Origin of the sequence: Rhizobium sp. GN54 (assembly GCF_021026345.1) — a bacterium.
Classification (GTDB): Bacteria; Pseudomonadota; Alphaproteobacteria; order Rhizobiales; family Rhizobiaceae; genus Mycoplana.
In genome coordinates this window covers 1-228,107 of the sequence record NZ_JAJNCZ010000004.1, presented here as the reverse complement: position 1 = coordinate 228,107, position 228,107 = coordinate 1, and the positions used below count along the sequence as shown (strand labels likewise).

At 65.2% G+C, this 228,107-nt stretch carries 210 protein-coding genes; 84 read left to right on the top strand and 126 right to left on the bottom strand.

From position 1 onward, the window contains the following. Positions 1–32 precede the first annotated feature (32 nt). Positions 33–1,262, bottom strand: coding sequence for an HlyD family secretion protein (locus LQK81_RS13130; RefSeq protein WP_230806802.1), 1,230 nt, complete (start codon positions 1,260–1,262; stop codon positions 33–35). A 158-nt stretch (positions 1,263–1,420) separates the two neighbouring features. Here LQK81_RS13130 and LQK81_RS13125 point away from each other — a divergent pair, with 158 nt between their 5' ends. The 4 genes from LQK81_RS13125 (at position 1,421) to lysS (ending at position 6,572) form a co-directional block, all read left to right on the top strand. Continuing rightward, the gene (locus tag LQK81_RS13125; RefSeq protein WP_230806800.1) at positions 1,421–2,092 is read left to right on the top strand and encodes a TetR/AcrR family transcriptional regulator; all 672 of its coding nucleotides are present in this window, start codon (positions 1,421–1,423) and stop codon (positions 2,090–2,092) included. A 178-nt stretch (positions 2,093–2,270) separates the two neighbouring features. Next, on the top strand, positions 2,271–3,029 hold the full coding sequence (locus LQK81_RS13120) for a TerC family protein (RefSeq protein ID WP_230806799.1): 759 nt from the start codon (positions 2,271–2,273) through the stop codon (positions 3,027–3,029). A gap of 410 nt (positions 3,030–3,439) precedes the next feature. After that, complete coding sequence (gene gltX, locus LQK81_RS13115; RefSeq protein WP_230806798.1) at positions 3,440–4,909, top strand: glutamate--tRNA ligase; 1,470 nt, start codon at positions 3,440–3,442, stop codon at positions 4,907–4,909. Positions 4,910–5,075: 166 nt separating this feature from the next. Beyond that, on the top strand, positions 5,076–6,572 hold the full coding sequence (lysS, locus tag LQK81_RS13110) for a lysine--tRNA ligase (RefSeq protein WP_230806796.1): 1,497 nt from the start codon (positions 5,076–5,078) through the stop codon (positions 6,570–6,572). A gap of 235 nt (positions 6,573–6,807) precedes the next feature. Here the strand turns inward: lysS and LQK81_RS13105 are convergent, their stop codons facing one another. After that, on the bottom strand, positions 6,808–7,494 hold the full coding sequence (locus LQK81_RS13105) for a hypothetical protein (protein WP_230806794.1): 687 nt from the start codon (positions 7,492–7,494) through the stop codon (positions 6,808–6,810). Positions 7,495–7,761: 267 nt separating this feature from the next. Between LQK81_RS13105 and LQK81_RS13100 the strand changes: the two genes are divergently transcribed. The 6 genes from LQK81_RS13100 to LQK81_RS13075 all read left to right on the top strand — a co-directional run bounded on the left by LQK81_RS13100 (position 7,762) and on the right by LQK81_RS13075 (position 13,636). After that, on the top strand, positions 7,762–8,658 hold the full coding sequence (locus LQK81_RS13100) for a metal ABC transporter substrate-binding protein (protein WP_230806792.1): 897 nt from the start codon (positions 7,762–7,764) through the stop codon (positions 8,656–8,658). After that, positions 8,655–9,542, top strand: coding sequence for a manganese/iron ABC transporter ATP-binding protein (locus tag LQK81_RS13095; protein WP_330166551.1), 888 nt, complete (start codon positions 8,655–8,657; stop codon positions 9,540–9,542). Before LQK81_RS13100 ends, LQK81_RS13095 begins: the two co-directional genes overlap by 4 nt. 32 nt (positions 9,543–9,574) lie before the next feature. Continuing rightward, the gene (locus LQK81_RS13090; RefSeq protein WP_269064962.1) at positions 9,575–10,405 is read left to right on the top strand and encodes a metal ABC transporter permease; all 831 of its coding nucleotides are present in this window, start codon (positions 9,575–9,577) and stop codon (positions 10,403–10,405) included. Continuing rightward, positions 10,402–11,265 carry a metal ABC transporter permease gene (locus LQK81_RS13085; RefSeq protein ID WP_330166550.1) on the top strand — a complete coding sequence of 288 codons (864 nt, stop codon included), beginning with the start codon at positions 10,402–10,404 and terminating at the stop codon, positions 11,263–11,265. The genes LQK81_RS13090 and LQK81_RS13085 overlap by 4 nt, the downstream gene beginning before the upstream one ends. 149 nt (positions 11,266–11,414) lie before the next feature. Beyond that, positions 11,415–12,653, top strand: a complete 1,239-nt coding sequence (locus tag LQK81_RS13080; RefSeq protein ID WP_230806787.1) for an NAD(P)/FAD-dependent oxidoreductase — start codon at positions 11,415–11,417, stop codon at positions 12,651–12,653. Positions 12,654–12,682: 29 nt separating this feature from the next. Next, on the top strand, positions 12,683–13,636 hold the full coding sequence (locus tag LQK81_RS13075; protein WP_230806785.1) for a nucleoside hydrolase: 954 nt from the start codon (positions 12,683–12,685) through the stop codon (positions 13,634–13,636). A gap of 292 nt (positions 13,637–13,928) precedes the next feature. Here LQK81_RS13075 and ung read toward each other — a convergent pair whose 3' ends face one another. The 15 genes from ung to LQK81_RS13000 form a co-directional block, all read right to left on the bottom strand. Then, a complete protein-coding gene (gene ung / locus LQK81_RS13070; RefSeq protein WP_230806783.1) occupies positions 13,929–14,624 on the bottom strand; it encodes a uracil-DNA glycosylase in 696 nt (231 codons plus the stop codon). 60 nt (positions 14,625–14,684) lie between these two features. Beyond that, positions 14,685–15,953, bottom strand: a complete 1,269-nt coding sequence (locus LQK81_RS13065; protein ID WP_230806781.1) for a glycerate kinase type-2 family protein — start codon at positions 15,951–15,953, stop codon at positions 14,685–14,687. 6 nt (positions 15,954–15,959) lie between these two features. After that, the gene (locus tag LQK81_RS13060) at positions 15,960–16,277 is read right to left on the bottom strand and encodes a Dabb family protein (RefSeq protein ID WP_230806779.1); all 318 of its coding nucleotides are present in this window, start codon (positions 16,275–16,277) and stop codon (positions 15,960–15,962) included. 9 nt (positions 16,278–16,286) lie between these two features. After that, positions 16,287–17,942, bottom strand: a complete 1,656-nt coding sequence (locus LQK81_RS13055; protein ID WP_230806778.1) for a GMC family oxidoreductase — start codon at positions 17,940–17,942, stop codon at positions 16,287–16,289. A gap of 142 nt (positions 17,943–18,084) precedes the next feature. Beyond that, on the bottom strand, positions 18,085–18,882 hold the full coding sequence (locus tag LQK81_RS13050; RefSeq protein WP_230806777.1) for a 3-ketoacyl-ACP reductase: 798 nt from the start codon (positions 18,880–18,882) through the stop codon (positions 18,085–18,087). Continuing rightward, positions 18,879–20,390 (bottom strand): GMC oxidoreductase, encoded by a 1,512-nt coding sequence (locus LQK81_RS13045; RefSeq protein WP_230806775.1) that lies wholly within the window; start codon positions 20,388–20,390, stop codon positions 18,879–18,881. The genes LQK81_RS13050 and LQK81_RS13045 overlap by 4 nt, the downstream gene beginning before the upstream one ends. 8 nt (positions 20,391–20,398) lie before the next feature. Further along, on the bottom strand, positions 20,399–21,514 hold the full coding sequence (locus LQK81_RS13040) for an ABC transporter ATP-binding protein (protein WP_230806774.1): 1,116 nt from the start codon (positions 21,512–21,514) through the stop codon (positions 20,399–20,401). A 5-nt stretch (positions 21,515–21,519) separates the two neighbouring features. Next, the gene (locus tag LQK81_RS13035) at positions 21,520–22,401 is read right to left on the bottom strand and encodes a carbohydrate ABC transporter permease (protein WP_230806773.1); all 882 of its coding nucleotides are present in this window, start codon (positions 22,399–22,401) and stop codon (positions 21,520–21,522) included. Next, positions 22,398–23,279: a carbohydrate ABC transporter permease gene (locus LQK81_RS13030; RefSeq protein WP_230806771.1), complete on the bottom strand. Its 882-nt coding sequence runs from the start codon at positions 23,277–23,279 to the stop codon at positions 22,398–22,400. The genes LQK81_RS13035 and LQK81_RS13030 overlap by 4 nt, the downstream gene beginning before the upstream one ends. 201 nt (positions 23,280–23,480) lie before the next feature. After that, on the bottom strand, positions 23,481–24,722 hold the full coding sequence (locus LQK81_RS13025) for an ABC transporter substrate-binding protein (protein WP_442967125.1): 1,242 nt from the start codon (positions 24,720–24,722) through the stop codon (positions 23,481–23,483). Positions 24,723–24,889: 167 nt separating this feature from the next. Further along, on the bottom strand, positions 24,890–26,416 hold the full coding sequence (locus LQK81_RS13020; protein WP_230806769.1) for an aldehyde dehydrogenase family protein: 1,527 nt from the start codon (positions 26,414–26,416) through the stop codon (positions 24,890–24,892). Continuing rightward, on the bottom strand, positions 26,416–27,195 hold the full coding sequence (locus LQK81_RS13015; protein ID WP_230806767.1) for an enoyl-CoA hydratase/isomerase family protein: 780 nt from the start codon (positions 27,193–27,195) through the stop codon (positions 26,416–26,418). The genes LQK81_RS13020 and LQK81_RS13015 overlap by 1 nt, the downstream gene beginning before the upstream one ends. Continuing rightward, positions 27,188–28,798, bottom strand: coding sequence for an acyl CoA:acetate/3-ketoacid CoA transferase (locus tag LQK81_RS13010; protein ID WP_230806766.1), 1,611 nt, complete (start codon positions 28,796–28,798; stop codon positions 27,188–27,190). The genes LQK81_RS13015 and LQK81_RS13010 overlap by 8 nt, the downstream gene beginning before the upstream one ends. A gap of 8 nt (positions 28,799–28,806) precedes the next feature. Next, a complete protein-coding gene (locus LQK81_RS13005) occupies positions 28,807–29,835 on the bottom strand; it encodes a Gfo/Idh/MocA family protein (protein WP_230806764.1) in 1,029 nt (342 codons plus the stop codon). Further along, a complete protein-coding gene (locus LQK81_RS13000; protein ID WP_230806763.1) occupies positions 29,765–30,877 on the bottom strand; it encodes a LacI family DNA-binding transcriptional regulator in 1,113 nt (370 codons plus the stop codon). Before LQK81_RS13000 ends, LQK81_RS13005 begins: the two co-directional genes overlap by 71 nt. A gap of 464 nt (positions 30,878–31,341) precedes the next feature. Between LQK81_RS13000 and LQK81_RS12995 the strand changes: the two genes are divergently transcribed. Next, the gene (locus LQK81_RS12995; RefSeq protein ID WP_230806761.1) at positions 31,342–32,508 is read left to right on the top strand and encodes a dihydrodipicolinate synthase family protein; all 1,167 of its coding nucleotides are present in this window, start codon (positions 31,342–31,344) and stop codon (positions 32,506–32,508) included. A gap of 13 nt (positions 32,509–32,521) precedes the next feature. On the opposite strand, the gene LQK81_RS12990 is transcribed toward LQK81_RS12995, so the two are convergent. Next, positions 32,522–33,361, bottom strand: coding sequence for a pseudouridine synthase (locus tag LQK81_RS12990; protein WP_442967124.1), 840 nt, complete (start codon positions 33,359–33,361; stop codon positions 32,522–32,524). 590 nt (positions 33,362–33,951) lie between these two features. Between LQK81_RS12990 and LQK81_RS12985 the strand changes: the two genes are divergently transcribed. The 4 genes from LQK81_RS12985 to LQK81_RS12970 all read left to right on the top strand — a co-directional run bounded on the left by LQK81_RS12985 (position 33,952) and on the right by LQK81_RS12970 (position 38,683). Further along, positions 33,952–35,049 (top strand): carboxynorspermidine decarboxylase, encoded by a 1,098-nt coding sequence (locus tag LQK81_RS12985; protein ID WP_230807127.1) that lies wholly within the window; start codon positions 33,952–33,954, stop codon positions 35,047–35,049. Positions 35,050–35,099: 50 nt separating this feature from the next. Beyond that, positions 35,100–36,338 carry a saccharopine dehydrogenase family protein gene (locus LQK81_RS12980; protein WP_230806760.1) on the top strand — a complete coding sequence of 413 codons (1,239 nt, stop codon included), beginning with the start codon at positions 35,100–35,102 and terminating at the stop codon, positions 36,336–36,338. Between the two features lie 350 nt (positions 36,339–36,688). Continuing rightward, positions 36,689–37,243: a gluconokinase gene (locus tag LQK81_RS12975; RefSeq protein WP_230806758.1), complete on the top strand. Its 555-nt coding sequence runs from the start codon at positions 36,689–36,691 to the stop codon at positions 37,241–37,243. Between the two features lie 60 nt (positions 37,244–37,303). Next, positions 37,304–38,683 carry a GntP family permease gene (locus LQK81_RS12970; protein WP_230806756.1) on the top strand — a complete coding sequence of 460 codons (1,380 nt, stop codon included), beginning with the start codon at positions 37,304–37,306 and terminating at the stop codon, positions 38,681–38,683. Between the two features lie 201 nt (positions 38,684–38,884). On the opposite strand, the gene LQK81_RS12965 is transcribed toward LQK81_RS12970, so the two are convergent. After that, the gene (locus LQK81_RS12965; RefSeq protein ID WP_230806755.1) at positions 38,885–39,607 is read right to left on the bottom strand and encodes a GntR family transcriptional regulator; all 723 of its coding nucleotides are present in this window, start codon (positions 39,605–39,607) and stop codon (positions 38,885–38,887) included. 243 nt (positions 39,608–39,850) lie between these two features. On the opposite strand from LQK81_RS12965, the gene LQK81_RS12960 reads away from it, so the two are divergent. The 7 genes from LQK81_RS12960 to LQK81_RS12930 all read left to right on the top strand — a co-directional run bounded on the left by LQK81_RS12960 (position 39,851) and on the right by LQK81_RS12930 (position 46,365). After that, positions 39,851–40,939, top strand: a complete 1,089-nt coding sequence (locus LQK81_RS12960; RefSeq protein ID WP_230806753.1) for an ABC transporter ATP-binding protein — start codon at positions 39,851–39,853, stop codon at positions 40,937–40,939. A 55-nt stretch (positions 40,940–40,994) separates the two neighbouring features. Beyond that, positions 40,995–42,284 carry an ABC transporter substrate-binding protein gene (locus LQK81_RS12955; protein ID WP_230806751.1) on the top strand — a complete coding sequence of 430 codons (1,290 nt, stop codon included), beginning with the start codon at positions 40,995–40,997 and terminating at the stop codon, positions 42,282–42,284. A gap of 154 nt (positions 42,285–42,438) precedes the next feature. Next, positions 42,439–43,350: an ABC transporter permease gene (locus LQK81_RS12950; protein ID WP_230806749.1), complete on the top strand. Its 912-nt coding sequence runs from the start codon at positions 42,439–42,441 to the stop codon at positions 43,348–43,350. A gap of 1 nt (position 43,351) precedes the next feature. Beyond that, positions 43,352–44,170, top strand: a complete 819-nt coding sequence (locus LQK81_RS12945; RefSeq protein ID WP_230806747.1) for an ABC transporter permease — start codon at positions 43,352–43,354, stop codon at positions 44,168–44,170. A 12-nt stretch (positions 44,171–44,182) separates the two neighbouring features. Beyond that, a complete protein-coding gene (locus LQK81_RS12940) occupies positions 44,183–44,929 on the top strand; it encodes an aspartate/glutamate racemase family protein (RefSeq protein ID WP_230806746.1) in 747 nt (248 codons plus the stop codon). Beyond that, on the top strand, positions 44,926–45,798 hold the full coding sequence (locus LQK81_RS12935) for a GNAT family N-acetyltransferase (protein WP_230806744.1): 873 nt from the start codon (positions 44,926–44,928) through the stop codon (positions 45,796–45,798). The genes LQK81_RS12940 and LQK81_RS12935 overlap by 4 nt, the downstream gene beginning before the upstream one ends. A gap of 108 nt (positions 45,799–45,906) precedes the next feature. After that, a complete protein-coding gene (locus LQK81_RS12930; protein WP_230806742.1) occupies positions 45,907–46,365 on the top strand; it encodes a DUF6790 family protein in 459 nt (152 codons plus the stop codon). A gap of 25 nt (positions 46,366–46,390) precedes the next feature. On the opposite strand, the gene LQK81_RS12925 is transcribed toward LQK81_RS12930, so the two are convergent. From LQK81_RS12925 to LQK81_RS12875, 11 genes are all read right to left on the bottom strand, one after another. Next, entirely contained in the window at positions 46,391–47,137 is a 747-nt protein-coding gene (locus tag LQK81_RS12925; protein ID WP_230806741.1) for an SDR family NAD(P)-dependent oxidoreductase, read from the bottom strand. Between the two features lie 43 nt (positions 47,138–47,180). Continuing rightward, complete coding sequence (locus LQK81_RS12920) at positions 47,181–48,083, bottom strand: carbohydrate ABC transporter permease (protein WP_230806740.1); 903 nt, start codon at positions 48,081–48,083, stop codon at positions 47,181–47,183. 13 nt (positions 48,084–48,096) lie between these two features. After that, on the bottom strand, positions 48,097–49,029 hold the full coding sequence (locus LQK81_RS12915; protein ID WP_230806738.1) for a carbohydrate ABC transporter permease: 933 nt from the start codon (positions 49,027–49,029) through the stop codon (positions 48,097–48,099). Positions 49,030–49,148: 119 nt separating this feature from the next. Then, positions 49,149–50,456 (bottom strand): ABC transporter substrate-binding protein, encoded by a 1,308-nt coding sequence (locus LQK81_RS12910; protein WP_230806737.1) that lies wholly within the window; start codon positions 50,454–50,456, stop codon positions 49,149–49,151. Positions 50,457–50,616: 160 nt separating this feature from the next. Then, positions 50,617–51,684 carry an ABC transporter ATP-binding protein gene (locus LQK81_RS12905; RefSeq protein WP_230806735.1) on the bottom strand — a complete coding sequence of 356 codons (1,068 nt, stop codon included), beginning with the start codon at positions 51,682–51,684 and terminating at the stop codon, positions 50,617–50,619. 103 nt (positions 51,685–51,787) lie between these two features. Further along, a complete protein-coding gene (locus LQK81_RS12900) occupies positions 51,788–52,564 on the bottom strand; it encodes an SDR family oxidoreductase (RefSeq protein ID WP_230806733.1) in 777 nt (258 codons plus the stop codon). Beyond that, complete coding sequence (gene denD / locus LQK81_RS12895) at positions 52,564–53,547, bottom strand: D-erythronate dehydrogenase (protein WP_230806731.1); 984 nt, start codon at positions 53,545–53,547, stop codon at positions 52,564–52,566. The genes LQK81_RS12900 and denD overlap by 1 nt, the downstream gene beginning before the upstream one ends. 42 nt (positions 53,548–53,589) lie before the next feature. After that, positions 53,590–54,363 (bottom strand): FadR/GntR family transcriptional regulator, encoded by a 774-nt coding sequence (locus LQK81_RS12890; protein WP_230806729.1) that lies wholly within the window; start codon positions 54,361–54,363, stop codon positions 53,590–53,592. Positions 54,364–54,563: 200 nt separating this feature from the next. Further along, complete coding sequence (gene otnC, locus LQK81_RS12885; protein WP_230806726.1) at positions 54,564–55,205, bottom strand: 3-oxo-tetronate 4-phosphate decarboxylase; 642 nt, start codon at positions 55,203–55,205, stop codon at positions 54,564–54,566. Further along, positions 55,202–56,467 (bottom strand): 3-oxo-tetronate kinase, encoded by a 1,266-nt coding sequence (gene otnK / locus LQK81_RS12880; protein WP_230806725.1) that lies wholly within the window; start codon positions 56,465–56,467, stop codon positions 55,202–55,204. The genes otnC and otnK overlap by 4 nt, the downstream gene beginning before the upstream one ends. A 22-nt stretch (positions 56,468–56,489) precedes the next feature. Next, positions 56,490–57,491 (bottom strand): LacI family DNA-binding transcriptional regulator, encoded by a 1,002-nt coding sequence (locus tag LQK81_RS12875; protein ID WP_230806723.1) that lies wholly within the window; start codon positions 57,489–57,491, stop codon positions 56,490–56,492. A gap of 116 nt (positions 57,492–57,607) precedes the next feature. Between LQK81_RS12875 and ltnD the strand changes: the two genes are divergently transcribed. Both ltnD and otnI read left to right on the top strand, forming a co-directional pair. After that, entirely contained in the window at positions 57,608–58,549 is a 942-nt protein-coding gene (gene ltnD / locus LQK81_RS12870; protein WP_230806721.1) for an L-threonate dehydrogenase, read from the top strand. A 1-nt stretch (position 58,550) separates the two neighbouring features. Further along, entirely contained in the window at positions 58,551–59,333 is a 783-nt protein-coding gene (gene otnI, locus LQK81_RS12865; protein ID WP_230806719.1) for a 2-oxo-tetronate isomerase, read from the top strand. Positions 59,334–59,340: 7 nt separating this feature from the next. On the opposite strand, the gene LQK81_RS12860 is transcribed toward otnI, so the two are convergent. Together LQK81_RS12860 and LQK81_RS12855 are read right to left on the bottom strand one after the other, a co-directional pair. Then, a complete protein-coding gene (locus LQK81_RS12860; RefSeq protein ID WP_230806717.1) occupies positions 59,341–62,415 on the bottom strand; it encodes an efflux RND transporter permease subunit in 3,075 nt (1,024 codons plus the stop codon). An 11-nt stretch (positions 62,416–62,426) separates the two neighbouring features. Continuing rightward, complete coding sequence (locus LQK81_RS12855) at positions 62,427–63,533, bottom strand: efflux RND transporter periplasmic adaptor subunit (RefSeq protein WP_230806715.1); 1,107 nt, start codon at positions 63,531–63,533, stop codon at positions 62,427–62,429. 302 nt (positions 63,534–63,835) lie between these two features. Between LQK81_RS12855 and LQK81_RS12850 the strand changes: the two genes are divergently transcribed. Continuing rightward, on the top strand, positions 63,836–65,905 hold the full coding sequence (locus LQK81_RS12850; protein WP_230806714.1) for an ATP-dependent helicase: 2,070 nt from the start codon (positions 63,836–63,838) through the stop codon (positions 65,903–65,905). Between the two features lie 12 nt (positions 65,906–65,917). Here the strand turns inward: LQK81_RS12850 and LQK81_RS12845 are convergent, their stop codons facing one another. From LQK81_RS12845 to LQK81_RS12825, 5 genes are all read right to left on the bottom strand, one after another. Continuing rightward, the gene (locus LQK81_RS12845; protein WP_230806713.1) at positions 65,918–66,697 is read right to left on the bottom strand and encodes an ABC transporter ATP-binding protein; all 780 of its coding nucleotides are present in this window, start codon (positions 66,695–66,697) and stop codon (positions 65,918–65,920) included. Beyond that, on the bottom strand, positions 66,694–67,674 hold the full coding sequence (locus tag LQK81_RS12840; RefSeq protein ID WP_230806711.1) for a FecCD family ABC transporter permease: 981 nt from the start codon (positions 67,672–67,674) through the stop codon (positions 66,694–66,696). The genes LQK81_RS12845 and LQK81_RS12840 overlap by 4 nt, the downstream gene beginning before the upstream one ends. After that, positions 67,671–68,657, bottom strand: coding sequence for a FecCD family ABC transporter permease (locus LQK81_RS12835; protein WP_230806709.1), 987 nt, complete (start codon positions 68,655–68,657; stop codon positions 67,671–67,673). Before LQK81_RS12835 ends, LQK81_RS12840 begins: the two co-directional genes overlap by 4 nt. After that, complete coding sequence (locus tag LQK81_RS12830) at positions 68,654–69,706, bottom strand: ABC transporter substrate-binding protein (RefSeq protein ID WP_230806707.1); 1,053 nt, start codon at positions 69,704–69,706, stop codon at positions 68,654–68,656. Before LQK81_RS12830 ends, LQK81_RS12835 begins: the two co-directional genes overlap by 4 nt. Before the next feature lie 125 nt (positions 69,707–69,831). Beyond that, positions 69,832–71,994: a TonB-dependent siderophore receptor gene (locus tag LQK81_RS12825; protein ID WP_230806706.1), complete on the bottom strand. Its 2,163-nt coding sequence runs from the start codon at positions 71,992–71,994 to the stop codon at positions 69,832–69,834. Between the two features lie 322 nt (positions 71,995–72,316). Here LQK81_RS12825 and LQK81_RS12820 point away from each other — a divergent pair, with 322 nt between their 5' ends. Next, positions 72,317–73,018: a TenA family protein gene (locus tag LQK81_RS12820; RefSeq protein WP_230806704.1), complete on the top strand. Its 702-nt coding sequence runs from the start codon at positions 72,317–72,319 to the stop codon at positions 73,016–73,018. 157 nt (positions 73,019–73,175) lie between these two features. Here LQK81_RS12820 and LQK81_RS12815 read toward each other — a convergent pair whose 3' ends face one another. The 3 genes from LQK81_RS12815 to LQK81_RS12805 form a co-directional block, all read right to left on the bottom strand. Next, positions 73,176–73,382: a hypothetical protein gene (locus tag LQK81_RS12815; protein ID WP_230806703.1), complete on the bottom strand. Its 207-nt coding sequence runs from the start codon at positions 73,380–73,382 to the stop codon at positions 73,176–73,178. 56 nt (positions 73,383–73,438) lie between these two features. Beyond that, positions 73,439–73,678 carry a 30S ribosomal protein S21 gene (gene rpsU / locus LQK81_RS12810; RefSeq protein ID WP_112600385.1) on the bottom strand — a complete coding sequence of 80 codons (240 nt, stop codon included), beginning with the start codon at positions 73,676–73,678 and terminating at the stop codon, positions 73,439–73,441. Positions 73,679–73,969: 291 nt separating this feature from the next. After that, complete coding sequence (locus tag LQK81_RS12805) at positions 73,970–74,179, bottom strand: cold-shock protein (RefSeq protein WP_112600386.1); 210 nt, start codon at positions 74,177–74,179, stop codon at positions 73,970–73,972. A 645-nt stretch (positions 74,180–74,824) separates the two neighbouring features. Between LQK81_RS12805 and LQK81_RS12800 the strand changes: the two genes are divergently transcribed. Both LQK81_RS12800 and LQK81_RS12795 read left to right on the top strand, forming a co-directional pair. Then, entirely contained in the window at positions 74,825–75,031 is a 207-nt protein-coding gene (locus LQK81_RS12800; RefSeq protein ID WP_230806702.1) for a hypothetical protein, read from the top strand. Between the two features lie 59 nt (positions 75,032–75,090). After that, the gene (locus LQK81_RS12795) at positions 75,091–75,258 is read left to right on the top strand and encodes a hypothetical protein (RefSeq protein WP_230806701.1); all 168 of its coding nucleotides are present in this window, start codon (positions 75,091–75,093) and stop codon (positions 75,256–75,258) included. Positions 75,259–75,288: 30 nt separating this feature from the next. Here LQK81_RS12795 and LQK81_RS12790 read toward each other — a convergent pair whose 3' ends face one another. Beyond that, positions 75,289–76,407, bottom strand: coding sequence for a mandelate racemase/muconate lactonizing enzyme family protein (locus tag LQK81_RS12790; RefSeq protein ID WP_230806700.1), 1,119 nt, complete (start codon positions 76,405–76,407; stop codon positions 75,289–75,291). A 119-nt stretch (positions 76,408–76,526) separates the two neighbouring features. Between LQK81_RS12790 and LQK81_RS12785 the strand changes: the two genes are divergently transcribed. After that, positions 76,527–77,204 carry a GntR family transcriptional regulator gene (locus LQK81_RS12785; protein WP_230806699.1) on the top strand — a complete coding sequence of 226 codons (678 nt, stop codon included), beginning with the start codon at positions 76,527–76,529 and terminating at the stop codon, positions 77,202–77,204. 9 nt (positions 77,205–77,213) lie between these two features. Here LQK81_RS12785 and LQK81_RS12780 read toward each other — a convergent pair whose 3' ends face one another. Continuing rightward, complete coding sequence (locus tag LQK81_RS12780; protein WP_230806698.1) at positions 77,214–78,209, bottom strand: GntR family transcriptional regulator; 996 nt, start codon at positions 78,207–78,209, stop codon at positions 77,214–77,216. A gap of 166 nt (positions 78,210–78,375) precedes the next feature. On the opposite strand from LQK81_RS12780, the gene LQK81_RS12775 reads away from it, so the two are divergent. The 6 genes from LQK81_RS12775 to LQK81_RS12750 all read left to right on the top strand — a co-directional run bounded on the left by LQK81_RS12775 (position 78,376) and on the right by LQK81_RS12750 (position 84,466). Then, positions 78,376–79,479: an Ldh family oxidoreductase gene (locus tag LQK81_RS12775; protein WP_230806696.1), complete on the top strand. Its 1,104-nt coding sequence runs from the start codon at positions 78,376–78,378 to the stop codon at positions 79,477–79,479. A 69-nt stretch (positions 79,480–79,548) separates the two neighbouring features. Further along, on the top strand, positions 79,549–80,262 hold the full coding sequence (locus LQK81_RS12770; RefSeq protein WP_230806694.1) for a FadR/GntR family transcriptional regulator: 714 nt from the start codon (positions 79,549–79,551) through the stop codon (positions 80,260–80,262). Between the two features lie 108 nt (positions 80,263–80,370). Next, the gene (locus LQK81_RS12765; RefSeq protein WP_230807126.1) at positions 80,371–81,300 is read left to right on the top strand and encodes a sialic acid TRAP transporter substrate-binding protein SiaP; all 930 of its coding nucleotides are present in this window, start codon (positions 80,371–80,373) and stop codon (positions 81,298–81,300) included. Positions 81,301–81,363: 63 nt separating this feature from the next. Next, a complete protein-coding gene (locus LQK81_RS12760; protein WP_230806692.1) occupies positions 81,364–81,942 on the top strand; it encodes a TRAP transporter small permease in 579 nt (192 codons plus the stop codon). A 4-nt stretch (positions 81,943–81,946) separates the two neighbouring features. Continuing rightward, positions 81,947–83,353 (top strand): TRAP transporter large permease, encoded by a 1,407-nt coding sequence (locus tag LQK81_RS12755; RefSeq protein WP_230806691.1) that lies wholly within the window; start codon positions 81,947–81,949, stop codon positions 83,351–83,353. 69 nt (positions 83,354–83,422) lie between these two features. Then, positions 83,423–84,466, top strand: a complete 1,044-nt coding sequence (locus LQK81_RS12750) for an L-idonate 5-dehydrogenase (RefSeq protein WP_230806690.1) — start codon at positions 83,423–83,425, stop codon at positions 84,464–84,466. Positions 84,467–84,492: 26 nt separating this feature from the next. Here LQK81_RS12750 and LQK81_RS12745 read toward each other — a convergent pair whose 3' ends face one another. From LQK81_RS12745 to LQK81_RS12725, 5 genes are all read right to left on the bottom strand, one after another. Then, on the bottom strand, positions 84,493–85,422 hold the full coding sequence (locus LQK81_RS12745; protein WP_230806688.1) for a right-handed parallel beta-helix repeat-containing protein: 930 nt from the start codon (positions 85,420–85,422) through the stop codon (positions 84,493–84,495). 95 nt (positions 85,423–85,517) lie between these two features. Continuing rightward, positions 85,518–86,090 carry a flavodoxin gene (locus LQK81_RS12740; protein ID WP_230806687.1) on the bottom strand — a complete coding sequence of 191 codons (573 nt, stop codon included), beginning with the start codon at positions 86,088–86,090 and terminating at the stop codon, positions 85,518–85,520. Positions 86,091–86,133: 43 nt separating this feature from the next. Then, positions 86,134–87,330 (bottom strand): (R)-mandelonitrile lyase, encoded by a 1,197-nt coding sequence (locus LQK81_RS12735; protein ID WP_230806685.1) that lies wholly within the window; start codon positions 87,328–87,330, stop codon positions 86,134–86,136. 224 nt (positions 87,331–87,554) lie between these two features. After that, entirely contained in the window at positions 87,555–88,571 is a 1,017-nt protein-coding gene (locus LQK81_RS12730; RefSeq protein WP_230806683.1) for a zinc-dependent alcohol dehydrogenase family protein, read from the bottom strand. A gap of 73 nt (positions 88,572–88,644) precedes the next feature. Continuing rightward, entirely contained in the window at positions 88,645–89,634 is a 990-nt protein-coding gene (locus tag LQK81_RS12725) for an aldo/keto reductase (RefSeq protein WP_230806682.1), read from the bottom strand. Between the two features lie 154 nt (positions 89,635–89,788). Between LQK81_RS12725 and LQK81_RS12720 the strand changes: the two genes are divergently transcribed. Continuing rightward, positions 89,789–90,679, top strand: coding sequence for a LysR family transcriptional regulator (locus LQK81_RS12720; RefSeq protein WP_230806681.1), 891 nt, complete (start codon positions 89,789–89,791; stop codon positions 90,677–90,679). A gap of 92 nt (positions 90,680–90,771) precedes the next feature. Here LQK81_RS12720 and LQK81_RS12715 read toward each other — a convergent pair whose 3' ends face one another. The 3 genes from LQK81_RS12715 to LQK81_RS12705 form a co-directional block, all read right to left on the bottom strand. Next, a complete protein-coding gene (locus LQK81_RS12715; protein ID WP_230806680.1) occupies positions 90,772–91,389 on the bottom strand; it encodes a TerC family protein in 618 nt (205 codons plus the stop codon). A gap of 330 nt (positions 91,390–91,719) precedes the next feature. Beyond that, entirely contained in the window at positions 91,720–93,921 is a 2,202-nt protein-coding gene (locus tag LQK81_RS12710) for a xanthine dehydrogenase family protein molybdopterin-binding subunit (RefSeq protein WP_230806678.1), read from the bottom strand. An 11-nt stretch (positions 93,922–93,932) separates the two neighbouring features. Further along, a complete protein-coding gene (locus LQK81_RS12705) occupies positions 93,933–94,400 on the bottom strand; it encodes a (2Fe-2S)-binding protein (RefSeq protein ID WP_230806676.1) in 468 nt (155 codons plus the stop codon). Between the two features lie 503 nt (positions 94,401–94,903). On the opposite strand from LQK81_RS12705, the gene LQK81_RS12700 reads away from it, so the two are divergent. Continuing rightward, positions 94,904–95,290: a c-type cytochrome gene (locus LQK81_RS12700; protein WP_230806675.1), complete on the top strand. Its 387-nt coding sequence runs from the start codon at positions 94,904–94,906 to the stop codon at positions 95,288–95,290. 70 nt (positions 95,291–95,360) lie between these two features. On the opposite strand, the gene LQK81_RS12695 is transcribed toward LQK81_RS12700, so the two are convergent. From LQK81_RS12695 to LQK81_RS12665, 7 genes are all read right to left on the bottom strand, one after another. Then, entirely contained in the window at positions 95,361–96,071 is a 711-nt protein-coding gene (locus tag LQK81_RS12695; RefSeq protein WP_442967123.1) for a class II aldolase/adducin family protein, read from the bottom strand. Beyond that, positions 96,062–97,516 carry a carbohydrate kinase gene (locus LQK81_RS12690; RefSeq protein WP_230806673.1) on the bottom strand — a complete coding sequence of 485 codons (1,455 nt, stop codon included), beginning with the start codon at positions 97,514–97,516 and terminating at the stop codon, positions 96,062–96,064. Before LQK81_RS12690 ends, LQK81_RS12695 begins: the two co-directional genes overlap by 10 nt. A 61-nt stretch (positions 97,517–97,577) precedes the next feature. Beyond that, positions 97,578–98,426, bottom strand: coding sequence for a sugar phosphate isomerase/epimerase family protein (locus LQK81_RS12685; RefSeq protein WP_230806672.1), 849 nt, complete (start codon positions 98,424–98,426; stop codon positions 97,578–97,580). An 11-nt stretch (positions 98,427–98,437) separates the two neighbouring features. Beyond that, positions 98,438–99,424: an ABC transporter permease gene (locus LQK81_RS12680; protein ID WP_230806671.1), complete on the bottom strand. Its 987-nt coding sequence runs from the start codon at positions 99,422–99,424 to the stop codon at positions 98,438–98,440. Further along, the gene (locus LQK81_RS12675; protein WP_230806670.1) at positions 99,421–100,452 is read right to left on the bottom strand and encodes an ABC transporter permease; all 1,032 of its coding nucleotides are present in this window, start codon (positions 100,450–100,452) and stop codon (positions 99,421–99,423) included. Before LQK81_RS12675 ends, LQK81_RS12680 begins: the two co-directional genes overlap by 4 nt. Then, entirely contained in the window at positions 100,445–101,959 is a 1,515-nt protein-coding gene (locus LQK81_RS12670; protein ID WP_230806669.1) for a sugar ABC transporter ATP-binding protein, read from the bottom strand. Before LQK81_RS12670 ends, LQK81_RS12675 begins: the two co-directional genes overlap by 8 nt. A gap of 133 nt (positions 101,960–102,092) precedes the next feature. Continuing rightward, entirely contained in the window at positions 102,093–103,076 is a 984-nt protein-coding gene (locus LQK81_RS12665) for a substrate-binding domain-containing protein (protein WP_230806668.1), read from the bottom strand. Positions 103,077–103,313: 237 nt separating this feature from the next. Here LQK81_RS12665 and LQK81_RS12660 point away from each other — a divergent pair, with 237 nt between their 5' ends. Beyond that, positions 103,314–104,378 carry a LacI family DNA-binding transcriptional regulator gene (locus LQK81_RS12660; RefSeq protein WP_230806667.1) on the top strand — a complete coding sequence of 355 codons (1,065 nt, stop codon included), beginning with the start codon at positions 103,314–103,316 and terminating at the stop codon, positions 104,376–104,378. A gap of 4 nt (positions 104,379–104,382) precedes the next feature. Here LQK81_RS12660 and LQK81_RS12655 read toward each other — a convergent pair whose 3' ends face one another. The 8 genes from LQK81_RS12655 to LQK81_RS12620 all read right to left on the bottom strand — a co-directional run bounded on the left by LQK81_RS12655 (position 104,383) and on the right by LQK81_RS12620 (position 112,793). Then, positions 104,383–105,126 carry an SDR family NAD(P)-dependent oxidoreductase gene (locus LQK81_RS12655; protein WP_230806666.1) on the bottom strand — a complete coding sequence of 248 codons (744 nt, stop codon included), beginning with the start codon at positions 105,124–105,126 and terminating at the stop codon, positions 104,383–104,385. Between the two features lie 18 nt (positions 105,127–105,144). After that, positions 105,145–106,233 (bottom strand): glycerol dehydrogenase, encoded by a 1,089-nt coding sequence (locus LQK81_RS12650; protein WP_230806665.1) that lies wholly within the window; start codon positions 106,231–106,233, stop codon positions 105,145–105,147. Further along, complete coding sequence (locus tag LQK81_RS12645; RefSeq protein ID WP_230806664.1) at positions 106,224–106,997, bottom strand: SDR family NAD(P)-dependent oxidoreductase; 774 nt, start codon at positions 106,995–106,997, stop codon at positions 106,224–106,226. The genes LQK81_RS12650 and LQK81_RS12645 overlap by 10 nt, the downstream gene beginning before the upstream one ends. Positions 106,998–107,138: 141 nt before the next feature. Next, positions 107,139–107,675 carry an HAD family hydrolase gene (locus LQK81_RS12640; protein WP_230806663.1) on the bottom strand — a complete coding sequence of 179 codons (537 nt, stop codon included), beginning with the start codon at positions 107,673–107,675 and terminating at the stop codon, positions 107,139–107,141. Continuing rightward, a complete protein-coding gene (locus tag LQK81_RS12635; RefSeq protein ID WP_230806662.1) occupies positions 107,672–109,174 on the bottom strand; it encodes a xylulokinase in 1,503 nt (500 codons plus the stop codon). Before LQK81_RS12635 ends, LQK81_RS12640 begins: the two co-directional genes overlap by 4 nt. A 27-nt stretch (positions 109,175–109,201) precedes the next feature. Beyond that, positions 109,202–110,179 (bottom strand): ABC transporter permease, encoded by a 978-nt coding sequence (locus tag LQK81_RS12630; protein ID WP_442967122.1) that lies wholly within the window; start codon positions 110,177–110,179, stop codon positions 109,202–109,204. 12 nt (positions 110,180–110,191) lie between these two features. After that, positions 110,192–111,694, bottom strand: a complete 1,503-nt coding sequence (locus LQK81_RS12625) for a sugar ABC transporter ATP-binding protein (RefSeq protein WP_230806661.1) — start codon at positions 111,692–111,694, stop codon at positions 110,192–110,194. A 127-nt stretch (positions 111,695–111,821) separates the two neighbouring features. Next, positions 111,822–112,793, bottom strand: coding sequence for a substrate-binding domain-containing protein (locus LQK81_RS12620; RefSeq protein ID WP_230806660.1), 972 nt, complete (start codon positions 112,791–112,793; stop codon positions 111,822–111,824). A gap of 214 nt (positions 112,794–113,007) precedes the next feature. Between LQK81_RS12620 and LQK81_RS12615 the strand changes: the two genes are divergently transcribed. The 6 genes from LQK81_RS12615 (at position 113,008) to LQK81_RS12590 (ending at position 118,014) form a co-directional block, all read left to right on the top strand. Next, a complete protein-coding gene (locus LQK81_RS12615; protein ID WP_330166549.1) occupies positions 113,008–113,637 on the top strand; it encodes a glucose-6-phosphate isomerase in 630 nt (209 codons plus the stop codon). A 24-nt stretch (positions 113,638–113,661) separates the two neighbouring features. Next, complete coding sequence (gene eda, locus LQK81_RS12610; protein ID WP_230806658.1) at positions 113,662–114,315, top strand: bifunctional 4-hydroxy-2-oxoglutarate aldolase/2-dehydro-3-deoxy-phosphogluconate aldolase; 654 nt, start codon at positions 113,662–113,664, stop codon at positions 114,313–114,315. Next, positions 114,312–115,262: a shikimate dehydrogenase family protein gene (locus tag LQK81_RS12605; protein ID WP_230806657.1), complete on the top strand. Its 951-nt coding sequence runs from the start codon at positions 114,312–114,314 to the stop codon at positions 115,260–115,262. Before eda ends, LQK81_RS12605 begins: the two co-directional genes overlap by 4 nt. Positions 115,263–115,264: 2 nt before the next feature. Then, positions 115,265–116,194, top strand: coding sequence for a phosphoglycerate dehydrogenase (locus LQK81_RS12600; protein WP_230806656.1), 930 nt, complete (start codon positions 115,265–115,267; stop codon positions 116,192–116,194). 2 nt (positions 116,195–116,196) lie between these two features. Continuing rightward, positions 116,197–117,060 carry an MBL fold metallo-hydrolase gene (locus LQK81_RS12595; RefSeq protein WP_230806655.1) on the top strand — a complete coding sequence of 288 codons (864 nt, stop codon included), beginning with the start codon at positions 116,197–116,199 and terminating at the stop codon, positions 117,058–117,060. A 75-nt stretch (positions 117,061–117,135) separates the two neighbouring features. Further along, positions 117,136–118,014 carry an SIS domain-containing protein gene (locus tag LQK81_RS12590; protein WP_230806654.1) on the top strand — a complete coding sequence of 293 codons (879 nt, stop codon included), beginning with the start codon at positions 117,136–117,138 and terminating at the stop codon, positions 118,012–118,014. Here the strand turns inward: LQK81_RS12590 and LQK81_RS12585 are convergent. The 5 genes from LQK81_RS12585 to LQK81_RS12565 all read right to left on the bottom strand — a co-directional run bounded on the left by LQK81_RS12585 (position 118,011) and on the right by LQK81_RS12565 (position 123,657). Continuing rightward, positions 118,011–119,642 (bottom strand): FGGY-family carbohydrate kinase, encoded by a 1,632-nt coding sequence (locus tag LQK81_RS12585; RefSeq protein WP_230806653.1) that lies wholly within the window; start codon positions 119,640–119,642, stop codon positions 118,011–118,013. The two genes, LQK81_RS12590 and LQK81_RS12585, sit on opposite strands and share 4 nt — an antisense overlap. Before the next feature lie 63 nt (positions 119,643–119,705). After that, complete coding sequence (locus LQK81_RS12580) at positions 119,706–120,434, bottom strand: SDR family oxidoreductase (protein WP_230806652.1); 729 nt, start codon at positions 120,432–120,434, stop codon at positions 119,706–119,708. 25 nt (positions 120,435–120,459) lie between these two features. After that, positions 120,460–121,713 (bottom strand): sugar ABC transporter permease, encoded by a 1,254-nt coding sequence (locus LQK81_RS12575; protein ID WP_230806651.1) that lies wholly within the window; start codon positions 121,711–121,713, stop codon positions 120,460–120,462. Further along, positions 121,710–122,531: an ATP-binding cassette domain-containing protein gene (locus LQK81_RS12570; protein ID WP_230806650.1), complete on the bottom strand. Its 822-nt coding sequence runs from the start codon at positions 122,529–122,531 to the stop codon at positions 121,710–121,712. The genes LQK81_RS12575 and LQK81_RS12570 overlap by 4 nt, the downstream gene beginning before the upstream one ends. A 79-nt stretch (positions 122,532–122,610) precedes the next feature. Further along, a complete protein-coding gene (locus LQK81_RS12565; RefSeq protein WP_230806649.1) occupies positions 122,611–123,657 on the bottom strand; it encodes an ABC transporter substrate-binding protein in 1,047 nt (348 codons plus the stop codon). A 281-nt stretch (positions 123,658–123,938) separates the two neighbouring features. Between LQK81_RS12565 and LQK81_RS12560 the strand changes: the two genes are divergently transcribed. Beyond that, the gene (locus LQK81_RS12560) at positions 123,939–124,958 is read left to right on the top strand and encodes a LacI family DNA-binding transcriptional regulator (RefSeq protein ID WP_230806648.1); all 1,020 of its coding nucleotides are present in this window, start codon (positions 123,939–123,941) and stop codon (positions 124,956–124,958) included. 32 nt (positions 124,959–124,990) lie between these two features. Here the strand turns inward: LQK81_RS12560 and LQK81_RS12555 are convergent, their stop codons facing one another. The 13 genes from LQK81_RS12555 to LQK81_RS12495 all read right to left on the bottom strand — a co-directional run bounded on the left by LQK81_RS12555 (position 124,991) and on the right by LQK81_RS12495 (position 137,429). Beyond that, a complete protein-coding gene (locus LQK81_RS12555) occupies positions 124,991–125,494 on the bottom strand; it encodes a flavin reductase (protein ID WP_230806647.1) in 504 nt (167 codons plus the stop codon). A gap of 21 nt (positions 125,495–125,515) precedes the next feature. Next, positions 125,516–126,811 (bottom strand): LLM class flavin-dependent oxidoreductase, encoded by a 1,296-nt coding sequence (locus LQK81_RS12550; protein WP_230806646.1) that lies wholly within the window; start codon positions 126,809–126,811, stop codon positions 125,516–125,518. A gap of 8 nt (positions 126,812–126,819) precedes the next feature. Next, on the bottom strand, positions 126,820–127,581 hold the full coding sequence (locus LQK81_RS12545; RefSeq protein ID WP_230806645.1) for an ABC transporter permease: 762 nt from the start codon (positions 127,579–127,581) through the stop codon (positions 126,820–126,822). Then, positions 127,578–128,375 carry an ABC transporter permease gene (locus tag LQK81_RS12540; RefSeq protein ID WP_230806644.1) on the bottom strand — a complete coding sequence of 266 codons (798 nt, stop codon included), beginning with the start codon at positions 128,373–128,375 and terminating at the stop codon, positions 127,578–127,580. The genes LQK81_RS12545 and LQK81_RS12540 overlap by 4 nt, the downstream gene beginning before the upstream one ends. Beyond that, positions 128,372–129,397, bottom strand: coding sequence for an ABC transporter substrate-binding protein (locus LQK81_RS12535; RefSeq protein WP_230806643.1), 1,026 nt, complete (start codon positions 129,395–129,397; stop codon positions 128,372–128,374). The genes LQK81_RS12540 and LQK81_RS12535 overlap by 4 nt, the downstream gene beginning before the upstream one ends. Before the next feature lie 46 nt (positions 129,398–129,443). Then, complete coding sequence (locus LQK81_RS12530) at positions 129,444–130,223, bottom strand: class II aldolase/adducin family protein (protein ID WP_230806642.1); 780 nt, start codon at positions 130,221–130,223, stop codon at positions 129,444–129,446. 22 nt (positions 130,224–130,245) lie between these two features. Next, a complete protein-coding gene (locus tag LQK81_RS12525) occupies positions 130,246–131,085 on the bottom strand; it encodes an ABC transporter ATP-binding protein (RefSeq protein ID WP_230806641.1) in 840 nt (279 codons plus the stop codon). 388 nt (positions 131,086–131,473) lie between these two features. Further along, positions 131,474–132,412, bottom strand: coding sequence for a nucleoside hydrolase (locus tag LQK81_RS12520; RefSeq protein ID WP_230806640.1), 939 nt, complete (start codon positions 132,410–132,412; stop codon positions 131,474–131,476). Continuing rightward, on the bottom strand, positions 132,412–133,341 hold the full coding sequence (locus tag LQK81_RS12515) for a cupin domain-containing protein (protein WP_230806639.1): 930 nt from the start codon (positions 133,339–133,341) through the stop codon (positions 132,412–132,414). The genes LQK81_RS12520 and LQK81_RS12515 overlap by 1 nt, the downstream gene beginning before the upstream one ends. Next, complete coding sequence (locus tag LQK81_RS12510) at positions 133,341–134,594, bottom strand: hydantoinase/carbamoylase family amidase (protein ID WP_230806638.1); 1,254 nt, start codon at positions 134,592–134,594, stop codon at positions 133,341–133,343. Before LQK81_RS12510 ends, LQK81_RS12515 begins: the two co-directional genes overlap by 1 nt. A gap of 5 nt (positions 134,595–134,599) precedes the next feature. Beyond that, a complete protein-coding gene (locus tag LQK81_RS12505) occupies positions 134,600–135,478 on the bottom strand; it encodes an alpha/beta fold hydrolase (protein ID WP_230806637.1) in 879 nt (292 codons plus the stop codon). Between the two features lie 37 nt (positions 135,479–135,515). Beyond that, entirely contained in the window at positions 135,516–136,646 is a 1,131-nt protein-coding gene (locus LQK81_RS12500) for a pyridoxal phosphate-dependent aminotransferase (RefSeq protein ID WP_230806636.1), read from the bottom strand. Between the two features lie 6 nt (positions 136,647–136,652). After that, the gene (locus LQK81_RS12495; RefSeq protein WP_230806635.1) at positions 136,653–137,429 is read right to left on the bottom strand and encodes an SDR family oxidoreductase; all 777 of its coding nucleotides are present in this window, start codon (positions 137,427–137,429) and stop codon (positions 136,653–136,655) included. Between the two features lie 295 nt (positions 137,430–137,724). Between LQK81_RS12495 and LQK81_RS12490 the strand changes: the two genes are divergently transcribed. The 7 genes from LQK81_RS12490 (at position 137,725) to LQK81_RS12460 (ending at position 144,623) form a co-directional block, all read left to right on the top strand. Further along, a complete protein-coding gene (locus tag LQK81_RS12490; RefSeq protein ID WP_230806634.1) occupies positions 137,725–138,807 on the top strand; it encodes an ABC transporter ATP-binding protein in 1,083 nt (360 codons plus the stop codon). 49 nt (positions 138,808–138,856) lie between these two features. Further along, complete coding sequence (locus LQK81_RS12485; protein WP_230806633.1) at positions 138,857–140,164, top strand: extracellular solute-binding protein; 1,308 nt, start codon at positions 138,857–138,859, stop codon at positions 140,162–140,164. A gap of 17 nt (positions 140,165–140,181) precedes the next feature. After that, positions 140,182–141,138, top strand: a complete 957-nt coding sequence (locus LQK81_RS12480) for a carbohydrate ABC transporter permease (protein WP_230806632.1) — start codon at positions 140,182–140,184, stop codon at positions 141,136–141,138. 1 nt (position 141,139) lies between these two features. Beyond that, positions 141,140–141,985 carry a carbohydrate ABC transporter permease gene (locus LQK81_RS12475; RefSeq protein ID WP_230806631.1) on the top strand — a complete coding sequence of 282 codons (846 nt, stop codon included), beginning with the start codon at positions 141,140–141,142 and terminating at the stop codon, positions 141,983–141,985. Between the two features lie 3 nt (positions 141,986–141,988). Beyond that, entirely contained in the window at positions 141,989–142,810 is an 822-nt protein-coding gene (locus tag LQK81_RS12470) for an alpha/beta fold hydrolase (protein WP_230806630.1), read from the top strand. A 25-nt stretch (positions 142,811–142,835) separates the two neighbouring features. Continuing rightward, a complete protein-coding gene (locus LQK81_RS12465) occupies positions 142,836–143,603 on the top strand; it encodes a GntR family transcriptional regulator (protein ID WP_230806629.1) in 768 nt (255 codons plus the stop codon). Between the two features lie 69 nt (positions 143,604–143,672). Next, the gene (locus tag LQK81_RS12460) at positions 143,673–144,623 is read left to right on the top strand and encodes an NAD(P)-dependent oxidoreductase (protein WP_230806628.1); all 951 of its coding nucleotides are present in this window, start codon (positions 143,673–143,675) and stop codon (positions 144,621–144,623) included. A gap of 9 nt (positions 144,624–144,632) precedes the next feature. Here LQK81_RS12460 and LQK81_RS12455 read toward each other — a convergent pair whose 3' ends face one another. Further along, positions 144,633–145,556 (bottom strand): response regulator transcription factor, encoded by a 924-nt coding sequence (locus tag LQK81_RS12455; protein WP_230806627.1) that lies wholly within the window; start codon positions 145,554–145,556, stop codon positions 144,633–144,635. After that, positions 145,549–148,872 carry a hybrid sensor histidine kinase/response regulator gene (locus LQK81_RS12450; protein WP_230806626.1) on the bottom strand — a complete coding sequence of 1,108 codons (3,324 nt, stop codon included), beginning with the start codon at positions 148,870–148,872 and terminating at the stop codon, positions 145,549–145,551. Before LQK81_RS12450 ends, LQK81_RS12455 begins: the two co-directional genes overlap by 8 nt. A gap of 351 nt (positions 148,873–149,223) precedes the next feature. Here LQK81_RS12450 and urtA point away from each other — a divergent pair, with 351 nt between their 5' ends. The 7 genes from urtA to LQK81_RS12415 all read left to right on the top strand — a co-directional run bounded on the left by urtA (position 149,224) and on the right by LQK81_RS12415 (position 155,907). Further along, positions 149,224–150,486: an urea ABC transporter substrate-binding protein gene (gene urtA, locus LQK81_RS12445; protein ID WP_230806625.1), complete on the top strand. Its 1,263-nt coding sequence runs from the start codon at positions 149,224–149,226 to the stop codon at positions 150,484–150,486. A gap of 160 nt (positions 150,487–150,646) precedes the next feature. Further along, on the top strand, positions 150,647–151,573 hold the full coding sequence (gene urtB, locus LQK81_RS12440) for an urea ABC transporter permease subunit UrtB (protein WP_230806624.1): 927 nt from the start codon (positions 150,647–150,649) through the stop codon (positions 151,571–151,573). Between the two features lie 11 nt (positions 151,574–151,584). After that, entirely contained in the window at positions 151,585–152,727 is a 1,143-nt protein-coding gene (gene urtC / locus LQK81_RS12435) for an urea ABC transporter permease subunit UrtC (RefSeq protein ID WP_442967119.1), read from the top strand. A 12-nt stretch (positions 152,728–152,739) separates the two neighbouring features. Further along, positions 152,740–153,498 (top strand): urea ABC transporter ATP-binding protein UrtD, encoded by a 759-nt coding sequence (urtD, locus tag LQK81_RS12430; RefSeq protein ID WP_230806623.1) that lies wholly within the window; start codon positions 152,740–152,742, stop codon positions 153,496–153,498. Positions 153,499–153,508: 10 nt separating this feature from the next. Continuing rightward, on the top strand, positions 153,509–154,198 hold the full coding sequence (gene urtE, locus LQK81_RS12425; RefSeq protein ID WP_230806622.1) for an urea ABC transporter ATP-binding subunit UrtE: 690 nt from the start codon (positions 153,509–153,511) through the stop codon (positions 154,196–154,198). Positions 154,199–154,240: 42 nt separating this feature from the next. Then, positions 154,241–155,470, top strand: a complete 1,230-nt coding sequence (gene fmdA, locus LQK81_RS12420) for a formamidase (protein ID WP_230806621.1) — start codon at positions 154,241–154,243, stop codon at positions 155,468–155,470. 104 nt (positions 155,471–155,574) lie between these two features. Beyond that, entirely contained in the window at positions 155,575–155,907 is a 333-nt protein-coding gene (locus LQK81_RS12415) for an FmdB family zinc ribbon protein (protein ID WP_230806620.1), read from the top strand. Here the strand turns inward: LQK81_RS12415 and LQK81_RS12410 are convergent. Next, a complete protein-coding gene (locus tag LQK81_RS12410; protein WP_230806619.1) occupies positions 155,904–157,229 on the bottom strand; it encodes an ATP-binding protein in 1,326 nt (441 codons plus the stop codon). The genes LQK81_RS12415 and LQK81_RS12410 overlap by 4 nt on opposite strands. Before the next feature lie 283 nt (positions 157,230–157,512). Here LQK81_RS12410 and LQK81_RS12405 point away from each other — a divergent pair, with 283 nt between their 5' ends. Further along, the gene (locus tag LQK81_RS12405; protein WP_230806618.1) at positions 157,513–158,361 is read left to right on the top strand and encodes a MipA/OmpV family protein; all 849 of its coding nucleotides are present in this window, start codon (positions 157,513–157,515) and stop codon (positions 158,359–158,361) included. 66 nt (positions 158,362–158,427) lie between these two features. Here LQK81_RS12405 and LQK81_RS12400 read toward each other — a convergent pair whose 3' ends face one another. From LQK81_RS12400 to LQK81_RS12350, 11 genes are all read right to left on the bottom strand, one after another. After that, the gene (locus tag LQK81_RS12400; protein ID WP_230806617.1) at positions 158,428–159,150 is read right to left on the bottom strand and encodes a response regulator transcription factor; all 723 of its coding nucleotides are present in this window, start codon (positions 159,148–159,150) and stop codon (positions 158,428–158,430) included. Between the two features lie 148 nt (positions 159,151–159,298). Then, complete coding sequence (locus LQK81_RS12395) at positions 159,299–159,916, bottom strand: methyltransferase family protein (protein WP_230806616.1); 618 nt, start codon at positions 159,914–159,916, stop codon at positions 159,299–159,301. Between the two features lie 170 nt (positions 159,917–160,086). Next, positions 160,087–163,170 carry an efflux RND transporter permease subunit gene (locus LQK81_RS12390; protein WP_230806615.1) on the bottom strand — a complete coding sequence of 1,028 codons (3,084 nt, stop codon included), beginning with the start codon at positions 163,168–163,170 and terminating at the stop codon, positions 160,087–160,089. Continuing rightward, positions 163,167–164,354: an efflux RND transporter periplasmic adaptor subunit gene (locus LQK81_RS12385; protein WP_230806614.1), complete on the bottom strand. Its 1,188-nt coding sequence runs from the start codon at positions 164,352–164,354 to the stop codon at positions 163,167–163,169. The genes LQK81_RS12390 and LQK81_RS12385 overlap by 4 nt, the downstream gene beginning before the upstream one ends. A 267-nt stretch (positions 164,355–164,621) precedes the next feature. Further along, positions 164,622–165,746 carry a zinc-dependent alcohol dehydrogenase family protein gene (locus tag LQK81_RS12380; RefSeq protein ID WP_230806613.1) on the bottom strand — a complete coding sequence of 375 codons (1,125 nt, stop codon included), beginning with the start codon at positions 165,744–165,746 and terminating at the stop codon, positions 164,622–164,624. Positions 165,747–165,782: 36 nt separating this feature from the next. Beyond that, positions 165,783–166,676, bottom strand: coding sequence for an MBL fold metallo-hydrolase (locus LQK81_RS12375; RefSeq protein WP_230806612.1), 894 nt, complete (start codon positions 166,674–166,676; stop codon positions 165,783–165,785). 13 nt (positions 166,677–166,689) lie between these two features. Further along, positions 166,690–167,658, bottom strand: a complete 969-nt coding sequence (locus LQK81_RS12370; protein ID WP_230806611.1) for a flavin reductase — start codon at positions 167,656–167,658, stop codon at positions 166,690–166,692. Between the two features lie 26 nt (positions 167,659–167,684). Next, positions 167,685–169,028, bottom strand: a complete 1,344-nt coding sequence (locus tag LQK81_RS12365) for an MFS transporter (protein ID WP_230806610.1) — start codon at positions 169,026–169,028, stop codon at positions 167,685–167,687. A gap of 78 nt (positions 169,029–169,106) precedes the next feature. Further along, on the bottom strand, positions 169,107–169,424 hold the full coding sequence (locus tag LQK81_RS12360; protein WP_230806609.1) for a DUF4387 domain-containing protein: 318 nt from the start codon (positions 169,422–169,424) through the stop codon (positions 169,107–169,109). 2 nt (positions 169,425–169,426) lie between these two features. Then, positions 169,427–170,788, bottom strand: coding sequence for an acyclic terpene utilization AtuA family protein (locus LQK81_RS12355; RefSeq protein WP_230806608.1), 1,362 nt, complete (start codon positions 170,786–170,788; stop codon positions 169,427–169,429). A 20-nt stretch (positions 170,789–170,808) separates the two neighbouring features. Continuing rightward, positions 170,809–172,176, bottom strand: coding sequence for an LLM class flavin-dependent oxidoreductase (locus LQK81_RS12350; RefSeq protein ID WP_230806607.1), 1,368 nt, complete (start codon positions 172,174–172,176; stop codon positions 170,809–170,811). Positions 172,177–172,361: 185 nt separating this feature from the next. On the opposite strand from LQK81_RS12350, the gene LQK81_RS12345 reads away from it, so the two are divergent. Continuing rightward, the gene (locus tag LQK81_RS12345) at positions 172,362–173,387 is read left to right on the top strand and encodes a LacI family DNA-binding transcriptional regulator (protein WP_230806606.1); all 1,026 of its coding nucleotides are present in this window, start codon (positions 172,362–172,364) and stop codon (positions 173,385–173,387) included. Positions 173,388–173,425: 38 nt separating this feature from the next. Here the strand turns inward: LQK81_RS12345 and LQK81_RS12340 are convergent, their stop codons facing one another. The 4 genes from LQK81_RS12340 to LQK81_RS12325 form a co-directional block, all read right to left on the bottom strand. Next, a complete protein-coding gene (locus tag LQK81_RS12340; RefSeq protein WP_230806605.1) occupies positions 173,426–174,706 on the bottom strand; it encodes a TRAP transporter large permease in 1,281 nt (426 codons plus the stop codon). Position 174,707: 1 nt separating this feature from the next. Then, positions 174,708–175,238, bottom strand: a complete 531-nt coding sequence (locus LQK81_RS12335; protein WP_230806604.1) for a TRAP transporter small permease — start codon at positions 175,236–175,238, stop codon at positions 174,708–174,710. Positions 175,239–175,386: 148 nt separating this feature from the next. Further along, on the bottom strand, positions 175,387–176,379 hold the full coding sequence (locus LQK81_RS12330; RefSeq protein ID WP_230806603.1) for a TRAP transporter substrate-binding protein: 993 nt from the start codon (positions 176,377–176,379) through the stop codon (positions 175,387–175,389). Between the two features lie 168 nt (positions 176,380–176,547). Then, on the bottom strand, positions 176,548–177,528 hold the full coding sequence (locus LQK81_RS12325) for a LacI family DNA-binding transcriptional regulator (protein ID WP_230806602.1): 981 nt from the start codon (positions 177,526–177,528) through the stop codon (positions 176,548–176,550). Between the two features lie 94 nt (positions 177,529–177,622). Between LQK81_RS12325 and hisD the strand changes: the two genes are divergently transcribed. Together hisD and LQK81_RS12315 are read left to right on the top strand one after the other, a co-directional pair. Then, complete coding sequence (gene hisD, locus LQK81_RS12320) at positions 177,623–178,933, top strand: histidinol dehydrogenase (RefSeq protein WP_230806601.1); 1,311 nt, start codon at positions 177,623–177,625, stop codon at positions 178,931–178,933. Next, positions 178,930–179,682, top strand: a complete 753-nt coding sequence (locus tag LQK81_RS12315) for an SDR family NAD(P)-dependent oxidoreductase (protein ID WP_230806600.1) — start codon at positions 178,930–178,932, stop codon at positions 179,680–179,682. The genes hisD and LQK81_RS12315 overlap by 4 nt, the downstream gene beginning before the upstream one ends. 56 nt (positions 179,683–179,738) lie before the next feature. Here the strand turns inward: LQK81_RS12315 and LQK81_RS12310 are convergent, their stop codons facing one another. The 7 genes from LQK81_RS12310 to LQK81_RS12280 are packed head-to-tail and all read right to left on the bottom strand — an operon-like array spanning position 179,739 to position 186,656. After that, a complete protein-coding gene (locus tag LQK81_RS12310; RefSeq protein WP_230806599.1) occupies positions 179,739–180,668 on the bottom strand; it encodes a 3-hydroxyacyl-CoA dehydrogenase in 930 nt (309 codons plus the stop codon). 10 nt (positions 180,669–180,678) lie between these two features. After that, positions 180,679–181,296, bottom strand: coding sequence for a 3-isopropylmalate dehydratase small subunit (leuD, locus tag LQK81_RS12305; RefSeq protein ID WP_230806598.1), 618 nt, complete (start codon positions 181,294–181,296; stop codon positions 180,679–180,681). After that, positions 181,293–182,708, bottom strand: coding sequence for a 3-isopropylmalate dehydratase large subunit (gene leuC, locus LQK81_RS12300; protein ID WP_230806597.1), 1,416 nt, complete (start codon positions 182,706–182,708; stop codon positions 181,293–181,295). The genes leuD and leuC overlap by 4 nt, the downstream gene beginning before the upstream one ends. A 16-nt stretch (positions 182,709–182,724) precedes the next feature. Next, positions 182,725–183,588: an isocitrate lyase/PEP mutase family protein gene (locus LQK81_RS12295; protein ID WP_230806596.1), complete on the bottom strand. Its 864-nt coding sequence runs from the start codon at positions 183,586–183,588 to the stop codon at positions 182,725–182,727. Positions 183,589–183,625: 37 nt separating this feature from the next. Then, positions 183,626–185,164 carry a tripartite tricarboxylate transporter permease gene (locus LQK81_RS12290; protein WP_230806595.1) on the bottom strand — a complete coding sequence of 513 codons (1,539 nt, stop codon included), beginning with the start codon at positions 185,162–185,164 and terminating at the stop codon, positions 183,626–183,628. A 4-nt stretch (positions 185,165–185,168) separates the two neighbouring features. Continuing rightward, positions 185,169–185,636, bottom strand: a complete 468-nt coding sequence (locus tag LQK81_RS12285; RefSeq protein WP_230806594.1) for a tripartite tricarboxylate transporter TctB family protein — start codon at positions 185,634–185,636, stop codon at positions 185,169–185,171. Positions 185,637–185,657: 21 nt separating this feature from the next. Further along, positions 185,658–186,656 carry a Bug family tripartite tricarboxylate transporter substrate binding protein gene (locus tag LQK81_RS12280; RefSeq protein WP_230806593.1) on the bottom strand — a complete coding sequence of 333 codons (999 nt, stop codon included), beginning with the start codon at positions 186,654–186,656 and terminating at the stop codon, positions 185,658–185,660. Between the two features lie 205 nt (positions 186,657–186,861). Between LQK81_RS12280 and LQK81_RS12270 the strand changes: the two genes are divergently transcribed. Next, positions 186,862–187,500, top strand: a complete 639-nt coding sequence (locus LQK81_RS12270) for a GntR family transcriptional regulator (protein WP_330166552.1) — start codon at positions 186,862–186,864, stop codon at positions 187,498–187,500. Positions 187,501–187,605: 105 nt separating this feature from the next. Here the strand turns inward: LQK81_RS12270 and LQK81_RS12265 are convergent, their stop codons facing one another. Genes LQK81_RS12265 through LQK81_RS12250 form a run of 4 tightly spaced genes read right to left on the bottom strand, consistent with a single transcriptional unit; the run spans position 187,606 to position 191,007 of the window. Beyond that, complete coding sequence (locus LQK81_RS12265) at positions 187,606–188,277, bottom strand: aspartate/glutamate racemase family protein (protein ID WP_230806592.1); 672 nt, start codon at positions 188,275–188,277, stop codon at positions 187,606–187,608. Continuing rightward, positions 188,274–189,245, bottom strand: a complete 972-nt coding sequence (locus tag LQK81_RS12260) for a sugar phosphate isomerase/epimerase family protein (protein WP_230806591.1) — start codon at positions 189,243–189,245, stop codon at positions 188,274–188,276. Before LQK81_RS12260 ends, LQK81_RS12265 begins: the two co-directional genes overlap by 4 nt. A gap of 3 nt (positions 189,246–189,248) precedes the next feature. Continuing rightward, positions 189,249–190,253, bottom strand: coding sequence for a PdxA family dehydrogenase (locus LQK81_RS12255; RefSeq protein ID WP_230806590.1), 1,005 nt, complete (start codon positions 190,251–190,253; stop codon positions 189,249–189,251). 40 nt (positions 190,254–190,293) lie between these two features. Further along, positions 190,294–191,007, bottom strand: coding sequence for an FCD domain-containing protein (locus LQK81_RS12250; protein ID WP_230806589.1), 714 nt, complete (start codon positions 191,005–191,007; stop codon positions 190,294–190,296). A gap of 343 nt (positions 191,008–191,350) precedes the next feature. Here LQK81_RS12250 and LQK81_RS12245 point away from each other — a divergent pair, with 343 nt between their 5' ends. From LQK81_RS12245 to LQK81_RS12235, 3 genes are all read left to right on the top strand, one after another. After that, on the top strand, positions 191,351–192,322 hold the full coding sequence (locus LQK81_RS12245; RefSeq protein WP_230806588.1) for a tripartite tricarboxylate transporter substrate binding protein: 972 nt from the start codon (positions 191,351–191,353) through the stop codon (positions 192,320–192,322). 63 nt (positions 192,323–192,385) lie between these two features. Next, positions 192,386–192,859, top strand: a complete 474-nt coding sequence (locus tag LQK81_RS12240) for a tripartite tricarboxylate transporter TctB family protein (RefSeq protein ID WP_230806587.1) — start codon at positions 192,386–192,388, stop codon at positions 192,857–192,859. A gap of 55 nt (positions 192,860–192,914) precedes the next feature. Further along, positions 192,915–194,423 (top strand): tripartite tricarboxylate transporter permease, encoded by a 1,509-nt coding sequence (locus LQK81_RS12235; protein ID WP_230806586.1) that lies wholly within the window; start codon positions 192,915–192,917, stop codon positions 194,421–194,423. Positions 194,424–194,505: 82 nt separating this feature from the next. On the opposite strand, the gene LQK81_RS12230 is transcribed toward LQK81_RS12235, so the two are convergent. The 7 genes from LQK81_RS12230 to LQK81_RS12200 all read right to left on the bottom strand — a co-directional run bounded on the left by LQK81_RS12230 (position 194,506) and on the right by LQK81_RS12200 (position 200,922). Beyond that, entirely contained in the window at positions 194,506–194,844 is a 339-nt protein-coding gene (locus LQK81_RS12230) for a cupin domain-containing protein (protein WP_230806585.1), read from the bottom strand. 10 nt (positions 194,845–194,854) lie between these two features. Further along, positions 194,855–195,610 (bottom strand): 2-dehydro-3-deoxy-D-gluconate 5-dehydrogenase KduD, encoded by a 756-nt coding sequence (gene kduD, locus LQK81_RS12225; RefSeq protein WP_230806584.1) that lies wholly within the window; start codon positions 195,608–195,610, stop codon positions 194,855–194,857. After that, a complete protein-coding gene (gene kduI / locus LQK81_RS12220; protein WP_230806583.1) occupies positions 195,607–196,449 on the bottom strand; it encodes a 5-dehydro-4-deoxy-D-glucuronate isomerase in 843 nt (280 codons plus the stop codon). Before kduI ends, kduD begins: the two co-directional genes overlap by 4 nt. Positions 196,450–196,479: 30 nt before the next feature. Beyond that, positions 196,480–197,217: an ATP-binding cassette domain-containing protein gene (locus tag LQK81_RS12215; RefSeq protein WP_230806582.1), complete on the bottom strand. Its 738-nt coding sequence runs from the start codon at positions 197,215–197,217 to the stop codon at positions 196,480–196,482. Continuing rightward, positions 197,217–198,236, bottom strand: coding sequence for an ABC transporter permease (locus LQK81_RS12210; RefSeq protein ID WP_230806581.1), 1,020 nt, complete (start codon positions 198,234–198,236; stop codon positions 197,217–197,219). Before LQK81_RS12210 ends, LQK81_RS12215 begins: the two co-directional genes overlap by 1 nt. A gap of 69 nt (positions 198,237–198,305) precedes the next feature. Further along, complete coding sequence (locus tag LQK81_RS12205) at positions 198,306–199,256, bottom strand: sugar ABC transporter substrate-binding protein (protein ID WP_230806580.1); 951 nt, start codon at positions 199,254–199,256, stop codon at positions 198,306–198,308. Between the two features lie 145 nt (positions 199,257–199,401). Next, on the bottom strand, positions 199,402–200,922 hold the full coding sequence (locus LQK81_RS12200) for an aldehyde dehydrogenase family protein (protein ID WP_230806579.1): 1,521 nt from the start codon (positions 200,920–200,922) through the stop codon (positions 199,402–199,404). Positions 200,923–201,046: 124 nt separating this feature from the next. On the opposite strand from LQK81_RS12200, the gene LQK81_RS12195 reads away from it, so the two are divergent. The 3 genes from LQK81_RS12195 (at position 201,047) to LQK81_RS12185 (ending at position 204,629) form a co-directional block, all read left to right on the top strand. Further along, entirely contained in the window at positions 201,047–201,748 is a 702-nt protein-coding gene (locus LQK81_RS12195; RefSeq protein ID WP_230806578.1) for a GntR family transcriptional regulator, read from the top strand. 200 nt (positions 201,749–201,948) lie between these two features. Further along, a complete protein-coding gene (gene uxuA, locus LQK81_RS12190; protein ID WP_230806577.1) occupies positions 201,949–203,169 on the top strand; it encodes a mannonate dehydratase in 1,221 nt (406 codons plus the stop codon). A 23-nt stretch (positions 203,170–203,192) separates the two neighbouring features. Next, complete coding sequence (locus LQK81_RS12185; RefSeq protein WP_230806576.1) at positions 203,193–204,629, top strand: mannitol dehydrogenase family protein; 1,437 nt, start codon at positions 203,193–203,195, stop codon at positions 204,627–204,629. A gap of 39 nt (positions 204,630–204,668) precedes the next feature. On the opposite strand, the gene LQK81_RS12180 is transcribed toward LQK81_RS12185, so the two are convergent. From LQK81_RS12180 to LQK81_RS12160, 5 genes are read right to left on the bottom strand one after another with little or no spacing between them, the layout of a single operon-like run. Further along, positions 204,669–205,391 (bottom strand): GntR family transcriptional regulator, encoded by a 723-nt coding sequence (locus LQK81_RS12180; RefSeq protein ID WP_230806575.1) that lies wholly within the window; start codon positions 205,389–205,391, stop codon positions 204,669–204,671. 5 nt (positions 205,392–205,396) lie between these two features. Beyond that, positions 205,397–206,179 (bottom strand): amino acid ABC transporter ATP-binding protein, encoded by a 783-nt coding sequence (locus tag LQK81_RS12175; RefSeq protein WP_230806574.1) that lies wholly within the window; start codon positions 206,177–206,179, stop codon positions 205,397–205,399. Then, positions 206,176–206,835 (bottom strand): amino acid ABC transporter permease, encoded by a 660-nt coding sequence (locus LQK81_RS12170; protein WP_230806573.1) that lies wholly within the window; start codon positions 206,833–206,835, stop codon positions 206,176–206,178. The genes LQK81_RS12175 and LQK81_RS12170 overlap by 4 nt, the downstream gene beginning before the upstream one ends. Beyond that, on the bottom strand, positions 206,832–207,497 hold the full coding sequence (locus tag LQK81_RS12165) for an amino acid ABC transporter permease (RefSeq protein WP_230806572.1): 666 nt from the start codon (positions 207,495–207,497) through the stop codon (positions 206,832–206,834). Before LQK81_RS12165 ends, LQK81_RS12170 begins: the two co-directional genes overlap by 4 nt. Before the next feature lie 57 nt (positions 207,498–207,554). After that, entirely contained in the window at positions 207,555–208,391 is an 837-nt protein-coding gene (locus LQK81_RS12160; protein WP_230806571.1) for a substrate-binding periplasmic protein, read from the bottom strand. A 447-nt stretch (positions 208,392–208,838) separates the two neighbouring features. Here LQK81_RS12160 and LQK81_RS12155 point away from each other — a divergent pair, with 447 nt between their 5' ends. The 6 genes from LQK81_RS12155 to LQK81_RS12130 all read left to right on the top strand — a co-directional run bounded on the left by LQK81_RS12155 (position 208,839) and on the right by LQK81_RS12130 (position 215,270). Further along, positions 208,839–209,813, top strand: coding sequence for an AAA family ATPase (locus tag LQK81_RS12155; protein WP_230806570.1), 975 nt, complete (start codon positions 208,839–208,841; stop codon positions 209,811–209,813). 16 nt (positions 209,814–209,829) lie between these two features. After that, entirely contained in the window at positions 209,830–210,825 is a 996-nt protein-coding gene (locus LQK81_RS12150) for a DUF58 domain-containing protein (RefSeq protein ID WP_230806569.1), read from the top strand. Next, positions 210,826–211,356: a DUF4381 domain-containing protein gene (locus LQK81_RS12145; protein WP_230806568.1), complete on the top strand. Its 531-nt coding sequence runs from the start codon at positions 210,826–210,828 to the stop codon at positions 211,354–211,356. It abuts the gene before it with no gap. Further along, positions 211,343–212,347, top strand: a complete 1,005-nt coding sequence (locus LQK81_RS12140) for a vWA domain-containing protein (RefSeq protein WP_230806567.1) — start codon at positions 211,343–211,345, stop codon at positions 212,345–212,347. The genes LQK81_RS12145 and LQK81_RS12140 overlap by 14 nt, the downstream gene beginning before the upstream one ends. Continuing rightward, positions 212,344–213,906, top strand: coding sequence for a VWA domain-containing protein (locus tag LQK81_RS12135; RefSeq protein WP_230806566.1), 1,563 nt, complete (start codon positions 212,344–212,346; stop codon positions 213,904–213,906). The genes LQK81_RS12140 and LQK81_RS12135 overlap by 4 nt, the downstream gene beginning before the upstream one ends. A 62-nt stretch (positions 213,907–213,968) precedes the next feature. Next, positions 213,969–215,270 (top strand): BatD family protein, encoded by a 1,302-nt coding sequence (locus tag LQK81_RS12130; RefSeq protein ID WP_230806565.1) that lies wholly within the window; start codon positions 213,969–213,971, stop codon positions 215,268–215,270. A gap of 158 nt (positions 215,271–215,428) precedes the next feature. Here the strand turns inward: LQK81_RS12130 and LQK81_RS12125 are convergent, their stop codons facing one another. Further along, positions 215,429–217,111, bottom strand: a complete 1,683-nt coding sequence (locus tag LQK81_RS12125) for an arylsulfatase (RefSeq protein ID WP_230806564.1) — start codon at positions 217,109–217,111, stop codon at positions 215,429–215,431. Positions 217,112–217,528: 417 nt separating this feature from the next. On the opposite strand from LQK81_RS12125, the gene LQK81_RS12120 reads away from it, so the two are divergent. Both LQK81_RS12120 and LQK81_RS12115 read left to right on the top strand, forming a co-directional pair. Beyond that, positions 217,529–218,518, top strand: coding sequence for a TAXI family TRAP transporter solute-binding subunit (locus LQK81_RS12120; protein ID WP_230806563.1), 990 nt, complete (start codon positions 217,529–217,531; stop codon positions 218,516–218,518). An 84-nt stretch (positions 218,519–218,602) separates the two neighbouring features. Then, positions 218,603–220,666 (top strand): TRAP transporter permease, encoded by a 2,064-nt coding sequence (locus LQK81_RS12115; RefSeq protein ID WP_230806562.1) that lies wholly within the window; start codon positions 218,603–218,605, stop codon positions 220,664–220,666. Positions 220,667–220,735: 69 nt separating this feature from the next. On the opposite strand, the gene LQK81_RS12110 is transcribed toward LQK81_RS12115, so the two are convergent. Continuing rightward, positions 220,736–221,788 carry a LacI family DNA-binding transcriptional regulator gene (locus LQK81_RS12110; RefSeq protein WP_330166548.1) on the bottom strand — a complete coding sequence of 351 codons (1,053 nt, stop codon included), beginning with the start codon at positions 221,786–221,788 and terminating at the stop codon, positions 220,736–220,738. Between the two features lie 136 nt (positions 221,789–221,924). Here LQK81_RS12110 and LQK81_RS12105 point away from each other — a divergent pair, with 136 nt between their 5' ends. The 6 genes from LQK81_RS12105 to LQK81_RS12080 are packed head-to-tail and all read left to right on the top strand — an operon-like array spanning position 221,925 to position 227,825. After that, positions 221,925–222,944, top strand: coding sequence for a TRAP transporter substrate-binding protein (locus LQK81_RS12105; RefSeq protein ID WP_230806560.1), 1,020 nt, complete (start codon positions 221,925–221,927; stop codon positions 222,942–222,944). 28 nt (positions 222,945–222,972) lie between these two features. Next, entirely contained in the window at positions 222,973–223,500 is a 528-nt protein-coding gene (locus LQK81_RS12100; RefSeq protein ID WP_230806559.1) for a TRAP transporter small permease, read from the top strand. Next, positions 223,497–224,774 carry a TRAP transporter large permease gene (locus tag LQK81_RS12095; RefSeq protein ID WP_230806558.1) on the top strand — a complete coding sequence of 426 codons (1,278 nt, stop codon included), beginning with the start codon at positions 223,497–223,499 and terminating at the stop codon, positions 224,772–224,774. Before LQK81_RS12100 ends, LQK81_RS12095 begins: the two co-directional genes overlap by 4 nt. 9 nt (positions 224,775–224,783) lie before the next feature. Next, positions 224,784–225,323: a VOC family protein gene (locus LQK81_RS12090; RefSeq protein ID WP_230806557.1), complete on the top strand. Its 540-nt coding sequence runs from the start codon at positions 224,784–224,786 to the stop codon at positions 225,321–225,323. Positions 225,324–225,325: 2 nt separating this feature from the next. Next, positions 225,326–226,600, top strand: a complete 1,275-nt coding sequence (locus LQK81_RS12085; RefSeq protein ID WP_230806556.1) for a ribulose-bisphosphate carboxylase large subunit family protein — start codon at positions 225,326–225,328, stop codon at positions 226,598–226,600. A 1-nt stretch (position 226,601) separates the two neighbouring features. After that, a complete protein-coding gene (locus tag LQK81_RS12080) occupies positions 226,602–227,825 on the top strand; it encodes a four-carbon acid sugar kinase family protein (RefSeq protein ID WP_230806555.1) in 1,224 nt (407 codons plus the stop codon). Positions 227,826–228,107 lie beyond the last annotated feature (282 nt).

Genomic DNA, 228,107 nt, shown 5'->3' with positions numbered 1-228,107 from the left:
AATGCTGCGCGCCCGTCATGGGCGCGCAACACTCACTTTCCCGCAACGGTGCCTGCCTCTGGAGCCGTGCGGGTATCGACATCGACGACCACGCTGAGGCCGGCCCGCAGGCGACCGCTGTCGAGCGCCTCCTGCGGCAGCGCGATGCGAACGGGCACGCGCTGGATGATCTTGGTGAAATTGCCGGTCGCGTTTTCGGGCGGCAGCAGCGAGAAGACCGAGCCGGAGGCCGGCGCGATCGACTGAACCGTCCCCGTGATCGGATCGTCGTCATAGGCGTCGACGTAGACGGTCACCTTCGAGCCGGGCACGAGATGGCGGATCTGCGTCTCCTTGAAGTTCGCATCGATATAGAGCTCGCGGGACGGAACCAACGCCATCAGCCTCTGGCCGGGCGAGACGAGGTCGCCGACCTGGACGGACCGGTTGCCGACGACGCCGTCATAGGGCGCCTTCAGCACCGTGAAGCTCAGGTCGCGCGCAGCCTTGTCGCGCTGCAGTTCGAGCGTGCGGATCGAGCCCTCGGTCTCCTTGCGCTGCGCTTCCAGCAAGGTGACGTTGGCCGTTGCCGACACGATGGTCGCCTCGCCGCCGGCGAGGTTCGCACGCGCCTGGTCGAGCGCGACATTGGCGGTATCGAGGTCGGCGGTGGTGCCGACGGCCTTCGACTGCAGGTCGCTGGCGCGCGTCTGGTTGATCTCGGCGCCGCGCACGGCCGCCTCGAGCGCCGCCTTCTGCGCCTGCGCCTGGGCGAGCGAGGCCCGCGCGCCGTCGATCTGCGCGTCGATGCGGTGCAGCGAGAGCCGGGCGGTCTCGATCTGGGCATTGGCCTGGTCGAGCGCATTGCGGTAGTCGCCGTCGTCCAGCGTCACCAGCACGTCGCCGGCCTTGACCTGCTGGTTGGCGACGACGTCGACCTTGGCGACATAGCCGGTGACCTTGGGCGAGATGGTTGCGATATCGCCCTCGACATAGGCGTCGTCGGTGGACACCATGAAGCGGCCGGTCGTCCACCAGTCGTAGCCGTACCAGGCGCCGCCGGCGAGCGCGGCCAGGACGAGGATGGGCAGCAGGCGGCGCTTGCCGCCGGACTTCGCAGCCGGAGCAGCCGGAACGGGGGGAGCCTGCTCTCCGGTCGCCGGCGCGGCGGGCTGCGGTGCCTGCGGGGCTTCCGCCACGGGCTGCGCCTCCGCGGTCTCCGCGAGGAAGTCGTCGTCGACGGGGCGAACCTTGGCCTTGCTCGTGCTCTTTGGGACGGACATCTGCTTACCCGGAATATGTCAGGAGATCGTGAAATACATTGAACTGAACCGTTCAGTTCGATTTGACATAGTCCCAAAACTGATCCATATCAAGAGCAAATCGAACCGCGCGGTTCGAAAAATGGATCAGGCAGGAGGTTTTGCGGAACACGATGGCGATGGAGCTGACAAAAGACTCCCGCGAGGACAGCGCGACACCGCAAGGCGGGCGGCGCGCCGCAGGCGAGGATCCGGTCAAGCGCGAACAGATCCTCGACGGCGCCAAGCGCGTTTTCATGGAGCAGGGCTTCGACGCCGCCAGCATGAACGACATCACCCGGGCTGCCGGGGTGTCGAAGGGGACGATCTACGTCTACTTCCAGAACAAGGAAGACCTGTTCGGCGAACTCATCCAGCGCGAGCGCCTCCGCATCACCGAATCCGCCCGCCACGCATTGAACCCCGACCTCACCGTCGCGGAAGCCCTGCACGATTTCGGCGTGCTGTTCGCCCGCCACATATCGGCCGAATACACCATCAAGGCCATGCGCATGGTGCTCGCCGTCAACCAGCGCATGCCGACGCTCGCCTGCGGCTTCCTCTCTGCCAGCCCGATGAACCCAGTTTCCGTTCTGAGGGATTATCTCGACCGGCAGGTCGCCCGCGGGCGACTCGCCATCGACGATACCGAGCTCGGAGCCCGCCAGTTCCTCGAACTTGCAACCGTGGGCATCTTCAAGCATCGCCTGTTCGGCACCATGCCGTCCCCGCCGCCCGATGCCGAGATCGAGCGCATCGTCGCAAGCGGCATCCGGGTCTTCCTCGCCGCCTACGCCGCCTCGCAGCCCTGACGGCGGCTGCCATCGCCCGGATCACGCGCATGTGATCCGTATTGTGCTCGCGCGGCAAGGATTCAGGCTCCTTGGCGGGCGTGATTGCGCCCGCATGCACAGTTGCGTCTTGCAACTTCCCGCAGTCACCATACATACCTGCCTCACCGAAACCTGAACCCGGAGAGGAAGACATCGGATGGAAAGCATCCTGGCCCTGATGCAGAGCCCAGAAGCGTGGATCGCATTGATAACGCTGATCGTTATGGAGGTGGTTCTCGGCATCGACAACCTGATCTTCATTTCCATCCTCACCAACAAGCTTCCCCCCGACCAGCGCGAATCCGCACGGCGCATCGGCATCGGCCTCGCGCTCGTCATGCGCCTCGCCCTGCTCGGCACGATCGCCTGGATCGTCAAGCTCACGACGCCGGTGTTCGAACTCTTCGGTCACGGATTTTCCTGGAAGGACATGATCCTAATCGCCGGCGGTCTCTTCCTCGTCTGGAAGGCGACCAAGGAGATCCACCACAACGTCGATCCCGACGATCACAACGAGGATTTCATCGCCTCGACGGCCAATGCCTCCTTCAGCGCCGCCATCGGCCAGATCCTGCTGCTCGACCTCGTCTTCTCGGTGGACAGCATCATCACCGCCGTCGGCATGACGCCGCATCTGCCGATCATGGTCGTGGCCGTCGTCGTCGCCGTCACCGTGATGTTGCTGGCCGCAACCCCGCTTGCCAACTTCATCGAGAAGAACCCGACCATCGTCATGCTGGCGCTGGCCTTCCTGCTGATGATCGGCACCACGCTGATCGCCGAAGGCATGGGCTTCCACGTTCCCAAGGGCTACGTCTACGCCGCCATGGCCTTCTCGGCCCTGGTCGAGGTCCTGAACATGCTGTCGCGCAACGGGCGGCTGAAGAAGAAGGCGAGCAGCCAGAAACTGCATTGAGACATGCGGTAAGAAAAGGGCCGGCGAGTGTTCACTCGCCGGCCTTGAGTTGTCTGGGAAGAGAGGGCGCGGGCCGGGCGGGTCAAGGAGCTCGACTGCCGTTTCGTTGGCCGCAGGAAGAAACCGGAAAAATCCCTGCGTTCTCCATCTCCGCCATGTCCGGTTGGCACGGCCGCGCCTCCCATGCGAATAATGATGCCGGAGCGATATGGTTCCGACCCTGCCCGAAAATCGCCGGGCCTTGACGCGCCGGATCGAATGTGGTCTCACCCGGGCCCAAACGGAAAGCTCCGGATCCGCCGCCTTTTTCGGCGACAGATCGGGCCTTCCCTCCCTTAAATGCATGAGCCGATCACGCGGAAATCCTCCGGCGGACGGCTTCACCGCAGTTCGACCGGGCCTTGAGAAAAATGAGCACTTCCGACACGAACGCCCCCGTACGCGTCCGCATCGCCCCCTCCCCCACCGGCGAGCCGCATGTCGGCACCGCCTATATCGCGCTGTTCAACTATCTTTTCGCCAGAAAGCACAACGGCACCTTCATCCTGCGCATCGAGGATACGGACGCGACCCGTTCGACCCCGGAGTTCGAGACGAAGGTGCTGGACGCGCTGAAATGGTGCGGGCTGGAATGGTCGGAAGGCCCGGACATCGGCGGCCCCTACGGCCCCTACCGCCAGTCCGACCGCAAGGACATGTACCAGCCCTACGCGCAGGAACTGCTCGACAAGGGCCACGCCTTCCGCTGTTTCTGCACGCCCGAGCGGCTGGAACAGATGCGCGAGGCCCAGCGCGCTAGCGGCAAGCCGCCGAAATACGACGGGCTCTGCCTGCATCTGAAGGCGGAAGAAGTCACGTCGAAGATGGCCGCCGGCGAAAGCTCGGTTATCCGCATGAAGATCCCGACCGAGGGTTCCTGCGACTTCACCGATGGCGTCTATGGCGACGTCTCGATCCCGTGGGATTCGGTCGATATGCAGGTGCTCATCAAGGGCGATGGCATGCCCACCTATCACATGGCCAACGTCATCGACGACCACCTGATGAAGATCACCCACGTCGCCCGCGGCGAGGAGTGGCTGGCATCGGTGCCGAAGCACATCCTTCTCTACCGTTATTTCGGCTGGGACCAGCCGACCTTCATGCACCTCTCCCTGATGCGCAACGCCGACAAGTCGAAGCTGTCCAAGCGCAAGAACCCGACCTCGATCTCCTACTATTCGGCGCTCGGCTATGTGCCGGAAGCGCTGATGAACTTCCTCGGCCTGTTCTTCATGCAGATCGCCGAGGGCGAGGAACTGATGACGATGGCGGAACTGGCGGAAAAATTCGATCCCGAGAACCTGTCGAAGTCCGGCGCCATCTTCGACATCCAGAAGCTCGACTGGCTGAACGGCCGCTGGCTGCGCGAGAAGTTCTCCGAGGAGGAATTCACCGCCCGCGTGCTCACCTGGGCGATGGAGAACGATCGGCTGAAGGAAGGCCTGAGGCTTTCGCAGTCGCGCATCACCAAGCTCGGCGAACTGCCCGACCTTGCAGGCTTCCTGCTGAAGTCCGACCTCGGCCTGGAGCCCGCCGCCTTCGCCAAGGTGAAGTCCTCGCCGGAAGAGATCCTGGAGATCCTCAACACAGTCCAGCCGGACCTGGAGAAGATCTTCGAATGGAACGTCGAGAGCATCGAGGCGGAACTGCGCGCCATCGCCGAACGCATGGACAAGAAGCTGAAGGTGGTGCTCGCCCCGCTCTTCGTTGCCGTCTCCGGTTCCTCGCGCTCGCTGCCGCTGTTCGACAGTATGGCCATCCTCGGCCGCTCCGTCGTGCGCCAACGCCTGAAAGTCGCCGCCAAGGTGGTGGCCTCGATGGCGGGCAGCGGGAAGTAAGTTTGAGATAGGCCCCTCATCCGCCTGCCGGCACCTTCTCCCCGTAAACGGAGAGAAGGGCGCAAGAGGCGCCGCAGCCAGTCCCCTCGCCCCGCTTGCGGGGAGAGGGCTAGGGTGAGGGGCAAGTACACGGCACAAGGCCAAGAGCCGCCACAGGAACTAGACCATGACCGACACCAAGACCGAAACCGCCCTCTCCTCCGACGCCACCGAAGTGCGCCGCCAGAAGCTCGACCTTCTGCGCGAGCAGATCGGCGACGTCTATCCGGCGCATTTCCACCGCACGCTGACCAATGCGGAACTGGCGGAGAAATACGCAGGCCTGGAGCCCGACACCGAGAGCGGCGACGTCGTGACGGTTGCCGGCCGCGTCTATTCCTCGCGCAATTCCGGCATGTTCATGGACATCCATGACGCCTCGGGCAAGATCCAGATCTTCTCCCACAAGGACACGACGCCGGAAGAGGCCCGCGGCCTGCTGCCGATGATCGACATCGGCGACATCATCGGCGTCACCGGGATCGTCCGCCGCACCAAGCGCGGCGAACTGACGATCAATGCGCAAGAGATCACCATGCTGACGAAGTCGTTGCTGCCGATGCCGGAGAAGTGGCACGGCGTCGCCGACGTCGAGATCCGCTACCGCAAACGCCACCTCGACATCATGACCAACGAGGAATCGAAGCTCCGCTTCCAGCAGCGCTCCAAGATCGTCTCCGGCATCCGCCGCTTCATGGAGAACGACGGCTTCATGGAAGTCGAGACGCCGATGCTGCATTCGGTCTATGGCGGCGCCACGGCCGACCCGTTCAAGACCCACCACAACACGCTGAAGCAGGACATGTACCTGCGTATCGCCCCGGAGCTGTTCCTGAAGCGCACGCTGGTTTCGGGGCTGACCGACAAGGTCTTCGAGATCAACCGCAACTTCCGCAACGAAGGCGTCTCCACGCGGCACAATCCCGAATTCACGATGATGGAGTGCTACTGGGCCTATGCGGACTACGAGGACATCATGGACCTCGTCGAACGCATGTTCGCCGAACTGGCCATCAAGATCCACGGCTCGACCGAGTTCGCCTATGGCGACAAGGAAATCTCCTTCAAGGGCCCGTTCAAGCGCGTGCCGATGCCTGACGCCGTCAAGGAAGCCACCGGTATCGATTTCCTCGCGATCAGGACCGACGAGGAAGCTCGCGCCGCGGCGAAAGCTGCCGGCTTCGAGGTCGAGAAGGACTGGACCTGGGGCGAATGCCTGGCCTTCATCTTCGAGGAGAAGGTCGAGCCGACGCTGATCCAGCCGTCGCATGTGACCCATTTCCCGAAGGACATCTCGCCGTTTGCCAAGGAAGTCCCCGGCGAGCCGCGTCTGGTCGAGCGCTTCGAGACCTATTGCAACACCTGGGAACTGGGCAACGCGTTCTCCGAGCTGAACGACCCGGTCGAACAGCGCGCCCGCATGGTCGAGCAGCTTGAGCAGGCACATGCCCGCGGCGAGAAGGCCAAGCAACTGGACGACGAGTTCCTCGACGCGATCGACCAGGGCATGCCGCCCGCCGGCGGCCTCGGCATCGGCGTCGATCGCCTGATCATGCTCCTGACCAATGCGCCGTCGATCCGCGACGTCATCCTGTTTCCGGCGCGGCGGGCGAAGGCGGACTGAGCCGGCCGTCGCCCATCGCCTGCATACCGGCGACGGGACCGGGCTTACAGAAAGTCGAAGATCGGGGAAGCGGTGCTGCATATCTTTCCCCTCCCCGCCAGCGGGAGAAGGTGCCGGCAGGCGCGCATGAGGCAGCCCGACGGTTCGGTGTCCCTCGCCCGCCGAATGCGGCTGATCGCTGTCATTTGATGAAGGAACGTGGGAGCTCGTCCGGCGCAGCGCCGGAAGCCCCACTTCAGTGCGAGACGGCTGCGTGTTCCTGCGGCGCGGCGATTGCCTCGCCGTTGCCGGATGCGTCCGCATGGTCTTCGCCGGTCCGGTCATCGGCAATGGCTGCGGTCGCGTTCTCGCCGGTGGCATCCGGGTCCAGACAGTCCGTCCGGTCGGCCATGGCAGTGACGATCCCCTTGATCTCGTCCAGCTTCAGCGTCTTGCGTTTGCCATAGAACTCGCCGTTCTCCGCAGCCGGACCTTCCACGTAGCGTGCCTGGAACGGCGCCGTCAGGCCGGCGATCTTGCCGGGATCGCGCGAGAACAGGACCTCCGCGCCGATCGCCCGGCCGCGCATGCCCGCCCGCACGTCCGGGCCCGCCTCATCGAGCAGGACGACCTGGTAGAGATCGGCGTGTTCCCGGTTGGACAGCGCGCCGGCCACTCGCAGGGCCGTCTTGATGCGCATGTCGCCGTCCTCGGCATCGGCACGGATGTAGTGGCGCAGCCAGTCCTGGCCGTCACGGCTCTGCCGCACGGTCATGACGGTAGTGCAGGCGACCCCTGAGATCCGTTCCGCCGGTGGGCCGAGGATGGCATCGCGGCCGACGAAGACGGCCACCGCTCCCGAGGCGCCGGTGAGCACGAACACGCCGGAAAGCAGGATCAGCACCTTCCTCGGCAGCCATAATTTCGACGGGAGAAGCTTCAACGGGACGCACCGGTTTTGAAATGAAAAGGTTGCCCCAGGGAGGCGCAGGATCGAATTTACGGTATTTCCCGGGATGTTTCTGAAACCTTAAGGGCCGGCGCTACGGGCATCCGCAAGCCATTTCCTGCTTGCGATGGTTAACAGGCGGTCGCCATCTCCTCCGCGATAAAGAGGGTTATTGCGAATGATTTGCAATTGCATTGACATGCGGCGTGCGTCGCCTATACTTGATTGCAACTCATTTGCAAAAGCGCTTAGGAAATTTTGATGCTCATCGATCTGGCCCGGTCCGCCCTCCTCGCAACAGCTTTGATCCTGGGCGGGGCGCCGATCGCAGCGGCGCAGGAAAAGCCCAAGGTCGTCACGACCTTCACCGTCATCGCCGACATGGCCCGCAACGTGGCAGGCGACGCGGCGATCGTGGAATCGATCACCAAGCCGGGCGCCGAGATCCACAATTACCAGCCGACCCCGCGCGACATCCTCAAGGCGCAGGATGCGTCGCTGGTTCTGTGGAACGGCCTCAACCTCGAACTCTGGTTCGAGAAGTTCCTCGCCAATCTCAACGACGTGCCGAGCGCGGTCGTCAGCGACGGCGTCCAGCCGATGGGGATCAACGAAGGCCCCTATACCGGCAAGCCCAATCCGCACGCCTGGATGTCGCCTGAGAACGCGCTGATCTACGTCGAGAACATCAGGAAGGCGCTGGCCTCGGTCGATCCGGACAACGCCGCTGTCTACGACGCCAACGCGAAGGCCTATGGCGAAAAGATCAAGGCGCTGTCGGCCGAGATCAAGGCCGAGCTCGACAGGCTCCCGGAGGACAAGCGCTGGCTCGTCACCAGCGAAGGCGCGTTCAGCTACCTCACCCGCGATTTCGGGCTGAAGGAGCTCTTCCTCTGGCCGATCAACGCCGACCAGCAGGGCACGCCGAAGCAGGTGAAGGCAGTGATCGACGCGGTGCGCGAGCACAATATCCACGTCGTGTTCTCCGAGAGCACCGTCTCCGACAAGCCCGCCCGGCAGGTCGCCGCCGAAACCGGTGCCGCCTATGGCGGCGTCCTCTACGTCGACAGCCTCAGCGAAGAGGGCGGCCCCGTACCGACCTATCTCGATCTCCTGCGCGTGACCTCCGAGACCATCGTGAAGGGCCTGTCGCAATGATCATGGGCGGACGCAGCAGGCCCGTGGACGGCATCGTCGCAGACGACGTCACGGTCACCTACCGGACGGGCGTCACCGCCCTGAAGCATGCCAGCTTCTCCGTGCCCCGCGGCACGATCACGGCGCTGGTCGGCGTCAACGGCAGCGGCAAGTCCACCCTCTTCAAGGCGATCATGGGCTTCGTGCCGCTGGCCGGCGGCACCGTGACGATCCTGGGCATGACGGTGCGCCAGGCGCTGAAGAAGAACCTCGTCGCCTACGTGCCGCAGGCCGAAGAAGTCGACTGGACCTTTCCCGTCCTCGTCGAGGACGTGGTGATGATGGGCCGTTACGGCCACATGAACTGGCTGCGCATTCCCACGAGGCGCGATCACGAGATGGTGTCGGAAGCGCTGGCCCGGGTGAACATGAGCGACTTCCGCAAACGCCAGATCGGCGAGCTTTCCGGCGGCCAGCGCAAGCGCGTCTTCCTGGCGCGCGCGCTGGCGCAGGAGGGCCAGGTGATCCTGCTGGACGAACCCTTCACCGGCGTCGACGTCACCACCGAGGAGCAGATCGTCGAGCTCCTGCGCACGCTGCGCGACGAGGGCCGGGTGATGCTCGTCTCCACCCACAATCTCGGCAGCGTGCCGGATTTCTGCGACCGTACCGTCTTCGTCAAGGGCACCGTGATCGCCTCCGGGCCGACCGCCGAGACGTTCAACGAGGCAAACCTGGAGCGTGCCTTCGGCGGCGTGCTGCGCCATTTCATCCTCTCCGGGCAGGACCTGCACGACGACGAGGATCCCCGCCAGGTCAAGGTCATCTCCGACGACGAGCGGCCCTTCGTCATCTACGGCGAGAAGAAGAAGGATACGGCCGAGGCGGAGAAGGCCGCAAAGTGACCACGCTCCTCGAACCCTTCGGCTACGGCTACATGGTCAACGCCATGTGGGTCAGCGCGCTGGTCGGCTGCGTCTGCGGCTTCCTCTCCGCCTATCTGATGCTGAAAGGCTGGTCGCTGATCGGCGACGCGCTCTCGCATTCGATCGTGCCCGGCGTCGCCGGCGCCTACATGCTGGGCCTGCCGTTTTCCGCCGGTGCTTTCCTCTCCGGTGGGCTTGCCGCCGGCGCCATGCTCTTCCTCAACCACCGCACCCGGCTGAAGGAGGACGCGATCATCGGCATGATCTTCACCTCCTTCTTCGGCGTCGGCCTGTTCATGGTCTCGCTCTCGCCGACCTCGGTGAACATCCAGACGATCGTGCTCGGCAACATTTTGGCGATCACGCCTTCCGATACGCTGCAGCTCGCCATCATCGGCGGCGTGACCCTGCTGGTCCTGCTCCTGAAATGGAAGGACCTGATGGTGACCTTCTTCGACGAGAACCATGCCCGCTCGATCGGCCTGAAACCGCTGGCATTGAAGCTGCTGTTCTTCACGCTGCTGTCGGCCTCGACGGTCGCCGCGATGCAGACGGTCGGCGCCTTCCTCGTCGTCGCCATGGTCGTCACCCCCGGCGCTACGGCCTATCTCCTGACCGACCGCTTCCAGCGGCTGATCGTCATCGCCGCCCTGCTTGGTGCCGGCACCAGCCTCGTCGGCGCCTATGCCTCCTATTTCCTCGACGGCGCCACCGGCGGCATCATCGTCGTCCTGCAGACGCTGATCTTCCTCACGGCCTTCGTCTTCGCCCCGAAGCACGGGCTGATCGCGATCCGCCGCAAGGGCCGGCTGGCGCTCGAGCAGAAGGGAGGCGCGGCATGAGCGAAACGCTCGAACTGGCGCTGCTGCCCTTCCGCCTCGGCTTCATGCAATATGCCTTTGCGGTGACCCTGATGATCGCCGTGCCGATGGCGCTCCTGTCCTGCTATCTCGTGCTCAAGGGCTGGTCGCTGATGGGTGACGCGGTCTCGCATGCGGTGCTGCCCGGCGTCGTCATCGCCTATGTCGTCGGCCTGCCCTTTGCCATAGGCGCCTTCACAGCCGGCCTCTTCTGCGCGCTGGCGGCGGGCTACATCCGCAACAACAGCCGCGTGAAGGAGGACACGGTGCTCGGCATCGTCTTCTCCGGCATGTTCGGCCTCGGTATCGTGCTCTATGTGGCGGTCGAATCCGACGTCCACCTCGACCACATCCTGTTCGGCGACATGCTGGGCATCGCCACCGCCGATCTGGTCGAGACCGGGCTGATCGCGCTTGCCTGCACCGCCTTCATCCTGCTCTTCCGCAAGGACCTGCTGGTGCAGGCCTTCGACCGCCAGCACGCCGCCGCGATCGGTCTGCCCGTCCGCCTGCTGCACTATGGTCTCCTCGCCGTTCTCTCGCTGGTCGTCGTCGGCGCGCTGAAGGCGGTCGGCATCATCCTGTCGGTGGCGCTGCTGGTGGCGCCGGGCGCAATTGCAGCCCTCGTCACGCGACGGTTCGGCTCGATGCTCGCGGTGGCTGTCCTCGTCGCCGTCGGCGCCTCGCTTGCGGGCATCTACCTGAGCTTCTTCCTCGACAGCGCCCCCGCCTCCACCATCGTCGTCCTCATGACGATCCTGTTCGTCTGCGCCTTCCTCTGGCAGGCCGTTCGTGTCCGCGCGAGCGCGCAGCGAGCGAACGGCCCGACCCTGCCCCGATAGCCGCACGCGGGCCGGCAGAGGCCACCCCAACCGGAAATTGAGACTGCCGCCGCGTGCGGTCGACAGGCTTTTCTTTTCCGTCTATCGTCCGGCCCGATCAGGAAAGGGCGCCGCGGTGCGCCTTTCGGCGGACCAAAAGCAGGACAGGCATGGCACATATCGGCATCGTCGGCGGCGGCATCATCGGCTGCGCCACGGCACTTCACCTTCTCGACCGCGGCCACCAGGTGACCCTCGTCGAACGCGATGCCGGCGGCCTGCCGGCCTCGGTGGGCAATGCCGGCATTCTGGCCATTCCCGAGATCGACCCGATCGCCCGGCCCGGCATGCTGCTGTCCGCACCGCGCTGGCTGCTCGATCCGCTGGGGCCGCTGGCGCTTCGCTGGGGCGACGTGCCCTCGCTTCTGCCCTGGCTCTTGCGCCTTCTCGCCGCCTCCCGGCCGGCGCAGGTGGAGCGTTCCCGCCAAGCCCTGACATTCCTGATGAAGACGGCCGCGGCCGACCATGCCGCCATGGCACGGATGATCGCGATCACCGGCCATATCCGCCAGACGGGTGCACTTGCGATCTTCGACACCGAAGCCGCGCGCGACAAGGCCTTTGCCCATGAGGTGAATAACGCCCGCATCCTCGGCGGCTTCGAGGTGGAGAAGCTCGATGCCGCCGAGACGCGCCGCCGGGTGCCGGCGCTCACCGGCGCGTTCGCCGGCGCCATCTACAATGCCGGCTACCAGACCTTCGAATATCCCCTGACCTTCCTGCGCCGCCTGCAGGCGGCAATCCGGGAGCGCGCGTCGTTCATCGATGCCGCCGCCGCCTCGCTCGCCTGGAGCAACGAGGGCATTTCGGTCCGCACCGAAGCGCAGAACACCCACCTGTTCGACAAGGTCGTCGTCTCCGCCGGCGTCTGGTCGAAACCGCTCGTCGAGCAGCTCGGCCTCCACGTCCAGCTCGAGACGGAGCGCGGCTACAACACCACCTTCGTCAATCCGCCGGTCACGCTGGAAATGCCGGTGTTCTTCTCCGAACACGGCTTCGTCGCCACCCCCTTCGAGAACATGCTGCGCGTCGGTGGCGCCGTCGAGCTGGCGCGGCCGGAGACGGCAGCCAACTACGCCCGCGCGAGCGCCATGCGCAAGAAGATGCGCCGCTATGTGCCGGACCTGCCTGACGAGGGCGGCACGGAATGGATGGGCCGCCGCCCCTCGACGCCGGATTCGGTCCCCGTCATCGGCCTTCATCCGGGCGATCCACGCATTGCCTTTGCCTTCGGCCACGGCCATCTCGGCCTGACGCTCGCAGCCACCACCGGCCGCCACGTTGCCGATCTTCTAGCCGGCGGGGCGGATCCGGAACTCGACGCCTTCTCGATCCGCCGCTTCCAGTAGCCGGCCCCAGAACCGAAAGATCCGCCTTCATGCACAAGGTCATATTCGACACCGATCCCGGCATCGACGACGCCATGGCGCTGCTGTTTTTGCACCAGCATCCCGAGATCGACCTGATCGGCATCACCACCGTCTTCGGCAACGCCTCCGTCGAGACGACGACGCGCAACGCGCTGTTTCTGAAGCGCGAATGGAATATCGCGGCACCCGTTGCCAAGGGCGACGGCAAGGCGTTCGACCCGATGCGCAACCCGGTCGACTGGCCGGTGATGATCCACGGCCATGACGGCCTCGGCAATATCGACGTGCCCGAGACGATCGACCTTCCCGTCGATCCGCGCCCCGCCCATCGCTTCATCATCGAGACCGTGCGGGAGAACCCCGGCGAGGTGACGCTGATCGCTGTCGGCCGCATGTCGAACCTCGCATTTGCGCTGAAGGAAGACCCGCAGATCGCAGCGCTCGTCAAGCAGGTGATCGTCATGGGCGGCGCCTTCGACGTTCCCGGCAACATCACGCCGGCGGCCGAAGCCAACATCCACGGCGACCCGGAGGCGGCCGACGTCGTGATGACGGCGCCGTGGAAGGTGGTCGTCGTCGGCCTCGACGTGACGATGAAGACGGTGATGACGCGCACGCTGCTGAACGAGATCGTCGCCAAGGGCGGCGCGCGGCCGAAACTGCTCTCCGACATCTCCCAGCTCTACATCGATTTCTACGGCCGGCACGTGAAGGACGGCATGGTCGTGCACGACAGCTGCGCCTGCATCTATCTCGTCGCCCCGCACCTCTTCACCACCCGCAGCGGCGCGATCCGCGTCGTCGCAGGCGGCATCGCCGACGGCCAGACGATCCAGAAGCCCGACGGCCGGGCCTTCCCGCCCGGCAACTGGGACGAACTGCCGAGCCAGCAGGCCTGCACCGGCATCGACGCCGAGGCCGCCCTGCGCCTGCTTGCCGAGACGCTGTCGCGCGCAGCCTGACGCTAGCCGTAGCCGAATAAGTCAGCGGCGAGCTCATTCTTCTCTCCAGCGGGAAGTGCCGAGCAAAGCGAAGCGCTGAGGGGGGCACTCCTCTGCTTGTTTGAGATACTGCAACTGAAATTTGCGGGCCTCTCCTGCCAAGACGCCCCTCATCCGCCTGCCGGCACCTTCTCCCCGCGAGCAGGGAGAAGGACGATTGCCACAGCGTCTCCGTCCCCCTCTCCCCGCTTGCGGGGAGAGGGTCGGGGTGAGGGGCAGGCTTCCCCGGGAAGAATAGGTCAGGCCCTGCCGGCTACTCCACCCGTTCGGGCAGCGCCCAGTCGACCGGCGGGCGGCCGTGGCCTTGCAGGAAGGCGTTTGCCTTTGAGAAATGGCGGCAGCCGAAGAAACCGTTATGCGCCGACAGCGGCGAAGGATGCGGCGCGCGCAGCACCAGATGCTTCCTCTGGTCGACGAAAGCGGCCTTCTTCTGCGCGTACGAACCCCACAGCATGAAGACGACCGGCCGGTCGTTCTCGTTGACGGCGCGGATCACCGCATCGGTGAAGCGCTCCCAACCCTGCCCCTGATGCGAGGCCGCCTGGCCCATCTCCACCGTCAGGACGCTGTTGAGCAGAAGCACGCCCTGCCGCGCCCAATGCTCCAGAAATCCGTGCCGCACCGGTGCGATCCCGAGGTCGGACGCGATCTCCTTGTAGATGTTGACGAGAGACGGCGGGATGCGCACGCCCGGACGCACACTGAAACAGAGGCCATGCGCCTGGCCCTCGCCGTGATAGGGATCCTGCCCGAGGATCACCACCTTGACGTCCTCGAGCGGCGTCAGGTCGAGCGCCCGGAAATACTCCGCGCCCTTGGGAAAAATCCGCTTTCCCGTTTCCTTCTCGCGCAGCAGGAAGCCCTTCAGCGCCGCCATGTAGGGACTGTCGAACTCCGCCGCGAGCGGCCGGCGCCAGCTCTCCCCGATCCGCACGTCCGCTGCCGTCATGCCACCCTCCGTTCTTCCTCCGTACTCGATAGCGCAGCCACGGCAAAATCGGAACCCGTCTCAGCGGATCAGGATCGCCCGGAAGTCGTTGACGTTGGTGCCCGTTGGCCCGGTCGTGAAGATGTCGCCGGCGGCGTCGAAGGCGGTATAGGCGTCGTGGCCGAGCAGGCGCGCGCGTGGGTCCTCCCCGGCAGCGCGCATGCGCCCGATCGAGCCGCCATCGGCAAAGGCGCCGGCATTGTGCTCCGATCCGTCGCGGCCGTCGGTATCGGCGGCAAGCGCATGGACGTCATCCAGCCCGTCGATCGCGATGGCGAAGGACAGCAGGAACTCACTGTTGCGCCCGCCCCTGCCGTAGCCCTCCCCGCCGATCGTCACGGTCGTCTCTCCGCCGGAGAGGACCAGCACCGGGGCGGCAAAGGGACGGTCGTGCGTGCGCACCTCGCGAGCGATCGCCGCATGCATCAGGCCGATGTCGCGTGCCTCGCCCTCGATGGAATCCGACAGGATCACCGTCTCGATCCCGGCGGCACGCGCCTTGGCTGCAGCAGCCTCCAACGAAACGCGAGCCGAGGCGATGACATGATGCTCGTGGCCGGCGAAGGCGGCATCCTCGGGACCGGGGGCGGCTGCGGCCTCCGACCTGAGATGCGCCATCACCCGTTCCGGCAGGGTCATGCGGTACTGGCGGACGATCTCGATCGCATCCTGTGCCGTCGAGCCGTCCGGCACGGTCGGGCCGGAGGCGACATGGGCGGGATTGTCGCCGGGAATGTCCGAGACGATCAGGCTGATCACGCGCGCCGGTGCGGCGGCATGCGCGAGCCGCCCGCCCTTGATGCGCGAGACGTGCTTGCGCACCACGTTCATCGCCGAGATCGGCGCCCCCGAGGCGAGCAGCGCGCGGTTGACGGCGATCTCGTCTTCGAGCGTCAGCCCCACTGCCGGCGCCGGCAGCAGCGAGGAGCCGCCGCCGGAGATCAGCGCGATCACGAGGTCGTCCGCCGAAAGCCCCCGGACCGTCTCCAGAAGCCGCGCTGCGGCCTGAAGCCCCGCCTCGTCCGGCACGGGATGGGCGGCCTGCAGCACGAGGATCCTCTCGCAAGTCTCGACCGGGCCATGCTGGGCGACGACCACGCCCTCGACCGGTCCGTCCCACAGGCTCTCGAAAGCCCTTGCCATCTGGCTCGCCGCCTTGCCGGCGCCGACGACGATGGTGCGCCCCTTCGGGCGCTCCGGCAGGTGGGCGCGAAGGGCTGCGAGCGGATCGGCGGCCTTGACCGCTTCATCGAACAGGGCGGCGAGAAAGGCGCGGGGTTCGTCTGTCATGCCCGATCAATCCTCCGTTTCGAGATCGAACACAAGGATGCCTTTCACCCCGTCGAGCGCGGCCGCCACGAGCTTGGCGGCTACCTTTTTGTGTTCCTCGTCCTCCAGATAGGCGTCCCGGGCGAAGCTGTCGTCGAAATCGACGATGAAGCCGTCGGAAAACCCCTTGTCCATGCCCGTCTCCGGACTAACGTTGGTGCCCGGATGAACCGCCAGAAGGCCGGGAATGCGGCCCTTCAGGGCGGCGATCTCGTCGAAGATCTCGGTCTTGGCCGCAGCGCCGATCGTCGGCTTGAAGCGGATGAACACACAATGGCGGATCATGCGGTGCTCCTATCGGATGTCGGCCCGGGCGCGCGCACGGGTATCGTTGCGCTCGTGGGCGAAGATCTGCCGCGGCAGCGGCGGCAGGTCGCGAATGATGTCGGCACCCTTCTCGCCCACCATGATCGTCGGCGCATTGGTGTTGCAGGAGGGTACGCGCGGCATGACGGAACTGTCGCAGACGCGCAACCCCTCGAGGCCATGCACCTTCAGGTCGAGCCCGACGACGGCATCCGCGCCCGTGCCCATCTTGCAGGTCCCTACCGGATGGTGGTCGGTCTTGGCATTGGCGCAACCGTAGTCGAACAACTCGTCATCGGTGACGTATTTGGGACCGGGCAGCCGTTCGGCAAGGACGAAGGGCTTCAGCGCCGCCTGTTGCATGATCTCGCGGGCGACCTTCAGCCCCTCGATCGACATCCTGCGGTCGTGCGGGTCGGCCCAGTAGTTGGGGTCGATCAGCGGGGCTGCGGCGGGATCGGCCGAGGACAGGCGCACCGTTCCGCGCGAGCGCGGATGCAGATAGGCCGAGTTCAGCGTGACGCCGGCGTTCTTCAGCCGCTCCACGCCGGCCTCGATGCCCGAGCCGAGGCCGAGGTGGAACTGGATGTCGGGCGAGCGCGCCTCGGGATCGGCGTACCAGAAGCCGCCGGTCTCGAACAGCGAGGACGCGACCGGGCCGGAACGGAACAGCACATATTGCAGGCCGGCCCAGAGCGTGCGGTGCAGCTTGGCGACGTTGTCATAGGTGTGATCGCCGGTGCACTCGCAGATGACGAACAGGTCGAGATGGTCCTGCAGGTTGGAGCCGACGCCGGGCAGGTCGTGCTTCACGGTCACGCCGGCCGATCGCAGATGGTCGGCCGGGCCGATCCCCGATTGCAGCAGGAGCTTCGGCGAACCGATCGCGCCGGAGGTGACCAGAACCTCGCGCTCCGCCCGGATCGTCTCGGTCCCTCGCGCGGTGACGACTTCGACGCCGACGGCGCGGCTGCCTTCCAGCAGGATGCGGGCGACGCGGGCGCCGGTGCGGACCGTCAGGTTGCTGCGATCCTTGACCGGCGAGAGATAGGCAAGCGAGGCCGACGAGCGGCGGCGGTCGCGCTGGGTCAGCTGGTAGAAGCCGAGGCCCGCCTGCTGGCGGCCATTGAAGTCGTGGTTGTAGGGGATGCCGAGCTCCTGGCCGGCCCGGATATAGGCGTCGCAGATCGGCAGGCCCGAGACGGGCATCGAGACGCCCAGCGGCCCTCCATAGGAATGATAGTCGTCGGCGAAGCGCTGGTTGTCCTCGGCGCGCTTGAAATAGGGCAGGACCGATCGGTAGTCCCAGCCCTCGCAACCGTCCTCGGCCGCCCACATGTCGTAGTCGGCGGCGTTGCCGCGAGTATAGAGCTGGGCATTGATGGACGAACCGCCGCCGATCACCTTGGCCTGGGTGTAGCGCAGCACTCGACCCTTCATGTGCTTCTGCGGCACCGTCTCCCAGCCCCAGCTGGCGACGCCCTTCGTCATCTTGGCAAAGCCCGCCGGCATGTGGAACAGCGGGTTCCAGTCCCCGCCGCCCGCCTCCAGCAGCAGGACGCGCACCGTCGGATCTTCAGAAAGACGATTGGCCAGCACGCATCCCGCAGGTCCGGCGCCGGTGATGATGTAGTCGTAGGTCATGCACGTTTCCTCAAGTGTTCATCACCCTCCCCTTGAGGGGGAGGGTCGGACCGTAGGTCCAGGGTGGGGTGACTTCCTTGTCGCCGGTCACCCCCACCCGCCGCTTTGCGGCGACCTCCCCCCTCAAGGGGGAGGTGAATGCTCACAACCGCCCGATCGACAGCCCCCCGTCGAGGTCGAGCACCGAGCCCGTGGCGAAGGCGAAGCGGCCGGAGGCGAGCGCTGCGACGGCGGTGCCGATGTCGTCCGGCTCGCCCCAGCGCTTCATCGGCACCAGCCCGTCCGCGATCAGGGCGTCGTATTTCGCGGAGACGCCGGCGGTCATCTCGGAGCGGATGATGCCGGGGCGGATTTCGAAGACGGAGATGCCGGTATCGGCCAGCCGCAACGCCAGCCCCTGGCTGAACGCGGCAAGCCCCGCCTTGGTCATGCAGTAGTCCAGCCGCTCTGGCGAAGACAGCGAGGCCGAGACGGAGGTGATGTTGACGATCGACCGCGGACGGGTGGCCGGAGCCGCGAGCATGGCGCGCAGGACGGCCTGCGTGAAGAACACCGTACCGCGCAGGTTGGTGGCGACGATCGTGTCGAAGTTCTCGGGCTGCAGGTCGAGAAAGTCGCCGCGCACCACAGACGCAATGCCGGCGTTGTTGACGAGGCAATCGATGCGGCCGAAAGCCTCCACGATCGCCTCCACCGTGTCCCCGTGCCCCTCGACTGCGGCGAGATCGGCCTGGAAATAGGCCGCTTTCGCCCGGGCTTCGCCGAACCCGGCGAGCACCGCGTCGGTGGCCTCGTCGGGTGCGCCGATGCCGGTGATGGCGATGTCGAACCCGTCTGCGGCCAGCGCCCGGGCGATACCGAGCCCGATGCCGCGCCGGCCGCCGGTGACGATGGCAAGCGGGCGGGATTTCCGGTGGCGGAGCGAGCGAAAGGATGTCATTGCGCCACAAGCTCCCTTGATCGGATGTGGTCGGCCACCCGCAGCGCCTGGGCTGCGACCGTCAGCGCCGGGTTGACCGCCGCCGAGGTCGGCAGGAAGGACGCATCGACGACGAAGAGGTTCGGGTGGTCGAAGGCGCGGCAGTAGACGTCGAGCGGCGCGGTGGCCGGGTCATTGCCGATCCTGACCGTGCCGCACTGGTGCGAGGGCGTGCGCTTGTCGAAGGCGCGCGACAGCACGATCGGGAAGCCCGTCTTTTTCAGCACCGCCTTCAGCTTCGCCACCAGTTCCAGATGGGCGTCCCAGTTGGTGCGGGTCCATTTCAGCACGATCCGGTCCCCGTCCACCGTGATCCGGCTTTCGGGATGCGGCAGGTCCTCGCTCATGGCATAGAAATCGATCGCATGCCGGGAGACCCGGTCCAGCAGCCATTCCGGCACCGCAGGCATGTTCGCCTTGAGGATCCTGCCCGAGACCCGCCCAAGCAGTTGGACGTTCCCGAGCGGCGGTCCGCCGGCGCCGTCGGAGAGGTAGAAATCGTTGAAGCCGAAGGTCTTCTGATAGATCGAGGTATTGCGATAGGACGGCGAGAGCGCGATCACCGCGCTCGAGTTGTGGTTCATGAAATTGCGGCCGACCTGGTCGGACGAATTGGCGAGCCCGCGCGGATTGGCCTCGTCCGCCGAACGCAGCAGGAGTGCCGCGGATTGAACCGCACCTGCCGACAGGATGACGAGCCTCGGCGACAGCGTCTCCTCCACCCCGGCCCGGACATAGCGGACCGCCGTGATCGAGCGTCCGTCCGGCCCGGTCACGAGCCGGGTGACGCGGCTGCCGGTCTGCAGCCTGACATTGTCATGCTTCAGCGCCTCGGCAAGAGCGGTGCTCTCGGCATCCATCTTGCCGTCGTTCGCGTTCGGATGGGCGTCCCACGGCGTCTTCGCCTTCTTCAGCCAACGGTCGATGTCGATGCCGAGCGGCAGCGAATAGGGATGCAGGCCGGCCGCCATCAGCCGCTTGCGCACCAGGGCGATCGCCGCTTCGTCGGGAACGGGCGGAAAGGGATAGGGTAGAGTATGCTGTGGCTCGGTCGGATCCTCGCCGAGCGTGCCGCGCACCTGGTAGAGCCGTTCGGCGGCCGAATACCAGGGCTCCAGTTCCTCGTAAGGATAGGGCCACGCCGGCGAGACACCCTCGCGGTGGCGCATCTCCAGGAAATCCTCGCGTCGGTAGCGCACGAGAACCGCGCCGTAGAATTTCGAATTGCCGCCGACATTGTAGTAGTTGCCGGGATTGAAGCCTTCGCCGCCGGCCTCGTACCAAGTCTCCTTTGGGCGGAAATGGCCGCGCTGGAAGATCGCGCGCTGGTCGCGGTTCTCCGGCCGGTCCTCGATATGGCCACCGGCCTCGAGGATGAGGATGCTGGCGCCGCTCGGCGCAAGGCCGGCCGCAACCGTTGCCCCGCCGATGCCGGAGCCGATGATGACGATGTCGGGCTGGATGCTCATCGGATGTCTCAGGCGATGCGCCGCTGGCTGTCGGGGTCGAAGAACACCGCCTTGTCGAGGTTGAAGGCGAGCCGCGCCTTCTGCCCGGCGGCGATGCGCGCGTCGGCGCGCAGCCGGGCGACGATCTCCTTGCCGCCGAGATGCGTCACCGCGAAGGTGTCGGCGCCGGCAGGCTCGACCACCTCGATCAGGCAATCACCCTGCGCGATCGTGCGGGCGTTGTGGTCGGCGCCCTCCGGATCGGTCAGCGCCTCCGGCCGGATGCCGAAAATCACTTCCCTGCCGCGATAGGCCCCGAGCCCGGTCGGCGCGTTGTCGACGACGAGCCGGAGCGGCTCGGCCTCGGGCCGGGCGAGCGAGACGGCGAGCGCACCGCCGTCGCCCTCGACCTTGGCCTTCAGGAGGTTCATCGCCGGCGAGCCCATGAAGTCGGCGACGAAGATGTTGGCCGGATTGTTGTAGATCTCGGCCGGCGTGCCGAACTGCTGCAGCACGCCGTCCTTCAAGACGGCGATCTTGGTCGCCAGCGTCATCGCCTCGATCTGGTCGTGGGTGACGTAGACGATCGTCGTCTTCATCCGCTGGTGCAGCCGCTTGATCTCGGTGCGCATGTCGACGCGCAGCTTGGCGTCAAGGTTCGACAGCGGCTCGTCGAACAGGAAGAGCTTGGGATCGCGCACCAGCGCCCGCCCCATGGCGACGCGCTGGCGCTGGCCGCCGGAAAGCTGGCCGGGCTTGCGGTCGAGCAGGTGGCCGATCTGCAGCATCTCGGCGACCTGCTTGATCGCCTTGTCGCGCTGGTCCTTCGGCACGCCGCGGATCTCCATGCCGAAGGCGATGTTTCCGGCAACAGTCATGTTCGGATAGAGCGCGTAGGACTGGAACACCATCGCGATGTCGCGCTTGGAGGGGTGCAGGCCCGCGACCGAGCGGCCGTCGATGGCGATGTCGCCTGACGTGATCGGCTCGAGCCCGGCGATGGTGTTGAGCAGCGTGGACTTGCCGCAGCCGGACGGCCCGACGAGCACGAGAAAGCCCCCCTGCTCGATCTCCAGGTTGATGTCTTTCAGGATTTCCAGCGCGCCGTAGGACTTGTGAAGATGGCTGATCTTGAGAAACGACATGGCGGTCATCCTTTCACGGCGCCGGACATCAGGCCGCGCACGAAGTAGCGGCCGGAGACGATGTAGACGATGAGGGTGGGAAGGGCTGCGAGGATCGCGCCCGCGAAGTGGACATTGTATTCCTTCACGCCGGTCGACGAGGAGACGAGGTTGTTCAACGCCACGGTCATCGGCGTCGAATAGGGGCCGGAGAAGGACGCGCCGAACAGGAAGTCGTTCCAGATGTTGGTGAACTGCCAGATGACGGAGACGACGATGATCGGCCCGGACGACGGCAGGAGGATGCGACGGAAGATCTGGAAGAAGCTCGCCCCGTCGATCTGGGCGGCGCGCACCAGCTCGGTCGGGAAGTTTTCGTAGTAGTTGCGGAAATAGAGTGTGGTGAAGCCGATGCCGTAGATCACGTGCACCATGATCAGCCCCCAGATCGAGCCGGCGATGCCGAAGATGCCGAGCATGCGCGCCATCGGGATCAGCACGATCTGGAACGGGATGAAGCACGACAGAAGCAGCAGCCCGAAGAAGATGTTGGAGCCGCGGAAGGGCCATTTCGTCAGCACATAGCCATTCAGCGCGCCGATGATGGTGGAGATGGCGACCGCCGGCACGACCATCAGGATCGAGTTGATGAAGAACGGCCGAAGGCCGGTCGGCTGCACGCCGATCTGCGCCGTCGACCAGGCTGACAGCCAGGGTTCGATGGTCCACACCTGCGGCAGGTTCAGCATGCCGCCCTGCCGGATTTCCTCCAGCGGCTTGAACGAGTTGACCAGCATCACATAGAGCGGCAGCAGGTAATAGACCGCGAAGATGATCAGCGCCGTATAGATGAGGACGCGCGTGAGCCGGTCGTGGCTGATGACGTTGTCGGAGCTTGCAGCGCTCATCGGCCCTTGCCTCCACGGATTTCGGAATAGAGATAGGGGACGATGATCGAGAAGATCATGATCAGCATGATGATCGCAGACGACGCGCCGATGCCCATCTGGTTGCGGGTGAAGGTGTAGGAATACATGAAGGTCGCCGGCAGTTCGGTCGCCTGTCCGGGGCCGCCGCCGGTCAGCGCGATCACGAGGTCGTAGGCCTTGATCGCAAGATGGGCGAGGACGACGAAGGCGGAGAGGAAGATCGGGCGCATCAGCGGGATGATGATGCGGCGGTAGACCGTCATGGTGGAGGCGCCGTCGATCTGCGCCGCCTTGATGATCTCGTTGTCGACGCCGCGGAGACCGGCGAGGAACATCGCCATGACGAAGCCGGACGACTGCCAGACGGCGGCGATGACGACGCAGTAGATGGCGTAGTTGCGGTCCTTGATCCAGTTGAACGAGAAGCTCTCCCAGCCCCACAGGTGCATGGTGTTCTCGAGCCCGATGCCCGGATCGAGGAACCATTTCCAGGCAGTGCCGGTGACGATGAAGGACAGCGCCATCGGATAGAGATAGATCGGCCGGAGCAGGCCCTCGATGCGGATCCGCTGGTCGAGCAGGATCGCAAGCCCGAGGCCGAGCACGCTGCAGATGACGATGTAGAGCGAGGCGAAGATCGCGAGATTGCTGATCGCCCGCCACCAGTGCGGCAGCGCCCAGAGCCGGACATAGTTCTGCAGGCCGACGAAGTTGTAGGACGGCAGCATCTTGCTGTCGGTCAGCGACAGCAGCCCCGTATAGGCGATGAAGCCGTAGACGAAGACGAGCACGATGAGAAAGCTGGGGGCGAGCACGAGCTTGGGAAGAAGCTCCTGCAGGCGCGAGCGGCTGTCCATGGGCGTTACCACCGTTAGCGTGAAATACAGATGCGAGCAGACTGTCAGAAGCGGATGTTGCAGGGCACCTCTGCCCCTCATCCGCCTGCCGGCACCTTCTCCCCGCAGGCGGGGAGAAGGACACTGGTCGCGGCGTCTGCGTCCCCTCTCCCCGCTTGCGGGGAGAGGGTCAGGGTGAGGGGCAATCCGGCACCAGGCCGCCTACTTCGCACCCTCGACGGCGGCGACCAGTTCGGTGACGGCTTCCTCGGAGGAAAGCTCGCCGTTGAACTGGCGCGTGACGACGTCGTAGATCGCGTTCTTCACCGCGGCCGGATTGGCGTGGCCGTGGGCCATGGAGCCATAGAGCGTACCGCTGGTGTTGGCATCGGCCAGGTCCTTGATGGCCTTCTTGCCGCAATCGTCGAAGTCGGTGTCCGGAACGTCGGTACGCGCAGGAGCCGAGCCCTTGACCACGTTGAAGGCCGACTGGAACGTCGGGCTTTCGATCGCCGAGGCCATGGCGAGCTGTGCCGGAACCTTGTCGTCGGCGACCTTGAACATGGCGAACTGGTCGGAGTTGAAGGTGACCGAGCCCTGCGTGCCGGGGAAGCGCATGCAGACGAAATCCGTGCCCGGCTTCTTGCCGGCCTTCAGGAACTCGCCCTTGGCCCAATCGCCCATGAACTGCAAGCCGGCCTTGTCCTCGATGACCATCGCCGAAGCGAGGTTCCAGTCGCGGCCGGAGAAGTTGTCGTCCACGTAGGAGCGCAGCTTCGTCATGCGGTCGAAGGCTTCCTTCATCTGCGGTCCGCCGAGCGTTTCGGCGTCGAGGTCGATGAAGGCCTTCTTGTAGAAGTCGTTGCCGAGCGAGAGCACGACGGCGTCGAAGATGGTCGCGTCCTGCCACGGCTGACCGCCATGGGCGACGGGCGTGATGCCCTGCTCCTTGAAGTTGTCGAGCAGTGCTACGAGTTCGTCCCAGTTGGCCGGCTCCTTGCCGCCCGCCTTGTCGAGGGCCGCCTTGTTGATCCACATCCAGTTGGTGGAGTGGACGTTGACAGGCGCGGCGATCCAGTGGCCGTCATACTTGGAGAACTGCTGCAGCGCGGTCGGGATCACCTTGTCCCAGCCTTCCTTGGCCGCAACGTCGTCGAGGTTGCCGAGCGCGCCTTCCTTGGCCCAGTCCAGAATGTCGAAGCCGAGCATCTGCACGGCCGTCGGCGCGTTGCCGGCGGTGACGCGGGCGCGCAGCACGGTCATGGCCTCGGTGCCGCCCCCGCCCGCGACCGGCATGTCGGTCCAGGTGATGCCCTTGGATTCGAGGTCCTTCTTGAGGACGTCGAGCGCCGCAGCCTCGCCGCCGGACGTCCACCAGTGAAGCACCTCCACGTTTTCTGCGGCCTGCGCCGCGCCTGCCATCAGTGCCAGTGACATTGCAGTCGTCGTCAGAAACTTGCGCATCGTTTTCCTCCCAGCTAGCAAGTTGTATGGCGGAAGCCCTTCCGCCTCAGGGTGTACCCCAATCCGTGTCTGCCGTTTGTCTGTTGCGCGGCCTCCTCGCCGCGCTCCCAATTAAGATGTGACTGTCGCGCGCGCGTCAAGCGCCACTTCCGCATTCCTTAAATCGATTAACACTCGCCTTTTGCTCCTTGCGGCATCCACCGGTTGGTGCGCGCGCCGATGTGCATGTTGAGCGTCTTCGTCTCGGTATAGTCCTCCACCGCATGGCGGCCGAGCTCGCGTCCGAGGCCCGACTGGCGATAGCCGCCGAAGGGCAGTTCGGAGGCGCCGTCCATGAAGGTGTTCATCCAGACCGTGCCGGCGCGGACGCGGCGGCCGATCGTCAGGCAGGTGTCGAAGTCGCGGCTCCAGACGCCGGCGGAAAGGCCATAGTCGATGGCGTTGGCGATCCGGATCGCCTCCTCGGTCGTCTCGAAGGTGAGGACGGAGAGCACGGGGCCGAACACTTCCTCGCGCGCCACCGCCATGTCCGGCTTGACGCCGGAGAGGATGGTCGGCGCCATGAACTGGCCGAGGCCGAGATCGAGGCTCTCGCCGCCGAGCGCCACGCCGGCACCCGCCTGCCGCGCGCCCGAAACATAGCCCGCGATCTTCTCCAGGTGCTGCGGCGTGATGATCGCGCCAACCTGCGTGGTCGGATCGAGCGGATCGCCGACGCGCACCTTCTTCGACAGTTCGGCGATGCGGGCCGTCACCGCGTCGGCAATGTCGCGATGCAGGATGAGGCGGGAGCCGGCATTGCAGCATTCGCCGGCGTTGAAGTAGGCGCCGAACACCGCCGCATCGATGAAGTCGTCGAGATTGGCGTCCGGAAAGACGATCTGCGGGTTCTTGCCGCCAAGCTCGAGCGAGACCTTCTTCAGCGTCTGCGCAGCATTCGCCATGGTCAGCCTCCCGACGCCGGTGGAACCGGTGAACGAGACCATGTCGACGTCGGGATGCATCGTCATCGGCGCGCCGACCTCCGGTCCCGTGCCGGTCACGATGTTGACCACGCCCACCGGCACCCCGGCCTCGGCGAGGATCTCGCCGAGCACCAGTGTCGAACCGGACGTCAGTTCCGACGGCTTGACCACCGTCGTGCAACCGGCGGCCAGCGCGAAGGGAAGCTTCTGGCTGACGATCAGGAAGGGGAAGTTCCACGGCGTGATGATCGAGACGACGCCGATCGCCTCGCGCAGCACGACGCCGAGCGTGCCGTCGCCGAGCGTGTTGTAGCTCTCGCCGTGCAGGTCGCGGGCGAGCGCTGCCGCATAGCGCCAGATATCGACGGCGCCGCCGAGTTCGCCCCTCGCCTGGCTGATCGGCTTGCCGCTCTCGATCGCATCGAGGAAGGCCAGTTCCTCGGCGCGGGCGGCGATCAGGTCCGCCGCCTTCAGCAGGATGTTGGAGCGCTCTGCCCCGGTCATGCGCGGCCAGAAGCCGTCGTCGAAGCTACGGCGGGCGGCGGCGATGGCACGTTCGGCATCCACTTTCGTGCCGGCCTGATAGCGGCTGACCGTGACGCCGTGGCCGGGCGCGACGCGCTCCAGCATCTTGCCGCCCTCGGTCTCCACCCACGCCCCGGAAATCAGCATGCGGAAGTCGCGCACCTTGTGGTTTTCCAGCGCCTTCGGCTTCACGATTGCAGTCATCACCATTCTCCCTTGAATTCCGCCGGGCGCTTGCCGGTGAAGGCGGCGACGCCTTCCTTCAGGTCGCCGGTCTTGGCGACGAGGATCGAGCCGAGGGCCTCCACCGCGCTGCCATTGTCCTCGCCGTTGGCCACGGCGATCATCAGTTTCGAGATTTCCGTCGCCGCCGGGCCGCGCGCGGCGATGCGGGCCGCATAGTCCTTCGCCGCCGCGACCGATTGCCCGGTCTCCACCACCTTGTCGATGATTCCGAGATCCGCGGCCTCCGCGGCCGTCAGCACCTCGCCGCCGAGTAGCATCCGGCGCACGGCCTGCGCGCCGAAACGCCGGACCAGCCGCTGCGTCCCCGACCAGCCGGGCACCATGCCAAGGCCCGCCTCCGGCAGGCCGATCTTCACCTGGGCCTCGGCGATGCGGACATCGGCCGCCGCCGCAAGCTCCAGCCCGCCGCCCAGGGCATGGCCGTTGACGGCCGCGATCAGCGGCATCCGCAGCGTCGCCAGCCGTTCGAACACGCGATGGCCGAAGCGCACCCAGGCATGGCCGAACTCGTTCGGCTCCATGCCGCCCCAGGCCCTGATATCGCCACCGGCCGAAAAGGCCTTGCCTTCGCCGGTCAGGATCGCGACCCGAACGGCGGCGTTCGCCTCGACGGTATCACAGGCGTCGGACAGTTCCTTCAGCATGCCGATATCGAAGGCGTTCAGCTTCTCCGGCCGGACCACGGTGATGGTGGCGACGGCGCCCTCGACGGCGACCCTGATGCGCGGCTCAGACATGGCCAGCTCCCGGCATACGCTGCACCTTGCGCGGCAAGGTCAGGCCGAGCGGCGCATCGGCAAAGAGCGCGCCATCCATGACCTTCAGATTTTCGGAGACGATCAGCGGAAACTCCGACTGGTCGAGGACATGCGCCTGCAGGTCGACGCCGGGCGCGATCTCGGTGAGCACGATGCCGTCAGGCGTCAGCCTCATCACGCAGCGCTCGGTGACATAGGTGATGTCCTGCCCCTGCTCGATGGCGCGGCGGCCGGAGAAGGTCACGTGCTCGACTTCGTTGACCAGCTTCTTCAGCTTGCCCTCCTTCTCGATCACGAGCTTTCCGCCCTCGATGCCGAGCTTCGCGCCGGCGTTGAACATGCCGGAAAAGACGATCTTCCTCGCCCGCGCGGTGATGTCGACGAAGCCGCCTGCGCCTGCCGTGACGTGCGGGCGGAAGGAGAGCTTGGAGACGTTGACCGAGCCGTCGCGGCCGATCTCGAGGAAGGACAGCAGCGAGGCGTCGAAGCCGCCGCCCTGGAAGTAGGTGAACTGGTAGGGCGAGGGCATGTAGGCATCGGCGTTCGACGCGCAGCCGAAGGCGAAATCGAGCAGCGGCACGCCGCCGACCGCCCCCTGTTCGATCACCCAGGTGACGTCGCCGTGCAGCCCCTCCTCCAGGAGGATGCGCGGCACGTTGGCGGAGATGCCGAAACCGAGGTTGACGCAGCTTCCGGCTTCCAGTTCCTGCGCGACGCGGCGGGCGATCACCTTCTGGATGTTGAATTCCGGCACGCGGAAGCTGCCGAGCGGCCGCATGATCTCGCCGGAGATGGCGGGATCGTAGAGCGTCTGCGTCGTCTGCTTCTGGTCCGGATCGACGACGACATAGTCGACCAGCATGCCGGGCACGCGCACGTCATGCGGCTTCAGCGCGCCCTCCTTGGTGAGGCGCTTGACCTGCGCGATGACGATCCCGCCATTGTTGCGGGCGGCGAGCGCCTGGTCGAGACCGCCCAGATAGGCGCCCTCGTGTTCATAGGTGAGGTTGCCGCGCTCGTCGGCTGTGGTGGCGCGGATGATCGCGACCTGCGGCACGATCGCCGGGAAATAGAGCCACTCCTCGCCCTCGAAGGTGACCTTCTTCACGACGGGCTCGCCGGCGGCCTTCTCGTTCATCGCGCAGCCCTGACGAGCCGGATCGACGAAGGTATCGAGGCCGACCTTGGTGAGCACGCCCGGCCGCTTGGCCGCCGCCTCGCGGTGCATGTCGAACAGGATGCCGGAGGGGATGTTGTAGGCGGGGATCTCGTTGCCGGTGACCATCTGCCAGATCAGCGGCGGTTCCGCCGAAGACGGGCCGGACGGATAGGAACCGCCGATGATCCGCGCCAGCAGTCCCTTGCGGGCGATATGGTCCACGCCCCGGATGCCGCTCATGTCGCCGGCGGCGATCGGGTGCAGGGTGGTGATGTTCTTCGGATGGCCGGTCGCCTCGAAGCGATCGCCGATCGCCTTCAGCATCAGGTCCGGGCAGCCGAGGCCGGACGAGGAGGAGACCGAGACGACCGCGCCGTCGGGGATGAGGCCTGCCGCTTCCGCTGGCGAGATGTGCTTGCTCATGTTGCTGCTCATAGTCCCGGTTCGATCTTGACGGCCATGCCGCTCTGCGCGGCCTTGACGACCGCGAGCCCCGCGGTCAGCGACCAGACGCCGTCCTCGCCGGTGGCGGACGGCTGGCCCTTACCGGCGATCGCCGTATGGAAGGCGGCAAGACCGGTCTCGTAGAGATTGCGATGGTCGAGCGGCAGGTCGCGTTCGCCCTCCGCATCGCGCAGCGTCACCGTGCCCACGGCCCGCTGGGTCATGACGTTGCGCCCGATCAGTGATCCCTCGCTGCCATGCACCTCCAGCCCCGTCTCGGCGAATTTCGTGGTGAAGCCGTCATGGAACTGGGCGATGACGCCGGAACGAAACCGCAGCACGCCCATCACTGCATCCTCGAGCCCCGCCTTCGCCATGCCGCTCTGCTGGCTGAAGGCGACGGCCTCGATCGGATCGTCGCCGAGCACGAAGCGCAAGGTGTCGGTATCATGCACCGTGATGTCGAGGATGACGCCGCCGCCGGCCTCCGGCCGGTCGAGGCGCCAGCCCTGCAGGTGCGGCGGCAGGTAGACGGCGTGAAAGACCCGGGCAGCGAGCGGCCGGCCGATGCGACCCGCCGCGATCGCGTCACGCATGGCGCGATGGGTGGCGGCGTTGCGCAGGTGATGGTTCGTCGCAAGGACCACGCCCGCATCCCTTGCCGCCTTCACCATGGCGCGCGCGTCCTCCAGCGAGGTGGCCAGCGGCTTCTCGCAGAGAACATGCTTGCCGGCGCGGGCCGCGGCGATCGCGTGGTCGCGGTGCAACTCGTTGGTGGTGGAAATGTAGACGGCATCGACCTCGTCGTCGCCGAGCAGGTCCTCCAGCCGCGTGACCGACTTCGCAATGCCCTGCTCGGATGCATAGGCGCGGCCGCGCTCGGCGCTGGTGCTCATGACGGAAACGACCTCGCCGCCGGTGGCGCGGATCGCTCCGATCACCCATTCACGCGCGATCGTGCTGGCGCCGATCAGTCCCCACCGTGTCTGAGCTTCTGTCGCCCGGGGCTGTGTCATGCGAGGTTCCTCCGTCCCAAGTCGTCGTCTTCGCGCCGCAGCTCTGGCGCACCACCAGCCGAACCGAGGCGACCGTCGCCTCCGCCTCCACCCGGCCGGAATTGATCTGTTTCAGCAGCATCTGCGCCGCACGCCGCCCCATGCCCTGCGGATCGACGGATACCGTCGTCAGCGCCGGCACCGCCGTCTGCGCCTCGATCACGTCGTCGAAGCCGACGACGCCGAAATCGCGGCCGGGCTCGAGCCCGCGGGCGCGCAGCCCGTCGCAGACGCCGAAGGCGACCGCATCGTTGAAGCAGAGCGCCGCAGTCGGCCGCCCGGAAATCAGCATGGCGCGCTCGATCGCGGTCACGCCGCCGGCGCGCGACGGCGCGGAATTGACGACGAGCGACCCGTCCGCTTCGAGCCCGGCTGCCGACAGCGCCTCACGATAGCCCTGCATGCGTTCGCCGGAGACGGCGGTATCGGCAAAGCCGCCGAGAAAGGCGATGCGGCGGTGACCGAGCGAGATCAGATGCTCCGTCGCCTCGCGCGCGCCGGCGCGGTTGTCGGACAGCAGCGAGGACACCTTGGCGCCGGCGACGTTGCGCACGACGACGACGACGGGCACCCCGCTCGCCGTCAGCGGCTTGAAGTCCGCAGCCTCGGTCCCGCGCGCCGGCGAGATGATCAGGCCGGAAATGCCGTGCTCGCGCATCGAGGCAATCACCTCTCGCTGGCGGTCGAGGCTCTCGCCGGTATTGGCGAGGAACTGCACGAAGCCGGCCGACTGCATGACCATGTCCATGCCGACCGCAAGTTCGGCGAAGAACGAATTGGTGAGGTCGTTGACGACGATGCCGACGATCTTCGAGGACGCCGTCTGGCGCAGGTTCGCCGCGCCGCGATTATAGACATAGCCGAGTTCGCGGATCGCGGCATTGACCCTGGCGCGGGTCTGCTCGTTGACCAGCGGGCTCGCCTGCAGCACGAGCGACACGGTCGATTTCGACACGCCGGCGGCGCGCGCAATATCGACGACTGTCACCCTGCTCCTGTTCACGCCATCCTCCCGTGCGGCCCTCTTCCGTCCGCTTCGAGACAAGGATTTATTGGATCGTTCCAAAATAGTCAAGCATCATTTGCAACAGCATCCGCGGAACGAGACCCGTCAACCGAGCCTCGCCTTTCTGTGCATCGTGCGCGGCAGGACCTCGGCCCGGCCCGTGCGCCACACCCCGGCACCATCCTTCTTCTTATCCTGAGGATCCGCCAGCCCGTCCTCGATGCTCCCATAAACAAATAAAATAAAAGGGTTTTTCGGTGGACTCGACCCCTGACAGGCCTGAGGCTGACGCCAGCAAGGAAAGCCGCCCGCGCGTAGCGGGACCCCGGCACGTACATCCGACCATCCAGAGCCCGCATCCCGCCTGTCCGCCGCGTCCGGCCGCATCCGTCTTTCACCCCTGCTCTTGCAATTTGGATCGATCTAAATTAACAAGCCTCCAAACCGTGGAGGAGGTACTCATGTCGACAATCCATCTGCCGGGAGCGGACGGCACGATCGAACGCTATGTGCTTTCGGGCGCCCCGACCGAAAGGCCGGCGGATCCGCCCGTCTTCAACCGCATCGCCTATGCCGCCGCCCACGTCGTATCCGATCCCGTCCGCGACGCGCGCCCCTGGGAGGCGCCGGCGATCGATTGGGATGCCACGCTCGCCTTCCGGCATCACCTGTGGTCGCTCGGCTTCCGCATCGCCGAGGCGATGGACACCGCCCAGCGCGGGATGGGGCTCGACTGGGCCGGCGCGCAGGAACTCATTCGCCGAACTCTGGCCGAAGCCCGCACCGTTCCCGGCGCCGATCTTGCCTGCGGGGCGGGAACCGACCAGCTCGCGCCCGGCGACGCGAAGACGCTCGACGACGTCATCGCCGCCTACGAGGAACAGATCGGCTTCGTCGAGAAACACGGCGGCCGCGCCATCATGATGGCGAGCCGGGCGCTGGCCCGGGTCGCCCGGTCGCCCGACGACTACCGCGAGGTCTATGGCCGCCTCCTCGGCCAGGCGAAGGACAAGGTCGTGCTGCACTGGCTGGGCGCCATGTTCGACCCGCACCTGAAGGGCTACTGGGGCAGCGAGGATTTCAAAGGCGCGCTCTCGACCGTGCTGTCGATCATCGCCGACAACCGCGACAAGGTCGAAGGCATCAAGATCTCGCTGCTCGACAATGCCAGTGAAGTGGCGCTCCGCGAGCAACTGCCAGAGGGCGTGCTCTGCTTCACCGGCGACGACTTCAACTATGCGGAACTGATCGAGGGCGACGGACAGAGATATAGCCACGCCCTGCTCGGCATCTTCGATGCGGTCGCCCCGCAGGCCTCGAAGGCGCTGTCAGCCCTCGCTTCCGGCGACGTCGCCACCTTCCGCGCGGTGATCGAGCCGACCGTGCCGCTGTCGCGCAAGATCTTCGAGGCGCCGACGCAGTATTACAAGGCCGGCGTCGTCTTCCTCGCCTGGCTGAACGGCCACCAGTCGCATTTCACCATGCCGGCCGGCCTGCAATCGGCCCGCGGCATCGTCCACTATGCCGACATTTTCCGCCTTGCCGACAGTGCCCGCGTGCTGGACCGGCCGGATCTGGCGACAGAGCGGATGAAAAGCCTCCTGGCCGTGCACGGCATCGAGAGCTGACGGGACGGGGCCGTCAGCCTGCGCTATGTCCCTTGGCCGGGCGCTTCTCTTCCGCCCCGGCCACTGCCGGCCGAAGCCCGGCGCCCTCCCGCAGCGACCGGATCTCTTCGTCGCCCAGGAAACGCACAGCGCCCTTGGCAAGGTCGCCGAGAAGAACAGCGCCGATGGAAACCCGGACGAGCCGCAGGCACTCCATTCCGAGCGCCTCGAGCATGCGCCGGATCTGCCGGTTCTTGCCCTCGGTGAGTTCCACCTCGAGCCAGGCGTTCTTCTCCCCTGCCCGCAGCAGGCGCACGGCCGCCGCCGTCAGCACCCGATCGTCCGCGACGATCCCGGCCCTCATCCGCGCGAGCTCCGCCTCGCCCGGCGTGCCGGTCACCTGGACATGGTAGACCTTACGGACATCCTTGTCGGGATCGAGCAGGCGCTGCGCCAGTTGCGTGTCGTTGGTGAACAGCAGCAGTCCCTCGCTCGCCTTGTCGAGCCGGCCGATCGGGGCGACGAAGGGCAGATCAAGCCCCTCCAGGCAATCGAAGACGGTCTTGCGGCCCTCCGGATCATCGCGCGTGGTGACAAGGCCGCGCGGCTTGTTCAGCGCGAGATAGACCTTTTCCCGCGCCGCCAGCGGCCTGCCGTCGAGTTCGATCCGGTCGGAATTCATGTCGACCCAGGTATCGACCGCCGCAGTCACCTTCCCGTTGACCCGCACCCGCCCTTCCACGATGAAGGCCTCCGCCTGCTTTCGCGAGCAGATGCCGAGCTTGGAGAAGGCCCGCTGCAGCGTCACCTGGTCGACCTTGTCCGCTCCGGGTCCTCCGGAGGGTGGCTTTCGGGCGGGCGCCTTCCCGAGCACGGCTTTTCCAGAGACGGGCTTCCCCGACACGATTTTCCCGGCCGCCTTTTTGCCCGAGAGGGGCTTTCGCGGCTGGGCCTTTCTGGGCAGGGCTTTTCTGGGCAAGGCGACGCTCCGGGGCGTAGCTGTCGATCTTTGCGGGCCACAGCTGAGCGGGGCCGGCGTCTCGCTCGTCAGATAACATTCCGCTGCGATTTCGCAAGACCGGGATCGCGTCCCGTCCGGCAACGCACCGGCAGCCCCGTCCGCCTTGACTTCCCTGGCCGTGAAGCTAGATAGGCGCCATGCTGTCTTTGCTCTCTCGAACCAGTCTGGAGTTGTCGCGCCTCGGCGCGCGATTGTAGCCCGACCGTCACATTTGCGCGGTACACGGTCGGGACAGATCGTTCACCAGGCTCGCAGATGCCGAGAGACCACGATACCGCCCTCATTCCGACAGTCGGCCTTCCGGATCGATGATGACAATTCCCTGACACGGCGACCGCAAAGCCGTCCGTGCCGCGGACATGACGATGGTCCCGAAGTCCGAAGCCGGCTGCGCCCGCCGGCAGGCCGGACGCGCCGCTTCACCCACGAAAGACCCGACCCGCATGATCGAGACGCCCTACTACCTGATCGACAAGTCCAGCCTGCTCCGCAACATGGAGAAGATCGCGACCCTGCGCGAGCTGTCCGGTGCCAAGGCGCTGCTGGCGCTGAAATGCTTCGCCACCTGGTCGGTCTTCGACTTCATGCGCGACTACATGGATGGCACAACGTCGTCGTCGCTGAACGAGGTCCGCCTCGGCCACGAGCGCTTCGGCAAGGAAACCCATGCCTATTCGGTCGCCTATGCCGATTACGAGATCGAAGAGGTCGTCTCCCATGCGGACAAGATCATCTTCAATTCGATCGGCCAGCTCGAACGGTTTTCGGACAAGGCATCCGGCATCGTCCGCGGCCTGCGCCTCAATCCGCAGGTGAGTTCCTCCACCTTCGACCTGGCCGATCCCGCCCGCCCCTTCTCCCGGCTCGGCGAATGGGACGTGGCGAAGGTGGAGCGCGTCATGGACCGGGTCTCCGGCTTCATGATCCACAACAACTGCGAGAACGGCGATTTCGCCCTGTTCGACCGCATGCTGGGCACGATCGAGGAGCGGTTCGCGCCGCTCCTGAAGAAGGCCGAATGGGTCAGCCTCGGCGGCGGCATCCACTTCACCGGCGACAACTACCCGCTGGAGACGTTCGCCGAGCGACTGAAGCGCTTCTCCGGCGAATATGGCGTCCAGGTCTACCTGGAACCCGGCGAGGCCTCGATCACCCGCTCGACCACGCTGGAAGTCACCGTGCTCGACAAGCTTTACAACGGCAAGGACCTTGTCGTGGTGGACAGTTCCATCGAAGCGCACATGCTGGATCTTCTGATCTATCGTGAAAGCGCGAAGGTTCACCCCAACCAGGGACCGCATCGTTACATGGTCTGCGGCAAGTCCTGCCTGGCCGGCGACATCTTCGGCGAGTTCGATTTTCCGGACGAACTGAACGTCGGCGACCGCATCTCGATCCAGGACGCCGCCGGCTATACGATGGTCAAGAAAAACTGGTTTAACGGCGTGAAGATGCCGGCAATCGCCATCCGCGAACTGGATGGCAGCCTCAGGACGGTCCGTGAGTTCGACTACACGGACTACGAACAGAGCCTTTCCTGACACCCTCAGGAAGACTTTCTGACGATTGGACGCAAGGAGTTGGTCCCCAAATGAAGAAGAACGTACTCATCGTCGGCGCCGGCGGCGTCGCGCAGGTGGTCGCGCACAAATGCGCCCAGAACAACGACGTGCTCGGCGACATCCATATCGCCTCGCGCACCAAGGCGAAGTGCGATGCCATCATCGCCTCCGTCCGCGAGAAGAAGGCGATGAAAAAGGACGGCGTGCTCGAAGGTCACGCGCTCGATGCGCTCGACATCGAGGCCACCAAGGCGCTCATCCGCAAGACCGGTAGCCAGATCGTCATCAACGTCGGCACCGCCTTCCTCAACATGTCGGTGCTGCGCGCCTGCATGGATACCGGCGTCGCCTATATCGACACCGCCATCCACGAAGAGCCGAACAAGATCTGCGAGACCCCGCCGTGGTACGGAAACTATGAGTGGAAGCGCGCCGACGAGTGCAAGGAAAAGGGCATCACCGCGATTCTCGGCGCCGGCTTCGACCCCGGCGTCGTCAACGCCTATGCGCGTCTCGCCAAGGACGATTATCTCGACAAGGTCACCGACGTCGATATCGTCGACATCAATGCCGGCAGCCACGGCAAGTATTTTGCCACCAACTTCGACCCAGAAATCAACTTCCGCGAATTCACCGGCGTCGTCTATTCGTGGCAGGGCGGCGAATGGAACGTCAACAAGATGTTCGAGATCGGCAAGGACTACGACCTCCCGGTCGTCGGCACCCGCCGCGCCTATCTCTGCGGCCATGACGAAGTGCATTCGCTGGCAAAGAACATGGACGGCGCCGACGTGCGCTTCTGGATGGGCTTCGGCGATCACTACATCAACGTCTTCACCGTCCTGAAGAACATCGGCCTTCTCTCCGAGCAGCCGGTCAAGCTCGCCGACGGTTCCGAAGTCGTGCCGCTCAAGGTGGTCAAGGCCTGCCTGCCCGACCCGGCTTCGCTCGCCCCGGAATATGAGGGCAAGACCTGCATCGGCGACTTCGTCAAGGGCATCAAGGACGGCAAGGAGCGCGAGGTCTTCATCTATAACGTCGCCGACCACAAGGAAGCCTTTAACGAGGTCGGTTCGCAGGGCATCTCCTACACCGCCGGCGTCCCCCCGGTCGCCGCCGCCATGCTGGTCGCCACCGGCGAATGGGACGTGAAGCAGATGGCCAACGTCGAGGAACTGCCGCCCAAGCCCTTCCTCTCTGTCCTCGCCAGGATCGGCCTGTCCACCTGGATCCGCGAAAACGGCCAGGAACGCCCGCTGTTCGAATAGGGAGCGGCCACAGCCCTGCCGTCCATCGACCGGAAAACGACCCGCTATCCTGTGGCGGGTCGTCGTCCGCTGAACGCCCTGTCGCGCGCTTTCGCTTGCAGATTATGGCGAACGCGCTGCATGAAGCCTTGACGTTTCGCACGACGGGCACAGGTGTTTTGCACCGATCTCGGCCACGACAACCGGCGAGGCACGAACGATCCGGCAGACTTCAGATACCCATGCTTCAGAAAAAGCAATGAAATCAAAGGCGGCACAGACAGCGGGACGACACATTCCTTTTACTGGATGGACCGGCTTTTTGATGCGAATTGATCTTCAGACGTTTACTACCCTGAACGGGCACTCGAGTGGAATTTATTGGAATGATTGAAACTACCAAGGATAAACCCATCGCCCTGATCGTCATGGGGCCCTCCAGCATCGGCAAAACCACGACGGCCGAACTCCTGTCACAGAAGCTCGGATGGGAATGTGCGGAAGGAGACACCTTCCACCCGCCCGAAAACATCGAGAAGATGTCGGCGGGCATTCCCCTTGACGACGCCGATCGCCAGCCCTGGCTCAAGAAGATCCGGGACTGGATCAGCGAGAAGGCGGATGCAGGCAGCAATGTCGTCCTGACATGTTCGGCTTTGAAACGCAGCTATCGTGAGATCTTGAACGGTGCGCGGGCGGACGTGCGCTTCGTCGAACTCGTCGCAGACAAGAAGCTCGTGGCAGAGCGGATGGCCCGGCGAAAAGGCCATTTCATGCCGCCGTCCCTTCTTGATTCGCAGTTCGCCACGCTCGAGGACCTGCAGGAGGACGAAAATGGCGTCAAGATCACCGTCGACGCGCCTCCCGAGACGGTGGTCGATCGCGCCCTCACCGGGCTGAACCTGAATTCTCATATCAAACAATAGATTTAGAGGACGCGTTTTCCGGAACGATCGGAATCGGGGACGCGTGCAAGGAGTAGTTAAGTGCCAGAATTCGAACAGACACTGGGCGCAGGAGCGCTTATATCCATAGCGGTCGGCGCCGTTGCGCTGCTGCTGTTGCTGATCATCCAGTTTCGCATCCATGCCTTTGTCGCTCTCATCGTTGTCAGCGTCCTGACGGCGATCGTGGCCGGCATTCCGGCAGGCAATATCCTGACGACCCTCACCTCATCCTTCGGGTCGACGCTGGGCGGGGTCGCCCTCCTGGTCGGTCTCGGCGCGATGCTCGGGCGCATGCTCGAAGTGTCGGGCGGTGCACAGGCGCTTGCGGACGATCTCGTGAGACGCTTTGGCGAGAAGCGGGCTCCGATGGCGCTGGGCATCGCATCCCTGATCTTCGGATTCCCGATCTTCTTCGATGCCGGACTCGTGGTGATGCTGCCCGTGGTCTTCACGGTTGCGCGCCGCCTGGGCGGCAGCCTCCTGCTCTACGGTATCCCGGTCGCCACGGCGTTTTCCGTCATGCACGTCTTCGTGCCGCCGCATCCGGGGCCTGTTGCCGCGGCCGAGCTTCTGGGGGCCGATGCGGGCCTCCTGATCCTGGTCGGCCTCATGGTCGCCATACCGACCTGGGTCGTGGCGGGCCATCTGTTCGGCGCATGGATCGGCAAGCGCATCCTGCTGCCGGTGCCGGACATTCTTGCGACCGACAAATCCGCAGGTGAAGACGCTAATCCGCCGGCTCCGGGCCTGGTGGTTGCCCTCCTGCTGCTGCCGCTGTTTCTCATCTTCATCAATACGGGTCTCGACTTCGCCCGCGCACAGGGATGGGTCGACAGCAATGCCACCTGGTTCCAGCTTGCACGCACGATCGGCGCTACGCCCATCGCCCTTCTGATTTCGGTCCTTGTCGCCGGCTATGTGCTGGGCCCAAGGCGCGGAAGGGACGCCGTCAAGGTCGAGCGCATCCTCGATTCGGCTCTCGGACCCGTTTGCTCCATCATCCTGATCACCGGCGCCGGCGGCATGTTCGGGGGCGTCCTGCGCGCCTCCGGCATCGGAAACGCGCTGTCGGATGCGCTTTCGGATATCGGCCTGCCCGTGTTCGTTGCAGGCTTCCTCATCGCGACCGCGCTGAGGGTCGCGCAAGGCTCGGCGACAGTGGCGCTCATAACCGCCGCCGGGCTCGTGCAACCCGCCGTGCAGGCTGCAGGCTACGAAGGGTTCCAGCTTTCGGCCGTCGTGCTGGCGCTGGCCGCAGGGTCGGTGATGTTGTCCCACGTCAACGACTCCGGCTTCTGGCTGGTCGGCCGCTTCTTCAACATGGACGTCAAGACCACGTTCAAGACTTGGACCGTCATGCAGACGCTGGTCGGCCTCGTGGGCTTCGCGCTGTCGGGCCTTATCTTCTGGCTTGCCTAGTTCCCCGGTTGGTCCCGCCTTCAACTGGCGGCCCGTTCCGGGGAGATCGTGGCGCCCGAACCTGACGAGAGATCAGATCCAGGTCGCCACTCTGATACGCTTCTGCGTCGACAGCCTTAGGCTGTCGACGCACCCTGCCGTAGCAAGCCGATGACGGACAGGCCATTGCAGGAAGGACGGCGCCGGCATCGAACTGTTGAATTAGAGCGCCAGCGCGTCCTTGAGCGTCAGCCCTTCCTTCGTCCGCAAGTCCAGGTCAGCCTCGATGTGATCGATGTGGCGGAGCATCAGAGCCTGGGCGCGCGGCACGTCACGGGTTTCGACGGCGACGAGCAGATCGGCATGGTCGTTGTGCCCGCAACTGGACGCGCCCGAACGGCCGTAGAGAGAAATCACCAGCGACGAGCGGGCGACGAGTTCGTCCATGAACTTCTGCAGGATCGCGTTGCCTGCTACGGCGGCGAGCATCAGATGAAAGTCGCCGGACGCCTTGATCTCGGCCCGCCGGGCGGCAGCGCCTCGCTCCTGCTTGTGGCGCGTTTCCTCATCGAGATGCGCACGGAAGGCCCTGATATCGGCCGGCGTCACCCGTTCGATCACCGCTGCGATGATGCCCGGCTCGATCAGGCGGCGCGAGGCGAAGACCTGCAGAGCCTCCTCCGGCGTCGGGTCGGAGACGAAGGCGCCACGGTTGCGCTCGACCTTCACTAGCCCCTCGAAGGCCAGCATCTGCAGCGCGGCGCGGGCTACCGTCCGGCTGACGTCGAACAGCGTGCCGACCTCTGCCTCGGAAAGCTTGGTGCCCGGCGCAAGCCGCCGGTCGACGATGGCGTCCCTCAGCGAATCGCGGATGGATTGCGCCCGGTCCTCCGGGTTCGGATCGAACGGCGCGCGTCCCTCGGCAATCGGCAGTGACTTGTCCATGCCTCTTTCTAACGCCGTCGCTGCTGCGAGTGAATAGCCGCGTGCCGGATTTCAGAAATGTTTTGCATCCAATCCAGCTTCAGGATTGAACGCAATATCTGTTTTTTGTGCATACATCGTTGCGATGCGGCACAAACGTTCGGCAGCCGAAAATAAAATTGCACGATTCCAAAGCCTTGGCCGGGCACGCAAAAAATTGGCACGCCTCCTGCATCGGCAAGATCGACTCAGAGGAGCTGCCGCGTGACCAAAGCCGCCGAAATCGACATCGCCTCCGTCTCCAAGATCTATGGCCAGGCGACTGCCGTCCATGCGATCAGCCTGAAGATCCCCGCCGGGACCTATTGCTGCCTGCTCGGGCCTTCCGGTTGCGGCAAGACCTCGACCCTGCGCATGATCGCCGGCCATGAAACCGTCTCCGACGGCGATATCAGGCTCGGCAACACGGTCATTACCAACCTGCCTGCGGCAAGGCGCGGCACGGCGATGATGTTCCAGTCCTACGCGCTCTTTCCCCACCTCGACCTCATCGACAACGTCGCCTTCAGCCTGAAGATGAAGGGCGTGGACAAGGACGAGCGGCGCCGGAAGGCGCTCGACATGCTGCGGCTGATGCAGCTCGAGGCCTATGCGACGCGCCGTCCCGCCCAGCTTTCCGGCGGCCAGCAGCAACGGGTGGCGCTTGCCCGCGCGCTGATCACCGATCCCGAAGCGCTGCTCCTCGATGAGCCGCTGTCGGCCCTCGACCCCTTCCTGAAGATCCGCATGCGCGCGGAACTGAAGCGCCTGCAGACCTCGCTCGGCATCACCTTCGTGCATGTTACCCATAGCCAGGAAGAAGCGATGGCGCTCGCCGACCTGATCGTCGTGATGAACGACGGGCGGATTGAGCAGGCGGCGGCGCCCCGCGTGGTGTTCGAGCGGCCGGCCACCGCCTTCGTGGCGCGCTTCATGGGCGACCACAACGTGATCTCCGGGCGGGCGGCAACAGCCGCGAACGGCATCGTCACACTGGATGTCGTCAATGGCGGGCAGTTCACGGCCCAGGGCGCCCCGGTCGCGGCGGGCCAGCCGGTCGACATCGCCGTGCGGACAGACCGCGTCCGCATCGCGCCGACCGACGTCCCCGGCCTCGGCTTCACCGGCATCGTCTCCAACATCGAATACCGCGGCTCGACGGTGAAGCTCAGCATCGACGGTGCCGGCGTCGAGGATTTCACCGTCATCCTCGACGACACGGCCTTCTTCGAACGGACGACCAAGGTCGGCGATGCCGTGCCGCTTTCCTGGGGGGCAGCGGACGCGACCGTGCTCGGACGCATCCCGAAATGACCGCCGGCCACCCGGCGGACCCGACAATCACAAAGCAAAAATAGGAGAACAGCCAATGACCAAGACGACTTCCGCAAAGACGGGCATCAACCGCCGCTCACTCCTGAAGACGGGAGCCGCCGCCGCCGGCCTCGTCGCCGGCTCCGGCGCCATCACGGGCTTTCCGACCATCTGGGCGCAGAACCCGATCACGCTGCGACAGTTCGGAACCGGCGTGTCGAACATCAATGCGGTTGCAGAAAAGTGCAAGGAAGACCTGGGCATCACGCTGGAGATGACGGCCATGGACTCCGACGCCGCCGCCCAGCGCGCGGTCACCCAGCCGAATTCCTACGACATCGCCGACATCGAATACTGGATCCTCAAGAAGGTCTATCCGAGCGGCGTGATCCAGCCGATGGAGACGTCGAAGCTGAAATTCTACGACAAGGTCGTGCCGCTGTTCAAAAACGGCAAACTCCTGCCCGACAGCGTGATCGCGCAAGGCACCGCACCCCACACCGTCGGCTATGTCGACAGCAAGGACGCCAAGACGTTCTCCACGAGCGAGACCGAATTCTTCACGATGATGCCGACCATCTACAATGCCGACACGCTCGGCATCCGCCCAGACCTCGTCGGCCGCGAGATCACCACCTGGGCCGACATCATGGACCCGGCCTTCAAGGGCAAGACCTCGATCCTCAACATCCCCTCCATCGGCATCATGGATGCGGCAATGATCATGGAGGCGCTCGGCAACATCAAATATACCGACAAGGGCAACATGACCAAGGAAGAGATCGACGCCACGATCGACTTCCTCATCAAGGCCAAGCAGGACGGCCAGTTTCGCGCCTTCTGGAAGTCCTTCGACGAGTCGGTCAACCTGATGGCGTCCGGCGAAGTCGTCATCCAGTCCATGTGGTCGCCGGCCGTCGCTGCCGTGCGTTCGCGCGGGATCTCCTGCAAGTACCAGCCGCTGAAGGAAGGATACCGCTCCTGGGGCGGCGGCCTCGGCCTCGCCTCGCACCTTTCCGGCGCCCAGCTCGATGCGGCCTACGAATACATCAACTGGTACACCTCCGGTTGGGTCGGCGGCTACCTGAACCGCCAGGGCTACTACTCGGCCTGCATGGAAACCGCCAAGGAATACATGTCCGCCGACGAATGGGGTTACTGGATCGAGGGCAAGCCGGCGCAGGGCGACATCCTCTCGCCGGAAGGCAAGGTGATGGAGAAGGCCGGCGCCGTCCGCGACGGCGGCTCGTTCGAGGAGCGCATGGGCAGGGTCGCCTGCTGGAACTCGGTCATGGACGAGGACCGCTACATGGTCCGCCGCTGGAACGAATTCATCGCGGCCTGAGGGTCGGCAAGTGCCGCTGCCCCTCGTGAACGGCGAGCGGGACGTGCCCGGCCGGAGACGTTGGGCGGTCGGCGGTTGCCACGCATTTCCTTCTCCCCGTTTGCGGGGAGAAGGTGCCCGGCAGGGCGGATGAGGGCCAACCAGGGAAGCGACAATGGCTACCATGACATCCACCGAAACGGACAAGCCACAGAGAGCAAGGAGCGAGGGCTTCCGCTTTCCACCGACATTTGCCGCCTACCTGCAGGCGTTGCCGCTCTTTCTGATCCTCGGCGCCTTCCTGCTGCTGCCGTTGCTGCTCATCGCCGTCGTCAGCTTCTGGGACTACGACTTCGCGGCCATGTACCCCGATTTCGTCACCTTCAATTATACCGAGACGCTCGGATCCTGGGTGACGTGGCAGACCTATCTCAACACGCTCAAGTTCGCCGTCATCGTCTGGCTGATCACGCTCTTCGTCGGCTTCTGGGTCGCCTATTTTCTGGCGTTCCACGTCCGCACCTCCTCCATGCAGATGGTGCTGTTCCTCATTTGCACCGTTCCGTTCCTGACGTCGAACATCATCCGCATGATCTCGTGGATCCCGGTTCTCGGACGCAACGGCCTGGTCAACTCGGCACTGGTCGAGGCCGGCCTGGTCTCCGCGCCGGTCGAATGGCTGCTCTATTCCGACTTCGCCGTCGTTCTCGCCATGGTGCATCTCTACACGCTGTTCATGGTCACGCCGATCTTCAACACGCTGATGCGCATCGACCGCGCGCTGGTGGAAGCCGCCCGCGATGCCGGCGCGTCAAGCTTCCAGGTGCTGATCAACGTCATCCTGCCGCTCGCCAAGCCCGGCATGGCCATCGGCACCATCTTCGTGGTCACGCTGGTGATGGCCGACTTCTCGACCGTACAGGTCATGTCGGGCGGCCAGAGCGCCTCGGTGGCGCTGATGATGAAGAACCAGATGTCGCTTCTGCAGTATCCGGCAGCCGCCGCCAATGCGGTCGTGTTGCTCGTCCTCGTCCTGATGATGGTGGCGGGCATCCTGCGCATCGTCGATATCCGCAAGGAGCTCTGACATGCACAGGGAACCCCGCAGCCGCGAGTTCTACGTCCTGGCCATCTTCTTCGCGCTCTTCGTCGTCTTCCTCTACGGGCCGCTGTCGGCTATCATCATCCTGTCCTTCCAGGGGCCGAACGGTGGCCTGACCTTCCCGCTCAACGGCGTGTCGCTACACTGGTTCGCCAATCTGATGCAGACACAGGCCGTCGGCGATTTCGGCGGCAGCTTCCGCCGCTCGCTGGCGCTCGGGCTGTCGGTAATGGTGGTTACCGTGCTGGTGTCGCTGCTCGCGGGCCTCGCCTTCCGCCGCAGGTTCCTCGGCGCCACCCCGCTCTTCTATCTCTCCGTCGCAAGTCTCGTCGTTCCCTCCATCATCGTCTCGCTCGGCATCGGTGTCCTGTTCCAGCAACTCGGCATCCAGCCGGCGTGGTACTCGTCCGCCTTCGGCGCCCAACTGACCTGGACGCTACCCTTCGGTGTGCTGATCATGTTCGCCGTGTTCAACCGCTTCTCGCCGGCCTACGAGGAGGCGGCGCGCGATCTCGGCGCCAGTTCGTGGCAGACCTTCCTGCATGTCGTCCTGCCGATGATCGCCCCCAGCCTGATCGGCGTCGGCCTGTTCGGCTTCTCGCTCTCCTATGACGAGTTCGCCCGCACGCTGATGACGGCCGGCACCTACAACACGCTGCCGCTCGAGATCTACGCCATGACCACTAACGTCACGACGCCGGTGCTCTATGCGCTCGGCACGGTGACGACGCTGTTTTCGTTCCTCGTGATCGCCGTCACCGTCGGCGCGATCTTCTATCTGAACCGGCGCCGCACGCGCGCTTGAGGCTTTTTCGAAATGCGCATTGCAGTCATCAATCCCAACACCACCCCGTCGATGACGGAGACGATCGCCGACGCGGCCCGGCGCGCGGCCGCCTCGGGCACCGAGATCGTGGCCGTGACCTCTTCGATGGGACCGGCGTCGATCGAGGGCTACTACGACGAGGCGCTGGCCGTGCCCGGCCTGCTCCTGGAACTGGCAAGGGCTGAGCGCGAAGGCGCGGATGCCGCGATCATCGCCTGTTTCGACGACACCGGGCTGGACGCCTGCCGCGCGCTCGCTGCCATTCCCGTGCTCGGCATCTGCGAGGCGGCGCTTGCCGCGACCTCCTTCATCGCCCGCCGCTTCACCATCGTCACGACCATGGAACGTTCGCGCCTGCCGGTGGCCGATCTCGTTCATCGCTACGGCATGGCCGCGCGTTGCAACGTCCGCGCCGCCGACATCCCGGTCCTGTCGCTAGAGAACCCGCAATCGAACGCCCGCGATCGCCTGCGCAGCGAGATCGACGCAGCGCTGCGCGAAGACCGGACGGAGGCGATCGTGTTGGGTTGCGCCGGCATGGCCGACCTGACGGCGGCGCTCAGGGCCGAGTTCGGCGTCCCGGTCGTCGACGGCGTCGCAGCCGCGGTCAAGCAGGCCGAGGCGCTGGTGGCGCTCGGCCTGCGTACCGCCAAGCGCGGCCCCTACGCCACGCCGGTCGCCAAGCCCCATCGCGGCGCCCTTGAAATCTTCTCCCCGCAGGCCATCCTGTCGGCATGAACGACGATGCATCCAAAATCCGGACGCTGACGCCGGCCGAAACCGGAATGTTGCTCGGCTGGGCCGCCGGCGAAGGCTGGAACCCGGGCATTGCCGACGCGCCTGCCTTCCACGCCACGGACCCGGCAGGCTTCATCGGCGCTTTTGTCGACGGCGCCATGGTCGCCGGTATCTCGGCCGTTGCCTATGGCGAAGACTTTGGCTTCATCGGCCTCTATATCTGCCGTCCGGATTGCCGAGGCCGCGGCTATGGAAGACTGGTGTGGAACGCGGGCATGCGCCGTCTCGAAGGCCGCACGATCGGCCTCGACGGCGTGCCCGAGCAGCAGGCGAACTATACGAGGATGGGCTTTTGCTCCCTCTACCGGACCTGGCGCTGGAGCGGCCGCCCCGGCCCGGTACAAGCGACGAGATGGGCAACGACATCGGGCGGAAACGTCCGCGACATAGTCCCGCCGCAGCCTGAACTCGCCCCGGCGATCGAAACCTTCGACCGTCGCTTCTTCCCCGCTCCTCGCCCCGCCTTCCTGGCCCGCTGGCTGGAGAGCCCGCGGATCGCCCGCGTGCTTGTGCGCGACGGTATCGTGCGCGGCTACGGCGTCGCGCGGCGTTGCGGCGACGGCTTCAAGATCGGGCCGCTCTTCGCCGAAGACGCGCAGGGGGCAAGCACGCTCCTGTCGGCCCTCACCGCCGAATGCGGCGACGCGACGATCCATCTCGACGTTCCGGAAACGGCCGAGCACTTCTCCGGCATGCTCGCCGACGGCGGCCTGCAAAGGGGCTTCGTCACGGCCCGCATGTACCGCGGCACACCTCCCGCGGTGGAGACCTCCGGCGTCTTCGCCGTCACCACGCTTGAGCTGGGTTGAACGCGGGTGGAGTGCGCCTCGATCAAGGCAGGCGCGTTATATGAGAAAGCGCTTGTACAACAACCTCCGCAATCTATGATGGCATCCTGCGCAAACCGGGGGATACCGATGTACCTGCTGATGCTCTTGGCCCTGATGGTCGTCCTTCCGATCGCCTCGATCCTGATCGAGCAACTGTCCGGCACAGACGCCAGCCTGTTGTTTCTGATCGGCAAATGGTTCGTGTTCTGGATCGTCGGCGTCCGGCTCCTCCTCGCCGGCGTTCGGCAGGTGATGCAGCCCTCGTTCACGGCGACGACGATCTTCCGGATCAAAGACCCGGAAGCCGAGAAGCTCGTGACCGAGATCGGCTTCGGCAATCTCGCCATGGGACTGGTCGGGGTGCTGACGCTTCTGGAGCCGGCCTGGGTCGTTCCTGCGGGCATCACCGGCGGGCTCTACCTGGGGCTCGCCGGCATCAAGCACGCCATGAATACGGGCCGCAGCAGGGCGGAGAACATCGCCATGCTCACCGACTTCTTCGCCGCCGCCGTCATCGCCCTCGGCGTGATTGCGCGCCTGGCCTGATCGCCACAGCGGCCACCCCGTCCGTTCAGTAGGTCGCCCGTCCGCCCGAAAGGTCGAACACGGCGGCCGTGGTGAAGCTGTTCTCCTTCGACACCAGCCAGGCCACCATCGAGGCGGCCTCCTCGACCTCGAGGAACCGTCCGCGCGGAATGCGCGAACGCATGTATTCGATGAACTCCGGCGTCAGTTGCTCGAGGATGCGCGTCTCGGCCGTGGCCGGCGTGATGCAGTTGACGGCAATGTCGTAGGAGGCCAGTTCCTTGCCGAGCGACTTGGTCAGCCCGATCACGCCCGCCTTCGAAGCCGAATAGGCGGACGCATTCGGATTGCCCTCCTTGCCGGCGATCGAGGCGATGTTGACGATCCGCCCGTAGTTGCGCGCCTTCATGCCCGGCACGATCGCCCGGCAGACGTGGAAGGTGCCGTGCAGGTTGACGTCGACGATCTTCTTCCAGGTCGCGACGTCGTAGACGTCGAGCGCTGCCGCCGGACCGGCGATGCCGGCCGAATTGACGACGATCGAAATCGGCCTGCCGCCCGAGGCCGTTTCTGCCGCCGCCGCCTCGACCGCATTCCAGTCCGTCACGTCGACGCGAACCGCACGCGCCTGTTCACCGAGCGCCGCCGCCGCCTTTTCCAGAAGCGGAGCGTCCATGTCCCAGAGCGTCACCTTCGCCCCCGAGGCCACCATGCGCCGGGCCATGGCGAAACCCAGCCCTTGCGCGCCACCGGTGATGACGGCGTGCTGGCCTGCAAGATCAATCCGGTTCATCGGCAAATCCATCCTTGAAAAGAAGCGCTGAAAGACACGCGGGCTATTCCTTCACCGCGCCCGTCATCGACGACACGTAGTAGTCGACGAAGAAGGAATAGAGGATCACGACGGGCAGCGAGCCGAACAGAGCGCCGGCCATCAGTGATCCCCATTCGAACACGTCGCCGCGCACGAGCTCCGTCAGTACGCCGACGGGCACCGTCTTGTTCTCCGACGACTGGATGAAGGTGAGCGCATAGATGAATTCGTTCCAGGACAGGGTGAAGGCGAAGATGCCGGCCGAGATCAATCCGGGCACGGCGAGCGGCAGGATGATCTTCACCAGGATCTGCCAGCGCGATGCGCCGTCGACCAGCGCGCTTTCCTCCAGCTCGAACGGGATCGAGCGAAAGTAGCCCATCAGGAGCCAGGTGCAGAAGGGGATGAGGAACGTCGGGTAGGTGAAGATCAGCGCCAGCTTCGTATCGTACATGCCGAGCTTGAAGACGATGAAGGCGAGCGGGATGAACAGGATCGACGGCGGCACCAGATAGGCGAGGAAGATCATCAGCCCGACCGGCCGCGCACCGGTGAAGCGCACGCGCTCGATCGCATAGGCACCGAAGACCGAGGCCGCCAGCGACAGGAAGGTCGAGCAGACCGCGACCAGCATCGTGTTCCACAGCCAGCCCGGATAGGAGGTTTCGAACAGGAGGTACTTGATGTGGTCCAGCGTCGGCCCCACCACCCAGAACGGGCTGTAGTTGTTGTAGTCGGTCAGCTGCGCGTTCGGCTTTATTGCCGTGATCGCCATCCAGTAGAACGGAAACAGCAGCACGAAGACGAAGACGGCCATCGGCAGGTAGAGCGTGACGACCCGCCGCGGCAGGCGGTTGAGGTAGCTCATCCCCTCGGCATTGTCGGTCAGGACGTCGGGCTGGATCTTGGTGGTGGTCGTGTTCATCGTCTCTCTCCCCTCAATCCTGGCCGCCCTGCTGCCATTTGCGGCGCTGCAGACCGAAGAAGCTGAACATGATGGCGGCAAGCAGGAACGGGATCATGGCGACCGCGATCGCAGCCCCCTCGCCGAGTTGCCCGCCGGGGATGCCGCGTTGGAAGGACAGCGTCGCCATCAGATGCGTCGCATTTACCGGCCCGCCCTTGGTCAGCACGTAGATGAGCTGGAAGTCCGTGAAGGTGAACAGTACCGAGAACGTCATCACGACGGCGATGATCGGCGTCAGCATCGGCAGCGTCACATAGCGGAAGCGCTGCCAGTTGGTGGCGCCGTCGAGCGAGGCCGCCTCCTGCAGCGAGGCGGGGATCGTCTGCAGGCCGGCGAGCAGCGAGATCGCCACGAAGGGGATGCCGCGCCAGACATTTGCCGCGATCACCGACATGCGCGCATTGGTCGGGTCGCCCAGGAAGTTGATCGGCCCGTCGATCAGCCCGAGCCGCATCAGCGACCACGACAGGATCGAGAACTGGCTGTCGAAGATCCACCAGAACGCCAGCGCCGAAAGCACCGTCGGCACCACCCAGGGCAGAAGCACGATGGCGCGGAAGAACGACTTCATCGGCAGGTTCTCGTTCAAAAGCAGCGCCAGCCACAGCCCGAGCGCGAACTTCAGGATCGAGGCGACCAGCGTGTAGAGCAGCGTGTTGAAGACGGCGAGCCAGAACACCTTGTCCTGTGAGAGGAACACGTAGTTTTCCAGCCCGATGAACACGCCGTCGCGGCCGATGCGGGTATCGGTGAAGCCGAGCCAGACGCCGAGACCCAGTGGATAGGTCAGAAAGCAGACGAGAAAGACGGCGGCCGGCAGCATGAAGAAGAAGCCGAGCAGGTTGTTGTTCTGCAGCCAGGGCGCCGACGTCGCTTTCGGCTGGGTCGTGGATACGGTCGTCATCGGGCGTCTCCGGCGATGCGGTTGCACGGAATTTCACTGCGGCGCCGGTGGCGCCGCGCGGGCGTTCCGGGAAGGCGCGGGGGAGAGTCCGCGCCTTCCCTTGGCGAGGCTGCGGGGGCTTAGACGCGATAGTAGCGGTTGGCCCGGCGCTCGGCCTCGACCATGGCCTCTTCCGGCGTCATCTGCCCGGTCACGGCTGCGGCGAACATGTCGACCAGCACGTAGTCGGCCATCGTGCCGGCGGATGCATAGCCGAGAGGTCCGGCATAGCCGTTCGGACGAAGCGTCTCGGACGCCTTGGCATAGGGAGCCAGGATCGGCGAGGAGGTCCAGACCGGGTTCTCGGCGAACGCCTTGAGCGGCTGGCAGCAATAGCCGCTCGCCGAAGAGATCCACGAGTTCATCTGGTCGGCCTCCATCATGAACTTGATGTAGGCCTTGGCCGCTTCCGGATACTTGGTGTGGCTGAACAAGAGCAGCGAGCTGGTCTGGTGCAGTTCCACGCTCTGGCCGATCGGGCCGATCGGGAAGTTGGTCGAGCGGATGTCGGCGGCGATCTCCGCCAGCGCCGGGTCGTTCTGCGCCGCATAATAGACCGAGACGCCGTTGGCGATCAGCGACACCTGGCCGGCCAGGAAGGCGCGGTTGTTGTTGATGTCCTGCCAGCTCTCCGTGCCGGGGATGAAGGTCTCGTAGAGCGCCTTGGCATAGTTGATCGCCTTCAGCGTCTCCGGGCTGTTGATGGTGACGGCGCCGCTCTCGTCCACCATCTTGCCGCCATGGCTCCAGAGCAGCCAGTGCGCATAGTTGTTGCCGTCGCCGACGGCCTTGCCGTGTGGGAAGCCTGCGGGCGTGCCCTTGGCCTTCATCGCCTTGCAGAGTTCGAGGAAGCCGTCGGTGTCGTTCGGGAACTCGTTGAAGCCGGCGGCCTTCATGTGGCTGTCGCGATAGACCACCGCGTTGCCGATCGCCGTCAGCGGGATGGCGATGAACTTGTCGTCACGGGCGGCATAGCCCTTCATGCCGTCGTACCAGCCGCCATACTTGCCGCCGAGATAGTTGGCGAGCTCGGTCATGTCGACGAGCTTGTCGGGATACTGGTGCGCATCGTCAAACCAGCACATCACCATGTCCGGGCCGGAGCCGACATTGGCGGCAACCGCAGCCTTCGGGCGGATGTCCTCCCAGCTCTCCTTGTCGATGCGGACCTCGACGCCGGTCGCCTCGGTGAACTTCGCGGTGTTGGCGAGCCAGGCGTCCTCGTCGCCCTTGACGAAGGGCGTCCAGCGCAGGAGCCTGAGGCTTGCGCCTTCCTCGGGCTTGTAGACCGGCTCGGCGGCCTGCGCGAAGGACGGCCGGATGCCGAGGCCGGCAATGCCGGCGGCAGCGGCGGATGCTGCAAGAAAATCACGTCTCTTGAAAGTCATGAAAGTTCCTCCTCGAAAAATACGGGAACGTCACATTCCGGCACCCGCCGTCCCGTTTGGCGGATGCATCGGCATCGGCTCCCGGCAGCGCCGGAAACGTCCGTCCCGGAAGCGGCATGGCGGGGCTCCTCTCCCCGGCATGCACGCATCCGCGACAGTATCAGTCGAACAGCCTGCCGCCGCTCTCGACATCGAAGAGATGCACGTGCTCGGCATCGATCTTCAGGTGGATGGTTTCGCCGGGCCGGACGTCGACCCGCTCGCGGAACACGCAGGTGACATCCGTACCGCCGAGGCGGACGATCATCTGCGTCTCGTAGCCGGTCGGCTCGATCACCACGACCTCGGCCGGCTGCCCCTCGCCCGCCAGCGCCATGTATTCGGGGCGCAGGCCGTAGACGAGGTCGCGGCCCTTTGCGGCGGCAGGCGGCCGGTGCACCGGCAGCGCGGTCCCGTCGGTCGCGACGAAGCGGGTCGGATCGGCCGGGTCGAGGCGGCCCTTGATCATGTTCATCGCCGGCGAGCCGATGAAGCCCGCGACGAAAAGGTTGGCCGGGCGGTCGTAGAGTTCGAGCGGCGCGCCGACCTGCTCGACGACGCCGTCATGCATCACGACGATCTTGTCGGCCATGGTCATGGCCTCGATCTGGTCGTGGGTGACATAGACCGTCGTGGTCTTCAGCCGCTGGTGCAGTTCCTTGATCTCGGCGCGCATGGCCACGCGCAGCTTGGCGTCGAGGTTCGACAGCGGCTCGTCGAAGAGAAACACCTGCGGATCGCGCACGATCGCACGGCCCATGGCCACGCGCTGGCGCTGGCCGCCGGAAAGCTGGCGGGGAAAGCGGTCGAGCAGCTTGGTCAGGCCGAGGATCTCGGCCGCCTCATTCACCCGCTTGTCGATCTCCGCCTTCGGCGAGCCGTTCAGCATCAGCGAGAACGCCATGTTGTCGGAAACCGTCATGTGCGGATAGAGCGCGTAGTTCTGGAACACCATGGCGATGTCGCGATCCTTCGGCGGCAGCGCGTTGACGGTGCGCCCGCCGATGCGGATCTCGCCGGCGGTGATGTTCTCCAGCCCCGCAAGCATCCTGAGCAGCGTCGATTTCCCGCAGCCGGACGGCCCGACCAGGATGACGAACTCGCCGTCCTCGATCTGGATGTCGACACCCTTGATCACCGGAAAGGCACCGAACGATTTTCTCACATCGACGAAGTCGACACCTGCCATCTGCGTTCCTCCCAGAACGTTGTTCCTCTTCCCCGGCCGCGTGCGGCGGGCCTCCCCAGGCCGTCTGCCGCCGCGCCGGGACGCATCCTCCTGCCGGCTGCCGCTACCCGCGGCCGACCAGCGGCATCTTGGTCGCCATCACCGTCATGGTCAGCACGTTCGCTTCCAGCGGCAGGCTTGCCATGTAGACGACGGCATCGGCGATATGCTCGACGGCGATCGTAGGCTCCGTCGCGATCTCGCCGTTCGCCTGGATTACGCCCGAGCTCATCCTCGACGTCATGTTCGTCGCTGCGTTGCCGATGTCGATCTGGCCGCAGGCGATGTCGAAGGGCCGCCCGTCGAGCGCGGTGGATTTCGTCAGCCCCGTGATCGCGTGCTTGGTCGCGGTATAGGGTGCCGAATGCGGGCGCGGCGTCGTGGCGGAAATCGACCCGTTGTTGATGATGCGCCCGCCGCGCGGCTCCTGTGCCTTCATGATCTTAAGCGCCTGCTGCGTGCAGAGGAAGGCGCCGGTGAGATTGGCGGAAACGACCTTGTTCCAGTGCTCGAAGGTCAGCTCTTCCATCGGGATCGTCGGCGCGCCGCTGCCGGCATTGTTGACCAGCAGATCCAGCCGGCCGAATTCGGAACGGACGGCGTCGAACAGGCGGGCGACCTGCTCGGAATCACCGATGTCGCAGGCAATCGCCCTGACTTTCGCCTCGCTCGCGCTGGCAATCTCCGCCGCCGCCTGTTCCAGCACATCCAGGCGCCGGCCGGTGATGACAACGGCATAGCCCTCGGCGGCCAGCGCTTCGGCGATGCCGCGCCCGACGCCCGTGCCGCCGCCGGTGACGACCGCGATCCGCCCCTTGCCCGTCTGCTCCCTGCGCGCCATCAGATCTTTCCTCCGAGTTCGTCCTCGATGTGGATGCGGATGATCTCGTCGAAGGTCGTCTCCGCCTTGAACCCGAGCGCGCTGGCGCGCCTGGCGTCGAAATCGGTCGCCCAGCCGGAGACGATCCGGCGGATGACCGGGTCGGGCTCGCGGCGGATCAGCTTGACTGCCTGTTCGCCGGCGACCCGCCTGAGCGCCTCGATCTCCTCGCCGACCAGCGCCGAGAGGCCCGGCATCGTCAGGTTGCGCCGGGGGCCGATCGCGGACGTGCCCATCCGCGCGGCATGAAGGAAGAAGCCGACCGCCGACCGCGGGCTGGCGAACCAGTGCCGCACGCTCTCGTCGACCGGAAGCACCGCCTCCTTGCCGGACAGGGGTTCGCGCAGGATGTTGGAAAAGAAGCCCGAGGCCGCCTTGTTCGGCGTGCCGGGACGGATGCAGATGGTCGGCAGGCGGATGCCGACGCCGTCGAAGATGCCGCGGCGCGTATAGTCCGCCAGCAGCAGCTCGCAGATCGCCTTCTGCGTGCCGTAGCTCGTCAGCGGCGTGGTGAAGAACTCGTCGCCGATCTTCTCCGGAAACGGCTCGCCGAAGACGGCGATCGACGAAGCGAAGATCACCTTCGGAGCGTAGGGCTCGCGCTGGCCCTCGTGCCGGATCGCCTCGAACAGCGCACGCGTGCCGTCGAGATTGACCCTGTAGCCCTTGTCGAAATCAGCCTCCGCCTCGCCGGACACGATCGCGGCAAGATGGAACACCAGATCGGGGCGCATCTCGACGAGCCGCCCGGCCTCGCCCGGCTGCGACAGGTCCACGGCCAGCGCCTTGCCGACCGAAGCCAGCGCCGGCGGAACGGCGGGCGCGATCACGTCGACGAGGGTCAGCCTGTCGACCTCCGCCCCGACCGCCGCCGGATCGGCCGCGATCGCTTCCACCAGTTTGCGGCCGATCATGCCGGCCGCGCCTATCACCATCACATGCATTCGCGGCCAACCCTCCCAGTTGTGCCGTCCGGAAGGTCCGGATCAGCGTGCCGTTTCGATCTTCGTCTCCTCCGAGCCCTGGCCGACCTCGGCCAGAAGCTCGCGTGTCGTCTCGTATATGCGTGTCAGGTGGTGCCGGAAGGCCGCGACGACGGCGTCGCGATCCCGCCGCCGCAGGGCGGCGACGATCTCGGCATGGTCTTCATAGCTGGCATCGATCGCGCCGGGACGCGACATGGCGATGCGCCGGTGGTTCATCATGTAGGTATAGAGGTCGGTGACGAAATCCGACAGAAGCGCGTTGCCGCAGGTACGATAGATCGCCAGGTGAAATTCCCGGTCGCAGATCAAAAACCGCATCGAATCGCTGCCGCCCAGCCTCTGCGCCTCCAGCAGGCTTTCCAGCTTGCCCAGCGTCTCGGCGTCGATCCGTTCCGCCGCATCGCCCACGACCTTCAGTTCGATATGCAGCCGTGCCGCATGGACCGCTTCGAGGTCGTAGGCGTCGATGGCGTTGGGCGTGGCGATCGTCACGGTCAGGTTGCCGAGATCGACGTTTGCGACCCGTGTCCTGCTGCCCTGGGAGACCTCCACGATCCCCCGCGCCGCCAGCGACTGGATCGCGCCGCGCACCGTCTCCCGGCTCACATGCAGCACCTGCGCCAGCTCCCGCTCGCCGGGAATCTCGTCGCCCGGATGCAGCATGTTGGTGGCGATCAGCACCATCAGCTTCTCGGCGATCACGTCACGCGCGGTGCGACGGTCGAGGCTGTGCCCGACTTTCGGCATCTGCGTGAGGATCGGACGTCCGCCCATGCACCGTACCCGCTGATAACTGACTACTGGTTGGTCCACCAGATCAGTTGCGATTGAACGGTCAAAAGTATGACTAGTCAATCCAACTTCGTCGCGGCGACGCACCAAATAACGCCGGCTTGATTGTGCGTCGCGATAGCGGGTGCTGCGCGCGTGACCGGCCGTTGCCGGCGGCCGGGCAATCGAAGGCACAGTCCGCCTCACTTCCGCGCCAGCGCGTCGCGCTGCTCGGCCGTCAGCGGCCGGATGCGCTCGCCCCGCAGCATCAGAAAAAGCTTGGCAGTCTCCTCCAGTTCTTCGGTGGCATATTGCGCCTCGCGCAGCGTCGCGCCGGCCACCACGGGGCCGTGGTTGGCAAGCAGCACCGCATGGCTCTCGCGCGCCTTCTCCGCCACTGCCCCGGCAAGCGCGGCATCGCCCGGGGGATAGTAGGGAACGAGCGGCAGCCGGCCCACGCGCATGGCGTAGTAGGCCGTCAGCGGCGGAAGCAGGTCGGCCTCGTCCAGCCCCTCGATGATGCTGACGGCGACCGCATGCGTGGAATGCAGGTGCACGACGGCGCCGGCCTCCCCCCGCTCGCAGTACATGCACTGATGCAGGAACGCCTCCTTGGTCGGCTTGTCGCCCGACAGGTGGACGCCCTCCGCCGAGAACTTCGAAAGCCGCCCCGGATCGAGCGTGCCCAGCGAGGCATTCGTCGGCGTCATCAGCACCTCGCCGCTCGAAAGCCGTGCGCTGATGTTGCCGGTCGAGCCGAAGGTGAACAGCCGGTCGAACAGCGACCTGCCGACCGTCGCGATCTCGTCGCGCAGGCGCGTCTCCTCCGACAGGATCGCCGTCATGCCAGCACCTTCCAGGCCTTCGAGAAGAAATCGACGCCGCCGAAATTGCCCGACTTCAGAGCCAGCGCCACCGGCCTTTCGTCGCCGAGGCTGTGGGTCCACGGCACGCCGGGATCGATCTCCGGGCCGATCAGAAGCGCGGAAACACCAAGCGCGCCGACGACGGCGCCAGACGTCTCGCCGCCGGCGACGAGGAAGCGGGAAAACCCGCGGTCGCGCAGAGCGACGGCGACGTCTGCGAGAAAATGCTCCACCACGTCACCGGCGCGCTCGCGTCCGAGCCTTGCCTGCGCGGCGCGGACGCGGTCCGGCTCGGCGCTGGAATAGACGAGCGGCACACGGTCGGTTTCCGCTACCAGCCGGTCTACGATCTCCTGCGGCGATACGCTGCCGTCGGCGATCGCAAGCGGATCGATCCTGAACGATGGCGTGCCTGCCGCGATGGCAGCCTCGATCTGGCCGCGCGTCGCAGCCGAGCAGGAGCCGGCCAGCATGACCGCGCGACCGCCCGGCGCCTCGAACCGGCGGGAGCCGGCACCGTGATCGAGCAGACCGCCGCGGCGGAAGTTCTCCGGCAGGCCGAGCGCGATGCCCGAGCCGCCGGTGATGAGCTTCAGGTCCGCTGCCGCCTCGCCGATCACGCGCAGATCGTCGTCGGCGATCGCATCGACCACGACCACGGCCTGGCCGTCTGACCGCGCCCTGGCGAAGGCGTCCCGCACCGCCGCCGGCCCCTTGGCCACCGTGTCGCGCGTCACAAGGCCGACGGCGAGGCGCGTCTGCGCCTGCATCAGCCGGACGACGCTGGAATCGGTCATCGGCGTGAGCGGGTGGTCCTTCATCGGGCTCTCCGACAGGAGCTGGTCGCCCACGAACAGATGCCCGCGATAGATCGTGCGTCCGTTCGTCGGAAAGGCCGGGCAGACGATCGTCAGATCCTCGCCGAGCGCTTCGACCAGCGCCTCCGTCACCGGCCCGATATTGCCGGCAGGCGTCGAATCGAAGGTCGAGCAATATTTGAAGATGATCTGGCGGGCGCCGGCGCCGACGAGGCATGAAAGGGCCTCGAGCGAGAGCGTGACCGCATCCGCGGCCGGAATGGTTCGGGATTTCAGCGCCACGACCACGGCGTCGATGCCCGTGAAGTCGAAGCCCTCCGGCGGCACGCCAACCGTCTGGACCGTCCGCATCCCCTCGCGCGCAAGCGTCAGGGCGAGGTCGGTCGCCCCCGTCAGATCATCGGCTATCGCCCCTAGAAGCATGGTATTCCTCCTGAAAATTCGTTCATGCCGTCGCACCGTCGACGATCTCGAAACCGGTATCGATGATCTGCGGCTCCGTCGGTCGCTCCCGCGCCTCCAGCAGCTTCTCCACGGCCGTCCGCCCGATCAGAAACCGGTTGGAGCGGATCGTCGACAGCGGCCGCGGCAGCGCCTGGCCGATGTCGAGCCCGTTGAAGCCGAAGAGCGCCAGCCGTTCGGGGATCGCCAGCCCGGCGCCGAGGCAGTGCATGAAGCCGCCGACCGCCATGTCGTCGTTCGAGAACACCACGGCATCGACGCCATGGCCGCCCCCGAGCAGCTGCGCCAGCGCCTCGCGTCCCGCCATCGTCGAGCTCGCGCCCTCGAAACGGAACTCGGCGGCAAGCGACAATCCGGCCTCCTGCAAACCCTGCCGCAAGCCCTCGTAGCGAAAATGGGCCCGCCGGTCGGCGCTCCAGTCATGGCCGACATAGCCGATGCGCCGATAGCCGCGACCGACGAGATGGCGCGCACTCTCCCGACCCGCGCGGCGATGGGAAAGCCCGACGGCGATGTCGATCGGCCGGTCGTCGATGTCCATCAGTTCAGCGATCCGGATCCCGCTCTGCTCAAGCATTCTTCGGCTCGTGTCCGTATGGTCGAAGCCGGTGGTGACGATCGCTGCAGGCTGCCAGGCGAGCAGCGAACTCAAGAGCTTCTGCTCCTGCAGGAGGTCATAATCCGTCACGCCGATCATCGCCTGGTAGGACGTGTCCGCAAGGGCCGCATGTATGCCGTGCAGCACCTCGGGAAACACGATGTTCGACAGCGACGGCAGAAGCACGCCGATGATGAGCGAGGACGACGAGGCCAGCGAGCCGGCGGCGCGGTTCGGCACATAGCCGAGGCTGTCGATCGCCGCGATGACCCGCTTTCGCGTCTCCTCGGCAATCGGCCCCTTGTTGCGGATGACGCGCGAGACGGTGTTCTCGCTCACCGCCGCCAGCCGCGCCACATGCGCCAGAGTGGGCGCCTCCCGTTGCATCGTCGGACCATCCTCCTCGAAATTATCTCAGCGCTAACATAAACTCTTGAACCTGGCTAGAGGATATGGTTTGTAAAAGTGTTAGCGCTGAGATTTATCCAGAGGGAGGGAAATCCATGTCCAGTCGCCGCGCCGCCGTTGCCGTGATCGGCCTGGGCTCGATGGGGCTTGGAATGGCCCGCTCCCTCCTGCGCGGCGGCCATGAGGTGCACGGCTTCGACGTCAGTTCCGCCGCACTCGCAGCCCTCCGGGACGCCGGCGGCAAGGCCTGCGCCAGTCCGGCCGATGCTGCCGCCTCGGCGGACATTGCCGTGGTCGTGGTGGTCAACGCCGCCCAGACCGAAACCGTCCTGTTCGGCGACGGCGGCATCGTCGATGCGCTGAAACCCGGATCGGCGATCATATCCTGCGCCACCATCGCACCGGCCGAGGCGAAGGACTTCGCAAGGCGTGCGGGCGAACGCGGCCTCCACTATGTCGATGGCCCGATCAGCGGGGGCTCGGTCAAGGCCAATAGCGGCGAACTCACCTTCATGGCCTCCGGCGCGCCCGAAGCCTTCGCCGCCGCAAGACCGGCGCTCGATGCCATGGCCGCCACCGTCTACGAGCTGGGGGACCAGCCGGGCATCGGCTCGTCCTTCAAGATCGTCAACCAGTTGCTCGCCGGCGTCCATATCGCCGCCGCCTGCGAGGCGATCACCTTCGCAAGCAGCCTCGATCTCGACATTTCCCGCGTCTTCGAAGTGATCACGAAATCGGCCGGCAACAGCTGGATGTTCGAAAACCGCATTCCGCACGTACTTGCCGGCGACTACACGCCCCACAGCGCCGTATCCATCTTCACCAAGGATCTCGGCATCGTCTCCGATATCGGCCGTCGGCAGAAGTTCCCGCTGCCGATCGCAAGTGCGGCGCTCCAGCTCTTCATCATGACCGAGGCCGCCGGCATGGGGCGCGACGACGACAGCTCCGTCGCGCGCCTTCTCGCAAGGATCGCCGGCGTCGACCTGCCGGGCACCGGTCAGGATCCCGGGACGGACACAGGACAGGACACCTGACATGCCGCGTTTCGCCGCCAACCTCACCATGATGTTCAACGAGCATGCCTTCCTGGACCGCTTCCAGGCAGCAGCCGATGCCGGCTTCAAGGCCGTGGAATACCTGTTCCCCTATGACGATCCGGCGGACACCGTGGCCGGACGGCTGGAGGCTGCCGGGCTGGAACAGGCGCTCTTCAACATGCCGCCCGGCAACTGGTCGGACGGCGACCGCGGGCTGGCCGCCCTGCCGGACCGCGCCCAGGAATTCCGCGCCTCGGTCGATACCGCCATCCGCTATGCCAGGGTCATCGGCACACCGCTGCTGCACATGATGGCAGGGCTCGCCGATGCCCGCGATCCGCAAGCGATCCGGTGCTATCGCAATTCGCTGCGATACGCCGCGGACCGGACCGGGGAAGCGGGCGTCGGGCTCGTGATCGAGCCCATCAACGGCCGCGACATGCCGGGCTATTTCCTCAACGACTTCGACCGTGCGCTCGGTTTCGTCCGCGAACTCGACCTGCCCCATGTCCGGCTGCAGTTCGATATCTACCATCGCCAGATCCTGCATGGCGACCTGACCATGGCGCTGCGCGCGATGATGCCGCATATCGGCCATATCCAGACCGCGGCCGTGCCGTTGCGCAACGAGCCGGGCACCGGCGAACTGGACGACGCCCGGATCTTTGCCGAGATCGACGCGCTCGGCTATGCCGGCTTTGTCGGCTGCGAATATCGCCCGAAGGCGGCCACGGTGGACGGTCTCGGCTGGCTGAAGGCCCTCGGCGGGGGCAGCAGCTGAGCGGGATCTACTCCGCCGCCGCGGGCAGGTATTCGACGTTCGCCGGCGCTTCCTCGGCCTCGATCCTGCGCCCGAACACGGAATAGACCATCGGCACGACGAAGAGCGTGAGCAGCGTGCCGAACGACATGCCGCCGACGATGACCCAACCGATCTGCTGGCGGCTCTCCGCACCGGCGCCCGCAGCGAGCGCCAGCGGCACCGCGCCCAGCACCATCGCACCGGTCGTCATCAGGATCGGCCGCAGGCGGAGCACGGCGGAATCGATGACGGCCGCCAGCCGCCCCTCTCCCGCCTCCTGCTGCTGGTTGGCGAACTCGACGATCAGGATGCCGTGCTTGGTGATCAGGCCCACTAGCGTCACCAGGCCGATCTGCGAATAGACGTTCAGCGAACCGCCCGTGAAGTAGAGCGCCGCCAGCGCCCCGGTCATCGACAGCGGCACCGAGATCATGATGATCAGCGGATCGCGGAAGCTCTCGAACTGGGCGGCGAGAACGAGATAGATGAAGCCGAGCGCCAGGACGAAGACGACCGCAAGGCTCTGGCCGGAAGCGAGGAATTCGCGGCTCGGGCCGGAGACGTCCGTCTGGACGTTCTCGGGCAGGACCTGGTCGGCGATGCTGTTCATCCGGGCGAGCACCTCGCCGGTCGAATAGCCCGGCGCGAGATTGGCCGAGACCGTCACCGAACGCATCTGGTTGAAGCGCTTGAGTTCCTGCGGCGCCACCGTCTCGGTCACCTTCACGACGTTCGCCAGCTGCACCATCTCGCCGCTGGCGGACCGCAGGAAGATCGTCGACAGCGTCGACGGCGAGGCGCGGTCGGCCGCGGCCAGCTGCACGTAGACGTCATACTGCTCGCCGTCGATCTCGAAGCGGGTGACCTGCCGGCTGCCGAGCAGCGTCTCCAGCGTCCGGCCGACGACGGCGACATCGATGCCCATGTCGGAGGCCTTGTCGCGATCGATCTCGATCGTCATCTCGGGCTTGTTCAGCTTCAGGTCGGTATCGACGTTGGTGACGCCGGGATAGTCGGACAGTTGCTCGAGGAAGGACTTGCTCAGCCGGTCGAGCTCTTCATAAGTGCCTGAGCTCTGCAGCACGAATTCGATCGGACGCGCATTGTTCGAGGTGCCGAGCGACGGCGGATTGCTGGCAAAGGCGTTCACGCCGGCGATGCGGCGAAGCTTGGGCAGCAACTCGGCGACCAGTTCCTGCTGCGAGCGGCCGCGCTCGTCCCAGGCCTTCAACCGTCCCATGACCAGGAAGCGGTTGACCTCCGGCATGCCGTTGATGGTCTGGATGCTGCCGACTTCGCTGATCGGCTTGAGCAACTCCTCGACCTGCCGGGAATAGCGCTCGGTATAGGCGAGCGTCGAGCCTTCGGGCGCCGTGCCCATGACCCGGATCACGCCGCGGTCCTCTACCGGCGCCAGTTCCTGGGGCAGCTGCAGGTAGAAGTAGACGCTGCCGAACGCGACGACGGCCGCCAGCACGGCAACGACAGGCCGGATCCGCAGCGACGCCGACAGCAGGCGGCGGTACCCGCTTTCGAGCCCGGTCAGGCCGCGCTCGATGAAGGCCGAGACGCGCCCCGGCTTCTCCTGGTGCCTGAGCAGCTTCGAGCACATCATCGGCGTCAGCGTCAGGGCCACGAAGCCCGACACCAGGACCGCGCCGGCCAGCGTCAGCGAGAATTCGAGGAACAACCGCCCGGTGCGTCCGGCGGCGAAGGCGACCGGCGCATAGACGGCAGCCAGCGTCAGCGTCATGGCGATGACGGCGAAGCCGATCTCGCGCGTTCCCTTGATCGCCGCCGGCACGGGTTTCATGCCGTTCTCGATGTGCCGGAAGATGTTCTCCAGCACGACGATGGCGTCGTCCACGACGAGGCCGATCGCCAGCACCATGGCCAGCAGCGTCAGCGTGTTCACGCTGAAGCCGAGCGCATACATGATGGCGCAGGTCGCGATCAGCGAGATCGGGATGGTGACGATCGGGATGATCGACGCGCGGGCGGATCTGAGGAAGAGCACGATCACGATCAGCACCAGCACGATCGCTTCGACGATCGTGTGGTAGACGGCGCTGATCGCCTCGTCGATGAACACCGAATTGTCGTTGCCGACGGCGCCGGTCATGCCCTCTGGAAGATTGGCGTTGATGTCGGGCAGGATCGCCTGCACGCCGGCCGAGACGTCGAGCGGGTTCGCCACCGCCTGCTTGATGACGCCGACGACGATGGCGCTCTCGCCGTTGAAGCGACCGGCCCGCCGCTCGTCTGCCGCGCCGAGCTCGACGCGCGCCACTTCGCCGAGCCGCACCAGCACGCCCTCACCGCGCTTGACGACGATCCTCTCGAACTGCTCGACATTGCTGAGCGAGGTCTTGGACAGCACCGTGAACTCGCGATCCGCACTTTCCAGCCGCCCGGCCGGGATCTCGACGTTCTGCGCCTCGAGCGCGTCCTCCACGTCCTGCACGGTCAGCCCGAGCGAGGCGAGGCGCTCCCGGTCGATCCAGATGCGCATGGCATAGCGGCGCTCGCCATAGATCTGCACGTCGGCGACGCCGTTCACGTTCTTGAATCGGTCGACGATGTTGCGGTCGACATAGTCCGTCAGGTCCAGCGGGCTCAGCCGGTCGCTGCGGAAGACGACGAACACCACGGGCTGCGCGTCGGCCTCCACCTTCGAGATGACCGGCTCGGTGATCTCGTCCGGCAACTGCCGGCGCACGCGGCTCACCCGGTCGCGCACGTCGCTGGCGGCCACGTCCGGATCGACCTCGAGGCGGAAGCGGACGGTGATGCGGCTCGATTCGGCCCGGCTCGTCGATTCCAGCACGTCGATGCCGGCGATGCCGGCGATCGATCCTTCCAGGACCTGCGTCACCTGGCTTTCGATGATGCTCGCCGAGGCGCCGGGATAGGAGGTGACGACTGAAACGACGGGCTCGTCGATGCTCGGATATTCGCGAACCGCCAGGCGCTCATAGGAGACGACCCCGATCAGCAGCATCAGGAGGCTGAGGACGGTGGCGAAGACCGGCCGCCGGATGCAGAGTTCGGAAATGCCCATCCTGCGCCCCCTTAGCCCTGGACCTGCGCGGTCTCGTTGCCGACGATTTCGACGCTCGCGCCGTCGCGCAGGCGCGCATGCCCCGCCGTGACCACGACCGTGCCGGCGGTCAGCCCTTCCACTTCCGCGAACCCGATCTTGCGCCCGCCGACGGTGACGCGGTTTTCCTGCGCCTTGCCGTCGACGACGCTCCACACGAAGCGTTCCTGGCCGCGCGCCACGATGGCGGATTCCGGAACGGTGACCACCTTGCGCTCCTCCAGCCCCCGGACGGTGATGCGCGCGAACAGGCCGGGTCGCAGCGCCAGGTCCGCATTCGGCAGGCGCGCGCGGATGCTGATGGCGCGGCCGTTGACGTCGAGCATCGGATCGATCGCATAGACCGTGCCCGGGAACGTCCGGCCGGGAAGGGCATCGACGGTGACCTCGAGGGTCTGGCCGATCTTCACCTTCTGCAGGTTTGCCTCGGGGATCTTGAAGTCGACCTTCAGGACGTCAATCTTCTCGAGATTGACCAGCGCGGTGCCGATGCCGACATAGCTTCCGGTCGAGACGCTGCGCAGGCCGACGACGCCGTCGAAGGGAGCGACGATGTCGTGCTTGGAAAGCTGCACGCGTTGCGAATTGAGAAGGGCGGTCGCTGTGTTGCGCTCGGCGATGGCCGAATCGAGATCCCGCGTCGTGCCCGTGCCGTTTGCAGACATGCGCTGGGCGCGCTCGTAGTTGGTGTTGGCGAGGTCGAGGCGAACCCTGACCTCCTCCTCCTCCGCCTTGGCCAGCGCATTGTCGAGGCTGACCAGCACCGCACCCGCCTTGACCGGCTGGCCCTCGTCGAAGCGGATCGCCTCGATCCGGCCGGCGACTTCCGGCGCCAGTTGTACCGATTCGTCGGATTGCAGCGTGCCGATGGCGCTGATGTCGGCCGTCGTCGACATTTCCTCGGCGTCGGCGACCTCGACGGGGAAGCTCGAAGGGCCGGAGCGCTGCCGCGCCGGCTCGCTTGCCGGCGCGGCAGCGACCTGCGAGAGCGCATCGAGATCGATCCACCGCCACTGGACCGCCGCCGCCCCCGCCGCACCGGCAAAGACAACGGCCAGGATCACCGCCAACACCCGCATGAAATTCCTCGTTTTTGCTGCATCGCACCAAACAGCATCATTGCGGAACGCCGCGCGGAACAAAAATGAAAAATCTGTAATGTCGGTCACCAGCCCTCACATTATCGTTATCCGCAACGCCCTGCGGATCAGGGCTTTGGGCATCGCGTGGCGGATTTTCGCGGCCCTTGCGCCGCAGCCGCCCCTGCTTCGGGGCCGAAGGCACGAAAACCCGTCGACATGGTGGCGGCAGCGACGAAAGTTCCGGATATGTTCGCAAACTGCTATGGTCGCCTCGAATCGCACGCAAGATGGAATCCGGCATGACCGCCACCGCCTATCTCGAAAAACTCAACGACCGGCAGAGACTGGCGGTGGAGCACGGGGTCGGGCCGGCGGGTTGTGGCCTGGGCGGGCCGCTCCTGATCATCGCCGGCGCCGGCTCGGGCAAGACCAACACGCTGGCCCACCGGGTCGCCCACCTGATCGTCAACGGCGCCGACCCGCGCCGTATCCTGCTGATGACGTTCTCGCGCCGCGCCGCCTCAGAAATGTCGCGGCGCGTCGAGCGCATCTGCCGCACCGTGCTGGGCGCCAACGCCGCGCTGATGACCGATGCGCTCACCTGGGCCGGAACCTTCCACGGCATCGGCGCGCGGCTCCTGCGCATCTATGCCGAACAGATCGGCCTCAACGTCGATTTCACCATCCACGACCGCGAGGATTCCGCCGACCTGATGAACCTCGTCCGCCACGAACTGGGCTTCTCGAAGACCGAGAGCCGGTTTCCGACCAAGGGCACCTGCCTTTCGATCTATTCGCGCGCGGTCAATTCCGAGACGCCGCTGCACGAGGTGCTGCGCAACTGGTATCCCTGGGTCGGCGGCTGGGAGGAGCAACTGAAGGAACTCTTCGCCGGCTATGTCGAGGCGAAGCAGGCGCAGAACGTCCTCGATTACGACGACCTGCTTCTCTACTGGGCACAGATGATCGACGATCCGGACCTCGCCGAAGACATCGGCAACCGCTTCGACCATGTGCTCGTCGACGAATACCAGGACACCAACAAGCTGCAGTCATCGGTGCTAATGGCGCTGAGGCCCGGCGGTCGCGGATTGACCGTGGTCGGCGACGACGCGCAGTCGATCTATTCCTTCCGGGCGGCGACGGTGCGCAACATCCTCGATTTTCCCCGGCAGTTCACACCGCAAGCCGACATCGTCACCCTGGACCGCAACTATCGCTCGACCCAGCCGATCCTGGCCGCCGCCAATGCGGTGATCGACCTCGCCCGCGAACGCTTCACCAAGAACCTGTGGACCGAGCGCGAGAGCGCCGAGCGTCCGAGGCTCGTGACGGTGAAGGACGAAAACGACCAGGCGAACTGCATCGTCGACCAGGTGCTGGCCAACCGCGAAGCGGGCATGACGCTGAAGCAGCAGGCCGTGCTGTTCCGCACCTCCAGCCACAGCGGCCCGCTGGAAGTGGAACTCACCCGGCGCAACATTCCGTTCGTGAAGTTCGGCGGCCTGAAATTCCTCGACGCGGCCCACGTCAAGGACATGCTGGCCGTGCTCCGGTTCGCGCAGAACCCGCTCGACCGGGTCGCCGGCTTCCGGCTGCTGCAGATGCTGCCCGGCATCGGCCCCCAGACCGCAGGCAGGATGCTGGACACGATCGCGGCCGATCCGGAACCGCTGGTCGCCCTGGCCGAAATCCCGCCGCCGCCCAAGACCGGCGAGGCGTGGACAGCCTTCATCGAGCTCATGGTCGGACTCAAACGGTCGGGCGGCGACTGGCCCTCGGACCTCGCCCAGGCCCGCACCTGGTACGAGCCGCATCTCGAGCGCGTCCACGAGGACGCGGAGACGCGAAAGGCGGACCTCCTGCAACTGGAGCAGATCGCCTCGGGCTATCCGAGCCGCGAGCGCTTCCTGACCGAGCTAACGCTCGACCCGCCCGACGCGACCAGCGACCAGGCGGGCGTGCCGCTGCTCGACGAGGACTATCTCATCCTGTCGACGATCCATTCCGCCAAGGGCCAGGAGTGGCGCGCGGTGTTCATGCTCAACGTCGTCGACGGCTGCATTCCCTCCGATCTCGGCGTCGGCACCACGCACGAGATCGAGGAGGAGCGCCGTCTGCTCTATGTCGGCATGACGCGGGCCAGGGACAACCTGACGCTGGTCACGCCCCAGCGTTTCTTCACCGGCGGCCAGCATGCCCAGGGCGACCGCCACGTCTATGCCGCGCGCACGCGCTTCATCCCGGCCACGCTGCTGCAGTTCTTCGAGACGGCCACCTGGCCGATTGTCGCCCATGCCGCAGGCGAACGAAGCGCGAGGGCGGTCCGCATCGACGTCGGCGCCCGCATGCGCTCCATGTGGAAGTAGCTGCCGGGGCGCCTACCGCGGCACGGCCATCGGCGCGCCGGTGACGGGATCGGGCATGACCAGGGCCGAGAGGTCGAAGGCCGTCTTCAGGTTATCCTCCGTCAGAACCTCCCGCGGCGTCCCGGTCGAAACCAGCCCGGCGGGCCCGAGCAGAACCAGATGATCGGAGAAGCGCGCGGCGAGATTGAGGTCGTGCAGGACCGTGACCACGGTGGCGCCGTGCCGGCGGTTACGCTCCCGCAAAAGGCTCAGCACCTCGATCTGGTGGCTCAGGTCCAGCCATGTCGTCGGCTCGTCGAGGAGCAGGCAGGGTGTGTTCTGGGCGAGCACCAGCGCGATCCAGGCCCGCTGGCGCTGCCCCCCGGAAAGCTCGTCCAGCGGCCGCTCCGTCTGATCCGTGAGGCCGACGGCCTCGAGCGCCATCGCGCACGCGTCGGCATCGGCCTTGCTCCACGGAGCGAGCAGTCCGCGCCACGGTGTGCGGCCGCGCCTGACCAGGTCGGCGACCGTGATCCCTTCCGGCGCGCGCGGGGCCTGCGGCAGGATCGCCAGCCGGCGCGCCAGTGCCCGCGTGTCCGTTGCGAAGATATCCTCGCCGCCGAGCGTCACGCTGCCCTTCTGCGGCCGCACCAGCCGCGCCAGCGCTCGCAGCAGGGTGGACTTGCCGCAACCGTTCGGCCCGAGGATGGTCGTCATCCGCCCTTCGGAAAAGACGAGCGAGAGGTCGCGGATGACGATGCGCTCGCCGTAGCCGAGCGTCAGCGCCTCCGTCTTGAGTTCGATGCCGGTCAAAGCTCTCCAGCCTCCATTTCACGTGCCAGCAGCCACAGCAGGTAGGGGGCGCCGAAGATGCCCGTCATGACGCCGACGGGGAGTTGCAGCCCGGGGATGAGCGAGCGTGCGGCGAGGTCCGCCAGCACCGTGATCGCCGCACCCGCGGCGGCGGCGGCAAGGATGCGCGCCGTCGGGCTCCGCGCGCCGGTCAGCCGGGCGCCGAGCGGCGCTGCCATCAGGGCGACGAAGGGTACCGGCCCGGCCACGGCGACGCCGGCTGCGGCAAACAGCACCCCGGTGGCCGCCAGCCGCCGCCTCGCCCGGTCGACCCGGAGGCCGAGCCCGGCTGCAAGCTCGTCGCCCAATTCCAGAAGCGCCAGGTTCCTGACCTGCAGCGCCAGCGCGAGCGACAGCAGCGCGCCGAGCCCGAGGACCTGCGCGGCATGGCCCCAGTTGCGGGCGGCGAGCGAACCGGTCAGCCAGCGCTGTGCCTCTGCCGCCTGCTCCGGCGGCAGTCGCGTCATCAGGAAGCTGCCGGCGGCGGAGGCAAAGAAGGCCACGCCGATGCCGACCAGGATGAGCGTGAGCGTCGCCAGCGATCCGTCCCGACGCATCGAGAGCGCCGCGACGATGACCGCCGCGGCAAGGCCGCCCGCCGCCGAAAGGAGCGGCATCGGCACCGTGAGGCCCGCGGTGACGCCGACGAGCACCGCCAGCCCGGCGCTGGAGGTGAACCCCATCACGTCGGGCGCGGCCAGCGGGTTGCGCAGGAGGATCTGGAAAATGGCGCCGGATATGCCGAGCACGGCGCCGAGCCCGAGCGCGGTCAGCGTGCTCGGGCCGCGCAGCACGCGCATCGTCAGCGCGCCCGGTCCCGTTCCGCCCCACAGCCCCGCCCAGAGATCGGCGGGCGTCAGCATCACCTGGCCGACCATGAGCGAAAGGAGGACGGCAGACACCAGCACGACGCCGAGAACGAGATTCCCCCCTCTCATGCCGAAGCTCCCGCCCGCAGGCGGCGCGCGATCAGGACGAACACCGGCGCGCCAATCAGGGCGGTCATGATGCCGACGCGGATCTCCGCCGGCGCCAGCACGATCCGTCCCGCCGTGTCCGCGAGAAGCAGCAGCGTCGCGCCGAGCAGGGCGGACAGCAGCAACTCCACCCGCAGCACATGGCCGCCGATGCGGCGCGCGATCGGCGGCACGATCAGGCCGACGAACACGATCGGCCCCGCCACCGCCACCGCCGCCCCCGTCATCAGCGTCACGGCGACGAGGGAGCCGAACTGCACCCGGCCGAGACGCGTCCCCAGCCCGCGGGCAAGCGCTGCCCCGAGCGAGAGCGCCTCCAGCCGCGGCGCCAGCGCCATCGCCAGCGCCGTGCCGAGGATCACGGTCAGGCCCATGGCCGCCAGCGGCCGGGCCCCGGCCTGGGACAGCGAGCCGACGACCCAGAACCGCAGGATCTCCAGCGTTTCCCCGCGGACGAGCACGATCGCCGAGACCAGCGACAGCAGCAGCGCGTTGATGGCCGTGCCCGATAGCGTCAGGCGGACGGGGCCGGCGTCTCCCCGCAGGCCGCCGCCGAGCGCGAAGACGGCCATGGCGGCGAGTGCTGCGCCCGGAAAGGCCAGCGCCGCCATCAGCCCCGCATCCGAACGGCCGAAGAGCAAGGCCCCGAACACGATCGCAAAGGCAGCGCCGGAATTGACGCCGAGCAGCCCCGGATCGGCAAGCGGATTGCGCGTCAGCGCCTGCATCACCGTGCCGGCCATGCCGAGGCCCGCCCCGGCGATGATGCCGGCCAGGAGCCGCGGCAGCCGGATCGATCCGACGGCGACATGGACCGGATCGGACGGATCGAAGGCGGTCAGCGCTTGCCAGATCTCGGTGAACGTGGCGGGGCGCACGCCGACGCCGAGCGTCAGGGCCCCTGCCGCCACGAGCAGCAGAACGACGCCGGCGACCGCTCTCACGGCGCAAGCCCTGCCGCTGCGGCCGACGTCACCACCGTCGCCGGATCTGCATCGAGCGCCAGCGCGATGTCGGCTTCGAGCTGTTCCAGCGCGAACGGCAGCGACAGCACGCTGCCGAAGGACAGGGCGCCGGCGACAAGCGCCCCGGCCAGCACCTCGCGCCCCTCCTTGTGCGCCCGCAGCGTGCGCCGCATCGGCAGCGCAACGATATCGGAAACGACGTCCGAGGACGAAATCCAGACCAGCAGGTCCGCATCGAGCGGCGACAGGTCCTCGGGGGAGAGCGGCGTATAGAAGACGTTCGGGTCCGCGAGCTCGATGAGCGAAGGCGGCGGACGGAAGCCGAGTTCGGCAAGGAAGCTCGCGCGCGTGTCGAAGCCGGTGAACGCCCCGGTCTTGCCGCCGTAGTTGTAGGCGCAGACGGCGGTCTGCCCGGCCCAGCCGGGATGGCGCGCCCGCGCATCGGCAAACACCCGCCGGGAGGCGGCGATCGCCTCCTCCGCGCGCGCGCTCCGGCCCACGGCGCGACCGAGCAATCGCGTCAGTTCGTCCCACGCCATGCCATAGGCCGGCAGGCCGACCGGCTGCATCAGCACCGGTGCGATCTGCGACAGCACCGCATACTCCGCCTCCGAGATGCCCGAGCCGATGCCGACGATCAGGTCGGGCGCGAGGGCCGCGACGACCTCCATCGAGACCTCGCCGGAGATCATCGTGGGCTGTGCATCCCCCAGTAGTGGTTGCGCCCACGGCCAGACACCGTGGGGAAAACTGCCGAACCACCGCCGGATCGCGACCGGGCGCACGCCAAGCGCCAGCAACGGATCCTGCGTCGTATAGCCGAGCGAAACGACCCTCTCTGCCGGTTTCGGCAGCGTGGTCTCGCCGAAGGCGTGAACAAAATGCAGCTCCTCGCCGGCGGCAAGGGCCCGTGCGCCGCCGGTTCCCGAAAGGAACGCGCCCGCGGCCATGCCGACCAGGAACCGGCGACGCGGGAGACCCGTCAGATCACCGGACCGGCCCTGTTCGCTATCGGCTGCATCTTCCATCTCGTATCCTTCGTCGCGGCGGCCCGCGTCTGCCGGTCCGCCGAATGCATCTGCCGGCCCCGAGGGCCGGCAGGATCGATATCCGGTAGAGCAGACGCGCAGGCCTGCCCCGGTCAAGGCTTCCCTTACCACGTATAGCGCAGCGTCGCCGTCACCGTGCGGCGATCGCCATACCAGGCGCTGTTGCTCCATGTGTCGACATGGGTGACGTATTCCTTGTCGAACAGGTTGGTCGCGTTGACCTGGAGCGACGCGTTCTCCGTCACCTTGTAGTTGAGCGCCGCGTCGAAGACCGTGCGAGACGCCAGTTCGGTCGTGTTGGCGATGTCGCCATAGGTCTTGCCGACGAAACGCGCGCCGAGGCCGAGGGTCACGTCGCCGATCGTGCCGTTGCCAGGGATCGTGTAGTCGGCCCAGATCGAGGCGAGATGGTTGGGCACGCGCTCCGGCTGATTGCCGACCAGTGCCGGGTTGAGGTCCTTCTCGATCTTCGGATCCCAGTAGGAATAGGCGAGCGTCAGGTTGGTTCTGTCTGTCACCGCGACCTTGCCCTCCAGCTCGACGCCGCGGACGTTGACCTGGCCGATCTGGATCTGCTCGGTATAGGTGGCGTTCCACTGCGCGACGTTGTTCTGGGTGAGATCGAAGAAGGCGAGCGTGAACAGAGCGTCGACGGCCGTCGGCGCATACTTCACGCCGACCTCGTACTGTTCGCCTTCCTGCGGCTGCGGCGGGCTGGTGAAGGAGGTGCGGTTGGCGCCGACGGGCTCGAAGGATTCGGAGTAGTTGGCATAGAGCGAGATTTCGCTCGTTGCCTTGTAGGTAAGGCCGACGCGCTTGGTGAAGGCCTCGTCCGTGGCGCTGTAGGAGCCGGCGCTCGACCCGGTGGACGAATCCACGTGGTCGTAGCGACCACCGAGCGTCAGGATCCAGCGGTCGTCGAAGGTCAGTTCCTCCTGAAGATAGACCGACTTCGTGGTCATCCCGAAGTCGGAATTGGAGACCGATGCCCAGGTAATGCATTCGACGCCGCAGAAGCTGGGATTGTAGATGTCGATGCCGTCGGCAGTGCCGTCGTACCGCGTCTCGTCCGTTGTCGTTCGCGTATATTCCAGACCGAGCAGCGTGCGGCTGTCGAACCGGCCGAAGCTGGCATCGTATTGCAGCTGGTTGTCGATCGCGAAACTTTCGAGTTCGCCGTAAACGGCAAAGGCGGTACGCCGCGCGCTCGGATCGGCGGACGCGCCGTAGACCGTCTCGTAATCCAGGTCGAGATTGGTATGGCGGGCCACCTGGCGGAACTGCAGGCCGTTGCCGAAGTCATGTTCGAACGAGTAGCCGATATTCCGCTCGATCGTGTCCATGTTGTTGAAATCGGGCTCGCCCAGGAAGGTCTTCGTGTCCAGGCCCGACCCCAGCGGGATCGAGGTTCCGGGGCTTCCGTCGCGCTTGTTGTAGTCGGTCAGGATCGTGAAGGTGGTGGCATCCGTCGGATTCCAGGTCAGCGCGGGCGCGATGTAGAGGCGGTCGTCGTCGGTGAAGTCGGCGCCGTTGTTGCCGTCCTGCCATTTCGCGGTCAGGCGATAGCTCCAGTCGCCGTTCTCGTCGAGCACGCCGCCGAAGTCGGTGCCGGTCTCGACATGGTCGTCGCCGAGCGTCGTGTAGACTTCGCCGAACGTACCGGCCTGCGGCCGCTTGGTGATCGCGTTGACGATGCCGCCGGGGCCGTTCAGGCCGAACAGGGACGAGGTGGATCCCTTCAGCACCTCAATCCGCTGCATGCCATAGGGCTCCAGTCGGCTGGTGGTGAAGTTCTGGGTGCGGATCGGCAGGCCGTCGCGATACTTGCTGCCGCCGCTGTAGAAGCCGCGGATCAGGTAGAAGTCGTAGCGATCGTCGGAGCCGTAGATATCGGTGGAAACGCCCGCCGTGTAGGAAAGGGCCTGATCGAGCGTCTGGACGCCCCGTTCGCGCATTTCCTGTTCGGTCACGACGGATACCGAACCCGGCAGGTCCAGAAGCGGCGTATCGGTCTTGCTACCCGTCGAGGTGTCCTTGGCCACGATCGAAGTATCGGGCCCGATGGCGGTCTGCCCGCCACCCTCGACCGTGATCGTCTCAAGCGTGGTGCTGGAGCCGGCATCACCGGCGGATTGCGCGATGGCCGGAAGCGGTGCCAGAAGCGCTGAACTCGACAGCAGCGCAACCCAGATATGCCGTTTTCCGCCTGGCTTTCGCTTCGATGCGCCTTTGTCCGGAGAGACAGGAGTGGTCGATCGAAGCACCATGGCGCAATTCCTTTCATTCACGGATATGAGCAATCAATTCCCTGCTAAAATACTGATATGTATAGCATTTTCTGGCAGGAAAAGATTGATGACAATTTTTCTCAGGTATTAGGCATAACAAAGTTTCAAGTCAATCATCCGACATAATTTTCCCTGCGACACATCGCCCTGACCGGCAGGAAAGGTTGTGGACGGTTGCGTCGCCGAACGTCGGAGCACGGCCTCACCGCGCAAGAAAAGGCGGCATGCAGTGGAACCCGGGCGACCACACCTGCGTTGCAGACGTTCTTTGCAACCGCCCTTCCGGCCCTGGGAAAGCAATATGTGGGAAACACTCTCCGAACAGATCTTGCGGCAAAACAGGCTCATCTTCGACAAGATGGCCGGCCACCGCTTCATTGCCGACGTCAAGGCGGACTGTCTGCCGAAGCCTGTCTTCGAGCGTTACCTCGTCTTCGAGCGCGCCTTCGCCGACACGACGATCTCGATCTGTTCCTTTGCCACCGCCCGAGCCGAGACGATCGTGCAGAAGCGATGGCTGATCGGCGTGCTCGATGCTCTCGCCAACCGGAAAATGGCCTATTTCGAAAAAGCGTTTGCGGCCCGCGGCATCGACCCGGACGCCTACGACACCGACATTCACGAAGTGGGCGATTTCCGCGACGGCCTGCTCGCAATCGCCCGCGACGGGGGCTATCACGGCACGATCGCCGCCATGTTCGCAACCGACTGGATGTGCTGGACCTGGTCGAAGGCGGCGGCGGCAGGAACGATCAGCGATCCGCTGCTGAAGGAATGGGTCGGCCTGCACGCGAGCGACGAATTCGCCGCCCGGGCCTACTGGCTGAAGGGGGAACTGGATCGCCTGGGCAAGATTCTCGACGCCCCCGAACGGAAGCGTCTGAGCGCGATCTTCGGCACGACGCAGGCGCTCGCGATCGCCTATCACGACGCACCCTATCTCTGTCCCGAGAGATCGGCCATGCGGCTGGTCGGCGGTCGCGACATCCGGCAACTGGCCTGACACGGGAACGCTGGCAAGGAGAGCCGGCCTCATTGGCGAGGGAGCGCTCTGGTCCCTGTCGCGCGCGGGACGCATGGCGAGAGCGGCAATCGCCGGCATGAAGGATGCAAGGACCGGTCCGGCGCGTCTTGCGAAACGGACGGGGAGGCTTCGGAAGCTACTTGCGCCGGCCCTTCTTGGGGGCAACCGGGGCCTCGGAGGCGGACTGCGCCAGACGAAGCGCCCGCAGCTTTTCGGTCTTCTTTTCCCGCGCGACGGTTTCCGCCGCAAGGATCTCTCTCGCGGTCGCATTGGTCTGGTCGGCCTTTGCCTGCGCCGACATCTTCTGCCCGGGCTTGAAGAGGTCTTCCTTGGTGACGGTCATACCGTTCTCCTCGACAAAAAAGAATGCAGCCACGAGGGCTGCATTGTGTTCGGCCGCTAGCGGGTACGGGCGACCTTTTTCTTCGGAGCGGGCAGAAGACCTTCGCGCTGTGCCTTCTTGCGCGCCAGCTTGCGGGACCGGCGGATCGCATCGGCCTTCTCGCGCGCGCGCTTTTCCGAGGGCTTCTCATAGGCGCTGCGTGTCCGCATTTCCCTGAAGAGGCCTTCGCGCTGCATCTTCTTCTTCAGTACGCGAAGCGCCTGCTCGACGTTGTTGTCCCTGACGAGTACCTGCAAAGTATCTCCTTACGCAGCCAGTGCTGCCGTTTCCTGATCCTGATTGCGGACGGATTGCCCCGGGAGGATCGTTCCGCAGGGGCGACCGGTGGCCGTTTTCGCGGCCAGGAGACGAACCCTCCCGCGACATCGGCTGGCAGAACCTGCGCGATCAGGCATGTCTGGACATGCCGCACCGGAGACGGCGCCTCATGATGATCGAAAAACAAAAGGTCGGGACTGCTCCCGACCTTCCTTAGCATTGCCGCCGGCGTGCCAGTACATCCGTGGTCACGGGGGCAATGAAGCGCGTTAGGCGGCCTGCAGGTTGTCGGCCGAGCTCTTGCCCGAACGCTTGTCCTGCACGATGTCGTAGCTGATCTTCTGACCTTCGGTCAGGCCACGCATGCCGGCACGCTCGACGGCGGAAATGTGCACGAAGACGTCCTGGCTGCCGTTATCCGGCTGGATGAAGCCAAAACCCTTGGTGCTGTTGAACCACTTTACGGTTCCAGTGTTCATAACGATTCCTTTCAATCGCTTGTGGGCCCGGTCACGATGACCGATCTGAATTATCGACGATGAAGGGATATCTGAAAGCGCCGTTCGGCCGCGGACAAGAGTCGCTAGCAAGGTTCGATAAACATAAGATAGCGGAATACCAGTTCAAAACAAGGGCGGAAACGTTTTATTTTCCCGCCGCTTGTCCCGGACACTCGATGTCGACTGCGCAGATCCGGACCCATGCAACCGAGAATATTCTCGCGCCGGGCAGAAGATCTTGCGAAGACGTTCGCCTGTTCGAACAGTACCCGCCAATATAAAAAAGGTCGGGGCGAAACCGCACCGACCTTCCTATGGTCGCCTATCTTCCAGTGCCAGTACATCCGTGGTCAAAGGCAGGCGGCGACTACGGCAATTGCGAGCGACAGATGCATTCCAGCGCTCATCAGCAATGCCGATGACAGGCATATAGGTGGCCATTGTGTTCAAAACAAGTCCGCCGGTTCGACGGTGGCGGAATAGCCCCTCGCCTGCCTCGCATTGACCTTAATTGTTCGCTTGCCAAGGGGGGCGCGTGGGCGCACTGTTGCGCCCTCAGCAACAAGGATTTCGGGCGTCGCTGCGGAAACGCGGTGTTTCCCCCCATTTGAAAGGGAGGGCGCAATGTCTTCCAATGTCCATCACATCGAGTTCCGCACGGGCGACAAGCCCGTTCCCGGCGAGATCAGCGCACGCGTCCTGAAGGACATGCTTCACAACGCCGGCTACACGACGGCCAACCTGAAGCCGCTCGCCGGTCCCCTGCACGACGCGTCCCGTTCCGTCCTCCGCCGCTTCCTGACCCTGACCATGCCGGAACAACCCAAATGACCGCCGTGGCGCGGCCCACGCCTCACGGGCAAAGGCGCGAGCCGGACGGACCATGGACCGTGTTCGACACCAGCACTGACCGCGCCGAGCGGCAGAGATCGCCGGTTGCCATGAAGACGCCCGGGCCGGACGCCGGCAATCCGGCACCGGCCTTGGGCAGGGACACCGCCGCAAGCCCGTCGCGCCTGCACCGCTATGCGATCCAGGGCCTGCCCGGCAAGCACTGAACGCGTTGCCGGGATGGGGCACTGTCCCGGTCAGCCGATGCTCTTGCCATAGCGCGCAAAACTCTCTTCCAGCACGGTCGTGCTTGCGCCGGGCTTCTCGGGCCGCCGGTAGACGCCGTCGCGAACGTCGATCGGCTCCTCGAAGTGGTCCTTGATCCACGGAATGTATTCCAGGATCGTCGCGGCGGGATGCCAGTAGCTCAGGTGCACATGCACCTGGCTCATCTCGCCCGCATGCGGCACCACCGGCAGCCGGTGCGCATGGGCGAGGTCGGCGACCTGGATATATTCCGTCACCCCTCCGAGCCGCGTAACGTCGGGCTGCACATAGGCCACCGCCCCGGCCGAGATGAACGCACTGAAGGCATCCACCGTATAGAGCTGTTCGCCGAGCGCGATCGGAATGGCCGTGCTGCGCGCAAGAGCGGCATGGCCGGCCACGTCGTCGTACCAGAGCGGCTCTTCGAACCAGTAGATGTCGAGGTCGCGCGCCTGCATGCAGAAGCGCTGGCAGGTCGGCAGGTCCCATTTGCCGTTGCCGTCGATGGCGATCCGCACGGACGATCCGACCCGCTTGCGCACGGCCGCAAGCCGGGCGATGTCCGTGTTCGGATCGTCGTGCCCCACCTTGATCTTCAGGCGAGTGAACCCGTCCACCTCGACCGCCTTCGCCGCACCGGCAAGCAGGGTCTCCATCCGGAACGACAGCCAGCCGATATCGGTGTTGTAGGCCTCCAGGCTGTTCGTTCGCGCGCCGCCGAGATAGGCCCAGAGCGGCTGCCCGGCCTTCTTCGCCCTGAGATCCCACAGCGCGACATCGACCGCGGCCAGGGCCAGATGCGTGATGCCGGCGCGGCCCACCCATTGCAGGGCGGGATAGCGCGCAAGCTTGGTCCACAGCCGCGCATGGTCGTTTGCGTCCTCGCCGACCAGAAGCGGCGCATAGCAGTCGCGGATGCAGGCCGTGATCAGCCGATCGGACGGCAGGTGGGCATGGGTGCCGGTGAAGCCGTAGCCCACCAGCCCGTCGGTGGTCACGACCTTCGTGCCGACGACGCCCCAATGCGTGATGCTGTGCGTCGAATCCGAAATCGACTCCGACGTCAGCGGCAGATGCAGAATGAACGGCTCGACTGACGCGATCTTCATCGGGCTTCTCCTCTCCTCTTCCTCGGCAAGAGTCCTAGCGCAAGGCGAGCGAGTCGAAAAATAAAAAATTTTTTATTTATTTACTTGCCTGTCGGATACGGCTGGCGGATTCTCCGGCCATGACCATGATCAGGACCACCCTGGCCGAGCAGGCCTACCAGGAACTTCGCGCGCGCATCGTCAGCGGGCGGCTACCCGGCGGCCGGCGGCTGCTGCCGAACGAACTCGCCGCCGATCTCGGGATCAGCCCGACGCCGGTGAAAGAAGCCTGCCTGAGGCTCGAGGCCGATGGACTCGTGGCGACATCGACGCGACGCGGCATGGTCGTCCGCAGCTACAGCGAAGAGGATGTCGAGGAACTGTACGCGGCCCGCATCCTGATCGAGAAAGGCGCCGTCGAAGCCGCCTTCGACACCGGCCGGATGACCGATACGCTGTGTCGCGACCTGTCCCGGAGCCTGGACAGGCATCGGCAGTTTGCCGCAGGCACCTCGCTCGACGATCTCGCACAGGCACTGGTCCACGACCGAGCGTTCCATAGCACCCTCGTGGAAGCCGCCGGCATCCGCACGATCTCGGAAGCGCATGCGCGCATCCTCGGGCAGACCCATACGCTGTTCGTGTCCGTGCCCGGGGACTATGAAAGGTCCGTCGACGAGCACGGGGCCGTCCTCGACGCGATCACCGCAGGGGACAGGCAGCAGACCGTGCAGGCTCTGGTCCATCACCTGGCGCGAAGCCGCGAGAATACGCTGCGGCAGGTGCGCATCCTGGCGGAGCAGGCGCCGCGCTCGTGAAAGCCATCCTCAATCGAGGCGTTCGAGATAGGGCAGTGGCTCCGGCGAGATGACCTGCGCCACCGCCTGGATGCGCCGCATCGCCCGCTCGCGCGATATCTGCAGATGGCGAACCAACGCCTCCTTCGCCCCGCCGATGTCGCCGGCGAGAAGCCGGTCGATGACGTCCAGGTGCTCCGGCAGGAAGGGCTCGGTGTCGAACAGCTCCGATGTCCACCGGTAGAGGAAATGGTGGGCGACCAGCAGCGCCTGCGGCAGGCTGATCGCCCGCATCAGCGAATCGTTGCCGCAATGGCCCAGAAGCTCGACGTGAAGCTCCTGCTCCAGCGCATCGAGCATCTCCGCCTCGGTCGGGGACGCGGAGGCGATGGCGGCCTCGACATTATGCCGAAGGCGCAACAGCAGGCCTTCCGGCAGCAGGGGGAAAGCTTTCTCCAGCGCGAGCGGTTCGAGCACCCAGCGCAACTCATAGAGTTCGTCGATGTGCTTTGCCGTCAGCGCCGGGGCATACCAGCGTCCGCGGTCGTCCTTACGGACGATGCCGCGCTGCTGGAGGCGCGCCACGACGTCGCGCGCGACCGTCCGGCTGACGCCGTGATGCTTGGCGAGCATCGCCTCGTTGATCCGCCAGCTGGCAAGCGAGGTTCGCGAAACGATCTCGATCTCGATCTGCGGGTAGAGCAGTTCCCAGCTCGAGAGGAAATGGATCCGCGGATCCGCCGCCGGTTGCGGCTCGACCCCGCCGGTATCCGGTTCGGCTCGCGACGGGCGATCTCCGGCAACCACCTCGTATCCCCTCGCCCCCGCCTTGTGCACCAGGCCGAGACGCTCCAGTTCGGCAAGCGCGTGGCGCGCCGGCGCCCGGCTGATCCCGAAGCGCCCGGCCACGCCGCTTTCGGTCAGGCGCATGCCTGCGGAAAGCGCGCCGCCTGTGATCTCGGATGCCAGCGCGTCGCGGGCGCGCTGGTAGAGCCTGGGGGCGATCCCGGATGTGCTGCTTCCCATTTCGCCGATCGCTCCTGCTTGCGGTCCTGTCGACGGCACCCGGACGTCGCCCTGCGGCAGCCCCGCCTGCGCAATGCCAGGCGCCCTTCGTGCAAGAGGGGATTGCATGGGACCAGACGCTTGTCTAGTGTGCACATAGTACATTGCATACCCCGGAGAGGTTTTCATGTTGCATGCCGATGCGCAGGCCCGCGTTTCGCTCGCCGCGCTGGACCGCTTCTGCCGCGACATATTGAAAGGTGCGGGCGCCGACGAGGCGACGGCCGATGCGGCCACCCGCGCCATGCTGCACGGCACCCGCCACGGCGTCGACAGCCATGGTGTCCGCCTGCTGGCCCACTATGTCGCCGGTCTTTCCGGCGGGCGGATCAACAGGACGCCGCAGGTGCGCACGCTCGGCGGCTTCGGCGCCGTGGAAACGCTGGACGCGGACGACGGGCACGGCGCGCTCGCCGCCTACCGGGCGATGGAACGCGCGGTCGATCTGGCCGGCCGCTTCGGCATCGGCGCCGTCGCCATCCGCAACACCTCGCACTTCGGACCCGCCGGCGCCTATGCGCTGGAGGCGGCGCGGCAGGGCTTCATCGGCCTTGCCGTCTGCAATTCCGACAGCATCGTGCGCTTGCACGACGGCGCCACGCGCTTCCACGGAACGAACCCCATGTCCGTCGCCGTCCCGGCTCCGGGCCAGGATCCCTGGCTGCTCGACATGGCCACCAGCGCCGTCCCCTTCAACCGGGTCCTGCTCTATCGCAGCCTCGGCACGCCGCTGCCGGACGCCGTCGCCTCCGACCTGAACGGCATCGACACGCCCGACGCGGCAAAGGCGGAGATGCTGGCACCGCTCGGCGGCGAATTCGGCTTCAAGGGCGCCGGGCTGGCGGGGCTCGTCGAAATCCTGAGCGCGGTCCTGACCGGCATGAGGCTGAGCGTCGACATCGCATCCATGCAGGGACCGGACTTCTCGACCCCGCGCGGCATGGGCGCCTTTGTGCTTGCGCTCAAGCCGGAGGCCTTCGTCCCGCGCGACACCTTCGAGGCGGGCATGGCACGCTACCTGGAGGTGCTGCGCGGATCGGCGGTGCGGGAACAGTGCACGGTCATGGCGCCGGGCGACAGGGAGTGGCGGGAGGCAGCAAACCGCGAAGCCAACGGGGTCAGTCTCGATCCGGCGACACTTGCGGCGTTTGCCGAACTTGCGGACCGATACGGCGTGGACCTGCCTGATGCGGGAGAAGGCCGGTTGACTTCGCCCGACAATGCTATCTAATGGGAGAAATTGGTAAGGCCACCTTACCAGATGCGTGCGCGGGAGGATGAGCACGCGGGGAGGACCAGGATGTTCATGGCATTGGAGCCGCGCCGCCTCTACAGGCAGGTCGCGGACCAGATCCGTACGCTCATCGGAACCGGCGAACTCGTCGTCGGCGAACGGCTGCCGGCCGAACGCGAGCTTGCGGAACGCTTCGGCATTTCGCGTCCGACCGTGCGCGAGGCCCTGATCGTCCTCGAACTGGAGGGTCTGATCCAGATCCGCATGGGTTCCGGCGTCTACATCATGCGCCAGCCGGCCGCCGGCCCTGCCGCGCTGCCGGCCGATGACAAGGACGGCCCGTTCGAGATCCTGCAGGCCCGCTGCATCGTCGAGAGCGCCATCGCCGAGGAAGCCGCCCGGTGCGCCGGCCCGCAAAGCATTGCAGCGCTCGACGCAAACCTGAGGCTGATGCAGGATGCGCTCGGCGATCCGGAGCGTGCCATCACCCTGGATTGCGCCTTTCACGGCGCCATCATCGACATCATCGGAAACGCGGCGCTGAAGCGCTTCACCGGTCTCGTCTACGACCGGCGCTCGTCGCCCTACTTCGCAAAGCTCGCGAGCTATTTCGAAGGTCCGCACACGTGGAAACTGGCGCTGGAGGAGCACCAGGTCGTCCGCGACGCCATCGCCGCAGCCGATCCGTCCGCCGCGCGCGAAGCCATGCGAACGCATCTGACGCTGGCGCAGAAGAGATTCTCTGAGAGCTTCGGGGAGGAGCAGGCAAGGGAAGACTGATCCTGCCGCACGGGATGCGCAGGAGAGGGAAAGAGGAAACTGAACTCAATTCGGGAGGAAAGAATGACATTCAGTTTGAAAGCAGTCCTGGGCGCCACCGCCCTCGTCATGGTGTCCGCCTTCGCGGCCCAGGCAGAGACCGTCCTGAAATGGGCGCATGTCTACGAGACGTCCGAGCCGTTCCACACCGAATCCGTCTGGGCTGCCGAGGAGATCGCCAAGCGGACTGACGGCCGCTACAAGATCGAGGTGTACCCCGCCTCGCAGCTCGGCAAGGAAGCCGATATCAACCAGGGCTTGAAGCTCGGCACCGTCGACATCATCATCTCCGGCTCGAGCTTCGCCGCGCGTGACTTCAAGCCGATCGGGGTCACCTATTTCCCCTATATCTTCCGCGATCCGAGCCATCTGATCGCCTACACCAAGAGCGACGTCTTCAAGCGCCTCGCCAAGGGCTACGAGGACAAGACCGGAAACATCATCACCGCCGTCAGCTATTACGGCACGCGCCAGACGACCTCGAACACGGCGGTCGAGAAATGCGCCGACCTGGCGGGCGTGAAGATGCGCGTTCCGGACGTGCCGGCCTATCTGGCCATGCCGCGCGCCTGCGGAGCCAACACCGCGCCGATCGCCTTCGCGGAAGTGTACCTCGCCCTGCAGAACGGCACCGTGGACGCACAGGAAAACCCGCTGACCACCATCGAGGCCAAGAAGTTCTTCGAAGTGCAGAAGAACATCATCCTGACCGGCCACATCGTCGATCACCTCAACACCCTGATCTCCAAGAGCCGCTGGGAGAGCCTTTCGGAAGAAGACCGGAAGATCTTCGTCGAGGTCATGCAGGAAGCCGCGGCCCGCACGACGAAGATCATCGAGGAGCGTGAGGTGGCTCTCGTCGAGGACTTCAAGAAGCGCGGCCTCAACGTCGTCGAGGTCGATAAGGCCGACTTCGAGAAGACCGTGCTCGAAAAGGTGACCTTCGAGGAGTTCGGCTACGACAAGGCCGACTGGGAAGCCATCCGCGCCATCAAGTGATTTCGGCAACGGCGCGGCCCGGAAGGGTCGCGCCGTCCACACTTTCGAGACGGGATATTCTCTATGTCTGCGACGCAGGAAATTCACACTCAGGTCACGCCTGAGGAACTTGCCCATACCTTCGACGAAGCACCCGTGGACGTGGACCTGAAGGTCTATTCCTTCGAGGACTGGGTCACGCTGGCGCTCTTCTGGCTGATGACGGGCTGCGTATTCCTCCAGTTCTTTACGCGGTATGTGCTGAACAACAGCTATGCCTGGACGGAGGAGATCGCGGTCAACTGCCTGATCGGCGTGGTCTTCCTCGGATCGGTGATGTGCGTGCGCATGTCGCGCCATATCCAGGTGGACGTTCTCTACCACTATCTTCCGAAAAGGGTGACTCGCGTCCTCGCGACGATCGTCGACCTCGTGAGGATCGGTTTCTTCGCCTACGGCACCTGGCTGATGTGGCGCTACATGGAGATCGTCGCCGACGAGGAGATGGTGACCGTGGCCCTGCCGCGCAATATCGTCTTCTACACCGTGCTCGCAGCCTTCGCCCTGATGTTCCTGCGTTCCATCCAGGTCTTCATCGCCAACATGCGCCGCGGCTACTCCGTGCTCGAGCGGCCGGAAGCATTCCAGAACGCGGAGGATTGATGACATGCTGGTTCTGATTGGCTCCTTTCTTCTGCTGATGCTCATCGGCCTTCCCGTCGCAATCTCGATGGCCGTCTCGTCCGTGCTCTACATCGTCCTCTATGGCGTTGCGCCCGACATCATCGCAGCGCAGCGGATGATCGCCGGCGTCGAGAGCTTCCCGCTGCTCGCCGTTCCCTTCTTCATCCTCGCCGGCAACCTGATGAACGTCGCGGGCGTCACCGGCCGCATCTATTCCTTCGCGGTCGCGCTGGTCGGCTGGATGAAGGGCGGGCTGGCGCAGGTGAACATCATCGGCTCGGTGGTCTTCTCCGGCATGTCCGGCACGGCCCTTGCCGATGCGGCGGGCATCGGCACCATCGAGATCAAGGCGATGAAGGATCACGGCTACCCGGTCGAGGCCGCCGTCGGCGTCACCGCGGCGTCTGCCACGCTCGGCCCGATCTTCCCCCCGTCCCTGCCTTTCGTCATCTACGGCATGATGGCGAACGTCTCGATCGGCGCCCTTTTCATGGCCGGCATCGTTCCCGGCGTCGTCATGACGGTCCTGATGATGGTGACGGTCGCGATCTTCGCCTACATCAAGAGCTGGGGTTCGGACACGCCTTTCAGCCTGCGCATGATCTTCGGCGCATCGCTGGAAGTCCTCGTGGTCATGATGGTGCCGATCGGCATCTATCTGCTGACCCTCATCGGCCTTCCGCTCAATGGCGCCATCCTGGTCGCGCTCGCCGTCCTGCTCGTCTGCGACTGGTACTTCGACTTCTCCGCCGTCATGGCGCTGATGACGCCGGTGATCCTGATCGGCGGCATGACGATGGGCTGGTTCACACCCACTGAGGCCGCCGTCGCAGCGGTGCTCTGGTCGCTGTTCCTCGGCCTCGTGCGCTATCGCACGATGACCTTCCGCACGCTCGCCAAGGCGACCATGGACACGATCGAAACGACCGCCTCGGTGCTCTTCATCGTGGCTGCCGCCTCGGTCTTCGCCTGGCTGCTCACCGTCAGCCAGACGGCGCAACTGCTCTCGACGGCCATTACCGGCCTGACGGACAGCAAATGGGTGTTCCTCATCCTGGTCAACCTGCTGATGCTCTTCGTCGGCTGCTTCCTCGACACGATCGCGGCGATCACCATTCTCGTCCCGATCCTGTTGCCGCTGGTGCTGCAGTTCGACATCGACCCGGTGCACTTCGGCCTGATCATGACGCTGAACCTGATGATCGGCCTGCTGCACCCACCGCTCGGCATGGTGCTCTTCGTGCTCTCGCGCGTCGCCAAACTCTCGGTCGAGCGGACCACGATGGCGATCGTCCCCTGGCTGGTGCCGCTGTTCATCGCGCTGATCATCATCACCTTCGTCCCGGCCGTCACGCTGTGGCTGCCGACCGAGATGGGCCTGATCCGCTGACGCAGCCTGGCCCGCGCCGGACGATCCGGCGCGGGCCTCGTCCCCAACCAAGACCAAGGAAGAAGCGGCATGCTGACACGGGTGGCACGTCTTCACGGAACACGCGACCTGCGGGTCGAGACCCAGGAGGTCCGCCAGCCCGACCCCGGCGAGGTGCTGCTGCGCATGGCCGCCGGCGGCATCTGCGGCTCCGACCTCCATTACTATCAGGACGGCGGCTTCGGACCCGTCCGGGTGCGCGAGCCGATCATTTCCGGGCATGAGGCATCGGGATACGTCGAGGCGATCGGCGACGGCACGACCCCTCTGAAGGTCGGCATGCTCGTCGCCGTCAACCCGTCGCAGCCCTGCGGCAAATGCCGTTACTGCACCATCGACCAGCCCATCCACTGCCTCGAAATGCGCTTCATGGGCAGCGCCATGCGCCTGCCGCACGAACAGGGCATGTTCCGCGACCGGCTGCTCGTGCCGGCCATCCAATGCCATGCCGTAGCCGAAGAGCTGTCACCCGGGGAAGCCGCCTGCGCCGAGCCGCTCGCCGTCTGCCTGCATGCGGTCGCCCAGGCGGGTGACCTTGAAGGAGCAAGGGTGCTTGTGACGGGTGCCGGCCCGATCGGTCTCCTGACGACGGCTGCGGCACGTTACGCCGGCGCCGGCGAGATCGTCGTCACCGACCTGACCGACGCGGCCCTTTTGCGCGCGCCGGCGATGGGGGCGACCACCACCGTCAATGTCGCGCAGAACCCCGAGGGATTGGCACCCTGGCAGAAGGACAAGGGAACCTTCGACGTCGTCTTCGACTGTTCGGCCGCCGGACCGGCGCTGCGCACAGCCTTCGCCGCCGTCAGGCCGCGCGGCACCGTCGTCCAGGTCGGCGTCACCGGCGACATCACCATTCCGCTCAACGCGCTGGTCGGCAAGGAAATCGTCTGGCGCGGCTCGCAGCGCTTCCATCACGAGTTCGCGCAGTCGGTCGATCTCCTGTCGCGCCGCGCCATCGACGTGCGGCCGATCATTTCCCACGCATTTCCGCTCGAAAGGGCGGTCGAGGCCTTCGAACAGGCCGGCGACCGCACGGTCGCCTGCAAGGTGCAACTCACCTTCGGCGGCTAAGTCCACACTCCGCGGGCCGCTCCCCCTCAGCGGCCGGGCGCCGGAGCGCCGTTTCTCGGATATTCGACATTATCGGAGATCGTCGGGCTGGAGCTATCGACGGAATAATATCCGTAGCCACCCATCTCCAGGTGGTTGTTGGTGATCGTGACGCCGGTGATCGGTCCGCCATTGGCGCGGCCGTCGACATAGATCGGATAGCCGCTGTCGCCGAGCAGCAGGTTGCCGGTCACCTTGACGTTGGCGATCGGGCCGAAGTCGTTTTTGATGAAGACGTCGGAGGTGTCGCGGCCGATGACGGTGTTGCCTTCGATCAGCACGCCGTTCTGGCCGCCCTGCACCGAGATGCCGTCATAGTGCGGATCGGAACCGGCCGCCTCGAGGTCGTGGATGTAGTTGCCCTTCACCGTGCTGGCGCCGCCCTGCAGGACGATGCCGTTCTCGGACCTGGAGATGTCGTTGCCGCTGAAGTTGCCGCTGCCGAGGATGGCGGCATTGGCGGTGCCGGAATAGCCCGGACCGGTGATGTCGTTGTTCTGGATGGTGACGTTCTTGGCGCCCTCGGCGTCGATACCCCAGGTGCCGGTGTACTTGATGACGCTGTTCTTGATCACGACGTTGTCGGCGGTGATGCGCAGCGAGCCGTTGATGATCGCGTTCTCGATCACCGTGCCGTCCTCCGATATCTCCATCGGACCGCTATAGGCCTCGAGCGTGGTGCCCGGCGGAACGCCGGCGCTCGCGGCATCCGGGAAGCCGGATGCGGCAGCGGCGTCCACCAGGACGATCCCGCTGCGCGCGCCTCCCGCCTGTGCGAGCGAAAGCCAGGGCTCCGCATGCGGCGGCAATTGGCGGCTGCCGGCAGGGCCGGGCGTCGCAACGATCAGGGCCACCGCCCCCACGGTCCCCAGGGATTTCACGAGGCGCATCGCGGCAAGGCTGCACGACATGGGCATGATCTTCCCCTTCCCCCGAAAGCCGAATTGTGTCGCATCTCGGCCCCGAAAGAAAGTTCGGAATACGCACCGCCGGTTGTTGTGCGCCGGACCGGTCAGCCGGCGAGCCAGCCGGTCACCCGTTCCAGCGTCCTGCGTTCCTGATCAGCCTCCATCGCGAACACGGGGCGAATGTCGGCCCGCTGGGCGAGCAGGCCGACGACCTCGAGGCTGTCTCCCAATCCATAGCCGCCATGGGTGACGAACGGATGGACGACCTTGCCGGAAAGGTCGTGCGCCCGCAGGAAGGACCGGATGACGGGTGGCGCCGTCATGCCCCAGATGGGGAAGCCGAGATAGATCGTGTCGTACCGGCGAACGTCCGCCACGAAGTGGGCGAGGCCCGGCAAGGTGCCGGTCGCGGTCTCCCGCCGGGCCTGCGCCACGGTCTCTTCGTAGTCCTCCGGATAGGGCGTGGCGGCTTCGATCTCGAAGGGGCTCGCCGCCCTTGCCCTGCCGATCTGACGGGCAACGACTCGCGTGTTCCCGGTGCGCGAGAAGCAGGCGACCAGCGTCCGGCCGGAATCGGCCCCGTTCCCGGATGCCGCCTCGCCTGCCACGGCCATCAGGCCGGCCGCAGCAAGGGGCACGGCCTTCAGGAGATCGCGCCTTGCAATGCCGCCCTGCATTCGGCGGCTTTCCCGGGTTCTGCCGGACATCTCGATCGACACGTCAGTCGGCCTCGACACCCTGATTGTAGTCCTCGTCGGTCACCTTCTCCATCCAGGTCACCACGCTGCCGTCCAGTGCCTCGGCGACGGCGAAATGCGTCATCGGTTCATCGGCAGATGCCCCATGCCAGTGCTTCACATGCGGAGGGATCCAGACGACGTCTCCCGGACCGACCTTCTCGACCGGCCCGCCCTCCTTCTGGATCCAGCCGCGGCCGGAGATGATGAAGAGCGTCTGCCCCAGCGGGTGCGTGTGCCAGGCCGTGCGCGCGCCTGCCGAAAACGACACCGTCGCCCCGCCGATCCGGGCGGGCGCATCGCCGCGATAGAAGCCGGAGGTCTCGACCCGGCCGGTGAAATACTGCTCCGGGGCGCTTGCCCGCCCCTCGTCGGCGCGGATGACCTTCAGATCGCCCGCGGCCGGTTGCGCCGCTGCCGGGGTCGCGCGGGCCTCGAAAACGCGCTGCAGCACCGGCACCGCGGACATCGCCCGCGGCCATCCCGCATAGAAGGCGACATGGGTGACGACCTCGGATGCTTCCGCCTGGCCGAGGCCGTTGTCCATCGCCCGGTTGGCATGGAAGGGCAGTTGCTCCGGCTGGCCGATGGCGATCAGCGCCGACATGGTCACGAGGCTGCGGTCGCGGGCACTGAGATCGGGGCGCTGCCAGAGGTCACCGAACAGGACGCGGTTGGTGAGGTCCGCAAGCGCCGGAGCCGTCGGCGCCACCACCGTCTCGACTGTTGCCGAACGCGCCGCCTCCGCCGCAGCCTCGAGCGCGACCCGTGCCGCCTCGCTGTCCGCCACCGCGGCAATGCCGCGCTCGTCGAATACCTTCTTCGCCTCGCCCACCGCCGAGATGGCGTTCGGCCAGCCCGAATAGAAGGCGAGCTGGGTGATCAGTTCGCCGATCTCCGCCGGTTGGACGCCGTTGTCGAGCGCCCTGCGGACATGGCCGCCGATCTGCGCCGTCTTGCCGGTGGAGACGATGGCTGCGACCGTGACGAGGCTGCGGTCGCGCGGGGCGAGTTCCGCCCGCTCCCACACCTCCCCGAAGAGGACGTCGTCGGTGAAATGACCGAGCCCTGGGGCGACGTCGTAGACGGCCGGCGGGGCCACACGCGTCCGACGGTCCTCCGCTTCCGCCATCGTCGCAGCGAGCGCGGAGATGGCGATGCCGGCGGCAATCTTCTTCATGGGACTTTCCTCTTTTGCTGGATGAATTGTCGCGTGGCAGGCCTCGATCGGGGAAGGCGTCTTGCCGAAGGGCATAAGGTGGGCATTGCGGTTCGCCGGATTAGATGGCGAAATCCGCATGGGCCTATCTTTCCGGCTCATGAAAACGCGCGCGGCCGGAGCCACGCCAGCGCACCTGAATGTGCCATCCCGCGCGCCGTCGCGCAGGATGGCTCCCGTCGTCGTCAGACGCGCAGCAGCGTCTTGATCGCGCGCCGCTCGTCCATTGCCCGGTAGCCTTCCGCCACATCGGCCAGCGGAAGTTCGAGGTCGAAGACCTTGCCGGGATTGATGGTGCGGTCGAGCACGAGATCCATCAGGTAGGGCAGGAAGCGGCGAACCGGTGCCGGGCCGCCAAGCAGGCTCTTCTGCTGGAAGAACAGGCTCTGGCCGTCGAACTGGACGCCGTGCGGCACGCCGACGAAGCCGATCTTGCCGCCGGGACGGGCGCAATTGATCGCCTGCATCATCGATTCCTGCGTACCGACGCATTCGAGTACGGATTCGGCGCCGACACCGCCGGTCAGGTCCTTGATGCGGGCCACGCCTTCGTCGCCGCGTTCGGAGATGATGTCGGTCGCCCCGAATTCGAGCGCGAGGTCCTGCCGCGTCTTGTGGCGGCTCATGGCGATGATCCGCGCGGCCCCCATCTGTTTGGCCGCCAGAACCCCCATCAGGCCGACTGCGCCGTCACCGACGACGACGGCGGTCGAGCCTTCCTGCACGCCGGCCGCATCGGCCGCGTACCAGCCCGTGCCGAGAACGTCCGACGTCGCCAGCAGGCTGGGGATCAGGTCGTCGGACGGAGTTTCGGCCGTGGCGACGAGCGTGCCGTCGGCGAGCGGAACGCGCGCGAACGGCGCCTGCGCCCCGACCATGAACTCGCGCTGCTCGCAGGAGGACTGGAAACCGAAGCGGCAGTGCGGGCAGGTGTTGTCGGAAAGGCAGAACGAGCCGACGACGAACTGCCCGGGGCGCACGGTCCTGACTGCGCTGCCGACCTCCATGACGACGCCGCAATATTCGTGGCCCATCGCCATCGGCGCCGTCACTTCGTTCGCGCCGCGGAACGGCCACAGGTCGGAGCCGCAGATGCAGGTGGCCGACAGCCGGATGATCGCATCGGTCGGTTTCAGGATCTTCGGTTCGTCGACCTCTTCGCATCGGACGTCGCCCGGACCGTAAAGCATGGTGCCTAGCATGGACGTTTCCCTTTCATGTCTGGACGTGGAGCCGCAAGGCGGCGGATGTCATGCCCGTGGGCGCGGCCGGCGTTCAAAGACCCGTGGTCTTCAGCAGTTGCTCGGGATAGCGCTCGCCCTCGATCCGGATCTCCGCCGCCGCCCGCTCGATGTCGGCAAGGTCGGCGGCGGTGAGCTCGACCTCGACCGCGCCAAGGTTTTCCTCCAGCCGATGCAGTTTGGTCGTGCCGGGGATAGGCACGATCCATGGCTTTTGCGCCAGGAGCCAGGCGAGCGCGATCTGGGCGGGCGTGGCCTGCCTCTCGCCGGCGATGCGCTTGAGGAGGTCGACGAGCGCCTGGTTCTTCTCCATCGCTTCGGGGGTGAAGCGCGGCAGGATGCTGCGGAAGTCGTTCTCGCCGATCTTCGTATCCTTGCCGAAAGTGCCGGTCAGGAACCCCTTGCCGAGCGGGCTGTAGGGGACGAGCCCGATGCCGAGTTCCTCGCAGGCGGCGATGATGCCGTTGGTCTCCGGGCCGCGGGTCCATAGCGAATATTCGTTCTGGAGCGCGCTGACGGGCTGCACCGTATGGGCGCGGCGAACGGTCTGCGCGCCCGGCTCCGAGAGCCCGAAATGCCGGACCTTGCCTTCGGCGATCAGGTCCTTGACCGCACCGGCCACATCCTCGATCGGCACGTTCGGGTCGACGCGGTGCTGGTAGAAGAGATCGATGACCTCGACGCCGAGCCGCTTGAGGGAGGCGTCGCAGACTTCGCGGATATGATCCGGACGGCTGTCCTGCCCCGCCGATTTGCCGTCCTCGATCCGGAAGCCGAATTTGGTGGCGATCACCACCTGGTCGCGAACCGGGGCCAGCGCCGCACCGACGATCTCCTCGTTGGTGAAGGGGCCATAGACCTCCGCCGTATCGAAGAAGGTCACGCCGCGATCGACGGCCGCCCGGATGAGGTTGATACTTTCGACCTTGCCGAGCGCCTGACCGTAGCCGAAGTTCAGCCCCATGCAGCCGAATCCGAGCGCCGAGACTTCCAGGCCGCTCTTTCCAAGTGTGCGCTTTTGCATGTCAATTCTCCATCTTCGCTTGACGGTTGCGACAATCCGGATCCGCCAGGGCAGCAGGCGACAGGCTGGCTTGCGTGCCGGACGGAACTTAACGCTGGCGAAGACCGTCTTTTAGATGCTAAATTGCGCATGGACATATCTTATGGATTCATGAATGAAGCGAGATGAACTCGGCGACCTCGTCGCCTTCCTGGCGGTCGCAGACGAGCGCAGCTTCACCCGCGCAGCGGCACAGCTCGGCACGTCGCAGTCGGCGCTCAGTCACACCGTCCGCCGGCTCGAGGAGCGCATGGGCGTCCGGCTGCTGACCAGGACGACGCGCAACGTCGTTCCGACGGAAGCCGGGGAGCAGCTGGCCGAGACCCTGCGTCCGGCCTTCAACGACATTCGAGGCCGGATCGACGCCCTGAGCGCCATGCGCCAGCGGCCGGGCGGCACGATCCGCATCACCTCCAGCCGCCACGCCGCCGAAACGATCCTGATGCCCGCGGTCAAGGCGCTGATGGTGGAGTACCCGGAGATCAATGTCGAGGTCTCGATCGAGCAAAGGCTTGTCGATCTTGTCGCCGAGCGCTTCGACGCGGGCGTGCGGTTGGGCGAGCGCGTCGAAAAGGACATGATCGCCGTCAGGATCGGCCCCGAACTGCGCATGGTCGTCGCCGGCTCCCCGGCCTATTTCGAGCGGCATCCGAAACCGGTCACCCCGCACGACCTGACGCAACACCGCTGCATCAACCTGCGCATGCCGACGCTAGGCGGTCTCTATGCCTGGGAATTCGAGCGTGACGGCCGCCCGCTGAACGTGCGCGTCGAAGGGCAGTTCGTCTGCAACGACGTCCCGATGATCATCGACGCGGCCGTCGACGGACTGGGCCTGACCTGCCTGCCAGACGATCATCTCCAGCCGCTTCTGGACGAGGGCAAGCTGATCCCGGTCCTTCAGGACTGGTCACCGCCCTTTCCCGGCTATCACCTCTATTACCCCAGCCGAAGACTGGCATCACCGGCATTCGCGCTGCTGGTAGACGCCCTGCGCTATCGCTAGGATCGCGGCCGCCGAGCGCGACCGGTCAACGTTCCGGCCGATAGAGCGACGCCCCGTTCCCCGGGCGTCGCATCGTCAGGGTATGGAATTGGCTAGAGGGCCGCGACCAGATGCGGCCACACCTCGATCGAGCCGCGGTAGATCATGTGCAGGGCGACGTAGAGGATGAGCGCCAGGCCGATATAGGCGATCCAGTGGTAGCGGTTGAGGAGGCGCGCAATGAAGTTTGCCGCAATGCCCATCATCGCGATCGAAAGGGCCAGTCCGATGACGAGAACGGTCGGATGTTCGCGGGCCGCACCGGCAACCGCCAGCACGTTGTCGAGCGACATCGATACGTCCGCGATGACGATCTGGGTCGCCGCCTGGAGAAACGTCTTCTTGTGCGCAACGACGCCGTTGCCTTCCTGCTGGTCCATGCCTGCGGCAGCACGAAGCTCGCGCCACATCTTCCAGCAGACCCAAAGCAGCAGAATGCCGCCGGCCAGAAGCAGGCCGATGATATCGAGCAACTGAACGGTGACGCTGGCGAGCGCGATGCGCAGGACGGTCGCCGCAAGGATACCGACGAGAATGGCCTTCCTTCGCTGCTCGAGCGGCAATCCGGCAGCCGCCAGGCCGATGACCACCGCGTTGTCGCCGGCGAGCACCAGATCGATCATGATGACCTGCAGGAGGGCCAGGAAACCGGCCGATGTGAAAATTTCCATGATTTGCGCCTCGTGGTGAAATACCGGCCGGGAGCAATAGGCGCGCCGCCGAACCCACGCAAGTGAGCTTCTGCCACACTCTCGGCCAATATGAGCGGCGCGACCGGGCGGCCACTGCGATTTCCCGCGGCACCGGAAGAAGCGCATCGCGCGCCCGCAGTAGCTCGGGATGAACCGGCGATGCCTGGCAATTCACCTAGGAGAATGGGCTGCCTTGGCGTGACGGCCGATGAACAGCCTCCAAGCCGGAGGCTGCAGGCGTCCGCCCGAAAACCGGATGCACCGGATCGCAGTCCCGCAAGGACGGCGATCCGGTGCTCTATGGACCGGTCAACTGCCGGAGGTGAGGTCGAAATCCGCCAGCGGCAGGTTCCTGATCCGCTTTCCCGTCGCGGCAAAGACGGCGTTCAGCACCGCCGGCCCGGCAACCGCGATCGTCGGCTCGCCGACGCCGCCCCAGAAGCCGCCGGACGGCATCGGGATCACCTCGACGACGGGCATGTCTTCGAGCCGCATGACGTTGTAGGTGTCGAAGTTGGTTTGCTCGATCCGCCCGTTGGCGACGGTGCAGGCGCCATAAAGCACCGCCGACAGCCCGTAGGCGAACGAACCGGAGACCTGCGCCTCGACCTGCTGCGGATTGACAACGTGGCCGGGATCGGTCGCCGCGACGATCCGATGTACCCTCAGCCGCCCTTCGGTGACCGAAACCTCCGCGGCGGCGGCGACATAGCTGCCGAAGCCCATGATCTGGGCGATGCCGCGGTGAATGCCTTCCGGCGGCGCGGTTTCCCAGCCGATCCAGCTCGCCGCTGCCTCGAGAACGGCCAGATGCTTCGGATTGCTCGCCATCAGCTTGCGGCGAAACGCCAGCGGATCCTGCCCGGCGGCATGGGCCATCTCGTCGATGAAGCATTCCATGTAGACCGCGTTCTGGTTGAGGTTCACCCCCCGCCAGTATCCCGGCCTGATATGCGGATTGCGCATCGCGAAATCGATCAGCAAGTTGGGGAAGCTGTAGGCCAGCGTTCCCTCGGTTCCCTCGGCAACGAGCCCCTGGAAGATGACGGGGTCGCCGTTCTCGGTCATCGCCGCAGGGCGGACGGAGGCCGTGATCGACTGGCCGGCGATTCGCATGTGCAGCGCCTCGACGTTTCCGTCGTCGTCAAGCGCTGCGCGCAGCCGGCAATGGGTGACGGGGTGGAAGCGCCCCTGCGCCATGTCCTCTTCGCGGGTCCACATCATCTTCACCGGCGTCCCCGGCACCTGCCTGGCGATATTGACCGCCATGCGAATGTAGTCCGTCTGCAGGCGCCGACCGAAGCTGCCGCCGATGCGCATCGTGTGGATCTCGCAGTTCTCCGGCGCCAGACCGGCCGCGTCGGCGACGGCGCTCAGCGCCGCCTCCGCCACCTGCGTCGGCCCCCAGACGTCGCACCGCTCCGGCGACCAGCGGACGGTCGCGCAGAGAACCTCCATCGGCGCATGGTTCTGGAAGGGAAAGCTGTAGTCGGCTTCGACCACCCGGCCCGACGCCGCCAGCACGGCTGCGGCGTCTCCGGCCCGGTTTCCGACGAAGCCGGTCTCGGCCGAAAGCCCTTCGCGGATGTACGCCGAAATGCTCGCGGAAGAGACCTGGGCGTTCTCTCCCTCGTCCCACACGACCGGCAGGCTCTCCAGAGCGGTCTTCGCCCGCCAGAATGTGTCGGCGACGACGGCGACCGTCTCGTCGTCGACGCGCAGCACATGCTTCACGCCGCGCATGCCGTTCACCGCCGCGGCATCGAAACTGACGAGCTTGCCGCCATGCACCGGACAGGCCATGGGAACGGCCACCAGCATGTCCGGCATCGTGTAGTCCATGCCGTAGACAAGGGAGCCGTCGAGCTTGTCCATCGTATCGAGACGCTTCACCGGCTGGCCGGCGATCGTCCAGTCCTTCGGGTCCTTCAACGCGATTTCGGTGGGCGCGGTCTGGCGCGCGGCCGCCTCCGCCATCGCACCATAGGTGGTCGAGCGGCCGCTTGCCGCGTGCGTGATCGTACCCTTGCTGACGCTGCATTCCGATGCAGGCACACCCCAGATGTCGGCCGCCGCCTGAACAAGCATCATCCGGGCGGCAGCACCCCCCATGCGCACATAGTCGTGCGAGCCGCGGATGGCGCGGGATCCGCCGGTGGACATGTCCTGCCACACCCGGTCCCGGCGCTGGTTTTCGCCGGGCTTCACCAGTTCGAAGCGGACGCGGTCCCAGTCGCATTCCAGTTCCTCGGCGACGAGCTGCGCAAGGCCGGTGAGCGACCCCTGCCCCATCTCCGCCCGCGCAATGCGGATGATGACGGTCTCGTCCGGTTGGATCACGACCCAGGCATTCACTTCCGGGGTCGCGCTCTGGGCAAAGGCCTCGCCGGCTTCCGGCACGGTGAAGCCGAGCGTGAAGGCGCCCGCAGTCGCCGCCGCCGAGACGAGAAAGCCGCGTCGGGAGAGCGCGAGGCTGCCGCGGGCCGAAGGGATGTCTTGATGATGCTGCATCGTCGGCCTCCTCAACCGCGGTCTGTGGACATGCGTTCGGCCGCCAGCTTCACGCCGGCGAGAACGCGCGGATAGGTGCCGCAACGACAGATGTTGGTGATCTCGGCCCTGATGTCGTCGTCGCTCGGATCGGGATTCTGCGCCAGCAGCGATGCGGCGGTCATGATCATGCCCACCTGGCAATAGCCGCATTGCGCCACATCCAGCTCCGCCCAGGCCTGCTGGACGGGATGCGGCTTCTCCGTGCCCAAAGCCTCGATCGTCACGATCTTCTGGTCGGGCGTCATTGCGTTGACGGGCATGGCGCAGGACCGCGTCGCCACGCCGTCGATATGCACCGTACACGCGCCGCATTGCGCCACGCCGCAGCCGTACTTCGTTCCGGTCAGGCCGAGATGCTCGCGGATCACCCACAGAAGCGGTGTATCCTCTTCGACGTCGACATCGACGTCCGCCCCGTTGACGTTCAGCTTCGCCATGATGAATCTCCCGTACTGGTCAATTTCCAAATACAGGATGAATAATCGAAGATATCCTCAAATTTATGTGAGAATATATTACTTGACGATCGTCATAATTGACTAATACCCTCAAGTATCACTTGCCAAAATCGCCACGATAAGCAAAGGATTTCAAATAAATATTAGACTATACTGAAGATGCATACCTAAATCCTTGCCGCATCCAGACATTCGCAAGGGGAATTGTACAGGATCAGGTTATCACCGAGGCAGCGGCGCGATTACCCCCGTCAGATCGAATGGCTTTATGCGCGACGTTCATGAATGGCCCGGAGCGATGGCGATGATGTGGCTGTCACGGCCACGACAGGGACGGCTGGTTATGAACGACGCGCATAGGCCTATCCGGTTTCACGGTCCTTATCGGCGCGCCTCGTCCGAACTATCTCCTGACGACCTGTTCCTCACCGGTAGCCAGGCCGCTGCCGCGCATTCCTGTCCCATCATCATCGGAGAAATTCATGCACTGTCTACGCGTTGCCCTGCTTTCCGCAGCAATTGCCGCTCCCGTCCTGATATCCGGGGGCGCACAGGCACAGGATGCCACCGCCGGCGAACGCCTCTTTCGCCAGCGGTGCGGCTCCTGTCATTCGGTCCAGGAGGGGCAGAACCGGGTCGGCCCCCATCTCTTCGGCGTCATCGGCAGGCCGGCTGCAAGCGTCGAGGGCGCCCGCTACTCCCCGGCCCTTCGCGACTCCGGGCTGACATGGGACGCAGCGCAGATCGAGACGTACATCACCAACCCGCGCAAACTGGTGCCGAGAACCACCATGTCGGTCTCGGTGCCGAATGCGTCGGACCGCGCCGGCATCGTCGCCTATCTGCAGAGCCTGACGGCATCCGATTGAACCGACGGCGTCGAGCGTCCGCGACGCGGGCGCTCGAACCTGCGGCAGCGAGCCGAATGCAGGCGACCCGTCATTCCGGCGGCCTGGCTCTCGGGCGGGCGATGTCGTTGGAGCCTTCGGCCTCCGGCCCGTGGCCGTAGCTCATGCGCTTCATCTGCGCGATCACCCGCTCCATCTCGTCGTCCGGCAGGATTGGCGGCTCGCCGAGGGTCAGCGCCTGCACATACATGCGCGACAGCGTCTCCACCTCGATCGCAAGCCACAATGCATGCTCCAGCGTCTTGCCGAGCGAGATCTGGCCGTGCTGGCCGAGCAGGCAGGCAAGCCGGCCGTCCAGCGCCTTCAGCGCCGCATCCGAAAGTGCTTGCGTGCCGAACGTGGCATAGTCGGCGCAGCGGATCGTCGTGCCGCCGGCAACCCCGGTCATGTAGTGGAAGCTCGGGATCGTCCGATGATGGCAGGCGAGCGTCGTCGCATAGATGGAATGGCAGTGCAGCACGACGTCGATATCGGTCCGGTTCTTCAGGATATCGCGGTGGAAGCGCCATTCCGACGAGGGGCGGTGGCCGGCATAGGTGCCGTCGAAATCCATCTCCACCAGATCCTCCGGCGTCATCGTGTCGTAGGGCATGGAGGAGGGCGTGATGAGGAAGCCGGTGCCGGTGCGCACGGAAAGATTGCCGGCTGTGCCCTGGTTGATGCCGCTCGAATTCATCCGGCGGCAGGTTTCCAGCATCTGGCGACGCAGGGTGGCGATATCGGTGGTGTCGGTCATGTCCATGCCTTTCGGGACGATACGGAAGTGGAATAATGGCGGTGGGCCGCTTCGCGCCAGCGCGCGCGATAGGCGTCGAGCAGGGCCGCAGCACCGGGAAGCGGATCGGGACGCTGCAGCGCCAGGCTGTCGCGCGCCCGGCTCGTGCCATGGGAAGCAAGCAGCGCGGTGCCGGTCGCAACGCCGTAGGCGTCGAGGTTGAAGAGCGTCTCGCCGCCAGCCCGGAACGCGGCGACCAGCCGCGCGTAGAGCGGCTCGCGCAGATAGCTGCCGTCGAGCACGGCGCGGTCCTTCGCCTGGAGCGCGTCGAGGCATTCCACGGTCAGGAGCGCCATGTAGAGGGTCGCGAGCGCCTTGCGCTCGGCTGCCGTTTCCGGCGGTGGCCCGACGATCTCGCCGCGTCCGGCGCTGCCCGGAAAGAAGCCGTCGTCGGCGCCGAAGGTCGGCAGCGCCATGGTGCCGCGCTCGACGAGGCGAAGCGCCAGGGCGGGGTCGACTGCTGCGCTGTCCGTCTCGCCGGCCACATGGGTAAATTCCCGCCCGCCCATCGTCAGCGCGCCGGCGACGGGGTTGCCGAAGACGTCGCTGTTGATCGTCATGCCGCTTTCCTCCCGCACGCTGTCGAGCGGGGTTGCGGCGCTCATGCCGACGATCCAGGTGCCGGTGGAAACCACTGCCGCATCGGCAAGGCCCGCGGCCTGGTAGCGGTAGAAATTGGCGCTGCTGTCGTGGATGCCGGTCAGAACCCGCAAGCCGGTCGGCAGGCCGAAACGGGCGGCAAGCGCGGGGCGCACCGTGCCGAGGCTCGCCCAGGCAGGAACGAACCTGGGCATCAGCCGCTGCCAGCCGCGCACGGTGACGATCGGCGCCGGGCAAGAATCCGGCGTATTCCAGAGATGGGATTGCGCACCGAGGCTCGTCGCTTCCGCCGCGGCAACACCCGTCAGCCTGAAGGCCCAGTATTGCGGCGAGCAGAGAAGCCAGCGGGCGCCGGCAAAGCGCTCCGGCTCGGCGATCTCCATCCACAGCAACTGCCGGGCCTGATGGGTCGCCCCGTGCATGATCGTGCTGCCGCGGTCGCGGAAGGAGCCGGCCAGCGGCCGATAGGCACGGCCGATCGCCTCGGGCAGCGGCTGTTCGTAGTCGATCATCGGCAACGCCACGCCGCCCCCGTCGTCCGGATCCGGCCCGACGAGCACCGCGCCGGAGCCATGGCCGGTGGCCACGAAGGTATCGATCGGATGGCGGCGGGAAAGGGTCGCAAGGCCGTCGAGGACCCAGTCGCCGGTCCCTGCGAGATCGTGGTGACGCCAGGGCGGGCCAGACAGCACGGCATTGGTGACAGAGAGCGTCTCCGCGACCACGCCGTCTCGCGTGACGGCACTGAGCTTGATATTGGTCTTGCCGATATCGAGCACGGCAACGCTCGCGGCGGACGCATCAGCGGACACGGTACACTCCCCTCCTGCGCCGCATTCCCGACCCCGGGAATGCGGGCTTTCGACAACCTGATCAGATCAGACCGTACTGCTCGGCCTTGTTGCGCAGGAAGGGCAGGCCGTTGCCCATCACCTCCTCCATGTCGCGGGCGACGGGACGCCAGACGGCAAGGCCGTAGGCCACTTCCGGCGGCATGTTGATGAAGCTCTCCATCGCAAGCCCGCCCTTGAAGCCGATCGCGGCCAGCGCCGCATAGATCGCATCCCAGGGAATGTTGCCATAGCCCGGCGTGCCGCGGTCGCTCTCGGAGAGGTGGATGTATTTCAGGTGATCGCGGGCGACCAGGATGCCGTTGGCAGCACCCTTTTCCTCGATGTTCATGTGGTAGGTGTCGAGGTGGACGAAGATATTGTCGGCACCGACGCGCTCCACCATGTCGACCGCCTGCTGGGCCGAATTGATCAGGTGGTTCTCGTAGCGGTTCACGGCCTCGACGCCGAGCTCGATATTGTACTGCCTGGCATGCTTCGAGGCCGCCTCGAGCACTTTAGCGATGTTGTCGTATTCGCCCTGCGTCGGCGGAACTCCGGTGCGCTCGCCGATGCCGCCGAAGATGACGCCGGACAGCGCCTCCGCCCCCATTTCCGCGGTCTTGTCGATCGCGACCTTCAGGTGCTCGATCGCCGCATCCGGGCGGACGGAGGCCCAGGCGTGTTCGGGCAGCCCGAGCGAGCAGACGGCGCGCAGCCTGTTCTTCTCCAGCAGGTCGCGCGTGTGCTTCGTATCGACGGCGGGTGCGTTCAAAAGCGCGATCTCGATGAAGTCCATCTTGTAATGCACAGCCCCGGCAATCGCCTTCTCGGCGCCTGCCCGGTCCCAGTTCATGGTCCACATGCTGGTGTGAACGCCGAAACCTTCCATGGTCGTTTCTCCTATTTCACGATTTTGACGAACGTTGCCGAGAACCACCGGAGCACCATCACGACGATGAGCAGGATGCCCCAGACGGCGGTGGTCAGATGCTGGTTGGCGCCGAGCAGGTTGAGCCCCGAGGACAGAAGCTGCAGCACGACGAGCGCCACGAAGACGGGCAGGACACGACCGAAGCCGCCGAACGGATTGATGCCGCCGAGGAAGCAGGCGAGCACGGTGATCAGCAGATAGGATTCGCCGTGTCCGACACGCACCGAGTTGAAACGGGCGAGCATGATGATGCCGGCAATCGCCGCCATCACGCCCGACAGCACATAGACCAGCACCAGCACCTTGCGCGTGTTGATGCCGGAATAGCGGGCGGATTCGATGTTGGAGCCGATCATGTAGGTGGAAAAACCAAGCTTCGAGCGTGACAGCAGGATATGGCAGACGATCACGCAGGCGATCAGGATCAGAAGCGGCACTGGGATACCGAAGATGCTGCCGTGGCCGATCGGAGAAACGAAGGCTGGAAAGCCCGAGATATCGCCGCCACGCGTCAGGAATTCGCCGAGGCCGCGCAGGAAGATCATCATCGACAGCGACACGAGGATCGGATGCGCCCGGGTAAAGGCGATCACGAGGCCCATCACGAGGCCGCTGGCGCCGCCGACCGCCAACGCCAGAACCGAGCCGAGCAGGAAGGCGGCGGGCCCGGCATCGGCGCCGCCATTGGTCTGCAGCGTCCAGGCGAGCGTCAGGCCGGCGATGTTGGCGGTAAACGTGATCGCGAGATTGAGGCCGCCGGTCAGGATCGGCAGCAGCATCGCGAGCGTCAGGATGCCGAGCTCGGGCAGCTGGAACGCCACCGACCCGAAGGTCGCGCCCGTCAGGAACTGCGGCGAGGCGAAGCCGAAGAAGATCAGCACGGCGGCGAGCGCCGCGAAGGGACCGGCCATGTCGGCCCCGAAGATGGCGTTGAAGCGGGCGGCGAGCGCATTCATCGGCTCTCTCCCCTTGCTGCGGCTTCGCCATCCGCCGGTTTGCGGGGAGCAAGTATCGGCACGAGCTTTTCGATGCGGGCGCTCGAAAGCGTGATCGCGGCGAGGATGATGGCGCCGACGATCATCTTGAAGGCGAAGGGCGAGACGCCCATCAGGTTCAGCCCGTTCTGGGTGATGGAGACGAGCAGCACGCCGAGCACGCAGCCGAGCACCGAGCCCTTGCCGCCGCCAAGCCGGGCGCCGCCGAGCACCACGGCGGCGAGCACGTCGAGCTCACGGCCATAGAGCGCGTTCGGCACGACCTCCTGGGCGTAATGCGCCTGCATCAGGCCGGCGATGCCCGCCATCAGACCGAGCCAGCCGAAGGCGATGAACTGCATGGCGCCGATGTTGATGCCGAAGCGGCGTGCACCTTCCGGGTTGTCGCCGAAGGCATAGAGCTGGCGGCCGGTCGTCGTGCGGCTGATGAACAGCCAGGTAGCAAGCACGCAGATGGCCATGACGACGACCGGAAGGGTGATCTCGGCCCAGCTGCCATCGGCCATCTCGCGTTCGTAGACGATGACGCGCGTCGTCAGCCAGTCGGGCAGGTTGTAGATTGACACCCCCTTGGTGAAGAACATCAGGAGGCCGAAATAGATGTTGAAGGTGGCGATCGTCACGACGATCGAGATGATGCGGAAACGGTGGATCAGGAAGGCGTTGATCGCGCCGAGAAAAATGCCCGCGCTGCCGGCGATGAGAAGGCCCGAGACCCAGCCGCCTCCACCGATGCGCTCCAGCGCCAGCGCGGTGACGTATTGCACCACCGAGGCTGCGACCGCAAACGAGATGTCGATGCCGCCGGCGATCAGCACCACCAGCAGACCGACGGCAAAGATGATGTTGACGGCGCTGATATTGAGAAGGTCGAAGGCATTGCCGAGCGTCAGGAAGCGATCGGTGGCGAACCCGAGGAAGACGCTCATCGCCACGATGACGCCGATCAGCACGAATTCGGTCGTGTGGGACAGGAATAGCTTACGCATAGACCGAAGCCTCCAGGTCCTTCAGCGTGCTGGCGCGCGGATCGTACACACCGGCGATACGGCCCTTTTCCATGTGGATGACCCGGTCCGCGTTGAAATAGACCTCCGGCACCTCGTCCGAGATCAGGATGATCGAAAGCCCCGCCTCGGCCAGCCGCGCGACGATCTCGAAGATGCCGGCCCGGGCGCCGACGTCGACGCCGACGGTGGGGGAATCGAGGATCAGCACCTTCGGATCAGTGGCGAGCCATTTGGCGATCGCCACCCGCTGCTGGTTGCCGCCCGAAAGGGTCGAGATCGCATCGTCCTGCCGGCCGATCTTGACGCCGAGGTCGGCGATCCAGCGCGAGACGAGCGAGCGCTTCTTTTCCGTCGAGATCAGCCGGCCGCTCAGGATACGGTTGAGCGAGGCCATGACCAGATTGTCGGCGATGGACTGCGGCTGGTTGAGGCCGAGCGACAGCCGGTCCTCCGAGAGATAGGCCACCCCGGCTGCGATTGCCTCGCGGTTGGAGGCAAAGCGCACCGGCCTGCCGGATAGCGTGACAGTGCCGGAGGCGGGCCGGCGCATACCGAACAGCGTCAGCGCCAGCTCGGTGCGCCCCGAGCCGAGCAGCCCGGTGATCCCAAGCGTTTCGCCGCGGTGCAGGTCGAAAGAGATGTCGCTGAATTCGCCGGGGCGGGAGAGATTGCTGGCCGACAGCACGACGGAACTGCCTGAGACATCGCGGGCGCGGGTATTCTGGTCGAAGGTGCGGCCGGTCATCAGTTCGGTGATCTTCGACTGCGTCATGCCTTCCACGGGATAGACGCCGACCAGCGCACCGTCGCGAAGCACGGTGATGCGCGAGGAGATTTCCAGCACCTCGGCGAGGCGATGGCTGACGAAGACCACCGCGACGCCGGAGGCCGAGAGATTGCGAACGATCGCCAGCAGGTGGTCGGTCTCCGATTGGGTCAGCGAGGCCGTCGGCTCGTCCATGAAGACGACGCGCGCCTCCCCGACCAGTGCCCGGGCGATCGCCACGATCTGGCGCTGGGCGATGGCATAGTCCTTGAGCGGCCTGTCGACGTCGAGGCTGACGCCGAGCCGGGCCAGCGCTTCCTCGGCAACGCTGCGGATGGTGGCATAGTTGACGGGACGCGGGCGCGCGCCCGACAGGGTCTGGAAGGCGATATTCTCGGCGACGCTCATTTCCGGAAACAGCGCGAGGTCCTGCCAGATGATCTGGATACCGCGCGCCTGCGCCATGCCGGGCGTCATGTGCGGTATGCTCTCGCCGTCGAAGACGATCTCGGCGCCGGCCGCCGGCGTGTAGACACCTGATATCACCTTGATCAGCGTGCTCTTTCCGCTGCCGTTCTCGCCGGCCAGGCAATGGACCTCGCCGGGCATCACCTCGAAGGACACGTTCTTCAGAGCTCTGACCCCGCCGAATGTCATGTTGATGCCGCGGAGCGAAAGGAGCGGCCGGGCGTTTGCGCCCTCATCCGTTGCGGTGCTCATGTCGGTTGCCTGCCAGTCCGAAATTGCGGCCAAGGTTACGGGACGTCATTGGCTCCGGCCTCGGCCGGAAACCTCCGGTTCGCGAGTGGCAGGCCGGTCGCAAGGACCGGCCCGTCACCCGGGAGGGGGCCTCTCAGAGGCCCATGGCGGCCAGTTCGTCGACCGTATCCTTGTTGATGGGGAGAAGCTGGTCGACGATGATGTCGTTGCCGACCGGCTTGATCACGCCAAGACCCACGATGTCGTCGCCTTCCTTGATGCTCTCGCCCTTCATCATGCGATCGGCGAGGGTGACGAAGACTTCACCGGCCTGCTTCGGATTCCACATGAAGCCGCCGGAAATCGCATCCGACTTGATGAGCTTCTGGCCCTGTCCGGGCGAGAACGGGCCGAGCACGAAGATCTCGCCGGTCTTGCGACGCTCCTCCACGGCGCGGCCGGCGCCGATCGGACCCTGGCTGCCGAAGGCGAGGAAGCCCTTGAGGTCCGGATGGGCGGCGATCAGGTCGAGTGCCGTGGAGCGGCTCTTGTCCACGTCCTCGGCAACGCCGTAGCGCTCGCCGACCAGTTTCATGTCCGGATGGTTCGCCTTGAGATATTCGATGGCGGCATCGGCCCAGGCATTGTGCAGCGGCACCGTCAGCGAACCGACGAAGACGGCATATTCGCCCTTGCCACCCGTCTTTTCGGCCAGAAGCTTGGCATGGGCTTCGCCGAAGCCGGTGGACGAGGCGAGTTCGAAATTCCAGTCGGCGCCCTTCTGGGCGGGCGATTCATGGGTGATGACCTTGATGCCGGCGGCCTGGGCCTTGGAGAGCACCGGTTCGAGCACCTTGGCGTCGTTCGGGACCACGCCGATGACCTTGACGCCCTGGGCGATCAGGTCCTCGATGGCGCGCACCTGCAGCGCCGGATCGGCGCTGGTCGGACCGATCATGAAGGCGTCGACGCCGATCTTCTGGCCCTGTTCCTTGATGCCGGCCTCCATCGCATTGAACCACGGGATGCCGCCGATCTTCACGACCACACCGACCTTCCCGGTATCCTGGGCAAACGCAACCACCGCACCGGCGAGCGACAGCGATGCGGCAAGCGCCACGACAACAAGCTTCCTCATGTTCACTCCTCCTCCAAGCTCGCATCGGCGAGCGACCGGCCGCGCAGCGGCAGGTTCTACTGGTTGCTCCTTGGCCAGGGGTATCCCTTGCCTCCCGTTCCGCCTCCTCCGGCGAACCATCCTGCACAATCGGTCTTTCTTTTTTGCACAATCGATGGTGCAATGACTATCGACCAAGCCGGGGCTTTTCGTCAAGGGGGATTTGTCCCTAAGGAAGCACCGATCGAAGGGGCGGAAATGACAGAGGTTGGAAAGAAGAAGGCGACGATCTACGATCTGTCGGTTTTATCCGGCAGTTCGCCATCCACCGTCAGCGCCGTCCTGAACGGAAGCTGGCGCAAGCGGCGCATCAAGGAGGCGACGGCCAAGCTGATCCAGGACCTTGCCGACCAGCACGGCTATACGGCAAACCTGCAGGCGCGAGGCCTGCGTTCCTCGCGTTCCGGCCTCGTCGGCCTGCTCCTGCCGGTCTATGACAACCGCTATTTCTCATCGATGGCGCAGACCTTCGAGGCCCTGGTGCGAAGCCGTGGCCAGTGCCCCGTCGTCGTCAGCGCCTGCCGCGATCCCGAGGAGGAGCGCCAGGTCGTCGAGACCCTGATCTCCTATTCGATCGACGAGCTCTTCATTGCCGGCGCGACCGACCCGGACGGCGTGCACGCGGTCTGCGAGAAGGCCGGGCTCCGGCATGTGAACATCGATCTTCCCGGCACGAAGGCGCCGTCGGTCATCAGCGACAATTTCGAAGGTGCGCGCATGCTGACGGAGGCGATCATCGAGCATGCACGGAAGGACGGCCCGGTCGCGCCGGAGGAGATCTACCTCTTCGGCGGCCGCAACGATCACGCCAGCCGCGAACGCATCCGCGGATTTCGCGCGGTGAAGCGATCGATGCTGGGCGCGGATCCGGAGGCCTGCATCCAGCCGACCGGCTATTCACCCGCCATGACCGCCCGCGCCTTCGAGGCCTTCTACCAGGCCCATGGAAAGCTGCCGCGCGCCTTCTTCGTCAATTCCTCGATCAACCTCGAGGGCCTGCTGCGCTTTCTGGCGCAACACCCGCACGAGACCTTCGCCGACATCATCGTCGGCTGCTACGACTACGATCCCTTCGGCTCCTTCCTGCCGTTCCCGGTCTTCATGATCCGGCAGGACAGCGAGGCGATGATTGCGAAAGGCCTTGCCATCCTGGAGGCAAAGCGCGAGCCCGCGGCGACGCATCTCGTCCAACCCATGCTGGTGCCGCCGCGCACCGCGCTCAGCGGCCCGCTGGACACCCTGAAGGACGTGGACGACGGCTGAACCGTCAGCCGACGTGATAGCCGCCGTCCACCGGCAGGGTCACGCCCGTGACGAAGGCTGCGGCGGGCGAGCACAAAAACAGGATGGGACCGACCAGATCCTCGGTCGTACCCCAGCGCTTCAGCGCGGAACGCTCCGCGATCTTCTGTTCGCTCTCGTGCACCGACCAGAGCGGCTTCGTCATCTCGGTCCGGTGATAGCCGGGAGCGACCGCGTTCACGCGCACCCCGTCGCGTCCGTACTTGTGTGCAAGGGCCCGCGTCAGCCCGACGATGCCAGTCTTGCTCGCGGTGTAGGACGGAACGCTCTCGTCGGCGAGATAGCTGAGCATCGAGGCGAAGTTGACGATACTGCCGCCGCTCTCCTTGAGCAGCGGGAATGCGGCGCGCGACAGACGCATGGCGCTGTTGAGATTGACGTCCATGACATCGAGGAACACGTCCTCCTGCCACTCGCGGTCCGGCCGCGCGATGCCCTGGCAGTTGACCAGCACATCGAGCCGATCGAGCGAGCCGAAGAAGCTCTCCACGGCCGCACCGTCGCGGACGTCGAGACGCTCGAAGCGCAGCCCCTCGCGGGCGGCCTCCGACCGTGCGGCTTCAAGCCTGCTTTCGGAACTCCCCGTCGCGATCACCGTCGCGCCGGCCGCGGCAAAGCCCTCCGCCACGCTGAGGCCGATGCCGCTCGTTCCGCCCGAAATGACGACCGTCCTGCCGTGAAAGGCCGCATCGAACATGCTTCTGTCCATTTTTTCTCCTCCCGGTCCTCAGATAAGCGCCTTCAGGGCTGCGACGACCATCTCTTCCGTGACGCGCATGGGCTCGTTGTGAATGATCTCGCCGGGCCGGCAGGCGCGCCGGGCGACGGTCGCAAGCTTCGCCTCGGTCGCATCGACGATGCCGATGTCGGCAAGCCTGGTGGGCAGGCGAACGGAGGCGCAGAAGGCGCGGACCTTGTCGAATTCCGCCTCCGCGCCGTGGAGCTTGAGCCCGGCCAGAACGCCGATCGCGACCTTTTCGCCATGCAGGTGATGATGGACGTCGTCGAGTTCGCAGAGCCCGTGATGGATCGCATGCGCCGCAGCCACGCCCCCGGACTCGAAGCCGATGCCGGAGAGCAGGATGTTGGCCTCGACGACACGCTCGAGCGCGGGGCCGGCGTGTTTGGCGTCGCACTCGGCAAGTGCCGCGATACCGAATTCGAAAATCGTGTCGCGGCAGCTGCGCGCAATCTCGAAGGCGAGGCTCACGCCCGGCATCTTCATGCAGTTGAAGGCGCCGCTGCGCCGGCAGGACTCCGCCTCGTACCAGGTGGCGAGCGCGTCTCCGATGCCGGCGGCAAGGAACCGCGCCGGCGCGCTGGCGATCAGCGCAGTATCGACCAGCACGAGATCCGGGTTCCGCGGCAGGAACGTGTCATAGGCGACGGTGCCGTCATCATTGTAGACGACGGCAAGCGCGCTGCACGGCGCATCGGAAGCCGCGATCGTCGGGAAGACGATGACCGGCTTGCCGAGGTCGCGCGCGGCAGCCTTTGCCGTGTCGAGCGCCTTGCCGCCACCGACGCCGACAATCACGTCCGCTTCTGCGGCCTGCGCCGCCGCCACAAGCGCGGCGATCTGGCTTTCCGAGCATTCGCCGCCATGACGGATCAGTTCCGCATCGGCATGGCCGGAGAAAGCGGCGACGAGGTCGTTCTCGACGAGATCGAAGATCCCGCGGTCGACGAGGACAGCCGACCGCCGACCGAAGCCGGCCGCTTCGACACCGAGCGACTGGATGGCGCCGGCCTGCTGGATGTAGCGGCCGGGGAAGCGCGCGCCCCGGGCTGTGCCATTCTCGCCCCTCACCAGCATACGTAGCCCCCGTCGGCGAGAACGATCGACCCCGTCATCAGGCTGGAAGCCTCGCTTGCGAGGAACAGAATGACCGAGGCCACCTCGTCGGTGCGGCCGAGCCGGTTCATCGGCGTGCCGCCGACCCAGTGGCGATACATCTCCTCGTCCTCGTAGACGTATTTGTTCATTTCGGTATCGATGTAGGTCGGCGCCACCGAATTGACGCGAACGCCGCGCGCTCCCCATTCGGCCGCAAGCGATTTCGTCAGGTGATGCACCGCGGCCTTGGAGGCGTTGTAGTTCGCCTGTTCCTGCGGCCGGTTGACGATGAAGCCGGACATGGAGCCGACATTGACGATGCTGCCGGCGCCACGTTCCAGCATGGTCTTGCCGAAGGCGCGGCAGCACCAGAAGACGCCGTTGAGATTGACGTCGATCACCTTGTTCCAGACCTCGTCCGCCATGGTCTCGGCCGGATGGTTGCTGATCGCGATTCCGGCATTGTTGACGAGCACGTCGACCGTGCCGTGCCTTGCCACGATCGCATCGTGCACGGCCTGCACCCTTTCGGCATCGGTCACGTCCAGCACCTCGCTGTCGACCTTGTAGCCCTTTGCGCTCAGGTCCCTGACGGCCCCGGCCAGAAGATCGGCGTTCATGTCCGTCAGGACGACCGTCGCCCCGGCCTCCGCCAGCGCTTCGACGGCCGCGTAGCCGATGCCGCGCGCCGCCCCCGTCACGACGGCGATCTTGTCGGTGAGCTTGAACCTATCGAGATACATGAAGCGTTTCCTTTGCAAAGCGTCTCCGCAATCCGCCAAGACAATCGGATAGCGTCGTCAGAAGGTCGTGCGGATCGGCGAGAATGGTGCCGGCGGGAAAGACCAGATCGTTTCGGTGCGGCTCCGGCCAGCCGATCACCGTCATGCCCGCCGCAAGTCCGGCGATCGCGCCGGGCACGCTGTCCCGACGACGATGCAGTCGGAGGGCGCCAGCCCGAGCAGGTAGGCCGCCCGGAGATAGGGTTCGGCCTCCGGCTTGCCGTCGCGCACGTCGTTGCGTGAAACCGAGACGAGCCCCGGCCGCTGCAGCCCGACGGCCCTGAGATTGGCGTCGACCAGCATGCGGTCCGAGTTCGACACGATGGCCCAGGGGATCGCCCCATCCTGCAAGGCGTCGAGCGCGGCCTGCGCCCCCGGCCGCATCGCCAGTTCGGATGCCGCCGCCAGGTAGAACCCGTACTTGTCGCGGACATAGTCCTCGAACGAGGGCTTGAAGCCGGAAAGCCGTCCGAGCAGCGCGTGGCAGTCGGCGCCGGTCATGCCGGTGACCATGCCGGCAAGCCCTTCTGGCACGGCATGGCCGTGCAGGCGCAGCACCTCGGCCATCGCCTCGAAATGCGCAGGCTCGCTGTCCACCAGCGTACCGTCCATGTCGAAAAGCACGGCGACGCGGGTCATTGCGGCAACCTGTCGAGGTCGTCATAGAGCGCCTGGCTATGGGCATAGAGCCGTTCGAAGAAGACCTGCATCGGCCGGTAGATGTCGGCCCAGTGCGGATCCGGACTGATCTCCTCGTCGTAGGAGACATAGCAATCGGCGCCCTCCTCCACGCTGCCGAAGCGCCCGGTCGCCGTCGCCGCCATGATGGCGCAACCGACCAGGCCGCATTCCGGCTCGCTCGGCACCAGGATCGGAATGTCGTAGACGCTCGCCTTGATCTTCATCCAGAGCTTTGTCCTGGCGCCGCCGCCGGATGCGATGACGCGCTCCAGCGGCGCGCCGGAAATGCCGTCGAGAATGTTGATGTGGCGCTTGACGGCGAAGGCGACGCCTTCGAGCACGGCGCGGTGCATATGCGTCAGGCCGTGACCGGCGCCGATGCCGAAATACTGCGCGCGCGCATTGCGATGATCGCCGAGCCGCTCGCCCGCGAGATAGGGCATGAAGAACAGCCGCTCCGAGCCCGCCGGCGCTTCGGCCGCCTTGGCGACGATCTCCTCGTAGGAAAACTGCTTCTCGTGGAAGGCGCGCCGGGCCCAGCGCATCGCGTCGCCGCCGGATTCCAGCAGCATGAAGGCGCCCCAGTTGCCTTCGACCGTGCCGACATTGCAGACGGCGGGATCGAGCAGCGGCCGGCGCGCGATCGCCGTGATGATCGCCGAGGTTCCCATGACCTCCGACCCGACGCCGGGCCGGCAGACGCCGGATCCGAGCAACGCCACCGGATAGTCCGCTCCACCGACCAGAACCGGCGTACCCTCGCGCAAGCCGGTTTCCAGTGCTGCCTTCGTCGTGACGTGGCCCAGGATCTCGACGGGATTGCGCAGCGGGGCGAGCTTGCTTGCATCGAGCGCCAGAAGCCCCACCATCTTTTCGGACCACTGGCCGGTGCCGGGGTCCATCAGGAAGCTTGCGCCGCCGTCGTTGCGGTCCATCGCCACTTCGCCGGTCAGCCGCAGGTTGATGTAATCCTTCGGCATCAGCACCGCGGCGGCGGCCCGGTAGGCGACGGCATCGTTGTCGCGCAGCCATTGCAGCTTGAAGCCCGGCCAGGCCGGCGTCGGCGGATTGGCGCAATCGCCGAGATAGGACTGCGGCGGGTGGGCCGCCTCGAAGGCCGTCACATAGTCGACGGTGCGCTTGTCGTTCCACAAGGGCGCGGTCTCCCGCACCAGTTCGCCGCGATCGTCGACCAGCACGGTCCCGTGCATCTGGCCGCAGGCCGCAACGGCCGCCACGCGGCCCGCAGCTTGCGGCACCTGATCCAGCACCGCGCGGGTAGCGGCGACGACACCGTCCCACCAGTCACGGGGACGCTGCTCGGACCATCCGAATTGCGGCACGATCTGCTCGTGCTCCCGGCTCGCCACGGCGAGGATCTTGCCCCGGGTGTCCAGCAGCGCCGCGCGGACACTGCCCGTCCCGACATCGATTGCGAGAAAAAGCTCTTGTGACATGTCGATCGGTTCTGAATGGCCCGCCGCTTACCTGCGGAACCAGTTGGAGGCATATTGCAACAGCATGGCGCCGATGATGATGCAGCCCATGAACACCTGCTGGTGGTAGCCGGGGACGCGGGCCAGGTTCATCATATTGGCAATGATGCCGAGCACAATGACCCCGATGAACGTGTTGACCACGCCGCCGCGACCGCCCATCAGGCTGGCGCCGCCGATGACGACGGCGGCGATCGCGTCCAGTTCCGCACCGACGCCGATATTGGCCGAGCCAATGCCGGTGCGGCTGGTGGAGACGATGCCCGCCGCAGCGGCAAGGACGCCCGAAATCACATAGACGGAGGTCGTGTAGAAGGCGACGGGGATGCCCGAGAGGCGCACGGCCTCGATGTTCGAGCCGATCGCCTTCACCAGGCGGCCGAAGCGTGTGAACGTCAGCACGATACCGGCGATGACGAAGACGACGGCCATCAGCCAGACCGGATAGGGGATGCCGGCAAACGAGAGCGACCCGAAATCGACGATCAGCTTGCCCGCGTCACCCATCTGGATGGGCTGCCCGGCGGACACGATCAGCGACAGGCCGCGGGCGACCGTCATCATCGCCAGCGTCGTCACGAACGGGGGCAGCTTCAGGAAGGCAATGAGAACGCCGGAAACCAGCCCGCACGCGCCGCCTGCCACAAGCGCCGCGCCGATGGAGATACCGGTGCCGTATTGCTGGATCAGGATCGCGCAGACGATGCTTCCGAGCGCCGCGATCGATCCGACGGACAGGTCGATCCCGCGCGTCAGGATGACGAACAGCATGCCGACCGCCATCAGGCTGGTGCCGGCGCTCTGGCGCAGGACGTTGATGAGATTGCGCTCCGTCAGGAAGACATCCGACATCGACGTCGCCACGATCAGCAGCGCGACCAGGATCGCCACGGTGCCGTATCGGTGCATGATATTGCCGATGTTGAACTGGCTGGAGCGGGGGGCGGTTTCGGTGATGTCTGCCATGGCGTTACCCGTTCAATGAGCTTCGGCGGCGGTGGCGGAATTGACCATCGCGAGCCGCAGCAACTTCTCTTCGGTATAGTCGGCGGGCTCGAGCGATCCCGTCAGCTGGCCTTCGCGCATCACGAGGATGCGGTCGCAAAGGCCGAAAAGTTCGATATGTTCGGACGAGATCACCAGCACCGCCCGCCCCTCGGCGGCGAGAGACTTGATCAGCGAATAGATTTCCGTCTTGGCGCCGACGTCGACGCCGCGGGTGGGCTCGTCGAAGATCAGCAGGTCTCCGTCGGCATGAAACCATTTCGCCAGCACGACCTTCTGCTGGTTGCCTCCCGAGAGGCTTGAGGCCGGATCGTTGAGGCTGCCGGCCTTGAGCCGCAGCCGGGTGGCCAGTGTCTCGACGGCCGACATCTCCCTGGAACGACGCACGAATCCGAACGCGTTGACGAGCGGGGACAGCCGCGCCATCGTCGCGTTGACCCGGATCGGGAAGTCGAGCACGAGCCCCTGTTCCTTGCGGCTTTCGGGCACGAGGCCGACACCGGCTTTGACGGCATCGCGAGGGCTTCTGATCTTCACCTCGCGGCCGCGAAGGAAGATCTTCCCCGACAGCGCCCGCTCGGCGCCGAAGATCATGCGGACGAGTTCGGTGCGGCCGGCGCCGACAAGGCCGCCGAGCCCCACGATCTCGCCGGCCCGGATGCTGAGCGACGCGCCCTTGATGCGCGCGCCGTCGGACAGGTTCTCGATCCGCAGCACTTCTTCGCCCGCCTTGCGCTCGACGTCCTCGCCGAACAGCGCCTTCAGCGACCGGCCGACCATCATGCGGATGACGTCGTCGATCTCGACGTCCTTGCGTTCGACGGTTGCGACGGACGATCCGTCCTTCATCACGGTGATGCGATCGGCGATGCGGAAGACCTCGTCGAGCCGGTGCGAGATGTAGATGATGCCGACGCCGCGCTCGCGCAGCGTGGCGATGATGTCCAGCAGCCGCTCGGCATCGCGGGCCGAGAGCACGGCGGTCGGCTCGTCGAACACCATGACGGCGGCATTGCGCGACAACGCCTTGGCGATCTCGACGACCTGCTGGTGCGCGACCGACAGATCGCCCACGGTCGCCGAAGGCGAAATGGCGAAGCCGAGGCTGGAAATCAGCTCTTTCGCCTTTCGATTGAGTTCGCTCCAGGAGATGAGAGAGGGAATCCGGGCGAGAAAGATATTCTCGGCGACGGTGAGATCGGTGGCGAGCGCCATTTCCTGGTGAATGATCGCAATGCCCTTTTCGAGCGCGTCCATCGGACCGCGGAAATGCTGCTGCTCGCCCGAAACCGTCACCGTTCCGGCGTCGGGAACGTATTCGCCGCCCAGAACCCGCATCAGCGTCGACTTGCCCGCACCGTTCTCTCCGAGCAAAGCGTGAACCTCGCCGGGACGAAGCGCGAAATCCACCCCCTGCAGGGCCCGGACGCCGCCGAACGATTTGCGAATGCCGCTCAGTTCTACCAGGTTTTCCATAGCCGAATTCTGATCGTTGCCTGCCGATCGACGTAAGCCGGCAGGGTCGCGGCAGGCTTCACCCGTCGCTTCATTGCAAGGATGCAGCCGACGCTTGTCCGCGCCGGCTGCCCGGGAGGATGCCAGCCTAGAATACGGCGTCCTTCTTGAGGTAGGTGTCGACGTTCTCCTTGGTGATCGCCGTCGGCGTCGTGTAGGTGATCTTGGAGATGCCTGCGGGAAGCTCGCCGTCGATCGCCTTCTTGGCCAGTTCGACAGCTGTCGACGCGACGATGGCCGGATCGTTCAGGCCGGTGGCGCCGTACGTGCCGTCCTTGATCGCCTGAAGCGCTTCCTTCTGGCCGTCCGCGGCCGCCAGGAGCATGACGTCCGAGGAACCGCCGAGCGCCTTCTGCGCACCCAGAACCATCGAATCGTTCTCGCCGAGCACGACGTTGACGTCTGGATTGGCCGTCAGCAGGTCTTCCATGGCCTTGAGGCCGCCTTCGTTGGTCCAGCCGCCCCAACCCTGGCCGACGACTTCGAAGCGGGCGCGACCCTCGTTGCGGAGCTGGCCTTCCAGCAGGCCGGCGAGCACGCCGAGACGGCGCTCCTGGCCGACTTCGTTGCCCTTGTCGCCGGAGATCAGCGCGATCTTCAGGTCCTTGCCCTTGGTGTTGTCGGCCAGCCACTGGCCCACGAGCAGGCCGTTCTGGCTGTTGGACGACTGGACGAGCGTCACGAAATTGGCCTGCGGATCGATCGTAGAATCGATCACGAACACCTGAACACCGGCCGCGGTCGCGGCATTGACGGCGGGAACCAGGCCCTTGCTGTCGCGCGGGTTGATGATCAGCGCGCCGATCCCCTGGGCGACCATGTCCTCGACGTCGGCCACCTGCTTGTTCAGGTCGTTCTGGCCATCGACGGAGATCACCTCGCAGCCCAGTTCCTCGGCCTTCTTCTTCGCCGACACTTCCTGTGCCGCGAAATAGGGCGCGTCCAGCGTCTTCATCGAGATGCCGATCTTGCAATCGGCAGCCTGGGCAGCGGACATCGCCACGAGCGACGTGGCGGCAGCCAAGGCGAGTTGCATGGCGGCAGTTCTGACAGTCTTCATGATTTTCCTCCTCCAACAGTCGATTCTCGAGCTTCCGCAGCCCCGCCAAGGGGTCTGCATATCCATCGATAAAATGTAGCGTAATTACAAAAATTATTCTCGTCAATCACAGCAAGGCCAGAAAACCGCACAAATCGATGCTGCATTGCAGCGCATATTGGGGCTTGCGCGTCTCAGTCGATCATTTTATGTATTTTTACTACCGAATGGAGGAATGCATATGTTACGAGAACCTGTCGCCAGCGTTGTCGATCCGCGCGCAGGCGCATTGAGCGGAAATACCGGCCGCTATGAGAAACGGCTGAGCGACCTGGCGGGACTTTATGCCGATGCCGAGGCGCATGCCGCTCTGGTGGCCTCGCTCGACGATCCGGTCGTCTATGCCGTGGAAGACTTCCGGCCGGGCTCCCATTCCGGCGACCTGATCTACGGAGTCACGCACATGAGCCCGGGACGCGTCGGCCGCGAATATTTCCTGACCCGCGGCCATATCCACGCGAAGGCGGACCGCCCGGAAATCTACTACGGCCAGCAGGGCTACGGCCTGATGCAACTGGAATCGCCGGACGGCGAGACGCGCATCGTCGAGGTCCGGCCGCAGACGATCTGCTACGTCCCGCCCTTCTGGATCCACCGCTCGATCAATGTCGGCAACGAGGATCTCGTCATGGTCTTCGCCTACCCCTCCGACAGCGGACAGGACTACGGCATCATCGAAAGCTCGAACGGCATGCGCCATCGCGTCCTTGCGACCGGCGATGGCGGCTGGGAGCTCGTCGAGAATTCGGCCTACGCGCCAAGGAGCAGCGAGACGGTCCGGCAACTGATGAAGACTTATGCTTGAAGCGCCAGCAGCGAGGAACTCACCATGAACAATCCGATCGACATCATTGCGGGACTAGGCGTGGTTCCGGTCATCGCCATCGAGCGGGCCGGCGACGCTGTCGCCCTTGCCGATGCGCTTCTCGAGGGCGGCCTTCCCGTCGCCGAGATCACCTTCCGCACCGAGGCGGCCGCCGAAGTCCTTGCCATCATGCGCGACGCCCGGCCGGAACTGTGCATCGGCGCCGGCACGATCCTGGACAGGCCGAGCCTGGAGCGGGCGGTCGCCGCCGGCGCCCGCTTCGGCCTGGCGCCGGGCTATGACCCCGACATCGTCGATGCTGCGAAGGCTGCGGATCTGCCGTTCTGCCCCGGCATCATGACGCCCACCGACCTGACGCTCGCGGCAGCGCGCGGCGTGCGGCTGGCCAAGTTCTTTCCCGCCGGCGTCGCCGGCGGCCCGAAGGCGCTCTCCGGCATCTCCGCCCCCTTCGCCCATCTCGGCATCCGCTTCATCCCGACCGGCGGCGTGACGGAGGCGACGATCGGGGACTGGCTCGCCATCCGGCAGGTCATTGCGGTGGGCGGCACGTGGATCGCCAAGACGGAGGATATCCGCGAGGGTCGCTTCGCCGACATCGCGAAGAACGCCAGGGCCGCAGGCGCCGTCGCCAAGGAAGCACTGGAGAGACGCCGGTGAGCTACCAGCCCGCAACGCAGCCCACACTCTATTTCATCGGCGTGACCACGACCAAAAGCTCGATCATGAAGGTCTTTCCCGCCTGGGCCGAATATCTCGGCCTGCAGGACGCGGTCATCAAGGGCATCGACTTCAAGCTGCACGACGACCCTGCCGCCTACCGGGCAGCCGTGGAATTCATCCGCGACGACCCGCTCTCGCTCGGTGCGCTGGTCACCACCCACAAGATCGATCTCTTCCATGCCTGCCGCGACCTGTTCGACACCGTCGACGAGCACGCGCTCCTGATGGACGAGACGAGTTGCATTTCGAAGCGAGACGGCAGGCTGGTCTGCCACGCGAAGGACCCGATCTCGTCGGGACTGGCGATCGACGGCTTTCTCGGGGAGGACTACTTCGCAAGGACCGGCGCCGATCTTTTTTCGATGGGCGCGGGCGGCTCCACCATCGCCCTGACCTGGCACCTGATGCGCAGGAGCCGCGGCGGCAACGTCCCGGCCCGGATCATCGTCACCAACCGCAGCCAGCACCGGCTGGACGAGATCAGGCGCATCCATCGGCAGGTCGCAAGCAACGTGCCGGTCGAGTACCTGCTGGCGGAGACCCCGGAAGCGAACGACGCCGTCCTGAAGACGCTGAAGCCCGGCTCGCTGGTGATCAACGCCACCGGCCTCGGCAAGGACGCGCCCGGCTCGCCGCTGACCGATGCGGCCGATTTCCCGCAGAGTGCCGTCGCCTGGGACCTCAACTACCGGGGCGATCTCGTCTTCCTCGACCAGGCGCGACGCCAGCAGGCCGAAAAGTCCCTTCGGATCGAGGACGGTTGGACCTATTTCCTCCATGGCTGGACGCAGGTCATCGCCGAAGTCTTCGATGTCACGATCCCGACCTCCGGTCCGTCCTTCGACGAGATCTCCAGGATCGCGATCCAGGCGGCGGGGCGATGAGCATGGGCCAGAGAATCCTCGTCACCCCGCGTTCGTTGACGGCCGAGCCGCATCCCGAGGTCGAGCGGCTGAGAGACCTCGGCTTCGACATCGTCTATTCGACCGCCGGCGCCATGCCGACCGAGCAGGAGCTCATCGCGCTTGTGCCGGACTGCGTCGGCTGGCTGGCCGGCGTCGAGCCGGTCACGCCCCGGATCATCGCAGCCGCCGACAAGTTGAAGGTCATCAGCCGCAACGGCGTCGGCGTCGACAACCTGCCGGTCGAGACGCTCAAGGAGCGCGGCGTCCAGGTGATGATCGCCGAGGGCGCCAATGCGATGGGCGTGGCCGAGCTGACCATCGGCCTGATGTTCAGCGCGCTCCGCTCCATCCCGCTCGCCGATGCCGGCATCAAGGCCGGCGGCTGGCCGCGCGTGCGCGGTCTGGAAATCCGGGGGCGCACGATCGGCATCGTCGGCTGCGGCGCCATCGGCCGTGAGGTCGCCCGCATGGTCATAGCACTCGGCGCCAAGGTACTCGCCTTCGACCCCATGCGCCCGAACCTCGACCTGCCATCCGCCTCCTTCGCCTATGCGGAGGTGGACGAGATCATGGCCGCGGCGGATGTGCTGACCCTCCACTGCCCCCTGCCCCGCGACGGTTCAGCGTTGCTGACGGCGGAAAGGCTGGCGAACAGCAGGCCGGGCCAGGTCATCGTCAACACTGCCAGATCGAAACTGATCGAGGAGACGGCCCTGCTCGATGCCCTCGATGACGGCCGGATCTCGACCTACGCCACCGACGTATTCGACGAGGAACCGCCGGCCTCGCTGGCGCTCGCCGCGCATCCCAGGGTGATCGCGACCAGCCATATCGGCGGCTTCACGGCCGAGAGCGTCGAACGGGCGACGAGGATCGCCGCGGACAACCTTCTTTCCGCGCTGAGGGCATGACGATGGCCGGCCGTCTGGTCGAAAGGAAGCTCGGGGATACACTTTCCGCCGCAATGTCGTCGCCGCCCGCCGAGGGCATCCGCTTCTACTGGCTCGGCCAGGCGGGGTTCATCCTGGAAATGGCCGGCCGCCGGCTCGTTATCGACCCGTACCTGTCGAACTCGCTTTTCGAAAAGTACCGGGATACGCCGCGCCCGCATGTGCGGATGATGCCTCCTCCGATCGGGCCGGGCGAATGCGGATCGGTCGACCTCGTCCTCGCCACCCATGCCCATACGGACCATATGGATCCCGGCACGCTGCCGGCGATCTTCGCGGCCAACCCGGCTGCCGTCTTCGTCGCGCCCCGCGCCGTGCGCCAGCAGGCGTTGGACCGGTCCGGCCTCTCCCCCGACCGGATGGCGCTTGTCGATGCCGGCGAGGTCGTCCGCCCCTTCCCGGGACTGGCGATCACCGCCACACGCGCCGCCCACGAGACTTTGGAGACGGACGAAGCCGGCAACCATCGCTTTCTCGGCTACATCCTCGAAGCCGGCGGAATGCGCATCTGGCATTCGGGCGATTGCGTTCCGTTCGAGGGGCTGCGCGAGGAAATCGAACCCCGGGCTCCCGGCATCGTCCTTATCCCGGTCAACGGCCGCCGGCCGGACCTCAGCGACAACGGCGTGCCGGGCAATTTCACCCTTGGCGAGGCGATCGAAACCGCACGCGGCGTCGGCGCCCGCCACCTGCTGGCGCATCACTACGGATTGTTCGACTTCAACACCGAGGACCCCGCCGTGATCGATCAGGCTGCGGCGTCATCGCGAGACCTGGACATCCGGCGTGCGCGAACCGGCATCTGCTACGAATGGCGGGAAGACTAGACGCGCCTCCGGTTTCATTTTCCCGACGCCGGAACTAACATATGAGCGGGCCGGCAGAAAAAGGCAAAGTGGTCGATGGATTCAGAAGTCAGAAGCAATAGCGGCCGCAACATGATCGAGATCATCAGGACGATGCGCCCGGACCTGCGCAAGTCGGACCGCAAGGTTGCCGACATCGTTCTTGAAGATCCCCACCGCATCATGAATGCCACAGTGGGCGAGACCGCGCAACTGGCCGACGTCAGCCAGCCGACGGTCCTTCGCTTTGCGACCGCGATCGGCTGCAGCGGCTTCCAGGATTTCAAGATCAAGCTTGCCCAGAGCCTCGCCTTCGGCACGCCGGCGACGCATTCGGTCCTACTCGACACCGACACGCCGGAAGCCGTCACCGAGAAGATCTTCGACTACACGATGACGAGCCTCGACTGGGCCCGTTCCAAGCTGGACAAGGCGGCCCTGCACAAGGCGATCGATGTCCTCGCCGCGGCCCGATCCATCGTGTTCTTTGGCTTCGGCGCATCGGGCATCGTCGCTCGCGACGCGCAGCAGAAGTTCCCGCTCTTCGGCGTGCCCTGCGTCGCGGAGCTCGATTCCCACCAGCAGCTGATGGTCGCCTCGATGATGAAGCCGGGCGACGTGGCCTTCGTCATTTCCAACACGGGAACGACCCGTTCGATTATCGAGATCGCCCGCATCGCCCGGGAGAACGGCGCGACCGTCATCTGTCTCACCGGATCGGATTCGCCGCTGGCGCACTATTGCGACGTCGTCCTGATCGTCGAGACGCTCGAAAACACCAACATGTACACGCCGACGATCTCCCGCATCGCGGCCCTGGTCGTCATCGACATCCTTTCGACCAGCGTCGCAATGCGCCGCCCCGCCGACGACCAGGCGCGGATCCACCAGATGAAGCGGCAATTGAGCGACATGCGGAAGATGCAGCCGATCTAGCGGATGTTGCGCGCCAGTGCCTGCAGCCTTGTGAAGGCGTCGTATCGCTTGGCGTGGAGAGCGGCGGTGGCGCCGTCGGCCGGCTGGTAGCTGCGGTCGGTCGCCGACATCGCCGCCATCGCCGAGCCGACGTCGGGGAAGGCTCCGGCGGCGACGCTGCCGAGAATGGCGGCGCCGAGCAGGACGGGCTCTTCCGCCTGCGTTGCCATCAGTTGCTTGCCTGTCGCATCGGCAAGCAACTGCCGCACCAGATCCAGTTGGCCGGCGCCGCCGCTGATGACGATCCTGTCGACCGGCGCCCCGGCCGCCGCCTGCGTTTCGATGATCTGGCGCAGGCCGTAGCCGATGCCGCAGAGACCGGCGATGTAGAGCGCGACGAGATTGTCGAGGTCCTGCTCCATGCCGAGGCCGACGATGGCCGCCCGCGCATGCGGATCGGCGAAGGGCGCACGATTGCCGAGGAATTCCGGCACGACATGCAGGCCGTCAGCCAACCTCGCCACCTCGGAGAGCGCCTTCGCCTTTTCCGCAGCCAAGTCCGCCAACAGCACCGGCAGGGAGAGGCCGCGCTCCTTCGCCAGCGCCGCCGCCGCGCCGGCAGCAGGATGGAAGGACAGAAGCTGATCGATCGCGGCACCCGCCGCCGACTGGCCGCCCTCGTTCAGCCACATGCCCGGTACCATGGCCGAGAAATACGGACCCCAGACGCCGGGCACGAAAACCGGCTCGCGGGTCGAGGTCATCGTGCAGGACGACGTGCCGAAGACATAGCCGAGGTTTGTTTCCGGAGAGCCTTCGACGCCCACCGTTCCGATCCCGCCGGCATGCGCATCGATCATCCCGGCTGCGACCGGCGTACCGACGACAAGACCGAGGTCTCCAGCGGCGTTTTCCGTCAGGCCGCTGCCGAGCGGCGTGCCGGGCTCGACCACGCGCTGGCCGATGCGGGCGAAATCCTCGTCCGCCAGCGTGCCGAGGCCGATCTCGTGGAAATAGCTCGGATCCCAGCGCTTCTCATGCGCCAGGTAGGTCCATTTGCAGGTGACGGTGCAGGTGGAGCGCGCAAGATCGCCGGTCGCCCGCCAGGTGAGGAAATCGGCGAGATCGAAGAACTGCCACGCCGCGTCGAAGACCTGCGGCCGGTTCTCCCTGAGCCACAGAAGCTTGGGCGTCTCCATCTCCGGGGAGATGCGGCCGCCGACATAGCGCAGCACCTCGTGCCCCAGCGCATTGATGCGCTCCACCTGGTCCACTGCGCGATGGTCCATCCAGACGATGATGTCGCGCTCGGGATCCTCGGACGGCCCGACAGGCAGTGGCGCGCCGTCCTCGCCGAGCACGACCAGCGAGCAGGTGGCGTCGAAGCCGATGCCGGCGACCTTCTCGGGCGAAACACCGGCCTTCTCGACGGCCTCGCGCACGGAAGCGCAGACGGCCGTCCAGATTTCCGTGCTCGACTGCTCGACCATAGCGCCCGGCTCGCGAAACAGGGAAATGTCGCGTTTGCCGGAAGCGAGCATCCGGCCGGTGAGGTCGAAGAGGCCGGCTCTGGCGCTTCCGGTGCCGACGTCGACGCCGATCAGGTAGCGTTCGCCGCCCGCGGGGCGTGCGGAGGAAGGAGTGCTCATAAGGTTACCGCCTGCAAATCGGGAACTTTCCTGGCGAGCGGCCTCATGCCGCCCGCAGCTCGCTTAGAGATCGACGCTGTTCGGCAGGATCACCAGGTCGCGGATCGTGACGTTGCGCGGCCGCGTCAGCATGAAGAGCACGGCATCGGCCACTTCCTTCGGCTGCATCAGGCTGCCATTGGCCAGCGCCTCGTCCATCTTCTCCTTCGGCCAATCATCAAGCAGCGCCGTCACCACCGGCCCCGGCAGCACCGCGCCGACCCGTACGCCATGCTGCGCCACCTGGCGGCGCGTCGAATGCACGAAGGCCTGCACCGCAAATTTCGAGGCCGTGTAGATCGGCTCCCAGACGACGGGCACCATGCCGGCGATCGAGGAGGTGAACAGGATATCGCCCGTCTTCTTCCCGATCATATAGGGCAGCACCGCATGGACCGAGCGGAAGGCGGCGTTGATGTTGAGGTTCAGCATGCGGTCCCAGGCATCGGGATCGCCTTCCGCGACCGGTCCGCCGATATAGGCGCCAGCATTGGCGTGGAAGACGTCCAGCCCGCCGGCGATATCGAGGATGCGCGGCAGCATGCCGGAGACGTCGGCGGGGTTCAGGAGATCGACCACGAGCGGCAGAGCGTTCGGTCCCATCTCCTTGCAGAGCTGTTCCAGCTTGTCCCCGGCGCGGTCGACGAGCACCACTTTCGCGCCTTCGGCAACAAGCGTGCGGGCGCATTCGAGACCGATGCCGGATGCGGCACCGGTGATGGCGGCAATCTTGCCCTTCATGAGATCAGCCATGATCGAGAACTCCATTCCAGTATTGTTACGCGCGGCCGTGGCTGACACGGGAGCGACGGGCGAGCGAATCGACGATGACCGCGATGGCAAGGACGCCGCCGGTGATCATATAGCGCAGCGAGGACGAAAGGTTGAGCAGCGTCAGGCCGTTCGAGATCGCCTGGATGACGATGATGCCGAGCAGGGCCGAATAGGCGCTGCCGCGTCCGCCGAAGAGGCTGGTGCCGCCGATGACGGCGGCAGCGATGGCGTTGAGATTGACGTCGCCCGTGCCGGCCTGCTGGCTGGAGGAGGCAAGACGCGAGGCCGAAAGGATGCCGCCGAGCGCTGCGAGCGTCGAGCACAGCATGAAGGCGCTCATGTAGATCCGGCGGACATTGATGCCCGAGCGGCGCGCCGCCTCCTTGTTGCCGCCGACGGCGAACATCGAGCGACCCCACTTGGTGCGCGTCAGCGCATAGTTGAGGATCACGGCAAGCGCCACGAACAGCGCGAACATCCACGGAATGCCGCGGCCGAGATTGAGATAGAAGACTGCGGCTTCCAGCGCGACCGTGAGCACGACGGCCTTGAGGATCAGCGCCCGCATCGGCTGGGCGGAGAGGTTCGCCGCAAGCCGCTGGCCCCGGGTGCGCAGCCCCCGGCCGATCATCACGAGGCCCGGCACGAGCGCCAGCGCATAGGACAGCCAGTCGGGCATGATCAGGATCTGGCCGAAGCGCACCAGCGGCGAGGCATAGGGCAGGTTGATCGAGCCGGTGGGCCCGAGGATGTAGAGCTGCATGCCGAGCAGCGCGAGCAGGCCGGCGAGCGTTGCCACGAAACTAGGCATGCCGAGGCGATTGTAGAGCGTGGCGTAGAGCAGTCCGACACCCGCGCCGACCACCAGAGCGGCGACGATCGCGCCTGCGATCGGCCAGCCCTGGTTGACCCAGAGCACCCCGACCATGGCCGAGGCAAGCCCGCTCATCGAGCCGACGGAGAGATCGATTTCGCCCAGCACCAGCACGCAGACGATGCCGAGCGAGATGACCCCGACCGTGGCGCAGTCGAACAGCAGGTTCACCAGGTTGTTCGGCGCGAGGAAGATGGGATTGAGGGCCGAGAAGACGACGGAGATGACGACGAGGCCGACGGCGACCGGCAGCATGCCGAGGTCGCCGGAGCGGACACGGTCGATGAACCCCTTTGCCATCGCGGCAAGGCTGTCGTCGTGGCGCACGCGCTCGTCGCTGCGGTCCAGCATCGGCTTGGTATTGTCGGAAGGGGTCTGGCTCATGCGGTTCCCTCGGTGCTTTCCTGGACGTGGCCGGCCTTGCGGTCGATGCGACGCGACACGGAATTGTCCGTCGCGCCCGTGATGGCGGAGACGAGTTCCTGGTTGGAGGAGTCGGGCGTGAAGACGCCGTTGTTGCGGCCGAGCCGGAGCACGACGATACGATCGGCGACGGCGCGCACGTCCTCCATGTTGTGGCTGATGATGATGACGCCGAGACCGCGGTCGCGCACGCGCTCGATGAGGTTCAGCACCTCGGCCGTCTGCGCGACGCCGAGCGCCGCCGTCGGCTCGTCCAGCATGATGAGCTTCGGGTTGAGCAGCAGCGAGCGCGCGATGGCCACGGTCTGCCGCTGGCCGCCGGAGAGCGATGCGATCGGCTCGCGGACGGAGGGGATGCGCGCTGCGAGTTCGCGCAGGAGCGTCCAGGCGCGGACCTCCATCGCGACCTCGTCCAGAGCCCAGGGCGACATCTCGTGCCCCAGGAACAGGTTCGCAACGACGTCGAGATTTTCGCAAAGCGCGAGGTCCTGGAACACGGTGGCAATGCCGAGGTCGAGCGCTTTGGCCGGGCTGTCGAGCGTTACCTGCTGGCCGCAGAATTCGATCGTGCCGGAAGACGGCTGGTGCACGCCGGCGAGCACCTTGACCAGCGTCGACTTGCCGGCGCCGTTGTCGCCGACGAGGGCGACGACTTCGCCGGCCTTCACCTCCAGCGCGATATCCGTCAGCGCGGACACCGCCCCGAAATTCTTGGAGACGCCGCTGAGGCGCAGCACCGGCTCCCCCTTGGCGGGAACATTTGCAAGCGTGGCTGTCATGGCCCCTGAAACCTTTGGACTGACTTTTCGGTCGACAAGGATGTCCGGCCGCGCGAGGCGGCCGGACACGACGGCGATGTTACTGGATGATGCCGAGCTTGCGGCAACCTTCGACATACTCGCCGGTGCAGATCTCCTCCGGCTTGTTGATGCCCTTGTCGAAGATCTCCGCCTTGATGTTCTCCGCCGTCACCACGGCCGGCACGAAGAGCTGCGAGGGCGTCTCGTAGAGCTTGTGGGTCGCTTCCGGCGTTTCGCCCTTCAGGAGCTTGACGGCGACGTTCGCCGCTGCCGCGGCCACGATTTCGGAGGGCTTCGAGATCGTGTTGTACTGGTCGCCCGAGATGATGAGCTGCAGCGCCGCGATCGTCGCGTCGTTGCCGGTGACCGGCGGCATTTCCTTCACGCCGGCAGCCTTCAGCGCTGCGATCGCGCCACCGCCCGTGCCGTCGTTGGCAGCCACGATGCCCTTGATCTCGTCGCCGAAGCGGGTGATCTGGCCGGCGGCCCATTCCTGCGCCTTCGGCGGCGCCCAGTCCGGCGTGTCGAATTCGGCGAGCGTCTTGTAGGGCGAAGCGTCGAGCGCGGAATCGATACCGTCGCGGATGAGGCCGGCGGCCGCATCGGTCGGCGAGCCGTTGATCTGCAGAACGCCGGCACCGTCGGGAACGCCCTTGGCCTTCAGGTGGTCGACCAGTGATTGCGCGATGGCCTGGCCGATGCCCTGGTTATCGAAGGAGACGTAATAGTCGGCCGGCTTGTCCGGGATCGGGCGGTCATAGGCGATGACCTTGACGTCCTGCGACTGGGCGATCTCGACGAGGGCAGCAGCGGCCGCGGAATCGACCGGGTCGAGCACGACGACCTTGGCGCCCTGCGCGATTACTGAGTTGAACTGCTGCTGCTGCAGCACCACGTCGGCATTGGCGTTCTGGTAGATCACCGTGCAGCTCGGGCACAGCTTCTCCATCTCGGCCTTGAAGCCGGGATAGTCGTGCTGCTCGTAACGGGTCGAGGCCTGGTCGGGCATCAGGAAGGCGACGGTCGCGTTTTCCTGGGCATAGGCGGCGCTGCCGAGCGACAGGACGATGCCGGTCGATGCGAGCAGATGGGAAAGCGTCTTCATTGGGTTCCTCCACGGTTGATTTTCCGCTCGTCTTCGCTGGCGACCTCAAGCCTCCAGAGAGACAGTCCCGACGTCTCCCGCGCCCCGATCGGCGCGCAGGAACCCCTCGCCGCGGCTTGCGCCACGACGTCCGGCTCATCGGTGCCCTGTCTGACTCCTCCCTTGGGTCAGCCTTGCTGTTCAAGCGACTTCATCGATTGAGCATGCGTGCTCAATCGATGAAGCAAGAATTGTCACCAAACCACATTGGTGTCAAGGTGGCGTCGAAACGGAGATGAAATGTGACCCGGACGACGCAGACGAAAAGGACGACCATCTACGACCTGGCGGAGCTGGCAGGCACGTCTGCCAGTGCCGTCAGCGCTGTCCTGAACGGCAACTGGAAGAAGCGCCGCATCAGCGCAAGGCTCGCCGAAAAGATCACCAGGCTCGCCGAGGAACAGGGCTACGCGCTCAACATGCAGGCGAGCGTGCTGCGCCGGGACCGCTCGAAGATCATCGGCATGATCGTTCCGAAATACGACAACCGCTATTTCGGCTCGATCGTCGAACAGTTCGAGGCGCTGGCGCGCGAACGCGGCCTGTTTCCGATCATCACCTGCACGATGCGCGATCCGGCGCTGGAGCTGGACGCCGCGCGCGCGATGCTCTCCTATCAGGTCGACTGCCTGATCGCGACCGGGGCCACCGATCCGGATCGCGTCATGGAACTGTGCGCCGCCGCCGGTGTCAGGACCGTCAATCTCGACCTGCCCGGCGCCCGGGCGCCCTCCGTCATCTCCGACAACCATGGCGGCGCGCTGGAACTGACGCGTCGCGTTCTCGCCAATTGCGAGAAGGAATACGGCGAGAAGACCCCGCTGCTTTTCGTCGGCGGCCGCGGCACGGACCACAACACGCTGGAGCGCGTGCGAGGGTTTCGCGACGCCCATGCCGAGGCCGGCGTGACCGTCGACGAGACGCTGGTGCTCACCTGCGGCTACGCCCCCGAAAAGGCGGAAAGCGCCATGAGGCAACTGGCGGAGCGCACAGGCGATCTGCCGCGCGGCATGTTCGTCAACTCGACGATTTCCCTGGAAGGCGTGATGCGCTGGATCCGCCGTTCCGGCCACTACGCCGACCGCGTGCCCCAGCTCGGATGCTTCGACTGGGACCCCTTCGTCGCCATGCTCGGCGACCATATCGAGATGGTCCGCCAGGACGTACCCAGGATGCTGGAGGCCGTCTTCGCCATCATCGAATCCGGCGCAACCGGGCCAACAGTCGTCCAGATCCCGCCGATCGTGGAGAAGACCGGCTGAGCCTTGAGCCGGATCCGACGCAGCCCGCGGCTCTATCCCGCACCGTTGATCGCCACATAGCGGCGGGCGCAGTAGAAGAGGGCGGCATCGCTATCGGTGGCGCGGATATCGATGACGCGGCCGAACAGGACGCGGTGCGTGCCCTCGTCGAAGGCATGCGACAGTTCGCATTCGAAGCTTACCAAAGCGTCCGCCAGCACCGGCGCGCCGGTCCTGCCGTCGATCCAGCGGCCGGCGGAGAAGCGTTCCGCCATCGCGGTCTTGCCGCCGAACAGGTTGGAGAGCGCCTCATGCCCCGGCGCCAGCGTGTTGACGCAAAAGAAACGCGCATCTTCGAAGGCGGGAAAACAGGAACTCTTCCGATTGATGCAGGCAAGCAGCGTCGGCGGCGTATCGCTGACGCTGCAGACGGCCGAGGCCGTAAACCCGAACGGGCCTTCCGCCGATCGTGTCGTCACGATGTTGACCGCCGCCCCGAGGCGCGACATGCCGTTGCGGAAATCCGCCGTTTCGATCGTGTCGAAGCTGTAGCTCATGATACCCACGTCTCCACCCCCTCAGCCGCGTTCCGGCCGTGCGAAGCCCATGCGGTCGCGCAACGTCGTTCCTTCGTACTCCGTGCGGTAGAGCCCGCGCTCCTGCAGGATCGGCACGACCATGTCGACAAAATCGGTCAGCCCGTCCGGGAAATGCGAAGGCATGACGTTGAAGCCGTCGGCCGCCCCGGTGGTGAACCAGGTTTCCAGCGTGTCGGCGACATAGTCCGGCGTGCCACACAGCACCCAGTGCCCGCGGGCGGCCGCCATCAGGTTGTAGACGTCGCGCAGGCGCATGTTGTCGCGCTTCGCCTTTTCCAGCATCACTCGGGCAAAGGCGTGGTAGCTGTCGGAGGGAACGAGGTCGGGTGGAATGGGACCGTCGAGATCGTGGACGCTCATGTCGATACCAAAGCGGTCGGAAAGCAACGACAGCGCATTGGTCTCGCTGACGAAGCCCTGCAACCGGGCCAGCTTGTCGTGCGCCTCGCGCTCGGTGCGGCCGACGATCGGCATCACGCCGGGCAGGATGACCATCGAATCTTCTGATCGCCCGTATCCCGCCAGCCGGTCCTTGACCGAGCGGTAGAAGACGCGCGCGTCGTCGAGATCCTGCGTCACCGAGAAGACGACGTCGGCGGACTTGGCGGCTAGTTCCTGGCCGGGACCGGAGCCGCCCGCCTGCAGGATGACGGGTTGCCCCTGCGGCGAACGCCCGATGTTCAGCGGTCCCTTGACCTTGAAGTGTGCCCCCTCGTGATCGAGCGGGCGGACCCTGGCCGGATCGATGTAGAGGCCCGTCTCGCGATCGGCGACGATCGCATCGTCCGCCCAGCAATCCCACAGCCCGCGCACGACGGTCAGGAATTCCTCGGCGATCTCGTATCGCTTCGAGTGGTCGGGATGAAGGGTGCCGAAGTTGGCGGCGGCCGTCGGATTGGCGGTCGTCACCGCGTTCCACGCCGCGCGCCCGCCGCTCAGATGGTCGAGCGACGCGAACAGGCGCGCGACCGTGAAGGGATCGCTATAGGTCGTCGAAACGGTGGCGCCGAGGCCGATGTGCGTGGTTGCGCCGGCCACCGCCGAGAGCAGCGTCAGCGGCTCGAGGCGCGCGGTATAGGACGGGTGGGCGGCCGGATCGGCATGAAGATTGTCGCCCATGAAGATCAGGTCGAACAGGCCCCGCTCGGCCTCGATCGCGATCTTCTTGACCATCCCGATGTCCTGGAAGCTGTCCATCGCACCCGGCACCCGCCAGCCTGCGACGTGGCTGCCAGTGCCCAGCAGGAAGAGGCCGAGGTGAATCTTGCGTGTCATGCTTTTGTCTATCTCCAGAACACGTAGCGCCGCTCGATGAAGCTGATGGCGCCGAAGAAGGTGAGGCTGATGGACGATGCAACGATGATCGCGGCCCAGACCTTCACGAAATCGATCTGCAGCACGGCCTGGTAGATGATCCAGCCGAGCCCGTCATAGGCGCCCAGCATCTCGGTTACGATGGCGACGATGACGCTGCGAACGGTGGAAACGCGCATGCCGGCAATGATCAGCGGCAGCGCGGTCGGCAGGCGCAGGCGCCAGAGCACCGCAAGCCGGCCGGCCCCGAAGGAGCGGATCAGGTCGACGGATTTGCGGTCGACGCGGTCGAGCCCGGCGATCGTGCTGAGAAAGATCGTGAAGCTGACGGCGACCGCCACCATCACGATCTTCGAGGCCATGCCCATGCCGAACCACAGGAGCACCAGCGGCGAATAGGCGACGACCGGCACCGAATTGATCGCGGTCGCCAGCGGCAGCACCACAGAGCGGGCAGCCGGGATCATGGTGACGAGTACGGCCGCGGCCATGCCGACCAGGCAGCCGATGACGTAGCCGGCAAAGGATTCCGCCGCCGTGTAGCGGGCGGCCTTGGCCAGGCTTGCGGCATCGTTCACCAGACCGCCCAGAATGCTGGTGACGGAAGGCAGCACGTAGGCCGGCAGGTTCAGCCCGCGCGCGGACAATTCCCAGATTGCGGCGACCAGGAGAGCACCGGCAAGACCGCGTCCGATCTGGCGCGCGCTGTCTGACTGCATGTAGGCACTCATTGCTCGCCTCCCCAGAATACGATCTTCCGCTCGGCAAGGGAGACGAGGGAATAAAGACCCATGCCCAGACAGGCGGAAACGACGATGGTCGCCCAGATGCCGACGACATTCTCGTTGTACATGGCCTGCAGGAGCAGCACGCCGAGACCCGTGGTATCGCCGAACCATTCGCCGACGATCGCGCCGACGAGAGCCAGCGAGGAGGCGAGCTTCAGCGCCACGAAAAGCTGCGGCAACGCGGCCGGCAGGTAGAGCCGGCGCAGAATCTGGACGTCGTTCGCGCCGAAACTGCGCATCAGCTGTACCTGACGTGGATCGACCGAGGAGAAACCGAGCAGCGTGTTCACGGTGACCGGCAGGAAGCTGATGTAGAAGGAGATGACGGCCTTGGCGAACAGCGTGTTGCCGAACCAGAGGACGACGACGGCGCCGAAGGCGATCACCGGAATGGTCTGCGACACCACGAAGAGGGGAAAGAACAGCTCCCTCAACGTCACCCAGCGATGGAAGATCACCGCCATCAGCACGCCGAACAGGCTGCCGGCGACGAAGCCGAGCGCGGTTTCCAGGAAGGTGCGCCAAAGCCCGGCCAGATAGGCGCCGGGCGTCGCCATGATGTTGGCGGCAATCGCGCTCGGCCGCGGCAGGTAGTAGGGGCGGATCTCGAGGGCCATGACGAGAACCTCGATCGCCAGCAGGCCCAGCGCCAGCCAGAGGACGGGTTTCACGGCCGCGTGGACCCTGCCCGTCGATGCGACGGGCAGGGTTGCGGCGGATGTGCTGACGCCGGTCACAGGCGCCTTTCCTCGGCCGGAATCGTGTCGATGAAGCTGGCGTTGAACGCGGCATCGAGATCGACCGGCTTGGAGATCACTCCATACTGGGCCAGCAGGTCGTTGGCGGAGCCGACAGCGGTCTTGTCGATGGTGAACAGGCCATCGGTCGAAGCCTTGCCCGCGGTCATCAGCGTCTTGACCTCGGTCAGCATGAACTCCTGCTGCGCGCGATCGAGCGTCGGCGAGATCTTCATGATGATGTCGATCGCTTCCTTCTCGTTGGCGAAGGCATCCTTCCAGCCCTTGACGCTGGCGCGCAGGAATTTCTCGATCAGTTCCGGCTTCTCCGCCGCAGTCTGCTCGGAGACGATCAGCGTGTCGCGCGGGAAGGAGACGCCGCTGTCTTCCGGCACGAACAGATCCAGCTTGTCCTTGCCGACGCGCTGGTTGATCACATAGAGCTCGTTGTAGCGGGTGGCGGTGACGACATCGACCTGGCGGTCGACAAAGGGCGTGACGGAGACCTGCTGCGGCTGGATATCGGCCTCCTTCGGATCGACGCCGACCTTGGACAGCATGGCCGACAGCACATGGTTGGCGCCGGTGAACCAGGTGGTGATCTTCTTGCCCTTGAAGTCGGCGACGGTCTGGACCGGGCCATCCTTGTGGGAGACGAAGACGAACGGCGTGACCTGATGCGAAACGCCGATGCAGACGATCGGCATGCCCTTGTCGCGGGCTGCGAACACGCTGTCGGTGCCGCCCGAGAGACCGAAGGTATCGGCGCCGGTCGCCACGAGGTTTTCCGTCAGGAGGTTCGGTCCACCTGGATTGATGGTGAGGTTGATGCCCTCTTCCTTGTAGTAGCCCTTTTCGAGGGCGACGTAGAAGCCGGCGAACTGGGCCTGGGTCAGCCACTTGAGGCGCAGGCTGGCATCGACCATGTCCTGGGCCGCGGCGGGAGCGGCGCCCATGCCGATACCCTGGAGACCGATGGCGGCGGCCGCGAATGCGGCGAGTACGTTACGTCTGTTAAGCATGGAACCTCTCTGTTGGTTTTATGTTTGTCGTTGACCTCCACCCAGCTTATTGCCGGTAGTCGGATCCCTCCCTGTCGAGCTGACGCAGGAAGGCCGGCCACTCCCGTTCGCCGGCAATGAGAATGTCGCCCTTGCTCTCCCAGAACTGGTGGGCCGCCTTCTCGCAAACCTCGTGCGGCGGCACGACCAGCTTCGCGCCGGACGCCGCGGCTGCCTGCAGGTCGAGCTGGATGCGGGCTGCGCGTTCGAAATAGTAGAGCAGCATGAAGGCTTCGCCCGGCGTACGGCCCACCGTCAGGATGCCGTGATTGCGCATCAGCATCACCTTGTTGCCCCCGAGATGACGGATCAGCCGCTCCTGTTCGTCGAGGTCGATCGCGACGCCCTCATAGCCGTGGAAGGCCTGGCGCTGGTAGAAGCGCATGGCGAACTGGCTGAGCGGCAGCAGGCCCTGTTCCTGGCAGGACACGGCCACGCTGGCGTCCGAATGGGTATGCAGCACGCATGCCGCGTCGTGGCTCGACTTGTGGATCGCGCCGTGGATGACGAAGGCGGCCTTGTTCACCGTGTAGGGCGTGTCGTCGAGCTTGTTGCCCTGCGTGTCGATCCGAACGAGGCTGGACGCGGTGATCTCTTCGAACAGGAAGCCGTAGGGGTTCAGCAGGAACTGGTCCTCATGCCCGGGCACGCGCATCGAGATGTGATTGTAGATCAGGTCGTCCATGCCGAGCCGGGCCACCATCCGGTAGCAGGCGGCGAGATCGACACGCGCCTTCCACTCGGCTTCGGGAATATGGTCGGGACGGCCGGAATAATGGTCGCTCATCGTTCGATCCTCGTCGTTCGTGTCAGTGTCCGGAAACCTGGAAGGATTTCATGCTTTCCTCCTCGATCGCCTCGAGCAGGGTCTTCTTGAGCGCGATGAATTCCGGAGAGGTCACGATGTCAGCCTTGCGCGGACGCGGCAGGTCGACGACCTGCTCGAGCTTTATGCGGCCGGGTCGGGCCGTCATCACCAGCACCCGGTCACCAAGGAAGATCGCCTCGTCGACGTCATGGGTGATGAAGAGCACCGTGCGCTTGTGTTTCTGCCAGACGTCCAGCAGCCAGCGCTGCATCATCGTGCGGGTCAGCGCATCGAGCGCACCGAACGGCTCGTCGAGCAGCATCAGGTCCCGCTTGAACAGGAAGGTGCGCATCAGCGCCACGCGCTGCCGCATGCCGCCGGAAAGCTGGTTCGGATACTGTGCCTCGAAACCGGCAAGGCCGAATTCGGGCAGCATTTCCATGGCCTGCCTGCGCGCCTCTGAGCGCGGCATGCCCTCGATTTCGAGCGCGAGGATGGCATTGTCGATGACGTTGCGCCACGGCAGCAGCAGGTCGCGCTGGGGCATGAACGAGACCTTGCCGAGCAGATCGGAAGCGGTCGAACTCACGCCCTTCAGCCGCAGGACATTGCCGGGATCCGGCTCCTCCAGCCCGGCCAGTATGTTGAAGAGGGTGCTCTTGCCACAGCCGGACGGCCCGACCACCGTCACCAGTTCCCCCGGACGGATGGAGACCTCGAGATCGCTGAGCGCCTTGACTGCGCCGAACGTCTTGGAGACATTCCGCAGTTCGATCAGCGGCTTTTCGCCCTCCCCCGTCACGGCAGGCTCAACGGCCTCGAGCTTGACATTCGTCGACATGGTCACCTTTCCACTTGAAAACCCGAGACGATCGATCAATCCCGTCGCATCGGCGGCGGCTCCGCGGGAACCTTCGTCTGACAGTGCCATCGTTCCTTGGGTCATTCTCTTCTCCTGCGCGTATGCAGTTCCGCATTGAAAGAATACAAGCAAGCCTCATGCCAGACCGTAACCGAAACAGACTTCCATGCAAGTGCCGGATATTCTGTCCGCGTGACGAATTCTATGGTCGAAAATCCCCGTTGTGAGCATGCCACCTCATAAAATTATACGTACGCTCGATAATTGCATGCAATTACATAATTGGTGCACGCAAAATATCCCATTTATTGTGCAGGCGATGATCGAAATAGAGGCACGTCAATTCGGCACCGCTGCGACGCGATGCTCACGACAGGGCCTGCTTCATCATGCGAAAGAAGCCGTCATTCGAAGCCTGCTCGACCACACGGGCATTGACCTTGTATTCCGGCCAGCGACTGCCGAGCACCGGCGGATGCACCGCCGAAAAGCCGCGGGTGATTTCGCCTGCGGTTTCGATCCGCACCACCGCGTCCCGGGCGGCCTCGATCAGCCCCGGATTGAGCGCCATGGCGCAGGTCAGCGAATCCGGATGCGTGCTCATCGGCCGACCATAACGCACCTCGGCCGTCTGCCGCGGCACGGCTGAAACCTTGCGGTAGAACTCCGAAAGCGGCGTGTTCATCGCGAAGATCTCGTTCAACTGCTCCGCCTCGAACAGGCTGGAGCGCATGGTCAGCGTCCAGGTCGACAGCGTGATCCTGAAGCCGGCTTCGAACACGATCTTCGCGGCCTCCGGATCGATGAAGAAATTGTATTCGGCACAAGGGGTTATGTTGCCGACGGAGTTGTCGGTGCCGCCCATGATCCAGAGGTGACGCACCGCCTTGGCGATCCGTGGCTCCTTCATCACCGCCAGCGCGATGTTGGTCAGCGGTGCCTGGGCGAGGATGTCGATCTCGCCCGGCTCGGCCATCACCTTCTCGATGATGGCGTCGACGGCATGCATCGTTTCCGGCCGCTGGCGGGCGATCGGCAGGTTGGCTCCGCTCATTCCGTCGTCGCCATGCATGGTCGAGGCCTCCCACGGCTTCACCATCGGGCGGCGCGCGCCGCAATAGACCGGCACCTTGCCGGAAAAGCCCGCCGCCTCGATGGTCGCAAGCGCGTTTCCGACCTGCTGATCGAAGGGGACGTTGCCGACGCAGACGCTGACCGCCTCCAGCGTCGAGCCGGGCGTCCGCATCGCCAGGAGCAGCGAATAGGTGTCGTCGCCCGCCGTATCGGTGTCGATGATCAGCCGCATCAGTAGAACTCGAAGCCCATCGTGCGGGCGTGATAATAGAAGCCGCCGTCCTGGACGATCAGGAACTCGGCCCGCGTCTTGCCATCGTTGTGATGGCTGTGCTTGGCGGCCGCCGGCGTGACGAGCGTGGCCCAGGGCGACCAGTCGCACTGCTGGTCCGCCACCATCGAATAGGCCGGATCGCCGGAAACGACGAGCGTGATGGCAGCCGAATTGTGCTTGTGCGGCGGCTGGAAGCTCTTCGGCTTCAGCGTGTTGAGCGAAAGCGTCATCGTCGGCGTGATGTTGCGGGCGGCCTCGGTCTTAGCCGCCGAGAAGATCAGCGCGTGGCCGGAAGTGCTGGCATTGGCGTTGGCGCTGTAGACCACGTCCAGTTGATGGGCGATCTCGCCCGCGGGATAGTGCACGAACGCGACGGCGGCTTCGGCACCGGTCACCGGCACGGAGGTATCGAACTTCAGTTGCGGGTCGTTGCCGACGGCCCAGAACACGCAGTCCACCTCGGCGGTGATCGCCGATGCGACGCCGCCCGGCAGAAGGAACACATCACCCTTGCCAAGGGCGGCCTTTTCCGCGCCGACCACGAGCCCGGCCTTGCCGGTGATCACATACCAGATCGAAGCCGTGTTGGTGAGTGTGGTGTCGAGCGTCTCGCCGGCCTTCACCACCGCGTAGCGTGCCAGCATCAGCGGCGTCGTCGCCGGGAAGCCGCATTGCATCTGGTCGGACTGGTCGCAATCGATGAAACCGGTCTTCTCCATCGCCATCGCCTTCGCCGGTTCGTCTACGAAGATATGGCCCGGCACCGGAGGAAGCTTGATGTTGAAGGCATTGCCGGAATTGAAGTAGCGGCTGCGCGCCTCGGCTTCGTTAGCCGGATTGCGCGGCAGTTGGACCGGCATTTCAGCCATGTCGTCGGCAGTGCTCATCATGCATCTCCTTGATTGTACGGAACGCCCGCTTCCTGGAGGAGCAGGTCGAGAAGAACGGCGGCGCCGGCGGCGACATGGGCGGGCTCCGCCCATTCGTCGGGATGGTGGCTGATGCCGCCTCGGCACGGGATGAAGATCATGGCGCTGCGGGTCAGCGGCGCCATCTGCCGGGCATCGTGACCGGCCGCCGAAAGCACGTCGAGCGAGCGCAAGCCGTGGCGATCGGCCGAAGCCCGGATCGCCGCCCTGAGCCCTTCGTCGAAGCCGTTCGACGGCGCATCGACCAGTCGGCGGATTTCAACCGCGCAAGCGCCGGCCTCGGCCAGCGCGATCGCCTCCAATTGCGCGCCGAAAGCACCAAGCGCGGCATTGTCGGGGTGCCGCAGATCGATGCGGAAGGTAACCCTGGCGGGCACGACCGATGGCGCGTTGGGCTCGACCACGACGCGGCCGATCGTGAATTTGACGCGGTCGTCACCGGCCATCGCCTCATGCATGCGCGTCGCCATCCGGGCGAAGGCCTGTACGGCATCCTGCCGCCGCTCCATCGGTTCGGTGCCCGCATGCGCCTCGCGGCCGGCCACCGACACTTCATAGGTCTTCTTGCCCTGGATCCCGGAAACGACGCCTATCACGGCGCCTGCTGTTTCCAGAACGTCTGCCTGCTCGATATGCGGCTCGATGTAGGAATGGATCGGGAAGCCGAGCGGCCGGCGCCCAATTTCCGGAAAGCAGTCGTGAACGCGCTTCAGCGCCTCGCCGACGCCGATGCCGTCCGCATCGCGAACCACCATCACGTCCTCGAGCGCACGCAGGCCGGCGAAGAGCTCCGAACCCATCATGCCGGGCGCGAAACGGCTGCCCTCCTCGTTCATCCAGCCGACGACGACGATCGATCGCTCCGGCACGAGCCCGGCCTCCGCGATGACCGTCGCCGCCTCGAGTGCGGCCAGCGTTCCGAACGCCCCGTCAAAAAGACCGCCCGTCGGCTGGCTGTCGATGTGAGAGCCGGCGACGACGGGCGCCAGGTGGGGAACGGAACCTTCAAGTGTCAGGAACAGATTGCCGGCTGCATCCGTGGAGGGCACGAGACCGGCCTCGCTTGCCCAGCCGATGATGCGCCGCCACGCCAGGATTTCCTCCTCCGACAGCGCCTGGCGGTTGACGCCGCCCCCCGGCAATGCGCCGTCTTCGCCGAGCGCCATCAGGCGCGCCCAGAGCCGGTCGGCGGAAATCCCGGGCCTTGCCATCGCCGTTACTCCGTCCGCATGACCTGGCCGGGATCGGCGCGGGGATCACGGACCTTCCATGCCCCCTGATCGACCTGGGCGATGAAGTCGGAGACGAGCGCGTTGAACAGCGCCGGCTCCTCGAGGTTCAGCGTGTGGCCGGTCTTCGGCAGGATGGCGAGCCCGCAGGCGGGCAGCATTTTCTTCAGGTAGATCGACGGCTGCAGGCAATGATCGTCCTCGTCGCCGGTCATCACCAGCGCCGGCACCGTCATCCGCTTCAACTCGTCCTCGAGATCCCAGAAGGACGGGCGGCGGCACTGCACGCCGCGCATGGTGTTGGCGGCGCCGATCGCCGAATGCCGCGACAGCCGGTCGGCGAAGGCGGCCCAGCCGCGCGGGTCCTTGTTCTGGAACTGCACCCGGCTCGCGCCGAGAGAATAGATCTTCGAGAAACCGGCCGGATCCTTCTCGAAGTTTTCCGCCACCTTCAGCGAGGTGTTGCGGAAATAGTCGGCGGTCTCCCGCTCCGTGCCGTAGCCGGCGCCGGCGATGGTCAGCGACAGCGCACGCTCCGGGAAGCGAAGGCCGAAATGCAGAGTGGCGAAGCCACCCATCGAGAGGCCGACGACATGCGCCTTCTCGATGCCGAGATGATCGAGCACGGCCACAGCGTCCTCGGCGGCGATCGCCTGCGAATACATCTCGACATCCGTCGGAATGTCGGACGGGGCGTAGCCGCGCGCCGCATAGGTGATGCAGCGGTGGCGACGCGCAAAGAAGCTCAGTTGCGGCTCCCAGGCATCGTAGTTTCCACCGAACTCGTGGATGAACAGGATCGGCGCACCGTCCGCTCCCGCCGTCTCGTAGTAGAGCCTCGTTCCATCCCTGGCGGTCGCATACATATGAAAGCCTCTTCGCGTGTCGAAGGAATAGCCGGCCCTAGAACAGGGCCGGTACGTCGTTGAGCGTGCGCGCGGTTTCGATATAGCGCGGCAGGCCTTCGCAGAAGCGCTCCGCCCAGGCACCCGGCACCGAGGTCGAGACCTTGATGAAGCGATCGCCGAAAGCGGCCGTATGATAGCGCCCCTGGCGGATCATCACGCCTTCGCGACGCGCAGCCTCGACGATCGCCTCCGGCGACACGCCGGTCGATGCCGTCTCCAGCACCAGGAAGTTGCCGTGCGAGACGGGGATCGGAACCGCGAGTCCCGCCGCCTTCGCCGCCTCGACGATGATCGCCTTGTTGGCGCGGTCGAGGCTGCGGACCTCCTGCATCCATTCTGCCTTGACGGCGAGGCCGGCCATCGCCGCGCGCTGGGCAACCACCGAGGCGCCGAGAACCGAGGTCGAGGCAGCGCCGAACTCGTCCACCAGTTTCGGCTCGGCGACGAGCGCGCCGATGCGCATACCGGCGAGCCCCAGCCACTTGGAGAAACTGAGCGACACCACGGTGCCCTCCGGCGCCACCTGCAGCACGGGCGTATGGCCATCGGCGAAATCGCGATAGGTGCAGTCGTGGATCATCAGCGCGCCAACCGAACGGGCGATCGCGGCGAAAGCCTCGATCTCCTCGCGATCGTAGCGGATGCCGAGCGGATTGTTCGGATCGACGATATAGATGATCGCGCAGCGCTCATCGACGGCGGCGCGCAGGGCGTCGGGCGTCAGCTTGTAGTTCACCGCCGGATCATAGATGGGGATCTGGATGACCTCGGCACCGGCCTGTTCGGCGAACAGGCACGGCCATTTCCAGGTGGGATCGGTGGTCACCAGCGTCGTGCCCGGCCGGGCGCGCGCCTTGCAGATCATCGCAAGCGCGTTGACGCCGCCCTCGGTCACCAGCGCTTCGGCCGCGCCGGCGCCCAGATCGGCGACGATGGCGCTGCGCAGCGCCTCGAACCCCATGGGGGGCGCATAGGCGTTGAACTCGCCGGCCTCCACCGAACGGACCATGGCTTCGGTGACCGCCGGATGGGCGGGCACGTGATTGGTGTTCTGCCCCATCCACGCCAGATCCGGCGTGGAGAACAGGTCGTCGAAATAGCGGTTGCGGGTGCGAGCGTCGGCCATGGCGGATCAGATCACCGAACCGCGCGCGGCTATACCGCCATCGATCGTCACGACCGTTCCACTGATGTAGCCGGCCTTGGGCGAAGCGAGGAAGGCGCAGAGATCGGCGACCTCCTCGGCCGTTGCCGGACGCTTGCCCGGATACTTCTCGTAGAGCTCCTCCCAGCGGGATTCGTCGCCCAGCATGTCGATGGCCTTGCGTTTCATGATCTTGAACATGCGCGGCGTGTCGACCGGGCCCGGGTTGACACCGACGACGCGGATGCCCTCGTCCATGCTGCGGCCGCCGAGCGCCTTGGTGAAGCTCATCAGCGCCGCGTTGCCCGTCGAGCCGGCAAAATAGGCGGCATCCCAGTTCTCGCCGGAATTGCCGATGACGTTGATGATGACGCCGCCCTTGCCCTTGCGCCGCTTCCAGAACTCGCGGGCGAGCGTGATGTAGCCGAAGACCTTGAGGTCGAAGCCGCGACGGATCGATTCGTCGGTCACGTCCTCGATCGAGCCAGCCGGGATGTCGCCGGCGTTGTTCATGAGGATGTCGTAGTCGCCGCATGCCCTGTCGAGTGCGACCATGGCCTCGGTGGTGCCGAGATCAGCCTCGTGCACCTTCACGTCGACCGGATACCGGGCCAACTCCCTCTTCAGTTCCTCCATCGCCGCGCCGTTCCGGGCGGCGAGGTGAAGGTGGCATCCTTCGGCCGCCAGCACTTTTGCGATCGCATGCCCGATGCCCTGAGACGCGCCGGTAATCAGCGCGGTCTTTCCAGCAAGACTAAGTTCCACCAGCATCTCCTATCTGAATACATATTTCAACATATTGCATACGATAAATTTTGAAGCTGTCCATGACTTTTTGGCGAACTGAGGAAATTTTTATCCACAAACCAGTCAGAAATAGGAATTTGCCTACTGCTTAGTCAAAGACTACAGGCAATCCGCCTCAAAAATTTGCACATCATCAATTTTCGCAAGAAATCGATATTTTGTATACGCATACGTATTGCGTGAATACGAAAATGCCATCACTGTCGCGAATAGCCCGACAGGGCGGAACCCAAAGGACAGCCGGAAAGATCCCATGGCAGACGTGTCCCTCAAGAATGTGGGCAAGACCTATGAAAGCGCCTCGACCAACACGATCGAGGATCTCAACCTGGACATTCATAGCGGCGAATTTGTCGTTCTCGTCGGCCCGTCGGGCTGCGGAAAATCGACGACGCTGCGGATGATCGCCGGCCTGGAGGAGCTCTCCGACGGCCAGATCTGGATCGGCGGCCGCCGGGTCGACGAACGGGAGCCGCGCGAGCGCGACATCGCCATGGTGTTCCAGAACTACGCGCTTTATCCGCACATGACGGTGGCGCAGAACATGAGCTTCGGCCTGCGCCTCGCAGGCATGGACAAGGCGGAAATCCGCCGCCGCGTCGAGGACGCAGCCCAAGTACTCGACATTTCGGCCCTTCTCGAGCGACGCCCCAAGCAACTGTCCGGCGGCCAGCGCCAGCGCGTCGCCATGGGTCGCGCCATGGTACGCGATCCCGCCGTCTTCCTGTTCGACGAACCATTGTCGAACCTCGACGCAAAACTGCGTGGTCAGATGCGCGCCGAAATCCGCAGGCTGCACAAGCGGCTGAGCGCCACCACCATCTACGTCACCCACGACCAGATCGAGGCCATGACGCTGGCCGACCGCGTCGTCGTGTTGAACAAGGGCAGGATCGAGCAGCAGGGGACGCCGCAGGAACTCTACGAACGGCCGGCTACCCGGTTCGTCGCCGGCTTCATCGGCAGCCCGACCATGAACTTCCTGCCGGCGACCGTCATGCGGACAGACGCCGGCGTGTCCCTCCAGATCGGCGACGTCGCGATCCCCGTTCCGACGGCCAGGGCGGAAGCGCTTCGGCGACACGTCGGCAAGGGCATCGAGATCGGCATCAGGCCGGAACATTTCCTCGCCGATGGCGCCGCAGCCTTCATCACGACTGTCGACATGGCTGAACTGCTCGGCCCCACGACGCTCGTCCACTTCACGCTCGCAGGCGTGGCCTGTTCCGCGATGCTGCCGCCCGAACTGGCCGTGCGCGAAGGCGGGGAGCAGGCGCTACGCGTCGCCCTCGACCGCATCTCGCTCTTCGATCCGGATACCGGCCGCGCCCTTTGAGACCGGAGCCCTCTACGCTCGCAGACTTCGATAACCAGGAGAACAGCCGATGAATGCTCGCAACCTATTCCTTGCCGGCCTGCTCAGCGCGACGGCGCTCGGTGGCACCGGGGCATATGCGCAGGACGCCGCCGCTGCCTGCGCCGGCGAGGAGGTAACGCTGCGCATCCTGCGCACGCCCGGCAACTATCCCTATCCGGCGCCGATGGAGGCCTGGCAGAAGGAAAACCCTTGCGTCAATTTCGAGATCAACGAAATTCCCTTCGCTCAGCTCGCCGACACCATTTCCGTCCAGGCCGCCAGTTCCAACCCGCCGGACATCCTCGTCTATGACGGTCCGAACACACGGTCCTACGCCGCCGCCGGCATCCTCCTGCCGATCACCAAATACCTGCCGGAAGGCTGGGACGAGGACATCCTGCCCGCCACCAAGGCAGAGCACAGCTACGAGGGCGAGGTCTATTCGCCGGGTATCGAGCAGACCACCGTCGCCATGTACTACAACAAGATGCTGGTCGAGGCCGCCGGCATCAAGCCGCCCCAGACCCTTGACGAGGCCTGGACCTGGCCGCAGGCGCTGGAAGCCTTCAAGGCCTGCCAGCAGGGACCGGCCGGCGCGCCGACCGTCTGGGGCCTCGGCCCGACCCGCTTCGGCAATGGCCAGCCGGGTCTCGTCTATCAGGATCTCATCTACCAGCGCTCTGCCGGCGATCCGAAGGCAGATCCGGATAGCAGCGCCTACAAGACCTTCTGGGCACTGTCCCCGGATGGCAACTCGGTCGAGGGCTACCTGAACACCCCGGAAGCCATCGAGGCGCTGACGTTCTACCAGTCGCTTTTCAACGCCGAGGGCGTGGCGCCGAAGGTCGGCATCCCCAACGCCTTCTTCGACGGCAAGGCCTGTTTCTACATCGACACGCCGGCCGCCGGCAGCGCTCTTTTGAAGGATCCGAAGATCGAGTGGGGCATCACGCCGATCCCCTATTTCAAGACCCCCGTCGTCCACACCGGCTCGACGACAATCGGCGCCACCGCCCGCTCCAAGCATCCTGAGATCGCCGCCAAGTTCGTGGTCGACATGTCCTGGGGCGAATATGCCTACATGAACGTCAGCCAGCGCGGCAACCTGCCGACGCTGAAGAGCCTGTTCCCCCGCTTCGAGGTCTACGGCAACTATCCGATGAAGGTCTTCATCGACCAGTTGCAGGAATGGGGCCAGCCGCGCCCGCCGGGCCCGAAGTTCGCCCAGTATGACAAGCTGGTCACCGACGCGCTCCGCGCCGTGGCCTTCGGTGGCGATCCGGCCGAGCTGATGGCCGACGCCGAGAAGAAGGTTCAGCGGGTCCTCGACCGCTAACAGCAATGGATACAGGCATGCCGGCTTCGAATACCCTCTCCGCGGCCTCGGCCACAGGCTCGATCCAGCCGAAAACCGGGACGCGCAAACCTGCAACCAGGCGGCAGAAGCGCGACTGGATGTTCGCCGCCGGCTTCCTTGCGCCCTTCATGATCCTGCTGCTGGTCTTCCAGTACCTGCCGCTCCTGGTGATGGCCCGCAACAGCGTCTACGACTACAGCCTGCTCAACCCGGCGGCGGCAAAGTTCGTCGGGTTGCGCAACTTCACCGACATGATCGAATACGAGGATGCCGCGATTTCCTTCGGCGTCACCTTCCTCTTCGCCCTTGGCGTCGTGCTGCTCGTCATCCCGGTCGCCTTTGCACTCGCCCTGTTCCTGAACTCGAAACTCCCCGCCCGAGGTCTCGTCCGCACCGTGATCATGCTGCCGGTCGTCACCTCATCGGTGGTGGTCGCAATCATGTGGTCCTTCCTGCTCGACCCCTCCAACGGCCTCATCAACGGCGTTCTGAACATCGCAGGCATCGGCAACCAGCCCTTCCTCACCTCGACGGACCAGGCGCTTCCAGCCCTTGTCGCCATGACCCTCTGGCAGCAGGTCGGCTTCGGCGCCATCCTGTTCCTCGCGGGCCTCCAGGGCCTGCCCGTGGAGTTGACTGAAGCGGCCCGCATCGACGGCGCGACGCGTCGCCAGGTGCTATGGAACGTCACCATTCCACTTCTGTCGCGCACCACCCTCTTCGTCGTGGTCATCATGACCGTGTTCTCGCTGCAGGCCTTCGCACCCGCCTTCCTGATGACGCAGGGCGGCCCGCAGGAAAGCACGAACCTGATCGTCTACCACATCTACAACTCCGCCTTCATCATGCAGCAGGCCGGTTATGCCTCCGCGCTCTCCGTCGTTCTGCTGCTGGTGGTGCTGGCCATCTCCATGGCCCAGATGGCTCTCTTGCGCTCCCGCTGGAACTACTGACATGAAGAGTACCCCTCTCCGGCGCGGCCTCTTCGTCGCCCTCGTCATCGTCCTGATCCTGTGCTGTTTCCTTGCGCCCTACGCCTGGATCGTCGCCTCCTCGTTCAAGAACCAGCTCACGCTGTTCAACGACGTCACACCCCTGTCGTGGAAGGCCTTCTTCCCGGTCGGCGGCACGTTCGAGAACTACCGGACCCTGTTCGAGCGCACGAACGTGCTGACTGCGCTGCTCAATACCGCCATCGTCTCCGGCGGCCAGGTGGCGCTGACGCTGCTGCTCTGCGCCATGGCGGCCTATTCGCTGACCCGGATCAAATTTCCGGGCGCCAGGATCGTCTTCGTCCTGATCCTGCTCACCTTCCTCCTGCCGATCGAGGCGATGATGGTGCCGCTTTACCAGGTCGTCTCCGGCCTCGGCCTGTCGAATACGCTCGCTGGCGTCATGATCCCGTGGATCGCCAGCCCCTTCGGCCTGTTCCTGCTGAAACAGGCCTTCGAGGAACTGCCGGTGGAACTGGAAGATGCCGCCCGCATCGACGGCGCCGGCCATGTGCGCATCTTCTTCTCGATCGTGCTGCCCAACGTGAAGGTGCCGATGCTCACTCTCGGCCTCATCACCTTCCTGTTCTCGTGGAACAGCTTCCTCTGGCCGCTGGTCATCGTGCAGGATCCGGCCAACCAGGTCATCCAGGTGGCGATCGCCCAGCAGGGATCACCCACCCAGCTTCCCAACTGGGGCGAAACCTTCGCCGGCGCCACCGTCGCCACCCTGCCGCTGATCCTGCTGTTCCTGGCCCTGCAGAAGTATTTCACGCAAGGCATGACCACCAGCGGCATCAAGGGCTGACCCATGACCGGAGCCGTCGAACTCATCCCCCTCGACGCCCCGATGGGCGGACAGATCGGCTATCGAACCTTCGGCAGGGAGGGCGACTGGCTGGTGCTGATCCACGGCTGGTGCGGCAGCGTCGGGCACTGGGACATCATCGCGCCGGAGCTGGCCCGCAGGCACCGCGTCCTCGCAGTCTCCCATCCGGGCTTCGGCGGCATGGCGCCGCCGCCCCGTTCCGGCCAGACGATCCGCGCCATGGGGGCAGCCGTCGCCCGCGTGCTGGATCACCTGGACATCGGCGGCGCCGTTCTCGTCGGCCATTCCATGGGCGGCCCGATCATGACGGAGGTGGCGATCGCCGTCCCCTCACGGATCAGGGCCCTGATCGGCCTCGACACCCTGACCGATCGGGACTACTACGGCCGCCTTTCCGACCGGGAGATCCGCCGGCGTCACGAGGCGTTCGCGATCGACTATGCCGGCTGCATGCGCGCCATGGTGGACGCCATCGTGCACCCGTCCACGGCCGAGGCCCTCCGGCAGTCGATCACCGACGGCATGATCGCCGCTGCCCAGGCGGATTTCGCGCTCGACGTCAAGGACGACCTCTTCGCCTGGAACGTCGAGGATCGCTGGCCGCTGGTGAGGCGTCCGGCACTGATGCTCAACTCGCGCTGGGTCGCGCGGCTCGCCCATCCCGATCCGTTGCCCTGCTTCCGGGATACCGAAGTCGTCACCTACGACTCCGGCCACTTCCCGATGGTCGAGGCGCCCGCGATGATTGTGGAAAAGATCGAAACTTGTATCGCGCGCCTGGTATACCGGGAATCCGTACGTTGAATGCATGAGTGAAAGAAAAGTATAAATGGCGCCAGAGAAGTTCCGATTGTCCGCTCCGCGGAACGTGAGAGGAGTACTGGATTTGGATCAGGATGAGACGCGCTTGCCCGAGGCGGCAAACAGCTCGCGCGCACCGACCCGCTCGGGCGAGTTGCGCGAGCAGCTCGAACTGATGATCCTCGACGGCCGCCTCGCCCCCGGCGAGCGGTTGGACGAAATGGACCTTGCCCGCCGCTTCGGCCTGTCGCGGACCCCGGTTCGGGAGGCCATCAAGGCCCTGCTCGCCATCGGTCTCGTCGAGACGCGCGGCCGCCAGGGCACCCACGTCGCCGTTCTGTCCATCCCGGCCCTCATCGAGATGTTCGATGTCATGTCGGCGCTCGAAGGTCTCTGTGCGCGCTTTGCCGCGCGCCGCGCGACAAAGGCCGAACGCGCGGCCATGCGCAAGGTGCACGAGGACCTGGTCAAGGCCTACGAGACCGGCGACCCGCTGGCCTTCTACAATGTCAACCAGCAATTCCATGACCTCCTCTATGAGGCCGCACACACCCATTTCATCGCCGACCAGGCCATACAGCTTCGCCGTCGCATCGGTGCCTACCGCATGCGCGCGACCTATCAGCCCGGCCGCATGCTGAGCACGCTGAGCGAGCACGTGCGCATCATGGACGCGATCGATGCCGGCGATCCGGAAGCGGCCCACAAGGCCGCGAGCGAACACGTCCAGCTCCTGGGCGACCAGTTAACCGACTTCATCTCCTCGCTTCCCGCCAATATGAGCCGGGCAAAATAAGCAGGACGACCGCAAACCAGATGTCACGAGCGGCCGCACCGGCAAGGCTCGCACGTCGGAGGAACAGCCATGCACACGGCGAGGAAACCCGTCATCGTCAACCACCTGGGCGCGGATTTCGGGCGACGTATCGCACAACACCCGTCCGCGCCCGTGGTCATCGACGATCCGTTCCCCGCAGAACCCTGGCGCATAGCGGCCGAGGCCGAGATTCTCGCGACGGGCAGCTTCACGGCATGGCGGCTGACGCCGCAGGACTGGCGGTTCGCCGCAACGCTGAAGTGGGTCCAGACCCAGTCGACCGGCGTCGAGAATTTTCCGCCGGTGCTGCTGAAGGATCGTGTCATGACGTGCGGGCGCGGCGTGAATGCCGTCCCCATCGCCGAATTCGTCTTCGCCGCGATGCTCCGCATCGAAAAGCGGCTGGAGGACACGCGCGCCCGCGCGGAGGCAGACTGGACGCCGCACGATATCGGCCGCCTCTACGGCAGGACGCTCGGCCTTATAGGCTATGGTTCGATCGGCCAGGCGATCGCGCGGCGCGCCCGCGCCTTCGACATGAAGGTCCTCGTCAGCCGCCGCTCGCCGTGGCAGGGCGAGGACGGCATCATCGCCTGCGGCAGCGTCGCAGACGTCTTCGCCGCTGCGGATCATCTCGTCGTCGCCGCTCCGCTGACGCCCGAGACAGCCGGCATGATCGACGAAGCCCTGTTCCGCGCGGCAAAGCCGGGCCTGCATTTCATCAACGTTTCCCGCGGCGGCCTCGTGGACCAGGACGCGCTGATCCGCGCACTCGAGGCCGGCACCATCGGACAGGCGACCCTCGACGTGACCACGCCCGAGCCCCTGCCGGACGGGCATCCGCTCTACGCGATGCCGAACGTCGTCATCAGCCCGCACATCTCCTGGGCCGGCGGCGACCAGGATGAGGCCATTCGCGAACGCTTTCTCGCCAATCTCGACGCCTATCTGGCGGGACGCCCGCTTTCATCCGTCGTCGACCCGACATCCGGTTACTGAGCGCGGGGATCAGGTGTCTCGCCAGAGCACCCTGACCGCCATCGTCGCGGCCGAGGTTCGCTTCTCCACGACAAGCTTGTTGAATATCTGCTCCAGATGCTTGTTCACCGTGCGCGGCGACATTTCAAGGATGTCCGCGATCTCCTTGTTGGCCTTGCCGTGCGCGATCCAGAGCAGCACCTCCGCCTCGCGCAGCGTCAGCCCGAAGGCTTTGGCGAGTTGCTCCTCGTCGGTGCCGCGGTGCCGGTCGACGAGGCGCAGCAGCACCTCCTCTCCGTCGCCGGAGAGGACACGGAACTCCAGGTCCTGGCCATTGCGCGAATAGCGAAACGCCTCCTGCAGGACCGCAGATGCCGCCGGCTCGCCGCTGGCGCCTAGCCATTCCACCACCTCCCAGGGCAAATAGGCGCGCTGGTCGGAGCGGATTCCCGCCCGCTGCATCAGGTCGGCAGCCTGCTGCGTCGACCAGAAGATCCGGCCGTTGCGGTCACAGGCGACGATCCAGCGTCCGGTGGAATCGAGCGCGCGCCGCGCGGAGCGCGCCCGTCGCGCATTTCCGAGATGGACGCGCATGCGCGCGAACAGCTCGTTCAGCTCGATCGGCTTGCTGACGAAGTCGACCCCTCCGGCTGCCAGCGCCCGCACCACGTGCTCGCTCTCGTTGAATCCGGTCATGAAGATGATCGGAATGTCCTCGAAGCCGCGCTCGGCCTTCAGGATCTGGCAAGTCTCGAAGCCGTCGAGGCCGGGCATGACCGCATCCATCAGCACGATGTCGGGCGAGCTCGAATTGGCGAGCGAGATCGCCTGCCGGCCGCTGTTGCAGGTGAGCACGTCCATACCCTCCAGCTTCAGCGCGTCGGAGAGCATGAACAGAGCATCGGGCGAATCGTCGACGACGAGCACGCGGCTGGTATCCGCAACGTCAGGCATTCTTCACCTCCTCGATCACGGCCAGGAAGTCGCGAAGCCGGTGGTTGGCAACGAGAAGCCGCATGTGGGAACAGAACCGCGCCGTCGCCGGCGAGGATGTCTCGATATCGTTCAGCATCGCCTCGATCGAACGGACGAAGCCGGTTTCGCCCAGCGTGCGGAGCTGCTTGAGTTTATGCGGCTCGGGCAGTTCCTCGGCGATAAAGTTCTGCTGCAGCTCGGCCTCGATCGCCCCCTCGCCCGCATGCACCCACGTCAAAGGGACAAGCGTGGCAAACCAGTCGAACAGCTCGTCGAAACCGAACGGCTTGATCAGGTAGGCGTCGCAGAGGCCGGCATAGTCCGGCTTCGTCCGTTCGTTGCCGGCGTCGGCCGACAGCATGATGATCGGCAACTCGCGGCCGATCCGCTTGCGCACCTGCCGCGCCACGTCCCAGCCGGACATTCCGGGCATGGCGATGTCGAGGACGAGGATGTCCGGCCGGTAGAGCGACAGCGCCGAAAGGCACGCCTGTCCGTCGGCGGCAGTTATGACGATGAAGCCGAGCGGCCGCAGCACGTCCTCCAGAAGCGCCCGCTGGTTCCCGTCGTCGTCGGCGACGAGCACGGTACGGCGGGCTCCCTCGTAGCCGCTGATGCGCGACACCATAGCCGGCGCGTCTTCCAGGCCGGCCGCGGCGGAGAGATGCAGTCGCACGCAAACATAGGTGCCGGCTCCGGGCATGCTGCGCACCACGAGCTCGCCGCCCATGATCTCGACCAGAAGCTTGGTGATCGTCAGCCCGAGCCCGGTCCCCGGCGGCCGGTTGGCGTCGCCCGCCTGCTCGCCGCGCTCGAATGGCAGGAACACCCGTTCGATGTCAGCCTCGGGGATGCCGACGCCGGTGTCCTCGATCTCGAAAGTCGCCACCTGGCCGCGATAGGTCACGGTCAGGCTGACCTTGCCGTGGTCGGTGAACTTGATCGCGTTGGACAGGAGATTGATCAGCACCTGCCGCAGCCGCTTCTCGTCGGTGACGACGTAATCCGGCATCGAGGAGCTGGCGCGGAATTCAAAGTCGATCCCCTTCGCCTGCGCCTGCAACGTCAGCATGTCGACGATCTGGTCGAGGAAGGGCCGGAGCGCGATCTTGTGGCGGAAGATTTCCAGCCGCCCCGCTTCGATCTTGGAGATATCCAGCAGCCCCTCGATCATGTCCGCCAGGTGCTCGCCGCTGCGCTTGATCGTGCGGGCCGCGTTGTTGATGTAGACGGGCATTCCCTTCTGCCGCTCCAGCAGTTGCGCATAGCCGAGGATGGCGCTGAGCGGCGTGCGCAGTTCGTGGCTGAGCCCGACGACATACTTGCTTTTCGCGATATTGGCCTGCTCGGCCACCTCCTTCGCCTTCTGCAGCTGCCGGTCGGTTTCCTCGTGCGCCTGGATCTCGTCCATCAGCAGCCTTGTATGCTTGCGCGCCTCGTCCTCGGCGAAGTTGCGGCTCTCCTGCGCCAGCACGAACAGCCAGACGATGATGCCGGCAATGATGAAGACGATGATGAAGAGCTTCCAGAGAACCGTGGCGATCTGGGTGGACGGCAGGGTCTTGTCGAGGCTGCTCTGGAAATAGATCAGCCAGAACACCAGCCCGATCAGCGCCGTCACCACGGTGAGCACGGCGAGATAGCGGGCGAGCCGGCTTTCGAGGAAGGCCGAGAAACGCCCGGGCAGGAAGGCGACCGCGAAGCCGCGCAGCTGCTGCATGAAGCGCGCGTCGGTCTTGCAGGCATCGACGCAGCGCGCATCGAGCGAGCAGCACAGCGAGCAGATCGGCCCGGAATAGATCGGGCAGCGCGCCATGTCCTCGCTGTCGAAATGATGCTCGCAGATGCAGCACTCGATCGCCTGGCCGCTCCTCCAGTCCGCCGAAGACTGCCGTGCGATGTAGTAGCGCCCGCGCGTCGCAAACGCGAGCGCCGGCGCCAGCACGAAGGCCGAGACGAGGGCTACGTAGATGTAAATCGCTGCAAGTGTCGGCCCGAACACGCCGAAATAGGCGATCAAGCCCGCAAGGGCCGAGATCGACATTGCTCCGAAGCCGACCGGATTGATGTCGTAGAGATGCGCCCGCTTGAACTCGATCGAGCGCGGCGACAGCCCCAGCGGCTTGTTGATGACGAGGTCGGCGACGATCGCGCCCATCCAGGAGACGGCGAGGATCGAATAGAGCCCCAGCGTCTGCTCCAGCGCCTTGTAGACGCCGAACTCCATCAGGAGCAGGCCGAGCATGACGTTGAAGACCAGCCAGACGACGCGGCCGGGATGGCTGTTGGTGACATTGATCTTCAACTGGCAGATGACGACGAAGATGCCGGCGACGCCCAGCGCCAGCTCCGGCGAGCCGAGCATCTCGCGAAAGACGCTGAGATACATCTGCGTCGGATCGGAGGCATCCTTGAAGTCGACGCCATGCTGGAAGGCGTAGTAGGCGAGGAAGGAGCCCGCCAGGATCTTCAGCCCCCCGATCACCATCCAGCCCGGCCCCGCCACCAGCAGCGCCGCCAACCAGCGGAAGCGGTTCGCATGGCTGCGCCGCGGCAGGAAGCGCAGGAAATCCACCTGCTCGCCGATCTGCGCCACCAGCGAGAAGATGACGGCGGAGGCGGCGCCGAAATGCACGAGGTCGATGCGGCCGTCCGGATGGCCCCACAGCCCCGAATAGCCCGTCCACTGCCGCACCGACGGGTGGCTCTGCGAGGCGATGAAGACGAAAGGGGCGAGCTGGAGCACCACCCAGAACGGCTGCGTCCACGCCTGGAATTTGCTGATGAAGGTGACGCCGTGGGTGACGAGCGGGATGATCACCAGCGCGCTGACGATATAGCCGATCGGCAGCGGCAGGCCGGTGCAAAGCTCCAGCGCGGTCGCGATGATCGCCGCCTCGATGGCGAAGAAGATGAAGGTGAAGGTCGCATAGATCAGCGAGGTCACCGTCGAGCCGATGTAGCCGAAGCCGGCGCCGCGGGTCAGAAGGTCGATGTCGACGCCGTACTTCACTGCGTAATAGGCGATGGGGATGCCCATCAGGATGATGATGGCGCAGGATACGGCGATGGCGGCCAAAGCATTGGAAAAGCCATAGTTCAGCGTGATCGCGCCGCCGATCGCCTCCAGTGCCAGAAACGAGATCGCCCCGATCGCGGTGTTGGCGATGCGCCAGTTCGAGAAGCGCCGCACCTTGTAGGCGGTGAAGCGCAGCGCGTAGTCCTCCAGCGTCTGGTTCGCCACCCACTTGTTGTAAGTGCGCCGGTTTCTCGGAATGCGCTGCGCCGTGTTCAAGCCTGATGCCCTCTCATGCTCCGCCCGGCATTTTTCGCACCGCAACACAGCCCTCACCCGCCTGAGTGGAAGCAAGTTGCATTCCAGTTCCCCACAGATGCTCAGGCGGGAAAATGACGGAGGCGAAAAGGCCAGCCGGGAAATTCGACCCTCGGGATGTTCCCCCTTTTTATTCAACGAAATAGATGCATTCCTTCGGATCGATGCCTGCATGCTACGGGCAAAACGTATGGGGGCAAATACGTTAAATGCTCCATTGTTGCATCGCACCAATCCTGTCGAAGTTCGGGCAGCTGGCGGTTGATCGACCAGTGAAAGTTCAAAAAACGAGCGACATGATGAGGGTTTGCTATGAGGGATGATGTTCCGGGAAATACCCTGTCCGTAAGCCGGCGGACGCTATTGGCTGGCATTGCCAGCCTGCCCGTACTTGCGATGATGGGCCAACCGCTGCTGGCGTCGGACTACCCGACCGCCACCGTCAACACCACGGGCCTTGCGGTCACAGACGACACCGTCAAGGTCGGCATCCTGCATTCCGTCACCGGTACCATGGCGATCAGCGAGACCGGTTCGGTGCAGGCCGAGAAGCTGGCAATCGAGCAGATCAACGCCGCAGGCGGCGTTCTCGGCCGCAAGATCGAGTTCATCCAGGAAGACGGCGCCTCCGACTGGCCGACTTTCGCCGAGAAGGCCAAGAAGCTGCTCGTGCAGGACAAGGCCGCCGCCGTCTTCGGCTGCTGGACCTCGGCCTCGCGCAAGGCCGTCCTCCCGGTCTTCGAGCAGTATAACGGCATGCTCTACTACCCGACCTTCTACGAAGGCCTGGAAGAGAGCCCGAACGTCATCTACACCGGCCAGGAAGCGACCCAGCAGATCCTCGCCGGCATCGACTGGGTGGTGAAGGAGAAGGGCGCGAAGAGTTTCTACCTGCTCGGCTCCGACTACATCTGGCCGCGCACGTCCAACAAGATCGCCCGCAAGCACATCGAAAAGCTCGGCCTCGAGGTCGTCGGCGAGGAGTACTATCCGCTCGGCCACACCCAGTTCAACTCGGTCATCAACAAGATCAAGCTGCGCAAGCCCGACGTGATCTATGCAATCGTCGTCGGCGGCTCCAACGTCGCCTTCTACAAGCAGCTGAAGGCCGCCGGCATCGATCTCGCCAAGGAGAAGCCGCTGCTGCTCACCATCTCGGTGACGGAAGACGAGATTCTCGGCATCGGCGGCGAGAACATGGCCGGCGCCTACGCGATGATGAAGTACTTCCAGAGCCTCGACAACGACAACAACAAGGCCTTCGTCGAAGCCTTCAAGAAGATGTGGGGCGACAACATCGTCATCGGCGACGTCACCCAGGCAGCCTATCTAGGCCCCTGGCTGTGGAAGGCCGCGGTCGAGAAGGCCGGCTCCTTCGACATCGACAAGGTCAAGGCCGCCTCTCCGGGCATCGAGCTGACGACGGCGCCGGAAGGCTACGTCAAGATCCACGACAACCACCACCTCTGGTCCAAGGCCCGCGTCGGTCGCGCCAAGCTCGATGGCCAGTACGAGGTCGTCTACGAGACATCAGACCTGATGGAGCCGGATCCGTTCCCGGAAGGCTACCAGTAAGCCCTGAGCGGCGCCACCTGCCGCTTGCCCCTCACCCGGCTGCCGCCACCCTCTCCCCGCAAGCGGGGAGAAGATCCCGGCAGGGGGATGAGGGGCAGGTAGCGGGTGGTGCTTTCCTCGCCCCCTTACCCAAGATCCGCTTCCAACGCGCGAGGCCACGATGATCGGCGACTATACCTTTGGCGAATTCACCTCGATCCTGGCCATGCAGGGTTTCGCAGGTCTCATCCTGTTTTCGGTCTTCGTGCTGATGGCGCTGGGCCTTGCGATCATCTTCGGCCAGATGGGCGTCATCAACATGGCCCACGGCGAGTTCATGATCCTCGGCGCCTACGTCACCTATATCTGCTCGCACATCGTCACCGAGTACGTGCCGGGCCTGTTCCCGGTCTACTTCTTCATCGCCATGGCGCTGGCTTTCGTCGCCGCCTTTGCGCTGGGCGTCCTGGTCGAATGGGGGATGATCCGCTTCCTCTACCGCCGGCCGCTCGACACGCTGCTCGCCACCTGGGGCCTGTCGCTGATCCTGCAGCAGGTCTACCGCTCGGTCTTCGGCGCCCGCGAGGTCGGCGTGACCCTGCCCGACTGGATGATGGGCTCGATCGCGCTGACCGACATGATCGAGATCCCGATCAACGGCCTGTTCGTGATGGCGCTGACCCTCATCGTCTCGTTCGCGGTCTACTTCATCCTGTTCCGCTCCGCCTGGGGCAAGCAGGTGCGCGCGGTGCTGCAGAACCGCGTCATGGCGGGCGCGGTCGGCATCAACACCAAGCGCGTCGACGCGCTGACCTTCGGGCTCGGCTGCGGCATTGCCGGCATCGCCGGCTCCGCCTTCACCATGATCGGCTCGACAGGTCCCACCGCCGGCCAGCTCTATATCGTCGACACCTTCCTGGTGGTCGTCTTCGGCGGCGCCGGCAGCCTCATCGGCACCATCGCATCCGCCTTCACCATCTCGCAGGCGCAATCGACCATGGAGTTCTTCATGAGCGGGTCGATGGCCAAGGTGCTCACCCTGCTCACCGTCGTCGGCATCCTGATGCTGCGCCCGCAGGGCCTGTTCACGCTCAACATCCGCCGCTGAGGAGCCCCGTCATGCAATCCCCCATGCACTCCGACTCCACCTTCTTCTCCCGGCAAGGATGGCTCTCCTTCGTCGTCCTCGCCGCCATCCTGCTTCTCGTCCTGCCGGCCGCCTTCGACATTTTCCGCCTGAACCTGATCGGCAAGTACCTGACCTATGCCTTCGTCGCCCTCGGGCTGGTGCTCTGCTGGGGCATGGGCGGCATCCTCTCGCTCGGCCAGGGCATCTTCTTCGGGCTCGGCGGCTACTGCATGGCGATGTTCCTCAAGCTCGAGGCCTCGACGCCGGAAGCGACCAAGATCCAGTCCACCCCCGGCATCCCCGACTTCATGGACTGGAACCAGCTGACAGAACTGCCCGTCTGGTGGCAGCCGTTCCACTCCTTCGGCTTCACCCTGGTCGCGATCATCGCCGTCCCCGCCCTCTTCGCTTTCGTCATCGGTGCCGCGATGTTCAAGCGCCGCGTGGGCGGGGTCTACTTCGCCATCATCACCCAGGCGGTCGCCGCGATCATGACCATCCTGATCATCGGCCAGCAGGGCTATACCGGTGGCGTCAACGGCATCACCGACCTGCGCACCCTGCTCGGCTGGGACATCCGCACCGACGACGCCAAGCTGATCCTCTACTTCGTCTGCGCCGCCCTGCTGCTCGGCTGCGTGCTGTTGGCGCAGGCCATCAATATCTCCAAGTTCGGCCGCCTGCTCGTCGCCATGCGCGACCGCGAGGACCGCGTGCGCTTCTCCGGCTACGACGTCTCCAACTTCAAGATCTTCATCTTCTGCCTCGCCGCCGCCTTCTCGGCGATCGGCGGCGCCATGTTCACCCTGCAGGTCGGCTTCATGTCGCCCTCCTTCGTCGGCATCGTCCCCTCGATCGAAATGGTGATCTTCTGCGCGGTCGGTGGCCGGCTGTCGCTGTTCGGCGCAGTCTATGGCGCGCTCATCGTCAACGCCGCCAAGACCTCATTCTCCGAGAGCTTCCCGGAGCTCTGGCTGTTCGCCATGGGCGGCCTGTTCATCGCCGTCGTCATGGCCTTCCCCAACGGACTTGCCGGCCTCTACCGCGAGCATGCCGAGCCCTGGCTGCGGCGCCTTCTGAAGCGCTCCGTCGCCCGCCCCGCCGTCGCCGCCGCCGCCAACACCGCAAACTGAGAGGACCGCGCCATGCATGTCAGCGATACCGAGCAGAAGGACTTCCTGCTTGCGGTCGAGGGGCTCACCGTTTCCTTCGACGGGTTCAAGGCTGTGAACGACCTCTCCCTCTATGTCGACGAGAACGAGATCCGCGTCATCATCGGCCCGAACGGTGCCGGCAAGACCACCGTGCTCGACCTGATCTGCGGCCGGACCCGACCGACCGACGGCTCGATCCGCTTTTCCGGCCAGGAGCTGACCGGCATGCGCGAGCATGAGATCGTCCATGCCGGCGTCGGCCGCAAGTTCCAGAACCCGTCGATCTACGAGGATCTGACGGTGTTCGAGAACCTGGAGCTGTCCTTCCCGCGCGGCCGCAACGTCTTCGGCGCCCTGTTCTTCCGCCGCGATGCCGAGGTGCGCGACAGGGTCGAGGAAGTGGCCGAGCTGATCTTCCTCAAGGACCATCTCGACACGGAAGCCGCGATCCTCAGCCACGGGCAGAAGCAGTGGCTCGAGATCGGCATGCTTCTGATCCAGAGCCCGAAGCTCCTGATGCTCGACGAGCCGGTCGCCGGCATGAGCGTCGGCGAGCGCATCAAGACGGCCGAACTCCTCAACACCATCATCCGCAACCAGTCGGTGATCGTGATCGAGCACGACATGAAATTCGTCGAGGACATCGCCCACCGCGTCACCGTGCTGCACCAGGGCAAGGTGCTGTCGGAGGGCTCGATGGAGCGGGTCAAGCACGATCCCAAGGTCATCGAAGTCTATCTCGGCCACTAGGAGAAAAACGATGCTCGCAGTCGAGAACCTTCACGTCGCCTACGGCCAGAGCGAGGTGATCCACGGCATGAACTTCGCCCTTCAGCCGGGCGAGATCGTCGCCATCATGGGCCGCAACGGCATGGGCAAGACCACGCTGATGAAGTCGCTGATGGGCATCGTCCCGTCGACGGCCGGCGTGGTCCGCATCGGCGGCACGCAGGTCGAGGCGATGGAGAGCTATCGCCGCGTCGGCGCCGGCCTCGCCTACGTGCCGCAAGGACGGATGATCTTCTCGGCGATGACGGTGAAGGAGAACATCGAGACCGGGCTGACCGTCACCGGCGAGCGCAACGTCCCCGACCACATCTACGAGCTCTTCCCTGTCCTGCTCGAGATGAAGGGTCGGCGCGGCGGCAATCTCTCCGGCGGCCAGCAGCAGCAACTCGCGATCGCCCGCGCGCTCGCCTCCAAGCCGAAGGTGCTGCTGCTCGACGAGCCGACCGAGGGCATCCAGCCCTCGATCATCAAGGAGATGGCGCGCACGCTCTGCCGCATCCGCGACGAGATGGGGCTTTCGATCCTCGTCTCCGAGCAGGTCCTGAGCTTCGCCCTCGACATGGCCGACCGCGTCCTCGTCATCGAGAAGGGCGACATCGTCCACGAGAGCCCGCGCGCCGGCATCGACGAGGCGAAGGTCTCGGCCTTCCTCTCCGTCTGACGCCCCGTTTCACACCCCGCTTTCACCAGGAAGGAGCAAAAAATGCCCGAAACACTGATCAAGGTCGATCTCGACGAGTCGCCCTTCACCAATGAGAAGATTCATAACCGCTGGCACCCGGACATCCCGATGGCCTGCTGGGTCGAGCCCGGCGACGACTTCCGCGTCGAGACCTACGACTGGACCGGCGGCCAAATCAAGAACGACGACGACGCTGCCGATGTGCGCGACGTCGATCTCAACCAGGTCCATTTCCTTTCCGGCCCGATCGGGGTCAAGGGCGCGGAGCCCGGCGACCTGCTGGTAGTCGACATCCTCGACATCGGCGCCTTCGACAACAGCCTCTGGGGCTTCAACGGTTTCTTCTCGCTCAACAATGGCGGCGGCTTTCTCGACCAGCATTTCCCGAGCGCGCAGAAGTCGATCTGGGATTTCAAGGGCATGTTCACACAGTCGCGCCATGTGCCCGGCGTCAAATATGCCGGCCTGATCCATCCCGGTCTGATCGGGTGCCTGCCCGACCACAAGATGCTGGAGATGTGGAACACGCGCGAGAAGAAGCTCAACGACACCGATCCCAACCGCGTGCCGTCCCTCGCCAAGCTCCCCGAAACCGCCGCCGCCCATATGGGCGCTCTCAAGGGCGACGCCCGCGATGCCGCCGCTGCCACCGGCGCCCGCACCGTGCCGCCGCGCGAACATGGCGGCAATTGCGACATCAAGGACCTGTCGCGCGGCTCGAAGATCTATTTCCCTGTCTATGTCGATGGCGCCGGCCTTTCGATGGGCGACCTGCACTTCTCCCAGGGCGACGGCGAGATCACCTTCTGCGGCGCCATCGAAATGGCCGGCTGGCTGCATATCAAGGTGAGCCTGCTCAAGGGCGGCATGGCCAAGTATGGTATCAAGAACCCGATCTTCCGCCCCTCGCCGATGGCGCCGAAATATGACGACTACCTGATCTTCGAGGGCATCTCCGTCGACGAGAGCGGCACCCAGCATTATCTCGACGTCACCACCGCCTATCGCCAGGCCTGCCTCAACGCCATCGAGTACCTGAAGAAGTTCGGCTATTCCGGCGCCCAGGCCTATTCCATCCTCGGCACCGCGCCGGTGCAGGGGCATGTCTCTGGCGTGGTCGACATTCCCAATGCCTGCGCCACGCTGTGGCTGCCGACCGACATCTTCGAGTTCGACCTGATGCCCGGCAATGACGGGCCGAAGAAATATCTCGACGGCTCGATCGACATGCCGATCGCGCACGATCTCTGATGGCGTGACGTCTGGCGGATGGCGCGCCATGCGCCGTCCGTCCATCGCCGCCGCCGGCACTGTCGCCGGCGACGTGACAACCCAAGACGAGGCGGGACCAACACATGCCCTACTACGATTACAACTGCGCCGACTGCGGCCCCTTCACTGAGATGCGCCCGATGGCCGTCTCGGCCGAGCCCTGCGACTGCCCCTCCTGCGGCACGCAGGCCCCGCGCGCCTTCTTCACCACGCCGTTCTTCTCCGGCATGGACACCGGCACCCGCACCGCGATCGCCACCAACGAGCGCGCCCAGCACGAGCCGAAGCGCTCCAAGTCGCTCGGCCACGGCCCCGGCTGCGGCTGCTGCGGCAGCAAGAAACCGTCGAAGTCGGTCTACCGCGCCGACGGCTCCAAGACTTTCCCCTCCGCCCGGCCCTGGATGATCAGTCACTAGAAACCTGACGGCATTTCCAGCCGGACGGTCAGCCCTTTGGGGCTGCGATCGAGAAACCGCAGCTTGCCGTTGTGGGCCTGGACGATCTCGGCGACGATCGAGAGGCCAAGGCCGAAGCCGGCATCGGCGTCTCCGCGCGCCGCATCGACCTTGAAGAAGGGCTCCAGAACGCGGCTTCGATATTCCTCGGGGATACCGGGCCCGTCGTCCATGACGTCGATGATCGCCTTGCCGTTATCCGTGCGGAGCTCGACCTCGACAATGGTGCCGAACTTGATCGCGTTTTCGCACAGATTGGTCACCGCCCGCGTCAGCGCCAAAGGCTTGAAGCTCGCAACCAAGCGTGCAGGCCCGCGATAGCGGACATCATGCCCCATGTCGGCAAACTCGTCGCAGACCGTCTGCAGGACCGAGGCCAGATCGACGCGCTGCCGCGCTTCGCGCTGATGGTTGTCGCGAAGATAGACGAGGCTTTCCTTGAGCAGGCGGTCGATTCGCTCGATATCCGTCAGCAGGGCGTCGCGAACCTCGTCTTCGCCGACACGCTCGGCCCGAAGCCGCAATCGTGTCAGCGGCGTCCGCAAGTCGTGACTGATGCCGCGCAGCATCCGGGTCCGGGCCTCGACCATGGTCGAGATACGACGCTGCATGCCGTTCAGCGCCCGCGCAAGGGTTACGATCTCGACGCTGCCGCGCTCCTCGAAGAGCGCCGGGCCGACCGAGATATCGGCCTTCATCGCCGCCGATGCGATGCCGCGCAGCGGCCGCGTGATCGCCCAGACGGCGAAGACGGAAAACAGGATGACAAGCGTGACCGTCGCCACCAGATAGTTCGAGCCGAACCTCAGCGCGTCGTTGCGCAGAAAGCTTTCGGGCAGCAGTTCCATGACCAGCAGCGTGTCGTCGTCCACCTTCGCGGCCAGGACGCGCTTGCCGTCGACGAAGGTCCGCCATCCTCCGACCGGGACCGGGCGGTCTTCCGGCGGAAGGAGGCGATCGATCGCGACCTGGATGAACGGCTCGTCCGGAGACGATGTGGTGAACCGGTCGGAATAGGAGAACGGTCGCAGGACGAGGCGGTAGTCGCCGCGGTTGGCTGCCGCAAGGATCGTGCTCCTCTCCACGGGCGTCGCCGTCGAGAGGACCGAAGCGATCGTCGAGACACGGCTCGACATGCCCTCCAGGTCCGGCATGCTGTAGTCGTCGCTCACCCAGCTTTCCAGCGTCGAGCCAATGATGAAGGCGATGACCAGGCAGGCGAAAATGACGGCGGTGATCTGGCTGTGAATGGTCGAGATCAACCGGGGTACCCGAAATTTCAAGACGCCTCCCCGGGGCTCTCGCCCCCTGCATGAAAAGAACCGGCAAGAACGGGTCACTCCCCAGCTCACTGCCGGCGACGATAACGATGTTCGCCGAAATTGGACATTAAGTTTTGTGTCTGCCCTGCGGAACCCGCCAGCCGAAACAACCGCGGAAGGCGCCCCCGCAACAAAGCGCAACACAAAGACATGCAGCGCCGGTGCCGTTCGTGACAGGACGGATGTGTTGCAAACACGGCTCGCTTTCTGCCTGCGACGTCCGTGTCAAATCACTGGAGCACTCATGTCTTTTATCCAACGGACCGACCGGCGACTTCCCGCAAGCGCCCTATACGTCACGCTCGTGCTGGCCGGCACGGGCACGAGCACGCTTGCCGCCGATGCGGGCCTGTCAGGACAGGCCCCCGAGGCGCCCTTCGACCAGGAGCGGTTCAACGGCGAAGAGCCCCGGCGCAACTGGAGCCTGGTCCTTGGCGCCGGCGCGATCTACGAGCCGGAATACGAAGGCGGCGACGAGTTCAAGGTGCAGCCTATACCGGTCGTGATCTTCACCTATGGAGAATGGCTGGAGATCGACCCCAGGGGCGTGATGATCACCCCCTTCCGGCACAACGGCTTCGCGCTGGCCGCCAAGATTGGCTATGAAGGCGGGCGAGACGAGGACGATGCAGACCGCCTGAAGGGGCTGGGGGACATCGATTTCGCCGCGACCGTCGGCGCCAGGGCGTCCTATGACTGGAACGGTCTCGAACTCTATGCCAGCATCGACCAGACGATCGACGGCAGCGAGAGCCTGATCGGCACTTTCGGCGCCGAGTATCAGGCGCCGGTGACGGAACGGCTGATCCTTGGCGCCGGCGTCGAGGCAGTGGTCGCCAACGACAAGCATATGGAAGCCTATTTCGGTGTCGATGCCAAACAGTCGGCCCGGTCCGGCCTGGACGAATACAAGGCGGAGGCCGGCCTGAAGCGCGTCAACGCCTCGGCATCGGCCACCTACCTGCTGAGCGAGAACTGGCTGGTACGCGGCGAAGCGAGCCTCGGCATCCTGACCGGGGACGCGGCCGACAGCCCGATCGTGGAAGAGAAGCTGCAGCCTTCGGCGTCGCTGTTCGTCGGCTACAAGTTCTGAGCCAGCCGCCAGGAAGAGAGCAGACAGGAAAGGCCGGGCCATCGCCCGGCCTTTCTGTTTCGAGGATCAGGCCTGCTCGACGCTGGCGGTAAACATGTAGCCGCCGAGCCGGACCGTCTGCAAAAGGACTGGGTTCTTGGGATCGGCCTCGATCTTCTGGCGCAGGCGGCTGATATGCACGTCGACGCTGCGCTCGATCGGACCTGCGAGACCCGTATGGGTGAGCGACAGAAGCTCCTCGCGGGTGATGACCCGGCCGGGATTACGGCAGAAGGCGAGCAGCAGGTCGAATTCCGTCGTCGTCACGGCGATGCGGGCGCTGCTCGGATCGTGGAGCTGCCGTCGCAGCGGATCGATCTGCCAGCCTTCGAAACGCAGTTTCCGCTGCACCGTCGTATTCGCAAGGCCATAGGATGCCCGCCGCAGCAGGCTGCGGATGCGGGCCACGACTTCGCGCGGGCTGAACGGCTTGGTCACGTAATCGTCGGCGCCGACCTCCAGCCCGACGATGCGATCGACCTCTTCTCCCAGTGCCGTCAAGAGAATGATCGGCGTCGTCTTTTCCGAGCGGATGCGCCGGCAGATGCTCAGGCCGTCCTCGCCGGGCAGCATCACGTCCAGGATGATCAGGTCGAACTCGTTGTTGCGCAGAAGCGCGTTCATCACATGCCCGTCTTCGGCGACGGTCGGGATCATGCCGTTTTCCTGCACCGCAAGCGCCAGCAGCTTGCCGATTTCGGGATCGTCCTCGACGATCAGGATCTTCGCATTGGCGGAGTTCGGTTGCACTACGGCCTTCCTCAAACAAAACTCGACGCGCGCAAGGCGATACAGCAGGACCGCGACGCGCCCGAATGCAGGCATGTCGCACGCTGTCCGGATCGCAGATGTTTCGCTTTATTAAGTTTTGTTGCGAGGCTTGGGAAGGCCGCAGTCGTCAGACCGGCAGGGTCCAGAGAACCGGCAGGAGGCCGGCTGCCTGCCCCAGCCTGACGAGCTCGACGACGACCCAGGCGCCGAGAAAGACGATCCCGTCCCTGAGGCTGCCGATCGCACGTGCTGAACGGAGCGGCACGTCTTCGCACTCCCGCCACAGGGAAAGATCCGGCCAGAGCCGCGGGACAGTATCGCGATACGTCTCGAAGCCCCGCCCGTAGCGGCTGCCGAGATAGGCTTCTTCGCCGCGCATCGCCATGTCGAAGGCGAGATAGGCGGCCAGCACGAGCAACGTCATCGACAGCAGGCTGCCCGTCTGCGCGCCGACGCCGGCGATACCGATTAGGCTGAAGAGATAGAGCGGGTTGCGGGTGATCGAATAGGGGCCCGTCGTCACCAGCTCGGCGTTCTTGCGCCCGCCGATATAGAACAGCGACCAGCCACGCCCGGCAATGGCGACGAAGATCGCGATCATCCCCATGGCCTCGAAGACGACGTCGAACAAGGGAAACGGCGGCGGCGGCGCGGTGACGACGAGCAGGCCGAAGGCAAGGCCGCCAAGTGCCCGAAGCGCGTTGATGCGGTAGATCTGCAGGAAGGGAACCCGGATATCGTTCATGGTGCTTTCAAAGCCTCGTGGGGAAGGAAACTCGATGGTTCTTCCCATGCCGGGTGCGGCTTCGGCTTAATGATATGTTGCCGTCTGTTAAGAGCTGCAGGGAAAGATGACGGGGCCGGCCGGCGGTCGGACCGGCCCCGTCCTTGCGCGCCGTTCGGGGCACGGACGCGCTATTTCCGAATCCCACCGGGACCCGCTTCGGCCGACTGGAGGAAAGGCCGTAAGGCGTGGCTCAGGCGATCGCCGATGCCCGACAGGATGAGATGGAAGGAAGGGATCACGATCAGCGACAGGATAGTGGAGACCAGCAGGCCGCCGATCACCGCGATCGCCATCGGCGCCCGGAACTCGCCGCCGTCACCCAAGCCGAAGGCCGACGGCAGCATCCCGCCGACCATGGCGAGCGTCGTCATCACGATCGGCCGCACACGCTCCAGGCAGGCCTCGACGACGGCTTCCGGTCGCGAAAGACCGTGCGCCTCCCTCTCGATGGCGAAATCGACCAGCATGATGGCGTTCTTCGTGACGATACCCATCAGCATCAGGATGCCGATGACGACGGGCAGCGAGATCGTGTGCCCGCTCACGAGCAGGGCCACGGCGACGCCACCGATCGACAGCGGCAGCGATGCCAGGATCGTCCACGGCGAAAGCATGCTCCTGAACAACAGGATCAGGACGATGAGCACGAGCATGATGCCCGCCCCCATGGCGACGGCAAAGCTCTGGAAAATCTCCCCTTCGGTGTCGGAATCGCCGGTGGCCTGGACCCGTACGCCCTCCGGCAGGGTCCTGACGCTGTCGAGCAGGAACAGGCGCTCCAGCCCCTGCCCCGAGGTCAGGCCGGCAGCCATGTCCGCGCCGATCTCGATCCGGCGCTGCCGGTCGAAACGATCGATCGAGGCGACGGTCTCGTCGAAGCTGTGCGCGGCCACGGCCGACAGCGGCACCTGTCCTCCCGCCGAAGTCGGTACGCTGAGGGTTTCAAAGATCGGCAGGCGGCCTCTGGCGGTTCGGTCGAGCACGACGCGGATCGGGATCTGGCGGGAGCCTTCGACGAAGCTCGCGAGCCGCGAATCCACGTCGCCGATCGTGGAGATGCGCAGGGTGCTGGCGATGGCCGCAGTCGAGACCCCCAGCGTCGCTGCCTTGTCGGCATCCACCGTCACCTTCAGTTCCGGGCGCATGGCGACAGCGTCGCTCGCCGGGCCGACGAAACTCCCCTCTGTGGCCATCTCGCGCAGGATCCGATCGGCCGCCTGCTCGACGGCGTCGCCGTCGCTGCCCAGCACGGAGAAGGATACGTCGCGGCCACCGCGATCGTTGAGAAAACGCAGCCGCACGTCCGGAATGCCGGCGAGCCTCTCGTTGAGTTCCGCCTCGATCGCAAAGGAGGACCGGTCGCGCTCGGTCTTGTGCCTGAGCTCGATCGAGACGACGGCATAGCGCACGTCCTGCTGGCCGGTCATGCTCGCCCCCGCGCGCACCAGCACGCCTTCGACCTCGCCGAGCTGTCCGACCTCTGCCGAGATCGCGTCCGTCACCTTTCGCGTTTCCTCGAGCGTAGCGCCGGGCGGCAACTCGACGGTGAGGGTCAATCGCCCGGTGTCCTCCTCCGGCAGGAAGGTGGTCGGCACCGACATCAGCGAGACGATCGATAGGCCGAAGAGGCCGACAGCGGATGCGACCGTCGCCCATTTCCGGTGTAACGTCGCGCGCAGCAAGGCCTCGTAAGCGACGGACAACCGGCCTCTATGTCCTTCGGACGGCGGAGCGCTCGTCATGACATAGGCCGCCATGATCGGCGTGATCAGCCGCGCCACCAGCAAGGAGAAGAATACCGCGATCGCCACCGTCAGGCCGAACTCGCGAAAATAGAGGCCGACGACACCGCTCATCAGCCCGACCGGCGCGAAGACCGCGATGATGGTTGCGGAAATCGCGATGACGGCGAGCCCGATCTCGTCGGACGCATCCAGCGCCGCGCGGTAGGCGGATTTGCCCATATTGCGGTGGCGCACGACGTTTTCGATCTCGACGATCGCATCGTCGACCAGGATGCCTGTTACCAGCGTGATCGCCAGAAGACTGAGAATATTGAGAGAAAATCCGAGCAGATCGAGCGCGAAGAAGGTCGGAATGATCGACAGCGGCAGCGCCACGGCGGCCACCAGCGTCGCGCGCCAGTCGCGCAGAAACAGGAAGACGACGACGATCGAGAGCGCCGCACCCTCCAGCAGCGTGTTCATCGCCGAATGATAGTTTCCGGCCGTATAGGAGACATTGTCGTTGACGAGACGGAAACGCAGGTCCGGATGGGCCTCGCCCAGTGTCTCCACGGCATCGGCGACAGCAGCGGCCACGGTCACGTCGCTCGCCCCTTGCGAGCGGTAGATGGCAAAGCCGACGATATCGGCGCCGTTCAGGCTCGCAAAGGCCCGAGGCTCGGCGACGGTATCGCGAACCGTAGCGACATCCGCCAGCCGCACGGAATTTCCGCCTGAGAGCGAAAGGCGCTTCTCGGCAAGATCCGCCACCGTTCCGGCGGCTCCCGTGGTCGTCAGGACCTGCTCGCCGCCCTCCATCTCGCTGCGCCCGCCGGAGCGGTCGAGCTGGCCCTCGACGATCGCCTCGTTGACCGAACTGACCGACAGCGCAAGCGCCTGCAGCCTGTCGGCATCGAGCTCGACATGGATCTCCCGCTCTGCGCCGCCGATCCGTTCGACGCGCCCGACGCCGGACAGGCCCTGCAGTTCGCGGGTCACGGTGTCGTCGACGAACCAGGAGAGCTCCGCCACCGTCATGTCCTGGCTGGAAACCGCATAGGTGACGACGGATTGCGTCTCCTCCTCGATCCGCTCGATCACCGGCTCGTCGATCGTGTCCGGCAGGTCGCCGCGGATCCGGGATACGGCATCGCGCACGTCCGCCATTGCCCGGTCGGGAGAAACAGGGCCGAGCTCGAATTCGACGGTCGTCACCGACCGCCCTTCGCCGATCGTCGATGACAGCTCCTTGATCGCCGGCAGCGAGGCGATGGCGTTTTCGACAAGCCGCGTCACCTCCGTCTCGAGCTCCACCGGCGTGGAGCCGGGCTGCTCGACGGTGACCTTGACCGTCGGCGTGATGATCGTCGGGAAATAGGTGACCGGCAGCTTGGCGAAGCTGTAGAGCCCGACGACGGTGAGGACGACGAAAAGAAGGATGGACGGGAGCGGATTGCGGATCGCCCAGGCCGAGACGTTGCCGTTCATCGCGCCGCCTCCACCTTCCCGATCGCAAGGGATGCGGCCAGATGATCCGTGGAGGGACGCGCTGAGGCGGCGATGACCGGCCGGACCTTCTCCTCGGCCTTCAGGAAGCCGCCGGATTTCAGAACGACCATCTCGCCGTCGCGCAGCCCGTCGAGGATCTCGACGAAACCGTCCTGCCGGACGCCCACGGTCACCTGGCGGAGGTCCACCACGCCGTCCTCGACGACGAAGACGTTGCTCGCGCCGCCGGCGGTCTTCACCGCACTGCCCGGCAGGACGATATTGCGCCGGGCCAGGGCATTGATGCTGCCGCGGGCGAAGACGCCGGGCCTCAGGCCAGCCACGTCGTCGAGTTCGACGCGCACTTCGCCGCTGCGCGTTGCCGGATCGAGTTCGGCCGCATTGAGCCTCACAGTGCCACCGAGCGGGCCTTCATATCCCGGCAGGGTGATGGTTGCGTGCATGCCTTCGGCCAGCCGCACGAAGCTCGTCTCCGTCACCTGGGCGACGAATTCGATGGCCGCGTCCTTCGCCAGGACGAAGAGCGGGCCGCCGGAGCCGGACACTATCATGCCGACGCGAGCCGTTCTTCTGAGGACCAGTCCGCCCTCCGGCGCCCTGACGGTGCTGCGCTCGATCGCAAGTTCGATCTCGTCGCGCTCGCGGGCAACGATTTGCGCGTCGGCTTCGGCCAGCTTCAGCGACTGCAGCGCCAGCCCCAGTTCGGCCACCGCGCGGGCATGGGCGTTCTCGTGCTCGTCCAGAACCTGTTGCGAGACGGCCCCCTTCGGCTGCAGCGTCCTGCTGCGCTCCAGGACCTTGCGGGCCTCGGCCTCGCTCACCTTCGCGACATCGAGCCTGCTCTCCTCCACCCTGACGGCGGCCTCCGCGCGCAGGATGCCGACCGCGTTCCTGTCGAGCGACAGGCGGGCATCGGTCGTGTCCAGCAGCGCGAGCGGCTGGCCCTTGTCGACGGTCTGCCCGACCTCCACAAGGATATGCTCGATCGCCCGCCCCTGGACGAGCGGGTGTACCTGAACCTCTTCCCTTGCAGCGAGCGACCCGACCACGGGAACCGTCTCGGTCACGGCACCCTGGCGGGCGACGACAACCGTAACCGGCATCTGTTCCTCGGCCGCCTGGGAGGTGGAAATGAAGGCAAGCCAGAGAAGCACCACGCCCACCAGAAACCTCGGGGCCGGATGCGCCTGCGACAAGAATGATCGGGATATCCCACCCATGAAACGCCCTTCCGTTTGATCCGCAGACAGTTGCGGATAATCCGGAAGTGACCCTAGCGATCAGGGCACCGACGGGTGTGTCATCGCGTTAAGAAACGTTGCACCGGGGGCGATCTGACGGCTTGAGAAGAGTTGACGTTCTCCACGTTCCTGGGCAGGCGAGGCCGGGAAAGGCTCCCCCTTTCGCAGCCCTTCGAAAACGCCCGAACCTCACATTTCGACGACCAGCCGGATAACCTCGCCCCTGTGCAGGCGGTCGAAGCCTTCGTTGATGTCGTCCAGGCGGATCGATCCGCTGAGAAGCCTGTTCACCGGAAGGCGCCCCGATTTGTAGAGCGCGACATAGCGCGGAATATCGCGAACCGGGACGCAGGTGCCGATATAGCTGCCCTTGAGCGTGCGTTCCTCGGCCACGAGGCTGACGATGTTGACCGGCAAGGCGGCTGTCGGCGCCGGCAGTCCGGCCGTGACTGTCGTGCCGCCGCGGCGCGTCATCTTGTAAGCGCTTTCCAGCGCCTTTTCCGAGCCTGCGAATTCGAAAGCGAAATCTGCGCCGCCATTGGTGAGCTGCCGGACCTTTTCGACCGCATCCGCATCGCGCGCATTCACCGTCGCCGTCGCCCCCAGTTGACGGGCGATCTCAAGCTTCTCATCGGAAAGATCCACGGCAATCACCTGTGCGGCACCGGCGGAGATCGCGCCGAGCAGCGCCGCCAGCCCGACGCCGCCGAGGCCGATGACCACGGTCGTCTGGCCCGCCTGCACCTTTGCCGTATTGACCACTGCGCCGACACCCGTCAGCACGGCGCAGCCGAACAGCGCCGCCTCGTTGAACGGCAGATCCTTGTCCACCTTCACGATCGAGCGGCGCGACACGACTGCATGTTCGGCAAAGGCCGAGCAGCCGATGTGGTGATGCACCGGTTCTCCCTGGTATTTCAGCCGGATGCTGCCGGTGAGCAATGTGCCCTTGCCGTTTGCCGCAGCGCCCGGCTCGCAAAGCGCCGGTCGCCCTTCCGAGCAGGGCAGGCAATGGCCGCAGCTTGGCACGAAGGCAAGCACGACGTGATCACCGACTTCGAGATCATCGACGCCTTCGCCGAGTTCGACCACCTCGCCCGCCGCCTCATGCCCGATCGCCATCGGCAGCGGACGCGGCCTGCTGCCGTTGATGACGGAGAGATCCGAATGGCAGAGCCCGGCTGCGCGGATACGCACCAGAACTTCCCCCTGCCGCGGGCGCTCCAGATCAAGCTCGGCGATGTCCAGCGGCTTGCTCTCGGCATAAGGCATGCTCGCGCCCATCTGGCGAAGCGTTGCGGCTCTGATCTTCATGTCTCTCTCCCTGAATTCAACCTGTTGCCGGCGAAGCTAGCATTCCGAGCAGCGTACGCGAAAACATTCGCCCGCGGTTTCGATATGAGCCGCATGCGGCGCCAGAAAATGCCCGGTCATCAGCATCGTCTCCGTATCTGCAATGCCAGCCAGCAACGCGCTTCGGGTTCGCACTGATTGAGCCGGATCCTCGCAACCCATGCAGCTCAGTTGCGGATAGGCGAGCTGGATCGGGTGATGAATGATGTCGCCCGAAAATACGCATTCTCGACCGTTGGAATGCAGCCAGATGGCGACATGGCCGGGCGTGTGGCCGGGCGCCGGCTTGAACGTCAGGCAGCCGTCCAGCTCATATCCGTCGTCCACCAGCACCACTTGCCCAGTCTCCACGACCGGCAACACGCTGTCGCTATAGGCTGCGAGATGATGGCTGCCCGGATCGGAGCCGTATTTCTCCGCCCAGTAATCATATTCCTTCCGCCCGAAGATATATCTGGCGTTCGGGAATGTCGGCACCCAGCGTCCGTCGATGAGCCTCGTATTCCAGCCGACATGATCGGCGTGGAGATGGGTGCAGCAGACATAGTCTATCGCTTCGGGCTCGACGCCCGCCGCACGCAGGCGTTCGAGGAAGGGCGTGTTCAGATCCGACCACTGCTTGCGGGCGTGTCGCTGCTTGTCATTGCCGACACAGGTATCGACGAGAATCTTGTGCCGGCCGGTATCGATCAGCCAGGCATGGATGCTGAGCTTGATCTGGTCGGTATCGGGATCATGATAAGTCGGCGTGAGCCAGGTCTGCTCCCGCGCCAGCATCTCTTCCGTGACGAGCGGAAAGAAGGACTTCATCCGGAAGGACGTGTCCTCCATCTCCCATATGGCAGAGACCGTAATGTCTCCGATAGCAAATCGGGTCATGACACTCTCCAATATCCGGGTCTGATCAAGCCGATGCAAGCGCCGCCGGCTGGCGGACCGGCGGCCAGCCGTTGTCCCGCGATGTCGCAAGCCGATTGAGAAGCTGTTTCAACACCCAGACCTCGTTCTCGTCGAGGAGGGCGAGACTCTCGGCTTCCGCCGCCTTCAGCATGGCGACGATCTCGATCATCGCCTGGCGTCCCTCGCCGGTCAGATGCGCCCGTCGCGGCATCGCTTCCCCGACCTTGATCAGCCCGATGGACGTGAGCTTGTCGATCGTCTCGTCTGTGATCTCGTCTCCACGTGAACGGCCGATCTCGCGAATATCGTCCAATGTTCTGCCATCCTCATGGCCGAGCAGGGTGAGTACGGCATAGTCCGCGCCGCTCCAGCCGCGCCGGCGCCGTTCCGCCATCGCGTCGCTGCGGATCTGATAGAAGACGCGCGAGATCTGGTAGATGAAGTCGTCCGGCGAAAGGCTGCTGTCCTTCTTCTCGAAGGACGTGCCCTCGCCGGCATGGCGGATAAGCCGGCCGTACTGGCCGCCATGAAAGACCAGCGGCGGCGTGCTGGAATGCTCGAAACCGGTGACCTCGCCGACGAAGATAATGTGGTCGCCACCCTCATACTGATAGGTGGTCCGGCATTCGAAACGGGCCGCGCAGCTCTTCAGGAGCGGGATGTCGCCCTCCCCCCGCTCGACCGTCAGCCCCTCGAACTTGTCTTCCTTCTTGCTCGCGAACAGGCCGGATATGTCGCTCTGATCCGCCGAGAGTATATGTACGGCGAAATGCTCCGCCTGCCGGAAGTCCTCGAAGCTCGAGGATGTCTTCGAAAGGCTCCAGAGGATCATAGGTGGATCGAGCGAGACAGAGCTGAAGCTGTTGGCGGTGCGGCCGATATCCTTGCCGTCGGCAGCACGGGTGGTGACGACGGTGACGCCTGTTGCGAAGGATCCAAGGGCGTTGCGGAGAATGCGTTGGTCATTGGACATGGCGATTGGGCCAGAGGCTCCCTGTTTCACGGATACTGGTGGGCGGGGCGCGTCGAAGACACCGGTTCGCGCCGGTCTTCGCTCCGCTCGCCTTCGAGATCGGCACCGGCCGCCTCGCGGAGCGGAATGATCGTCAGGACCGACAGGCAGGCGGCGGCGCCGATATAGCAGGCAAGCGGTATCCAGCTTCCCGACCAGGCCCAGAGCGATGCGGCGATCATCGGCGTCGGCCCGCTCCAGAGCACGGTGGCGAACTGGTAGGCGACGGAGACACCGCTGTAGCGCACCGACGCACCATACTGCTCGGCAAAGAGGCTGGGTTGCGTGGATTGCGTCGTCGCCTGTCCGAACACGATCGAGAGCGTCATCGCCGCCGTGATCCAGAACACGCTGGCCGTATCTAGGAACAGGAAGAACGGCACGATGAAGAGGCCGTTGAAGATCATCCCGCCCATGAAGACGCGCTTGCGGCCGATGCGATCGGACAGCCCGGCAAACAGCGGCTGGGCGGCGAAGCAGAACACGGCCGCGATCATCAGGGCGTTCAAGGCGGTGGCGCGATCGATGCCGACCACAGTGGTGAGATAGACCAGAGAATAGACGGCCACGACGTAGAAACTCGTGTTCTCCGCCGCCTGGCAGGCGACGAGAAGTGCGGTCTTCCTGCCGTGCTTGCCGAGCACTTCGGCGATGGGCAGGCGCTCCTGCTCACCCTCGGACTTCATTTTCCGGAAGCTCGGCGATTCCGCCAGGCGTCGGCGCAGATAGATGCCGAAGACAAGCAGAACACCGCTGAACAGGAACGGGATACGCCATCCCCAGGCCATGAACTGTTCCGGCGTCGTCAGCCCACCGACGAGCGCCATCATGCCGGATGACAAAAGAAGAGCCGCCGGAATGCCCATCTGCGGCCAGCTGCCGAAGAAGCCGCGCGTCTTGTTGGGCGCATGCTCGACCACCATCAGCGTCGCACCGCCCCATTCGCCACCGACGGCAAAGCCCTGCAGGAAGCGGAGCAAGGTCAGAAGGATCGGCGCACCGACACCGAGCACCGCATAGGTCGGAAGTAGGCCGATGAGGAAGGTTATGCCACCCATCATCGTCAGGCTGAGCACCAGCATGGCCTTGCGGCCGATCCGGTCACCATAGTGACCTAACACGATGCCGCCCAGCGGGCGAGCGATGAACCCGACGGCAAAGGTCGCGAAAGCCGCGATCATGCCGGTCACCGGATCAAATGCGGGAAAGAACAGCTTGTTGAAGACGAGTGCCGTGGCGGTACCGAAGATGAAGAAATCGTACCATTCCAGGGTCGATCCGATGAAGCTCGCCAATGCGACCTTGCGGATGTCGGATGTTTCTGTGGCCATAAGCTCCTCCCCGAGCTGAATTGGCGACCGCCTGGATCTTCCCGCCTCCCCGGCAGAAGGACCCAGGCATAGTGAACGTTATTTTTCGAGCGGAATGTCGACGTCCAGCAGCGGCGCATGCTGTTGCGCCCCATAGACGTCGGTATCGCCGATATCGCCGGCCGGAATGGCGCGGGGAAACGTCGCCTTGAAGGCAGCCGCCGTGTCATAGGGCGTGAACAGCACGTCCTCTTCCTTCACGCCGTAGAGCTTCGTAAACAGCGCGGCGTTCAAAACCCCCGTGTCCTTCACCTTGTGATAGACCGCGTGGTCCTCGAACAGCACGTCGATCGTCACGTTGAACGGACCGGCGTTCTTGCTCTTGCAGATCTGGGCAATGTCTCTGATGAGGGCCATGGTCAAACCTTCTCGTATTCGATGGGGAAGAGGGCGCAAGGATCGCTGACCTCGACCGTATGGAAGATGCTGAAGCGGTACATCGGCCCCATGTCGATATCCGACGGGCTGAACGGGAAGGCCATGTTGCCTTCCTTGCAGAGGCGCCCCGGGAAGTCCGCATGCAGCATCGAGGTGCGCGCCATGGCGATCACCGCATTGGCGACATCCGCCGTCTTGCCGACCACTTCGATGACGAAGCCAAGTTCATGGCTGGTGATCTGCTTGACCGGCTCCCAGCCGCCCATGACGCCATCCTTGCCGTAGCAGTGGACGATCATCTGGTAGTCCTCGCGCTGCACGCCGAAGGACGCGGCCTTCACCGCCACCTTCTCGCGATGGGTGGCGAGATAGTCGTCGATCTGCGAGATCAGGATCGGGTCGCGCGTGCCGCAGATGGCAATCGCACGGTAACCGGCCATCTCGACGCCCTCGAGCTTCACCGTGTAGCGCTCCGCCGGCGTCCAGGTCATGCCGTCGATCTTGACTGCACGATCGCTGATCGCCTCGAAGCGGCAATTGGCCGTATCGAGCAACCCGCCCGGCTCGACATGGTGGATCGGGCTCGAATTCTCGTGCAGGGCAAAATTCGCGACCGCAAGCGGCGTCGAGCGGCGGATCGGGTTCGGCGGTTCGCAGACGACGTGGTCGTCGCGGACGCGCAGGAAGATGCAGTCCGGCTCCTTCGGCACGGTCGGCTCGGCGCCGCATTCCAGCATCTTGCCGGCATACCAGGATGGAGCCGGCGCCATGCCGGCGCGGATGGCGGGGGCCGCCCATTGCGCCGGGTCGCTGCTGCGGCCGGCGAGGATGACCTGCGCACCCTCGTCGAGCGCCCTGGCAAACGGCTCCGGTCCCATCATGCCGACGACGCGGGTGGCGTTGTCGATCATGCCGCGATCGAGCGGCCTCATCTTGGCAAGCGGCCTGGTCAGCCCGCTTTCGGCCCATTTCGCAAGATCGCTCTTGCTCTGTTCCGAATGGATCAGCGCCATCTTGAAGGACAGCTTTTCTTCCCGCGCGATCTCACGCACCAGTGCCGCCGTATCCTGCAGATGCGGCTCGCCGCCGGCGCCGCCGGACGTGCCGATGATGCAGGGAATACCTGCCGCAATGCTCGCCTGCAGCATCAGCCGCAGGTCGCGCTTCACCGAAAGACGCGAGCAGAAGGATTTGCCGGCACCGAGATAATAGGGGCCCGGATCGGTGCTGCCGCCATCGCAACCGATGACATGCGGCTCCCAGGACATTCCGATCTTGAGCGATTCCTCCGCATAGCCATAGCCGAGGATACCGCTCGTCGAGAGCATTCTGAACTCTTTCATCAATCTTCTCCGACTGCTGCTTATTCGGCCGCCTGGCGCTGGGCAGGATGGGTGGGCATGGAAATGCCGAGGTTTTCGCGAAGCGTCGTGCCTGCATAGTCCTTCTGGTAGACGCCGCGGCGCTGCAGTTCCGGCACGACATAACGGACGAAGTCCTCGTAGGCGCCGGGCGTATGGGTGGCGGCCAGCACGAAGCCGTCGCAGGCCCCGGACGTGAACCACTCTTCCATCTGGTCGGCGACCATGGTGGGCGTGCCGCAGAAGATCGGGAATTCGCCGATCGTGCCGCGCCCGGAATAGTGCACGAAATCACGCACGGTCGGGTTGGGCTTGCCGCTCAGCGTGATCACCCGCTCCTTGAAACCGGACCAGGACAGCTTCTGCAACTCCTCGTCGGTGAACTCGCTGTCCATCGGCTTGCTGGCGAAATCGAAGTTCAGCGCTTCGGAAAGAAGCACGACGGCATCGATCGGCTTGGCGAGCGCGCGGATATATTCGCGCTTCTCCTCGGCGATCTCCAGGCTTTCGCCGACGCAGACATAGCAGGCCGGGCAGATTGCCACCTCGTCCGGATCGCGGCCGGCGGCGGCGACCTCCTCCTTCACGGCGGCATACTGCTTCTGGCCAGTCTCGATCGTCGGATAGACGACGAAAATCAGATCGCCCCACTTGCCCGCGAACTGGCGGCCGCGGCCGCTCTGGCCCGCCTGGATGAGCACCGGACGGCCCTGAGCCGACGGCGGCACCGGCAGCGGACCGCGCGAGCTGAAATACTTGCCCTTGTGATCGAGCCTGTGAACCTTCTTCGGATCGGCGAACTGGCCGGTCTCCTTGTCGACGATCAGCGCGTCGGGCTCCCAGCTGTTCCACAGCCCGGTCACGACCTCCATGAATTCGTCGGCCCGCTCATAGCGCAGGTCGTGAGCGAGGTGTTCGGTGCGGCCGAAATTGGCAGCCTCCGAATTGTTGAGCGAGGTCACCACGTTCCAGGCGGCGCGGCCCTTGGTCATCAGGTCGAGCGTGCCGAACAGGCGCGCGACGTGAAAGGGCTCGTAATAAGTCGTGGAATAGGTGATGCCGAGGCCGATGCGGCTGGTGGCCATGCCGATCGCCGTGATGATCGAGACCGGATCCATCTTGACGACGCGCACGCCGTTTTCGACCGCCTCCCTGTGATCGTCTCCGTAGATGTCCGGCATCGCCAGACGATCGTCGAAGAAGGCAAGATGGAACTTTCCTTCCTCGAGAATGCGACCGATGCGCTGGAAGTACTCGGCGGACAGAAAATCGGTGGCACCGGCCGGATGCCGCCAGGAGCCCGGCGCGATGGAGCAGTTCTGCGCCTGCAGGAAGCCCACCATTTTCATCTGGCGTTTTGAAGCGGACATCGTTCCTCCCATACCTTCATAAAATGCAATTTTTTGCGCAAACGTTTGCGCAATCCAATCCAACCGGTTTGCGTGCGGAATGTCAAGTTGGGACGGAAATTTTTGTCCCGCGCGGGGTATCGTCGCCTGCCCGGGAAAGATGCGGACCGACGCGACAGGCCGCCAACGTTTTGTTATGAAGCGACATGAGCTCGATCCTGACCCCATCGACACCGCGCAGGGCGACGGTCGTCACCCTGTCGGAACTGGCGGGTGTGGCACCGTCGACGGTGACGCGCGCGCTGAAGGGCGACACCCGCATCTCGCAGAAGACGCGCGATCTCATTCTGGGGCTGGCGAAAGAGCACGGCTACATGCCGAATGCGCTGGCGCGCACGCTCTCCTCCGGCAAGAGCGGATTGTACGGCCTGGTGCTGGGCCCCGCCGAGAACCCCTTCTATACGGAGCTTCTGCATGAGGCGACGCGCCAGGCGGAGAAACTCGGCTTCCGCCTGCTCATCATCCATGCGGGCGCCGGCCCGATCGAGGATACGACCGCCCAGGCACTGATCCAGTATCAGGTCGACGGCTGCATCATCTCGTCGGCCATCCTGTCATCGAAGGCCGCCGACATCTGCGCCCAGAACAACGTGCCGCTCGTCATGGTCAACCGCGTCGCGCTCTCGCATGGCTGCTTCGTCACCTGCGACAACAGGGCCGGCGGCGCCGAGATCGCCCGTCTTCTGATCGCGCGCGGCCGCCGGCGCTTCGGCCTCGTCTATACGACGTCGACCAGTTCCACGTCCCGCGAACGGGAAGAGGGTTTCGTCGCCGAGCTGGAGCAGGCCGGCTTCACGCTTTCGCATCGGTTCGACGGTCACTCCAACTACGACGGAGGCTTCGAAGCGGGCAGGGAAATAGCCGGACTGCCGGCCGACCAGCGGCCGGATTCTGTGTTCGCACTGAGCGACATCATGGCCATGGGCGTCCTCGACGCCCTGCGGCTGGCCTCTGTCGACGTGCCCGGCGAGATCCTGGTGGCCGGCTTCGACGGCGTGGCGGCATCCGCCAGGCCGATCTATGACCTGACGACCATCCAGCAGCCTCTGTCCCTGATGATCCAGCGCGCCTTCGAACTGCTGCAGGCACGCACGCTGGACCCGAACCTCCCCGACGAACTGATCGCCATGCGCGGAAAGCTGGTCGTCCGCGGTTCCACCGGCCGCGCGTAGCAGAGGGCGCCGTCGCGCCCCCTGCCGAAGCGATGCACCTATCCGCCACCGAAGGGGATATAGGTGACGATCGCCGGGAAGAAGTAGATCGCAAGCACGGTCCCCAGCATGATGAAGACATAGGGCAAGGCCCCGTACATCACCTCCTTCAGGCTCGATTTGGCCACGGACTGGATGACGAAGAGGTTCATCCCCACCGGCGGCGTAATCAGCGCGATCTCGATCATCAGAACGAAGTAGATGCCGAACCAGACCGGATCGATGCCGTGGACGCCGAGCGATGGCAGCAGCACCGGCAGCACGATCAGAATCATCGCGATCCCCTCGAGGAACAGCCCCAGCAGCAGCAGCACTGCCGTCACGGTCAGCATGAAGAGACCGGCCGATTCGATGTTGGCGGCGATCCACTCCGAGATCTCGTAGGGAATGCGATAGAGCATGATCGCCTTGCCGAAGACATTTGCCCCGGCGATGATCAGCAGCAGGTTGGCGGTGGTGAGACCGGCGCCGAAGACGGCGTCGCGGAAGTCCGCGAAGGATAGTCCGCGTCGGATCCCGAACACGTAGACGAGCGTCATCACCAGCCCGACCGCAGCCGATTCCGTCGGCGTGAAGACGCCGGCATAGATGCCGATGATCATCGTCAGCGCGATGACGATGGTCGGCAGGGCGCGGATGCTGGCCGCCATGCGCCCGCCCGGTTCCGAGGCGCCGGCTTCGACTTCCGGGGCGGCTCCCATGAACGACTTGGCGACGCAATAGATGAGGAATGCCCCGATCAGGAAGAGACCCGGCCCGACGCCGGCCAGGAACATCGACGCCGTGGACTGCTCGGCGACCGCCGAATAGATGATGAGCGGAATGGACGGCGGAATGAGAATGCCGAGCGTAGCGCCTGCCGCCAGCGTGCCCATGACGAAGCGACGATCATAGCCGCGCCCGGTCATCTCGGGGATGGCCACGGTTCCGATCATCGCCGCAACAGCCACCGAAGATCCTGAAATCGCTGAGAAAATTCCGCAGGAAATGATCGTCGCAATCGCGACCCCTCCCCTGATGCCGCCGACCCACCGCTGCACGGCGTCGAAGAGGTCTTTTGCGACGCCCGCCTTCAGGAGGATGTTCGAGGTCAGGAGGAAGACCGGCACGGCGAGAAGGATGAAATTGTTCACCGAGCCGAGGAACTCCATCGACACGCTGGCAAGCGGCACGCCCTTCAGCATCAACAGGCCGATGCCCGTTGTTGTCAGCGCGATCCCGACCGGGAGCCCAGCAAAGAGAAACACGAAAAGCGCGATGAGAACGAGCATGCTTTCCATCTCAGATTTCCTCGTGCGTCAGTTCGAGTTTGCGCCGCTGGCCGGTGACCAGAAGCAGGACCAGTTCGAGTGCGGCCTGGAGAAAGAACAGGAAAAAGCCGAGCGCGACGGGAAGATAGAAGAGCCAGTAGGGGATACGCAGAACGCTCGCCGTGGCCCGACCCACCATCGCCGCGTCGATCGCGGCCTCTGCCGCATGCCAGGTCACCAGCGCACAGGCCACACAGATGACGGCGAAGCTGATCGCCTCGAGCGCCGCCTTGCCGCGATCGCCGAGCGCATCGGAAAGGAGCGTGATCGAGATCAACTGGCGCCGGCTCATGCAGGCCGGAAAGATCAGGAACGTTGCCCAGACCATGCCGAGCCGCGAGGTCTCCTCGACCCAGTCGGTCGGGCTGTTGAAGAGGTAGCGGAGCGCCACCTCATAGGCGACGATGATGCCGATGAGGAGGTAGATCCACGAACTGAGCTCGCCGATCTTCATGACGGTCGCCTCTGTCGCGGCGACCCATTTCTTTTCTTCCGTGGACATGAAGCGGTCCTCCCGAATATTCACACCTGATCCCGGTGCTTGCGCCGGAGCGCAGTTGACCTTCGCGGTGGCTACCGCCACCGCCTATCGTTTTGATTTGACTGCATGATCCTGCCGGCCGGGCAAATGGGCCGGAGCGCGGCAGCGCCTACTGGATCTTCTGGGCTTCCCTGAACACCGCGCGGGCAAGTTCGTCGCCGTTCTCGTAGAACGTCTTTGCCACCGGCGCGGTCTTCTCCTTCCAGGCGGCCACTTCCTCCGGGGTGAGATCGACGATCGTCATCTTCGTCGAAAGGACGTCCCGGGTGTGCTTCGTCGCATCGAAGATGCGGTCCATCAGCACGGTCTCCAGCTTTGCCGCCTCCTCGCGAAAGATGTCTCGGAGTTCGGTCGGCATGTCGTCGAGGGTCTTTTCGCTCATCAGCGCGAAATGCGTCTCGTACATGTGGTCGGTCGCGATCACATAGCGGGAGACCTCGAAAAGCCGGCGCTCCTCGACCGATGGCCAGCCGGTGAGCCCGCCATCGACGATGCCGCGCTGAAGCGCCAGGAACTGTTCGCCGCCGCTGGTGACGACGGGCGCCGCATCGAGAGCCTCGACGAATTCGCTCACCGTCGAGCCGAAGGTCCGGATCTTGAGCCCGCCCATGTCGGCAGGCGTATGCACTTCCTTGTCACGCGTGATCATCGTGATGAAACCATAGGGGATCCAGAACAGCGCCCGCGATCCCGTCTCGTTGATCCGCTCGTCGAGCATGGCGCGGATCGGCATTCCCGGCAGAACGGACCGGTCGAGCTTTTCGCGCTTGTCGAAGTAGAAGGGGACGGCGAAGACGTTGAGCGCCGGCACCGTACCGGCGAGGATGGAGGCCGAGGCGATCCCGATGTCGATCGTGCCGTTCGCCACGGCCTCGTCCATGTGCTGGTCGCTGACGAGAGAACCGGAATCGTAGAACTCGAAGGCAAGCTCGCCATTCGTCCGCTTCGAGACGTTGGCCGCAAATTCCTTGATGACCCTGGTGAGATAGTGATTGTGCGGGACGCTCGTTGCCACACGCAGCGTGCGCTCGGCGGCATTGCCCGGCGCGACCGCAATGGAAAGAACCGCCGTCAACAGCACGGCAAACACTTTGAGTTTCATCTATTCCTCCCGTCCCAATTTTCGCATCCCTGGCTGCAGGCACGACCTCCTTCGTGCCTACTGATGGTGCGCAAACGTGTGCACAAACCATGGCGAATTTACCCGGCCAGTCAAGTTCTATTTGTCTTCCGTCAAATTTTCACACGGGGGAATGAGAAGGCCCGGCGCCTAGGCACTGCCTCTTATCATCAGCTTTCCGGGCAGGATGCTCGTGGTCGTTTCGTCGACCGGAACGTGCGCGCCGTCGTGAATCAGGCTCACGACTTCGCTGACCATGCGCGTGACCGGCTGGCGGATCGTCGTCAGGCGATAGGACGTCCAGCCGGCCATGGGAATGTCGTCGAACCCGATGATGGAGAGATCGGCAGGGACCGAAAGCCCGCGTTCGCGCGCAGCATCGATCGCCGCCAGCGCCATGATGTCGTTGCAGCAGAAGAGCGCGTCGGGGCGGTCCTTCCTTGACAGCATCGACTGCACCGCGACGTAGCTGCCGCGGTAGGTATAGTCGCCTGTCGCCTCCGCAAGGATGGACTGTCCTCCCTCCTGCAGGACTTCGCGGAAGCCCTGCACCCGCTCGCGATGGGTCGAAGTATCGGCAATGCCGCCGATGAGCCCGATGCGACGCCGCCCGCGCGCCATCAGAAAGGTCGCGGCGTCCCGCCCGCCCGCATGGTTGTCGCAGGCGACCGCATTGACGCGGACATCGCGCTGGATCCGGTTCAGGAGCACCACCTTGATGCCATGCTGCCGGCAGGCCTGGGCCATGCCGGAGGTCAGCCTCGCCGACGTCACCACGAGCGCGTTGGGGCGGGCCGCAAGGATCTGCGGCGTCAACTGGTCCATGTCCGTCTGCGGCGGGATCGCATAGACGAGCAATTGTCGCCCGACCGCCTGAAGCGCCTTGGCGAGCGTGTCGAGCACGAGGGGATAGAACGGATTGGCAAGGTCGCCGGCAACGAGCGTGACGGTTCCGGCGGAGATCACCTCCGCGGTTCGCCGCGCCGGGCTCGTATAGCCCAGTTGCACGGCAACCTGCAGGATGCGCTGCCTTTTGTCGGCATCGATCGACGATCCCGGTGAGAATGCACGCGATACGGCCGAGATCGAAACCCCCGCCTCATGGGCGACCTGCTTGGCTGTCGGCTTCAAACCCGCCTCCGTGAAAATTTTTCAAACGCCGATGAAAACTTGCAATCGTCATCGCTAGCACATTAGCTCTGTCGCCAAAAGGGAGGTACCCGTCATGGCCATTCGATATCTGAAGCAGGGCAAGCCCGCAGCCGAACGCGCGGACGACGACGCGAAAGTGAGGTCGTTCGTCGAGACGACGCTCAAGGACATCGAGACACGCGGCGATGCCGCGGTGCGCGATCTGTCGGCGAAGTTCGACAACTTCTCGCCCGCGTCCTTCAGGCTGGCCCCGTCGGAGGTCGAAGCCGCGATGAACAGGGTCTCCGACCGGGACATGGCCGACATCCGCTTCGCGCAGGCGCAGATCCGCCGTTTCGCCGAGGCCCAGAAGGCCTCGATGACCGATATCGAGGTCGAAACGATGCCGGGCGTCATCCTCGGCCACCGCAACATCCCGGTGCAGTCCGTGGGCTGCTATGTTCCGGGCGGCAAGTTCCCGATGGTGGCTTCGGCGCATATGTCGGTGCTGACCGCCTCGGTCGCCGGCGTGCCGCGCATCGCCGCCGCCGCGCCGGCGCAGAAGGGCATGCCCCACCCGGCGATCGTCGCCGCGATGCATCTTGGCGGCGCCCACGAGATCTACGTGCTCGGCGGCATCCAGGCGATCGGCGCGATGGCGCTCGGGACGGAGACGATCCGCCCGGTCGACATGCTCGTCGGCCCCGGCAACGCCTTCGTCGCCGAAGCCAAGCGCCAGCTTTACGGCCGCGTCGGCATCGATCTCTTCGCCGGCCCCACCGAGACGATGGTCATCGCCGACGACACGGTCGATGCCGAGATCTGCGCGACCGACCTCCTGGGGCAGGCCGAGCACGGCTACAATTCGCCCGCCGTTCTCGTCACCAACTCCGAGAAGCTCGCGACGGCGACGCTTGCGGAGATCGAACGCATCCTCAAGATCCTGCCGACGGCGGAGACCGCATCCGCCTCCTGGCGCGACTATGGCGAGGTGATCGTCTGCGACAGCTACGAGGAGATGCTGGATGTCGCCAACGAGATCGCCTCCGAGCACGTGCAGGTGATGACAGACCGCGACGACTGGTTCCTGGAACACATGCATTCCTACGGCGCGCTCTTCCTCGGACCGCGCACCAATGTCGCCAACGGCGACAAGGTCATCGGCACCAATCACACGCTGCCGACCAGGAAGGCCGGGCGTTATACCGGCGGCCTGTGGGTCGGTAAGTTCCTGAAGACCCATTCCTACCAGAGGGTCACGACCGACGCCGCTGCCGCCGAGATCGGCGCCTATTGTTCGCGGCTCTGCATGCTCGAGGGCTTCGTCGGCCACGCCGAGCAGGCCAATCTCCGCGTCCGCCGCTATGGCGGCCAGAACGTCGCCTATGGCGAAGCCGCCGAATGAGCGGCCTCTTCGATCTCACCGGCAAGCGCGCGCTGGTCACCGGCGCCGGCCGCGGCATCGGCCGGGCGATTGCCGAAGGCCTTGCCGAGGCGGGCGCGCAGGTCACGCTCTGCGCCCGGTCGCGCGACGAGATAGAAACCGCCTGCGCCGAGCTCGCCGCCCGAGGGCTCAGGGCCACCCCGCTGGTCTGCGATGTCACCGATATTCCCGGTTTTCGGGACCGGATCGAGGCGCAGCCCGCCTTCGACGTGTTCGTCAACAATGCCGGGACGAACCGGCCAAAGCCGCTCTCGGAGGTGACGGAGGAAGACTATGACGCCGTCTTCGGGCTGAACACCAAGGCGGCCATCTTCGCGGCGAAAGCGGTGACGGCCGTCATGGCGGCCGGCGCGGTTCGGGGTTCGGTCATCAACATGTCGTCGCAGATGGGGCATGTCGGCGGCGCCAATAGAACGCTCTATTGCGGCTCGAAATGGGCGATCGAGGGCTTCACCAGAGCCCTGGCGGTGGAGCTCGGCCCGGTCGGCATCCGGATCAACACCATCTGCCCGACCTTCATCGAAACGCCGATGACCGCACCCTTCCTGGACAATGAGGAGTTTCGCCGGCAGACACTGTCGAAGATCAAGCTCGGCCGCCTGGGGCAGCCGTCCGATCTCGTCGGCGCCGCCGTCTTTCTCGCCTCAGACGCGTCTTCCCTGATGACGGGGGCGTCTCTCCTGATCGATGGCGGATGGACGGCCGACTGATACCAACCTGCACTGATATTGACCGATTGCGTGGGACCGCCCGCCGCCACCGCGTCTCATCCGCGCTTCGCCCTGACCATCCGCATCAGCATGTCGTCGCGCCAGGATCGCCGGTCCTCGAGCGCGCCGGCCGGCAGCACCCGGCGCCGCTCGGCGTCGGCGCGCACTACGGCTTCCGGCACCCAGTCCCGGTTCGCCTTGCGCTGTTCGGCAAAGCCGGAATACATCGGCCCAAGACGCTCCGCATAGTCGGCCAGCCCTTTTGGCGCATTGAGATCGATGGTCTCGAAAGGCCCCATGAATGCCCACCGCAGGCCAAGCCCGTCGCGCACCGTGCGGTCTATATCGTCGGCTGTCGCATAGCCTTCGGCAAAGAGCGCGAAGGCCTCGTCCAGAAGCGCGCCCTGCAGCCTGTTCAGGATGAAGCCCGGCACTTCGCGCGAGAGCGAGACAGCGGATTGCCCGACCTGTTCCATCAGCTCGCGTGCCCGTGCGGCCACCTCGGGTGCGGTCCAGGGTGTCGGCACGATTTCGACCAGGGGTACGAGATGCGGCGGATTGACCGGATGCACGACCATCATGCGCGCGCGGTTCCCGCAATCCGCATAGAAATCGGAGCCCGGAAAGCCCGAGGTGGAGCTGCCGACGAAGGCATGGGCGGGAAGCGCAGCATCGATGGCCCGGCTGACATCAACCTTGACATCGATCCGCTCGAAGGCCGACTCCTGGACGTAGTCGCAGCTTGCGACCGCGTCCTGAAGGCTGGTAGCAAACCGGATGCGCGACAGGAGCGAAGCCGGATCATCGCAAAGGCCGCCTGCCGCCAGATCGCCGACCGCCTTCTCGATCTGCGCACCGATGACGGCTTCGGCCTTCTCGCGTGCGTCGAAGATAGCGACGTCCATGCCGGCGCGCGCGAAGACGATTGCCCAGCCCTGCCCCACCAGACCGGCACCGACGACGGCAACTGTCCTGATCGCATTCATTCCTGTCTCCTTACTCATTGGCAAACAGCCATGGCTGGCGTGATCGATGACCCGCCTCGAAGGAAGCGATATGCTCCCGTTCGCGGTTCAGGATCACGTCGATCTCTTCCCAGCCCTCGATGAAGGCCTCCGCCATGGCATCGCTGAGATCGAGGCGACAGACCTCCTCGTTGTCGACCGTGAACCTGCGTGCGGGCACATCGACCGAGAAGATCGCGCCGCGCTCCGCTTTCGCTGCGAGCGCTGCCGTGCGCCCGGCATCCATGCGGATAAGCAGAAGCCCGTTCTTGGCGGCATTGCCGGAAAAGATGTCGCCGAAATCCGGCGCGATCACGACGCGGATGCCCCAATCGGTCAGCGCCCATACCGCCTGCTCGCGCGACGAACCGCAGCCGAAGCCGGGACCGGCCACAAGGAATTGCGCCGTTTGCCGGTCCGGCCGGTTGAACGGAAATGCCTCCTGCAGGACGCCATCGGCGTCGAAGCGACGGTCGTGGAACAGACAGTCGGCCATGCCGTCACGGTCGATTTTCAAGAGAAACCGCGCCGGAAAGATGATGTCCGTATCGACGTTCGGGTCGGGCAGCGAGATCGCCTGCGAAGCGATGCGGACTAGCGGTTCACTCACGACATGGCCTCCAGCTTGCGGATGTCGGTCAGCGTCCCGGTTATGGCCGCGGCCGCCGCCATCGCCGGCGAGAGAAGATGCGTGCGCCCGCCCCGTCCCTGCCTGCCTTCGAAATTGCGGTTGGAGGTCGAGGCACAGCGCTGGCCGGGCTTCAGCCGGTCCTCGTTCATCGCCACGCACATCGAGCATCCCGCTTCGCGCCATTCGAAGCCGGCTTCGATAAAGATACGATCCAGCCCCTTCTCTTCGGCGGCCCTCTTCACGAGGCCCGATCCGGGCACGACCAGCGCCTGCACATGGGGCGCAACCCTGCGTCCCCTTACGACATCGGCCGCCGCCTCGAGATCCACCAGCCGCCCGTTGGTGCAGGACCCGATGAACACCATGTCGACCGGCGTTCCCTCGATCGGCTTTCCGGGCTCCAGGTCCATATAGGCGAGCGCCCGCTGCAGTCGGCCCCGGCGCTGCTCGTCCATGACCGCTGCCGGATCGGGCACCGGCTGGTCGATCGCGATCGTGTCTTCGGGTGATGTGCCCCAGGTGACATGCGGCGCAATCTCGCCGGCATCGAGCGTGACTTCCCGGTCGAAGGCAGCATTCTCGTCGCTGGGCAGGCTGCGCCAACAGGACACCGCCTGTTCCCAAAGATCGCCCTGCGGCGCCATGGGGCGGCCCTTGAGCCAGTCGAAGGTGACGTCGTCGGGCGCCACCAGCGCCACGCGCGCGCCTGCCTCGATCGCCATGTTGCAGAGCGTCATGCGCGCTTCCATCGAGAAACCGCGCACGACCGGCCCCATGTATTCGATGGCATGGCCGACAGCGCCGTTGACGCCCACCCTGGCGATGAAGGCCAGCGCCACGTCCTTCGCCCCGACGCCGGGCGGCAGCGAGCCTTCGATCCGCACCGCCATGGTGCGCGCCTTGCGCTGCACCAGCGCCTGCGCGGCCATGACGATCCCGCATTCGGAGGCGCCGACGCCGAAGGCGAGCGTGCCGAAGGCCCCATGCGTCGTGGTATGGCTGTCGCCGCATGCGAGCGTCATGCCCGGCAGTGTGAAGCCCTGCTCCGGACCCATCACGTGCACGATGCCCTGCCGGATATCGTCCAGCGGAATGAAGGGAATGCCGTACCGCTCGACATTCTCGACCAGCCGCGCCGCCTGCGCCCTCGCCTGCGGATCGGCGATCGGGCGGTCGCGATGACGTGTGGGCACCGAATGGTCGGGAACCGCCAGATTGGCGGCCGGCCGATGGACGCCGCAGCCGCGCTTGTCGAGCGCGACGAAGGATTGCGGCGTCGACACCTCATGCAGCAGGTGGCGATCGACATAGAGCAGCGCAGTATCGTCCGACATCGGACGGACGACATGGCTGTCCCACAGTTTCTCATAGAGGGTGCGTGGCGCGTTCATCCCGAGGCATCCGATCCTAGACGGCTTCCGCCCATTCCTTCTCGAACGACCAGATGTCCTCGAAACCGAGGAGCTTGTTCATTTCGGCGAAGGAATAGAGATCGATGTCGCTGCTCGTGATGCCCTTGGCGAGCAGGTCGCCATAGGCCTTTTCCAGCGCACGCGTGACGGCCAGGAACCCGACCGCGGGATGGATGGCGATGGCGTATCCCATCTCTTTCAGCCGATCGGCCGACAGGAGCGGCGTGCGCCCGCCATTGACCATGTTGGCGAACATCGGCGCCTTGATGGCGTTGGCGGCGTCGATCATTTCCTGTTCGCTTTCCGGCGATTCGACGAAGACGACATCCGCTCCGGCCTCGGCATAGGCCTGGCCACGCCGGATCGCCTCCTCGATGCCGAGCGAGGTGCGGCTGTCGGTCCGCGCGATGATCAAGAAATCGTCGGACTTGCGCGCCTTGGCCGCGACCTCGATCTTGCGCTGCATGTCGGCGGTCGGGATGACCCGCCGGAAGGGCGTATGGCCGCATTTCTTGGGAAATTCCTGGTCCTCGATCTGGATCGCGGTGACGCCCGCGGCCTCATATCCCTCCACCGTCGTGCGGACGTTCAGAAGCCCGCCATAGCCCGTATCCGCATCGGCGATGATCGGCTTTTCGGTGCGCTTGCAGATCTGCGCGATCCGCTCGAGCATGTCGCGATAGGTGGCGATGCCGGCATCCGGCACGCCGAGATAGGATGCGACCGTGCCGTAACCCGTCACATAGAGCGCCTTGAAGTCCATCGAATTGGCCATCAGCGCGGAAATGAGGTCGAACACGCCGGGAGCGACAACGAATTCGCCGGTGGCGATCGCCTGTTTGAGCCGTGGGTCGGACATGGGCTTCTCCTTCAGAAATGGGAATTGAAACGTGGGGTTAGGCATCCCGGCCGGCGAGTTCTTCGCCCGGCAGCAGGGAGGAACGATCCTGCCGGCGCTTCCATGAGCCGTAGAGGGCCGCGCCGACGGAGATGATGATCAGGGCCAGCATGGCAATCGAGATCGGACGCTCGATCAGGGGCCAAAGGCTTCCGCCGCCAAGCTGCCAGGTGCGGACGAGGTTGCCCTCCATCATCAGGCCGAGCAGAAGGCCGATCACCATGGCGACGACGGAATAGCCGTAGCGCTTCATCAAGACGCCCAGGATCGAAAAGACCAGAAGCGTCACCGGGCCGCTGATACTGGTCGTCAGCGCATAGGAACCGAGCGCCGTGCAGATGACGATCGGCGGCAGAAGGTAGGCCAACGGCACGCGAACGATGTAGACGACGAAGCGGATGAAAACGACACCGATCACGGCGAGGATGATGGCCTGGATCAGGTTGCCCGCAATAATCGCGTATACGACGTCCTTCTGGTCGGATATGAAGCGCGGCCCCCCGGTGATGTTGTGCACCGAAAACGCGCTGAGCATGATGGCGGTCGCAGCGCTCGAAGGAATGCCGAGCGCCAGAAGCCCGACCATTGATCCGCCCTCCGAGGAGGAATTGGCGGATTCGGCAGCAACCACGCCGTCGGGGTTGCCCTTGCCGAAACTGTCCGGATTTTTCGAGAACCGCTTCGTCACACTGTAGGATACGAGATTGGCGATCGAGGATCCGAGGCCCGGGATGACGCCCAGCCCCGCGCCGAGTACGGAACCGCGCAGCAGGGTCACCGAATTGCCGCCGATGGCGAAGAAGCCGCTGATGATCTCGCGGGTGCTGACCCGACGGCTCTCCTGGTCCTTGACGAGATAGTCGCTCTTGACGAGAAGGAAGAGTTCGGACGCCGCGAAAAGGCCGATCATGGCCGCGTTCGTGTCGACGCCGTCCAGGAGATAGAGCGAGCCGAACGTACCGCGCTCCGTACCCGCCGAACTCATGCCGATGAGCGCGAGGAGGACGCCAAGCGCGCCCGCCGCGATCGCCCGCCAGAAGCGCCCGTCCGTCATCAGCCCGATCAGCAGCAGGCCGATGACTGCGACGAGAAACAGTTCGGCGGGGCCGAGCTTCAGGACGACATGCGATAGCGGCTCGAGAATGACGAGCAGCATGAGGTAGCCGAATGCCGTGCCGACGGTGGAAGCACTGAGCGCAAGCCCGAGCGCCCGGTTGTGCTGCCCCTTCTTCGCCATCGGATAGCCGTCAAAACACGTCGCGATGGCCGCAGACGTCCCGGGGACGTTCATCAGGATTGCAGGTATCGAACCGCCGAAACCGCCGCCGGTGAAGATCGCCGTCAGGAAAAGAATGGACTCCAGGAAGTCCATATACAGCGTCATCGGCAGGAAAATCGCCATCGCGATCGGAACGGAGAGGCCCGGAATGGCTCCGAAGACGAGGCCGATGAAGATACCGAGCGGAACGACGACCCATGCCATGGGCATGGAGAACAATAAGGTGAAGGCGTCCAGAATGGCTTGGAAATCGAGCATCCCACTACTCCAGGATCAGGGAATGAACCGGAACCCCCATCGGGTGCTGCAGGATCCAGACAGGACCGAAACCGACGAGGAAGGAATAGAGAACGATGACAAGCAGGTTGCGCTTGCCCATCAGCACCATCGTTGCGGCACAGAATAGAACCCCTGCAATGTCGTAGCCGATCGTCTCAAGGCTGAGGACATAGAGCGCCAGCGCGAGACAGCCGATAGGAACGCCAAACCGCTGGCGCAACGAACCGTCGCCTTCGTCCTCCGGACCGTTGGCATCCCGCTCCGGATGCAGGACAAGTCCCGCCGCAATCGCGACGATGAGACACAGGGCCAGCAATGCCGTCGGCGCGATCAGCAGCATGTTGATCGTCGTCGGACTGGCGACCCAGGCATTGTGGGTGAACCAGATGACGAATGCGGCGAAGATCACGAGCAGGCCGAAATGGCCCGCTCTGTTGATGGTGATGTTCATGGCTCCGATCCTGTCGCTACGTCAGAGCTGCGGAAGATACTGCTCGAAGATCTCGTAGCTCTTCTTCAGGGAGGCCGCCGTTGCTTCCGGCCCCATCCAGTCGCCGCCGATCTCTCCCTTGGCGATGAAATCGCGGAAATCCTGTCGCTCGAGCATGCGCCGGTAGGCGGCCACGAGTTGCTCGTAGACGTCCGGGTGGCGTTCGACGAATGTCTTCTGGACCGAGAGGCAACGAAGGTCGGCCGCCAGCACCGGCACCTCGACATTGAGCGGTTTCAGCGCCTCGTTGATCGTGGGGGCCGGCCAACGGGCATCGTCGCGCTCGTCGCGATAGACCGCAAGGGGACGAACCTGATCGGCGATGACGTTGCTGCCGAGGGCGGAGATGAAGGTCATCGTTGCCTGGTCGCCCGCGATCGCGGTGCGCATCGGCCCGCCGCCGTCATAGGTGATCCAGTTGACGTTTTCCTTCGGGATGCCGAGCCGGTCCAGCATGATGACCGCGGAAAGATGGCCGCCGTCGCCCGGGATGACCGCACAGCTGACCTTGCCCGGGTTTTCGCGGATATCCTTGAGCAGGCTCTCCATCGTCTCGTAGGGCTGCGCTTTGTTGACCAGGACGACGTAGTAATCCTGCCACTGGCCATTGATGTGGTGGAAGTCGTCCCATTTCAGGTTGCCCTGGCCGCGCAACACCGCGGAGATGAGATAGGGATTGATCGGCGCCACCATGGCGACCGAACCATCATCCTTCTGCCGGGAAAACCAGGTGAAGCCGAGCGCGCCCGACCCGCCGGAGCGATTGACGACCGTCACCGGCGTCTCGCCGAGCTCGGACGGCAGGAACTGGGCGATGGCACGGGCGAGCCGGTCGGCGGAACCGCCTGCATCGAAGGGCACGAGCAGGGTCAATTTGCTGTGGGGATAGGCTTCCGACGCGTGGACCGGCAACGCGCCCAGCCCGGCGGCGATCGGCGTCGCGCCTGCGATCTTCAGGAATGTACGGCGACTGAATTGCATGTGTTCCTCCCTTCACGCAACTGCTGTCATCGGCGACGCTCCCACATCGCCGAATTGAAAAGAGCAGGATTGTATGCATTGCGTCAACCATCTAACATCTCGTTGAAAATTTTTCATTGAAACGATCGAAGCCGATAATGGGGGAAAAGTGAGCAAAAATAACGACAAGGCATCATCCTCCAGAACAGGAATCAGCTTGACCGCCATGCAGCGCGCCTATGACCATGTACGAGATTGCATACTATCAGGCCGTTTTTCTCCCAGCGAACGCCTTGGCGAAGTCACCATCGCAACCGAGCTTGGCGTAAGCCGGACGCCGGTCCGGGAGGCACTGCGCAATCTAGCAGCCGACGGCTTCCTCGAACTGCGCCCTCATGTCGGCGCGATCGTCAGGCCCTGGAATTTCGAGGAACTGTATTCCAGTTTCGTCATCCGCGCCGACATCGAAGCCCAGGCGGCGGCCCATGCGGCAAGGCGCATCACGAAAGAGGAGATCGAGGAGCTTGCCGCCCTTTGCGACCTGATGGAGCGTGAAAGCGATCATGACGAAAGCCCCGCGCCGCAGTCCAGAAGCACCCTCAACCGCCAGCTTCATCTCCGCATCCTGCAGATCTCCGGCCTCCCCCATGCGGAGCGAACCGCGACGCAACTGATGGATCTGGCCGTGCTGACGATGACTTTCAACCAGTTCGACGAGGAGGAGGTCCATCGCAGCAACAGCGATCACCGCATCCTGCTGCACGCCTTCCGGCTGAAGGACGATCTTCTGGCGCATTCCGTCATGCGCACCCACATCCTCACCGCCGCGGCGATCCTGCGGGCGGGCGAGGAAACGCCGCAGTGATCTCTGCCACCGCAGCAATGAAGGCCGCCCTGGCGACCGCCTTGCCAGCTATGTAGACGATATCGCCTGCCTCGGTGACAGCGTCCGCCATGGCACCGGGGAGCGTCATCCCTCTCCGTTGAGAAGGGCGCGCATACGCAGGACGGCCGCATCGGGGGCCGACAGGACCGGCACGTCGACGACCGCCCGCACGGCCTCGGCCGCCCGCGAGGTCGAAAAGTGCGCCAGCATGATGGCGTCATGCCTTGCGAGTTCCGGCGCGCGGGCTGCGACCAGACGGTTATGCGCCGCCGCATCGCCCTTGCGCAGCAGATCGATGGCGTCGGCGACGACGATCGTGTCGAGCGTCGCGGCGGCGCCGGTGTCCGCGGCGAACTGGCTAAACTCTTCCGTCATCGTCGAGACGGCAGGAGCGAAGGTCGCCAGCATGCCGATGCGCCCGCCGGCTGCGATCGCATCGCGGAACATGGCCTCGTTCGGCTTCAGCACCGGAACGGGCAGTTCGTCGGCCATTTTCTCGATCGCCGGACCGAAGGCGGAGCAGGTCACCAGAATACCGTCGGCGCCGATCCGGTGCGCGTAGCGGCCAAAATCGAGGAAGCGCCCGGTGAGTTCGTCGGAGAGTTCCGACCCCTCCTTCGCCCGGTCGATGGTCAAGCCGTCGTCGAGCAGGTTGACGGCTTCGGCCTCGGGCCACAGCCGCGCCATGGAAGATATCACCGGTTCCATCGCAACCGGCGTCGCATGATAGAGGACGATCCGCGGTCTCGATTTCATGGTTCTGCCCCCTGTACGCCCGACGCTTCCCGCGCCAGCTCGATGTCGGCACGCATCGCCGCATGCGCGAGCATCCTCAATCCGCTGGCGAGCGCCAGTTCCGGCGTCTCGCCCTGCGGCGTCTTCATCTCGACGGTGATGATCGGCATCGTCGTCGGCAGCGCCCGCGCGCCGTAGCCATTGCGGACGAGCGCCTTGAGAAAGCGCACGACGTCGGCAAGGACGACAGCGCCGCCTGCCGCGCCGAAGCGGCAATGCGAATCGCCGAAGGTCGCGGCAACGGCGCGATCGAGCCCGCAATTGGCGACATGGGCGTGGATCAGAAGGTCGCCTGCGACCGCGACCGCCTCCTCGATATCCTCGCCGAGCTGGACGACGTGGCTGAGGTCGACGGTCATGCCGACATTGGCGTGGCGCTTGCGCACCTCCCGCAGCAGTGCTGCCGCCTCGGCGGTCGGGCCGAGCAGCCGCTTCTGGTCGAGTTCGCGGTCGAAATGCTCCACCGTGATCCACATCGGACGCTCCGGCCGGATCGCCCTGGCATGGGCGCAGAGCGCCTCGACCGCCGCGCCGAAATGGCCGATCGCCTCGGCCCTCCGCTCCGGCCCCGGATCGGCTCCGGAGCACAGGAGCATCATCGTCGCGCCATAAAAGCTGGCAGTCTCCACCAGCGCCTTCAGCGCGTCCAGCGCCTTTGCCCGCGCCTCCGCCGTCGCCGCGCCCGGGTCTATGCCCTGGCGGCGCATGAAGCCGCCGACGACGTAGACGACGTCGCAGCCCGACCAGGAGAGGTGGTCGCGCAAGCGGGCCGCCGCCTCCCCGTCCAGTTGCCAGGCGCCCTCGACGCACTGGACCGCGGGATCGAGCAGGAAGCGTTCCGTCGTCGCCAACTGGTCGTGGTCATGGCCGGCATAGGCCGCGCCATGAACGACGCCCGCTCCGAAGGCGTGGGGGCCGATGCGCAGCATCGCTCAGTGCGCCCTGACGCTCTTGGCCGCGGCGATGATCGACAGCTCCATGTTGGTGGAGCCGGCGATGCCCTTGCCGGCGATGTCGAAGGCGGTGCCGTGCGAGACCGTGAAGACCGGGATCGGTAGGCCGCCGATGAAGTTCACCAGATGGCCGAACTCGAGGATCTTGATGCCCGAATTGCCGTGGTCGTGATACATCGACAGCACGATGTCGAGGCCGAGCTTGTCGATGTCGACGAATACCGTGTCGGCCGGGATCGGGCCGATGACGCGGAGGCCCTCGGCGCGGGCGTCGTCGCAGGCCGGGCCGATATCGGTCATCTCCTCGGTGCCCATCAGCCCGTGCTCGCCATTGTGCGGATTGAGGCCGGAGACGCCGATGACGGGGTCGTTCAAGCCGACCATCGCCAGGCTGTCCTTCAGCACCTTGATCTGGCCGAACACCCGCTCGCGGGTGCAGATGTCGGCCACCTGTCGCAGCGGAACGTGGTTGGTGACGCGCGCGAGGTTGTATTTGCGGCCCATCAAGATCTGAATGGAGCGCTTGGCACCGGTATAGTGACGGGCGATCTCCTCGAAGCCGGTATGCTCGTGGCCGCCATTCTTCATCGCGCGCTTGTTGTTCGGCGAAACGACCACCGAGTGAACCGTTCCCGCCATGCCGAGCTCGATGGCTTTCGCAATGCTGAAACCGCTGTAGCGGCCGGCTTCGGCCGAGACCTCGCCGCGCGGGCACTGCGAGAGATCGAGCCTGTCGAAGGGCAGGATCTCGACGGTACCGGCGTCGCCGGTGGCGTCCGAGGCCTTTTCGAGCAGGCGGATCTTCAGCGGCGCGCCGGCAAGCGCCAGGTCGCGCTCGAACACTTCCGGGCTGCCGACGACGATCGGTGCCGCGACATCGCGCACCTCCGCCTTCGTCATCGCCTTCAGCGTGATCTCGGGGCCGATGCCCGACGGATCGCCATTGGAGATCGCGACGATGGGTTTACCGGACTGGGTATACATGGGAACCTCTTTGATTGGCTTGCAACTCGGGGATTTGTGTTCAGTCGTCGTCCCAGTCCATCTGCAGCCACGCCACCTGCTCCGGCATGGTGCGCAACAGGCGGTTTCGGCCGGCGAGACTGTGATCGCGCAGCACCTGCGCGATCCGTGAAGGATTGCCGTTTCTGAGTACGTCCAGGATCAGCCCGTGCTCGGCCGACGAGGCCCGCACGTTACCGTCGAGGATGAGCGCGCGTTTGCGCCAGATGTGAAGCTCGCGATCGAGACCTTCGTAGATGTCAGCCAGATGGTTGTTCTTGGTGAACGCCATGATGCGGGAATGGAAGCGCCGGTTCAGCGTATAGAAAAGATCCGCCTCCCCCGCCTCGACCGCCGTCTCCATCTCCTCGTGCAGCGCGGTTAGTTCGGCGAGCTGGTCGCCGGTGATCCGCCGCGCGAGAATCCGACCCGCATGGGCGAACAGCGCCGCCCGGACGTCGTAAATCTCCAACACGTCGCGAAGATCGAGGACGCGGACGAAGAAGCCGCGATTAACCTTGAACTCGACCAGTCCGGCCTCTTCCAGCCGACGGCAGGCCTCGCGGATCGGCCCGCGGCTGATGCCCCGCTGGTCGGCGAACGACTTCTCGTTGATACGATCGCCCGGCGCCAGCGCGCCTTCGATGATCATCGTCTCGAGCTCGCGATAGATGCCGGTCGCGATCGACTGCGCCGCACCGGATTCCGGCGAGGGATAGAGTTCGGTTGTCGTCATGAACAGGCCTCCTGAGGCTTGAACATAGCTCGACGCCGATAAGTGTCAACATTTTTTCAAAAGTGTCGGCAATTTTTACCCTCAGCACCCTCCATCATCAGGGTGGAGAATTAGTTCGATAAATTTCTCTCAGCATTTTATTGATCAATAACAATAAGATAATGATCTATGGCCCTTATCGATGCGAGGTATTTGCCGAAAAAACAGGAACATTATTGTTGACAATACTGGCGCAAAAGCGTTCTCTGCCTATCGAAAGCCGCACCGCCGAGGGAGAGCATAGCGGTCGCATGCTGGCTTTTCGGACTATTTTGCCATACACGACTTTTGGGAGGAGCCTTAAATGTCGACAATAATTTCCCATTCTTTCAGCCTTCATGGCGTTCGCACGCTGGCGCTCACGGCCGGTCTTCTGGCCGCCGGCGCGGCGCATGCGTTCGCGCCGGAACGCGACGTCACCGTCGTCGTCACCAGTTCGGCGGGCGGCGGCAGCGACACCATCACCCGTATCCTCACCGACACCATCTCCAAGATGGACCTGACCGAATCGAACTTTGTCGTCGAGAACCGCACGGGCGGCAGCGGCGCCGTCGGCTACAGCTATGCCGCCAAGCGCGCCGAGGACCCCTATCTGTGGGCCAACATCGGCGTCAGCTTCTTCACCACGCCTCTGCTCGGCGAATCCCCGGTCACCTACAAGGACTTCAAGCCGCTCGCGGCGGTCTCCGAAGACCCCTACATCATGGTGGTCGCCAAGGATTCCCCGATCAAAAGCCTCCAGGACATCAAGGCGGCCGGCAGGATGATCTCCGGCACCACCGGCATCGTCGCCGATCCCGCACTTCTGGCGCAGCGGCTGGAAACGGCGATGGGCATCGAGGCCGACGTCGTTCCCTTCGGCGGTGACGGCGAGGTGGTGGCGGCGCTGCTGGGCGGGCACATCGAGGTGCAGTTCGGCAATCCGAGCGAGGTGCTGCCGCTGATCCAGTCCGGCGACGTGCGCCCGATCGCCGTCAGCTCCGAAGAGCGGCTGCCGGCCTTCCCGGACGTGCCGACGATCAAGGAAAGCGGATACGACGTGGTGCTGACCCAGCTTCGCGGCTTTGTCATGCCCGCCAACGCCCCCGACGATGCCGTGGCCTACTGGGCCGACATCATCAAGAAGGCGCTGGAAAGCGAGAACTGGAAGACGCAGTATCTCGACCGCTTCAAGGTCGTGCCGAAATACATGGCCGGTGCCGAGTTCGCCGCGGAGATGGACAAGCGCAACGCCGACTACACCGCGCTGATGACGACCCTCGGCCTCATCAAGTAACGATCACGCTGCGCCGGGCAACCGGCGCAGCCGCATGTCTTTAGGCATATCCGGGAGGATTTCATGAAGATCGCCCTTCTCGACCGCATGTTCACGATCGCAGCGCTCGTGCTCGGCCTTTACGTCACGATCAGCGGCTGGAACTACGGCCTCTATCGCAATGCCGTGCCCGGTCCCGGCTTCTTCCCGGCGATCGCCGGTCTTCTCATGACCGTTCTCGCCGCCGCCATCCTCCTGCGCGACCTTGCCGGACACGAACGGCTCAAGGGCGAGATCGCCCGGCCCGTCCTGCTCGGCATCGCCGGCGTCACCGCCGCCGTTGTCGGGTTCGTCTTCGCCGCGCCCTTCATCGGCATGGCCGCCGCGGCCGCGATCGCCATGATCGTCATCGGCTACCTCACCGAGGAGCCGCACCGCAAGGGCGGCAATTTCCGCTGGAAGCTCATAGGGCTCAGCATCGGCACCGTCATCGCCTGCCACATCCTCTTCGGCATGATCATCCGCGTGCCGCTCGTCACCGGCCCGCTCGGCTTCTGAGCCACCGGCACGCAAACCTCCACTGACGCGGGTCCCCGCGACCCCGGAGACTGTTATGGAAACGCTTACTCTGTTGGGACACGGCATCGCGACGGCCGCGACCGATCCCGGAATGCTCCTCGCCATCTTCGTCGGCGCCCTCGTCGGGCTCCTGATCGGTGCCCTGCCCGGCCTCGGGCCGACCGCCGGCGTCGCCATCATGCTGCCGGTGGCCGTCGGCTTCGAGCCGACCGTGGCGCTCGCCATGCTCGCCGGTGTCTATTACGGCGCGATGTTCGGCGGCGCAGTCACCTCGATCCTGCTCGGCATCCCCGGCGACGCGCCTTCCGTCATGACCGTGATGGACGGATATCCGCTGGCCAAGATGGGACAGGCCGGCCGCGCCCTCGGGCTCGCCACCTACGCCTCCTTCATCGGCGGTCTGATCGGTCTCATCGGCCTGACGCTGATGGCCAACGTCGTCTCACGATACGCGCTGATGTTCGGTCCGACCGAGATGACCGCACTGATGGTGCTGTCACTCTCGCTCGTCGCGGTGCTCGGCACCGACGATCACCTGAAGAGCTTCCTGGCGCTCGGCATCGGCCTCTGGCTCGGCATGATCGGCCTCGACCAGATCATGGGCGGCCCGCGCTTCACCTTCGGCAGCATGGCGCTGCTCGAAGGCATCGAATTCTCGCTGATCGCCGTCGGCATGTTCGGCCTCGGCCAGATGTTCATGGCGCTGGAGGAGGAGACGCCTGACAAGGTTGATGCGGCCACCTACAGCTACCGCTCGATGCTGCCGCGGCTTGCCGACCTGGTGGCGACGAAGACCACACTCGTCGTAGGCTCGCTGATCGGCTTCCTGGTCGGCGTGCTGCCGGGCGCCGGCGCCACGGCATCCACGATGATGGCGTACGGCGCGGCCAAGAAGATGTCGAAGGAGCCCGAGACCTTCGGCAAGGGCGCACTCGACGGCGTCGCCGCCCCCGAAGCCGCCAACAACAGCGCCTCCTACGGGGCGATGGTCACCCTGTTCACGCTCGGCATTCCCGGCTCGGCCACGACCGCGGTCCTGCTCGCCGGCCTGCTGATGGTCGGCCTGCAGCCCGGGCCGCGCCTGTTCCAGGAGCAGGGCGAGTTCGTCTGGACCCTATTCGGCACCTTCTACATCGGCAATCTGGCGCTGGTGTTCATCACCATCCTTTTGACCCCGATCCTCGCGGCCGCGATCTTCGTCTCGCGCGGGTTGCTGTTTTCGATTGTGATGGGCATCGTCATCTACGGCATCTACAGCATCGACCTCAGCCTGGAGGCGCTGCTGATCATGGCCGTCTTCGGCGTGCTCGGTTATGTGATGGCGAAGCTGAAGTATCCCGCCGTGCCGCTGATCATGGGCGTGGTGCTCGGCCCGCTGCTGGAGCTCGGCGTGCGCCGGACACTGATCGCCTCGCGCGGCGACCTCAGCGTCTTCTACTCGCATCCGATCTCGCTGACGATCTTCATCGCCACGGCGCTGGTCATCCTGATGCCCTGGATCAACCGCCTCTATCAGCGCACCATGAAGCCCTCCCAGGCTTGACGCGGCAGGGAGTGGCGGCACGAAACCGGCCACTCCCTGCCCCCACAGTGACCTGCCGTGCCCTTGCGCGGCGACCGCCGCATCACGACGAAGGCGTCAGGAAGTCGTCGCGGCGCGGCGTAAAGGTATCGATCAACAGACCGTCCGTCAGCGCCACCACCCCATGGACGAGATCAGGCGCAACGATGAAGCTGCTTCCGGCACCGAGGCGGGTCGTGACGCCATCCACGGTGACGTCGAAGCTTCCCTCTGCGACATAGCTTACCTGCGTGTGCGGGTGCGCGTGCAGCGCGCCGACGGCGCCCTTGTCGAAACGGAAGGCAACCAGCATCAGTTCCGGACGCTCGCTCAGGACTGCGCGGCGGTTGCCCGGCGCAACTTCAGTCCAGACGATATTTTCAGGCAACGAATAATAAGGCATTTCGGTTCTCTCATCGGGCGAGCCAGCCGCCGTCGACCGGCAGGATGGCGCCATGGACATAATCGGATGCGGGAGCCGCAAGGAAGACCGCGGCGCCGACCATATCGTCCGCCCGCGCCCAGCGCCCGGCCGGTATGCGTTTCAGGATGTCGGCGTTGCGCTCCGGATCGGCACGCAGCGCCTCGGTATTGTTGGTCTCGACATAGCCCGGCGCAATGGCGTTGACGTTGATGCCCCTGGCCGCCCATTCGTTTGCCATCAGCTTGGTGAGCCCCGCAAGCCCGCTTTTGGCCGCGGTATAGGACGGCACACGGATTCCGCCCTGGAAGGAGAGCAGCGAGGCGATGTTGATGATCTTCGCCGGCCGCTCCGCCGCGATCGCCGCCTTCGCGAAGGCCTGGCAGAGAAAGAAGACGGACTTCAGGTTGGTGTCGAGCACCGCATCCCAATCCTCCTCCGTGAACGCGATGGCGTCGGCGCGGCGGATGATGCCGGCATTGTTGACGAGGATGTCCGGCGTCGCACCGGCCGCAAGTGCTTCTGCGAGGACTTGCGCACCGATGCCCGCCCCGGACAGGTCGGCCATGACGGAAACGAACCGTCGTCCGGTGGACGCGACATCGGCCGCGGTCTCCGTCATCGGCGAGCGACCGACGCCGACGATATCGGCACCGGCCTGCGCAAGACCGGTCGCGATCGCCCGGCCGATACCGGTATTGGCCCCGGTGACGATCGCCCAGCGGCCGGCGAGATCGAACATGCTCATCGCAGCGCTTCCATCGGCACCTTGTCCATGTCGGTGAAGCTCATATTGTCGCCGGCCATCGCCCAGATGAAGGCATAGCGGCCGGTGCCGGCGCCGGAGTGGATCGACCACCCCGGCGACAGCACCGCCTCATGGTTCTTGAGCACGACGTGCCTCGTCTCACCCGGCTCGCCCATGAAGTGAAAGATCCGCGTAGTCTCCTGCATGCCGAAATAGAGATAGACCTCCATGCGCCGGTCATGCACATGCGCCGGCATGGTGTTCCAGACCGATCCCGGCTCGAACATCGTCAGGCCGACGAGCAACTGGCAGCTCTCGCAGACGTCCGGATGCACATACTGGTTGATCGTGCGGGCATTGGATTCCTCCGCCGAGCCGAGGCTGACCTTCTTCGCCATGTCTCGCGTGATCAGCACGGTCGGGCAGGGTCGGTGCGCCGGCGCGCTCAGCAGGTAGAAGAGCGCCGGCGTGCCGGCATCCTCGCTAGCAAACTCCAGCGCCCCCGCGCCCAACCCGACATAGAGCGCCTCGCGGGTATCGAGGACATGCTTCGTGCCGCCGACGCTTACCGTTCCGCGACCGCCGATATTGACGATGGCCGCCTCGCGGCGATCGAGGAAATGCTCGGTCCCGGTCTCGGCGACATGATCGAGCGTCAGCCATCCGGAAACCGGTGACGCGCCGCCGACGATCATCCGGTCGAGGTGGCTGTAGGTCAGGCAGATTTCGCCCGGCCGGAACACGTCCTCGATCACGAAGCCGTCGCGCAGTCCCTGCGTGTCGCGCCGTGCGGCGTCTTCCGGCCCGACGGCCTGGCGTGTCTTCACGGTAATGGTCACAATACTTGCCTCTTGTCTTCAGGAGTGGCGTCAGGTCAGCACGACATATTCGGTCAGCTGGCTGATCGTGGTGTCGGCCTTCTGCACGTCGAACACCTTGGTGCCGTGGCTCATGATCACGAATCGGTCGCACACCTGGTAGGCGTGGTAGAGGTTGTGGGTGACGAGCACGCTGGACACGTTCTCGCCCTTGAGCTTCAGGACCTGGTTCAGGAGCGCCTCGGTTTCGCGCACCGAGAGCGCGGAGGTCGGCTCGTCGAGAAGCAGCACGCGCTTCTTGAAATAGACCGCGCGGGCGATGGCGACGGCCTGCTTCTGGCCGCCCGAGAGGTTGCCGACGAGGGTATCCGGGCTGTCGATGCCCGAGATATGGACGGCGTTCTGCAGCACCTCCATGGCGATCTCGCGCATTTCCCGCTGCCGCAGGAAGCCGAAGCGGTCCGTCAGTTCGCGTCCCATGAAGATGTTGCGGGTGATGGACAGGGAATCCACCAGTGCGGTGTGCTGGTAGATCGTCTCGATGCCGGCCTCGGCGGAATCCGACCGGCAGGTGAAGGTGGTCTTACGCCCGTCGACGCTCAGATGGCCGCTCGTGGGCTTGTGAATGCCGGAGATCAGGTTGACCGTGGTCGACTTGCCGGCGCCGTTGTCGCCGAGCAGGCCCACCACTTCGCCTTCCTCGACGTGGAAGCTGAGATTTCTCAGCGCCGTCAGCGCGCCGAAGCTTTTCGAGATGTTGTGCAGTTCGAGGAGATTGGCCCTGGACATCACGCAAGCCCCCGCCGCTCGATGAGATGGTTGAAGATGGCGGCCAGCACGATCAGCGTCGCGATGAACATGTCGAGATAGAAGCCCGGCGCACGCAACAGCAGGAGCACGTCGGTAATGGTGTGGATCAGCAGCACGCCGAGGAAGATGCCGATGATCGAGCCGCGCCCGCCCCGAAGCGACAGGCCGCCGATGACGCAGGCGGCGATCGCCTGGAGCTCGAGGCCCGCCCCCTGCCCCGGCTGCACGCTGCCGACCCGGGCGGTCGCGAGAATGCCCGCCATCGCTGCCATGCCGCCGGCGATGGCGAAGGCGACAAGCTTGACCCGGCCCGTATTGATGCCGATCGCCTCGGCCGCGGCGCGGTTGCCGCCGGTGGCGAAGACGTGGTTGCCGAAACGGTGACGATGCAGCAGGAAATGAAAGCCGACGACGAAGAGGATGATCCAGATGAAGGCGGCGTTGATGCCGAACAGGCTGCCGGCGAACAGGCTGGAGAAGGCGGGCTCCGGATCGAAGCGCACTTGGACCGCGCCGTTATAGAGCAGCACCGCGCCGCGCCAGAACAACAGGCCGCCCAGGGTGACGATGAAGGACGGCAGGCCGAAGCGCAGGGTGATCTGCCCGTTCAGCATGCCGATCATCAGGCCGGCCAGGATGCCGAGGGGGGCTGCGATGAAGGCGCTCAGCCCGGCCTCGACGAGCGAGGCCATCAGGATGGCGGTGAAGGTGTAGACGGAACCGATGGACAGGTCGAATTCGCCGGCGATCATCAGGACACCTGCGCCGAGCGCAAGGCATCCGAGCACCGGGATGGCCTTCATCAGGATCGTCAGGTTCTGCGGCGAGAGATACCGGAATTCGTCCGGATAGAGCAGCGCGCCGACGATGCAGACGATCTGCAGGCTGGCGAAGACGAGAAAGATCGCCCCCGCCGGCATGGCGACGATCTGCCCGAGGAACGATTGTCTCCGGGTCCGCGAACGTGGCGCGGCACTTTCTGCGAGAATGGGTGTCACGGTCTGGCACTCGATCGTTTGAGAACGGGGAGCCGGCCGGACTGGCGGACGGCCCCCCTTCGAAGGTGGCTAGCGGAAGCTGCCGATCAGCGGCTTCACCGAACCGATGCGCGACTTGTCGAGGAAGGCGCCCTGCCCGGTGTCGACATCGGTCGGGGTCAGCCCGTATTTCTTCGCAAGCGCGATCTGGGCGATCGGGTAGTAGCCCTGCAGGTAGGGCTGCTGGTCCATGGTCGCGAACATCGCCCCGGACTCGACCGCATTGACGATCTCGACGGCGAGGTCGAATCCGCCGAAGGGAATGTCGACGCCGGCGTCCTTGATGGCGTTGGCGCCGACGGTCGAGGTGACCGAGCCGGTCCCGAACAGGGCCTTGACGCCCGGATTGGCGACCAGGAACTGGGCGATGATATTCTGGGCTTCCGCCGGGTCGAGCCCGGCCCGCACCGTTTCCACCTTGATGCCGTTCTCGGTCATGGCCTTCTCGATGCCGCCGCCGCGGGCGACCGCGAAGCTCGCCTCGGGGATCTCGCGCGGATTGAACACCACGTCGCCTTCCTTCAGGCCGAATTCCTTGATCATGCGGTTGCCGAGTTCATAGCCCGAGGCGAACTCGTCCATACCGACATAGGCCTGGCGGCAGTTGCCCTTGGCACCTTCCAGATCGTCATTGTTGAAACCGATGACGATGATGCCGGCCTCGACCGCAGAGCAGATGCTCTGGTCGAAGGCGTCCGAACTGGAGATGGCGACGGCGATGCCGTCAACGCCGGCGGCGGTCGCGCTCTCGATCAGATCGTTCTGCCGGACCGGATCGTTGTTGGCGTACTGCACGTCGAGATCGACGCCGAACTGGGCGGCGGCGTCTTGTGCACCCTTCACCACCGGATTAAAGAACTGGACACTCGGATCGAGGTAGATGATCATCGTGGCCTTGACGTCCGCGGCCAGCGCCGTGGATGCCAGCATGACGGTAAGGCCCGCGGCGAGCGCCGCGGTTCTCAACCTGGTCAGTTTCATTTGCGTATCCTCCCTTTGGATGTGCAATGCAGGGTCGCAAGACCCAAGTCTCGGCTGGCGGGCTCCGACCAAAGATCACGCCAGCCGAGATTTTCCTCCCGGACCTCCGCCTTCCTCCAAAGGCGGACATCCTGAACTTTCGCTGTCAGGCGGTTCCGAACCAGGGCGCAGGGCGCCCGAGGGTCACGTGGATTCCCTTGAACTGCGAGTATTCGTCGAAGCCGTAGCGGCCGAGTTCGCGGCCGAGGCCGCTCTTCTTGTAGCCGCCGATCGGCAGTTCCGGCGTGCCGTCGATAACGCTGTTGACCCAGCAGCGGCCGGCGCGGATGCGGCGGATGCTCTGCAGCGCGTTTTCGAGATTGGTGGACCAGACGCAGGCGGACAGGCCGAACTCCGAAGCATTTGCGAGCGCCACCGCCTCGTCCGCAGTCCTGAAGGTCAGCGTCGACAAGACCGGCCCGAAGATCTCCTCCCTGGCGATCGCCATGTCCGGGGTCACGCCGGCAAACACCGTCGGCGCGTAGTACAGCCCGGTATCGCGACCGACCCGCTCGCCGCCGAGCAGCAGCCGCGCGCCCGCCTCCAGCCCCGCCTCCACATAGGAATGCACCTTTTCGGTATGGGCCTCGGAAATCATCGCACCGATCTTCGTGCGCTCGTTCAGCGGATCGCCGAAGGTGACCTTTCTGGAGATCTCCAGCACGCGCTCCATCAGCGCATCGCGGATGCCCTCCTCGACCAGCAGCCGGCTGCCGGAAATGCAGCACTGGCCGGCATTGTGATAGACCCCGTAGGCAATGCCGTCCGCCGCCGCGTCGAGATCGGCATCGGCGAAGACGATCTGCGGCCCCTTGCCGCCGAGTTCCAGGCCGACGCGCTTGACGGTGCGGGCCGCGATCTCGCCGAGCCTGGTGCCGACGCGGACGGAACCGGTGAAGGCCACCATGTCGGTGCCGGGATCCTCCGCCAGCACCTGGCCGGCTGGATCGCCGTAGCCGGTGACGACGTTGAAGACGCCATCGGGGATACCCGCCTCGCGCGCCAGTTCCGCCATGCGGATCGAGGTGCCGGAGGTGAATTCCGAGGGCTTCAGCACGACCGTGCAGCCGGCGCCGATCGCCCACGGCACGCGCTCCGAGGCGATGATGAAGGGAAAGTTCCAAGGCGTTATGATGCCGACGACGCCGACCGGCTCGCGCAGGACGAGACCGATCCTGTCGTCGCCGATATTGTTGTGGCTCTGGCCCTCCAGCGCACGGGCCTGTCCCGCCGCATAGGCCCAGAGATCGGCGCAGAATCCGATCTCGCCGCGGGCCTGCGCGATCGGCTTGCCGACCTCGAGGCTCTCGATCAGGGCCAGTTCGTCCTGCCGTTCGAGGATGAGATCGGCGACCTTGAACATCAGGCGGGAGCGCTCGGCGCCCGACATGCGCGGCCACGGGCCGGTGTCGAAGGCACGGCGGGCCGCGGCGATCGCCTTCCTCACATCATCGGCGGAAGCATCCGGCCATGTGCCGACGACCACGCCGGCGTGACCGGGGCTGACGCGGTCGATCGTCTTGCCCGATGCCGCATCGACGGACTTGCCATCGACAAGCATCTGATAGCGCGCTTTAGTATTGAGCCGCGGATCACGGGTATCGGGTGCAATGAAATTCGTCAGCAATATCTCTCCCAGGCCGGGCGCAATGCGCCGACCCCTCCTCGTTCGTCCGGTCTTCGAGGGACCGGATTTATGTTGCACTTGAGTTGTATGGTACTGTATGGTGGTTTGAAATGGATGTCAACGCATGGCGGCAGCGAAAGATATGAACCTCGAATCCCTGAAGATGGAAACCGGCGGGACGGCAGCCGCGCAGGTGGAGCGCGACCTGCGCGAGATGATCATCCGGCTCGAGCTCGCCCCGGGCACCCGCCTCTCCGAGCAGGAGATCGCGACACGGATGGGCGTCTCGCGCCAGCCGGTGCGAGAGGCGCTGATCGCGCTCGGCAAGTCCAGGCTGGTCGAGATCCGCCCGAACCGGGGAACGGTCGTGGTCCGCATCTCGGCGCGGCACATGATGGAAGCCCGCTTCGTGCGCGAGGCGCTCGAGGTCGCAGTCGCGCGCCGGGCCAGCGAGAATTTCGATGCATGGACGCGGCGTCGGATCGACACGATCCTTGCCCGGCAGAAACTGGCGATGGAAGCCGACGACCACAATGCCTTCCGCCGCGAGGACGAGCAGTTCCACATTGCGATCGCCGCGGGCGCCGGCTGCAGCCTCGCCTGGAACGCCGTCGCCGACATCAAGGCGCACATGGACCGGGTCTGCAATCTTCAGCTACGCCACCCGGATTCGATGATGCGGCTGATCGGGGAGCACGAGGCCATCATCGCCGCCATCGATGCGAAGGATGGCGACGGATCGGCCCGCGCCATGCGAAGCCACCTGAACGGCATTCTGGCCGACCTGCCGCAGATAGAGGCGGACAATCCGGATCTGTTCGAATAGACGAGATCGGTCGCACCTCCCCCTCCTGAGCACGCACGATCAGGCGGTCGGCGAGCCATTCCTGCAATGCGCGCTGATCGCTGGCGTGTCGTCGCCGCGCCTTGCTGCCGGACGGAGGTCCAGGGATACGCCAACACTTGCATACTAGTCTACTAAGTGTTAGCTCTGGCATGTTTCAAGCGGCCTAAAAGGGGAATGATATGCGCCAGACGTGGCGGTGGTTTGGTCCGAAGGACCTCGTCTCGATCGACGACATGCTGCAGGCGGGCGTCGAGGGGGTCGTCTCCGCGCTCCACCACGTGCCCACCGGTTCGGCCTGGGCACCCGGGGAGATCGCCGAGCGCCAGCGCGTCATCGGATCGATGACGGACGGGGCGCCCTCGGGCCTTGCCTGGGAAGTGGTGGAAAGCCTTCCCGTATCGGAGGACATCAAGAAGCAGAAAGGCAACTGGAAGGCGCATATCGCCGCCTGGAAGGAAAGCATGACGAACCTCTCCCGCGCCGGGGTCGAGGTCATCTGCTACAATTTCATGCCGGTCCTCGACTGGACGCGGACCGATCTCGCCTATCGCCTGCCGTCGGGCGCCACCTGCATGCGTTTCGACGTGGTCGATTTCGCCGCCTTCGACATCCATATCCTGGCCCGGCCCGGCGCTGCGGAGAGTTTCCCCGATTTCGTCGTGGCAGAGGCAGCGCAGCGTTTCGCCGACATGGACGACGACCGCCGTCGTGAGCTTGCCGGCAATGTCGTCTTCGGCCTGCCGGGCGCGGCCGAATCCTTCACGCTTGAGGACGTGCGGGCCCACCTTGCGGAATACGATTCCATCAGCGCGGAAAGCCTTCGCACGCATCTGGTCGACTTCCTTTCCGAAGTCGCGCCGCTCGCGCAGGAACTCGGCGTGCGGCTCTGCTGCCATCCGGACGATCCGCCGTTCCCGCTCCTCGGCCTGCCGCGCGTCATGTCGACCGAGGCGGATTATCGCCGCGTCATGGAGGCGGTCGACCTGCCGGCAAATGGGATCACGCTTTGTACCGGTTCGCTCGGCACGCGCCGTGACAACGACCTGCCCGGCATGATGAAGCGGCTGGGCAGCCGCGTGCACTTCCTGCACCTACGCAATGTCCACCTCGAAACCCCGCATTTCGGCGGATCGTTCTATGAGGCCGGCCATCTGGAAGGCGGTACGGACATGGTGGCGATGATCGACGCGATCCTCGCCGAGGAGCGCGCGCGCAAGGCCGCAGGCCGGGCCGACTGGCAGATTCCGATGCGTCCCGACCACGGGCAGGACATCCTCGACGACCTGAAGCGGAAGGCGCAACCCGGCTACCCGGCCATCGGGCGCCTGAAAGGGCTGGCCGAACTTCGCGGAATCATGACCGCCCTCGACCATCCGCTCGTGCACGGTGCGGGCAAGTGAGGCTCTCGGCGGCAGCGAGGCCCATGCCGGACCATCCGGCGCACTGGCCCGGCTATCGGCCCGAAGACACGGGAACGGGCATCGTCCATCTCGGGCTCGGCGCCTTCGCGCGCGCCCACATCGCCGCCTATACCGACGGTGCGATCGCGGCTGACGGCGGCGACTGGCGGATCATCGGGGTATCGCTCCGCGGCGCGGACGTGGCGAATGTGCTGAACCCGCAGGACGGCCGCTACACGCTGATCGAACGGGGGGAGAAGCCACAGGCGCGCGTCATCGCATCGATTGCAGGCGTCATCGCCGGAAACGGCCTGAGTGACCGCGTGCTCACAGCCATCTCCGACCCCGGCTGCCGCATCGTCAGCACCACCGTGACCGAGAAGGGCTACGGCCTCCTGCGGAGCGGCGGATGCGATATCGGCCATCCGGCCGTTGCCGCCGATCTGCTGAATCCGTCGTCCCCCCGGGGCGTGCTGGGCCTGATCGCCCAGGGCCTTGCCCTGCGCTTTGCCAACGGTCTTGCTCCGTTCGCCGTGCTGTGTTGCGACAATCTGCCGGAGAACGGCCCGCTGCTGCGGGCAGCGGTGGTCGATTTCGCCCGCCGCGCGCACGGTCCCGCCCTTGCCGACCGGATCGCGGCCGAGGTGTCGTTTCCGGCGACGATGGTCGACCGCATCACCCCCGCGTCGACCGCGCGAACGCTTGCGGATGCCGAAGCGCTGACCGGCTACAAGGACCGGGCGGCCGTCGAGACGGAACCCTTCAGCCAATGGGTGATCGAGGACGATTTCCCGTCCGGCCGCCCGTCTTGGGAAAAGGCCGGCGCGCTTTTCGTGCCGGATGTCGCCCCCTATGAGAAGATGAAGCTGCGGATGCTGAACGGCAGCCATTCGATGCTGGCCTATGCGGGCTTTCTGAGCGGCAAGACCTATGTCTGCGACGTGATGGCGGATGCCGCACTGAACAGCCTCGTCCGCCGCCACATGACGGCCGCGCGGGCGACCTTGCCGACGGTCGCCATGGACCTCGACGCCTATGCCGCATCGCTTTGCGCGCGCTTTGCCAATCCGGCCATCGCCCACGAGACCCGGCAGATCGCCATGGACGGCACGCAGAAGCTGCCGCAGCGCATATTCGCGCCCGCCCTCGAAATGCTCGCGCACGGCGGAGATGTCGCTCCTTTCGCCTTCGCCACCGCCGGCTGGATGCGCTACGCGCTCGGCCGCGACGACGGGGGGAGTTCCTATCCGTTGAACGATCCGCGCGAGGCGGAACTGCAGGCAGCCCTCGCGGGCAGCGGGACGGAAAGCCCCGCGGCCGTCTTTTCCGCACTGGCGGCGATGCCCGATCTTCTGCCCGAGGCGCTCGCCGAAGGGACATTCGCGGATGAGACGATCCGGCGGCTGGAGCGGATGCTTTCGCTCGGCATGGAAAAGGCGATCGCCGCGGAAGCCGAATGACGTTTCCCCTCACCGTGCGGGGACGGGGGAAGACCGGCGTCAGATGTCGTTGACGATGAGATCCGGATAGCGGGCGGAAAGCTGTTCCGTCACCTTCAGCACCTCCGAAAGATGGTCGCGGACCGCCTTCTCCGCAGCGTCCGGATCCCGGGCGCGGACGGTTGCGATCATCCGCTCGTGCTGGGCAATCAGGACGGCGACAGGCGTCACGTTCGGAAGGCTGAGGAAGCGCAACCGGTCGAACTGTGCCTTCTCGCGTTCAAGCACGGACCAGATGTCGCCCACGGCGATCGCCTCGGCGAAGGCCCGGTGGAAGGCGTCGTCTGCATCGGTAAAGAGGATGGAATCTTCGCGGGCCTCATGCTGGCGCGTCATGATGGCATCGAGTTTCGCCGGCACCTCGGCAGACAGGCCGTCCGTCGCAGCCCTGCGGAACACGGCGACCTCGATGGCCTCGCGTACGAAGCGCGCGCGCCGCACGGCACGCAGCGAAATCGGGGTTATCAGCGTGCCGCGTTGCGGCCAGGCCTTGACCAGTCCTTCGTCCACGAGCCGCAGGAGCGCCTCGCGAACCGGCGTGCGGCTCGTATGAAAGCGACGCGCCAGCTCGTTCTCGGAAACCTTGACGCCGGGCATCAGCCCCAGGGTGATGATCTCGTTGCGAATGATACCGTGTATGTCGTCGACGCTCGCCGGCATCCCGGCGACCTCGCCTGCGATCCTGCCAGGTTGGCCCTGTGCCAATCGGTCCTGTGCCGGCATCCCGCTCATCCGTCCCAACCGAGATGGCTGAGGAAGTCGCGGGTACGGGTGGTCTTCGGGGCGTCGAAGATCTGCTCCGGCGGCCCCTGCTCCACGATCTGCCCGTTCGCGAAGACGACCACGTGGTCGGCGACCCGCCGGGCAAAGGTCATCTCGTGCGTCACCACCACCATCGTCATGCCGTCATCCGCCAGCCGCTTCATCACGTTCAGCACCTCGCCGATCGTTTCCGGGTCGAGCGCCGAAGTCGGCTCATCAAAGAGCATGACTTCGGGCTCCATGGCAAGGGCACGGGCAATGGCGACACGCTGCTGCTGGCCGCCCGAAAGGTTGGCGGGATAGTTGCCCGCCTTGTCGGAAAGGCCGACCTTGGCGAGCAGTGCTTCGGCCCGCGTCCGCGCCTGTTCTTCGCTGAGGCCGAGCACCGTCATCGGACCCATCATGATGTTGCCGAGAGCCGTCTTGTGCGGGAACAGTTCGAAGTTCTGGAACACCATGCCCATGCGCTGTCGGATGAGCCGGGTCTTGCGCGGATCCTTCGACAGCGGCATGCCGTCGAAATAGACTTCGCCCGAAGTCATGGTCTCAAGGCCGTTGGTGCAGCGCAAAAGCGTGGATTTTCCCGATCCGGACGGGCCGATCAGACAGACGACCTGGCCACGGCGGACCTCGAGATTGACCCCGGCGAGCGCGACGAACTCGCCATATTGCTTGCGGACGTCGCGGTATTCGATCACGACCTCCGGAAGCGCAAAGCCCTGCGGGAGTTTGACAAGCGTGTCAGTCATTCGGTGACCCCGTATTTGCGGTGGATCCAGTCCACGATCTTGGCCTGCGGATAACCGAGCAGCCAGTAGATGGCAGCCATCGCGGTGAGCATTTCGATGACCCGGAAGGACTGCGAGCGGATCTGCAGCGCGGTATGCGCCAGGTCCCCGACGGCAATCACGGAAACCAGCGAGGTGTCCTTGAAGAGCGTGACCCAGGTGGTCGCCAGGATCGGCAGCACCCGGCGCCAGGCCTGCGGCAGGACGATCTTGCGGAAGGCCTCGCCCTCGCTCATGCCGAGCGCCAGCCCCGCTTCCGTCTGGCCCTTGCGGATCGAGCGGATGCCCGAGCGGAAGGTCTCCGAATTATAGGCGGTATTGTTGAGGACGAGCGCCACCAGACCGGTGAGGAACGGCGAGAAGCCGACGCCGGTAAGGATGGGCAGTACGTAGAAGGCCCAGTAGACGACGAGGATGATGGGAACGTTCCGCATCAGTTCGACATAGGCCGTCGCTAGCGCGGAGACTGGCTTCAGCCGGGAATCCCGCAAGAGCGCGACGACGATCCCGAGGGGAACGGCGAGCACCATCGTCAGGACGGTCAATCCGATGGTGACGAGCGCGCCCTGCCAGAGGGCCCCCATGCTTTGCCAGATGATGGACCAATCGAATGTCATGACCGCCCCAGGAAGGAAATGCGGCGATAGATCATGTCAATGCCTCGGGTGAGCGGGAAGATGACGATGAAATAGAGGATCATCACCGTGGTGAAGACCTCGACCGGCGCATAGGTCTGGCCGGCCACCGCATCGGCCCGGCGCATGAGCTCCGGCACGGCGATGACGGTCGCAATAGCCGTGTCCTTCACTGCAAGCGACAGCAGCGAACCGAAGGCCGGCAGCATTCTGACGACCGCCTGCGGCAGGACGATCTTGCGGAGGATCTGCGCGCGGGTCATGCCGAGCGCCATGCCTGCGCGCACCTGGCCGGGGCGGACCGACTGGATGCCGGCCCGCACGACCTCGGCCACATAGGCGGCAAGGTGGGCGGAAAGCGACAGAAGTGCTGACCAGAAGGGCGGAAGGTTGAGACCCGTCGCGATCGGCAGGGCGAAATAGACCCAGACGAGTACCACCAGGACCGGGATGGCCCGCATCGAGTCGATATAGAACACGATGACGGCACTCAGCCAGCGCGGCCCGTAGAGCCGCCCGAGAGCGAGCAGCGTGCCGGAAAACAGGCTGAGCACGGTCACGCCGGCGGCAAGCAGGAGCGTGACCCCGAGCCCGCTGAGAAGAAACCGCCAGCTGTCCAGCACGGCGGAAAGGTTCAGTTCCATGATCTTTCTCCGAAAGGAGCGCGGCCGGCGGGATCACCGGCCGCAATCCGCCGTCGCCTACATCTTGGCGACTTCGGCTTCCTCTTGCGCCTGCAGTTCGGGGAGCATCTTCTCGGCGACCGCGCGCAGCCATTCGACATATTCCGGCTGGTTCTTGTCGACGGCCAGGCCGATCTCGTTGACCGCCTCGGTGCTGTCCTGGCAGCTGTTTTCGCGCGGCAGGGCCTCGAGGCCCTTCACCTTGCGCGCCAGCGCGACGTAGGGGATGCGGTTGATCGGCGCGACGTCGGCGCGGCCGGCCATGATCTCCTCCACCGGAGCGGCCGTGCCGGCGCTGGTCACGCCGCGCAGGGTGGCCTTCGGGAAGCGCTCCTTCACCCAGTTCTCTTCGCCGCCCCCCGTGAAGTAGGCGATGGTGACGTCGGGGCTGTCAAAATCGTCAACCGACTTGGCGTTGGCGACCTTTGGGTTGGAAGCCTTGCCGAAGACGCAGAGCGAGGTGCGCGAATAGGTGACGAAGTCCACGACTTCCATGCGCTTCTTCGTCATCGACAGCGGCGAGATCGTCATGTCGACCTGGTTGGCCGCCAGGACCGGCACCTTGGTCTCGTGGGAGACGGCCACGGGAACGAGCGTCACGCCCAGCTTTTCCGCATAGGCGACCGCAAGGGTCCATGCCGGGCCGCGCCAGGGCTCGCCTGCGCCGGTCGTGTCTTCCACGAGCCATGGCGGGTTGGCCAGCACGCCGACGCGCAACTGGCCCGCCGACTTGATCGCATCGATGCGCGCGCTTGCGCCGGCGGCGGGAACCTCCTGCGCAAAGGCCGCGGATGCCGAGAACGCCAGGCCGGCGGCGACGCCAACGGCGATGCAAAGCTTGCTGAACTGTACCATATTCCTCTCCCTATGCGGCCTGTCGGATCCTCCCCAGGCGTCAGATGTTTTCTAGTATACAAGATAAAATGCAAAGGCAAGCCACGCGGGAAAGATTCCATCGCGGTCATCCCTGCCTGCCGCAGCATGCTGCCGTTACAAGGCGGCTGACCAGGTCGATGCCGTTGACGAAGCGGCCGCCTGTTCCGCTGCCCGTGACCTCATCGTGGCTGCAGCGCATCTTGTGGAGCTCAAGCAAGCTCATCAGTTTGAGAAACCGCGTACGTTCCGCCAGTCCGCCCCGCGCCCATCGGCAGCGCCGTTTGTTCAGCTATCGACGCCCGCCACCCTTGCCCGTCAACTTTTACGCGATATCTTGAACCTGGCCTGCTGAAAGGCAGGAGGCACAGCAGTGGCATCCCGGAATCGAGTACACCTGAACTGACGACGCGCAGGAGAGGGAATCCAATGGGCAGTCGCGACGACATCGAGGCGCTCGGCAAGCGCATGGGCCGGTCGATCATCGGCCAGGAGGCCATGATCGAACGCCTGCTGCTCGGGCTTCTGGCCAATGGCCATCTGCTCGTCGAGGGCTTGCCGGGGCTGGCCAAGACACGGGCGATCAAGAGCCTGGCGAAGAACCTCGACGCGACCCTCTCGCGCATCCAGTTCACCCCGGACCTGCTGCCCTCCGACATTACCGGGTCCGAGGTCTATTTCAGCGAGGCGGGCAAGGGCGAATTCCAGTTCCAGCAGGGGCCCGTCTTCGCAAACCTCATTCTGGCCGACGAGATCAACCGGGCGCCGGCGAAGGTGCAATCCGCGCTTCTGGAAGCCATGGAGGAACGGCAAGTGACGGTCGGCGGCAAGAGCCATGGGTTGCCGGAACTCTTTCTTGTCATGGCGACGCAGAACCCGATCGAGCAGGAAGGCACCTATCCGCTGCCGGAAGCCCAGCTCGACCGCTTCCTGATGCACATCCGCGTCGACTATCCGGATGCCAAGTCGGAAGCGGCGATCATGGAACTGGTGCGATCGGAGGAAAAGGAAGCCCACGGCAAGGCCGGGGACGATCCCGAGAAGCTGGCCGCGGACGTCGTGCTCGCATCGCGCCGCGAAATCTCCGACATCACCGTTTCCAAGGCGGTGGAGGACTATATCGTCGCTCTCGTCATGGCGACACGCTATCCCGACAAGATCGATGCCGATCTTGCGAAATGGATCCAGGTCGGCGTCAGCCCGCGCGGCGTGATCGGGCTGGACAAGGTTTCGCGTTCCTATGCGTGGCTGCACGGGCGCGACTACGTGACCCCGGACGATGTCCAGGCCATTGTCCACGACGTCTTCCGCCACAGGCTCGTGCTCTCCTACGAGGCCCATGCCGGCGGGATCGTCGCAGACCAGGCGGTCGATCGCATCGTCGAGAAGGTCGCGACGGCCTGACCAGGAGGAACTTGCATTGGCATTTTCCCTGCCCGCCTTCGGAAGAACGAAAGGCATCGCGCGGCCGGCCGCGCATGGCACCGACGGCGTCTATGTCTCCGTCGACGACCTTGCGGCCCTGGAGCCGGTCGCCTGCGACCTGACGTTCCTGCGAAAGGCGCCGGTCCGCAGGTTGCTCGCCGGCCGCCACGAATCGCGCATGCGCGGTCGCGGCCTGAGCTTCGAGGAACTGCGCACCTACCAGCCCGGCGACGATATCCGCACGATCGACTGGCGCGTCACCGCCCGCACCGGGCAGCCCTTTGTGCGCGTCTACGACGAGGAGAAGGACCGTCCGGCGCTCGTCGTCGTCGACCAGCGGGTCAACATGTTCTTCGGCAGCAGGCGTTCGATGAAGTCGGTCGCGGCGGCCGAAGCCGCAGCGCTTTGCGCCTGGCGCGTCATGGCGCTCGGCGACCGCGTCGGCGGCGTCGTATTCGACGACGCGCAACAGGAAGCCGTGCGGCCGCATCGCAGCCGCGAGGCTGTCATCCGCTTTGCCGAGGCGATCTCGGTCAAGAACAAGGCGCTCAACGCCACCTCGGAGGCGAAACGGACGCCGGAACAACTCGATGCCGTTCTGACAAGAATTGCCGCCGTCGCCCGGCACGATCACCTGATCATCGTCGTCAGCGATTTCGACGGCCACGGGCCCGCGACGCGCGACCTCCTGCTGAAGATGTCGGTGGCCAACGATGTGATTGCCATCCTCGTCTACGATCCGTTTCTGCTGGAACTGCCCCGCACCGGCGAGATGGTGATCAGCGGCGGGGCGCTGCAGGCCGAATTGCAGTTCGGCCGCAGCAGCGTGCGCGATGCCGTGGACAGCTTCGCCCGCAACCGGGGCCGCGAACTGCTTTCCTGGCAGAAGGAAATGGGCCTGCCGATGTTGCCGCTCTCGGCGGCCGAAGAGGTCGCGCCGCAATTGCGCACGCTGCTCGGCCAGCTTGCCTGGCGGCAGAGGAGGCGCTGAATGGAGCCCGATGTCGCAAGCCCGCCGACCGATCCCATGCTGGCTGCGACCTTGCGGCAAATGGCCGACATCGCGCTCCCGCCCCCTGTCTCGATGATGCCGGCGACCTGGGGCTGGGCGGCGCTGGCCGCCGCCATCGCGCTCGCGCTTGCCTTTGTCCTCTGGCGCTGGTTGCGGCACCGCGCACAGAACCGCTACCGGCGCGAAGCGCTGGCGGAGCTTGCCCTGCTGGAGACAGGTATCGACCGGCCGGACGGCCGTATGCAGGCCCTTTTGAGCCTGCCGTCACTTGTGAAGCGGACGGCGCTCGCAGCCTGGCCACGCGAGACCGTCGCCGCTCTGAGCGGTCCCGACTGGTCGGATTTTCTCAAGGCCCATGCTGGAAAGGCGAGGATCGAAGACGACACCTATCGCTTCTTTGCCGAGACCGAGTACCGCCTGCCCGCGGCATCCCTTGCGGACGAGGCGGCTGCGAAACGCACGCTTTCCGCGGCGCGCCAATGGATCGAGGGGCACGATGTACACCCTTGACCATCCCTGGCTCCTGCTGCTGTTGCCGCTTCCGCTCCTCGTCTGGTGGCTGCTGCCGCCCTACCGCGAGCAGACGCCGGCGGTGCGCATTCCCTTCTTCGAGGACATCACGAAAGCGGCCGGCATCGGTGCAACCGAGGGCGCCGTCGTCCCCCGCGCCAACCTGCTGCAGAAGATCATCGGGCCGATCTGCTGGCTGCTAGTGCTCCTGGCGGTGGCACGACCGCAATATGTCGAGCCACCGCTCGAGAAGACCGAGCCGCAGCGCGACCTGATGCTGGCGCTCGACCTGTCGCAGTCGATGGACACCCGCGACTTCCGCACGCCGCAGGGCAACCTCGAAATGCGGGTCGATGCGGTGAAATCGGTCGTGGCCGACTTCATCGACCGCCGGCCGGGCGATCGCCTCGGCCTGATCGCCTTCGGCGATGCACCCTACCCGCTCGTTCCCTTCACCATGGACCACGGAACCGTGCGGACCATGCTCAACGACACGCTGCCCGGCATGGCCGGACCGCGAACGGCGATGGGCGATGCGATCGGCCTGTCCATCAAGCTGTTCCAGGAGAGCCCGGCGCCCGACAAGATCCTGATCGTGCTCACTGACGGCAACGACACCGCAAGCAAGATGCCGCCGGACAAGGCAGCCGGGATCGCAAGGGACAACCAGATCCGCATCCACACCATCGGCATCGGCGACCCGAATGCACAAGGCGAGGAGAAGCTCGACGCAGCCATGCTGGAAACGATCGCCACCACCACGGGCGGCCGTTACTTCTTCGGACAGGACCAGGCCGCACTGGCAAAGATCTATGCGCTGCTCGACGAGATCACGCCGGCAAACCAGAAAACGCTGAGCTGGCGGCCGCGCATCGAGCTGTTCCACTATCCGCTCGGCGCGGCCGTGTTGCTGGTGCTCGCCTATCATGTCGTGATGTGGCTGGTCTCCATCCATGCGTCCGGCAGGCGCGACAGGGAGGCGGGGGCATGATCTCCGAATTCCACTTCCTGCGCCCGTGGTGGCTGCTGGCGATCGCAGCCGCCTTGCTTCTCGTCTGGCTGCTCGGCCGGCAGTCGAACATGCGGGCGCGCTGGCAGAACCTGATCGCGCCGAACCTGCTCGACCACCTCCTGATCGAACGCGGGCGGTCGGGCGGGCTCCGCCCGGTCCACCTCATTGCCGGGCTGATCGCGCTTTCCGGGATCGCCGCTGCCGGCCCGACCTGGGAACGGGAACGCCCTCCCTTCGTCGAGGACACGGCACCGCTCGCGATCGCGATCGACCTCGGCCCCACGATGAATGCGACGGATATCACCCCGACCCGCCTCGAGCGGGCCAAACTCAAGGTGCAGGACATCATGGCCCGGCGCAAGGGCGCCCGCACCGCGCTGTTCGCCTATGCCGGCTCGGCCCATATGGTGCTGCCGCTCACCGACGACGCCGCGCTCGTCGCCACCTATCTCGCAGCCCTTTCGCCGGCGCTGATGCCGGTACCGGGCAAGGACACGGCCAAGGCGCTGGAGACGGTCGAGACAGCACTTGCCGACGAGACGGCGCCGGGAACGATCCTCTTTCTGACGGACGGTGTCGAGCGCGCTGCCTTTGCCGCCTTCTCGGACTACAAGGGCCGCAACGACCTGATGGTGCTCGGCATCGGCACGCCGGAAGGCGGGTCGGTCAGGACCGGGTCCGGCGAATACCTGACCGACAGCTCCGGTGCACGTGTGCAGGCGAGGCTCGACGTGGACGGCCTGAAGGCGCTGCAGTCCTCCTCATCGGCGCAGGTCGCGACCGTCACGCTCGACGACGGCGACGTCGACTGGATCGTCCGGCGCATCCAGACGTCGTTCACGCAGAAATCTGAAGAGGGGCTGACGCGCTGGCGCGATTTCGGCTGGTACCTGACCCTTCCGATCGCGATCCTCTGCACGCTGACCTTCCGCCGGGGAAGCAAGATCCACTGGCTGGGTGCCGCAGTGCTCGCGGTCGTTGTCGGCGGTCCGATCCGTGCCGAGGCGGCCGATCTCGGCAATCCGTGGCACACACCGGATCAGCAGGGTCAGCGCGCCTTCACACAGGGCGATTTTACGGCGGCGGCCGAGCACTTCTCCGATCCTGCCTGGCGCGGCGCCGCGCTCTATCGAACGGGCCGCTACCAGGACGCGATCGATGCCTTTGCCCGGTCCACCACGGCCGAGAGCTACTACAATCAGGCGAACGCCCTGATGCATCTCGACAAGCCGGAAGAGGCCATCACCGCCTATCAGCAGGCGCTGAAGCAGAAACCCGACTGGGCCGAGGCGAAGGCGAACCTCGAACTGGCACAACGGCGGAAAAAGGAAAACGACGAGAAGGAACAGGAGCAGCAGCAGGAACAGGCCGGTCTCGATCCCGACCAGATCCAGTTCGACGACAAGGGCAAGCGCGGCAAGGAGGGCCAGGTTCCGGCCGGCGCGCAGACCGCGGACATGTGGATGCGCAACATCCAGGTGTCGCCCGCCGATCTCCTGGCACGAAAATTCGCGATCGAAGCACGGGGGCACCAATGATGATCCGGCGAGCCATCCGATCGTTGTTCCCGGCCGTCGCCCTCCTGTGGTGGCTTCTGTCCGTGGCTTTCGCGCAAGGAGCCGACCCGCTGGCCCGGGCGGCGCTGCAATCGAAGGGGACGCTTTATGTCGGTCAGCAGATCCTCATCGACGTCGACGTCCTCGTGCCGAACTATTTCCTGCAGCCGCCGCAATTCCCGCCCGTCGATCTCTCCGGCGCGATCGTCACCTTGCAGGACGGGCCGGCGCTGAACCTCAACGAGACGATCGACGGCACCGCCTATTCCGGCATCCGTCGCACCTATGTCGTCACCCCGCAGCAGGCGGGAGACTTCGCCCTTCCGCTCGCCGAAATCACGTTCGGCTATGCGGCGGTGCCGGGGCATACGACGCAGGGCAAGGTAGCGTTGCCACCGCTGACCTTTGCCGTGCAGGCTGCCCCGGGGGCGGCGGCGGGAAGCAGCGGGGTCGTGGCTGCAAAGGTCGAGGTAACCCAGGATCTGGACCGCGACCCGACGACCCTGAAGGCCGGCGACACGCTGGTGCGCACGATCACGGTGCGGGCGGAGGGGATGCGGGCGATGATGATCCCCGAACCCGAACTTTCCGCCCCTGAAGGAGTGCGGCTTTATCGAAAGGACCCGGTCCTCTCCGACGAAGCCGACCGAACCGGCCAGCCGGTTGCCGGCGTGCGCAGGGACGAGGCAAGCTACCTGTTCGCGGATGCGGGTACCTATGTCCTGCCCGCCGTGACCGTCAATTGGTTCGATCCCGCGACGGCAAAATCCCAGTCCGCGACTGCGCCCGCCACCACCGTCACCGTGGCCGCGGCTCCATCGCCGCCATCGACTGCGATCGCCCCGCCGGGCGAACGGCAGGCCGCACCGTTCGACTGGCTCCTGGCAGCGGGGATGGCAGCGCTGGCGATGCTGGCCGGCCTTGCCATCGCTCTCCTCGCCTTGGCCCTGTCGCGGCTGCAGGTGTGGTACGGCAGGCGGCAATCGCAATATCGCCAGTCGGAGGCGGCGCATTTCCGGCGCGTCGAGGACGCTTGCCGGGACGGGGCGGCGGCGGAGATCGCGCGCGAACTCGACGCCTGGTCGCGCACGGCAGGCATCGCGCCTCTGCAGTCCTGGCTCGAGCGATACGCCGATGCATCGACGCAGGAGGCGTATCGCCGCCACCAGAGGGCTCTTTATGGATCAGCCGGAACGGATGAAAAGAGCCCGCCGCGCATGTTTCCGTCCGGGTTGCGGGCGGCGCGAAAGCTCTGGTTGGAAAAGGAAGGCGACCAACGCGCGACGCCGGCGACGTCCGCCCTGCCTCCGCTCAATCCCGCGATGGCAGGAACGGATATCGACTGACTGCGAAAGGCAGCCGGAGATGGCGGGGCCTTGCCCGCCATCTCGTTGATCGGCCAGAAGCGTGTCGCGATCCTTCGGATTCGCTCCGCACGCTTTAGGTCCATGTTTTCGCCCATGTCGTTGTCGCAAAACCGCTGCACGGTTCTACGCGACATGCTTTAGCGCGGCGCCAGGCGCTCCAGTTCGTTCAGCCTCTGCATCGCCGCCTGCTGCTGCAGCCAGCCATAGTTGATGCCGCTGGCGTTCAGCGTGCTGCCGGTCTGGTACGGATACTGGTTGAAGTCGGCGAAGAACTCTTTCATCTTTGCCTGGACCGGCACCAGCAGCCACATGTTCCGCGCGATGAAATCCATCGCATTGCCGCCTTCCTTGGCGCCCCTTTCATAAGGGTCCATGCGCAGGTTGGTGATATTGGCCCAGCTCGGCACCTCACGCGTGGCCGTGGCGATATTGCCTTCGCTGTTGACGGCAAAGCTCAGCTTCCAGTCGTTCCAGCGGATGGCGTTCAGGTTGCCGCCCTGGTCGAAGTAGTACATGGCGTCGCGCGGCGGCGTCTCGGCGGTGCCCTTCAGGAGCTCCGTCAGGTCGTAGCCGTCGAGGTGGACCTTGAAGCTCTTGTCGCCTGACTGGAAGCCCTGCGTCATCTGCTGCTTCAGGTCGGGAATGCCGGCGGCCGTGGCAAAGGTCGGCATCCAGTCCATCAGCGTGACGATCTCGTTGATCTGCGTGCCCGGCTTCACCACGCCCGGCCAGCGCACCATCATCGGGATGCGCATGCCGCCTTCCCAGGTCGTGCCCTTCTCGCCGTGGAACATGGTCATCGCCCCGTCCGGCCACAGCGCGATCTCCGCGCCGTTGTCGGTCGTGTAGAGCACGATCGTGTTCTCGGCGATGCCGAGGTCGTCGAGCTGCTGCAGCAACTGGCCGACATGGCCGTCGTGCTCGGCCATGCCGTCGGCATGGATGCCCTTGCCGGTCTTGCCAAGCGAATCCGGCTTCAGGTGGGTGAAGACATGCATGCGGGTGGAGTTGAACCAGACGAAGAACGGCTTGTCCGCCTTGGCCTGCCGGTCGATGAAGTCCTTGGCGGCAGCGAGGAACTCCTCGTCGACCGTCTCCATGCGCTTGGTGTTCAGCGCCCCGGTATCCTCGATCTTGCCGTCGGCGCTCGACTTGATGACGCCACGCGGCCCGAATTCCTTACGGAACTCCGGATCCTTCGGGTAGAAATAGCCTTCCGGCTCCTCCTCGGCGTTGAGATGGTAGAGGTTGCCGAAGAACTCGTCGAAACCGTGCTTGGTCGGCAGGTGCTCGTCGCGGTCGCCGAGATGGTTCTTGCCGAACTGGCCCGTCGCATAGCCCTTGGTCTTCATCACATCGGCGATCGTCGGCATCCAGTCCTGGATGCCGTGCGGATCGCCGGGCATGCCGATCGTCAGCAGGCCGGTGCGGAACGGCTCCTGCCCGAGAATGAAGGAGGCGCGCCCGGCCGTGCAGCTCTGCTGGCCGTAGCTGTCGGTGAAGATCGCCCCTTCGGCCGCGATGCGGTCGATGTTGGGCGTGCGATAGCCCATCAGCCCCATGGTATAGGCGCTGATCTGCGGAATGCCGATGTCGTCTCCGAAGATGACGAGGATGTTCGGCGGCTTGCCGGAAGGTGCTGCGGTCTGCTCCTGCCCCTGCGTCTGGGCCTGCGCCCTGTCGGCCGAAGCTGCAGATCCCACGATCCCCGCAGCCGCCAGCACCGTCCCCCCCAAAAGCAGGCTGCGGCGATCCACGCTTATCGGCAATGTGTCGGTGTCGATCTTGGTGTCCGGAACGTCGTTTCGAAAGATGCTCATCGTCTGCTCCTGCATGGCAATTGCAATTTTCGGATGCATGTAGATGAAGTTCGTCGGACTTCGGAACGCGCCGGCCGCCATTTGGGCCCCGGTCAAGTCCGCCTGAACATTCTGGCGGCCACGACGGCAACGTCAAGTAGAAGCTTGAAATTTAATCTTGGGCTAGGAGGGCTACGGAAAGCGGCCGCCCGTTGCCGCCAATTCGTACATTGCATCGCTCCCGCTTTCGGTGGTGTGTGTGAGCATGGTTTCATTTCCTCGGCCCCACTGCAGGCGAGCAGGCCAGCGGCGGAGAAACCTGCGGGTTACCGGGTCGGCCCGTATCCGTTTCATGGCAACGCCTCGGAAGATCGCGCCGGCAGGTTGACAATCTTTAACTCGCTGAACATGTTAGCAATCTTTTTGCGGGAGGTAATTATGAGCATTTCGATCACTCGTCGCGCCTTTTCCATCGGGGCCGCCGTCGCGGGATTTGCGGCAGCCGGGCTTACGCCGGCGCGTGCGCAGCAGGCATTCTTTCGTATCGGAACGGGCGGCACCTCGGGTACCTACTATCCCGTCGGCGGCCTGATCGCCAACGCGATCTCGGCAACGGGGCCGGCAGGCGTCGAAGGCCTCGTCTCCACCGCGGTGTCCTCGAACGGCTCGGTTGCCAATATCAGCGCCATCCAGTCGGGCGCTTCTGAATCCGGCTTCACGCAGTCCGACGTCGCCTACTGGGCCCATTCGGGAACGGGCCTTTACGAGGGCAAGCCCAAGGTCGAAGATCTGCGGCTGATCGCAACGCTCTATCCCGAGACCATCCATCTCGTCGCCCGCGCCGATGCAGGTATCAAGTCGGTTGCAGACCTGAAGGGCAAGCGTGTCTCCCTCGACGAGCCCGGATCCGGCACGATCGTCGATGCGCGGCTCGTGCTCGGGGCCTACGGGCTGACGGAAAAGGATATCGAACCGGAATATCTCAAGCCCGGCCCGTCCGGCGAGCGCCTGCAGGACGGCGCGCTCGACGCCTATTTCTTCGTCGGCGGCTATCCGACCGGCGCCATCGTGGAGCTTGCCAGCACCAACAACATTACGCTCGTGCCGATTTCCGGCCCGGAAGCCGACAAGCTCCTGTCCGAGCAGAAGTTCTTTTCCACCGACACGGTCCCGGACGGCACCTACAAGAACGTCGGCGAGACCAAGACCATCTCCGTCGCCGCCCAGTGGGTGACCAGCGCCAAGCAGTCCGACGATCTCGTCTACAACATCGTCAAATCGCTCTACAGCGACGAGACCCAGAAAGCGCTGCAGGCCGGCCACGCCAAGGGCAAGCTCATCACGCTCGAAAACGCGGTTACCAGCGCCGGCATCCCGTTCCATCCGGGCGCGGAGAAGTTCTACAAGGAAGTCGGCGCCCTGAAATAGCCCCCTGAAACAGGCTGACAACGATGGGGCGGAAGGCTGGTCTTCCGCCCCCTTTTGTCTGAAGGGTCAAGAAAGGAACCGGGCATGAGCGACGGCGACAGCGACAAGATCAAACTTTCCGGCATGGAATTCGACGAGGAGAAGGCGCGGGAGCTGGAGGAGAAGTTCGATTCCGAAATCCGCTTCCGGCCGCTGACGCCTGCTGCCGGCTGGCTGGTCGGCTTCCTGCTGGTCGCGCTGTCGCTGTTTCACTACTACACCGCCGGCTTCGGTCTCTTGCAGGAGATGATGCACCGGGGCATCCACCTGTCGATGGTGCTGGGACTGGTCTTTCTCGTCTTTCCCCTGGTGAAGACGGGCTATGACGTGCCCGCGCGGTCCAGCCTGCTGCGTCCGCTCGGCATATCGATCCTCGACTGGCTGCTGGCGATCGCCGCCGTCGTGGCCGTCATGCATGTGCCGTTGATCCCGCTGGACGACCTTGCCTTCCGCGTCGGCAATCCGACGCGGCTGGACGTGATCCTCGGCCTGGTCCTGATCGTGCTCCTGCTCGAGGCGACGCGGCGCTCCGTCGGCATTCCGCTTCCCATCATCGCCGTGATCTTCATGGCCTATGCCCTGTTCGGCCCCTACATGCCGAGCATCCTCGTCCATCCCGGCGCGTCCGTCTCCCAGCTCGTGGACCATCTCTACCTGACGACGCAGGGCATCTACGGCATCGCCCTCGGCGTCGTCGCCACCTACGTCTTCCACTTCGTCCTGTTCGGCGTGTTCGCCACCCGCATCGGCCTCGGCCAGCTCTTCCTCGATTGCGCGGCATGGGTCGCCGGCCGCTATGCGGGCGGCCCGGCCAAGGTGTCGATCTTCGGTTCGGCGCTGTTCGGCATGATCTCCGGTTCGTCGGTCGCCAACACCGTCACGGTCGGTTCCCTGACCATCCCGGCGATGATCCGGCTCGGCTACAAGAAGCATTTCGCCGCGGCGGTGGAGGCGGCCTCCTCCACGGGCGGACAGGTGACGCCGCCGATCATGGGCGCGGCCGCCTTCCTGATGATCGAGTTCCTGGAACTGCCCTATACGACCATCATCCTGGCGGCCATCGTGCCGGCCTTCATGCATTTCTTCGGCGTGTTCATGCAGGTGCATTTCGAGGCCAAGCGCACCGGCCTCAGGGGCCTGCGGTCGGACGAGATGCCGGACGTGGTCGAGGCGCTGAAGCGGGATTGGCCGACGATCATTCCGCTCGTCGTTCTCATCGCCGTCCTGCTCTCGGGCTATACACCTTATCTCGCCGCCTTCTGGGGCATCACCCTGTGCGTCGTCGTGGGCCTGCTCAATCCGCGGCGGCGCATGTCCGTCGCCGAGATCGTGGTCTGCCTGCGCGACGGGGCCAAATATGCGCTTGCCGTGGGCGCGGCCGCCGCCACCGTCGGCATCGTCGTCGGCATCGTGACGCTGACGGGCGTCGGCTTCAAGCTGTCCTATATCGTCACCTCGACGGCGGGGCAGCTTTCGGCGCTGTTCAGCACCTTCGTTCCCGAGATGATCTTCTCGACCCAGGGCCTGACGCTGCTGTTCACCCTGCTGATGACCGGCGTGGTGTGCATCCTCATGGGCTGCGGCATTCCGACGACCGCCAACTACATCATCATGGTGACCATCGCAGCGCCGGCGCTGGTCATGCTCGGGGTCGAGCCGATCGTCGCCCACTTCTTCGTCTTCTACTATGGGCTTTTGGCGGACATCACGCCGCCGGTGGCGCTCGCCGCCTATGCCGCGGCGGGCATGGCCGGATCGGACCCGTTCAAGACCGGCAACACGGCCTTCCGGCTTGGTCTCGGCAAGGCACTGGTGCCCTTCGTCTTCGTCTTCTCCCCGTCCCTGCTTCTGGTGACGAAGGACTTCAACTGGCCGGACTTCTTCGTGGCGTTCCTCGGCTGCATCATAGGCATCACCTGCCTTGGCGCCGCGCTGTCGCGCTACCTGCTGGTGCGCACGCGCCCGTGGGAGAACGTGCTGCTGCTGCTGGCCGCACTGTTGCTCGTCGCGCCCGAACTCTATTCCTCACTGCTCGGCCTTGCCCTCATCGTCCCCGTCCTGCTGCGCCATTGGCAGGCGCGGCATTCCGACGAAGCGCATCCCGCCTGAGCCACGGTGTCGCCACAGAAGCCGGCGTCGGTGACGGCGTCGGCAAAAGATACGGCAACCGGCGTCAGGCTACTTTGCCAGCAAGGGTATGTTCTCGCGGAAGATGATCTCCATGCTCAGCGGAGGGCATGCAAGGCCGGTCGCGGTCATCGGCGGAAAAACCGCAAACTGTTCGAGCGCCCGGGCAATCAGTTGATCCGGATCGGAATTGATGACGGCGTCCATCGTCCCCTCGATCAGGAAGCGGCGCGTGTCGGCGGTCAATCCATGTCCGATGAAGACAACGCCCTCGCCCTTGCCGCGTTCGCGCAGGGCACGCGCAATCCCGTCCGAGGAGCCACCGACATTGTAGATGCCGACGAGATCGGGGTTCTGATCGATCAGCGACAAGGTGTGCCGATAGTTCTCGTTGCGGTCGTCGTGGCCTTCGCGCATCCCCACCACGCGCAAGCGGGGATAGGTCTCTTCCAGAAGGCCGAGAAAACCGAGCTCGCGTTCGGAGTGGGTGCGATATGTGCGGCTGCCGGCGACAAGCGCCACGCTGCCCTCGCGCGCGCCGCAGAAGCGGCCGAGCAGATAGGCCGCCGTGCGGCCGGCCGCATGGTTGTCCAGCCCGACATAGGCCTCGCGGGCCGGATGGATCATGTCCGAGACGATGGTGACCAGGCGGGTTCCCGCCGCGCTGACCTCCTCGGCCGCCTCGCGCACCAGCGGATGGTCGATCGCCATGAAGGCGATGCCGTCGGCCCATTTGGAATGGAGGCGCAGCGCCGCCGCAATCGCCGCGGCATTGAAGCTCTCGATGAAGAAGCAGCGCACCGGGCTGGCGTCGCGGCGGCCGGTCTCCGCCACGCCCCGGACTTTCTCCCCCAGGAGCTTGAGATAGGGATTGCCGCCCATCGGCAGCAGGAACGCGATCTGGGCGGGGCGCGGGGCGGACAGCAGGTCCCTCTGCTCTTCGCTGAGATAGCCGAGTTTCACCGCCGCGGTCAGAACACGTTCCACCGTGCGCGCCGTCACACCCTTGCGGCGGTTCATGACGCGGTCGACTGTCGCCAACGAAACCCGCGCGGCGGCCGCGACATCGTTCAGGGACGGATTTCCCGGCTTAACCAGATTCACCTCAAATAACCTCAATTTTTGCTGTTTGACCTGAGGCTTTCCGTTTCTTACCGTAATGTCAAGAGGAGCGAATTATCACCACGTCTGCGCAAGCATTCGGGAGATGATCACATCAATTTCACTCAGGGAGGATCTCATGAACCGCAAGTCATTCGAATTTTCACGCCGCGGCGTGATGGGTCTCGGCCTTGGCGCCGGCGCGGCGCTGTTTGCGCCGGCGATCGTGCGCGCAGAACAGGTTTCGCTGCGCTACGGCCATAACAACGAGCCGGCGAGCGTCGCCGGCGCGCAAGCGGACTGGTTCGCGGAGGCGGTCGGCAAGCATTCGAATGGCGACATCAAGGTCGAGGTCTTCCCGTCCTCACAACTCGGCAAGCTCCAGGAACTGGCGGAGGCGGTTTCGCTCGGCACCATAGCCTTCTCGCACAACACCGCCGGCGGCATCGGCTCGCTCTACGAGCCTTTCGCCGCGCTGGACACACCCTACCTCTATCGCGACATCGACCACCTGATGAAGGTGATGGACATCAATTCGCCGGTCATGCAGGAGCTCAACCAGGGCCTGATCCAGGCCGCGAACTGCCGCGTCATCTACGCTCACTATTTCGGCCGCCGCAACCTGACCTGCAACAAGGAGGTCAAGACGCCCGCCGACCTCGCGGGCATGAAGATCCGCGCCGTACCGTTCCCGATCTACCAGGCCGCCGTCGAGGGGATGGGCGCCGCACCCGTTCCGGTCGATTGGTCGGAGGTGCCGACCGCGCTTGCCACCGGCGTCGTCAACGGCCAGGAAAACCCGGTCAACGTCATCCTCAACGTCAAGCTCTACGAAGTGCAGTCGCATCTCATGCTGACGGGCCACATGTCGAACGCCGAGGTGGTCGTGATGAACGAGGACGCCTGGCAGGGCCTGTCGGACGCCCAGAAGGAAGCCGTCGCGAAGGCCTCCCTCGAGATCCGCGACCGCGCCACCAAGGCGATCGAGGACAATGAGGACAAGGATACCCAGGCGCTGCGCGACAAGGGCATGAAGGTCATCGGCCCGGCCGAAGGTCTCGATATCGACGCCTTCAGTGCCTCGGTCGGCAAGGTCGTCGAGGAGCGCTTTGGCGAGAAGTTCGGCGCGCTCTACGAGAAGATCAAGGCGATAGCCTGATCTTCAGCCGGTCGGAGAGGACAATCAGATGGTGAACGAAACGGCACGGGTGCCGGGCGGCAGGATACTGGCGACAATGTCCAGGGCCTGCCTCAATCTCGGCATCCTCCTGCTCGCCCTGATGAGCATACTCATCGTCGCGCAGGTCCTGGGCCGAAACCTCTTCGATCTCGGCATGCCCTGGGCGGACGAGCTTTCGCGCTTCTGCGGCGTGGCGCTCGTCTTCCTCGGCGTGCCGCTGCTGGCCCTGCGCGGCAGCCATGTCGCCGTCGACATGGTCCCGGCGATGCTGCCGCCGGCCGGCCGGCATGTCTGCGCCCTGATCGTCGAGATCATGGTCCTGGCCTTCGGCGCGGTCGGCGTGTGGTCGATCTACGCCTTCCTGTCGCGCGCCTGGAAGTTCGCCACCCCCACCCTCGGTATTCCGAACTGGGTCTACTATGCGCCGGCAGCCGTCGCGCTGACGCTGCTCACGATCATCACCGTCGCCCGGATCGCAGCCCTGCTGCGCGGCGCCGACCTCTCCCACGACGAGCCCGGGGTCCCGCCGTCATGAGCCTGCTCCTTATCGCCCTTTTCGCCGCCGCCCTTCTCGCGGGCGCGCCGATCGCGGTCGCACTCGGCCTGTCGTCGGCGGTCACGATCCTGGCCTACGGCCTGCCGATCCACGTGCTGGCGCAACGCGGCGTCAACGCACTGGATTCGACGCCGCTGCTGGCTGTGCCGCTGTTCATCCTGGCCGCCAGCCTGTTGAGCTCGATCGGCGTCACACAGCACATCTTCGACCTGATCCGCATGCTGGTCGGGCGCATCCGCGGCTCCTTCGCCCAGGTGTCGATCCTTGTCAGCCTGATCTTCTCCGGTGTTTCCGGCGCGGCGCTGGCCGATATCGGCGCACTGGGCAGGATCCAGATCGACGAGATGGTCAGGCAGGGCTACAAGAAGAACTTCGCGGCGGGCCTGACGATCGCCGCGGCGACGATCGGTCCGATCTTTCCGCCGTCCATCCCCATCATCATCTATGCCAGCGTCACCAACGTATCTGCGGTTCAGCTGCTCGTCGCCGGCATCGTGCCCGCGATCCTGATCACGCTGTTCCTCATGCTGCAGGTCGCCGTGATGGCGCGTCTTTATGACCTGCCCCGCGATACCGTGAAGCCGACGGTGCGCGAGGTTGCCGCAAAGGCCGTGATTTCCTTCCCCGCGCTGCTGGCCCCGCTCATCCTGATCGGCGGCCTGCTCAGCGGCTATTTCGGTCCGACGGAGGTTGCCGGCGTGACGGTTGCCTATGCCCTGCTGATCGGCGCCTTCATCTACCGCTCGCTCACGCTGAAAGCGGTCATGGATGGCCTGCGGGAGACCGTCGAGGCGACCGCCAGCATCCTGTTCATCGTCTCGACGGCTGCGGTGTTCGCCTGGGTGCTGACCCTCGACCAGGTGCCCGCCAAGGCCGGCGCCCTGCTGCTCGGCCTTTCCGACAACCCCTTCGTGCTGCTGTTGCTGGTCAATCTGCTGTTGCTGATCGTCGGAATGTTCCTCGAGTCGATCGCTGCGATCCTGATCATCGCGCCGATCGTCGCCCCCGCTCTGCATGCGGCCGGCGTCGATCCGCTCCAACTCGGCATCGTCTTCGTGCTCAACCTGATGATCGGCCTGCTGACGCCGCCGGTGGGCATGAGCCTCTACATGGTGTCGATCATCGCCAAGATGCCGGTTCATTCGGTCGTACGCGGCGTATTGCCTTTCTTCATTCCCCTGATCCTGTCGCTGCTGGTGGTTACCATGGTGCCCGCCGTATCGACCTGGCTGCCGCACCTCATTTCTCAATAGGACAAATCCATGAGCAAGTTTCTCGGGCCAATCCGCCAGCTCGGCTATGTCGTCGACGACATCGAAGCGGCGATGAAGCACTGGTACGACGTGATGGGCGTCGGCCCCTGGTACTACAATCCGCGCGTGCCGATCGAGGATTACCGCTATGACGGCAAATCCTATGACGTGCACAATTCGGTGGCGCTGGCCAATAGCGGCTACGTCCAGGTCGAGCTGATCCAGTGCCGCAACGATGCACCGTCGATGTATCGCGACTTCAGGCAGGCGGGCCATCGCGGGCTTCAGCATGTCGCCTACTGGACGCAGCAATACGACGCAGACCTCGCGGCGATGGAAGCCGAGGGCTTCAAGGTCAAGATGAGCGGCAAGGTCGGGGAGAACGGCCGTTTCTGCTATTTCGATCGCGAGGCCCATCCGGGTACGGTGATCGAACTTTCCGAGGTCATGGGGCCGAAGGGCCGCATGTTCGATCTCATCCGCGCGGCATCGGAAGGTTGGGACGGCAACGACCCCGTCAGGCCCTTCCCCGACCTGTCGGTGATCTGACCATGGCCGCCGAACGCATAGAGGCGTCCTACCTGATCGAGACGCCGCTCGATCCGCGCAAGATCGCCGACATCATGGCCGGCGAACAGTCGAGCGGCACCTTCGTGCGCGTCGCCAACGAGACCGACGAATTGCGTGAGCGCGCCGCCGCAGAAGTCCTTTCCGTCGAGGAACTGGAGCCCGCCGGAGCGCCCAGCCTCGCAAGCGCCTATCTGGAGCGCAAGGCCATCGGCGGGCCCTGGCGGCGCGCGCATGTGCGTGTCGCCTTCCCCGTGGCGAATATCGGCGCCAACCTGCCGACGCTCGCGGCGACCGCTTCCGGCAACCTCTACGATCTCGGCGAGGTCACCGGCCTGAAGCTGGTCGACGTCGCGCTGCCGCAGGCCTATCGCAACCGCTTCGAACAGCCCGCCATGGGCGTTGCCGGGACGCGCAGCGCAACCGATGTCCATAACCGGCCGCTGTTCGGCACGATCATCAAGCCCAATGTCGGCATGCGCCCGCATGAGATCGCGGATATCGTTGAGCTTCTGTGCGAGGCGGGCATCGACTTCATCAAGGACGACGAGGTCTGCGCCAATCCAGACCATGCCCCGATTGCCGAGCGCGTGCCGGCCGTGATGGCGAAGGTCCGGGCGCACCGGGACAGGACCGGCAAGCATGTGATGGTCGCCTTCAACATCACCGACGAGACCGACGCCATGCGCCGCCATGCCGAGCTGGTCGAGCGCGAAGGCGGTTCCTGCGTCATGGCGAGCCTCAACTGGTGCGGCCTGTCCGGGGTGCAGACCTTGCGCCGCGCGACAGGGCTGGCCGTCCACGGCCATCGCAACGGCTACGGAGCCCTCTCCCGCCACCCGGCGCTCGGCATCGGCTTTGACGCCTATCAGGCGCTGTATCGGCTCGCCGGCGTCGACCACATGCATGTCCACGGCATCGGCGGAAAATTCTCCGACGCAGCCGACGAGGTGAAAGCCGCCGCGCGGCGCTGCCTTCGGCCGCTCGCGGCGGATGCTGCGGATGACGGCGACATCGTCATGCCGGCGTTTTCATCGGGCCAGTGGGCCGGCACCCTGCCGGTGACGCTCGACGCGGCGGGCTCTGCCGATTTCATGTTCATGGCGGGCGGCGGCATCCTCGCCCATCCCGGCGGCGCGGCGGCCGGCATCCGCAGCCTGCGCCAGGCCTGGGAGGCCCTCTGCCTCGGCCAACCCCTGGAAAGCGCCGCATCCTCGCAGAGCGAACTTGCGGCGGCGCTACGGTTCTTCGGTTCCTAGAATGACCCGGATCATGTTCATCGGCGACGATTTCACGGGTGCGTCGGACACGCTGGCGACGCTTTCCGAGCGCGGCGCCAGGGCACGCCTTTTTCTCGATCCGCCAAAGGTCGAGGAAACCGCAAGCCTCGACGCCGTGGGCATAGCCACGGATTTCAGGGCCCGGCCGTCCGAGGACATCGCCGCGCGGCTGGGCGCCCTTGCGCCTGCTCTCCGCGCGCTGTCACCACAATTCGTCCATTACAAGGTCTGCTCCACCTTCGATTCGTCACCGCAGATCGGCAGCATCGGCGCCGCCGTAAAGACGCTCGAAGCGGTGCTCGCGCCGTCCCGAACGATCGTGGTCGGCGGCCAGCCGAGCCTCGGACGCTACTGCCTCTTCGGAACGCTGTTCGCCCGCGCGCCGGACGGCGAGATATACCGGATCGATCGGCACCCCGTCATGAGCCGCCACCCCGTCACGCCTATGGACGAGGCCGATCTGCGGGTTCACCTGGCAAGGCAGGGCCTCGAAGGCCTTTCCCTGACGGACCGCAAAACGCTGGAGGCCGCCCTGAAGACGGACCGGACCCTGGTCGACGCGATCGAACAGCCGGACATCGACCGCCTGGGCAGGCGGCTTGCGGAAATCGACGACCGGGAGGCTCCCCTGCTCCTTGTCGGCGCCAGCAGCGTGGCCGAAGCGCTCGTTCCCGCGGTACCGCCGGCTGAGCCGGACACGGTGCCGGTCGCATGGGAACCTGGCCCGATCCTCGCCGTCGCCGGCAGCCGGTCATCGGCGACGGCTGCTCAGGTGGCGGCCGCCGACAGCTATGAACGTTTCGCGCTCCAGCGCGACGACCTCGGCCATCCCGAAGATCTTGCAGGCCGATGCGCCAGCCGGATCGAGGCCGGTGCGAATGTGATGGTCCATCTGCAGCCGGATCTGGACTATGGCGCGCCGCCGGCCGCGCTGTCCGATCGGCTGGCGTACCTCACCGGGGCGATCCTGAGCCGATGCCGTGTCGCGGGCATCGCTGTGGCCGGCGGCGATACCTCCAGCGTGCTCGTGAACCAGCTCGGATTCCGTAGCCTATCATTCATCGAACGTGCCGGCCCGGGCGTCGCCATCTGCCGGGGCCAAGCGGCCGGAAGCCCACTCGACGGAACCGTCCTCCTGCTGAAAGGCGGACAGGTCGGCGCGGCCGACCTGTTCGAACGCTTCGCGGCGCGGTTCCCACGGTAGCTCCCGTCTCCGAGAGGCCTCCGCAGCTTCGACGGCCCTAACAATGGCGACCATCGGCGTTACCCAAGCTGGATCCCTGCCGCATCCCGAAATCGGCCCGACCAGGACCGCATGCCACGAACAGCGCGACTGTGGACCCGATGGCGGCAACGCAGCCGTATTCGCCGCGAAAATAGCTACGGAAAATCGGGCCGCTTGAGGCCAGATGGAGTACCATAGACACTCCCGGAGGCTGGAGGGAACCAGGGGCCCAGGTCACTATCTCGCGCGGATTGAGACCGG

What these genes read in the sequence shown, in the direction of transcription:
- otnC (WP_230806726.1), bottom strand. Translation starts at nt 55,205, where the DNA reads ATGACGGCGATCCTGTCGGAGGAGACGCGCCTGCGCGACGAGATCGCG.
- LQK81_RS12915 (WP_230806738.1), bottom strand. Translation starts at nt 49,029, where the DNA reads ATGACGACCGTATCCACGACCCAGCCGAAAGCGACGTCGGCGCCCTGG.
- LQK81_RS12625 (WP_230806661.1), bottom strand. Translation starts at nt 111,694, where the DNA reads ATGGAAAACCTGGTAGAACTGAGCGGCATTCGCAAATCGTTCGGCGGC.
- LQK81_RS13035 (WP_230806773.1), bottom strand. Translation starts at nt 22,401, where the DNA reads ATGAGCGCTGCAAGCTCCGACAACGTCATCAGCCACGACCGGCTCACG.
- LQK81_RS12485 (WP_230806633.1), top strand. Translation starts at nt 138,857, where the DNA reads ATGAATGCTCGCAACCTATTCCTTGCCGGCCTGCTCAGCGCGACGGCG.
- otnI (WP_230806719.1), top strand. Translation starts at nt 58,551, where the DNA reads ATGCCGCGTTTCGCCGCCAACCTCACCATGATGTTCAACGAGCATGCC.
- gltX (WP_230806798.1), top strand. Translation starts at nt 3,440, where the DNA reads ATGAGCACTTCCGACACGAACGCCCCCGTACGCGTCCGCATCGCCCCC.
- LQK81_RS12215 (WP_230806582.1), bottom strand. Translation starts at nt 197,217, where the DNA reads ATGTCCAGGGCCAATCTCCTCGAACTGCACAACATCTCGAAAAGCTTC.
- LQK81_RS12950 (WP_230806749.1), top strand. Translation starts at nt 42,439, where the DNA reads ATGGCTACCATGACATCCACCGAAACGGACAAGCCACAGAGAGCAAGG.
- LQK81_RS12985 (WP_230807127.1), top strand. Translation starts at nt 33,952, where the DNA reads ATGATCGAGACGCCCTACTACCTGATCGACAAGTCCAGCCTGCTCCGC.
- LQK81_RS12875 (WP_230806723.1), bottom strand. Translation starts at nt 57,491, where the DNA reads ATGCAACGGGAGGCGCCCACTCTGGCGCATGTGGCGCGGCTGGCGGCG.
- hisD (WP_230806601.1), top strand. Translation starts at nt 177,623, where the DNA reads ATGGCCATTCGATATCTGAAGCAGGGCAAGCCCGCAGCCGAACGCGCG.
- LQK81_RS12080 (WP_230806555.1), top strand. Translation starts at nt 226,602, where the DNA reads ATGACCCGGATCATGTTCATCGGCGACGATTTCACGGGTGCGTCGGAC.
- LQK81_RS12720 (WP_230806681.1), top strand. Translation starts at nt 89,789, where the DNA reads ATGAAGCGAGATGAACTCGGCGACCTCGTCGCCTTCCTGGCGGTCGCA.
- LQK81_RS12265 (WP_230806592.1), bottom strand. Translation starts at nt 188,277, where the DNA reads ATGAAATCGAGACCGCGGATCGTCCTCTATCATGCGACGCCGGTTGCG.
- LQK81_RS12360 (WP_230806609.1), bottom strand. Translation starts at nt 169,424, where the DNA reads ATGGCCCTCATCAGAGACATTGCCCAGATCTGCAAGAGCAAGAACGCC.
- LQK81_RS12370 (WP_230806611.1), bottom strand. Translation starts at nt 167,658, where the DNA reads ATGTCCAATGACCAACGCATTCTCCGCAACGCCCTTGGATCCTTCGCA.
- LQK81_RS12405 (WP_230806618.1), top strand. Translation starts at nt 157,513, where the DNA reads ATGTCTTTTATCCAACGGACCGACCGGCGACTTCCCGCAAGCGCCCTA.
- LQK81_RS12570 (WP_230806650.1), bottom strand. Translation starts at nt 122,531, where the DNA reads ATGACAGCCACGCTTGCAAATGTTCCCGCCAAGGGGGAGCCGGTGCTG.
- LQK81_RS12125 (WP_230806564.1), bottom strand. Translation starts at nt 217,111, where the DNA reads ATGAGCATCTTTCGAAACGACGTTCCGGACACCAAGATCGACACCGAC.
- LQK81_RS12620 (WP_230806660.1), bottom strand. Translation starts at nt 112,793, where the DNA reads ATGAAGACTGTCAGAACTGCCGCCATGCAACTCGCCTTGGCTGCCGCC.
- LQK81_RS12415 (WP_230806620.1), top strand. Translation starts at nt 155,575, where the DNA reads ATGCCCTACTACGATTACAACTGCGCCGACTGCGGCCCCTTCACTGAG.
- LQK81_RS12245 (WP_230806588.1), top strand. Translation starts at nt 191,351, where the DNA reads ATGTCGACAATAATTTCCCATTCTTTCAGCCTTCATGGCGTTCGCACG.
- LQK81_RS12940 (WP_230806746.1), top strand. Translation starts at nt 44,183, where the DNA reads ATGCGCATTGCAGTCATCAATCCCAACACCACCCCGTCGATGACGGAG.
- LQK81_RS12355 (WP_230806608.1), bottom strand. Translation starts at nt 170,788, where the DNA reads ATGAAAGAGTTCAGAATGCTCTCGACGAGCGGTATCCTCGGCTATGGC.
- LQK81_RS12280 (WP_230806593.1), bottom strand. Translation starts at nt 186,656, where the DNA reads ATGCAATTCAGTCGCCGTACATTCCTGAAGATCGCAGGCGCGACGCCG.
- LQK81_RS12330 (WP_230806603.1), bottom strand. Translation starts at nt 176,379, where the DNA reads ATGAAACTCAAAGTGTTTGCCGTGCTGTTGACGGCGGTTCTTTCCATT.
- LQK81_RS12900 (WP_230806733.1), bottom strand. Translation starts at nt 52,564, where the DNA reads ATGGCGCGCAGGGAGCAGACGGGCAAGGGGCGGATCGCGGTCGTCACC.
- LQK81_RS12530 (WP_230806642.1), bottom strand. Translation starts at nt 130,223, where the DNA reads ATGAGCGACCATTATTCCGGCCGTCCCGACCATATTCCCGAAGCCGAG.
- LQK81_RS12945 (WP_230806747.1), top strand. Translation starts at nt 43,352, where the DNA reads ATGCACAGGGAACCCCGCAGCCGCGAGTTCTACGTCCTGGCCATCTTC.
- LQK81_RS12790 (WP_230806700.1), bottom strand. Translation starts at nt 76,407, where the DNA reads ATGAAGATCGCGTCAGTCGAGCCGTTCATTCTGCATCTGCCGCTGACG.
- LQK81_RS13085 (WP_330166550.1), top strand. Translation starts at nt 10,402, where the DNA reads ATGAGCGAAACGCTCGAACTGGCGCTGCTGCCCTTCCGCCTCGGCTTC.
- LQK81_RS12100 (WP_230806559.1), top strand. Translation starts at nt 222,973, where the DNA reads ATGGTGAACGAAACGGCACGGGTGCCGGGCGGCAGGATACTGGCGACA.
- LQK81_RS13025 (WP_442967125.1), bottom strand. Translation starts at nt 24,722, where the DNA reads ATGCGCAAGTTTCTGACGACGACTGCAATGTCACTGGCACTGATGGCA.
- LQK81_RS12750 (WP_230806690.1), top strand. Translation starts at nt 83,423, where the DNA reads ATGCTGACACGGGTGGCACGTCTTCACGGAACACGCGACCTGCGGGTC.
- denD (WP_230806731.1), bottom strand. Translation starts at nt 53,547, where the DNA reads ATGCATGTGATGGTGATAGGCGCGGCCGGCATGATCGGCCGCAAACTG.
- LQK81_RS12825 (WP_230806706.1), bottom strand. Translation starts at nt 71,994, where the DNA reads ATGGTGCTTCGATCGACCACTCCTGTCTCTCCGGACAAAGGCGCATCG.
- LQK81_RS12695 (WP_442967123.1), bottom strand. Translation starts at nt 96,071, where the DNA reads ATGGACATGACCGACACCACCGATATCGCCACCCTGCGTCGCCAGATG.
- LQK81_RS12240 (WP_230806587.1), top strand. Translation starts at nt 192,386, where the DNA reads ATGAAGATCGCCCTTCTCGACCGCATGTTCACGATCGCAGCGCTCGTG.
- LQK81_RS13120 (WP_230806799.1), top strand. Translation starts at nt 2,271, where the DNA reads ATGGAAAGCATCCTGGCCCTGATGCAGAGCCCAGAAGCGTGGATCGCA.
- LQK81_RS12195 (WP_230806578.1), top strand. Translation starts at nt 201,047, where the DNA reads ATGGCGGCAGCGAAAGATATGAACCTCGAATCCCTGAAGATGGAAACC.
- LQK81_RS12665 (WP_230806668.1), bottom strand. Translation starts at nt 103,076, where the DNA reads ATGAGGAAGCTTGTTGTCGTGGCGCTTGCCGCATCGCTGTCGCTCGCC.
- LQK81_RS12090 (WP_230806557.1), top strand. Translation starts at nt 224,784, where the DNA reads ATGAGCAAGTTTCTCGGGCCAATCCGCCAGCTCGGCTATGTCGTCGAC.
- LQK81_RS12890 (WP_230806729.1), bottom strand. Translation starts at nt 54,363, where the DNA reads ATGGGCGGACGTCCGATCCTCACGCAGATGCCGAAAGTCGGGCACAGC.
- LQK81_RS12770 (WP_230806694.1), top strand. Translation starts at nt 79,549, where the DNA reads ATGTTCATGGCATTGGAGCCGCGCCGCCTCTACAGGCAGGTCGCGGAC.
- LQK81_RS12780 (WP_230806698.1), bottom strand. Translation starts at nt 78,209, where the DNA reads ATGGGAAGCAGCACATCCGGGATCGCCCCCAGGCTCTACCAGCGCGCC.
- LQK81_RS13040 (WP_230806774.1), bottom strand. Translation starts at nt 21,514, where the DNA reads ATGTCGTTTCTCAAGATCAGCCATCTTCACAAGTCCTACGGCGCGCTG.
- LQK81_RS12615 (WP_330166549.1), top strand. Translation starts at nt 113,008, where the DNA reads ATGCATATGTTACGAGAACCTGTCGCCAGCGTTGTCGATCCGCGCGCA.
- otnK (WP_230806725.1), bottom strand. Translation starts at nt 56,467, where the DNA reads ATGCTTCTAGGGGCGATAGCCGATGATCTGACGGGGGCGACCGACCTC.
- LQK81_RS13010 (WP_230806766.1), bottom strand. Translation starts at nt 28,798, where the DNA reads ATGAGCAAGCACATCTCGCCAGCGGAAGCGGCAGGCCTCATCCCCGAC.
- LQK81_RS12935 (WP_230806744.1), top strand. Translation starts at nt 44,926, where the DNA reads ATGAACGACGATGCATCCAAAATCCGGACGCTGACGCCGGCCGAAACC.
- LQK81_RS12140 (WP_230806567.1), top strand. Translation starts at nt 211,343, where the DNA reads ATGTACACCCTTGACCATCCCTGGCTCCTGCTGCTGTTGCCGCTTCCG.
- LQK81_RS13045 (WP_230806775.1), bottom strand. Translation starts at nt 20,390, where the DNA reads ATGAGCATCCAGCCCGACATCGTCATCATCGGCTCCGGCATCGGCGGG.
- LQK81_RS12670 (WP_230806669.1), bottom strand. Translation starts at nt 101,959, where the DNA reads ATGAGCACCGCAACGGATGAGGGCGCAAACGCCCGGCCGCTCCTTTCG.
- LQK81_RS12290 (WP_230806595.1), bottom strand. Translation starts at nt 185,164, where the DNA reads ATGCTCGATTTCCAAGCCATTCTGGACGCCTTCACCTTATTGTTCTCC.
- LQK81_RS12380 (WP_230806613.1), bottom strand. Translation starts at nt 165,746, where the DNA reads ATGAAGATCAGAGCCGCAACGCTTCGCCAGATGGGCGCGAGCATGCCT.
- LQK81_RS12230 (WP_230806585.1), bottom strand. Translation starts at nt 194,844, where the DNA reads ATGCCTTATTATTCGTTGCCTGAAAATATCGTCTGGACTGAAGTTGCG.
- LQK81_RS12680 (WP_230806671.1), bottom strand. Translation starts at nt 99,424, where the DNA reads ATGAATGCGCTCGCCGCCCGCTTCAACGCCATCTTCGGGGCCGACATG.
- LQK81_RS12805 (WP_112600386.1), bottom strand. Translation starts at nt 74,179, where the DNA reads ATGAACACTGGAACCGTAAAGTGGTTCAACAGCACCAAGGGTTTTGGC.
- LQK81_RS12855 (WP_230806715.1), bottom strand. Translation starts at nt 63,533, where the DNA reads ATGCGGGTGTTGGCGGTGATCCTGGCCGTTGTCTTTGCCGGTGCGGCG.
- LQK81_RS12160 (WP_230806571.1), bottom strand. Translation starts at nt 208,391, where the DNA reads ATGGTACAGTTCAGCAAGCTTTGCATCGCCGTTGGCGTCGCCGCCGGC.
- LQK81_RS12635 (WP_230806662.1), bottom strand. Translation starts at nt 109,174, where the DNA reads ATGTCACAAGAGCTTTTTCTCGCAATCGATGTCGGGACGGGCAGTGTC.
- LQK81_RS12575 (WP_230806651.1), bottom strand. Translation starts at nt 121,713, where the DNA reads ATGAGCCAGACCCCTTCCGACAATACCAAGCCGATGCTGGACCGCAGC.
- LQK81_RS12565 (WP_230806649.1), bottom strand. Translation starts at nt 123,657, where the DNA reads ATGAAGACGCTTTCCCATCTGCTCGCATCGACCGGCATCGTCCTGTCG.
- LQK81_RS12980 (WP_230806760.1), top strand. Translation starts at nt 35,100, where the DNA reads ATGAAGAAGAACGTACTCATCGTCGGCGCCGGCGGCGTCGCGCAGGTG.
- ung (WP_230806783.1), bottom strand. Translation starts at nt 14,624, where the DNA reads ATGACGGCAGCGGACGTGCGGATCGGGGAGAGCTGGCGCCGGCCGCTC.
- kduD (WP_230806584.1), bottom strand. Translation starts at nt 195,610, where the DNA reads ATGAGCATGTTCGATCTCGCCGGCCGCTGGGCGATCGTCACCGGGGCC.
- LQK81_RS12535 (WP_230806643.1), bottom strand. Translation starts at nt 129,397, where the DNA reads ATGCTTAACAGACGTAACGTACTCGCCGCATTCGCGGCCGCCGCCATC.
- LQK81_RS12660 (WP_230806667.1), top strand. Translation starts at nt 103,314, where the DNA reads ATGACAGAGGTTGGAAAGAAGAAGGCGACGATCTACGATCTGTCGGTT.
- LQK81_RS12675 (WP_230806670.1), bottom strand. Translation starts at nt 100,452, where the DNA reads ATGCGTAAGCTATTCCTGTCCCACACGACCGAATTCGTGCTGATCGGC.
- LQK81_RS13090 (WP_269064962.1), top strand. Translation starts at nt 9,575, where the DNA reads ATGGTCAACGCCATGTGGGTCAGCGCGCTGGTCGGCTGCGTCTGCGGC.
- LQK81_RS12820 (WP_230806704.1), top strand. Translation starts at nt 72,317, where the DNA reads ATGTGGGAAACACTCTCCGAACAGATCTTGCGGCAAAACAGGCTCATC.
- LQK81_RS12475 (WP_230806631.1), top strand. Translation starts at nt 141,140, where the DNA reads ATGAAGAGTACCCCTCTCCGGCGCGGCCTCTTCGTCGCCCTCGTCATC.
- LQK81_RS12520 (WP_230806640.1), bottom strand. Translation starts at nt 132,412, where the DNA reads ATGCGGCTGATCATCGACACCGATACGGCGGGCGACGACACCTATTCG.
- LQK81_RS12640 (WP_230806663.1), bottom strand. Translation starts at nt 107,675, where the DNA reads ATGACCCGCGTCGCCGTGCTTTTCGACATGGACGGTACGCTGGTGGAC.
- LQK81_RS12085 (WP_230806556.1), top strand. Translation starts at nt 225,326, where the DNA reads ATGGCCGCCGAACGCATAGAGGCGTCCTACCTGATCGAGACGCCGCTC.
- LQK81_RS12655 (WP_230806666.1), bottom strand. Translation starts at nt 105,126, where the DNA reads ATGGACAGAAGCATGTTCGATGCGGCCTTTCACGGCAGGACGGTCGTC.
- LQK81_RS13075 (WP_230806785.1), top strand. Translation starts at nt 12,683, where the DNA reads ATGCACAAGGTCATATTCGACACCGATCCCGGCATCGACGACGCCATG.
- fmdA (WP_230806621.1), top strand. Translation starts at nt 154,241, where the DNA reads ATGCCCGAAACACTGATCAAGGTCGATCTCGACGAGTCGCCCTTCACC.
- LQK81_RS12105 (WP_230806560.1), top strand. Translation starts at nt 221,925, where the DNA reads ATGAACCGCAAGTCATTCGAATTTTCACGCCGCGGCGTGATGGGTCTC.
- LQK81_RS12700 (WP_230806675.1), top strand. Translation starts at nt 94,904, where the DNA reads ATGCACTGTCTACGCGTTGCCCTGCTTTCCGCAGCAATTGCCGCTCCC.
- LQK81_RS12740 (WP_230806687.1), bottom strand. Translation starts at nt 86,090, where the DNA reads ATGCAGGGCGGCATTGCAAGGCGCGATCTCCTGAAGGCCGTGCCCCTT.
- LQK81_RS13005 (WP_230806764.1), bottom strand. Translation starts at nt 29,835, where the DNA reads ATGACACAGCCCCGGGCGACAGAAGCTCAGACACGGTGGGGACTGATC.
- LQK81_RS12545 (WP_230806645.1), bottom strand. Translation starts at nt 127,581, where the DNA reads ATGAGTGCCTACATGCAGTCAGACAGCGCGCGCCAGATCGGACGCGGT.
- LQK81_RS12860 (WP_230806717.1), bottom strand. Translation starts at nt 62,415, where the DNA reads ATGGGCATTTCCGAACTCTGCATCCGGCGGCCGGTCTTCGCCACCGTC.
- LQK81_RS12785 (WP_230806699.1), top strand. Translation starts at nt 76,527, where the DNA reads ATGACCATGATCAGGACCACCCTGGCCGAGCAGGCCTACCAGGAACTT.
- LQK81_RS12145 (WP_230806568.1), top strand. Translation starts at nt 210,826, where the DNA reads ATGGAGCCCGATGTCGCAAGCCCGCCGACCGATCCCATGCTGGCTGCG.
- LQK81_RS12775 (WP_230806696.1), top strand. Translation starts at nt 78,376, where the DNA reads ATGTTGCATGCCGATGCGCAGGCCCGCGTTTCGCTCGCCGCGCTGGAC.
- LQK81_RS13055 (WP_230806778.1), bottom strand. Translation starts at nt 17,942, where the DNA reads ATGACCTACGACTACATCATCACCGGCGCCGGACCTGCGGGATGCGTG.
- LQK81_RS12630 (WP_442967122.1), bottom strand. Translation starts at nt 110,179, where the DNA reads ATGGCAGACATCACCGAAACCGCCCCCCGCTCCAGCCAGTTCAACATC.
- LQK81_RS12800 (WP_230806702.1), top strand. Translation starts at nt 74,825, where the DNA reads ATGTCTTCCAATGTCCATCACATCGAGTTCCGCACGGGCGACAAGCCC.
- LQK81_RS12340 (WP_230806605.1), bottom strand. Translation starts at nt 174,706, where the DNA reads ATGGAAAGCATGCTCGTTCTCATCGCGCTTTTCGTGTTTCTCTTTGCT.
- LQK81_RS12180 (WP_230806575.1), bottom strand. Translation starts at nt 205,391, where the DNA reads ATGCCGGCACAGGACCGATTGGCACAGGGCCAACCTGGCAGGATCGCA.
- LQK81_RS12205 (WP_230806580.1), bottom strand. Translation starts at nt 199,256, where the DNA reads ATGAAACTGACCAGGTTGAGAACCGCGGCGCTCGCCGCGGGCCTTACC.
- LQK81_RS12525 (WP_230806641.1), bottom strand. Translation starts at nt 131,085, where the DNA reads ATGTCGACGAATGTCAAGCTCGAGGCCGTTGAGCCTGCCGTGACGGGG.
- LQK81_RS12730 (WP_230806683.1), bottom strand. Translation starts at nt 88,571, where the DNA reads ATGCTAGGCACCATGCTTTACGGTCCGGGCGACGTCCGATGCGAAGAG.
- LQK81_RS12930 (WP_230806742.1), top strand. Translation starts at nt 45,907, where the DNA reads ATGTACCTGCTGATGCTCTTGGCCCTGATGGTCGTCCTTCCGATCGCC.
- LQK81_RS12120 (WP_230806563.1), top strand. Translation starts at nt 217,529, where the DNA reads ATGAGCATTTCGATCACTCGTCGCGCCTTTTCCATCGGGGCCGCCGTC.
- LQK81_RS12925 (WP_230806741.1), bottom strand. Translation starts at nt 47,137, where the DNA reads ATGAACCGGATTGATCTTGCAGGCCAGCACGCCGTCATCACCGGTGGC.
- LQK81_RS12255 (WP_230806590.1), bottom strand. Translation starts at nt 190,253, where the DNA reads ATGTATACCCAGTCCGGTAAACCCATCGTCGCGATCTCCAATGGCGAT.
- LQK81_RS12585 (WP_230806653.1), bottom strand. Translation starts at nt 119,642, where the DNA reads ATGAGCACTCCTTCCTCCGCACGCCCCGCGGGCGGCGAACGCTACCTG.
- LQK81_RS12745 (WP_230806688.1), bottom strand. Translation starts at nt 85,422, where the DNA reads ATGCCCATGTCGTGCAGCCTTGCCGCGATGCGCCTCGTGAAATCCCTG.
- LQK81_RS12490 (WP_230806634.1), top strand. Translation starts at nt 137,725, where the DNA reads ATGGCAGACGTGTCCCTCAAGAATGTGGGCAAGACCTATGAAAGCGCC.
- LQK81_RS12710 (WP_230806678.1), bottom strand. Translation starts at nt 93,921, where the DNA reads ATGCAGCATCATCAAGACATCCCTTCGGCCCGCGGCAGCCTCGCGCTC.
- urtC (WP_442967119.1), top strand. Translation starts at nt 151,585, where the DNA reads ATGCAATCCCCCATGCACTCCGACTCCACCTTCTTCTCCCGGCAAGGA.
- LQK81_RS12250 (WP_230806589.1), bottom strand. Translation starts at nt 191,007, where the DNA reads ATGACGACAACCGAACTCTATCCCTCGCCGGAATCCGGTGCGGCGCAG.
- LQK81_RS12510 (WP_230806638.1), bottom strand. Translation starts at nt 134,594, where the DNA reads ATGGCAAGGCCCGGGATTTCCGCCGACCGGCTCTGGGCGCGCCTGATG.
- LQK81_RS12310 (WP_230806599.1), bottom strand. Translation starts at nt 180,668, where the DNA reads ATGAATGCGATCAGGACAGTTGCCGTCGTCGGTGCCGGTCTGGTGGGG.
- LQK81_RS12765 (WP_230807126.1), top strand. Translation starts at nt 80,371, where the DNA reads ATGGTGTCCGCCTTCGCGGCCCAGGCAGAGACCGTCCTGAAATGGGCG.
- lysS (WP_230806796.1), top strand. Translation starts at nt 5,076, where the DNA reads ATGACCGACACCAAGACCGAAACCGCCCTCTCCTCCGACGCCACCGAA.
- LQK81_RS12600 (WP_230806656.1), top strand. Translation starts at nt 115,265, where the DNA reads ATGGGCCAGAGAATCCTCGTCACCCCGCGTTCGTTGACGGCCGAGCCG.
- urtB (WP_230806624.1), top strand. Translation starts at nt 150,647, where the DNA reads ATGATCGGCGACTATACCTTTGGCGAATTCACCTCGATCCTGGCCATG.
- LQK81_RS13050 (WP_230806777.1), bottom strand. Translation starts at nt 18,882, where the DNA reads ATGACATCCTTTCGCTCGCTCCGCCACCGGAAATCCCGCCCGCTTGCC.
- LQK81_RS12760 (WP_230806692.1), top strand. Translation starts at nt 81,364, where the DNA reads ATGTCTGCGACGCAGGAAATTCACACTCAGGTCACGCCTGAGGAACTT.
- LQK81_RS13095 (WP_330166551.1), top strand. Translation starts at nt 8,655, where the DNA reads ATGATCATGGGCGGACGCAGCAGGCCCGTGGACGGCATCGTCGCAGAC.
- LQK81_RS12395 (WP_230806616.1), bottom strand. Translation starts at nt 159,916, where the DNA reads ATGAACGATATCCGGGTTCCCTTCCTGCAGATCTACCGCATCAACGCG.
- LQK81_RS13100 (WP_230806792.1), top strand. Translation starts at nt 7,762, where the DNA reads ATGCTCATCGATCTGGCCCGGTCCGCCCTCCTCGCAACAGCTTTGATC.
- LQK81_RS12270 (WP_330166552.1), top strand. Translation starts at nt 186,862, where the DNA reads ATGCAGCGCGCCTATGACCATGTACGAGATTGCATACTATCAGGCCGT.
- LQK81_RS12390 (WP_230806615.1), bottom strand. Translation starts at nt 163,170, where the DNA reads ATGAACGGCAACGTCTCGGCCTGGGCGATCCGCAATCCGCTCCCGTCC.
- LQK81_RS12345 (WP_230806606.1), top strand. Translation starts at nt 172,362, where the DNA reads ATGAGCTCGATCCTGACCCCATCGACACCGCGCAGGGCGACGGTCGTC.
- eda (WP_230806658.1), top strand. Translation starts at nt 113,662, where the DNA reads ATGAACAATCCGATCGACATCATTGCGGGACTAGGCGTGGTTCCGGTC.
- LQK81_RS12910 (WP_230806737.1), bottom strand. Translation starts at nt 50,456, where the DNA reads ATGACTTTCAAGAGACGTGATTTTCTTGCAGCATCCGCCGCTGCCGCC.
- LQK81_RS13060 (WP_230806779.1), bottom strand. Translation starts at nt 16,277, where the DNA reads ATGATCCGCCATTGTGTGTTCATCCGCTTCAAGCCGACGATCGGCGCT.
- LQK81_RS12555 (WP_230806647.1), bottom strand. Translation starts at nt 125,494, where the DNA reads ATGAGCTACAGCTTCGACACGATCGAAACGGCGGATTTCCGCAACGGC.
- LQK81_RS12135 (WP_230806566.1), top strand. Translation starts at nt 212,344, where the DNA reads ATGATCTCCGAATTCCACTTCCTGCGCCCGTGGTGGCTGCTGGCGATC.
- LQK81_RS12470 (WP_230806630.1), top strand. Translation starts at nt 141,989, where the DNA reads ATGACCGGAGCCGTCGAACTCATCCCCCTCGACGCCCCGATGGGCGGA.
- LQK81_RS12175 (WP_230806574.1), bottom strand. Translation starts at nt 206,179, where the DNA reads ATGACTGACACGCTTGTCAAACTCCCGCAGGGCTTTGCGCTTCCGGAG.
- LQK81_RS12455 (WP_230806627.1), bottom strand. Translation starts at nt 145,556, where the DNA reads ATGCCTGACGTTGCGGATACCAGCCGCGTGCTCGTCGTCGACGATTCG.
- LQK81_RS12920 (WP_230806740.1), bottom strand. Translation starts at nt 48,083, where the DNA reads ATGAACACGACCACCACCAAGATCCAGCCCGACGTCCTGACCGACAAT.
- leuC (WP_230806597.1), bottom strand. Translation starts at nt 182,708, where the DNA reads ATGAACGCGCCACGCACCCTCTATGAGAAACTGTGGGACAGCCATGTC.
- LQK81_RS12155 (WP_230806570.1), top strand. Translation starts at nt 208,839, where the DNA reads ATGGGCAGTCGCGACGACATCGAGGCGCTCGGCAAGCGCATGGGCCGG.
- LQK81_RS12465 (WP_230806629.1), top strand. Translation starts at nt 142,836, where the DNA reads ATGGCGCCAGAGAAGTTCCGATTGTCCGCTCCGCGGAACGTGAGAGGA.
- urtD (WP_230806623.1), top strand. Translation starts at nt 152,740, where the DNA reads ATGCATGTCAGCGATACCGAGCAGAAGGACTTCCTGCTTGCGGTCGAG.
- LQK81_RS12165 (WP_230806572.1), bottom strand. Translation starts at nt 207,497, where the DNA reads ATGGAACTGAACCTTTCCGCCGTGCTGGACAGCTGGCGGTTTCTTCTC.
- uxuA (WP_230806577.1), top strand. Translation starts at nt 201,949, where the DNA reads ATGCGCCAGACGTGGCGGTGGTTTGGTCCGAAGGACCTCGTCTCGATC.
- LQK81_RS12295 (WP_230806596.1), bottom strand. Translation starts at nt 183,588, where the DNA reads ATGTCCGACCCACGGCTCAAACAGGCGATCGCCACCGGCGAATTCGTT.
- LQK81_RS12315 (WP_230806600.1), top strand. Translation starts at nt 178,930, where the DNA reads ATGAGCGGCCTCTTCGATCTCACCGGCAAGCGCGCGCTGGTCACCGGC.
- LQK81_RS12480 (WP_230806632.1), top strand. Translation starts at nt 140,182, where the DNA reads ATGCCGGCTTCGAATACCCTCTCCGCGGCCTCGGCCACAGGCTCGATC.
- LQK81_RS12580 (WP_230806652.1), bottom strand. Translation starts at nt 120,434, where the DNA reads ATGGCTGATCTCATGAAGGGCAAGATTGCCGCCATCACCGGTGCCGCA.
- LQK81_RS12685 (WP_230806672.1), bottom strand. Translation starts at nt 98,426, where the DNA reads ATGGAAGGTTTCGGCGTTCACACCAGCATGTGGACCATGAACTGGGAC.
- LQK81_RS12830 (WP_230806707.1), bottom strand. Translation starts at nt 69,706, where the DNA reads ATGGAAGATGCAGCCGATAGCGAACAGGGCCGGTCCGGTGATCTGACG.
- LQK81_RS12840 (WP_230806711.1), bottom strand. Translation starts at nt 67,674, where the DNA reads ATGAGAGGGGGGAATCTCGTTCTCGGCGTCGTGCTGGTGTCTGCCGTC.
- LQK81_RS12595 (WP_230806655.1), top strand. Translation starts at nt 116,197, where the DNA reads ATGGCCGGCCGTCTGGTCGAAAGGAAGCTCGGGGATACACTTTCCGCC.
- LQK81_RS12815 (WP_230806703.1), bottom strand. Translation starts at nt 73,382, where the DNA reads ATGACCGTCACCAAGGAAGACCTCTTCAAGCCCGGGCAGAAGATGTCG.
- LQK81_RS12725 (WP_230806682.1), bottom strand. Translation starts at nt 89,634, where the DNA reads ATGCAAAAGCGCACACTTGGAAAGAGCGGCCTGGAAGTCTCGGCGCTC.
- LQK81_RS12965 (WP_230806755.1), bottom strand. Translation starts at nt 39,607, where the DNA reads ATGGACAAGTCACTGCCGATTGCCGAGGGACGCGCGCCGTTCGATCCG.
- LQK81_RS12735 (WP_230806685.1), bottom strand. Translation starts at nt 87,330, where the DNA reads ATGAAGAAGATTGCCGCCGGCATCGCCATCTCCGCGCTCGCTGCGACG.
- LQK81_RS12850 (WP_230806714.1), top strand. Translation starts at nt 63,836, where the DNA reads ATGACCGCCACCGCCTATCTCGAAAAACTCAACGACCGGCAGAGACTG.
- LQK81_RS13125 (WP_230806800.1), top strand. Translation starts at nt 1,421, where the DNA reads ATGGAGCTGACAAAAGACTCCCGCGAGGACAGCGCGACACCGCAAGGC.
- LQK81_RS12955 (WP_230806751.1), top strand. Translation starts at nt 40,995, where the DNA reads ATGACCAAGACGACTTCCGCAAAGACGGGCATCAACCGCCGCTCACTC.
- LQK81_RS12335 (WP_230806604.1), bottom strand. Translation starts at nt 175,238, where the DNA reads ATGTCCACGGAAGAAAAGAAATGGGTCGCCGCGACAGAGGCGACCGTC.
- LQK81_RS12715 (WP_230806680.1), bottom strand. Translation starts at nt 91,389, where the DNA reads ATGGAAATTTTCACATCGGCCGGTTTCCTGGCCCTCCTGCAGGTCATC.
- LQK81_RS12515 (WP_230806639.1), bottom strand. Translation starts at nt 133,341, where the DNA reads ATGAGCACTGCCGACGACATGGCTGAAATGCCGGTCCAACTGCCGCGC.
- ltnD (WP_230806721.1), top strand. Translation starts at nt 57,608, where the DNA reads ATGTCCAGTCGCCGCGCCGCCGTTGCCGTGATCGGCCTGGGCTCGATG.
- LQK81_RS13130 (WP_230806802.1), bottom strand. Translation starts at nt 1,262, where the DNA reads ATGTCCGTCCCAAAGAGCACGAGCAAGGCCAAGGTTCGCCCCGTCGAC.
- LQK81_RS13065 (WP_230806781.1), bottom strand. Translation starts at nt 15,953, where the DNA reads ATGACAGACGAACCCCGCGCCTTTCTCGCCGCCCTGTTCGATGAAGCG.
- LQK81_RS13080 (WP_230806787.1), top strand. Translation starts at nt 11,415, where the DNA reads ATGGCACATATCGGCATCGTCGGCGGCGGCATCATCGGCTGCGCCACG.
- LQK81_RS12185 (WP_230806576.1), top strand. Translation starts at nt 203,193, where the DNA reads ATGCCGGACCATCCGGCGCACTGGCCCGGCTATCGGCCCGAAGACACG.
- LQK81_RS12995 (WP_230806761.1), top strand. Translation starts at nt 31,342, where the DNA reads ATGTCGACAATCCATCTGCCGGGAGCGGACGGCACGATCGAACGCTAT.
- LQK81_RS12645 (WP_230806664.1), bottom strand. Translation starts at nt 106,997, where the DNA reads ATGTATCTCGATAGGTTCAAGCTCACCGACAAGATCGCCGTCGTGACG.
- LQK81_RS13030 (WP_230806771.1), bottom strand. Translation starts at nt 23,279, where the DNA reads ATGGACAGCCGCTCGCGCCTGCAGGAGCTTCTTCCCAAGCTCGTGCTC.
- LQK81_RS12550 (WP_230806646.1), bottom strand. Translation starts at nt 126,811, where the DNA reads ATGACACGCAAGATTCACCTCGGCCTCTTCCTGCTGGGCACTGGCAGC.
- LQK81_RS12260 (WP_230806591.1), bottom strand. Translation starts at nt 189,245, where the DNA reads ATGCTGCGCATCGGCCCCCACGCCTTCGGAGCGGGCGTCGTTCATGGC.
- LQK81_RS12350 (WP_230806607.1), bottom strand. Translation starts at nt 172,176, where the DNA reads ATGTCCGCTTCAAAACGCCAGATGAAAATGGTGGGCTTCCTGCAGGCG.
- LQK81_RS12170 (WP_230806573.1), bottom strand. Translation starts at nt 206,835, where the DNA reads ATGACATTCGATTGGTCCATCATCTGGCAAAGCATGGGGGCCCTCTGG.
- LQK81_RS12365 (WP_230806610.1), bottom strand. Translation starts at nt 169,028, where the DNA reads ATGGCCACAGAAACATCCGACATCCGCAAGGTCGCATTGGCGAGCTTC.
- LQK81_RS12705 (WP_230806676.1), bottom strand. Translation starts at nt 94,400, where the DNA reads ATGGCGAAGCTGAACGTCAACGGGGCGGACGTCGATGTCGACGTCGAA.
- LQK81_RS12115 (WP_230806562.1), top strand. Translation starts at nt 218,603, where the DNA reads ATGAGCGACGGCGACAGCGACAAGATCAAACTTTCCGGCATGGAATTC.
- LQK81_RS12235 (WP_230806586.1), top strand. Translation starts at nt 192,915, where the DNA reads ATGGAAACGCTTACTCTGTTGGGACACGGCATCGCGACGGCCGCGACC.
- LQK81_RS13015 (WP_230806767.1), bottom strand. Translation starts at nt 27,195, where the DNA reads ATGTCTGAGCCGCGCATCAGGGTCGCCGTCGAGGGCGCCGTCGCCACC.
- LQK81_RS12590 (WP_230806654.1), top strand. Translation starts at nt 117,136, where the DNA reads ATGGATTCAGAAGTCAGAAGCAATAGCGGCCGCAACATGATCGAGATC.
- LQK81_RS12650 (WP_230806665.1), bottom strand. Translation starts at nt 106,233, where the DNA reads ATGCTGGTGAGGGGCGAGAATGGCACAGCCCGGGGCGCGCGCTTCCCC.
- LQK81_RS12095 (WP_230806558.1), top strand. Translation starts at nt 223,497, where the DNA reads ATGAGCCTGCTCCTTATCGCCCTTTTCGCCGCCGCCCTTCTCGCGGGC.
- urtE (WP_230806622.1), top strand. Translation starts at nt 153,509, where the DNA reads ATGCTCGCAGTCGAGAACCTTCACGTCGCCTACGGCCAGAGCGAGGTG.
- LQK81_RS13020 (WP_230806769.1), bottom strand. Translation starts at nt 26,416, where the DNA reads ATGACTGCAATCGTGAAGCCGAAGGCGCTGGAAAACCACAAGGTGCGC.
- LQK81_RS12505 (WP_230806637.1), bottom strand. Translation starts at nt 135,478, where the DNA reads ATGTATGCGACCGCCAGGGATGGAACGAGGCTCTACTACGAGACGGCG.
- LQK81_RS12460 (WP_230806628.1), top strand. Translation starts at nt 143,673, where the DNA reads ATGCACACGGCGAGGAAACCCGTCATCGTCAACCACCTGGGCGCGGAT.
- LQK81_RS12285 (WP_230806594.1), bottom strand. Translation starts at nt 185,636, where the DNA reads ATGAACATCACCATCAACAGAGCGGGCCATTTCGGCCTGCTCGTGATC.
- urtA (WP_230806625.1), top strand. Translation starts at nt 149,224, where the DNA reads ATGAGGGATGATGTTCCGGGAAATACCCTGTCCGTAAGCCGGCGGACG.
- LQK81_RS12500 (WP_230806636.1), bottom strand. Translation starts at nt 136,646, where the DNA reads ATGGCCGACGCTCGCACCCGCAACCGCTATTTCGACGACCTGTTCTCC.
- LQK81_RS12905 (WP_230806735.1), bottom strand. Translation starts at nt 51,684, where the DNA reads ATGGCAGGTGTCGACTTCGTCGATGTGAGAAAATCGTTCGGTGCCTTT.
- LQK81_RS12755 (WP_230806691.1), top strand. Translation starts at nt 81,947, where the DNA reads ATGCTGGTTCTGATTGGCTCCTTTCTTCTGCTGATGCTCATCGGCCTT.